Consider the following 222,440-nt stretch of genomic DNA (forward strand, 5'->3'; position numbering starts at 1 on the left):
AGATCTGGGACGTGGCCGCCGGCAGCCTGCTGGTGACCGAGGCCGGTGGCCTGGTCGGCAACTTCACGGGCGAGGCGGATTTCCTGGAGCAGAAGGAATGCCTGGCGGGCAATCCGCGCATCTATGGTGCGCTGGTCGGCATCGTTGGCAAATACAGCAAGTTTGCTTCGGCTGGTGAGAAGGCGGGTGTGCGGCAGGCTTTGGCGGATTCGGGTGAGGCGGCTCCGGCTGCTGATGTGGAAGCTACTGAATCTGAGCAGCAGCCTGAGGCCTGATTTCGGCTTCTCCTGTCTCTCTTTAAAACAGCTCCTTCAAGGGGCTGTTTTTCATTGGGCCTTTGGATTTGGGACGGGGCGCTTGTTTTTGTCCCTGCCGGGGGGGTGTTTTTCGAGGCCGGGTCTCGGCCCGGCGGCCGACTGCCCTTTCTTGATTCGCCAAGAAAGGTCAGATCAAAGAAAGCGACCCGAATGTCCACGTCCCTTCGCTTCGCTGCGGGCAACCTGCGCCGGGCCGCCTGCGGGGTTCGCCGTGAAACTCACTTCGCGCTGCGCGCTACGTTCAGACAATCATGGCGAGTCAGATCACGAGGCAGTCCTGTCCTGCGGCAGGACTGCAACCCCGCAGGCGGCCCGACGCAGGCGTGGGCATACGGGAGGGGTGAGAGCGGGCCACGGTCAGGGGCAGCATGCTGCCCACTGCACGTTTACCGCCTCTTTTACCTCGCGCGTGCGTTGATCACGGCCTCGGCCACGTTGCGCGGTGCTTCGGCGTAGTGCTTGAACTCCATGGAGTAGGTGGCACGGCCTTGCGTTTGCGAGCGCAGGGAGGTGGCGTAGCCGAACATTTCGGACAGCGGCACTTCGGCCTTGATGGACTTGCCGCCGCCGGCCATGTCGTCCATGCCCTGCACCATGCCGCGCCGCGAGGACAGGTCGCCCATGACGGTGCCGGCGTAGTCTTCGGGCGTCTCGACTTCCACGGCCATCATGGGCTCCAGGATGACGGGGCTGGCCTTTCTCGCCGCTTCCTTGAAGCCGAAGATGGCCGCCATCTTGAACGCCATTTCGTTGGAGTCCACGTCGTGGTACGAGCCGAAGGTCAGCGTGACCTTGACGTCCACCACGGGGTAGCCGGCCAGCACGCCGCTGGTCAATGCCTCTACCACGCCCTTTTCCACCGCAGGGATGTACTCGCGCGGCACCACGCCGCCCTTGATGGCGTCGACAAACTCGAAGCCCTTGCCGGGTTCCTGCGGCTCGACCGTGAAGACCACGTGGCCATACTGGCCCTTGCCGCCTGACTGGCGCACGAACTTGCCGTCCACATCGGTGACTTTCTTGCGGATGGTCTCGCGGTAGGCCACCTGGGGCTTGCCCACGTTGGCTTCCACGTTGAACTCGCGCTTCATGCGGTCCACGATGATTTCCAGGTGCAGCTCGCCCATGCCGGCGATGATGGTCTGGCCCGATTCCTCATCGGTGCGCACGCGGAACGACGGGTCTTCGGCCGCCAGGCGCGACAGGGCAATGCCCATCTTTTCTTGGTCGGCCTTGGACTTGGGCTCCACGGCCTGTGCGATGACGGGCTCGGGGAAGACCATCTTCTCCAGCACGATGGGCGCGGACGGGTCGCACAGGGTCTCGCCCGTGGTCACGTCCTTCAGGCCCACGCAGGCGGCAATGTCGCCGGCATGGATTTCATCGACCTCCAGGCGTTCATTGGCATGCATCTGCACGATGCGGCCGATGCGCTCCTTCTTGTCCTTGACGGAGTTGAGCACGCTGTCGCCCTTGTTGAGCACGCCCGAGTAGACGCGCACAAAGGTGAGCTGGCCCACGAAGGGGTCGGTCATCAGCTTGAAGGCCAGGGCAGAGAACTTCTCGCTGTCATCAGCATGGCGCACGATGATGGAGCCATCTTCCGCATGGCCTTCCACGGGTGGCACCTCCAGCGGCGAAGGCATGAGCTCGACCACGGCATCCAGCAGGCGCTGCACCCCCTTGTTCTTGAAGGCCGAGCCGCACAGCATGGGCTGGATCTCGCCCGCAATGGTGCGCAGGCGCAGGCCGCGCAGGATGTCGGCCTCGGGCAGGTCGCCCTCTTCCAGGTAGCGGTTCATCAGGTCTTCGCTGGCCTCGGCAGCCGCCTCCACCATGGACTCGCGCCACTTCTTCGCGTCTGCCACCATGGCTGCGGGAATCTCCTGGTACTCGAACTTCATGCCCTGCGTGGCCTCGTCCCAGATGATGGCCTTCATCTTGAGCAGGTCCACCACGCCGGTGAACTGCTGCTCTGCGCCAATGGGCAGCACGATGGGCACGGGGTTGGCCTTGAGGCGGTCGATCATCATCTGCCGCACGCGCAGAAAATCCGCGCCCGTGCGGTCCATCTTGTTGACGAAGGCCAGGCGCGGCACCTTGTACTTGTTGGCCTGGCGCCAGACCGTCTCGGACTGCGGCTGCACGCCACCCACGGCGTCATAGACCATCACGGCGCCGTCGAGCACGCGCATGGAGCGCTCCACTTCAATCGTGAAGTCCACGTGGCCCGGGGTGTCGATGATGTTGATGCGGTGCTGGTCAAAGCGGCCGTCCATGCCCTTCCAGAAGCAGGTAGTCGCCGCCGAGGTGATGGTGATGCCGCGCTCCTGCTCCTGCTCCATCCAGTCCATGATGGCGGCGCCCTCGTGCACCTCGCCCAGCTTGTGGCTCACCCCGGTGTAGAACAGGATGCGCTCGGTCGTGGTGGTCTTGCCGGCATCGATGTGCGCGGAGATACCAATGTTGCGATAGCGTTCTATGGGGGTATGGCGGGCCATGAAAGGACTCCTGGGTGCTGATAAGCGTTGATGCGTGGATCTGCCGTGGGCTGGGATTCTCGCGGGGGTTGAATGAGGGTTGATGACAATTTGAATGTACGAAGACAATCGTACTATCTTCCGCAACTTCCTGCAGAACGATTCATGTTTTCACCACGCAAGGGGCGTGTCTGCCAGATAACTGCCCGCCCCACACCCGCGCCGCACACCACAGCAGCGCCCTGCGGCACTGCTTCCATGGCACAGTGGCGCCCCATTGACTGGACGATTCATGCTTGCCAACCACCCCGACCGCGAACAGATACGCCTGGAAAACCTGCTCAACGCCCTGGGCAACCCCCTGCGCCTGGCCGTGGTGCGCGCGCTGGCCGCAGGCCATGAGCGCGCCTGCGGCTCGCTCTTGCAGGGCCAGTCCAAATCCACCATGACCCACCACTGGCGCGTGCTGCGCGACAGCGGCGTGATCTGGCAGCGCCCCGATGGCCGCGAAAACCTGCTCTCCCTGCGCCGCGAAGACCTGGACGCACGCTTTCCCGGCCTGCTGGACGCGCTGCTGCAGGCACTGGCTGAAGACCCGCTCACCGAACAGGCCACGGCCGCGCACCTCAAACCCTGCCCTTGAGGCCCCGCCCCTGCAACGCAGGCGGCAGGCCTGCGCCCTACCCCTTCACGGCAAGCCCCGCAGCAACGCCCTCATCCGCAAACCGCTTGGCCGCCTTGAGCAGATAGCTCACGGCATAGAGGATGGGGTCATCGGCCTCGTCGCCATTCAGATGGTCCACCACCTCGACGGCATAGCCCAGGTCCACCGCCGTGTCGTGCAGCAGGCCCAGCAGCTCCTTGTCCTGCGGCTCCAGCGACTGCGCCTGATCTGCCTTGGCGTAATAGATGCGCAGCAGGTCGCGGCACACGCAGTTGATGGCGGTGATGTTGTGGCGGGCGTGCAGGTCCAGGACGTCCAGGGCGGCGCCCAGGTGCAGGACGGCGTCGATGGCTAGGTCTTCGAGGTTGGGTTGGGGAGTGGTTGCGAAGGTTGCTTGTTCCACCGAACCTGGTTGAGCGTGAGTCATGGCTCACAATTCTTGATTCGCGGGGAGGACGGGGCCACGTTTTCTTTAACTCATGGCTGCGACTCAATCGACCAGCGCAAGCTTCAGGAGCTAGGCACCGCTGGCTAACCTTGCCGATATCGAGCGTTCGCACATGGGCAAGATGGAGCGGGGTAGCACATGCCGACCATCAGACCTTCAACCCAGCTTCCAACTTGTATGAAATCTGTGCTTTCCGTAAATGCCGTGCTTGATCAACTGGAAAACTTGGTCGGCAAAGACATCTGCTTGGTGGGCATCCTGCGATTCGAGTTCGAGGGGACGGCTCTGGACCACTTCCCACTGTCGGAACGCCGCGTAGCGAAAGATGGTGGCCCACGCGAACCGTCAAGTGTGTGGCTGAGCGCCGGTCCAGGCGACCTTCAGTTCAACGATGTGCAGCTTCAGCGATGGCACGGAAAGCGAGTCACGGTACTTGGCACTTTGCTTGGTCCTGATGAAAAGCTCGGAGGATGTGGGCATTTCTCTGCGTTTCCAGCCGAGGTGGTGGCTCGATCTATTGAGCGGCTCTAGGCGGCCACCCGCTTGGCGCTACTGCAACGTATGGCTGATGGCAGCGTGACGAATGTCGTTGCTATGCAGCGGGCGTGCTAGATCAATGTGAAAACACATCACGACCGCCCCCACATAACCTTGGGCGGCACTACCCAAAATCAGCGATTGGACCTGCACGCGTAACCGCTCTACTTCTCGTAACGGTGGAAATTGGGGGGATTACCCTGCACCAGCAGATCAAACACAACCCGCGCAAAGTTGGCCGCTTTGCCTGGGTCAGCCAGCAACTGCATCATCTGGTTCTGATGGGCTTCACTGCTGTCCATGATGGCATCGTCTATCGCCTTGGAGAAGTCGCCTAGCATGGCCTGTTCGGGCGAGTTGTTCTCGATCTGCTTCATCACCTTGGCGTTCTCGCCCACCTTGTCGCGGATGGTGTAGGCGTAGTTCACCATGTCCTTGTCGGTGAGTTGGTCGGTCACAAACACCTCGTTCAGGCGGTCGATGATCTGCGACAGGAACTCTTCCTTCTTGTCCTGCGGCTTAGCCGTGCCCAGGCCTTCGCCGGGCACCAGCTTGTAGTCCGCGCTGTTTTCTTTCAGCACCAAATCCTGCTCGCGTATCTTAGCCACCCGGTAGTGGCTCAGCACCACGTTGCCCAAGTCAATGTCGTCTTCGTCCAGCAAGGTTTCGCGCAGCATGGGCCGCAGGCTGCGCGCGTACAGACTCAGCTTTTCCAAGTCGGTATCGTCGTAATCCACGATCTGCGACATGAACTCGTAAAACCGCACAAAGGTGCCCAGGTCTTTCTTGAAGATTTCGAGCGCGTCCTTTTCCTTCTGGCATTCCTTCAGGCTTTTCTCGGCGTTCGCAATCAGTACGGCATCGCCCGTCTTCTGGGTGCGTTCAAACATGTCCTTGGCGATCTTGAACGCCTCCACCGCTGATTTGTAGCGCAGCTGCCAGCGTTGCACCGCCGGCTTGCAAATGTTGGCAATGGCCGCGTTGCTCTTGTTCTTCACATAAAACGCCGCGCAGAACTGCTCCACTTCCTGCCAAGTAAAAATGCCCCCTGCCCGCAGCTTGTCCTGCAGCGCAAAGATCAGGTTCGGGTCCGACACATCCAGCAGCTCCGCCGTCTGGTAGTACGGCTGAAACGCCTCCAGAATCTCATCCGACTCATTGAAGAAGTCCAACACATAGGTGCCCGTCTCGGCCTTGTTGGGGTAGGTGCGGTTCAGGCGCGACAGCGTCTGCACGCACTCCACCCCGACCAGCTTCTTGTCCACATACATGGCGCACAGCTTGGGCTGGTCAAACCCGGTCTGGAACTTGTTGGCGACGATCATCACCTGGTAGTCGTCCGAATCGAAAGCCTTGCGCATGTCGCGGCCCTTGAGGTTCGGGTTCATATTCGTCTCGGTGAACTTCTCGCCGATCTGGCCCGCCGCAGCCGGGTCTTTGTCGGTGAACTCCACCTCACCCGAAAACGCCACCATGGCGTGAATCTTCTGGTAGCCCTTCTCCGTTATGTACTTATCGAAACACTGCTTGTAGCGCACCGCCTCCTTGCGCGAGCTGGTCACCACCATGGCCTTGGCCTGCCCGCCCAGCAAGCCCATCACGTTGTCTTTGAAGTGCTCCACGATCACCATCACCTTCTGGGCAATGTTGTGGTCATGCAGGCGCACCCATTGGTTCAGCTTCACCTTGGCGCGCTTGCTTTCCACCTCTGCATCGGCGTCCTGCACCTTCAGGGCCAGCTTGTAAGCCACCTTGTAGTTGGTGTAGTTCTTCAGCACGTCGAGGATGAAGCCCTCCTCAATCGCTTGGCGCATGCTGTACACGTGGAACGCCGCTGGCTTGTTGGTGGCGGAAGGCACCTCGTCCGGGCGCGGCACGCGGCCAAACAGCTCCAGCGTCTTGGCCTTGGGCGTGGCGGTAAAAGCAAAGTAGCTCAGGTTGCCCGATGCGCGGCGCGACGCCACCGTGGCGGCAATGATGTCGTCGCTATCCAGTTCGGCAGCCTCATCTCCCGCTTCACCGGCTTCCTTCATCAGCACCTCTTTGAGCTGCCGCGCCGTTGAGCCGCTTTGCGACGAATGCGCCTCGTCCGCAATGATGGCGTAGCAGCGCTCCTTCAGGCTCACGCTGTTTTCAATCGCCTTCAATACAAACGGAAAGGTCTGGATGGTGACGATGATGATGGGCTGGGCAGACTCCAGGGCTGCGGCCAGCTTTTCAGACTTGGAACCATCGCCCTCTTTGTTGTTGATGCGCCCCACCACGCCATCGGTGTGCTCAAACTGGTAGATCGTGTCTTGCAACTGCGCGTCAAGCACGGTGCGGTCGGTCACCACAATCACCGAGTCAAACTGCTTTTTGCCGTCATGCTTGTACAGCGACGAGAGCTGGTGCGCCACCCAGGCAATAGAGTTGGACTTGCCCGAGCCCGCGCTGTGCTGAATCAGGTATTTCTGCCCCGGCCCCTCGCTGTGCGCTGCCGCCAGCAGCTTGCCAACCACGTCCCACTGGTGGTAGCGGGGGAAGATCAGGCTTTCCTTCTTGTACTTGCGGCCTTCCCAGTCTTCCTTGTCCTCAATTTGCAAGTGCACAAAGCGGGCCAGGATGTTGAGCAGGTTGTCCGGCAGCAGCACCTCGTTCCACAGGTAATCGGTGGCATAACGGTGGATGTCGTCTGGCACATCGTTGCCCGCGCCGCCGTCTGCCGTGCCTTTGTTAAAGGGCAAAAAGTACGTTTCCTCGCCCTCCAACCGCGTGGCCATGTGCACCTCGTACTGGCTCACCGCAAAGTGCACCAGCGCACCGCGCTTAAATGTCAGCAGCGGCTCCGGCTTCTTGGCCACCGGGTCCACCGGCAGGCGTGTGGTTTTGTACTGCCGCACAGCGCGGTCCACCGCCTGCTTGAACTCGCTCTTTAGCTCCAGCGTGGCCACCGGCACGCCATTCACAAACAACACCAAGTCAATGCGCCACGCCTTGGCCTTGGTACCGGCCTCCGTGAAACAGGCATCGGTACACCACGGGCTGTACACCAGCTCCGGCACCACGCGCAGGCGGTTTTTGGCGTAGCGGGCCAGCGTGTCCGGGTTCAGGCCGTGCTCGGGCTTGAACTGGCACAGCGACAGGCGCGCATTGCGGTCGCGCAGCTCGTGGCGCAGCACCCCCAGCGTGCCAAAAGTGCGGCTGTCTTTGTGTGTGGCGTTGGGGTCGGCCTTGCCCAGTTGCGCGGCGATCAGTTGCAAGAACTTCTGCTCCGCATCCTTAGGGTGGTTGGCGCAAAACCTTTGCCACTGCGCGTCTTGCGTCTCTTGCACAAAGCCCAGCGCATCCTCGGGGTACAAGGCCAGTTCGCGGTTGTACTTTTCCGGCGAGCCTAGCAACCAGCCATTTGCCAGCAACTGGCGAATGATGTCGTCTTGAAAGATGCGTTCAGTGGCTTGGTCGCTCATAGTCAAGGAAGGTTTGGCTTTGGGGGTGAAGGCAGTCAGGCAGCGGCTTGCCAATCGCGCACGTCGATCTTGCCGGTGACGGCGGCCGAGATTAGGGCGGTGCGGCGTTCTTGCATTAGCAAGATAGCTTCTTCAGCTTTTTTCGTTAATTCTGAAAAGCAAGACTTAAGCTCTGCGAGGACGGCATGAATTTGCTTAGCCTCATGGGCAGGAGGCACTACTACAGGAATGTTTTCAACTTGCTCAACCCTCAAATGCGACACAGTGCTGCCGTGAGAGACACTCTCAATATATTTATCTAAACAATCAGAAATCAGGAAGTCAAACAGAAATTCCGTGTACTCAGAGTCATGACAGATAAAGTTCATCATTCGTTGCCCAAGACAAAACTTGACGTTTTCAGGCACAAGACAAACCTCACCAGCGGGAGCTTCGCGAGTAAAAAGGATAGACCCGACCGGTGGAACACCTCGTTGCGTCCATATCTTGAAGTTTCTTTCGTCTGTGAATAATGCGTCTGCCATCGTCAAGACCTGATTCTTTACATTTGTTGTTCTGACAACAAAGTACTCACCGTCTTCAAAATATTCAGGTGTTTTGTTTCGACAGTCAATGATTTGTGAAGTGTTCTTAAGCCTTTTAACTTCCCAATGCGCAGGTACTTCGCCTAGCCACTCCACGCCGGAGTCTTTCATCGGGGCGTTGGGATTGAGACCTTTGGTGACGGCGTGGCTGATGACGGCTTGGCGCTTTTCCTTGAGCAACTCAATCAGCCGCTGCTGCTTCTCGATCAAGGCATCAATCTTCGCCGTTTCGTGGTCGAGGAATGCGGCGATGGACAACTGTTCTTCTACACTTGGAATCGGACAACCTATATCGCCCAATAACTCTAAATTTAGGCCATCTCGAAGGTCGCCTCCGGCCATGTTTCTGATGTTCTGGTAGTTTGAGTGCAACCACCAGAATAAATAACGTGAACTCTGTAAATCTTGAGGAACGATGGCAGCCATAGACTGATTGCATGTAGCATCTATTGCAAGCTGCGCAATCATTCCTTTCGTTTTTCCCTGCCCCGCAAGCGCCATCACCAGTGCATTTTTAGGAATCCATTTCGCACTGCTGTTTTTGTAGGCAGCTTCTGTAATGTAGGTTGATACTTCCGAAATTAGGCCTTGATTTACTTCACCAGAATTAATCCAAGGCACTGACCCATTTGCCCAATACTCTTCAACAGCCTTGGATGGCGTACCTCCGGCATATAGTTTTGCAATCCAGCGAAGATGTACAGAATTCCAGTGCTTTGGTGTTCTGTCTGCCCATTGGAGTTTTGATTTTTCGTACTGCGGATAAGCCTTGTACCGACTCACGAATGCACCTCACGCAGCAGCGCCATGATCTCGGCGCTCACGGCATCCAGATCGGCATCAATCTCCTCCAATGGCCGTGGCGGCTGGTATTGGTAGAAGTGGCGGTTGAACGGAATTTCGTAGCCGACGATGCCGATCTCGCCATCCTTGGCGTCGCGCTTGCTGGCGTCTATCCACGCATCGGGCACATGGGGCTGCACTTCGGCGACGAAGTAGGCCTCTACGCTGGCGCTTACCGTGCGGCTGGGGTCTAGTGCCACGTTTTCAAAATCACGCAGCTCGCCATCGGCTTGGTATTCGATGACCTCCTGGTTCACGGCGAACAGGCCGTAGAGCGGATGGGCTTTGCCTTTGTGCACCTTCTTGACCACCTTTTCAGCGGCGGGATTCTTCCAGCTCACGGCATCGGCAATATGCTTTTTCTCTTTGGCGTCGAGCGTGATGCTTGCCCGCTTGCAGGCGGCCTTGATGGCTTCGTCATACGCATTGAAGTCATCGTGCGGGGCACTGCCTATCTCGGCTTGCAGGGCGCGGGCCTTGAGCAGCACCGCCTTTTGCGCCAGCCAGGTTTTGGTGTCGAGCAGGTCTTTGATCTGCTTTTCCTTGAGGTCGGCAAAGTCGCGCTTGAGGTGGGCGCGTATTTCTTCGGTGTAGTCATCCAGCTGGCCATAGAGGTCACAGTCGGCAGCGTCTTGCCAGTAGGGCTGGCCGTACTCGGCGTAGACCCACTGCATGGCTGCATTCAGCGCGCCAGACTCAAAGCGCAGGCTGGCAATGCGTTCATCGCTGAACTGCCACGACAGGCGCAGGGGCCGCTCGATGGTGATGCGGCGGTAGCCAAACTCGTGCGTGGAAAAAATTTTGCTGGCAAAGGTTTTGACGGCTTCGGGCTTGGGGTTGGCGGCTGGGCGACCTCGGCTGCTTTTGGCTTCCGCCGGTTTGTTGAGCGCCTGCGCTTCGACCACCTCAAATTGGCCAAAGCAACGGGTGATGGTGGCAATGTCGGCCTCGTCCATCACATTGCGCTTGCTGCCCAGCGATTTGCGCATCTTGCCGCAGAGGTTGGTGCCATTGATGAGCTGTACCTTGCCTTTGCGCTCAGCAGGCTTTTTGTTCGACAGCACCCACACATAGGTGGCAATGCCGGTGTTGTAGAACATGTCGGTGGGCAGGGCGACGATTGCTTCGAGCAGGTCGCTTTCCAGAATATGGCGGCGGATTTCCGATTCGCCCGAGCCTGCGCCACCAGTGAAGAGCGGCGAGCCATTGAGGATGATGCCGATGCGTGAGCCGCCGTCTTTCACATCGCGGAGCTTGCTGATGAGATGCAGCAAAAACAGCAGCGAGCCATCCGACACACGCGGCAGGCCGGGGCCAAAGCGGCCGTCAAAGCCTTTGAGGGTGTGTTCGTCGGTAATGTCGCCTTCGATCTTTTTCCAGTCCACGCCAAAGGGTGGGTTGGAGAGCATGTAGTCAAACTTGCTGGCGTAGAGGTGGTCGTTGGACAGCGTGTTGCCGAGCTTGATGTTGCCGACCTCTTGCCCCTTGATGAGCATGTCGGCCTTGCAGATGGCGTAGCTCTCTGGGTTGAGCTCCTGGCCAAAGGCGCGCATCACGGCCTGGGGGTTCAGCTCGTGCACATATTCCATGCCCGCTGAGAGAAAACCGCCCGTGCCCGCCGTGGGGTCGTAAATGGTGCGGATGATGCCGGGCTTGGTGAGGGCTTCATCGTCTTCCATGAATACCAGCGAGGTGGTGAGGCGCACGATGTCACGCGGGGTGAAGTGCTCGCCTGCCGTCTCATTGGAGCTTTCGGCAAACTTGCGGATCAGCTCTTCAAACACCAGACCCATGTCGTGGTTGGAAACGACCTTGGGGTGCAGGTCCATGGTGCGGACTTTTTGCACGACCTTGTAGAGCAGGTTGGCATCGTTGAGCAAACCAATGAATTCAGCGAACTTGAAGTGGTCAAAAATCTCGCGGGCGTCTTTGGAGAAGCACTGGATGTAGCGCTCCAGATTGGCCTTGATGCCCGACTCGCCCAGGGTGCTGAGGTCCATGGGCGAGGTGTTGAAGAAGCGCAGGCCACCGGCTGCGCGCAGGATCAGCTTTTCTTTGGCCTCTTCGGCAATGGCCATTTTCTCGACCTTGGCGGCTTCGGCCAGCACAGCTGGCTTGCTGCCCTCCAGCACACATTCCAGACGGCGCAGCAGCGCAAAAGGCAGGATGACGCGGCCATATTGGCTCTGCTTGAAGTCGCCGCGCAGCAGGTCGGCCAGCGCCCACAGGTCGGCGGCGAGGTTATTGGTTTCTGGGGTCATGTGTTACGAACAACGGCTTGGGGTTTCACCCCTACGAGGGCGAGTATTGCACGGGCTTAGCGGTGGATTTCCGAACCGATGCACAGGCGCTAGCCTACAAAAAAAGCCCGAACTGTTGCCAGATGCCGAGCTCAAGAATCTGTGGGAGGAAATCTGCATTGCCGTCCGAACCCGACCACCCAATGCGGGATCTGCATGAATCGCACCTGGCTGTGCGCAGCGGCAGATAGCCGCCGGCCGCATGCCGCAGATCAGCAGCACCAACAGGTCGATTGCAGCCTCCTCTGCGCTCCCACACACTCCCTCCACACCCCCACCCCATAATCCCGCCCGCAACCCCCAGCCCTCCCCCGGCCCTTCTTGCAGGCACAAGACATGACTTCACTGACCGAGCTGTGGCAGGCAGCCATCACCTGGCTCGCAACCCACGCCGTAACCCCCACCGTTCACTGGCTGGACATCGCTCAGGCGGCGGGCGATCCGCGCGAGATTGCCAAGGCAGTGCTGATTGCCGCGCTGCAGTTGTTCCTGATCGCGGGCGTGATGCGGCCGCTGGAGAGTCTGTTTCCGGCCGAGCGCTGGAGCGATCGGCGGCTGACGACGGTGGACCGCAACTACACGCTGCTGATGCTGCTGGGGCTGTTTCCGCTGTTCAGTTTTCTGGTGCTGATGCCGTTTGCCAGCATGCTGGGCGGCGGGCCGGCGGCCGAGGAGGCCACGGGGCTCAAGCACTGGGTGCCGTGGTTTGCGGACCATCCGGTGGCGCTGTTCCTGGTGTACTACGTGGTCTACGACCTGGTGTATTACTGGATGCACCGCGCCCAGCATGTGATGCCCTGGTGGTGGGCCATGCACAGCATGCACCACAGCCAGCGGCAGATGAGCTGCTGGAGCAATGACCGCAGCCATTACCTGGACGGCATGCTGCAGTCCTTCATCCTGGCCACGGTGGGGCTGGCGATGGGGGTGGAGCCTTCGGAGTTTGCGCTGCTGGGGCTGCTGAGCGAGCTGGTGCAGAACTTCTCGCACGCCAATGTGCGGCTGCGCCTGGGCTGGCTGGGCCGCGTGGGTGAGCGGGTGCTGGTGGGCCCGCTGTTCCACCGCCACCACCACATGCTGCGCGACCCCGAACGGCCCACGCGCCACAACTGCAATTTTGGGCAGGTGCTGCCTTGGTGGGACATGCTGTTTGGCACGGCGCTGTACACCAACGAGCCCGTGCGCCCCACGGGCGTGAGCGACCCCGAGGTGGATGCCGACAACGAGCGCGGGCTGGTGGCCATGCAGTGGCATACGCTCAAGCGGTTCTGGGGAGCGTTTCGCCGGCGCGAGGGCTGGCGGCTGGGCGATGTGTCCTTCGGGCCGGGCTACCGGCCCATTCATGACGACGATGGAGCCCAGCCCCATCCTGCGGCCGGGGCGGCTGCGGTGACCGGGGCGGCCGGGGCTGCGCCTACGGCTCCAGGTTCGGCCTCATCAGCGCCTCGAACCACTCGATGAAAACCGCCAGCCGGCGCGAGCGCTGGCGGCGGTGCGGATACAGCAGGGCCACGGGCATGGGCGCTGCGCGGTGGGCGGGCAGCACTTCCACAAGCTCGCCCGTGTCCAGCAGGTGCTGCACGTCATAGCGCGGGATCTGGATCAGCCCCAGGCCGGCGCGGCAGCAGGCGATATAGCTTTCTGCATTGTTGGTGACTACGCGGCTGGGCACGGCCAGGGTCTGCGGCCCTTCCACTCCATCCACCCCATCCACATCGCTCGCCCCATTCCATTCCCAGGGCAGTTCCCGCCCCGTGCGCGGCGAGGCATAGCCCACGCTCCAGTGGCCGTGCAGCAGGTCCTGCGGCTGCTCGGGCAGGCCGTGCTCGCGCAGGTAGGCGGGGCTGGCGCAGTTGATGAGGGCAATGCAGCCCAGCGGGCGCACGACCAGGCTGCTGTCATGCAGCGTGCCCACGCGCACGGCGCAGTCCACGCCTTCCTGCACCAGATCAATGGCGCGGTCTGACGAACCCAGCACCAGCTGCAGCCCCGGATGCCGGCGCATGAGCCCCGGCAACGCAGGCGCCAGCAGGCGGCGCGCGATGCGGCTGGGCACATCCACATGCAGCCGGCCCGTGGCCTGGCGCGTGCGGGCCTGGAACATCTGCTCCACGTCCTCGGCCTCTGACAGCAGCGGGCGCAGGCGCTCCAGCAACTGGGCGCCATCGGCCGTCAGGCTGACCTGGCGCGTGGTGCGGTGCAGGAGTCTTGCGCCCACCTGCTCTTCGAGCTGCTGCACGGCGGCGGAGACCGTGGCGCGCGGCAGGTCCAGGGCATGGGCGGCCTTGATGAAGCTGCCCATCTCGGCCACCTGCATGAAGATCCGGTATCGGTCGAGTCGGTCCATGGGACGCAGCATAGTCCGTGCAGCGGTCCTTCTACTTGGCCTACTTGGTGGTGTAGCCGCCGTTGATCAGGATGGTCTGCCCGGTGATCCACCAGCCGTCGCTGACCAGGTGGCGGATGAAGGGCACCACGTCTTCGATATGCGTCAGCCCCGAGGGCGAGAACGGCGACAGCGCCGCCGCGCTCTTGTGATAGGCCACGGCGTCCGCGCCTTCCTGGCCGTAGAAGAACGGCGTGTCCATGGGCCCCGGCCCCACGGCCGTGACCGAAATGCCCCGCGCCCCGAACTCCTTGGCCGCCGCCCGCGTGAAATGCTCCACCGGCGCCTTGGTGCCCGCATAGGAAGAATAGAACGGCGTGAACGCGCCCAGCAGCGAGGTCACCAGGGTCACGATCTTGCCGTGGTCGTTGACATGGCGCCCCGCCTCCTTGAGGAAGAAAAACGCCGACTTGCCGTTGACGGCAGCCATCTCGTCGTACTCCGCCTCGCTGATCTCCATCAGCGGCTTCTTGAGCACCTTGCCCACGGTGTTGATGGCAATGTCCGGCCGGCCCACGGCGTCCACGGCCTCTGCAAAAAGCCGCTCCACGGCGCCAGCGCGCGTCAGATCACCCTGCAGCGCCACGGCCTCTGCGCCCAGCGCACGCACTGCGGCCACCGTGGTCTCCGCCTCGGCCCGTGAAGACTCGCTGTTGTAGTGCACCACCACGGCCCGCGCGCCGTGCCCCGCCAGATCACGGGCAATCAGCCCGCCCAGATTCTTGGCGCCGCCTGCAATCAATGCCACCTTGCCGCGAATGGAATGGTCTGCCATGGAAACGCTCCTTGTGCTTGGATGAAGCACCCAGCTTAGGCAGCCAGCCCCCCGCGATAAACCGGCGCAGCCGGGATGGATCATCCAGAAAACCAGAACAATCAGCCGCGCCAGCGCCCCCTGCCCCGGCAGTCCGCTCCGCTCCCCCTCCCGTATGCCCGCGCCTGCGTCGGGCCGCCTGCGGGGTTGCAGTCCTGCCGCAGGACAGGACTGCTTCGTCATCTGACTCGCCGTGATTGTCTGAACGGAGCGCGCAGCGCGAAGTGAGTTTCACGGCGAACCCCGCAGGCGGCCGGACGCAGGTTGCCCGCAGCGAAGCGAAGGGGTCGCGGGAATTCGGGTCGCCTTTACTTTGCCTACTTTCCTTTGGCGAAACAAAGGAAAGTAGGTCGGCCGCCGGGCCGAGACCCGGCCTCGAAAAAACACCACCCGGCAGGGTCAAAAAGCCAAACCCGCGTCACGCCAGACGAACAAGACAAGCCTCACGACAAGGTCCGCTCGTACATATACCTCCGCGACCAAGCCAACGAAGCAGCCCCCTGCCCCGCCCTCCGACAAACAACCTGAAAGATAGACACATCATCGTGTTCAAACGCATAAGCACACCCCGCCAAATACACCCTCCAAATCCGAAACCTCTCCTCCTCCACCAACGCCCGAATCTCCGGCACACAAGCCTCAAACCGCTCCAGCCACAACTGCAACGTGCGCACGTAATGCCGCCGCAGCCCCTCCACATCCAGCACCTCCAGCCCCCCACGCTGCATGGCCTCCAGCGCCAGGCTCAGGTGCGGCAGCTCGCCATCAGGAAACACATAGCGGTCGATGAACGCACCGCCGCCCAACGCCGTGGCGCCCACGTCGGCATCGGTGGAGGTGATGCCGTGGTTCAGCGCCAGGCCGTCATCGGCCAGCAGCTCGCGCATGTGCGCAAAGTACATGGGCAGGTTGCGGCGGCCCACATGCTCGAACATGCCGACGCTGGTGATGCGGTCAAAGCGCCCCTGCACGTCGCGGTAGTCCTGCAGGCGGATCTCGATGCGGTCGGCCAGGCCTGCGGCGCGCACGCGCTCGGTGGCCGCTTCGAACTGGTTGCGCGACAGCGTCACGCCCACGCATTGCGCGCCAAAGTGCTGGGCCGCGCGCAGCACCAGGGCGCCCCAGCCGCAGCCGATGTCCAGCAGGCGCTGGCCGGGCTGCAGGCGGATCTTGGTGAGGATGTGGTCCAGCTTCTGGCGCTGGGCGGTGGCCAGGTCCTCGTCGCCGTTCTCGAAGTAGGCACAGGAATAGACCATGCCCTCGTCCAGCCAGAGGCGGTAGAAGTCGTCGGACACGTCGTAGTGGTACTGGATGGATTCGCGGTCCGTGCTGCGGCTGTGCCGAAAGCGCCTGGCCGCGCGCGCCGCAAGCGCCAGCCGCCCCGGCCCCTTGCCCGCGCCCTGGGTCTTGGACATGCGGCGAGCCAGCGCATAGCCGAAGTCGATGATGTCGGGCAGGCGCCCGTCGATGTCGATCTGGCCCTTCACATAGGCTTGGCCCAGGTGGTCCAGGCTGGGGTCCAGCAGCAGCGGCAGGGCCGAGGCGCTGCGCACGGTGAGCGTGACGCGCGGCTGCTCGAAGCGGCCGAAGTCGAACTGCTCGCCATTCCACAGCACCAGCCGCGCCGGCAGATCGGCCCGTGCACGCACGGCCTCGGCCCAGCGCCTGAGCTTTTTGTCCCAGAACATCGTGCATCTCCCCGGGGCTGGCGGCGCCCCCCTTTTGACATGACCCGCATGAACCGCATGAAAAGCAAATGACGAGTCTTGCCGGTTCATGTGACGGCAAGACGTCAGCACGGCAGCCCGCGCCGGTAGCGGATCGATACAGACCCGATGGCGCCCACACCCCGCCAGCGGCCCGGCTTGGGGCACACTGGCCGGCGTTCCAACTGCCCCGGCGCGAAGGCGCCTGCGACAGACCCATGCAAGCCTTTGACCTGAGCATCGAACACTGCATCGAGCACCGCAACGAACAACGCAGCACCGGCGGCTATGGCCTGCCGGATTTCAGGAACCTGCCATCGAACTGGAGCCACTGACGTCATGGCCATGACCCATACCCAGGCGCTGTCCAAGCTGGCAGCCGACACCCTGGTGCAGACCCTGGAGGAAGACGTGGCGCGCGTGATGGCGCGCACGTTTGCGCTGGGCCGGCACGATGCCGCTATTGCGGCCAACTACGGCGGCCATGCCCTGCCGCCCCTGCTGCGGCGCTGGAGCTGCGTGCTGCAGGCCGGTGACGCCAAGGCAACGGCGCTGTACCGGCACAAGACGGCGCTGGCCCTGGCGATCGTGCTGCACAGGAACGGCCTGGCCGACGCGGGCCTGAACGCGGCGGCGCGCACGGCCATCGATGTGCTCAATGCCGAGGTGGCGCTCAGCGATGATTTTTTTCGCAAGTCGGCGCAGATCCGCCAGGACTTCCTGGACACGCCGCCCGCGCCGCCCAAACGCTCGCCGGGCCTGCCCGACAGCCTGACCTTCTACCGCGCGGCCGACGTGGTGGCCATGGAGCTGGACGGGCGCTTCCACGCCCTGTACGTGCACGGCTGCGCCAGGACCAACCAGAGCCCCATCGTCGAGTTCTACGACGCGGTGTTCGACCACCTGCCGCAGATGGCGGAGCTAGCCGACGTGCGCGCCCGGGGCCGGCGCTACAACGATGGTGTGGGGCGGGTGGCGCGGTTTTCCATATCGGGCCTGAAGTTCCTGCCCGACCCGGCCGGCCAGTTCACCCTGGTCAAGGCCTGCGTGGAGACGCCGCCGGACCCCGGCCATCTGCAAAAGGGCGACTGGCTCTACACGGTGTCCGACATCTTCGAGCTGCAGTCCGAGGTGGACACCATGTTCGGCCCCGGCGGCAAGCCCTGAGCCTTGAGCTTTGAGTCCTGGCAGCGGCCTGTTCTTGCCTGTTTTCAAGAGGAAATTCATGACGCACCCCCGGCCTTCCACTCTGCCCTCCCGCATGGCCTTGCCGGCCGCGCTGGCAATGGCTGCCACGCTGGCCCTTGCGGGCTGCAACCAGCGGCATGACACAGCAGCCATGGAATCTGCGCCCGCCCCCGCGCCCATGGCGGGCGGCGCCGGCATGAAGCAAGGCCGCGCCGCCACCGTGCAGGCCGAGGATGCGGCAGCCGCCGCACCAGAGACATCGGCGCAGGACGAGATGGCCCAGCGCTTCCTGGCCGTTCGCCAGGAGCTGAACGTGGAAGTGCCGCAGGCGCAGCTGGCCGATGCCTGGGGCCAGGTGCGCGACCTGTGTGCCACGCTGCGCTGCGAGCTGCTGTCGGCATCGCTGCTGCGCGAGACGCCCCAGCAGCCCGGCAACGCCATGCTGGAGATGCGCGTGGCGCCGGCCGATGTGCAGCGGCTGCTGGGCACGCTGGCCGGCGTGGCCACCATCGTGTCGCAGAACACCATCAGCGAGGACAAGACCGCCGAGGTGATCGACGTGGAGGCGCGCATCAGGAACCGTACCGAATTCCGCGACAGCCTGCGCCTGATGCTGCGCGACACCACGACCAGGCGCACCATGTCCGACCTGCTGGAGATACAGCGCACGCTGTCGGACACGCAGGCCGAGCTGGACGCCATGGCCGCCCAGCGCAAGGTGCTGGAGCAGCAGACCAGCAAGCAGCACATACAGATCCAGTTCACGCCCACCCGCGCCCTGGTGCAGGGCGGCACCAGCTACAGCCCCATAGGCCGCGCGCTGCGCGATGCCGGCCATGTGCTGGGCGAGAGCATGGCCGCGCTGATCACCTTCGTGGCGGCCGTGCTGCCCTGGCTGGTGCTGGTGGTGCTGCCGCTGGGCTGGGTGCTGCGCGCGCTGTGGCGGCGCAGGCGCGCCAGGAAGGCCTGAGCGGCACAGCAGGATCAGGAAGTACGGCGGCACGGAGACCGGCCCGCCCGGCGGCACGGCCGTGCTCCAATCAAGCCATGCCCACCGAACCGAGCCTTGACGACCTGCGCCGCCATGCCGTGGCGCGCACCCTGTTCACGCCGACCACCCTGCCTGCGGCCATACAGCGCCTGGGCTTTGTGCAGGCAGACCCGATTCGCGCCCCGGCCCGGGCACAGGACCTGACGCTGCGCCACCGCGTCAAGGACTACCGCGCCGGCGACCTCGAGCGCCGCTACGCGCGCCTGGCGATCGACGAGGACTGCCTGGTCAACTACGGCTTTCTGCCCAGTGAGCACCTGGCGCTGATGCACCCGCGCCAGGCCCGCAAGGCCTGGGATGCCGAGACGCAGCGCAAGGCTGCCGAGGTGCTGGCCTTTGTGCGCGAGCGCGGCGCCGTGCATCCGCGCGAGGTGGAGCAGCATTTCTCGCACGGAAGCGTGAAGAACTACTGGGGCGGCTCGGGCAGCGCCAGCACGCAGTTGCTCGACGGCATGCACTACCGCGGCCTGCTGCGCGTCAAGCGCCGTGACAGCGGCACGCGCGTCTACGAGGCCATCGCCCACCCGCCGGCCGACGATAGCCCCGCCGCCAGCGCCCGGCGCGCCGCCGCGCTGATCGACCTGGTGGTGCGCAAGTACGCACCGCTGCCAGCCCCCAGCCTCACCTACCTGGTGCGCCTGCTGGGCTATGGCGCGCCCCACCTGGCGCAGCAGACCCAGGTGGCGCTGCGGCTGGCGCGCGAGCAGCTGGCAAGCTGCCGCATCGACGGAACCACCTGGTACTGGCCCGCCGACGAGAACCCACGCTCGCGCCGCCATGCCTTCGACGAGCGGCTGCGCCTGCTCGCGCCCTTCGATCCAGTGGTCTGGGACCGGCGCCGCTTCACGCTGCTCTGGGGCTGGACCTACAAGTTCGAGGCCTACACGCCACCGGCCCGGCGCCAGCTGGGCTACTACGCCCTGCCCATGCTCTGGCAGGGCCAGGTGATCGGCTGGGCCAACCTGCAGGCGCGCGACGGCCGGCTGGAGCCGTCATTCGGCTATGTGGCCGGCGCGGCGCCCGGCGATGCCGCCTTTCGCAGCGCGCTGGATGAGGAGCTGCAGCGCATGGAGCTGTTCCTGGCGCCGCGCTGAGGCGCAGGCACTCGCCCCCTGCGCGCGGTTGCCGCCCCACAGGAGCAGCGGCAAGGCAGCTCAGGGGCAGTCCGTTCAGAAGGTTCCGCGCAGCGTGAGCGTGGCATTGCGCGGCATGCCGTAGTAGGTGCCGTTGCGCGCGCCGCCCACGGCAGCCCAGTAGACCTTGTCGGTCACGTTGCCGATGTTGAGCGCCGCCGTCCAGTTGCGGTTGATGCGGTAGGAGGCACGCAGGTCCAGCACGGCATGGCCGGGGTTCTGCACGGTGTCCACGCGGGCATGGCTTTGCGCGCTGAGGTTGGCGCCCACCTTCCAGGCCGACCATTCGCCGGGCAGCGCGTAGCTGGTGGACACGCGCAGCAGGCTGCGCGGGGTGTCGGTGCTCAGCGAGCTGCCTTCGTCGTCGCGCGTGTTCAGCCAGGTGTAGCCGCCCGAGACCTGCCAGCCGCGTGCAAGCTCGCCACCGATCTCGGCATCGAAGCCCTTGCTGCGCAGCACGCTGGAGTTGCGGTAGCAGTCATTGGTGGTGACGCCAGGGCACAGGCCTTCGTTGCCGGTGTCGAACACGGCCACGTCGCGCTTCTTGATGTTGAACACCGAGAAGGCCACGTTGAGCTTGCGCTCGAACAGTTCACCCTTGATGCCGGCCTCGTAGTTGGCGCCCACGGCGGGCTTGAGGCGGTTGCCCTGCACGGTGGCGTACTGCGACTGGGGCTGGAAGGTGCTGGTGTAGCTGGCATAGACCGACCAGAGTTTGTCCAGGTCGTAGACCAGGCCCGCATACGGCGTGAAGCGGCCGTTTTCGCGGTAGTCGTTGGTCAGGGCGCCGGTGAAGGTGTCGTTGGAGCGGAACTTGAACCAGTTCAGGCGCCCGCCCAGGTGCAGGTGCAGGCGTTCGGCCAGCTGCAGGCGCCCGCTGCCGTAGATGCCCAGCAGTTGCTTGCGCTCCCTGAGACTGAAGTCATAAGGGGGAGCCACGGGATCGGGGATGCGCGAATGGTCGAAACGGAAGACGTCCAGGGGCATGGCCTCGCCAGAGGAGGCCGACTGGGTCAGCACCTTCTGCTGGGTCCAGCTGGTGCCGAACATGACCTTGTGCGTGCCGCCCAGCGCCTGAAAGCTGCCGGTGACGTTGGCATCCAGCCCCGTGGCATCGATGTCGCGCGCAATGAAATCGTTGCCCACGTAGCGCAGGCCCTGCAGGGTAACGGGATCGATGGCGCCGCGCGCCGATCCCAGCTTCTGGTCGATGGTGGTCTTGCCGTGGTTGAGCGTGAGCTTGGCCACCCAGTCGCCGCCCATGCGGTGCTCGACCTCGCCGAACACATCGTCCACCTGGGCCTCGTGGCGGTTCCAGCGCTGGCCCAGCGAAGTGGAGCGCGGCAGGCCCAGCGAGGCGCCGTTGGAGTAGCTGGGCAGGCCGAAGATGCTGTAGCCGTCGATGTCGGTCTGTTCATGTCGGTAGCCCGCCGTGACCTTGGTGCCGGCGCCCAGGTCGGCGTCGATCACGCCGTAGAGCATGGGCGAGCGCGAATGCACCAGGTCGATGAAGCTGTGGCGGTCGGTATAGGCGGCCACCACGCGGCCGCGCACCGTGCCGGCCTCGTTGACCGCGCCGCCTCCATCGATCTCGGTGCGAAAGTTGTTCCAGGAGCCGATGCTCTGGGCAAACTCGAAGTGCTTTTCCGCACGCGGGCGCTTGCGCACCATGTTGACCACGCCGCTGGGGTCGCCCGCGCCCACCACCAGGGCGCCTGCGCCGCGCAGCACCTCCACGCGGTCGAGGATGGCCGTGTCCATGGGCACCCAGCCCGTGGGGCTGTAGGTGCCGCCGGCCACGCCGTCGAGCAGGTAGTTGGAGTCCGGGATTTCGTAGCCGCGCATCATGTAGACGTGTGCCCCGAAGTTGCGCTGCGACTTGGTGGCGCCCGTGGTCTGCAGGATCACGTCTTCGACGGAAGACAGGTTCTGGTCATCCATCTGCTGGCGCGTGACCACGGTGACCGACTGCGGTGTCTCGCGAATGGACTGCTCCATCTTGCCGATGCTCAGAGCGCGCGTGGTGTAGGAGCCGGTCTGCTCGGTGGTGGGGCTGGTGATGGCCTGGGCCGTGACGCGCACCTCGGCCATGGCCTGGGCCGTGCCTGCGGTGCGTGCAGCGGCAGCTGCAGAGGCTGGAGCGGGCGCTGCGGTGCGCAGGCCCCAGTTGCCCGAGCCCGTGCGCACCAGCTCCAGCCCGCTGCCCTGCAGTGCCGCGCGCGCGGCCTGCTCGGGCGTGTAGCTGCCGCGCACGGCGGGCGCGGTCAGACCGCGCACCAGCTCGGCGTCGATGCCGATCTGCTGGCCGCTTTCGGCGCCTATGCGCGCCAGCGCGCTGCCCAGCGGCTGGGCCGGCAGGTCGTAGCTGCGCACGGACGAGGCGGCTGGCGCAGCGGGCGCGGAAGGGGAAGTCTGGGCGTGGGCGCTCAGCGCGCAGGCCAGGGCGGCAGCGGCCAAGGTGCGCAAGGGCAAGGGGCAGGAGAGCAGCATGCGGGTTCTCGACAAGGAGGTTGGAAGGGCCTGAAAAGCAGGTTTCCAAGGCTTGTCGAGCGCGCCGCAAAAAGTGTTCATTTTTTTGCGCGCAGGCACCGACCTCACCCGATAGTCACTCGATGGTCACCAGCCAGCCACGCTGGTAGACGTTCACGGCAATGGGCAGGGTCTCGGCCAGCGCCGCCAGGGCGCGGTCGGTGTCGTCCAGCGAGAACGTGCCGTAGACATGCAGGGCCGCCGCACGCGGCGCCACGCGGATGAAGCCCGCGCGGTAGGCACGCAGGGCCTGCACCACATCGCCCAGCGGCTGGTCATGCGCCTCCAGCATGCCGCGCTGCCAGGCCGAGGCGGTGCCGGGCTCGGTCGCATCCTCGGCAATGCCTGCCGGACCGAAGCGTGCACTGCGGCCTTGGGCCAGCACCTGGCTTGCACCCTGTGGCGTGGTGATCTCCACGCTGTGCTCAAGCATGCTCACCAGGCTGCTGCCGGCCTCCTGGCGCACCACGAAGCGCGTGCCCAGCGCGCGCACCTGGCCGTGGGCCGTGCGCACGGTGAAGGCGGCGCCCCCTTGCCCTGCCTCCCAGGCCTGTGGCGCCGCATGCGCCAGCAGCGTGCCCTGGCGCAGGATGACGGTGCGGCGGCCACCACTGAAGTCCAGGTCAGCCGCCGAGCGCGCATCCAGCGTGATGGTGCTGCCATCGGGCAACGCAAAATCACGCCGCTCGCCCGTGCCGGTGCGCAGGTCGGCAGCCCATTGGCTGATGGGTGCGTGGCGGTGGGCCACGAAGGCGGTGCCCACAGCCATGCCGCCCAATCCCAGCGCGCCGCGCAGCAGGCTGCGGCGACGGCGGATGCGCGATTCGGCACGCTGCAGCGCCTGGCCCATCAGGCTGCCCGAGGCCGCAGGCGCGCCGGTGCGCAGCGGCGACAGCATCTGCTGCAGCGGTGCCTGCAGCCGCTCCCAGGCCAGGCGGTGGCCGGCATCGGCCCGCAGCCATTGCTCGAAACCCTGGCGCTCGCCATCGCTGACGGAGCCCGAGTTCAGCGTGACCAGCCAGCCCACGGCCGCCTCGGTGGCAGCATCCAGACTGCTGCCGTCCTGCGAAAGAGAGGCCGCCATGTCAGCCGCCGCGCGCCACCGCAATGCCGGCCTGCTGGCGGGCCAGCGCGATGGCGATGCGCCGGAAGGCCTCGGCCATGTGGCGGCGCACCGTGCTCAGGGAAATGTCCAGCTGGTCGGCAATGGCCTGGTAGGTCAGGCCGTCGATCTGGCTCAGCAAAAAGGCCTGGCGCGCCTTGAGCGGCAGGCCGTCCAGCGCCTGGGCGATGTGCTCCAGCGTCTCCAGCAGCACGGCGCGCTCTTCGGGAGAAGGCGCCAGCTCCTCGGGCTGCAGGGCCAGGGTCTCCAGATAGGCCCGCTCCAGCTCACGCCGGCGCCACAGCGTGAACAGCAGGCGCTTGGCAATGGTGGTCAGAAACGCGCGCGGCTCCTGCACCACGGCAGCGGGGCGCGCCGCCACCACGCGCACAAAGGTCTCGGACGCCACATCCTGCGCCTCGGCCGTGTCGCGCAGCCGGGCCTTCAGACGCGACAGCAGCCAGGCATGGTGGCCCACATACAGCTGCTGGACCTGGAGCATGGATTCTGGAGGCGTGTGCGGCACGGACATGGGGCGGTATTTTAGCCGTCCGCAATAAGAATGGTTTGCATTCCACCATTCCCCCAGGGCAGCCGGACCGCCCTCAGTTCATGCGCGGCAGATTCGCCGCCTTGATGGCCGCGCCCATGGACTCATGGCCCTGGACCAGCTTTCTGCGGTATTCGGCGCCGGTGAGCGGCGCCGGGTCCACGCCGGCTGACTCGAAGATGCGCGCCACCTGGGGGCCCTCGGCAGCTGCCATGGCGACGCGCTCCAGCCTGTCGCGCAGGGCCGGGGGCACGCCCTTGGGGTAGGCCAGGCCGATCCAGGAGTCGATCTCCACGTCGTAGCCCTGCTCCCTGAGCGTGGGCACCTCGGGCAACTCCTTCCAGCGCATGGGGCTGGCGCTGGCGAGCAGGCGCATTTTTCCGGCCTTGACGTGCTGGACGATGTCCGAAGGGTTCTGCACGATGACGTCCACCTGCCCGCCGATCAGGCCGGCCACGGTCTCGGCGCCAGACTTGTAGTTGATCTCCTCGAACCTGCCGCCCGTCTTGCGCCCCAGCTCGTACATGGCCAGGTTGTTGGGCGCGGACGGCGCGCCAAAGAAGATGCCCTTGCCCTGGCGGGACGCGGCCACCAGGTCGGCCATGGTCTTGTAGGGCGAGTCCGCGCGCACGGCCACGCCATAGCGGTAGCGGGCCACGCCTGCGATGAAGTCGAAGTCATCGACCTTGTAGTCCACCTTCATGAGGTGGGGCGTGATGGCGATGGTCGAAAACGTCACCACGCCCAGCGTATAGCCGTCGGGCTTTTGCCGGGCCAGCGACGAGACGCCCAGCGTGCCCTGCGCTCCCGCGCGGTTGTTGGGCACCACGGGCTTCTTGAGCAGGCCCTCCATGGCATTGCCGATGGCGCGCGAGGCCACGTCGGTATTGCCGCCTGCGCCGTAGTTGATGATCAGGGTCAGTTCCCGCTCGGGAAACGCGTCCGTGCCCTGGGCCAGCGCCGGGGCGCCGGCTGCGGCCGCCAGCGCTGCCGCGCAGAAGGCCGAAAGCAGGCATCTGCGAGATGCGGGGGATGGATATGCATGCATGGTTGTCTCTCGTTGCGATCTTGGGTTCTGTCGTCTTTGGAAGTCGTGCTTTCACGGTGCTGCGCACTACCCACTGACCGGGAAACAGGCACGCCCTGGAAGTGGGGGCACCGAGGAAGGGCCGCCCCGCACCGAGGGTGCCGTCCCCCCGCGAAGCGAGAGGGGGAAGCGGCGCAGCCGCTCAGGGGGTCGTCCTTCCTCAATTCATGAAGAAGCCGCCGTTGACGTCGATCACCGCGCCATTGGTGAAGCCCGCAGACTCGCTGCACAGGTAGCGGATGGCGGCACCGACCTCGGCCGCCTCGCCCAGGCGCCGCACGGGGATCTGCTCGGCATAGCGGCGGTTGACCTCGTCGCCGGCCTGCTGCGCCATCGGCGTCAGGATGCGGCCCGGCGCCACGCAGTTGGTGGTGATGCCGTACTGGCCCATCTCCGAGGCGATGGAGCGGCTCAGGCCCAGCACGGCGGACTTGCTCAGCATGTAGGCGGGGCCGGCCACGATGGACTTGCCGCGCCCGGCCAGCGAGGACACGTTGACGATGCGCCCCCAGGCCCGCTGCTTCATGCCCGGCAGCGCCAGCTGGCACAGGCGCAGCATGGACAGCAGGTTGACGTCCAGGATCTGCTGCACCTCGCCCAGCCCCACTTCGAGAATGCCGTTGGACTGTCCGTTGGCGTTCTTGAGGCTGATGCCGGCGTTGTTGACCAGGATGTCCACGCCGCCATGGCGCTGCACCATGTCCGCGACCACGCGCTGGCGGGCTGCCTCGTCGCAGACATCGAGCACCACGGCGCTGGCCCGGGCACGCAGTTCCTGCGGAACCAGATCCAGGTCGGGCGCGGCCAGGTCAGCCAGCACCACGCGGCGGCCGTCGCGCAGCAGTTCGATGGCGGTGGCCAGGCCGATGCCGCGTGCGGCGCCGGTCACCAGGGCCGTGCGGAGGGGGAAGTTCTCAGGCGCGCTCATCAGTGGCTCTCCGGCGTGTAGAAGGTGATGGGGGGAAAGGCGTCTTCGGTGCACATGACCTCGATCAGCGTGGCCTCTTCGGCGGCCATGGCGGCGCGCAGCGCGGGGGCGATGGCATCGGCCGATTCCACGCGCACGCCGTGTATGCCGCAGGCCCGTGCGATGGCCGCGTGGTCCACGCCGCTGAAGTTCACGGCCGAGGTGTGCTCGCCGAACTTCACGTGCTCGGCATGCTTCTGGTAGCCCAGGATGCCGTTGTTGATGAGGACGGTGATGACCTTGATGCCCATGCGCCTGCAGGTCTCCATCTCCGACCACACATGGCCGAAGCCACCGTCGCCCACCAGGCAGAACACCTGGCCGCCGTCCTGCGCCAGGCGCGCGCCCATGGCCATGGGCATGCCCCAGCCCAGGCCCGCCAGGCCGCGCGGCGTGATGAAGCGCTGGCCGGCCCGGCGCGCGGTCAGGTAGTTGGTGACCCACAGCGTGGAGTAGCTGGCATCTGCCACCACGGTGTCCTTGGCGGTCAGCAGGGCGTCGAGCTCATGCATGATGCGCTCGGGCCGGATGGGTGCGGCGTTGGACAGGCGCACTTCGGCTGATTCCTGCCGGTGCCTTTCCCTGCCCTCGGCAATGCGTGCGGCCAAGGCAGCGCGCTGGCCGGTACGGGCCGACAGATCCAGCGGCGCGGCGATGTCCAGCATGGCTTGCAGCGCCAGCCGCGCATCGCCCACCAGGCGCATGGCGTCGTAGTTGCGCCCTATCTCCTGGCCGTCGATATCGAGGTGGATGAATTGCGCATCGCGCGGGTACAGCGTCCAGCTGTCCGTGCCGTTCTGGTTGGTGCGGTTGCCGATCAGGAACACCACGTCCGCCCCGGCCACGAAATCCTTCAGGTAGCGGCCCGAGCCATTGGGCCCCAGGCAGTTGGCGACCACGCCCAGCGACAGCTCATGCGTTTCGGCCACGGCACCCTTGCCCATGTTGGTGGTGGCCACGGGCAGGCTCAGCGCATCGGCAAAGGCGCTCAGTGCCTCGCTGGCACCCGAGATGTGCACGCCGCCACCGGCAACGATGACCGGCGCACGGGCCTGGAGCAGCGCGCCTACTGCCTGTTCCAGCAATTGCCGTTCGGGCACGGCGCGGTCCAGCGGAAAGCGGGCCAGTGCAGCGGGCCGGGGCACGCTGGAGGGCTGGGCAGGCTCGGTGAGCAGGTCGGCCGGCAGCATCAGCGCCACGGGGCCAGGCCGGCCGCTGCAGGCGGCGATGATGGCCTGCTCCACATAGTCCTCCACGCGCGATGCCTGGTCCACGCGCCGCACCCACTTGGTCACGGGCTTGAACAGGCCTATGTGGTCCAGGTCCTGGAAGGCGTTCCTGTCAGTCTGGTCGCGCGCCACGTCCTGCACCAGCGCGATGATGGGGATGGAGACCTTCAGCGCCTCGGCCAGCGGCGCCACCAGCAGCGCGGCGGCCGGCCCGTTCTGCGCGGTGATCACAGCCGGCCTGCCGCTCATGCGGGCATGGGCATCGGCCATGTAGCCGCCCGCGTTCTCGGTGCGGTAGGCGATCTGGCGCAGGCCCAATTCCTCGGCGGCCAGCACGAACATGCTGGGCAGGCTCTGCCCGAAGAACTGCGTGATGCCGTGCCGCTTCAGGACCCGGGCCACCAGGTGGCCTACGGTGTCCTGCTTGTTCAATCCAGGGTTGCTCAGGGGTTTCGACATGGGTTGCGGTTTCCGTTCAACAAAAAAAGGCGTAGCGGCTCCCTCGCCATGGCAATCGCCAGCGATACGGAAAGGGAAGCCAGGGGGAACTTATCTATTCAGGAAATTCAAAGGCAATCCAGGACACGGCCAGTCCAGCGCCACCAGCCGCCCCGTGGAAGACAGGGTGACAAAAGCCGTCTTCAGGTCCTTGCCACCAAAGCAGATGTTGGTGGTCATGGGGTCGGGCAACTCGACCCGGTGCAGCACCTGCCCGGCTGGCGAGACCACGGTGATGCCGCCCTCGCCCAGCGTGGCAAGGCAGATGTTCCCTTCGGCATCCACGGCCAGGGAGTCGATGTTCTGCATGCCAAGCAGGCGGCAGACCAGCCGTCCGCCATTGGGCGAATCGGGCCAGGGCCGGGCCAGGATGTGCCCGGGCTCGCCGATATCGAAGGCCCACAGCCGCCCCGTGAAGGTCTCCGCCACATAGAGCGTCTTCTCATCGGGAGAAAGACCGATTCCGTTGGGCGACCACAGCGGGAAGACGGCCTCGCGGATGGCGCTGCCATCGGCCAGCGCGTAGCAGACGCCGCCCCGGTCCGCCTCACGCGGCCGCACCTTGCCGTGGTCGGTGAACCAGAACCCGCCATGCCGGTCGAAGACCAGGTCGTTGGGCCCCTTCAAGGGTCCGCTGCCGCTTTGCGTGTACAGGCATTCGACCTGGCCCGAGGCCAGGTCCACGGCCTCTATGCGCCCGCCTGAATAGTCGTTGGCCTGGCCTATGGGCCGCAGCCCATGCTCCACACTGCGGTGCCACTGGAAGCCACCGTTGTTGCAGATGAACAGCTTGCCGCCGGGGCCTATGGCGGCGCCGTTCGGGCCTGCACCCAGGTGGACGAGCTGCCGCCTTGTGCCATCGGCCGTCACCCGGGTCAGCCAGCCGTTGGCGATCTCCACCAGCACGACCGATCCATCGGGCATGGCCACCGGGCCTTCGGGAAACTCCAGGCCGTCGGCCAGCTCACGAATCCTTGGTTCTGCTTTTTCCAACGTGTATGCCCGCATGCACCCTCCCTTAGATATGATGCATGGTACTTGATGCATCAAACACCAATTACAGGGTTAGCCCTTGGCAAAGCCGCACACCGTGGCCATGGGCAAACCGTCCTTCCTCGGGAGGTACCATTGCGCCCAAGCAGTTGCGGAGGCCCGATGTCCAGCGTTTTTTCACAGATCCGAACCAATCAGACCCTTGCCGAAAAAACCTATCTGCAGATCCGCGACGCCATCGTGAGAGGCCAGCTGCAACCCGCGCAGCGCCTCGTCTATCGCAGCCTGGCCGAAGAGTTCGGCATCAGCCCCACGCCCGTGCGCGATGCCATACAGCGCCTGGCCTCCGAAGGCGCCCTGGACCTGGACGACCGCGGCGTGGCCACCGTGCCCGTGCTCAGCGTGGAGCAGTACGTGGAAATCATCGCCCTGCGCATCGAACTGGAAGGCCGCGCCGCCGCAGCTGCCGCCAGCCGCCATCCGGGCCAGGGCTTCATCGACACCCTCACCCAGCTGCACCAGGACCTGGAAAAATCCATCGCCGTGGACGACGACGCCACGCTGATCGCCAACGAGCGCTTCCACTTCTCCATCATCGAAGCCGCGCAGCAGCCCGTGCTGGCCAGCCTCATCGGCCTGCTGTGGCTCAAGTGCGGCCCCTCCGTGCGCTACCTGTACCGGGGTACCTACGCCCGCGCGACCGAACATCCGCACATCCGGCTGATCCATGCGCTGGAGCAAAGGGACGGCCCCGCCGCCCGGCAGGCCGTGGTGCAGGACCTGCAAAGCGCCTGCCTGCATATCCTCAGGAAGATTGCGAAGGATGATGGGTTGGAGTTTCCGCAGGAGTGGGTAGTGGCGGGCTAAGACTTTGCCCCCCACGCCTGTGCTTTCGTAGTTGCTCCGTGCCATCCATGCAGGTTTTGTCTAGCGCCTTCGCCCCGCTGCAACCCGTTGATTCCCAAACCAATGAGCGACCTCTCGCAAAGCAGACAGCTCTCCCCGGCTCCCAATCTTTCGGCACACACGCCCATGATGCATCGGCCCGTTTCTCCAATGAAAATGGCACCACTTCAATAAAAAGTTACGCCAAAAGCTACGCTCATTCAAAAGGCCGCCTATGTTGCCTTTGGTGTTTTCGATGTTGGCACCCAAGTGGCGGCGCCCTCATCCTCGTCTTCAAGGGAGTAGGGTCGGAAGCTGCATACAGGCTTGCCCGCCCAGGCATTCAGCTCATCCTTGATGCGCGACTGCAGCGGCCGGATTTCGTTGCGAGCGAACACCTTCGCGGCCTTCTCCACATCCCCGAAACCGCCCACGTTGTTCGGTGCCATGCCCATCAGCTGGGGCGGAACCCGATGCGCGGCCAGCACGTCATCCCTGCTGCTGGCCTTGATGTTCACGAATTCGTCTTTAGCCGCCACCTCGCTGATGGGAATCAGCTTGATGCCATCGGCCTTGCCGTTGGGCGCGTAGTAGAAAAGGTTCTTGAAGTTGCCCACGCCCTTGGACTTGATGAGCTGATCGCGCATTGCCTCGATATCTTCCTCATGCTGGGCGGGGTCGGTCACGTAGAGGATGAAGCCAGCGTGCGATCCGTTGGCGTAGTAGCGCCGCCGGAACAGCGTGGCCGCCTCGTTGAGCAGGGCCGACTGCACGGCGCCCAGGTACTGCGGCAGGCCGTATACCTCCTGATGAATGTCGGGCTCCCGCAGGTGGAAGACCTGGCCAGCCGGGAATTCGTGCTCGTTCTGAAAATCGCTGATCTGGAAATATTGCCCGGCCTCTTTGCCGCGCCGCGTGTACTTGCCAAGCGTGTGCTCCAGCCGCAGCAAGTCCCCCACCAGATTGCGCCGGCTTTCCAGATAGCCATTGCCCAGCGTGAGGTAGTCCAGAGCGAAGGCCTGGAAGGCGCCGGGCGAAAGATAGGGCGACGGCATCAGCGTGCTGGTCAACACGTTGACCTTGAAGCGGATGGCGGACTCATGATGAGCACCGACGCGCAGCATGCGCGCCAGATCAGCAAAGCTGACAGGCGGCTCATACCAGCGGCCGTTATCCATGCACTCGATGTATTCGAGGATGGAAGCGCGACCGCCCACCACTGGCTCAGGATCGCCAAAGGTGAACATCACAGAGCGCGCGGGGCCTGCGGGCGCGGATTCGGCGGCAGCATCATTGCCGGGCGCTGCGCTGGCCTGGGTGGCTTCGGTCATTCGGATATCTCCACAAAGGATTGCGAGAGCGTGGAGCCGGCGAACTCGGTCCCCTGCTCCAGTGGTTCGTTGGAAAGCGCATTCATGGTTGCCCACGCCAGATCACCGTGGCCGGTCTGCTCCGAACGGCCGCTGCTGTAGGTGATGGAGCGGCCCGTGGGCGTCATCTCCTGCTTGACCGACATGAAGCTGGCGGCCATTTCCTTGTCGTCCTGGTCGAACTCCAGCCGGCCGGCGCGCAGCACGGTCTGGGCCTTGAGCACCAGCAGGATCTTGGCTTCGAGGCTGTAGCGCAGGCCGCGCACGGCGGGAAAGAACTTGCGCACAAGCTGGTAGACGCCCTGCCCCATGCCGGTTGTGTCGATGGTCATCTTCTCGACGTTGAACTGCTGGCAGATGCGCTGGATTTCCGCCGCCTGGTCCTCGTACTCCATCTTGTGCATCTGCTTGCGGTACAGGATGCGGAACTTGCCACCGGGCTTTTCAGGCGGCGCCAGGACCACCAGCGCGGACTTGTCGCCGGTATGGCTGGGGTCATATCCAACCCAGACGCCTTTGTGCCCAAAGGGCCGCTGTGTGAAGGCCTTGAAGTCCTTCCATGCCTCCCAGGGGTCCACCATGCCGCGCTGGAGCAGCGACAGCGGAAACACGGCCAGCGCGTCATCCATGAACTGGCACAGGTACAGATTGGCGAAGACAGTGGCGGCCTTGGTGGAGCGCAGGTTCTCGATGTCGAACAAGGTACAGCCGCCGCGCTCGGCATCCTCGACCGTGACGATGTGGCGCCAGATGCCGTCCGCGCCTCGAAAGCCATTGGCCAGGTGCTCATGGCGCAGGTCGATGTCCAGCTTGCGGTCGGTGATGTGCGAGCCGTTCCACAGCGCGTAGGCCTCATGCTGCAGGCTGGAGGGAGTGCTGAAATAAGTCAGGCGCCACTGCTTGTGCGACGACATGCCGCTGGCCACGTTGTTCAGCTCGGTGAAATTCGTGGTCCAGAAATATTCATCGAAGTACAGATTGCCGTGGTAGCTCTGGGCCGTGCGCGAGTTGGTGCCCAGGAAAATCAGCTCGGCCCCATTGGGCAAGATGATGGGATCGCCTGTGAGCGTGACACCAATCTCTTTCTTGACGAAAGCGATGATGTAGTTGCGGAACACATGGGCCTGGTTCTTGCTGGCCGACAGGAAAATCTGATTGCGCCCCGTCTGGAGCGCATCAATCAGCGCCTCGCGCGCAAAGTACCAGGTGGCGCCGATCTGCCGGCTCTTGAGGATCTGCCGGGTGCGCTCCATGGCTGCGCCCCACCAGGTGCGCTGGTAGTCAAACAGCGAATCGAGGAAGGCTTTGCAAAGCACGTCCACCTGCTCGGGCGTGATGGCGTTCTTTTCCGGCTTCTTCTTCGGCCCGGCATTGCGCAGCTCGATGTTGGGATTCAGGTCACTTTCGCGGCCCGTCTGCCCATACTTGTCGATACGCGCCAGGCGCTCCATCTGCCGCGTGAGCAGGTCGATTTCCTTGAAGTCGCCGCCCGTCTTCTGATCCTTGTTGATGAGCGACACCAGGCGCGACTCCAGCGTGCCGGCCACGCGGTCCACGGGCTTGGCCTCTTCCCAGCCATCAGCGCGCGCCCAGCCGATCAACGTGGTGCGCGGCACGCCCAGGCGCTCGGCGATGTGCGTGAACTTCCAGCTCATCCAGAACAGTGCCCTCGCTTCGCGGCGCACCCCGGCGCCGCCGTCCACGGGACTGGACGGGCCAGCCGGCAAACCTGAGCCCGCCGCTGTGGGCAGGCCATCGAGGCCGAAGGGCAGAGGGTTGTCGGCCTGCTTGGTGGGCTTCTTCGCGGCGGTCTTGGTGGGCGCTTTCTTGGCCGATGCCGCTGCGCGATGCGGCGCCGGCCTGGCGCGTTTTGCAGTGCTGGGCATGACTGGGAGTTTGTCCCGCGCGCGCGCGAAAAGCAGCATGCAAAAACTGTCACTCGCCTAGCCACAGAGCGCGCTGATTGCTACAAAACTTGCACCGAAAGAACATAGGCACCAGATCAACTCTCACCACTGGCTGCACGCTATGAGCAAGAAATTTTTCCGGGTCGCCACCGAAGGCAAGACGGTGGATGGGCGCGAAATCAAACGCGAATGGATCGAACAGATTGCCAACACCTACAGCCGCGCCAAGTACGGCGCGCGGGTCTGGGTGGAGCACCAGCGCAGCATGTGGCATGACAGCCCATTCAGCGCCCAGGGCGACGTGCTGGAAGTCGAGGCCCGCGAGGTCGAGGACGGCCTGCTGGCCCTGTTCGCAAGCATCAAGCCGCTGGAATCGCTGGTGGCCATGAACCGCCAGGGCAAGAAGATTTACAGCTCCATTGAGGTGGAGCCCAACTTCCAAGGCAAGGGCGAGGCCTATCTGATGGGCCTGGCCGTGACCGACAGCCCGGCCAGTACCGGCTGTGAAGCACTTTCGTTCTCGGCCAAGGACGGCAAGAAGCTCTTTACGGAATTCATCGAGACCGAGCTGGACTACGGCGATGACGAGCCCGAGGCAGGCCCGGCCCGCGATGGAGTGGTTTCCAAGCTGCTGGCCAAGTTCAAGCGCCTGTCCGGCCGCCAGGAAACCGGCGAGAAATTCGCGGCGGAAATGACCGAGGCCATGCAGGAGGCCGGCAACGCCATGGAAGCGCTGGACGGCAAGGTGTCCAAGTTCGGCACCGAGCAGCAAGACCTGCGCAAGAAGCTGGAGGAACACCTGGAGGCCTTCGCCGAGTTCCGCGAGAAGGTAGAGAAAACCGACAGCAACCCCAACAAGCGACCGCTGAACACCGGTGGCGCCGGCTACGAGAAGGCCGACTGCTGACCCCTGGCCAGCCCACTACACCAGACCGAGGAAACCGACATGCAAAAGCTCACCCGCCAGCAATACAACCAGTTCTTGAAGGACCAGGCCCAGCTCAATGGCGTTGAAAGCGCCGCCGAGAAGTTCGCCATTGAGCCCAGCGTGCAGCAGCGCCTGGAAACCAAGATCCAAGAGTCCAGCGAGCTGCTCAAGCGCATCAACATCGTGCCGGTCACGGAAATGGAAGGCGAAAAGCTCTACCTGGGCGTGACCGGGCCGATTGCCAGCCGCACCAACACCCAAACCAAGGACCGCCAGACCCGCGATGTGAAGGCCATCGACGGCACGAAATACCGCTGCGAAAAGACCAACTACGACACCCACACGCGCTACCAGACCCTGGACATGTGGGCGAAGTTCAAGGACTTCCAGCCGCGCCTGTCCCGCAGCATCTACGAACGCTGCGCCCTGGATCGCATCATGGTGGGCTGGAACGGCATCAGCGTGGCCGCAGACACCGACCTGGTAGCCAACCCGCTGCTGCAGGATGTGAACATCGGCTGGCTGCAGCAGCTGCGCAATACAGCGCCCGAACGTGTGCTGCATGAAGTCGTTCAAGGCAGCGGAAAGGTCAAGGTCGGCCACAGTGCGGGCAATGACTTCAAGACCCTCGATGGTCTGGTCTACGACGCCTACAAAACGCTGCTGGACCCCTGGCATGCCGAAGCCGCGGATCTGGTGGCGATCACAGGCCGCGACCTGATGCACGACAAGCTGTTCCCGCTGGTCGATGGGCAGAAGGCGCCCACCGAGATCCTGGCCGCCAGCATCGTTGCGAGCCAGGCCCGGCTGGGGCGCCTGGCGGCCAACGCCGTGCCGTTCTTCCGTCCCAATGCCATCCTGATCACCAGCTGGTCCAACCTGTCCATCTACTACCAGGAAGGCGGGCGCCGCCGGTCGATTCTGGACAACCCGAAGCGCGACCGCGTGGAGACCTACGAAAGCTCCAACGATGCATTCGTCATCGAAGACCTGGGCAAGGCCGTGCTGATCGAAAACATCGAGATCGAGCCCGAAGCCTGATAGCAGCCAGCGCGCCGGCTCTGAACGGGCCGGCGCCACACCAGCGGGGAACCCATGAACCAATCACCAGCCCAGCGGCACCGCTTGCGCGTGCTGGCGGCCAAGCAGGCACAGCAGGCGGCCGATGCCGGCGCGCACGGCGAGGCCACAGGCTCGGCCTATGAAATGCAGCTGACGCAGCTGCACCAGTTCCGCCTGCGCCTGAAGGACGTGCAGAGCCTGGAGCGGCGCGCCGAGATGAAGCGCACCATGCTGCCCGAGTTTGACGACTACATCGACGCGGTACTGCAGGCCGCGCCAGGCGTGCAGGACGACGTGCTGGCCACGGTCCTGCTGTGGAGCCTGGATGCAGGGATGTATGACCGAGGCCTGGCGCTCGCCAAATACGCGCTGGAGCACGGGCTCAAGATGCCCGACAGATTCGAGCGGCCCGTGCAGACCATCGTGATCGATGAGGTAGGTGAGGCCGTGATGGCGGGCCGGCTGGCCGGCAAGGATGCAGTGCGCATCACGGCCGAGGTCATCGCCATGACCGATGGCCTGGATGCACACGACCAGGCCCGCGCCAAGCTCTACAAGGCCGCCGGCTGGGCGCTGCTGGGCAAGACATCGAGCAGCGATGTGGACATGGAGTCCCGTCCCATCACCGCATGCCGCAAGGCCATGCCGCTGCTCAAGCGCGCCTTCGAGCTGGACACCCGTACCGGCGTGAAAAAAGACATCGAGCGGCTGGAGCGCCGCCTCAAGAAAGAGGCATAGCTCCAACCGCCGAAACCGAGCGTACCCCGCGCCCGTGGCGGCCCCAGGGCAAGGACAGCTGACACAGCACCGTCCAACGCCCTGGGCCACCGCCACACCTCAACACCGGAGCCTGCATGTTTGTATCCAACGTCAACCCACCGAACCAGAGGCCAACGGGCACCGTTGCCGGCGATGGCTGGTGGCCCGATGTGGACGCCGACCGCATGCTCAAGGAATGCCGCTTTGACGCGACCGTGACCCCCGAGCGACTGCGCCAGGCCGTGGTGCTGGCAGTGGCCGATATCACCGGGCAGCTGGAGGCCTGGCGGGCCGAGCAGGAGGCCGCCGGCCATGACGCCCTGGACAAGGTGCCAGCGCGCCAGGTGGACGGCAAGAGCGTCAAGCCTGCGCAGTTCCTGCGGGCCGTGCAAAGCCATGTGCAGGCCGAGCTGGCCGAGGCCTACCGCGATCTGGACACCCTGCCGAACGGAGAGGGAAAAGAAGGGCGTGTGCTGTCCCGCCTGGAGATCCGCGTGGACACATTCCAGCGGAACCTGCGCAACGCCATCGCTGACTTGCGCGGCCGGCGGCGAACCATCGTGGAGCTGATCTGAGATGGCCACACCCGAAAACATGCAGCAGGGGCTCGCTGTGCGCGCGCACGCGCATGACACGCTGGACGGACTCGTATGGCGCCATCTGGGTGCCACAGGCGGAAACGTGGAGGCCACCCTGGCCGCCAATCCGGGTCTGGGACGGATTGCAGACGACTTGCCAGAGGGGCACCTTGTGCGCCTCGTCACCGCGCCGGCACCGACCCGCCAGCGCGTTTACCTGTGGGACTGAGAGAGGGAGAAAACAGTGGCAGACAGCATCGAGAAAGTCGCCATCATCGGCAGCAAGACGGCAACCTACGGTGGCGCCATCAGCGCCGTGGTCGGCGGTCTGACGATTTCCGAAATCGGCGTCATCGTGGGCATCATCGTCGGCGTGGTGGGTCTGCTGCTGGGCCAGTATTGGCAATGGCGCAAGGACCGGCGCGAAGAACGCGCGCTCACCGCCTGGCTGGAAAACGAAGCCGGCGCGGAGACGATCCTATGAAGTGGCCCAGCAACATCAAGATTGCTGCAGGAGCCTCGGCGGTGGCCGTGGGGGTGGCTGGTCTGCTGGTTCAGTTCCTGCCCGTGGAGGAAGGCCGCAGGCTGGGCGCATACCGCGACCCCATCGGCATTCCCACAATCTGCGAAGGCTGGACCCGTGGCGTGCAGATGGGCGACCGCGCCACGCAGGCCGAATGCGACCTGCTGACCCGACAGGGCATACAGGAGGCCTGGGAAGTCTTCGAGCGCTGGGTGCCTGCCCATGTGCGCAACGGCATGCCCGACCAGACCCTGGCCGCCTTCCTGAGCTTCATCTACAACGTGGGGCCAGGGCAGGCCGGCAGCAAAGACGGCTTTGTGTGGCTCAAGAGCGGCCGGCATTCCACCATGCTGCTGCGCCTGCAGGCCGGCGATGTGCGCGCCGCGTGCGAGCAACTGCCGGCGTGGGTCACTGCCGCAGGCATTCGCCTGCGCGGCCTGGAGCTGCGCAGAGGGCGCGAAATGGCGATGTGCCTGGAGGCCCTATGAACCGTCAACGCGGAGTGATTCAATCCGCTGTGCTGTGGGCTGGGGCACTGGTTGCTGTGGCGGCTGCCCTGAGCGTGCAGCAGCTGCGCGTCAGCCACCTCAAGGCCCAGCACGCGCAAACATTGAAGGGCCTGGCGGAGAAGACAGCAAAGGCCCAGACCGAAATCACACGCTACATCGAGGCCGTGGGCCGCTATGACAGGCAGACCCGGCAGACGATGGAAGAACAGGAAAGGAAAGCCCGTGAAGAAAATGAGGCCCTGGGCCGCGTTGCTGATGCTGAACGCGCTGGCCGGCTGCGCAGCGACAGGCTCCTTGAACAGCGCACCCGTGATTTCCAAAGCATGGCCCGAAGTGCCGCCACTGCCGCAGAGCGCGAGGCAACTGCCGACGCCATCGGAGTGCTTGCCGACGTGCTCGGCCGCGCTGATGAGCGAGCGGGAATCCTGGCGTCAACAGCTGACCATGCCCGCGCCAGAGGCGCCGCCTGCGAGCGCGCATTCGACGCGGTAGCACAGCGCATCAACGCAGGCCCGCAGGCCGTGGCGCAGGAGCACCAGCATGTGGAAACTCGATAGCCTGCGCCGCCTCATCCTGCAGGCTGTGCCGAAGCTGGCCGAGAACCCGGAGAACCTCATCGTGCGGGCGATCGGCGGCCAGGTGCTGGCAACGGGGGCGGATAGCCTGTCCTATGAATACCTGTACACGGCAGAAATCACCGTGCTGGACTATGCCGGGCACGCCGATGCCCTGTTCGTGCCCCTGGTGGCCTGGCTGCGCGTCAACCAGTCCGACGCCCTGGACAACGCGGAGAAACGCCAGAAGGCGCTGCTCTTCGATGTCGAGCAGCTCAACGACACCGCCGCAGATGTCGGCATCCGCGTGCCGCTGCGCGAAGCCGTCATAGTCAAACCGGACCCGGACCACCCCACGCGCTACAGCGCGACGCACCCTAAGGAGCCATGCCACCCGGGCGGCAACTGCGTGGCCGAGCATTGGGAGCTGTACCTCAAGGATCAGAAGCTGTGCGAATGGGACATCGACGCCCCGCCGGAACGCACGCGGTTTGAGATGTAGCCATGGCGGATATGCGCGCGCTTGAACTGTGGGCCGAGTCGCTGCTGGCCAAGCTTGCGCCGGCAGCGCGCCGCCGCCTGCTGCTGGACCTGGCGCGACAGCTGCGCGCCCGCAACAGCCAGCGCATGTCCGGCCAGCAGACGCCGGACGGCGAGAAATGGGAACCCCGCAAGACCCAGGGCGACGGCCTGCGAAACAAGCGCGCCCAGATCCGCGCCCGCGCCAAAGCCCGCCGCCCCTTGTTCGCCAAGCTGCGCATGCAGCGTTGGCTCAAGGCCAAGGCCCAGGGCGATGCGGCCGTTGTGCAATTCGCAGGCCGTGCAGATCGCATCGCCCGCGTCCATCATTACGGCGAGCAGGACCGCGTGGCCAAGAACGGCCCCATGTACGACTACCCAGAACGGCAGCTGCTGGGCATCCCCGCAGAAGACGCCGACCTGCTGCGCGACCTCATCCTGCGACACCTGCACCCCTGATTTCTGTCATGTCGGCAGCCACAGCACGCGCTGCTGGGCTTCGCGCGTGCGCGGCGGCACGATGGCCGCATGACCGAAACACCGCAGCAAGAGAGCCCCTACGAGCTGACGCGGCGCCTGGAGAATCTGGTGCGCCGTGGAACCGTGGCCGAGGTCCGCGCCAAGCCGCTGAGCGTGCGCATGCGCTGCGGAGACAACACCACCGACTGGCTGCAGGTGCAGTGCCTGCGCGCCGGCACGCAGGGTTCAACCTTCTGGGCGCCGGAGGTCGGCGAGCAGGGTCTGGTGCTGAGCGTGGGCGGCGACATGGGCCAGGGCGTGGCCCTGCTGGGCCTGTACAGCGAAGCGATGGCGCAGCCGAGTGATGGCGCGGCGCACATCAAGCTCAACAAAGACAACACAGATTTCATCCGCTACGAGAACGGGACGTTGAAACTCTGCATCGGGCCGGCATCAGTGACCATTTCCCGCGAGAGCGTCCGCATCAGCACAGCGGCCGCGTGGCTCAACATAGGCCCGACGGTAGAGGCCAGTCCAGATGTGCTTGCAGCCGGGATAAGTCTGGTGCATCACGTCCATGGAGGAGTCACCAAGGGATTCAGCACCACGGAGGGGCCGCAATGATGAGCCGAACTACCGGCCGGCGCATCGGCCTTGTAGAACACCTGGTGCAGTCCATAGGCGACATCCTGAGCACGCCCATCGGAAGCAGGATTGCGCGGCGCTCTTACGGATCGCTGCTGCCGATGCTGATCGACCAGCCCGACCATCTGCAAACCGAAGCCCGGATGTATGCGGCTATTGCTTCGGCCCTGATGCGCTGGGAGCCAAGGCTGTCCATCAGTCGGCTGCGCATTGTGCGGGATACCAAAGCACCAGGCCGCGCCCAACTGGTCATTGATGGCGCGCTGCTTACCGACTATGCCCGCCACGCAAAGCCGCTGAGCCTGACCGTGGATATAGGCACAACGGGGGGCACATGACCGACCTGGCCACCCTCCCCGCCCCGCAGATCATCGAGCCGCTGGACTTCGAGCAGATACTGGCCGACCTCAAGGCCGACATACTGGCCCGCGCGCCCGAGCTGGCCGAAGTCCTCGCGCTCGAATCCGATCCCATCGTCAAGCTGCTGGAAGCCTGCGCCTACCGGGAACTGCTGTACCGCGCCCGCGTCAACGATGCCGCCCGCGCCCACCTGCTGGCCTTTGCCACGGGCGGCGACCTCGACCACCTGGCCGCGCAGTACGGCGTGACCCGCCAGGATGGCGAAACCGACGACCGCCTGCGCACCCGGCTGCAGCTGCGCATTGCCGCACTGGCCGGCCAGGGCACGCGCGAGCACTACGAATTCCACGCCCTCACGGCATCGCCCCTGGTTCGCGCCGTGCGGGCCAGCCAGGCCGCGCCGGGCAGCGTGCTCGTCATGCTGTGGGTCACCGACCAGGCGCAGGCCCAGACCGTGCGGCAGCTGGTGTCCGAGGCCCTGAACGCCGACAACGCCCGCATGCTGGGCGTGCCCGTCAATGTGGCCGTGGCCGTGCCACGCACCATCGACATCACCGCCCGCATCACCCGCACGCGCACCGCGCCGGCCGGCCTGCTGCAGCAGCTGCAGGCGCGCCTGCAGGCGGCCTTTGCCGGCATGGCCAGCCTGGACGGCAGCGTGGCGCGCAGCTACATCACCACGCTGCTGCACGTCGATGGCGTGCACGCCGTGGACTACCCGGACAACACGCGGCCCGCGCCCATCACGCCCATCGCTGCCGGCGAATTCCCGGCCCTGGGCGCCGTGGACCTGATCGACGCAGGGGTGGCCTGATGGACGCGCGCCGCAGCATCCTGCCCCCGGCATCCACCAGCCTGGAGCGCGTGATAGACACCACGCTGCCGCGCGACTGGGGCACCATGGCCGACGCGGCCGAGCCGGCCAGCACCGCCCAGCACCCGGCCCTGCTGCCCTGGCTGGCACAGCAGTGGCAGCTGGGGCAATTCGAGCGGTATTTTTCCGATCCGCGCGAGCTGCTGGCCAAGGGCCTGCCCTGGCTGCGCGAGCGTGGCAGCGCCGCCGCCGTGCGCCGCGCGCTGGCATGGCAGGGCTACCTGGCCGTGACCCTGGAAGAGGACGGCGCCCGCCTGCACATCAACCCGGGCCGCGAAGTCAGCAATGCCGATATCGCGCGCATGGCCCATGTGGTGCGGGCCAGCATCCCGCTGCACGTCCATTTCTACCGGGTGTTCTACCGCTTCGATTTGCGCGCCCTGCGCTGGGACCGCGCGCCCAAGCTGGACGGCGCCCTCTGGGACAACGACAGCGGCACGCCCGTGGACGTGGGCGAGGGTGAGCCGCCCGTTATCGGTAGCCAAGGCCGCATCAACCAGTCCCAGGCCCAGGCGCCCAAGCTCACGCCCCTGCGCAGCGCGAACCACCTGCACACCAGTGGCCGCATGCGCCGTGCCGACCAGCTGCGCCTGGATGTGTGGCGCTGGGACGGCCGCATGCAGCGCCTGGCCACAGGCGGGCAGCTGCAGTCCACCACGGGCCTGGCGCCGCAGCGCGCCCAGCATCAGCCATGGACCACCAACGGCGAAGCCTGGGCCGCCAGCGCAGGCACGCGGCCGGGCCAGTGGCCTGGCGCCGCCCACCACCTGGCGGCCGCTGCCTGCCAGCCCCGCATGGCCCCGGCCCGGGGCTGGACGGGCCGCTGGGACAGCGACCGCTGGCAGCAATCCAACATCCACAGCAAGACCACCGAATCCGAGGAATAGCCCATGCAAACACTGCAAGACGCCGGCCGCATTGCGCTGGCCAAATCCCTGGCGGCCATGGCCGTGCACATCGCATGGGGCCGTGGCGATGGAGCGTGGACCGCGCCACCTGCCAACCCATCCAACCGCACCGCGCTGCAGGACGAAATCGGCCGCCGCGCCGTGGTGGATGTGGGCTATGCCGTTCCAGGCACCGCCCAGGACCACGATATCGAGATGCCCGGCCAGGTCTACTACAAGACCAGCCCGGTGCCCACGCCCTTTCTGCTGCTGCGCACCACGTTCGGCTTTGGAGATGCCCAGGGCGAAACCGTGCGCGAGTGCGGCGTGTTCTTTGGCACGGTTGCCAAGGCCAGCGTGCCGCCCGGCCAGCGCTACCTGACGCCTGCCGAGGTCGAGAACCCCGGCACCGTGTACTGCCTGGAATACCGCTCGCCGGTCCTGCGCAGCGGCACGACCAAGGCCACCGAAGAAATCGTGATCCCACTGTGAGCCGCGCATGACCAGCTACAACCGACACGACCCCGCCAAGGGCTACACGCAGCACATCTTTCACGCCGACCGCGTGGCGCAGTCTGCAGAGCCCAACGAAATGCAGGCCCAGGCCCGCTATGCCCTGCGCCGCGTGGCCGATGTGCTGTTTGCCGATGGCGACATCACGGCCGGCGCGCGCTGCAGTGTCAATGCAGAAACCGGCGCCTGCCAACTGGAAGCCGGCAGCATCTACCTGAACGGCGCCGTGCATGACGTGGCCGCCGCCGCGCTGCAGATCGCCGTGCAGGGCACCGTCTACATCGGCGTGCACTACGCCACGCGCATCGTCACGGCCGAGCAAGACCCGACCCTGTACAACCCCGCCGTGGGGACCAGCGGCTACGGCGAGCCCGGGGCCGACCGCCTGCAGGTGTCCGTCGCCTGGGGCCTGCAGGGCCAGGGCGCAGGAGACTTCTTCCCCATCTGGACTGTTGAAGATGGCATCGTCAAGCCGCGCGAGCCCGCGCCCCAGCTCAACGCCGTCACCAAGGCCATAGAAGGATATGACCGCGACAGCACGGGCGGCACCTACGTCGTGCGCGGCCTGCAGACGCTGCCGCTGCCAGACGATGACCAGGGCCGCCAGGTCTACGCCATCACGGCCGGCGCCGCGCGTGTGGGCGGCGTGGCCATCGAAGTGCCTGCCGACCGGCGCCTCGTCTATGAAGCCAAGGCCAACATGGCCCAGGTCAACAGTGAGCCCCACAGCAGCAGCACGGATGCGCTGCAGCATGTGGCATTCGACCGCTGGCCCGTGCTGGAGCAGGCCACCCTGCGCATCACGCGCCGCAAGTCGGCCCAGGTGGTGCACGGCAGTTTCGTCGGCGCTGCCGACCCGCTGCCCGACGCCAGCGTGGTGCAGATCAACAGCGTCACACAGGGCGGAACCACGTACACCAAGGACGTGGACTACAAGCTGACGGCCGGGCAGATCGACTGGAGCCCGGCCGGCGCCGAACCCACGCCGGGCAGCACCTATAGCGTGAGCTATGACTACATCAGCACCGAGCCTGCGCAGAACCAGACCACGCGCGGCTTTGACGTGCAGGGCGCGCTGCCTGCAACGCTGATCCTCGTGGACTACCGCTATGCGCTGCGCCGCATTGACCGCATCGTGATGGGTGGCGATGGGGGCATCAACGTGGTCAAGGGCATCCCGGCGACATGGCAGCCCGTGCCGCCTGATGTGCCGGGCAACGTGCTGGCCCTGGGCAGCATCTACCAGACCTGGGAGCCCGACACGCGCCGCACCGAACCGGACAGCGTGCGCTTGGTGCCCATGCAGACCCTGGTGGCCTACCGCGATCGCATGGACCGCATCGAGCTGGACCTGGCCGAGCTGCGCCTGGCCACCGACACCGCAGGCCGCTACAGCGGCCTGAAAAAAGGCTATTTCGCAGATCCCATGATCGATGACAGCATGCGCGACCAGGGTCTGCAGCAGACCGCCATGGTGGCGGGCGGCGCGCTGCAGCTGTACGAGGCCGACAACGCCTACATGTTGGGCGATGGCAAGACCGTCCACAGCCTGGAGTACACGCTGGCCAAGACCATGGGCCAGACGGCTACCAGTCGTGCCATGAGGATCAATGCGCAGGCCACGGCGGGTGCACTGCCGGCCAGCGTTGAGCTGGTGCCCAGCGTGGACCGCTGGGAGGTTCCTGAGGCCCTCAAATATCCCAAGTTGGTGCGTTTCTACCGTCCCCTTGGCATTACTGGCGAGGAGTTCAGGGAGCAGTACCGAAAACAGATCGACAAGGATTTGCTGGATCTGAGTGGTATCACCCTGCGTCCTATCGAAGTGCAATTCGCGTTGGCCGGATTCCGCGCGCTGGAGGCCTTGCAAAGCATGCATTTCGATGGCCAGCCCATCACGGCCCACCCGCTGGCAGGTGCGGGGCTGGTGGCCAACGCGGCCGGCGTGCTGGAAGGGACATTCACGGTTCCCGAAGGCGTTCCGGTGGGCGCCAAATCCGTCGAGTTCAGGGGCGAGCACGGCACCACAGGCCGCGCGCAATACGTGGGCAGCGCGACCCTCAATCTAAAACTTGACGTCTTGGGATCGAACTATTACGGCGCAATTTTTGCCGGCTTTGACACCGTTACCTATGTCGTATAGCACCATCACCCAAATCATCACGCCCACGCGCTCCCAGCAATGCGCCGCGCTGGATCTGCAATTCACGGCATGCGGCGGCCCGGCGCTGATCGCACTGACCGCTCTGAACGATGCGGGTCTGCCGGGCCAGGCCCTGCGTGAGCAGCGCCTGGAGGTGCCGCAGATCAAGACCGATGGCACGACCACGCGCGTGACCTGGCCGGCCCTGGTCCAGCTGCAGGCGGGCACCAGCTACGCGCTGTGCGTGTCAGCCGCCGACACCGATACGGCTCTGGCTGTGGCCCAGGTGGGCGATGCCCGCCAGGACGGCACGGGCTGGGTCACGGCCGCGCCGGCCGAAGTAGGCCAGCTGCTGGAAATCAATGCCTCGGGCATCGTCACGCGCCACACCAACCGCGTGCTGCGCTTTGATCTGTTCGAGGCCCAATACCCAGCCACAGTCAAGACCGTGGAAGTCGGCGCGCAGGACGTGGAAAACGCCACGCTGCTGCTCATCAATGCCGGCGCCGAGCAGCCCGACCCCACGGCGCGCATCACCTACGCCATCGAACTGCTGGGCGCGGGTGGCACCGTGCAGCGCACCATCGAGGCCGACGCGGGCCAGCCCGTGCGCCTGGATGAGCCGCACACCGGCACCGTGCGCGTCAAAGCCACGCTGCGCGTGGGTGAGTCGGGCATGGGCGCCGTGCTGGCCCCTGCCACCCTGCTGGCCGTGGGCAGCCTGCTGCAGTCGGGCACCTACATCACGCCCGCCATCGCCACTGCGGGCGGCACCGAGCTGCGCGTGATCTTCGAGGGCACCATCCCGGCCGGAGCGGCCGTGGCCGTGCATGCGCAGCTGGGTGCCAGCGAGCAGTGGACCGAGGTGCCCTATCTGTCCAGCAGCCCGCAGACGGCCGGCACCATCGAACTCACGCACCGGCTGCAGGGCATCAACGTGGCCAGCCTGCGCCTGCGCCTCACGCTGACGGGCACCACTACCGCCCGCCCCCTGGTGGACAACCTGCGCGCCGTGGTGCTGTAGGAGGGACCATGGCTGACGATACCGTGCAAGACCTGCCGCCCGTCTTCGAGGACACGCCCCACCTGGGCCTGCCCCTGCCGCACCCCGGCAACACCCTGGAGGTGGACAACCCCCGGCTGCGCGAGGCGCTAGGCATGATTGACCAAGTGGCCCACGACATGGGCCAGGCCATTGAGGCCAGCGCGAGCCAGGAAGCCCTGCAGGCCCTGGCGCAGTCCACCGGGCAAACCATCGACCAGCTGCAGCAGCAAACGGCGCAAGTCCTGCTGCAACAGGCCCTTCGGATTGCGCAGCTGGCCCAAGACATTGCCGACAAGTCCGTGGACCTTCAATCCGTGCTGCAGGCCAGCAACCCGGCGCAGGCGCAGGCCGGGCAAACGCTGCTGGACCGGCTGCGCCACGGCTACGCGGACAGCGCAACCAATGGCCAGGCCCTGCAGCCCGGCGTGGCCTATCTGCTCAAGGCCGACGCCGCCTACAGCCGCGCCCTGCCCGCCGCCCCCGACCGGGGCGACACCATCGTGCTGCTGGACCCCTGGGGTCTGTGGCGCCTGGGGCTGATCACCATCGTGCGCGCCAACCCGCTGCACGAAATCAACCGCCGCAAGGATGACCTGATCCTTGATTACAACTGCTGGCACATCAGGCTCGTGTATGCCGGCGACAACCTGTGGCTGCTGGCTATGGGGAACGACACGGGGGGGGATCTATGAGGGCCAGTGACTTGGCGGGCACGCGAGCAATGGGGCCATGTTTGCCCATTACCTGCTTTGGGTCGATGACGTGGAAGGCCCCTGCCAACGGCATCCTTGAGATCCGGGCCATGGGCGCAGGTGGCGCTGGAGCGGCGCGAAGCGGCACGACCAATACCGTGACGGGCGGATTTGCCGGCAGCTGGGGCGCCAAGCGTCTGCGCGTGCGCGCCGGCGACCTGGTGGTGGTGGCCGTGGGCGCGGCAGGCGCAGTCGCAGTGGCAAACCAGAATGGAGGCGCCGGAGGGAATACCACCATCACCGTGGCAGGCGTCAGCTACGTGGCATATGGCGGACCGGGTGGGCGGTACGCACTCGCCAGCGCGGGCGCCATAGTCCTGCCCGCTGGGCCGGCACCTTCGGCCAACTGGGATATGGGAGCGGCAAGCGTAAGGCCCGGCATGCTTGTCGGAGGTGCCACCGGTGGCGCGGGCGTGGACATCATGGCCAAGGGTGGGGATGCAACCACCTCGGCGGCCATCAATGGCAGCGGCGGCGGCGGAACATCGGGGCCAGGTGCAGGGTTTGGTGGCGGCGGCGTGATGCCCAACAATGCGGATGCCACGGGAGCGCTCACTATCAACGGTGGCACTTTCTTCGATGCGTCGGACCTGGAATGGGGCATCAGCTTCTTTGGCGGCGGCGGAGGCGCCCAATCTGGCGGCCAAGGTTACCCAGGCGGCAACGGTGGCGGGGGAGCTGGCAGCAGTGGGAACCTCGCAGCCGGGAGAGGAGGCAATGGCGGTGGCGGTGGCGCTTCGGCAGGCAATGGCTTCGGCGGATCTGGCGGTCTGGGCGGCGGCGGCGGCGCGGGCGCAGGGGCGGGCTCAGGCGGCGACGGCTATGCGTTCCTGAAATTCTTCGCGGACAAGGGAGTTTGAAATGCCCATCATCGAAATCCTCAAAACCGGCCAAGTCGTGGACACCATCCGGGCCTCCGAAGACTTCGCACAGCAGCATTACCCGGGCGCCTGGCGCCTGGCCGAGCAGCAGGAGCTGCCCGCGCCCGCGCCGCAGATCCACCGCCATATCACCCCGCTGGCCTTTCGTCGCCGCTTCACCGGCGCCGAGCGCGCCGCCATCGAATGGGCCGCCGTGGACCGCGCTGATGCCACCAGCGGCGAACGCCAGCAGGCCGCCCAGCTGCGCAGCACGTTGAAGGACCAGGAGCTGGCCAGCTTCATCGACCTTGACGACCCGGACGTGGCGGCCGGCGTGCAGCTGCTGGAAACCGTGGGCCTGATCGCAGACGGCCGCGCGCTGCAGATCACGGACACGCCGCCGCGCCCTGACGAGCTGCCGGCCTGACCTGGCCGCGCCACCCGCACCACCACCGCAAGCCCGCCACTCGGCGGGCTTTGTCTTTGTGTCGCACGCCCAGCGACAGCGGCCATTTCTGGCTATTGCGGCTGGTGCCGAGCACCATAGGCTCATCTCGCGCGAGCCGCGCACCAGCAACAAACCCAGGGGCTCAAACAATGGCCACAGCAAGCTTTCACCATGGCGTGCGCGTCACGGAATTGACCGCAGGCACAACAGCGTTGCGCATCGTCTCCACGGCCGTGATCGGCATGGTTGCCACGGCCAACGATGCGGACGCAGAATTTTTTCCACTCGACACCCCTGTGCTGGTCACAGATATTCGGCGCGCGCTGGAGAAAGCCGGCACCAAGGGAACGCTGGCCCCGTCGCTGGAAGCCATCGAACAGCAGTGCCGTCCTGCAATGATCATCGTGCGCGTCGCCGATGGTGAAGGCGACACCGAAGAGGAACGCCAGGCCGACCAGATCAGCAAGGCCGTGGGAGACTACCGGAACGGCAAGCGCACGGGCGCCCAGGCCCTGCTGGATGCCCAGGCAAACCTGGGCGTGAAGCCGCGCATTCTGGGGGCGCCTGGTCTGGATGCAAAGCCTGTGGCGGAGGCCTTGACGGCCATCGGTGAAAAGCTGCGCGGCATGGTCTATGCCACGGCTTGGGAGTGTGAAGACGTGAGCTCTGCCCTGCTCTACCAGAACAGTTTCGGCAAGCGCGAAACCATGATCATCTGGCCCGACTACACGCGCTGGAGCACGGTCGAAAACAAGGGCATCGTTACCCCCGCTACCGCATACGCGCTCGGACTACGCGCGCGAATCGATGAAGAGCAGGGGTGGCACAAGAGCCTGTCCAATGTCCCGCTCAACGGCCCCACCGGAATCAGCAAAAGCGTGTACTGGGACTTGCAAGGCACCGACACCGATGCAGACCTGCTCAATGCCGGAAAGGTCACAACGCTGATCAATCAACAAGGCTACCGCTTCTGGGGCAACCGAACCTGCAGCACCGAGCAAAACTTTTCATTCGAGACTGCAACCCGCACGGCGCACATCCTTGCGGACACCATGGTGGAAGGGCATTTCGAGTACACCGACAAGCCCATGCATCCATCAATGGTGCGGGACATCATCGAGGGCATCAACTCGCGGTTTCGCACACTGCGCGCGCAGGGCTACATCCTGGGCGGTGAGTGCTGGTATGACGAGACGGTCAACAGCACGGAAACGCTCAAGACCGGAAAGCTGGTCATCGACTACGACTACACGCCGGTGCCACCGCTGGAAGACCTGGGATTCCGCCAGCGCATCACGGACAAGTACTACCTCGATTTCGCAAACCGCATTTCCGTCGGCTTGTAAGCACAGGAGCAAAACATGGCACTGCCACGCAAATTGATCAACTTCGCATTGTTCGTGGACGGCGTGAGCTATCGCGGCGAAGTCCCCGAGGTGAAGCTGCCCGAGCTGTCCCGCAAGCTGGAGGACTACCGAGCCGGCGGCATGGATGGCGAGATCGCCCTGGACATGGGCCAGGAAAAGATGGAAGCCGAGATCAAGGGCGCCGGTTTCCTCGATGGCCTCTCCGCCAAATGGGGCTCGCGCCGCCACGATGCCGTGATGCTGCGCTTTGCTGGCTCCCTTGCGCGCGACGACTCCGAAGGTTCACAGGCCTGCGAGGCCATCATGCGCGGCCGGCTGGCCAAGCTGGACAACGGCAGCCAGAAGGCCGGCGACATGACCGAGCAGAACTACACGTATGCGCTCAGCTACTACAAGCTGACCGTGGGCGGCCGCGTGCTTTTCGAGATCGACATTGTGAACATGGTCTGCATCGTGGACGGCCAGGATCTCATGGCCAGCGTGCGCGCCGATCTGGGCATCTGACCCCACAACCGGGCAACCACCTGCGGGCGGCGCCGCCCAACCCGGCCCGCCCGCTCCTTTTTGACATTCACGCGGGGAACACAACATGACAGGCAAGACCGAAGCTACCGACAAGCCGCAAGCTGCGGCACAAAACACCGTGGGCGGACGCCCTTGCGTCACCGTGACGCTGGAAACCCCCATCAAGCGCGAAGGTGGCGACCTGGCAAAAATCCAGATCATCAAGCCGCAGACAGGCGACCTGCGCGGCGTCTCTCTGGTGGATCTCATGCAGATGAACACCGATGCCATCGTCAAGGTGCTGCCCCGTGTGACGCATCCCAGCATCGTTCCCCATGAAGTCAAGGACATGGACATTTCCGATGTCCTGCAGGTCGGAACGGAGCTGGTGAATTTTTTGCTGCCTGCATCGGCCAGGGATCAAGCGAGCGTGTAGAGGACTACATGACCGACCTGGCCATGGCGTTCCACTGGCCGCCCTCTGCCATGTATGCCATGGAGATGGATGAACTGATCGACTGGCGAGAGCGCGCCGTCAAGCGTTGGAACGAAGTGCACGCGACCCCAAAGAAATAGCAGCAGGAGAACGCCGTGGACAGGCTCCGCCTAGAAGTCATCATGAGCGCGGTGGACCGCGTGACCGGGCCGCTGCGGCGCGTGGTTTCTGGCAGCTCGGCCACGTCGCGCGCGCTCAAGACCCTGCGCGACAACTACAAGCAGCTGGAGGCCCAGCAGGGCCTCATCAAGAATTTCCGCAACGCGCACAAGGCATCCGCCACCCTCACCGGCGAACTGGCCGCGCAGCGCGCCAAGGTGCGTGCACTCGCGGCAGAGCATGCAGCGGCCGGCAACGTGACGGCAGCGATGTCGCGCCAGATGGCCCAGGCCCAGGCCAGGGCGCGCGAACTGAAGGACCGATTCGCCCAGCAGCAGGCCGCATTGCAGGGGCTGCGCGACCGCATGGGCCAGGCAGGAATGTCCACCACGGGCCTGGCCGCCAAGGAACGCAGTTTGCGTGCCGACATGGAGCGCACCACGGCCGCCATGGCTGCACAGAAGACGCGCCTGCAGGCGCTGACCGATGCCCGGCAACGCGCTGGCCGCATGGCAGCCCGGGGCGCCGGCATGGCGGCGGCCGGCATGGGCAGCTACTACGCCACCAGCCGCGCCGCCCATGCGGCCACCGGCCTGATGGGGCAAAGCCGCACGGCGGCCGGCGAAGCCATCCGCATCCGCGCCCTGGGCCTGGAAGGCGAAGACGCCGGCAAGGCCATCGACTACGCGCGCAACTTCAAGAGTTACGGCACCAGCACCACGGACAACATGGCGCTGATGCGCGATGCCGTGACCGTCTTCAATGACTTCGACCATGCCAAGGATGCGCTCCCCTTCCTGGCCAAGATGAAGTTTGCGAACGAGGCCGCCTTCGGGGGCGAGCATGCCGCTGACAACGAGCGCAAGTTCATGGACATGCTCAAGGTCATCGAAATGCGCAACGGCGCCAACAACCGCGAGGACTTCGAGCGCAACGGCAACCTGGTGCAGCAGGTGCTGACAGCCACAGGCGGCCGGGTCGGCGCCGAAGACTGGCTCAACCTCATCAAGACCGGCGGCGTGGCCGCCAAGGGCATCAGCGAGAAGGAATTCTTCTACCGCCTGGAGCCGCTGGTGCAGGAAATGGGCGGCGACCGCGTGGGCACGGGCATGATGTCCGCGTACCAGAACCTGTACCAGGGCCGTACCACCAAGCGGGCGGCCAACATGCTGGATACGCTGGGCCTGATCGCCGACCCGTCAAAGGTCAAGCACGACAAGGTGGGCCAGATTGCCCAGCTCGGCGTTGGGGCACTCAAGGGCTCCGATGTGTTCCAGCGCAGTCAATTCGAGTGGCTGGAAACCGTGCTGGTGCCGGCGCTCAATGCCAAGGGCATCAAGAGCGAGAAAGAAGTGCTGGACGCCATCGGCGGCATCTTTTCCAACCGCAATGCGGCCGGCCTGTTCGCCACGATGTTCCAGCAGCGTTCCATGATCAACAAGAGCTATGCGCTGAACGAGCGCGCGGCCAACGTGGACACGCTTCACGGCATGGTCAAGGAAGGGCCGCGCGGCAAGGAAATCGACCTCGAAAAGCGCCGCGACGACCTCTATCTGCGCATGGGCGAGGCCGCCCTTCCCCTGTACGTCCAACTGCTGGAGAAGGTCACAGCGGTGACTGAGGCCGTGTCCAACTTCGCCCAGGCGCACCCAGGTCTGACCAAGGCGGTGATGTACACGGGGGCCGCATTTCTGGGCATCGGTGCCGTCCTGACGGCCCTGCTTATCCCCCTGGGCCTGCTGCTGGCCAAAGGCGCCCTGGTGCGCTTCCTGTTTGCCCGCATGTTCGGCGGAGCTACGGCAGCTGCAGTCGGTGGCAGGCTGCTGGCTCGGATCTGGTCAATGATGACCGGCGCCATGGCCAGGATGGCGCCTTGGGTTTCTGCTGTGGGGCGTGGCCTGGCATGGGTAGCGGGAATCATCCGCACGGCATTGGTCTGGGCCGCTGGAGCGGCCGGCCGTGCGTTGCTGTGGATTGGACAGGCGGCCTTGATCGTGGGCCGGTTCCTGCTGACATCACCACTGGGCATCGCAATATCGCTGATTGCCGGCGCGGCCTATCTCATCTGGCGCAATTGGGACTGGCTGAAAACCAACTTCCTGGCCATATGCGACGTGCTGGCCGACGCAGGCAGGCAGTGGTGGCGGGGAATTGAAGAGGGGTATGAAGCGCTCGTCCAGAAGATTGGCGGATGGAAGGACCACCTCTTCACCGCTGGCGGCAATCTGGTGGACGGACTGGTGGACGGCGTGCGCGCCAAGGTGGCCATGGTCAAGGAAGTGATGGGCGGCATGGCCGAGAGCGTGAAGCTCTGGTTCACCGAGCCCATGCAAATCCAATCCCCGTCGCGCGTGTTCATGCGCTACGGCGAGCACATCAGCGAGGGCGCGGCGCTGGGCATCGAGCGTGGCCAGGCGCTGGCGCGCGTGGCGGCCGTTGGCCTGGCCGGCATCACCATGGCGCCCATGGGCGCTGCAGCATCCACTCCCATGGCCAGCGGTGCCGCGCCGGGGGCGGCCGGCGGCCCCATCAGCATCACCATCAACGCTGCCCCGGGCCAGGACGCGCAGGCCATCGCCCGCGCGGTTTCCGCAGAACTGGACCGGCGCGAGCGTGACCGAGCATCGCGCCGCTACAGCCAACTGGCCGACATCGACTAGGAGCAACGCCCATGATGGCCGCCCTGGGGCAATTCGTTTTTGCCCTCGACACACTCGCATACCAGGAACTGCGCCGCAGCACGGCCTGGCGCCACCCCAGCAATAGCCGCGTGGGCGCCAGGCCAGCGCGGCAGTTCCTCGGCCCCGGTGACGAAACCATCACCCTCTCAGGCCTGCAGGCGCCCGAGCACTTCGGCAACCGCCGCACCATCGACAAGCTGCGGCAGATGGGTGACACCGGCGCCGCCTATGCATTGGTCAATGGCGCGGGCGAAGTGTTCGGCGCGTGGGTCATTGAATCCGTGGAGGAAACCGGCACCCTGTTTATCCGCGAGGGCCTGCCGCGCCGCATCGAATTCACGCTGCAGCTGGCGCGCGTCGATGACCGCCAGGCAGATCCATCAGGCGGCACAGGCGGCGATGGCGCGCCAGACGAAGAATGGGACGATTGGGATTGGTGGATGGAATAAGGCAGGGACATGGAAATTGATCTGCAAGACCCCGAGGGCGTCTACCAAAAGCCCGACTACCAGCTGCTGCTGGATGGCCGCAACATCACCCAAAACCTGCGCGGCCGACTCATCCGGCTGTCATTGCGCGAAAGCCGCGGCGAGAAGGCCGACCAGCTGGACATCGAGCTGGACGATTCCCGCGACAGCCTGGCGCTCCCGCCCGTGGGCGCCCGCCTGGCGCTGCAGCTCGGCTATACGCGCGGCGGCGGCTGGTGGGACAAGGGCGAATTCATCATTGATGAGATCGAGCACAGCGGCGCGCCCGACACCATCATGCTGCGCGCCCGCAGTGCAGAAATGCGCCAGACCTTGCGGCAGCGGGCCAGCAATAGCTGGCACGGCGCCACGCTGGGCAACGTGGTGCGGGACATCGCCAAGCGCAACGGCATGCAGGCCAATGTGGACGACGCCCTGGCCGGCCTGCCCGTGCAGCACATCGACCAGACCAACGAAAGCGATATGCACTTCCTCACGCGCCTCGGCCGACAGCACGACGCCGTGGCCACGGTCAAGAAGGGGCGCCTGGTGTTTTTGCCCATCGGCAGCACGCGAAATGCCAGCGGCAAGCAACTGGCCGCCGTGCAGATCCGCCGCCAGGACGGGGACCGCCACCGCTATCACACCGCAGCGCGTGATGCATACACAGGCGTGCGGGCCTACTGGCACGACAACGGCCGCGCATCCCGCCAGGCTGCCATCGACGGCGAGGAAGAAAACCTCAAGACCCTCAAGGACAGCTACGCCACCGAAGATGACGCCATGGCTGCGGCGCGAGCCGAACGCGGGCGCCTGCAGCGTGGAGCCGCTACGCTGGAGATCACCCTGGCCATCGGCGATCCATCGATCATGGTGCAATCGCCCGTCACCGTCAGCGGCTTCAAAGAAGACATCGACGGCGAGCAGTGGCTGTGCAAAACCGTGGAGCACACCCTGGATGACAACGGCCTGACCACGCGCATGGAGATGGAGCGTGCCGGCGGCGAAAAGACGCGGCAACCCGGCAAACGCTGGAGCAAATGACCGCCAGCGACACAGCCACAGATCCCGCCCAGCGCGGGATTTTTCTTGTGTGCCGCGCCCACATTTCGCCATGTGACAAAACCGCGCATTTCCCGACGATTCCCGACACCGAAACGGTCCAGCGAATCGGCTGCAAGGCGCCACCACGCCTTGCGCGCCAGCGTGCCGACACCCCCGACGAAAGCCACATGTTTAGCGCGCAGGTGCGGCGGGGACTCAACCGCGCGCCGAGGGGGGACATGGGGGCACGGCCGTACACACGCCCGTTGCCCAGCCGCAGCAGCACCCCTCAAGCGCGCAGGGCGGGCGCATACGGGCCTCGCGCACTGCTGTACAGGGGGCGCAGACCCCGGGGGAAATGCTTGCGTTGCAGGCGACTCAGACAGGCCGCAACAAATCCCTCAGCCTTGCGTGTCTCGAGCGGACGGCTCCTAACGCCCCTAAAATTTGCTTAGTCGCTCAACGCCTTCGAGATTCCGCGACCGAGCACTACGGCCCCCACCAACATGAACGAACAAGCGATCAAGACACTTTTGCAAGCCAGGCTGGCAGCATCGCCGCATGGCAAGGAGGCTGCGTTCATCTCTGAAATGTTCATCGATGACTTTTCAAGGCGAGCTGACTTGGTTATGGCGAATGGGAAGTTGGCCGCGTTTGAGATAAAAAGTGAATTCGATAGTTTGGATCGACTCGATGGTCAAATAAAAACCTATGTAAGACTGTTTGAACAAGTCACCGTTGTTTGCGCCCCTAAACATATCGCGGGTGTTCAGGAGAAAGTGCCAGAAGAAGTAGGCATATGGACGCTCACTCAAACCAACAGTTTTAAAATAATTCGTCACGCCAAGTACGTTCGACAAAAAATTCAAAGCATTTGGTTAAGTTTTCTGCCGGTTGATGAGATCAGAATTTTGCTCTCCATTCACAACATGCCAAAATATGGAACAAAAGATTTACTACTGGAAAGAGCGAAATTAATATCAACAAAAGATGTACGCGAATTCACACTGAATTTCTTAAAATACAAACGTGAATCGCGCATTGAGCAGAGAGTGAGCAAAAGAAAGCAAGTCAATTCAATTGGCAAAATTGATGCTTTCTTTTCCAATGATCTTTATGAGCCTTCCATAAATATCAAAGCAATTCCTCGACAGATCAACTAGCCGTCACTCTTCATACTCTTCATCCATCTGAAGATCAATTCTTGATTTGTAGTCGATTTGGCGTGAAATATGGATATTAACGCGAACAGATATCCATTTTGCGGGACTCTTACCATATGGGTCTCCATGAGCAGCCTCTACAATCTTCTGCTCACCCCATATATTCGAATTCTCCATGTCGTAAGCTACGCCATAAATTCCAAGAATTGCCCGGGCGCACTCAGAGTATGCCTGAGCGTTAGACGTTGATTGTCTTCTCTCAAAATACCAAGACGTGTACTCTGGAAAGTCGATTCTCGGGCTCCATTTCATGACCACCGGCCCGTCATCATAAACAACAGCATGAATCGAACCGTGATCGCCGTAAATTGCCACACGGTCTCCGCCTATGCGACTATGGAAATCACGCTCCAACATACCAATCGTCCCACGCATTTTCATTGCATCAGCAAACTGCAACGTACTACTAGGAAAACTTGTTGACAACACGCTAATCAACAGCCTAGGAAACTCAGTACGCAATCTATTAATTGTGGATATTGCTGCTGCCACATAAGCCGCCATGGCATCTCTAATATACTGGCAGTCAATAAAAACTATAGCGGAATTCGGATCCTTCAAAGAGCTAATAGCGCTGATAACTAAAGGCGTCTGACCAGCGAAATCCTGAACTCTAAAGGCCACAGATCCATACTCTTCCTCTATCGCACAAGCCTGCTGAACGACTTCGCGCACTCTCGCCCCTGGCGGTAGTAAAACAACAGGAATTGCGCCTTTACTCTTGTATGCACGAGAGAAGTCAAGCCAATTCTTAAAATTGTCTGCCGGGCTGCGCAAACTATTCCACTGATCTTCAATTTTTCTAGAATCAGTCGTCAAGTCCAAAAGAAAAGGTTTATTTCGATTAGCAGCAACGCATTTATCCATACCGGTGGATAGGTCGCTACTGCCGCGCCATTGCCCCAGAGTCAACAGAGGAACAATCTTGTCACGACGCGCAGAATCTATATTCTCGAGCCCTTCAAGCTCAGCAGCTCGAATTCTTAGCGCAGGATAATAGCCATATTCCGAGAATTTGATAGACATTATATTCACTCCGTAGCACGAGGGGCATTGGCATCAACTACCTCTCTGACCTTAGCAGGCTCCAGACTATGAAAAGCCGCAATCAGATCGAGAGTTCTATTTCTACGTGTAAGCTCTTGCTTTAGTCCATATATTTTTTCATCTTTAGCTTCTATCACCCCTTTTAAAACCCCAACCTCTTGCTTAAGATTACTTAAATCGGAAGTTTGAATTTCACCATACCGCAAAACTCTTGACAGTAAGAACACAGACAGGAAGGCCGACAACCACCCAGACGTATACAACCCGACCTCTCTCCAGTCTGCCGCGGCTTGCCACCCTAAAATTATTCCTACAACAGCAAGAATAACGGATGAAATTCCATATATATGCGCCATAGATCGATCTGTCAAAACACCCTCCTTCTTACATCACTTAATAACTACTAGCCACCCTTAGAATCTTTCAGAATCTTCTGAACCATAGAAGCCACTTCACCAAGAACCTTAATATCGAAATTTCCTTTGCTCACAGCACTATATCTCTCTGGCCAACAAAAATCCCGTGCTAACGCTGTTCCAAGTTGAGCTTCTAGCACCTCAGATGAGGAAGAGTCATCGCTAGCTAGCTTTAACAATATGAATTTATCGAAGATTGCTTTAATTTTCAACAATTCAGTAGCACTATCAATGAAGTTGCGATACTGCTTCAGAAACCAGGCACTGATCAGCTCAACAGCAACGAATAAAGAACCACAAGAAACTATTCCATAGATATGAGCCGTCTGAAATTCTTTGGAATAGGCAATATAAATTTGCCAACCAAAAATCGATGCAAGGAAAAATATTATTCCTCCTCCTGCAAAAACAACGCCTTTATCCAACAATGCGGAGGCCTTAGCGTCGTATGTTTCTGCCTGCTGTTGCAACGACGTAGATATCTCTTCTATCTTTCCCGAAAAATCAATAATCTTCTCTTTAGGGATTTCGCCTGGAAATGGCCAAGCCTCTTGAGGCGCCAATCGACTTCTTCGAGACGCACGGCGCAAGAAGTCCACATCTGCTATTTTTCTTGCGGCACTTAAATATGCAAAAATCCCGTAAACAGCAGCCCCAACCCCAGAAAGCATCATCACGTTCTTCTCAAGAAACTTGAATAATGAATCAGCCCCATAGTAGCTATAAAAAAATCCAAAAACTGCGACAAAAATTCCACAAATTGCAAAAATAATAGAAGTATTTTGACGACTATTTTGACTATTAATTCTATGCAGCTCGGCCTTTTCGCCCTCTAACTGCATTTTTTCGAACAATTGCTCTTCAAGCTTTATCTTTTCAATTGCTTCTTTTATGAGATCTTCATTGCGATGTTCACGAGCAGAACCATTGGTATTGTCAAGCATAGGAGTACAGATCAGAAAACACAAACAGCAATCTAAAACCGCCGCCCATTCCACCCATAAACAACCCGCCCACAGATCCGCACCTGATGCGATCCGTTGAGCACCTCCACAGTGCGCACATTCGGGTTGTCGCTCGTCACCTCCAACTGCCCATCAATGCGCCGCGTCACACGCTTGATGAAAAGCTGCTCATTGGCAACCAGCACATAGACGCCATCCACATCCGCCGCCGTGCAATCCGTATCGACCAGCGCAAAGTCGCCGGAATGCAGCGTTTCGCCCATCGAATCGCCGTAGGCATGCACCAGCCGCAGCGCCTCTGGCCGTGAACGCGGCAGGTTGAGCGCTACCCAGTTCCGCGACACAGGCACATTGCCCAGGATCACATCCCCGGTCTGCAGATCGTTGCCCGGCCCCATGCTGCCGGCAGCGGCAATCAGCGGCACCAGCACCACGTCCGCTTCATCGGCAGGCGCAGGTGCTGGGCCAGAAAGCTGGCGCTTTGGAGTACGTGGCTGCGCCACATCACTGGAGAGTGCGGAACCCTCACCAGAACGAACCCCGGTGAACAAGTACCCGACATCAATACCTTCAGCGAGGACCGCTGCCAGGTAGTCGGAATCGGGCTTCCGTGCCCCTCGCTCGTAGTTGCCCTGGGAGTCCACCGTGACGTTGCCGAGCGCAGCGAACTCTGTCTGGGTCATGCCCAGGCGTTTGCGCTCTTCACGCAAGCGATCCGAAAAAACTGACATACGTACAGAATCAGTTGACAAACGTACAAATGACCATAAAAATACAGCCAACCCTTAACAAAACCGACGAACGACCATGTCACTCAAGCCACCAGGCCCGCCGTCTGCTCCCGACATCGTCGGCGTCCTCGACTTCAGCATCGGCCTGACAGCCGCACATGTCGCCGATCTCGGCCACGACGAACTGGCTCACCGCGCTGCCCTTGTCGCCATCGCACTGCAATGCGCCATGAGAGAGCAATTCCCGGGAGCCACTCTGCGCATTGAAACCAGGGACGACCTGGACCAGCGTCGCGGCTCGAATACCTGGACAACTGCCTTATTCATGAGCGCACTGAGCAGCGAGATGGACAAGCTTGGCGCAGCAGTCAGCCCATCTCCATGCGGCTTTTCAAACGGGGATCACCCGGTTCAAAGCCAAACGGCGGCGTCTTCTCAATCTGTTTAGCAACCCGAAGAAGTGCCAGGTAGGTATCAAGGAAATCAGAGTTGATGACTTGATCCATTGCGATGCCCTCGGCGCGCGTTTTGGATCCCACCAAAGCAGCAGCTGCCTGAAAAACCTGCCAATTGATTTCCATATCACCTCCCTCGTTAACAAACGTTATGGATCGTACATGAACACCGCAACGCAACCCACCCCCGCCAAAGCCGACAAGGCCGATGTCATCTGCTACACGCGCATGCCCAAGGCATCCGTTGAAGAGGGCAAGAGGTTCGCTGAGCGGGAATGCCGCTCCTTCGCCAGCTTCCAGCGCCTGATGTACCTGCGCGGGCTGGAGGCCTACAAGGCCGACCTGGCGCGGGTTGCTGCGAGTTCTTGAGTCCATGCCTTGCATGTTGCCCACGCCGCCGCACAAGCACACGCAATTCATGTTGTGCGGCGCTGCGCGGTTCGGTACAGCCCTCCACCCCTGACCAGAAGCACAAAAAAATGAACACCACTCGCATATCGCACGGCACCGGCACCATCGAGCGCGTGCTGCGCCACAGCCTGAGCCAGCCCGGCGGCGAAGTGCAGGAGGCCGCAGGCTGGGACAGCCCGGCCGTCAGCCGCTTCCTGTCGGGGCAGCAAGGTGTGCCCATCGGCAAGATCGACGCCGTGGTCAGCGCAGCCGGCTATGTGCTGGTCAGCCGCAAGTACCTGGACGCCATCGGCACGCTGGGCGAGGTCGGCATGTACTGCCACTGCGCCAGGGCCGGCGGCGGTGAATGCGGGCGCATCCGCGGCGAATGAACAGGGAGCCCAGCATGCAAGCGGCAGCGATCAACCAGGGCGCCATGCTCGCGGCGCAGGCCCAAGAGGGCCGAAAGAGCGGGCGCAAGGTGCGCAGCGAGGGCACGCGCATGGCCTGCCCCCACTGCAGCGCGCAATGCACGATCCGAACCAGTTGGCTCATGTCCCGCCTGATGCGCGAGCTCACCTACGCATGCACCAACCCGGAATGTGGTCACACCTTTGTGGCCATGACCGAGATAGTGCGCACGCTCAGCCCCAGCGCCACGCCGGACCCCAGCGTGCAACTGCCCCTGTCCAGCCATGTGCGCCGAGACGGCATGCGCGTGGTGCTGGACAACGCCGCAGAGTCCGAGCACCAGCCGCGCTACACCCTGCCTACCACGGGCGATCTGTTCGCCGGGCCGCCGCCAGAGCCCGATTGACGCCATAGGCGCATAGCGCCGCCCCCTCTTCCTCCACCTGCTGACAGAGCCCGATTTCCGGGCGCTGCGGCCCTTCTCACGCCTGAAAAACCCAAGGACCTCATGAGCAGCTATGCAATCACCCATGTAGACGCCCAGCGCGTGCGCCGCCACCTGGTGATCGGGGCAGCCAATCGCGCCATGGCCTGGGAGTGCGCCGAACGCCTGTATGGCTCGGCCTGGTTCATGTCCTGCAAAAAGGCCTGAGCCCCCGATGAACGCCCCTTTGCGCAATGGCTTGGTGATGCTGCCCCAGCACCAGATGGCCATGCCCCCTGCCGATGAGCCGGACCTGTGCCCGCTGTGCGGTCTGGTGCACATGCCCGAGCCCGCGGCTACGTTGGCGCCTGTGCGTGCCGATGTGCTGCCCAGCGCAGCGCTGCAGTTGCTGCGCATCACCACAGACGCCTGGACGCCGCTGCACCAGCATGACGCCGTGCCCATGCCTGCAGACGTGCGCAAGCAGCTGGCCGCGTTGCGCGAGCAGTACCGCAGGCAATCGGGCGCGGGCTACATCGACGCCGAAAACCAGGAATGGTTCAGCATGCCCGAAGACCTGCGCATGGCCATCCTGCTGCTGGCCAACGTGGGCGGCGACCTGCGTGCGCTGGCCGACCGGGATTGGCGCGAGACGCCGCCGCCCGAACGCGCGGCCATCAAAACCGTAGCCCGCTCTTTGAAGCGGCACGCCGGGCGCCTGGTGGCGCTCGCCAGCCTGTGGTGATTCGCCATGGCTGTCTCTCCCATCCCCCGCAAGCGTGTCACGTCCAGCTTTTCGGCGTGGCTCAACAGCCGCCCGAAGCCGGGGCATGTGCAGTACCACCTGCAGCGCATCGTCGAATCCGCGCCGCGCGAGTGGCAAGGCGCGATCCGCTCCCGTTTCCTGAAATCGGCCCCCTTGCCGCCTGCCGGCGTGGCCTTGGACTCCGACGCCTATGCACGCTGGTATCTGGGCCTGCCCAGCGAAAGCGAACAGGCATGGATGGATCTGCAGGAGCTGGCCGACTATGAGGACCGCTACGGCGACGCGCTGCGCCTGAACATGGGCGACGGCGAAATCTGCACCTGGGCGGCCAAGCTGGCCGACGATGTGGAAGAGTTGGAGAACCGCTGCATCGCCATGGGCGGCGGCCTGCCCGAGCGCCTGGCGTTGGTGCACGGCATCGTCCACCTGATTGGCGTGGATGAGGGCAAGCCGCTGGATGGCGAACCGGCCATCGCCCGCGCCAAGTGCGCGCGCTGGTGGCGCCGGCGCCTGCGCCGCCACATCGCCCGCGTGGTCGAAGCCGGGGCCATCAGCATGGGCCTGGTCCACCTGAACAGCGGCGGCTACGTCAGCCACAGCGGCCTCAAGCGCCGCAAGGGCCAGCTGGCGCGCAATGCAGAGGCCCTGGGCCGCACGCTCTACAAGAACGAGGCCGGGCAGGTCTACAGCCTGGCCGAGCTGGCCGCGCTGAGCACCTCCAACCCCAGCGTGCGCGGCGGCGAGCTGATGACACGCATCCGCGGCGCGGAGGAATATGCCGACGCGCACGGGCATCTGGGCCTGTTCCTCACGCTGACATTGCCCAGCAAATACCACGCCATGCGACTGATGGGCAGCGGCGCAAACCGCTGGGCCGCGCGCAACCCCAAGCACAACGGCGCGACACCGCGCGAAGGCCAGCAATGGATGCTTGCGCAGTGGAAGCGCGTGCTGGCCAAACTGGACCGCCAGCAAGTCAAACGCTACGGCCTGCGCGTGGTTGAGCCGCACCATGACGGCACACCGCACTGGCACATGCTGGTCTGGGTCGAGGGCGATGCCCAGGCGCGCACCCTGGTGGACACCATCCGCAAATACTGGCTCAGCGAAGACGGCAACGAACGCGGCGCCAAAGAAAACCGCGTAGATGTCAAGCGCATGAACGCCGGTGGCGCAGCCGGCTACGTGGCGAAGTACATCGCCAAGAACGTGGGCCACCACGCCCTGGCCGAGCACCTGGATGTGGTGCAGGGCCAGGAAATCCAGATGGCTCTGGGGCTGGACAGCCCCAACCAGCCTGCCAGCCCCGAAGCACTGGAGTCCAATGGCCTGGCCGCCCAGCGCCGCGTGGACGCCTGGGCCGCGACGTGGAACATCCGCCAGTTCCAGGCCTTCGGCATGCCCAGCGTCACGGTCTGGCGCGAACTGCGCCGCGTCAGCAAAGACCAGCCCGAGCAGATCGAACTGTTCGACCATGAGGCCAAGCGCAACATCCAGCGCGCCTACCAGGCCTGCCACCGCCACGGCGACCTCCGCGCGGACTGGCGCGCCTTCATGGAATCCATGGGCGGCCACGGCTGCAAGCGCCAGGACTGGCTGCTGTGCCCCGCCCGACGTGCGCCCAAGGATGGCGCCACCAACATGTATGGCGACCCCATCACGGCAGGCCCCGTGCGCGGCGTGCAAGTGCAGCGTGGCCGAGCACGCGGCCACTGGCTCGTAAGCCGCCGCATTGCCTGGGCGCACTGCACCGATGCAACGCCGGCAGTCCACGCCGCAGGCGTGGCTGCTGATGCCGATGGAGTCATCCACAGCGTTGGCCAAGAGGCGCAGACACGGCGCCCCTTGGGCGCCGCTTGGACTGGTTTCAATAACTTCACGGCCCGGCTCCAAAGCCAGAGCGTCCGAGACCTTTTTGGCCGTGGACGGCATGAGGCCGAGGACTGGAGCAGCCCTTTGAGCCCGGATTCAGTGCTCTACAGGCCCGCTACCGCCACCGCATCCCCCGCTTCTTCTCGTTGTTCCTGAAAAGGAGGTCTACCCGTGTCCGCATCCATCCCCCACGCCCGCCGAACGGACCCCACCGTGCACTGCTGGGCCCGGCCGCTGCACGGCGGCTACGTCAACGCCGTAGGCACGACGCCCGAGCACCTGGCACGCGTGTTCGCCGCCGAGCGCGAGCGCATTGCCGCACTGGCCAAACCGCGCCGCCGGCGCGCTGCGCGCCCAGCACCACCCATCCCCCACCCTGCCCAGCTGTCGCTGGTCGCCTGATCACCACCATCACTACCGAGGACCGCCATGCATCTGCACAACATCACCACCGCGCACAGCTACCGCGCAATCCTGATCCCCGAGGACGCCTGCCCCGAAGAACTGGAGCAGCTGGCCGACGCCAAGCTGCTGCCTGTGCTGCAGCTGAAAGCTGCCAGCGCATCCCACGCCACCACCAGCGCCTGCGCCGCCAGCGGCCGCCCCGTGCTGCGCGTCGAGCGCGTGGAGACCTGAACCATGGCCCAGCCACTGCCCGAACTGACTCTGAGCCAGGTGATGGAGCGCATCAAGGCCGTGCGCCAGCGCCTGACCCGCGAACTGGAGAACACGCCAGTGCGCGAGTGGGGAGCGCAACCCGTCCGCGAACTGCGCAACCACGAACAGGAATTGCTCACTGCGCTCATGGTGCTGCGAGACCTGGCCAGCGACCAAGGCGCATTTACAGCCATGCCAGAGACAGGAGACCCGAAGTGACCCGAAACGAATCCAACCAGATGATCCTCAACTACCCACCCGCGGGCCTGAGCCGCGAACTGGCCGCCGAGTACGTGTCGCTTGGCCTCACCACCTTTGAAGACTGCGTGCAAAAAGGCATCGCGCCGAAGCCACGCCAGATCCCAGGCCGGCGCCGAGTCGTTTGGCTGCGCTCAGATCTGGACGCCTGGCTGCAGGGGCTGCCCATCTCCACGCAGCTGCCGCCAGAGAACTGCGGAATCAAGCGCAGCCGCCTGACCAAGGCCCAGGTCATCGCGCAGCAAGTTGCTCCCAGTGTTCCGAAAGCTTTGTGAGCCATGTGCGCCGCTCCGCATCGTAGGAGTGCCGGTTGTAGGTGCCCACGATGCCGGCGGGCAAGTGGCCGAGCACTGCCTCGGCCACGCCATCCTGGCAGCCCAGAGCCGCCAGTTGCGTGCGTACCGTGCGCCGCAAATCGTGGGGCGCCCAGGGGTCCATATCCAGAACCCGCTCGGGCGCGTAGTTGTAGCGCTTGACCACATCGGGCCGGCTGGTCCAGACCGCCACGCCGATCAGCTTCTGCTCCACATGCATCAACTTGGAGCCAGGCCGGGACGGAAATAGATACCCGGCCCCATAGGCACTGCGCCGACGCCTGACAACGTCCAGAGCTCGGCCCACCAGCGGCACGCGCAGGTCGGTCAAATTCTCATTGCGCGCCATCTTTTGCTTTTCGCGCGGCACGGTCCACCACCAGCCATCGGCCTCCTGCCCCACCTCATCGCCGGTCATGGCGATGATTTCGGCGCCACGGGCGCCCGTCCACAGATACAGCGTCAGCAGGTCCGCCACCATGGCCGAGAACCTGGGCAGATGGGCGATCAGCTGTGCGACCTCACGGCCCTGCAGCGTTCTGAGCTTCACGCCCTGGTGCTTGCCGTCCACGATCTTCCCCCGGCTGCGTAGCTTGCCGCGCAGCACCTGGCGCCACCAGTTCGGCGTCTCTTCGGGCACCCTGCCCGCGTCAAGCGCATAGTCCCAGGCCGCGCCAAGCTCTGAGCGAAGGCTGTTGGCCAGCACGGGCGTCTTGACGGCCACGCCTTCCAGCAGCGAGAACGCCATGCTGCGCCCAACGTCTGCCGGCTCCAGAGCGTGAATCTTGGTGGTGTAGTTGACCAACAGGCGCCGCGCTTCGGCGCTGCCCTTGGGCTTTCGGTGCCGCTCAACATGCCCCTGCAGGTAGTCCTCAATCAGCTGCCGCACGGTATAGATGCCGTCGCGGCCCCGCACATCGGACCGGGCCTGGGCGACAGCGGCTGCGCGCCGCTTCTCCCTGGCCAGATCCTCACCAGCATCTCGTCTTCGCTTGAGCTGCTCCCACACAGCGAGTGCGCTGGGGTAGCTCATCTCGGGCCATTGGCCCATGGCAATCTGGCGCATGCCGCCGTCCACGGGGCTCTTGTACCGATATGTCCATGTGCGCCGCGTGGCAGTGGCCACCAGGCGAAGGCCCGGGGCGTGATCGACAATAATGTGCTCCCCCGGCTCCAGCGACTTGGCCCGGCGTGCGTTGAAACTCATGGCGCCTCCGTATGCGGCGCAGGTTTCCAAATCGGCCCCAACCTGTTCGGCGTAACTTCTTCAAAAGAACGCCGAAAAACCTACGCCAAGATGCGCAGTGTAGATGGGTTTGAGCGGGACATATTTGGACTGTATATAAAAACAGTCAACAAACCTAAGTGATTGATTTCAAAAGTAATGAGCGAAGATATTGAAGTGAATCAGGCACTTAGCGAAATACCTTTGGCGTCACATACGCCAATGATGCAGCAGTACCTGGGCATCAAGATCAACTACCCCGACACGCTGGTTTTCTACCGCATGGGGGATTTCTACGAGCTGTTCTTCGGGGATGCGGAGAAGGTGGCGCGGCTGCTGGACATTACGCTGACCACGCGCGGGCAGACGGCGGGGCAGCCGATTCCCATGGCGGGCGTGCCCTTCCATGCGCTGGAGAACTACCTGGGCCGGCTGATCAAGCTGGGCGAGTCGGTGGCGATCTGCGAGCAGGTGGGCGAGGTGGGCGCAGCCAAGGGCCCGGTGGAGCGCAAGGTGGTGCGCGTGGTGACGCCGGGCACGCTGACCGACAGTGAGCTGCTGTCTGACAAGAGCGAGGCGATCTTGCTGTCCCTGCACACGGCCGGGCGCCAGCGCTGCGGCCTGGCCTGGATGGCGGTGACGCAGGGGCGCATCCATCTGGCCGAGTGTTCCCACGATGAGCTGGGCGCCTGGATTTCACGCATTGCGCCCAGCGAGCTGATCTACAGCGCAGGCGTGACCGAGCGCTTCGAGCAGAGCCTGTTCGCGCTGCGCCATGGCGGCTCCATTGCCTGCCCGCTGTCGCCGCGCCCTGACTGGCAGTTCGACGGCGGTCTGGGCGAGCGCAAGCTGCTGGAGCTGCTGGGCGCCGCCAGCCTCAAGGCCTGGGAGGCCGAGGACCTGCCGCTGGCCCATGGCGCCAGCGCTGCGCTGCTGTCGTATGCGGAGCACACGCAGGGCCGCAGCCTGTCGCACATCCACGCTCTGCAGGTGCAGCGCGACGATGAGCTGATTGCGCTGCCGCTGGCCACGCGCCGCAACCTGGAGCTGGTCAAGACGCTGCGCGGCGAGGATTCGCCCACATTGTTCTCTCTGCTGGACACCTGCATGACGGGCATGGGCAGCCGCCTGCTCAAGGCCTGGCTGCTGGAGCCGCGACGCGACCGCACGCAGGCCATGGCGCGGCTGGAGGCCACGCGGGCGCTGCAGGGCGCCAGCGCAGGCGGCATGGCCGCGCCCTGGCAGCAGTTGCGCGAGCAGCTCAAGGGCGTGAGCGATGTGGAGCGCATCACCGCGCGCACCGCGCTGCGCCAGGTGCGCCCGCGCGAGCTGGTGGGACTGGGCCGCACGCTGCACAAGGCCGCCCTGCTGGCCCAGGCCGGGCAGACGCCCTCGGCCCACCTGACCCAGCTGTTTGCCGACCTGCAGCCGCCCGAGGGCTGCGCCGAGCTGCTGGTGCGCGCCATCATGGAAGAGCCGGCCGCCCTGGTGCGCGACGGCGGCGTGTTTGCCACGGGCTACGACGCCGAGCTGGACGAGCTGCGCGCCATCCAGAACAACTGCGATGACTTCCTGCTGGAGCTGGAGGCCAAGGAAAAGCTGCTGACCGGCATTCCCAACCTGCGCGTGCAGTTCAACAAGGTGCACGGCTTCTATATAGAGATCACCAACAGCTACAAGGACGCGGTGCCCGAGCGCTACCGCCGCCGCCAGACGCTGAAGAACGCCGAGCGCTACATCACGCCCGAGCTCAAGGCCTTCGAGGACAAGGCCCTGTCCGCGCAGGAGCGCGCGCTGCAGCGCGAGAAATTCCTCTACGAGCAGTTGCTGGACCAGTTGCAGCCCCACGTGCCGGCGCTCACGCGCGTGGCCGGAGCCATTGCCGCCATCGACGTGCTGTGCACGCTGGCCGAGCGCTCGCTGACGCTGAACTGGTGCGCGCCCGAGTTCGTGAACCATCCCTGCATCGAGATCGAGGCCGGCCGCCACCCCGTGGTGGAGGCCCGCATGGCCGAGACCTCCAGCGGCAGCTTCATCGCCAACCACACGCGCATGAACGCCAACACGCGCATGCAGATCATCACCGGCCCCAACATGGGCGGCAAGTCGACCTATATGCGCCAGGTGGCGCTGATCGTGCTGCTGGCGAGCATGGGCTCGCATGTGCCGGCGTCCAGCTGCCGGCTGGGGCCCATCGATGCCATCCACACGCGCATTGGCGCGGCCGACGACCTGGCCAATGCCCAGTCCACCTTCATGATGGAGATGACCGAGGCCGCGCAGATCCTGCACTCAGCCACGCCGCACAGCCTGGTGCTGATGGACGAGATCGGCCGGGGCACCAGCACCTTCGACGGCCTGGCGCTGGCCAGCGGTATCGCCACCCAGCTGCACGACAGGACGCGCGCCTTCACGCTGTTTGCCACGCACTACTTCGAGCTGACCGAGCTGCCGGCCAAGGCACGCGCGGCCGTGAACATGCATGTGAGCGCGGCGGAGTCGGGCCAGGACATCGTCTTCCTGCACGAGATCCAGCCCGGCCCGGCCAGCCGCAGCTACGGTATCCAGGTGGCCAAGCTGGCGGGCATGCCGGCCGGCGTGCTGCACCACGCGCGCCATGCGCTGGAGGCACTGGAGGCCCATGCCGACGAGGGCCGCCTGCAGGTGGACCTGTTCGATGCGCCCGACATGCCCGAGCCCGAAAGCCGCCACGACCCGCTGGCCCAGGCGCTGGCCGCCATCAATCCCGACGCACTGAGCCCGCGCGAGGCGCTGGAAGCCCTTTACCAGCTCAAGAAGATCGCCGCCTGAACGCGGTCAATCGCCTCGCACTAAACTTGTCGATCCCGCAGTTTCGGATGTTCCCATGACTTATTGCGTTGCCATCAAGCTCAACGCCGGCCTGGTTTTCCTGGCCGACTCGCGCACCAATGCCGGCCTGGACCAGATCAGCTCGTTCCGCAAGCTCATGGTCTACGAGAACCCCGGCGACCGCTTCATGGTGCTGCTGTCGGCCGGCAACCTGTCCATCACCCAATCGGTGCGTGAGCTGCTGGAGAGCCAGCAACTGCGCGACGAGGCCACGGGCGACATGCTGACCATCTGGAACGTGCGCAGCATGTTCGATGCGGCCCGCGTGCTGGGCGCGGCCGTGCGCCATGTGTTCGAGCGCGACGGCGTGGCACTGTCGCGCTCGGGCGTGGACTTCAATATCTCGCTGGTGCTGGGCGGCCAGATCCAGGGCGAGAACATGCGGCTGTTCCAGGTCTACTCGGCAGGCAACTTCATCGAGGCCACGAGCGAGACGCCCTACTTCCAGATCGGCGAGTCCAAGTACGGCAAGCCCGTGCTGGACCGCGTGATCACGCCGCGCACGCCGCTGGACGAGGCCGCCAAGTGCGCCCTGGTGTCCATGGACAGCACGCTCAAGTCCAACCTCTCGGTGGGCCTGCCGCTGGACCTGATCGTGTACGAGAAGGACCGCTTTGCCTCCGACAAGATCGTCAGCATCGACGAGAGCAATCCGTATTTCCGCATGCTGCACGACAGCTGGGGCGAGCGCCTGCGCCATGTCTTCGACAGCATCGAAGACCCGGCCTGGGATGGCGGCGATTCCGCGGTGCCCATTCGCGTGCACAGCCGCCAGGCCCAGCCGCTGACCAAGGTCACCGCGCCGGCCGGCGCCCTGCGCTCCAATGCGCGCACCATGGGCCGGCTGCCGCCTGCGGCGCTGCGCCAGCCCTATCACAGCGGCACGGGTGCCGGCCTGGGCACCTCCACGGCCGACGGGCTGGCCACCTCGCCCATGACGCCCCTGCAGCCGGGCCCGGCATCGCCCATGCGGCCGGACGCCGGGCAACCCTCCGGCCACCAGCAAGGCATGCCGGATGCTCCGGACCGGACCGGCCAGGAGCCCCAGCCGTGAACGCGGCCCGGCCCGCGCTGCGGGCCGACAGCGACGCGGGCACGGAATCGGCACCGCTGCCCGTGGTCTTCTCGCATGCCAACAGCTTTGCGCTGCCCACCTACCGGCTGCTGTTCTCGCTGCTGGCCGAGCGCGGGATCGCGGCGCAGGGCGTGGAGCGCTTCGGGCATGACCCGCGCTTTCCCGTCACCAACAACTGGCCGCACCTGGTCGAGCAACTGGCCGAGTTCACGCGCGCCGAGGTGGAGCGCGTGGGCGGTCCGGTCTTTCTGGTCGGGCATTCGCTGGGCGGTTTCCTGAGCGTGATGACGGCTGCGCGCCACCCCGAACTGGCGCGCGGCGTGCTGCTGATCGACTCGCCCCTGCTCAGCGGCTGGCGTGCCAATGCCGTGGGCGTGGCCAAGCGCACGCAGCTGGTGGGCTCGGTCTCGCCGGGCAAGATCAGCGCCCGCCGCCGCAATGCCTGGGACAGCGACGAGGAGGCGCTGGCCTATTTCCGCGCCAAGAAGGTGTTTGCGCAATGGCACCCGCAGGTGCTCCAGGACTATGTGCAGGGAGGCCTGTCCGATGTGGACGGCCGGCGCATGCTCAACTTCACGCGCGAGGTGGAGACCGCCATCTACAACACCTTGCCGCACAACCTGGCCTCGCTGCTGCACCACCATCCGCTGCGCTGCCCGGCGGCCTTCATCGGCGGGCGTGCCTCGGTGGAGATGCGCCAGGTGGGCATGGACCTGACGCGCCGCATCACGCGCGGGCGCGTGATGATGCTGGACGGCAGCCACCTGTTCCCCATGGAGCGGCCCCACGCCACGGCCGCCGCCATCGAGGCATCTCTGCTGAACCTGCTGGGCTCCGAGGCCTGAACCGGGCACCCCGAATGTGAAAAGGCCACCTTGCGGTGGCCTTCTGCGTTGGTGCCTGAGGAATGCCTGGGGCCCTTCGCCCAAGCCTGGGTCAAACCTCGCTCCAGCTCACGACCCCGGTGAAGGCCGTGACCAGCACGATGATGCCGAAGGCGATGCGGTACCAGGCAAACGGTACGAAGCTGTTGGTGGAGATGTAGCGCAGCAGCCAGCGCACGCACAGCCAGGCGCTGATGAAGGAGAACACCAGGCCCACGGCGAACATGGGGATGTCGGCCGCCGACAGCAGTGCGCGCTCCTTGTAGAGGCTGTAGACGCCGGCGCCGATCAGCGTGGGAATGGCCAGGAAGAACGAAAAGTCGGTCGCCGCCTTGCGCGACAGGCCCATCAGCATGCCGCCGATGATGGTGGCGCCGCTGCGGCTGGTGCCGGGAATCATGGCCAGGCACTGCACCAGGCCGACCTTGAGGGCGTCCAGCGGCGTCATCTCATCCACGGTCTGCACGCGCATGGCCGATGCCGGCCGGCGCTCGGCCCACAGGATGACGAAGCCGCCCAGGATGAAGGTGGTGGCCACCACGGTGGGCGTGAACAGGTGCGCCTTGATGAACTTGCCGAAGATCAGCGCCAGCACCACGGCCGGCAGAAAGCCGATGATGACGTTCAACGTGAGCCTTTGCGCCTGGCGGCTGGTGGGCAGGTCGACCACGGTGGAGCGGATCTTCTGCCAGTACACCAGCACCACGGCGAAGATGGCGCCGGTCTGGATGGCGATGTCGAAGACCTTGGCCTTGGCATCGTCGAAGCCCAGCAGCGAACCGGCCAGGATAAGGTGGCCGGTGGAGGAGATGGGAAGGAACTCCGTCAGCCCTTCCACGATGCCCATGATGGCGGCCTTGACCAGCAAAAGAATGTCCACGGCAAGCGTCCTGTCGCAATGCAAAAGTGCGCCATTATCTGCGCTGGCCATGGCCTGCCGGTGTCCGCCTGCCCGCCTGTCAGCGGCAATCGCAAACTTTTACAACGCGCGGCCCGCGACGTTGCTGCGCGCCCGGCACTGTGCTGCAATGTGGGTGCGCTGGACTTCAGCGCGCCTTCAAAACCATTCCATCATGAAAAAAATCGTTGTTCTGGCAGTTGTCTCCCTGGCCTGCAGCATGGGCATGGCCGCAGGGGACAAGGCTCCCACGGCCCAGCAAAAGCTGATGGGCACCTGCAACACCGAAGCCACCGGCAAGAAAGGCGATGAACGCAAGGAGTTCATGAAGTCCTGCCTGTCCGACGGCAAGAAGCGCCAGCAGGAACGCATGAAGACCTGCAACGTGGACGCCACGGGCAAGAAGGGTGATGAGCGCAAGGCGTTCATGAGCGAGTGCTTGAAGAAGGACTGACCCCCTGAGGCGCTGCGCGCCTTCCCCCTCTCGCTGCGCGGGGGGGACGACACCCTCGCTGCGGGGCGGCCCTTGCTCGGTGTCCCTCGCTTTGGGGCGCGCCAGTCGGGATGGGTCTGGGGCCTGCCAAGCATTGCAAAAAGCCACCGTTTTCGGTGGCTTTGCTGTTTAGGCGGATAGTTTTCTGATTTGGCTATCAATGGAGCCGTGTACTACCGACAGCCGTTCAAACTCGCAGGGCTCAAGCGCGGGCAGCCGAGCAAGGGCCGCCCCGCAGTGAGGGCTGCGTCCCCCTCCGCGAAGCGAGAAGGGGGAAGCGGCGCAGCCGCTCAGGGGGTCATCTTCCTAGCTCTTCGCTTGCGCCACCAGATGATGACGCCGGTGATCGACAGGACGGCGACGAGCACGCCGACGAAGGACATGAGCACGCGGCCGGGGGTGCCGAGGATGCGGCCGCTGTGCAGGGGCAGCTGCAGCTGGACGAAGACGTCGGCTGCGGTGCCATGCCAGGGGCGGTAGGTGCCCAGGACTTCGCCGTTGTCCGAGCTGACGTAGATGTTGGACAGGCCCATGCCCATGGCGCCGGTTTCGTCGTGCGGGTCGAAGAAGGAGATGTTGTAGAACGGGAAGTCGCCGCCCCACCAGATGCCGCCTGCGGGCTGGGCGAAGCCCAGGCGCTTTGCCTCGCTCTGGGCGATGGCGATGGCCTGGGCGAACGAGACCTGGGGCACGAGGAGCGTGCCCTGGGGCGCAGGCTTGAGGGTTTCGTAGGGGCCGGGCGTGGTGGTGGAGACGGTGCTCATCACCGGGTAGAAGACTTCGCGGTACAGGTTCAGCGAGAACGAGGTGAAGGCCACGATGACGATGACGGCCCAGACCCACAGGCCGCCCGCGCGGTGCAGGTCGAAGTTGAGCTTGTAGGCGCCGCCGCCCCAGCGCACGCGCCATGAGGGCAGCCAGCGCCGCCACCACGATCCCACGGCCGCCGTCAGGCGCGGGGCGCTTTTCCTTAGCTTGACGGGAAAGGTCAGCAGCAGCGCGACAAAGCTGTCGGCCACCCACAGCAGGGCCAGGCTGCCCATGAACCAGTAGCCCCAGCGGTCCGTGCCCCAAAAGCGCGGGGCCAGCAGGCTTTCGTGCAGGTGGCGCAGCCAGGGCATGAGGTTGCGCTGGCTGAGCGCGAAGCTGCGCCCGTTGCGCTGGCCGGTGATGTGGCCGCTGACCGGATCGACGAAGACCGTGTCATAGCCCAGCGCAGGCGCCTGGCCGGTGGCCGGGTCGGGCCGGGGGCGCACCATGAACATGGCGGCTTCGCCCTCGACCAGGCCCAGGGTCATGTAGCTGATCTCGGCGCGCGGCTCGCTGGCCTGCACGGCGGCGGCCAGCTCCAGCGGGGTCTTCAGCGGGCCGCGTGCCGGGGTCTCCAGCATGTCGGCGTTGAGCCATTCGTCGATTTCATGGTCCCAGGACAGCACGGCCCCGGTGAGGCCAGCCATGGTGAGGAAACCGGCCAACACCAGGCCTATCCAGCGGTGCACCACCGTCCACAACGCGCGCATGCTTCAGATCGCTCCGGCTCAGAAGTCCACCGATGCGCTCAGCGAGAAGGTGCGCGGCATGGACTGCACCAGGTAGTTGGCGCCCGGGTAGCCGCCCACGGACGACCAGTAGCCCTTGTCGAACAGGTTGTCGATGCGCGCGCGCAGGGTCAGCAGGCGGTTGTTGCCGATGTCCATGAGATAACGCGCGCCGATGTCGGTGCGCGTCCAGGAGGCCACCTTCAGCGTGTTGGCGCCGTTGGCGTACTGGCTGGAGGTGTGCATCACGCGCGCATTGAGGGCCAGGCCCGAGACGCCGGGCACATCCCAGTCCACGCCCAGGTTGAGCAGGCGCTTGGGCACGCCGATGGCGTAGTTGCCGATGGTGGTGGCATCGGCGGCTTCGCGGATCTTGGCTTCGCTGAAGGTCACGCCGCCCAGCACGCGCAGGCCCTTGACGGGTTCGCCGAAGACCGTGGCCTCCAGGCCGCTGTTGCGCTGCTTGCCGTACTGGCCGAAGACCTGGTTGGCCACATAGGCCGAAGGCATGTCCGTGGTGTACAGCGCCACCGTGGCGCCCAGCTGCTGGCCCTGCCACTTGAAGCCGATTTCCTTCTGGCGCGACTTGTAGGGCGCGAACACCTGGCCGCCGTTGGACACGGGCAGGTCGTTGGCCGTCTGCGGCGCCACGGCGCCCTTGGTCAGGCCTTCGATGTAGTTGGCGTAGACCGAGGTGTTCTCGCTGGTCTTGAACACCAGGCCCAGCATGGGCGTGGTGGCCGACTTCTTGTAGTTGTCGGTCTGCGCGCCCGTGTTGTAGTCGTAGCTGCTTTGCTCGATGCTCTGGCGGCGCACGCCCACGGTCAGGCGCAGGCGCTCGTCCAGCATCGTCAGCGTGTCGCCGATGGCAAAGCTGTTGAGTTGGGTTTCGCCCGCACGCGTGGGATCGGCCAGATTGCCGCCGAACAGCGTCATGGCGGGGCGCGCGCTGCTCCAGGGGTTGTAGATGTTGTTGACCACGCCAAAGCCCATGCCCCAGGCATTGCGCTCGGTGGCCGAGTAGGTGCTGGCCGTGGCCACCAGCTCATGGCCCACGCTGCCCGTGGCCAGGCGCGTGCGGATGCCGACCTCGCCCGTGCCCACGCTGTCCTTGCGCTTGTTGTCGAAGCGCGTGCCCGTGGTGTCGCCGGCCGCATTGCTCACGGTCACGCCGCTCAGGGAGTTGTCTTCCTTGCCGCGGCGCAGGCCGCCTGCGGCCCAGGCCGTGGTGGTGTCGTTGATGTCCCATTCGGCGCGCAGCGTGGCGAACAGGTCGCGCTCGGTGGAGTACGACCAGTTCTGGCCGTAGTTGGTCTTGTTGTCGGGCACGGCCGGGATGAAGCTGCCCGGCGTCACGCTGGGGCGGCCGCCGTTGTAGCTGTTGCGCTGGTAGCCCACATCGCCCGACAGGCGCACGTTGCGGCTGCGCCAGTCCAGGCCCACGCCCAGGGCGGTGAGCGAGCGGTCTTCGCCATCCACGCCCGTGCCGCCGTCGCGGCGCACGGCGTTCAGGCGGATGCCGGTGCTCTGGTCAGGGCCGAAGCGGCGCGAGATGTCGGTGGAGACAAAGGCCTGGCCGCCCGTCTGGATGCCGGCGCCCACGCGCGTCAGCGCATCGTTGCCGGCGCGCTTGGGCAGCAGGCTGATGGTGCCGCCAATGCCGCTGCCGCCCGGTGCCGCGCCATTGAGGAAGGCGTTGGCGCCGCGCAGCACCTCCACGCGCTCGAAGAACTCCGAGGCGATGTACTGGCGCGGCAGCAGGCCGTACAGGCCGTTGTAGGCGATGTCGTCCGAGTACACCGGAAAGCCGCGCAGCACATACAGCTCCTGGAAGTTGCCGAAGCCGCGCGCCTGGCGCACGCCCGGGTCGTTGAGCAGCACGTCGCCCACGCTCTTGGACTGGGTGTCTTCGATCAGCTGCTGCGTGTAGCTGGTGGTGGAGAACGAGGAGTTCTTCCAGTCCAGCGTGCCCAGCACGCCGTTGCGCGCGCCCGTGGCCACTTGGCCGCCTGCAAAGGGCTTGGACAGGCCCTGGGCCGATGCGTCGGCACTGGCCTCCACCGTCACGGCCTCCAGCACGGGGTCGCCGCCCCGGGTCTGGGCAATCAGGGCCTGCTGGCTGCACAGGCAGAGAACGGCCAGGGAAATCGGGCGGATGGAGGGCATGAGGATAATACTGAGAATGATTTACAGAATCCGTTAGCTTACCAACCACGTTAGGGCGCCGCTATGAATTTTCTCAATCTGTTGCATCGAAGCAATCCTCCAAGTGATTGAATTCAAAGGCCCTTCGCAATAGTTTGTGCGCACTCCCCATAGCCACAATCTTCCAACGACCACGGAGATCCCTGCAGCTGGCGGCGCCCCGATGCATCTGGCACCCTGCCGGCGCCCGTCCGTCGCATGGCGCTGGCCCGGCCCGCGTCCGGCAGCGACAGTCCTGTCCCATACAGGCCCGCAGAACCGGGCCGCACGCCAGGACACCGCCATGCAAATGACACCGCTGATCGCCATCCACATGAGTGCCGCCCTCGGGGCCACGGCCACGGGTGCCATCGCACTGCTGGCACGCCGCCAGGCCGCCGTCCATCCCCGCCTGCACCGCGCGGCCGGCTACGCCTTCGTCACGCTCATGGTCTGCGCGGCGGTGTCCGCCTGCTTCATCCGCGACTACCGCCTGCCCAACTGGGCCGGCTACACGCCCGTCCACCTGCTGGTGCCACTGACCTTTGCCGGCCTGGGCCGCTCGTTCTGGCACCTGTACCACGGCAACATCGCCGGCCACCGCAAGATCATGCGCAGCGTCTACATCGGCGCCTGCGTCGTGGCGGGCCTGTTCACCCTGCTGCCCGGCCGCTACCTGGGCGACCTGCTGTGGCAGCAGCTGGGCCTGGCCTGACGCCGCTTTCCTTCCCCCTGACGGAGAACTTCCCATGCGCACCCTTGATCCCCTTGATCCCCTTGATCCCATTCATCCCCTCGATCCCTCTGCCCGCCACGACGACGATGCCCTGGAGCGCATGGCGCGCCGCCGCGCAGGCGCCAAGATGGGCTGGATGATCCACGCCAGCGTCTATGTGCTGGTCAACCTCGGGCTGGCGGCGCTGTCGCTGTCCCAGGGCAGGCACTGGGCCATCTTCCCGGCCCTGGGCTGGGGCCTGGGGCTGGCCATCCACGGGGCCGTGGTCTGGCTGGCCCTGCCGGGCAACGGCTGGCACGGGCGCATGGTGGAGCGTGAGCGGCAGGCGCTGCAGTCACGCCAGGGCCGCGCCCGCTGAACGACGCCATGGGACTACCATTGCTCTCCATGCCCGACCTCGCATCCAACGCCCCATCCCAGCGGGCCGCACAGGGCCACATCGTGGAACGGACCACGCTGCTGCGCCACGGCATCGCAACGACCTCGGCCTGCGCCCTGATTGCCGCCGCATTCAGCCTGAGCAACCACGGCCGCTGGGACGTGAACCTCATCTACTCGCTGTCGATCGGCCTGACCAGCTGGCTCACCATCGAACTGGGCCGTTGGCGCCTGACGCGGGGCCAGGACATTCCCTGGCCCGGCGGCTGGCGCGGCGCCGCGCTGGTGGTGGCCGGCATCGTGACGGGGTTCGTGATCGGATCGCTGATCGGCACGGCCTACAGGCAGTGGGCCGATCCCGACGCCAGCACGGCCCTGATGCACCGGCTGTGGATACCGCTGGCCGTCACCATCGTCGCCAGCACGGTGATGTCGCTGGCCTTCTTCCTGCTGGGCTACTCGCGCCACCTGCAGATGCAGGCCGAGCAGGCCCGACGCCAGGCGGCCGAGGCCAAACTCACCCTGCTGCAGGCCCAGCTGGAGCCGCACATGCTGTTCAACACCCTGGCCAACCTGCGCGTGCTGGTGGCCAGCGACCCGCAGCGCGCCCAGGCCATGCTGGACCATCTGATCGCCTACCTGCGCGCCACGCTGGGCGGCTCGCGCAGCACCGAGCATGCGCTGGGCGAAGAGTTCGCACGCCTGCGCGACTACCTGGCGCTGATGTCCATCCGCATGGGCCCGCGCCTGCAGTACACGCTGGACCTGCCCGAGGACCTGGCCCAGGTGCCCGTGCCGCCGCTGCTGCTGCAGCCCCTGGTGGAAAACTGCATACGCCACGGACTGGAGCCCAAGCTGGAAGGCGGGCATATCGCGGTGCGCGCGCGCCGCATGGACGGCGGCCCGTTGGAGCTGACCGTGGCCGACAACGGCATGGGCCTGGATTCCGGAGCGCCCGCCCTGCCCGGCAGCCGCTTCGGCACGGCCCAGCTGCGCGAGCGCCTGGCCAGCCGCTATGGCGACGCCGCGCACTTCGAACTGGCCGCCCTGCCCGAAGGCGGCACGCTAGCCAAAATCACCATTGCCAACGCCGGTTGAAATGACCTCCTCCCCCCGCGCCCTGATCGCCGAAGACGAACCCCTGCTGGCCGAGGACCTGCGCCAGGCCCTGGCCCGCGCCTGGCCCGAGCTGCAGATTGCCGCCATGGTGGGCGACGGCCTGAGTGCTGCCCGGCAGGCGCTGGCGCTGCAGCCTGATGTGCTGTTCTTCGACATCCGCATGCCGGGCCAAAGCGGCCTGGAGGCCGCCGCCGAACTGGCCGACGCCTGGCCAGAGGCGCAGCCGTTTCCCATCCTGGTCTTCGTGACCGCCTATGACCAGTACGCCATGGACGCCTTCGAGGCCCAGGCCGTGGACTACCTGCTCAAGCCCGTGCAGCCCGAGCGGCTGGCGCGCTGCGTGCAGCGCCTGCGCGAGTTGCTGGCCCAGCGCACGGTGGCCCCGGCTGGCGCTGCCCTGGCGCAGGCGCTGGAGCAATTGCGGCACCTGGCCGGTGCCACGGCCCCCGCCGCCACCGCTACCGAGCCGCCGCTGCAGATGATCCAGGCCGGCGTGGGCACGCAGATCCAGATGGTGCCCGTGCACGACGTTGTCTACTTCGAGGCCGCCGACAAGTACGTGCGCGTGCTCACGGCCTCGCATGAATACCTGGTGCGCACGCCGCTCAAGGAACTGCTGCCCCGGCTGGATGCCGAGGAATTCTGGCAGGTGCACCGCGGCACGGTGGTGCGCGCAGCCGCCATTGCCAACGCCCAGCGCGACGAGGCCGGCCGGCTGTGGCTGCAGCTGCGCGAGCGAGCGGAAAAACTGGCCGTCAGCCGCCTCTACGCGCAGCGGTTCAAGGCGATGTAGGTGGCGATGTAGACGCCGGCTCCGTCAGCGCAACGGCGGCTGATCGGGCAGGTCCAGCACGTCGTCCCAGGCCACGCCCTGCATCTCGTCCCAGTGCGCGACGATCACGCAGCGGGGGCCATGCCCGGCCACGGGCGCAGATTGCTGGCCGGCCCGGTTCAGCTCCGCCAGCGTGCGCTGCACATGGTCCATCGATCCCCGATCCAGCGCGGCCAGCGGCTCGTCGATCAGCAGCAGCGGCACGCCGCTGGCCCAGCCTGCCGCCATCCACAGCTTGCGCAGGCTGCCCGTGGACAGGGCCAGCAGGGGCTTGTGCAGGTGGGGCTCCAGGCCCAGGCCGTCGGCATGGGCCTGCCATGCCGCCTCGCTCCACGCCGGATGCAATTGCCGCTGTGCCTGCACCCATTCCTGCGCGGGCCGGGCGCGCTCGGCATTCGACAGTTCGGCGCGCGGGTCGCGCCAGAACAGTGCGGGGCGCTGCGAGGGGTCCGGCTGCTGCGGATACGCCAGGCGCCCGGCCTGCAAGGGCAACTGGCCGGCCAGCATTTGCAGCAGGCTGGTCTTGCCGCAGCCCTCGCCGCCGCGCACCAGGCACAGGCCCACGGGCCAGTCGTGCGAGGCGCCATCCCACAGCAGCAGGCCCGGCTGCCCGAAGCGCAGGGACTGCGCGCTCACCATCGGCGGCGCCATCGATTGCTGTGCGGTGTCCATCTGAATGTCTTTCCGGTTCTGCGATGCGGGCGATTGTGCACGCGGCACAATGCCGGGCTTTCCCTTTTCCAACCACGCACTACGCATGCGGACCGCCACCATGACCCTCGACTACCTGGATTTCGACTACAGCGAAGACGACGAAGGCACAGGCTGCTGGGACGCCATGGCCAGCGTGCCCGCCACGCGCGTGCCGGCGCTGGCGGCCGAGGTGGAGCAATTGCTGGCCTGGGCCCACCGCCGCTTCAAGGGCCGGCGCGGCCCCATCGAGGAAGGCGGCGACTGGGACTACGAGCTGCAGGCCCAGGACGACGGCGGCCAGCCGCTGGCCTGGCGCTTTGACGCAGCCACGGCGCGCCTGCAATCCGTGGCGGCGGGGGATGGCCGCACCACGGTGAACCTGTCGATCAGCGGCAGCGCGGCCTTCGGCGAAGCATTGCGCCAGGCCTTCGAGCTGCAGGACTGAACATCAGCGCGCGACAGCCTGCGGCCCCTGCACGGAGGCCGGCCCCAGCGGCTCCCACCGTCCGGCCACGTTCTTGAGCAAGGTGTTGACGGCGGCCAGCCGCCGGTTGCGCACATCGATCAGGCTGCGCCGGGCCGACAGCACCGTGGTCTGGGCGCTGAGCACATTCAGATAGGCCACCGTGCCCGCGCGGTACTGGTTGTTGACGACATCCAGCGCCTTCTGCGCGGCGGCCACGGCCTCGATCTGCACCTGCTGCTCGCGCGCCAGGGCGGATGCGGTGACCAGGTTGTCCTCCACCTCCTGCAACGCCGTCAGCACGGTCTGGCGGTAGGTGGCGGCGGCCAGGTCCAGCGAGGCACGCGCCGACTCCACGGCCGCCGTGCGCGCGCCGCCGTCGAACAGCGCCAGCGCCAGCGACGGGCCCAGCGACCAGAACAGGTTGGGCGCACTCACCAGGTTGGACAGCGATGCACCCCGGTAGCCGGCCGTGGCCGAAAGCGTGAGCGCCGGGAAGAAGGCCGCGCGCGCCACGCCCACCTGGGCGTTGGCGGCGGCCACGCGGCGCTCGGCCGCTGCAATGTCGGGGCGCTGCTCCAGCAGTTGGGACGACAGCATGGCCGGCACCTCGGGCGGCGGCGGCAGCTCTGCGCCCGCCTCCAGGCTGAAGGCCGCAGGCGGCAGGCCCAGCAGCGCGGCCAGGGCGTGCTCCAGCTGGGCGCGGCTGGTCTGTGCCTCGATGAGCTGGGCCTGGGTGCTTTTGTACTGCGCCTCGGCCTGGGCCACGTCGGCCGACGAGGCCACGCCCGCGCGGTAGCGGTTGTTGGTGAGCTTCAGGCTTTGCTCGTAGCTCTGCAGCGTTTCCTGCAGCAGCCGCACGCTGGCATCGGCCGCGCGCAGCGAGAAATAGGTCTGCGTGATCGATGCCTGAGCCGACAGGCGCGCGGCGGCCAAGTCGTCGCTGCTGGCCTGGGCGCTGGCCTGGCTGGCGCTGACCGTGCCCGACACACGGCCCCACAGGTCCAGCTCCCAGCTGGCGTTCAGGCCCAGCGAGTAGTTGGTCGAGATGTTGCCGCTACTGCCGCTACTGCCGGTGTTGCCGCCCGTGCCTGATGCACCCGATGCCCCGCCGCTGCGCGAGCGCGTGGCGCCGGCCGTGCTGCCCAGCGTGGGGAACAGCCCGGCCTGGCTGCTGGCCACGGCCGCCTGCGCGGCACGCAGGCGCGCGGCGGCCTGGGCAATGCTCTGGTTGCCGGTGGCGGCCTGCTGCTGCAGGCGGTTGAGCTGCTCGTCGCCGAACAGCTCCCACCAGTTGTCGGGCACTTGCGCACGCGACGGATCTGCGGGCCGCCAGATGCCGGCCTCGGCCGCCTCGGGCGTGGCTTCCTTGAACTGGGCCGGCACCTCGAGTGCGGGGCGCTGGTAGGCGCTCTGCGTGGAGCAGCCGGCCAGCAGCGCGGCGGCCAGCCAGATCGCCGGGGAGTGAAGTGTCTTGAACTGCATCAGCTTGGGCTTTCGGATTCGGTTCACTGGGGTGATGCGGCGGGCACAGGGGTGCCACGGTCCTTGCCCTGCACGCGGCCACGCAGGCCCATGACACGCTGGCGCAGCCTGTCCAGCAGCACATAGACCACGGGCGTGGTGTAGAGCGTGAGCAGCTGGCTCAGCATCAGGCCGCCCACGATGGCAATGCCCAGCGGCTGGCGCAGCTCGGCGCCATCGCCCCGGCCCAGGGCCAGCGGCAGCGCGCCGCAGATGGCCGCCAGGCTGGTCATGAGGATGGGGCGCAGCCGCAGCTCGCAGGCGCGGTAGATGGCCTGGGCGGCCGTGGCATGGCCGGCGCGCTGCCGCTCCAGCGCGAAGTCGATCATCATGATGGCGTTCTTCTTGACGATGCCGATCAGCAATATCACCCCGATCAGCGCGATCAGCGAGAACTCCGTCTTGAACAGCATCAGCGCCATCAGCGCGCCCACGCCGGCCGAGGGCAGCGTGGACAGGATGGTCAGCGGATGCACCAGGCTCTCATAGAGCACGCCCAGCACCAGATAGATGGTGATGATGGCCGCCAGGATCAGCAGCGGCTGCCCCGACAGCGCCTGCTGGAAGGCCCCGGCCGTGCCGCTGAAGCTGCCGCGCACCGACACGGGCACGCCCAGATCGGCCACGGCCGCGCGGATGGCGTCGCTGGCATCCGACAGCGCCACGCCCTCGGCCAGGCTGAAGCTGATGGTGCTGGCCGGCGTGCCCCGGTCGTGGTTCACGGCCAGCGGCGTGTTGGTGGTGGTGATGCGCGCAAACGAGGTCAGCGGCACCTGCACGCCCTGGTTGTTCACGAAGAAGAAGCCGCGCAGCGTCTCGGGGCTTTGCAGGTAGCGGGGCGCGGCTTCCATCACCACGCGGTACTGGTTGAGCGGGTTGTAGATCACGCCCACCTGGCGCTGGCCGAAGGCGTTGTTGAGCGTGCCGTCGATCTGCGACACCGTCAGCCCCAGGCGCGTGGCCGCGTCGCGGTCGATCACCAGCGAGGTCTGCAGGCCGAAGTCGGACACATCGCTGTTGACGTCCGTGAGCTGGGGCAGTTGCGACAGCACCTGGCGGATGCGCGGCTCCCAGGTGCGCAGGTCCTGGATGTCGTCGGCCTGCAGCGTGTAGTCATACGAGCCCGAGCTTTGCCGCCCGCCGATTCGGATATCGCTTTGCGTGACCATGAACAGCCTCGCGCCGGGCTCGTTCTTGAGCTTGTCGCGCAGGCGGTTGATCACCTCGTCGGAAGACACCTTGCGCTCGGCCAGCGGCTTGAGCGACATGAACATGTTGGCCGCATTGCGCTGGCCGCCGCCCGTGAAGCCCGTCACGTACTCCACGGCCGGGTCTTCCTGCACGATGGACAGGAAGCGCTTGAGCCGCTGCTCCATGGCCTGGTAGGAGGTGGACTGGTCGGCCCGGATGAAGCCCATCACGCGGCCCGTGTCCTGGCTGGGCATGAAACCCTTGTCGATGGCCATGTACAGGTGCACGTTCAGCGCCACCACGCCGGCCAGCACCAGCAGCACCAGCGGCTGGTGGCGCAGGCACCAGGCCAGGCTTGCGCGGTAGCCGGACATGGCACGCCGCTCGGCCCGGCCCACCCAGGCGCCGAAGCGGTCCCAGGCGCGCTGCAGGCCATTGCGCGGCCGGCCCGGCTGCGGCACGCGCTGCGGCCGCAGCAGCGCCGCGCACATCATGGGCGTGGTGGTCAGCGACACCACCATCGAGATCAGAATGGCCGCCGACATCACCACCGCGAACTCGCGGAAGAACCGCCCCACGATGCCGCCCATGAACAGGATGGGCACGAACACCGCGATCAGCGACAGGCTCATGGACACCACGGTGAACCCGATCTCGCGCGCCCCGTCCAGCGCCGCGCGCAGCGCGGTCTTGCCGCGCTCCATGTGGCGCATCACGTTCTCCAGCACCACGATGGCATCGTCCACCACAAAGCCCGTGGCCACGGTCAGCGCCATCAGCGACAGGTTGTCCAGCGTATAGCCGGCCAGGTACATCACGCCGAACGTGCCCGCCAGCGACACCGGCACGGCCACGGCCGGAATCAGCGTGGCCCGGCCATTGCGCAGGAACAGGAACACCACCAGGATCACCAGCGCCACGGCGATCAACAGCGCCCGTTCCACCTCCACCACCGAGGCACGCAGCGTGGGCGTGCGGTCGGACACGATGGTCAGATCGATGGCCTCGGGGATGGACGCCTTGAGCTGCGGCAGCAAAGAGCGCACGCGCGCCACGGCCTCCAGGATGTTGGCATCGGGCTGCTTGAAGATCTGCAGCAGGATGGCGGGCTTGCCATTGGCCACGCCGTAGTTGCGCACGTCCTGCACCGAATCCGTGACATCGGCCACGTCCTGCAGCCGGATCGCATTGCCATTGCTCCAGCGCAGCACCAGCGGCGCATAGTCGGCCGCCACGCGCGCCTGGTCATTGGCGGTCACCTGCCAATAATGGTCCTCGCGCTCCACCGCGCCCAGCGGCCGGTTGGCATTCGTGGCCGAAATGGCGGTACGCACCTGGTCCAGCGACACGCCATTGGCCGCCAGCTTCACCGGGTCCAGCTCCACGCGCACGGCCGGCAGCGCCCCGCCGCTGATGGACGCCTGGCCCACGCCCTCCACCTGCGACAGCTTCTGCGCCAGCACAGTGGATGCCGCGTCATACATCTGCCCGCGCGTCAGTGCGCTGGACGTCAGCGCCAGGATCATGATCGGCGCATCGGCCGGATTCACCTTGCGATACGTAGGATTGCCCGGCATGCCCGAAGGCAGCAGCGTGCGCGCCGCATTGATGGCGGCCTGCACATCGCGCGCCGCGCTGTCCACTGTGCGCGACAGATCGAACTGCAGCGTGATGCGCGTACTGCCCAGGCTGGAGCTGGACGTGATCTCATTGACCCCCGCAATCGCCCCCAGCGCCCGCTCCAGCGGCGTCGCCACCGTCGCCGCCATCGTGTCGGGGCTTGCACCGGGCAGGCTGGCCGACACCGAAATCGTCGGATAGTCCACCTGCGGCAGCGGCGCCACCGGCAGCAGGAAATACGACACCGCCCCCGCCAGCGCCAGGCCGATGGTCATCAGCATGGTGGCAATGGGCCGGAAGATGAACGGCGCAGAGAGATTGGACAGCTGGCTCATGACCCAGCCCCAAAAACCCCAGGCCGAGCGAAGCGATGGCCCGAGCAAACTCCCCTTCTGCCCGCGCCTGCGTCGTGGCGCTTGCGGGGTTGCAGTCCTGCCGAAGGACAGGACTGCTTCGTCATCTGGCTCGCCGTGATTGTCTGAACGCAGCGCGCCAGCGCGAAGTGAGTTTCACGGCGAACCCCGCAAGCGCCACGACGCAGGTGGCCCCGCAGCGAAGCGAAGGGGTCGCGGGCAGTGGGGCGCGCTTCTTTGCCTACTTTCTTGCTGCGAGGCAAGAAAGTAGGTCGGCCGCCGGGCCGAACCCCGGCCAGCGGCGCCAGCCAAAAGCGCAGATCAAGCTCAAGCATGGGCCTGCTCCGAAGAAGCACCCCGACGATCCCGCCACCTCTGCGCCCACCCTTCAAAAGTCAGATAAATCACAGGCGTAGTGAACAGAGTCAGCAACTGACTCACCAGCAAGCCCCCTACCAGCGTCACCCCCAACGGATGCCGCAACTCACTGCCCACCCCCGTCCCCAGCATCAACGGCAAGGCCCCCAGCAAAGCAGCCAAAGTCGTCATCAGGATAGGCCGGAACCGCAGCAGGCAGGCCTGGTAGATGGCCTCGCGCGGCGTATGCCCCTCCTCGCGCTGCGCCTCCAGCGCGAAGTCGATCATCATGATCGCGTTCTTCTTGACGATGCCGATCAGCAGCACGATGCCGATGATGGCGATGATGTCCAGGTCCAGCCCCGCCAGCAGCAGGGCCAGCAGCGCGCCCACGCCGGCCGAGGGCAGCGTGGACAGGATGGTCACCGGGTGGATGGTGCTCTCATAGAGCACGCCCAGCACGATGTACATGGTGATCACCGCCGCCAGCACCAGCAGCAGCGTGTTGGACAGCGAGGCCTGAAAGGCCAGGGCCGCGCCCTGGAAGGCGGCGTCCACCGACAGCGGCATATGGCCCTCGGTGCGCAGCTGTGCCATCAGGTCCTGCACGGCCTTGACCGCATGGCCCAGCGACACGCCGGGCGCGGTGTTGAACGAGATGGTGGCGGCCGGCAGCTGACCCACATGGTTCACGGCCAGGGCCATGGGCCGCTCGCTGACCGTGGCCACCGAGGACAGCGGCACGGGCGCGCCCGCGCTGGAGGCCACATAGATGGCCTGCAGCGACTCGGGCCCGATCTTGAACTGCGGCGCCACTTCCAGCACCACGCGGTACTGGTTGGACTGCGTGAAGATGGTGGAGATCAGCCGCTGGCCGAAGGCGTTGTACAGCGCCGTGTCGATGGCCGCGACCGTCACGCCCAGCCGGCTGGCCTGTGCCCGGTCGATCTGCACGAAGGCCTGCAGGCCCTGGTTCTGCAGGTCGCTGCCCACGTCCACCAGCTCGGGCAGGTCGTGCATGCGCTCGACCAGGGCCTGGGTGCTGGTGGTCAGCTGCGCCATGTCGGGCGAGGACATCAGCAGCTGGTACTGGGTGCGCGCCACGCGGTCCTCGATGGTCAGGTCCTGCACGGGCTGGGCGTACAGGCGTATGCCCGGGATCTGCAGCGCATCGTCGGACAGGCGGCGCAGCACGGCGGGCACGCCATCGCGCTGGCCATGGGGCTTGAGGTCGATCAGCAGCCGGCCCGTGTTCAGCGTGGTGTTGCTGCCATCGACGCCGATGAAGGACGAGATGCTCTGCACGGCCGGGTCCTTGAGCAGCAGCTCGGCCAGGGCCTGCTGGCGCTCGGCCATGGCGGCAAACGAGATGGACTGGTCGGCCTCGGTCGTGGCCTGGATGGTGCCCGTGTCCTGGTCGGGGAAGAAGCCCTTGGGCACGGCAAAGTACAGCAGCACGGTCACGGCCAGCGTGGCCAGGAAGACGATCCAGGTCAGGCCGCGCCGGTCCAGCACCCAGGTGAGGATGCGGCCGTAGCCGGCAATGGTGCGGTCGAAGAAGCGGCCCGTGGCGTGGTACAGGCGGCCGTGCTTTTCCTCCTCGGCCCCTTCGGGCTGGTGGCGCAGCAGGCGTGCGCACAGCATGGGCGTGAGCGTCAGCGAGACCACGGCCGAGATCAGGATGGCCACCGCCATGGTGATGGCGAACTCGTGGAACAGCCGCCCTACCACGTCGCCCATGAACAGCAGCGGGATCAGCACGGCGATCAGCGAAATCGTCAGCGAGATGATGGTGAAGCCGATCTGCTTGGCGCCCTTGAGCGCAGCCTGCATGGGCGGCTCACCCTTTTCCACGAAGCGCGCGATGTTCTCGATCATCACGATGGCATCGTCCACCACGAAGCCGGTGGAGATCGTCAGCGCCATCAGCGTGAGGTTGTTGATGGAAAAACCGGCCAGGTACATCACGCCGAAGGTGCCGATCAGCGACAGCGGCACGGCAAAGCTCGGGATCAGCGTGGCCGAGGCGCTGCGCAGGAAGACGAAGATCACCGCCACCACCAGGGCGATGGCCAGCATCAGCTCCAGCTGCATGTCGTTGACCGAGGCGCGGATGGTCACCGTGCGGTCGGTCAGCACCTGCACGTCCAGCGAGGCCGGCAGCGTCTCCTTGAGCTGGGGCAGCAGCGCCTTGATGCGGTCCACCGTCTCGATCACGTTGGCGCCGGGCTGGCGCCGGATGTTGAGGATCACGCCTGCGCGCGAGCCGCCCTCGGGCGTGCCGGCCCAGGCGGCCAGGCGCGTGTTCTCTGCATCGTCCACGGTCTGGGCGATGTCGGACAGGCGCACGGGCAGGCCGTTCTTGAAGGCGATGATGAGGTTGCGGTACTCGGCCGCCGACTGCAGCTGGTCGTTGGCATCGATGGTGGAGGCGCGCGCCGGGCCGTCGAAGCCGCCCTTGGCCTGCTTGACGTTGGCGGCGGCGATGGCGGTGCGCACATCGTCCAGCGTCATGCCCAGGCCGGCCAGCGCCGTCGGGTTGGCCTGGATGCGCACGGCAGGCCGGCGCCCGCCGGCAATCGCCACCAGCCCCACGCCGTTGACCTGCGAGAGCTTGGGCGCCAGCCGGTTCTCCACCAGGTCGTTGACGCGGATCACCGGCAGCGAGGGCGAGGTGATGGCCAGCGTGAGGATGGGCGCATCCGCCGGGTTGACCTTGCTGTACAGCGGGGGCATGGGCAGGTCGCTGGGCAGCAGGTTGGAGCCCGCGTTGATGGCGGCCTGCACCTGCTGCTCGGCCACGTCCATGGCCATGTCCAGCGCAAAGCGCAGCGTGATCACCGAGGCGCCGCCCGAGCTGGTGGACGACATCTGCGACAGCCCCGGCATCTGGCCGAGCTGGCGCTCCAGCGGCGCGGTGACGTTGGAGGTCATCACGTCGGGGCTGGCACCGGGGTACAGCGTGGTGACCTGGATGGTGGGGTAGTCCACCTCGGGCAGGGCCGAAATCGGCAACAGCCGGTAGGCCAGCAGGCCGGCGATCAGCACCGCCACCATCAGCAGCGAGGTGGCGACGGGTCGCAGGATGAAGATGCGGGAAAGATTCATGGGGCCGCCTGGAAGGGCTTGCAGTCTTCAGGTGCCGGGGCGCTGCTCAGCGCCCGGCCGGAGCGGGAGCTGCGGGAGCAGCAGGCGCAGAGGGCGCGGCAGGTGCCGGGCCGGGCGAAGGCTGGGGCGATCCGGGCGACGGTGCCGGCGACTGGCCTGCGGGCGCGGAGCCTTCGGCCGCCGGCGCGGTCACGTTGCTGCCGTTGCCGCCATTGCCGCCACTGCCGCCACTGCCACCGTTACCCCCATTGCGCTGCCCACCGCGCTCGGCACGCAGCTTCTGCAGGTAGGCCTTGCGCTCGTCGGGGTTCATGGTCGCCAGCTTGGCGCGCACATCGGGCGGCAGATTGCGCATGCCGCGCGGCTGGCCGGAGGCATCCTGCACGGCCTGGTCCACCTTCTGCACCTTGTCGGGCTCGATCACCGTGACCTTGGCGCCTTCGCGCAGGCGGTCAATGCCATCGACCACCACCTGCTCGCCAGGCTTGAGCTCGCCCTTCACGCTCACCCGGTCGCCATCGGTCACGCCCACGGCAATGCGCCGCTGCGTCACCGTGCCATCCTCCTGGACCAGGTAGACGTAGTTGTTCTGCACGGCCGTGGTCGGCACGGTCAGCGCCTGCTCCAGCCGGTCCACTTCCAGCTTGACGTTGACGAACTGGTTGGCGAACAGGCGGCCCTCGGCATTGTCGAAAGCGGCCTTGGCCTTGATGGTGCCGGTGGCGATGTCGATGCTGTTGTCCACCGCATTGAGGCGGCCGCGCCCCAGTTGCTGCTTGAGGTCCCGGTCCCACAGCTCCACGGGCAGCTCGCGCCCCTCGGCCAGGCGCCGCGCCAGCGTGCCCACATGGGCCTCGGGCACGGAGAACACCGCGTCGATGGGCTTGACCTGGGTGATGGTGACGATGCCGTTGGTGTCCGAAGGATTGACCACATTGCCCCGGTCGGCCTGGCGCAGGCCCAGCCGGCCCGCAATGGGCGCCGTGATGCGCGTGTAGCTCAGTTGCAGCTTGGCCGCATCGGCCTGGGCCTGGTCGGCGGCCACCGTGCCCTGGTACTGGCGCACCAGCGCAGCCTGGGTATCGACCTGCTGGCCGGCAATGGAATCCTGGGCCTGCAGCTCCTTGTAGCGCTGCAGGTCCAGCTGGGCGTTCTTGAGCAGCGCCTGGTCGCGCTGCAGCGTGCCCTGGATCTGGTTGAAGCTGGCCTGGAAGCTGCGCGGATCGATCTCGGCCAGCAGCTGGCCGGCCTTGACCTCGTCGCCTTCCTTGAAATGCAGGCGCAGCAACTCGCCCGACACCTTGGCGCGCACCACGGCCGTGGCGCGCGGGTTCATGGTGCCGATGGCGCTGATCAGCACGCGCATGTCGCGCCGCTCCACCACGCCCACGGACACCGGCTGCGCCTGGGCACCCATGGCGCCGGGGCCGCCAGGCCCACCCGGCCCGCCGGGGCCGCGCCGCCCGCCTCCCGCACGCCCGCCACCCGGGCCGGGCGCACCGGCCGAGGCCTGCTCGCCCTGCGCCGGCGCCCGCTTGTTCCACCACCACAGCCCGCCCCCCGCCACCAGGGCCAGTGCCACCACGCCCCACATCAGGGCGGGCCGTACCCGGCCGCGCTGGCGTACGCCGTGGGCATCTGCAACAAAGGGGCTGCTTGACAGGCGTTTCATGGTCACTGCGGGAAGTCGTGGGAGGAAACCGTGGGTCCGGCCCCAGAACAGGGAACGGCGGCGGATGCGGCTATGGTAGCCAGTCCCATGCTCTCCAAAACGAGGCAGATCGCCGTTTTACGCAGGCATTACCCCCGCTTTACCCCGGCTTTACCCGCTCTGACATGGTCGTTTTCGGAACAGGTCGGGCACCCGTCGGCAGGGTCTCAGACAGGGCACGGAGCTCAAAACACTGTTGACCCAGGCACGGCCAATGCGGGGCGCATCAGCCCGAAAGTCCATTGAAAACAAGGCATTGCACCGCACCCCGGCGCGGCCCGCGCCTCGCCGCCCGTTGGACTGCCCCCCGCGCTTGTGGCTACGATGCGCGGCCGCAGGCCTGCAAGCGCAGGCCGCCATCCATACGTCCCAGGAGAACACCATGACGACTGCCAACCCACGCCTGACCGACCACCCCGAAGAAGCCGCCGTGCGCGTGCCGCTGGAGCTGTACATGCGCGGCCATGCCGAGGACAACAGCGCCCACATGCGCGCCGCCTTCATGCCCACCGCCCGCATCGAAAGCGTGCGAGAAGGCCCGCTGACCTCCTGGGACATCGACACCTATTGCGCCCGCTTCAAGGGCCAGCCCGCCGCCGACGAGGCCACGCGCCGCCGCAGCATCGACGCCATCGACATCGGCGGCACGGCGGCCAGCGCCAAGATCACCCTGGTGCACGGCGCCATCACCTTCATCGACTACTTCGTGCTGCTTAAAACAGAAGCCGGCTGGAAGATTGCCAACAAGGCCTTCCATGCCCAGCCGCACTGACATCACCAGGGCTTGAAATGGGCCAGCAGGCCGTAGGTCAGCGCACCAGCCAAGGTCGGCATGGCAATGCCTCCCCGCACCAGGCGTGCAAGGCAGATGGCCAGCAGCGCCAGGGCGATCACGGCCACCCGCCCCCAGCGGACATCGCTGACCAACAGCCCCCAGGTTGACACCACGAACAGGGCAGCGATGGCGGCGGGCCCGACACCCGCCAGCCACCTCTGCACCTTCCGGGACGCCCGTGCAGAGTGCCCTCTTCGGCGTGCCTGCCACAACGGCAACCAGCGCAGGCCAAAGGTGCCGGCACCGCACAACAGCAAGATCCAGAATGTGTACGACATGGTGATCAGCCCCTATCGGCCGTGGCCGCATGCGCCAGCGCACCGCACAGGATCGCCAGCGCCAGGGCGTGGTAGCCCGGGATGAAGCGAACCAGCACCGCAGCGACCACGGCGGCCGTGAGCACCGCACGCCACCAGCGCAGCACACCCGCCTCCAGCAGCAGCGCAAAGAACAATGCGGGCAGAACGAAGGCCAGCCCCTCGCGGACGGCTGCCGGCCATCGATCCACCTCGCCCACCAGCGTCACCCCCATCACCGTGCCGCCCACCCAGGCCGCGTAGGCGCCAAGTTGCAAGCCCAGAAACCAGTGCTCGCGCTCGGCCTCTGGCACGCCCTGCATCTTGCTCATGGCGGTGGCAAACACCTCGTCGGTCAGGCCAAAGGCCAACCAGGGCGTGGCCAGGCGCTGCCGCGGCCCCAGCACCACCTGCAGGGCCGGGCCATACAGCACATGCCGCGCATTCATCAACAGCACCGTGGGCAAAGCGGTCCACAGCCCGGCTCCCGAAGCCAGCAACGAAATCAGCAGGAACTGGCTGGCTCCGGCATAGACCAGCACGGAAGCCAGCACGGCAATGGATGGAGCAAGACCCGCCTGAACGGCCGCCACGCCAAAGGAGAAAGCAATCGGCAGATAGCCCGTCGCCACGGAGAGGCTGGCCGTCAGGCCGGCCAACATGACACGGCCTCGTGTCATGCCGCTCATGCGCCCCGCCTACGAAACGTCACTACATGAGTGCCACCATCGTACGCTTGGTCACCGCAAGTGGCGTACACGCGTCTGTGCCGAAGCAGTTCCAGGCCGGTGCCTGCGGCCAGTTCCAGAAATCGGCGGACATGGGTCTTGCATTCGACTTCATAGTCGAACCCCGCCACCATGGCCTGCAACTCCAGCCAGAAAAAACGCACATATGCTCCGACCGCGTGGGCAGGCCACTTGTCCAACGATGCCTGTCGGACCTGTGCAAACAAGTCTCGACATAGCCGCACAGCAGCCAATGACTGACCTTGCTCGGCTAAAAAGACCGCTTGACCGAGATATTGCTGAAACGCGCGATACAAGCTGTAGTCCAGATCGTCCATACGGGGGAGATCACAGCATTCCATCGCGGCGGCAACGTGGAGGATGTAGGCACTGTGATGGCGAACCAGCGCGGCATTGCGTGATTCAACATCACGGAACGAGGGCAAAAACTCATCGGCCACAGACAAAACACCTCCAGGCTTGAGCAGCATCCGGGCTTTTTGCAGCATGAAGGCTGTGTTGAAGTGGTGCGACGCCCCCACGGATGTGATCAATTCAGATTGACCATCGGAGAGATTCAACTCCAGGAATCCACCCTGATGTAGAGAAATTCCTTCTCGCCCTTCTACATTGATGCGCAGACACGCATACGCCACAGGATCTGGTTCCACAGCCAGCGCCTTCAAGTCCGGTAAAAGCTCCTGCAGCATCAGCAGAGGAAGACCAGGCCCAGTTCCGATATCCACGGTCTGTCGCGCTGGCGTGAAGTCAACAACATCCTGGGCCATGGCAACGACCTGTCTTGCATACGCAGGATGAAGCAACTCGAATGCGTCGTAGTGCTCGACCTGAATCCGGCTCGAGAACGCACCTGCTTCAGTGGATGGCTCCACAGATACAACAGTCTGTCGATCAAGCAATTTCAAAGTCTTCGGCAGTATCAATTGGCCCGATTTCAAAGCACACTCTCCGCCCAGTGCCTGTAGCACCTTGTGCTCACTGACAAGATCATCCTCAACGAACCTTGACTCGGAGATCAGATCAGCCTCAGCCTCTCGGGCCAGTACCAGCGCTCGGCAACCCAATGCCGTTCGGGCCAAGGGATGATCCGTCTCGGTAAAGGCCTGTGCGAAATACCGAGGCAGAACTACCAGGAAAGGCCCTTCGACATCGACACCCATGAGCACCGACTGCGGCCAGCGATAGCTCGCAGAATCCATCGAAAGCAGTTTGTCCCGCAATAGTGCAAGCGCGGCTGCCGACTGTAGCCGGCAACCTCTAAATCGGAGCATCATGGCGCCAAACCCATTGGCCACTTCGATGAACACACGCGTCAGCATGCATTCCACACCTTCCCATGCAGCAGCGGTGACGGGCCATTCAAGAGCACAGAAAAGGTCAGCGCCTGGCGGTGCCGCCGATGCTGGGTACTCGACGAACACAACGGCCTGCGCTGGCTTTCCCATAGCGCCATAAACATGAGGAACATCAGCGGGAAAAGAATGAACTTCGCCAGAGTTGAGCACCCTGGGAGCCAGCAGGTCTCCGACCAACATGGGACCACTGGTCACAACTACTTTCTCCCTCACGCCTGGGGGATGTGCAGCAGATTGCTTGGTGTGGCCCGCCGCCAAGTGCATGCGGTAGGACTCGATGGAAGAACCACTTTCATCGTCAGTTCGTTCAATAAAACGAACGGCGACCTGGCCGTCGCCGATATGAACCGGACCTAGACTGGTCCCAGACACCAATTGACCAAAGGGCGTATCGAGCGCATTGGCAATCGCCCACAGCGTCTCTATTGTGGGATTACCCTGAGCAGACTCCAGTCCTGACAAGGTGGACTTGGCAATCCCGCAACGTTGGGAAAGCCCTGAAAGAGTCAACCCACGCTGTTCACGCAATTGGCCCATATTTCGGGCTAGAGTGTCGAGAATCTGCATGATCGATCCTGGCTATAAAGAACGAATGTTCAATATAAATCACAAATCGATCAATTGAAAGTTTTCACTATTGGCAACGGGCACTACATAGCCCAGGCGGGGCAGGTTATACCCCGCACACCAGGGGCGTGATGCCCTCGGGCCCGTCATCCTCCAGCGGCTGCGGGGGCTGGGCTGCGGCGAGCTTGCCTTCTTCCACGGTCATGCCGCGCGGCAGGGCCACGCCGTTCTTGGCGGCCAGGACCTCGGCCATGATGCTGACGGCGATTTCGGGAGGCGTCTTGCTGCCTATGTACAGGCCGATGGGGCCGCGCAGGCGCGCCAGTTGCGCGTCGCCCAGGCCGAAGTGCTCGCTCAGGCGCTGCAGGCGCAGCGCGGTGTTGCGGCGCGAGCCGATGGCGCCCACGTAGAAGGCCGGGGATTCCAGGGCTTCCATGAGGGCCAGGTCGTCGAGCTTGGGGTCGTGCGTGAGGCCGATGATGCAGGTGCGCGCATCGGCGCGCATGGTGCGCACAAGGTCGTCGGGCATCTCGCGCGACAGCTGCACGCCGGCCACGCTCCAGTGGCGGCTGTATTCCTCGCGCGGGTCGCAGACGGTGACCGCAAAGCCGTTGAACAGCGCCATGGTGGCCAGGTATTCGGACAGCTGGCCTGCGCCGATGAGCAGCATGCGGTACTCGGGACCGAAGCTGTTGGCGACCTGCTGCCCGGCATGCACCAGCGGCTCGGGCGCGTCGCTGACCTGCTGGGCGACCTGGCCGGTGGCCTTGTCCACGGTGCGCCGCACCATGCGGCCTTCGTCCAGCCATTGGACGAGTTGCTGCAGCGCAGCAGCGTCTGGATTGAATTCGAGCAGCAGCTCCAGCGTGCCGCCGCAGGGCAGGCCGAAGCGGTGGGCCTCGTCGGCGCTGACGCCGTAGCGCAGCAGCCGGGGCGCACCGTCGCGCAGGGCGTCGGCGTCCGAGGCGTGGCTGTAGCGGGCGATCAGGTCGTCCTCGATGCAGCCGCCGGACACGGAGCCCACCACGGCGCCCGAGGCCCCGAGCGCCATGATGGAGCCGATGGGCCGGGGCGACGAGCCCCAGGTACGCACCACCGTGGCCAGCAGCGCGCGCTCGCCCTGAGCGCGCCATTGCGCGAGGTGGCGCAGAACATGAACATCCAGGTTTTCCATTGCAAATCTCCACGCCGGCACCTGGCTTGCCTGTGCAGCTGGGCGCCTGGCGTTTTTCGGCGGCTATTGTGCTGCGCCAGCGCGCATCGTTCAGGGTGGGTGGAAAAAGCCGTGGGTCGGCGCAAGGACTCAGTACCGCGAGAGCAGCCAGCCAGCCCCGAGAACGACGACGATGGCCAGCCCCCAGCACCACAGCGGGATGGCGCGGCGCGAGCGTTCCTCGGCCTCGGTGGCCGGTGCGGCATCCAGCGGCGTGGCCACGCCGGCTGCGGCGTCGTGCTCCCAGGCCTGGGCGTCCACGGTGGGCTCGATGTGGCCGGTTTCATCGGCCAGGCCGGCAGGCAGGTGGGACAGGTCGGCGGTGTCGCCTGCATCGGTAGGCGCTGCCGGCGCGCGCGGGTGGCGCTGCTGCATCAGCGTGTCGAATCGCGCGAAGAAGTCGTCGGCCATGTTGCGGGCGGCGCCGTCGATCAGCCGCTGGCCCAGCTGGGCGATCTTGCCGCCGACCTGGGCCTGCACGCTGTAGCTGAGCAGGCAACGCGGCTGGCCTGCGGCGTCAGCGGGCTCGGGGGTGAGGGTGACGTCGGCCTCGCCCTTGCCGAAGCCGGCCACGCCGCCCTGGCCTTCAAAGGCGATGCGGTAGCGCTCGGGCGGCGTGATGTCGGACAGCGTGACCTTGCCGCTGAACTTGGCCGATACCGGCCCCACCTTGACCGCCATGCCCACGGCGTACTGGTCATCGCCCAGGGGTTCGAAGCGGTCGCAGCCGGCCAGGCAGGCCTTGAGCGTTTCGGGATCGTTGAGCGCCTCCCAGGCCTGCTGCTGGCTGACGGCAAGGGAACGGCTGGCTTGCATTTCCATGGCAATTCCTTTCTGCGATGGGGGTGGCCGCAAGCGGCTCAGCGGCCTGGCGACGCCAGCAGCCGCGCCAGGTGACCGGCCAGCTGCTGCAGCGATTCCAGGTTGTGTACCGCAAGCATGGCATGGGCATGACGATGCAGCACGGCCGCCCCCTGGGCCAGTGGGGCATACCCGTCAAAGCGCAACAGCGGGTTGAGCCACAGCAGCCGCGCGCTGTGGCGGCGCAGCCAGGCCAGTTCGCGGTCCAGCTCGGCGGCATCGCCGGTGTCCAGGCCGTCGCTGATGATGAGCACCAGGGTGCGCCGGCCCACCAGGCCTGAAACCCGGTGGCGCGCATGCAGGCGGCGCAGTTCGCCCAGGCTGCTGCCCAGGCGCGTGCCGCCGCCAAAGTCGGCAATGGCGGCGTTGGCGCGCTCGAGCATGGCGTCGGTATCGGCCTGGGCAAAGGCCGGGCTCAGGTCGCGCAGCTCGGTGCCGAAGCTGAAGACCTGGCGGCGCAGGCCCGCATGGCGCTGCGTGCTGGTGGCCGCGTGCAGAAAGGCCAGCAACAGCCGCGCATAGCGCTCCATGGAGCCCGAGACATCGACCAGGGCCAGCCAGGGCAGCGGCAGGCGCCGCCGTTCGCGCCGCAGCAGCTGCAGCATTTCGCCCCCATGGTGCGATGCCGCACGCAGGCTGGCAGCCCAGTCGGGCACCGCGCCGCGCTGGCCGGTGCGCGTGCGGCGGCTGCGGTAGCGGGGCAAGGGAAGGGCAATGTCCCTGGCCAGGCGCTGCACCAGCAGGTATTCGCTGGCGCTGAGCTGGTTGAAGTCGGCATGGCGCAGGCGGTGGCGCTCGCTGGCCGTCATGGCGGCGTCCAGCTTCAGCTCTTCATCGACGGCGGCCCTGCCCTCGCCTGCCTGGCGGGGCGACAGGGCTTCCTGCACGCGCGGGCGGTGGCGCGGCGCGGACGGCCGGGGCGCCTGCGGCAGCAACTGGGCCAGCAGTTGCCTGGCCACATCGGGATTGCGGAAGTAGGCGTCGAACAGTTCGCGGAACACGGCGCGGTCCTGGGCGTTGCTCACAAATACGGCCTCCAGCGCTGCGGCCATGTCCTCGCGCGCCAGGCCGACCAGGGACAGGGCCTGCTGGGCCAGCGCCATGCGCCCGCCATCCACAGGCACGCCCGCGCGGCGCAGCGCACGCGCAAAGCCGACCAGGTTGCCTGCCAGCTTGCCGCTGCGCGCATCGCCCAGCCAGCTGGTGCGCCCGCCCCCGTCGGCGGCACCGGCGGCACCGGCTGCCCCAGCCGTCACGGCGCGGGCTCCGGCGCCAGCAGTTGCTGCAGCCGCTCAGGCGTGAGCGCGGCCACGTCCTCGCGCTGCTTGAAGAGGATGCCTGCCGTGTCGTGCACGACTTCGGGATCGACCACCAGGGTGTCCAGCGCCACCAGGGCCTTGGCCCATTCCACGCTTTCGGCAATGCCGGGCACCCGCTGGAAGGCATCGGCAAAGGGCTGGCTGCGCAGCCGGCCCACGAAGCTTGCCACCTGGGCGGTCAGGGCCTGCCCGGCCCAGGGCACCAGGGCGCGCACGATGGCCAGCTCGCGCTCGCGCCCGGGATAGTCCAGCCAGTGGTAGAGGCAGCGGCGCTTGACGGCATCGTGCAGGTCGCGCGTGCGGTTGCTGGTGAGCACGGTCACGGGCGGCACGCGTGCCGCCACCGTGCCCAGCTCGGGAATGCTGACCTGGTACTCGCCCAGGTATTCGAGCAGGAAGGCCTCGAAGGGCTCGTCGGCGCGGTCGATCTCGTCGATCAGCAGCACGGCGCCGGGCTCGGGCTGCTGCAGGGCCTGCAGCAGCGGGCGGCTTACCAGGTAGCGCTCCTGGTAGACCTCCTGCTCGGCGCGCTGCAGGCGGTCCCGCTCCGGTGCGGCCGCGGGCTGCGCCGAGGCCAACTCGGCCGCGCGCAGGTGCAGCAGCTGGGCCGCATAGTTCCATTCATACAGCGCCTCGCGCTGCTCCATGCCGTCATAGCACTGCAGCCGGATCAGGCGGCGCGCCAGCACGCGTGCCAGCGCCTGGGCCAGCGCGGTCTTGCCAACGCCGGGCTCGCCCTCCAGCAGCAGCGGCCGCTGCAGCCGCAGGGCCAGGAAGACGGCCGTGGCCAGGCGCCGGTCGGCGAAATAGCCTTCGGCCTGCAGCGCGGCGACCAGGGCGTCTATGGAGGCAATGGCTTGCTCGGAAGGCATCCGCCGTGTCACCCCAGCATCTGCGATACCGCACGCTGCGTCTGCACGCTGATCAACTGCGCCCGGTAGCGCGCGCTGGCATGCAGGTCGCTGTTGAGGTCGGCATGGTCGATCAGCACCTGGGCGGCCGCGTCGGGTGTGAAGCTCTGGTTGAGCGCGGCCTCCAGCCCCGCATGGCGGAACACGCTGAGCCCGGCGCCCGTGATGGCCACGCGCACGCCGCTGTCGGTCTGGGCGACGAAGACGCCCACCAGGGCGAAGCGCGAGGCGGGCTGCTTGAACTTGAGGTAGGCGGCCTTCTTCGGCACGGGAAAGCGCACGGCCGTGATCAGCTCGCCGCTGCCCAGCGCCGTGGTGTACATGCCCTGGAAGAAGTCGTCGGCCGCGATCTCGCGCCGGTCGGTGACGACGGTGGCGCCCAGGCCCAGCACGGCGCTGGGGTAGCAGGCAGCGGGGTCGTTGTTGGCCAGCGAGCCGCCGATGGTGCCGCGCGCACGCACCTGGCGGTCGCCGATGCCGCCGGCCAGCTCGGCCAGGGCCGGGATGGCCGCCTGGACCTGCGGGTTGGCGGCCACGTCGGCATGGCGCGTCATGGCACGGATTTCCACGGTCTGGCCGTTGACGGCGATGCCGGCCAGGCCCTGGACGCGGTTCAGGTCCACGATCTGTTCGGGCCGCGCCAGGCGCAGGCGCATCGATGGCAGCAGGCTCTGGCCGCCGGCCAGGTACTGGCCTCCCTGCGCGGCCAGCGCGGCGGCGTCGGCCGTGGTGCCCGGGGCTTCATAGGTGAATGCGTACATGGCGCTCTCCTCAGGAGGTGGCTGCGGCGTCGATGGCCGACCAGACACGGTGCGGGCTGGCCGGCATGTCCAGGTCCCTGACACCCAGGGGATGCAGTGCGTCGAGCACGGCATTGATGACGGCGGGCGGCGAGCCGATGGCCCCCGCCTCGCCGCAGCCCTTGGTGCCCAGCGGGTTGTGCGTGCAGGGCGTGCAGACGGTGCCGAGCTTGAACTCGGGGAAGTCGTCGGCGCGCGGCATGGCGTAGTCCATGAAGCTGCCGGTGAGCAGCTGGCCGGTCTCGCGGTCGTAGACGCAGTTTTCCAGCAGCGCCTGGCCTATGCCCTGGGCCACGCCGCCGTGCACCTGGCCCTCGACGATCATGGGATTGATGATGGTGCCGAAGTCGTCCACGGCGCTGAAGCGGTCCACGCGCACCACGCCCGTGGCCGGGTCCACCTCGACCTCGCAGATGTAGGTGCCTGCGGGGAAGGTGAAGTTGGTGGGGTCGTAGAAGGCGGTTTCGTTGAGGCCGGGCTCCAGCTTGTCCAGCGGGTAGTTGTGCGGCACATAGGCGGTGAGCGCGATCTGGGCGAAGGGGATCTTCTTGTCCGTGCCACGCACCGTGAACTCGCCGCCCGCGAAGTCGATGTCGGCGTCGCTGGCCTCCATCAGGTGGGCCGCGATCTTCTTGGCCTTGGCCTCGATCTTGTCCAGCGCCTTCATGATGGCCGCGCCGCCCACGCTGATGGAGCGCGAGCCATAGGTGCCCATGCCGAACGGCACACGGCCCGTGTCGCCGTGGACGATGTCCACGTTCTCCACGGGTATTCCCAGGCGCGCGGCCACCACCTGGGCAAAGGTGGTCTCGTGCCCCTGGCCGTGGCTGTGCGAGCCCGTGAACACGGTGACGCTGCCCGTGGGGTGCACGCGCACCTCGCCGCATTCGAACAGGCCTGCCCGCGCGCCCAGGGCGCCCGCGATGTTGCTGGGCGCCAGGCCGCAGGCTTCGATGTAGCTGCTGTAGCCCAGGCCGCGCCTGAGGCCCCGCGCCTCGCTGTCGGCACGGCGCGCGGCAAAGCCGGCCACGTCGGCCAGGGCCTCGGCCTTGTCCATGCAGGCGCCATAGTCGCCCACGTCGTACTGCAGGGCCACGGGCGTCTGGTAGGGGAAGCTGGTGACGAAGTTGCGCCGCCGTATCTCGGCCTGGGACAGGTTCAGCTGCCAGGCGCAGCGGCTGACCAGGCGCTCCAGCAGGTAGGTGGCCTCGGGCCGGCCCGCGCCCCGGTAGGCATCGACGGGCGCGGTGTGGGTGAACCAGGCATCGACTTCCACATAGACCTGGGGCGTGGCGTACTGGCCGGCCAGCAAGGTGGCATAGAGGATGGTGGGCACGGCGCTGGCGAAGGTGCTCAGGTAGGCGCCCAGGTTGGCATCCGTGTGCACGCGCATGGCCAGGAACTTGCCGCTGGCGTCCATGGCCATCTCGGCATGGCTGACGTGGTCGCGGCCATGTGCGTCGGTGAGGAAGGACTCGCTGCGGTCGGCCGTCCACTTGATGTTGCGGTTGAGCTTTCGCGCACCCCAGGTCAGGCAGACATCCTCGGCATACAGGAAGATCTTGGAGCCGAAGCCGCCGCCCACGTCGGGCGCGATCACGCGCACCTTGTGCTCGGGCAGGCCCATGACGAAGGCCGTCATCAGCAGCCGCTCGACGTGCGGGTTCTGGTTGGCCACGTACAGCGTGTACTCGTCATTGGCGCGGCTGTAGCTGCCGATGGCCGCGCGCGGCTCCATGGCGTTGGGAATCAGCCGGTTGTTGACCAGGTCCAGCTGGGCGATGTGGGCGGCGCCCGCAAACACGGCATCCACGGCGGCCTTGTCGCCGATGGCCCATTTGTAGCAGTGGTTGTCGGGGGCGATGTCATGCACCACCGCGCCGGGCACGCTGCCGGCCGCCGCGTCGGCCACCAGCACCACGGCGGGCAGCGGGTCGTAGTCCACCTCCACCAGCTCGGCCGCGTCGCGCGCCTGCTCAAGCGTCTCGGCCACGACCATGGCGACCTGGTCGCCCACGTAGCGCACGGTGTCCAGCGCCAGGATGGGATGCGGCGGCTCCTTCATGGGCTCGCCGTTGGTGCTGGTGATCAGCCAGCCGCAGGGCAGGCCGTTGATCTTGTCGGCCGCCACGTCGGCGCCCGTGAGCACGCCGATGACGCCGGGCGCGGCCTTGGCCGCATCGGTGGAAACGGAGCGCACACGCGCATGCGCGTGCGGCGAGCGCACGAACACCGCATGGGCCTGGGCGGCCAGCGCGATGTCGTCGGTGTACTGGCCCGCGCCCGTGAGGAAGCGGTAGTCCTCCTTGCGCTTGACGGGCTCGCCGATGTGGGGGAGCTTGGAAAAGTCGGATGCACCCATGGCTGTCTCCTTGTGGTGACCTGCGGCGCTCAGGCCGCAGGCCCTGCCATGGCCTGGCTGCCCTTTTTCACGGCGGCCACGATGTTCTGGTAGCCCGTGCAGCGGCACAGGTTGCCCTCCAGCGCCTCGCGGATCTCGCGATCGCCCGCGCACGGCTGGCGCTGGCACAGGTCCACGGCGCTCATGACCATGCCCGGCGTGCAAAAGCCGCATTGCAGGCCGTGGCACTCCTTGAAGGCCGCCTGCATGGGGTGCAGGCCGCCGTCGATATCCGCCAGCCCTTCGATGGTGCGCACCTCGCAGCCCTCGGCCTGCACGGCCAGCATGGCGCAGGACTTGACGGCGTGGCCGTCGACGATGACGGTGCAGGCCCCGCACTGGCTGGTGTCGCAGCCCACATGCGTGCCGGTCAGGCGCAGGTGCTCGCGCAGCGCATGCACGAGCAAGGTGTTGGGCGGAACGTCGATGCGCTGCGCGCGCCCGTTGACGGTGAGCTGGACATTCATCGTGCTGTCTCCTGCCTGTGATCGGCGGTGATCTGGAACGTGGGGGAACGCCGGAAACCTCGCCTGCCATGGTCGCCCTGCCCGCAGGCGCCCGTTCTAGGGTTGACCCGCAAGCCCGGGCCGGGCGGCGCGGATATTCTCAAAATGACACAGTTGCCAGCGAAGCCTCCGCCATCAGCGGCCGGGTCTTCGCCTGCGCCCGCTTGTGCACCCGCTTCTGCACCCGCCTGCCAGCCCGTTCGCAATCCCTTGCCAGCCAGCCACAGGAGTCCCCGCCCCATGTTCGCCCTGAGCCCCGACGCCGCGCAGCCCTGCCCCGCCGATCCGCGCCACCAGCAGGTCGCCCGGGCCCGCAGCCTGGTTTTCGGCGATCAGGCGCTGGCCGGTTCACCGCCCGGCATCGCACCCTGGCTGTGGCGCTCCTGGCAGCGCTGCCTGGCGGCAGGCCGCCGCCCGGACGAGCGCGTGGTCTACGAAGCATTGGGGCCGCATGCGCTGCGCCAGACCCGTGATGGCCATGAGATGCTGCTGCAGGCCGCGCGCCCCGTGATGGCCCAGCTGGTGGGCGCCGTGGGCGCCATGCACTACTTCAGCCTGCTGACCGATGCACGCGGCACGGTGCTGGAGGTGCAGGGGCCGCTGGAGCGCAGCGACATCCGCGTGCAGGCCATCGCCCGCGTGGGCGTGGACCTGTCCGAGCAGGGCGTGGGCACCACGGCCATTGGCGCGGCCCTGGCCGAGCACAGCCCCGTCTGGCTGCACCGGGCAGAGCATTTCTTCGAGGCCAACCGCCACTACAGCTGCGCAGGTGCGCCGCTGTCCGGCCCGGACGGGAGCTGCCTGGGCATGCTGGACATCACGGGCGTGGACGTGCCGGAGCGGCCCGAACTCATGCACCTGGCGCTGCGCTGCGCCCGCGCCATCGAGGACCGGCTGCTGCGCGCCCTGCCCCATGCCCTGCTGCTGCACCTGAACTGGCCCGGCGGGCCGCTGGGCCAGGAGGGCGAAGGCCTGCTGGCCGTGGACGCCGAAGGGCATGTGGCGGGCAGCAATACCCTGGCCCGCCAGCTCGTGCCGCAGCCACTGTCGCTGCCGGGCCAGCCGCTGCACTGCAGCGAACTGCTGGCCATGCCCTGGACGGCGCTGGTGGACCATGCGCGCCAGCGCCCCAACGAGCCGCTGCGCCTGCCGCTGTGGTCGGGCCTGCGGCTGCAGGCCCTGGTGCAGCCCGGCCCCCAGCTGCGCCAGCTGCTGCCTGCGCTGGGCACGGCAGCGCTGGCCACCGCCGCCCAGCCCAGCCCGCTGCGCGCCAGCGAGGGCGTGCTGATCGAGCAGGCCCTGCAGGACGCCCAGGGCAATGTGACCCGCGCCGCCCGCGCGCTGGGCATCAGCCGCGCCACGCTGTACCGCAAACTGGGGGCCCGCAAGCCGGTTTCGCCGCCCTGAAGGCCGGTGTACTGGGGTTCCTACCGATTTCTTAGGGGGTGGATACGGCCGCGAACCCTGGCGGGTCTTCGTAAAATCCAGGCTTTCCGGTCCAGGCGCCGACAAGAGCGCAGCGCACAGGCCTACAGGCCGCCGCTTGAAGGACCCCACAGCCTATCCTTTGGAGACACCATGCAGGCTCTATGCACAACACCCCAGTCCCACGGCGCAAGCCAGGCACCGGCACGCCCGGCACGTTCCACCGCTCCCGCGGGCGCAAGCCTCTCCATCTAGCCATCGGCCCCAGCGGGCCTATTTTTTTGTTCATACAAGGAGAGCAAGCGTGTCAGGACTCCTCAAATTCGCCATGGGCATGGACTGGGTATCCACCAAACTCAGCAAGGTCGCGGGCTGGGCCGTGCTCGCTGCCGCACTGATCTCCGCAGGCAATGCGGTCACGCGCTACGGGCTGGACATGAGCTCCAACGCCTGGCTGGAGATCCAGTGGTACCTGTTCGGCACCACGGTGATGCTGGGCGCGCCGCTGGTGCTCAAGCTCAACGAGCATGTGCGCGTGGACATCATCTACGGCAAGCTGCGCGGCAAGGGGCCGGTCTTCGTGGACCTGTTCGGCCTGATCTTCTTCCTGCTGCCGGTGATGGGCCTGCTCACCTGGCTGACCTGGCCCTTCTTCTGGAACATGTTCGTGACCAAGGAGATGTCCGGAAACATCGGCGGTCTGATCCGCTGGCCCGCCGGCCTGCTGCTACCCCTGGGCTTTGGCGCCATGTTCCTGCAGGGCGTGGCCGAGATCATCAAGCGCGTTGCCTATCTCAACGGCAGCTACGCGATGACGACGCACTACGAGAAGCCGGTTCAGTAACCCCGGCCCCGCTCCCACCGACTTCTCCAGGACGACACCAGAATGCACATGGAAAACTTTGCCCCGATCATGTTCACGGGGCTGATCGTGATCATGCTGATCGGCTTCCCCGTCGCGTTTTCGCTCGCGGCGCTGGGCCTGTTCAGCGGCTTCTTCGCCATCGAAATGGGTTGGTTCCCCGCCAACTTCATGTCCACCCTGCCGATCAACATGTTCGGCATCCTCTCCAATGACCTGCTGCTGGCCATCCCCTTCTTCACACTGATGGGCGCGGTGCTGGAGAAATGCGGCCTGGCCGAGGACATGCTCGACTCCATGGGCCAGCTGTTCGGCCCCGTGCGCGGCGGCCTGGGCTACTCGGTCATCATCGTGGGCTTCATCCTGGGCGCCATCACGGGCACCGTGGCCGGCCAGGTGATCGCCATGGCCATGATCTCGCTGCCGGTGATGATGCGCTATGGCTACAACATGCGCTACGCAACGGGCGTGCTGGCGGCCTCGGGCACCATCACGCAGCTGGTGCCGCCCTCGCTGGTGCTGATCGTCATGGCCGACCAGCTCGGCCGCTCGGTGGGTGACATGTACAAGGGCGCCTGGGGCCCGGCCATCCTGCAGGTGCTGATCTTCGCCATCTACACCTTCATCCTGGGCCGCATCCGCCCCGAGTACGTGCCCGGCCTGCCCCGCACGGCACGCACGCTGCACGGCTGGGCGCTGTGGGGCAAGTGCCTGCGCGGCATCATTCCCTCGGCCATCCTGATCTTTGCGGTGCTGGGCTCCATGGGCGGCCTGCCCTTCATGGACCATGCCATCGCCACGCCCACCGAAGCCGGCGCCATGGGCGCTGTGGGCTCGTTGATCCTGGCGGCCATCCACAAGCGCCTGAACTGGCAGCTGCTCAAGGAGGCCATGGACGGCACCATGCGCCTGACGGCCATGGTGGTCTTCATCCTGATCGGCTCGCGCGTGTTCTCGCTGGTGTTCCAGGGCGTGGACGGCGCCATCTGGATCGAGCACATGCTCACCGACCTGCCGGGCGGCCAGATCGGCTTCCTGATCGTGGTGAACATCTTCATCTTCTTCCTGGCGTTCTTCCTGGACTTCTTCGAGATCGCCTTCATCATCTTGCCCCTGCTGGGCCCGGTGGCGCACAAGCTGGGGATCGATCTGGTCTGGTTCGGCGTGCTGCTGTGCGTGAACATGCAGACCTCGTTCATGCACCCGCCCTTCGGCTTTGCGCTGTTCTACCTGCGCGGCATCTCGGACACGCTGTTCAAGGAAAAGCGCATTGACCGGCCCGTCAAGTCCAGCGACATCTACATGGGCTCCATTCCCTGGGTGGTGATGCAGCTGATCCTGGTGGCCATCGTGATCTTCTTCCCGCAGACCGTGACCGTCTTCCTCGACAAGGAGGTGGTCGTGGACCTGGACAAGGTCCAGCTGGAGATGCCGGCCGACATGCAGCCGCAGGGCGGCAGCATCGACCTGGACAATCCGTTCGGCGCGTCCGCAGATACACCGCCCGCCGATACGCCACCCGCTGACACGCCCGCAGCGCCCGATGCTGCACCGGCTCCGGCTGAACCGGCAGCGCCCGCGCAATGACGCAGGAGCCGTCCACTGCGGCGCTGGAAAGCGCCGCCTACCCTCCGCTGGTGCGCGTGATGGCCGTGGCCATCGTGCTTGCACTGGCGGCCTTCGCTGCCTGGTCGGCGCCCGCATTGAGCGATGCGCAATGGTCGTTCGCCAGCCTGAGCACCTATGCGCTGGCCGCCGTGCTCATCGCCTGGGTGGGCTGGTGGATGGTCTTCAGCCGCACCCGATACCAGGACGGCGAGCTGACCCAGACCTGGCTCTGGGACAAGCGCGTGCAGGCGCGCGAGGTGGCCACCTTCAAGATCGTGCACTGGCCCTGGCTGCAGGGCTTGGTGGCGCCGCGCATGCTGGTGCGAAGGCGCAACGGCTCCATCGCCTGGATGCATTCGGCCGACCCGCGCCTGCTGGTCGCCTTCGGCGAAGCCGTAGTGCAGCAAGGCATGCAGCCCGCAGCGGCACAAACCTGAAGCCGCGCCAAAGAAAAAGCCCCGCTGGTATTGCGCCAGCGGGGCTTTTTTGTCGCGCAGCAGGCCTTGCGGCCTGCCTGCGCTCACAGCTTCTGTTGCTGCATGAAGCGGTCGAAGGTGCCTTCGGTGAAGCGGAACCAGGCGTTCTGGTCGGCCAGGAACTTGGCGTAGTCGGTGTAGACCTTCTTCCACTCGGGATTGGTGTTGTTCAGGTCGGCATAGATCTGCTGGGCCGACTTGAAGGCGGCCGTCATCACGTCCTGCGTGAACGGGCGCAGCTTGGTGCCCGAGCCCACCAGCTGCTTGATGGCAACGGGGTTCTTGGCGTCGTACTTGGCCAGCATGGTCACGTGGGCGTGCGAGGCGGCAGCCTCCACCACGGCCTTGTATTCGGCCGGCAGGCCTTCCCAGGCCTTGGTGTTGATGTAGAAGTCCAGCTGCGGACCGCCTTCCCACCAGCCGGGGTAGTAGTAGAAGGGCGCGACCTTGTTGAAGCCCAGCTTCTGGTCGTCATAGGGACCCACCCATTCCAGCGCGTCGATCGTGCCCTTTTCCAGCGCGGGATAGAGGTCGGCGCCGGGGATGGACTGGGGGATCACACCGAAGGGCTCCAGCACCTTGCCCGCAAACGGGTTGGTGCGGAACTTCAGGCCCTTGAGGTCGGCGACCGACTTGATTTCCTTGCGGAACCAGCCGCCCATCTGCGCGCCCGTGTTGCCGCCGGGCAGGTTGATGATGTTGTACTTGGCGTAGAACTCGCGCATGAGCTTGAGGCCGTTGCCCTCGTACATCCATGCGTTCATCTGGCGGGCGTTCAGGCCGAAGGGAACAGCGCAGCCCAGGCAGAAGGTAGGGTCCTTGCCGTAGAAGTAGTAGGGAGCGGTGTGGGCCATTTCCACGGCCGCGCTCTGCACGCCGTCCACCACGCCGAAGGCCGGCATCAGTTCGCCGCCTGCGTGCACCGAGATCTGGAACTTGCCGCTGGTGGCTTCACTGACCTTCTTGGAGAAGACTTCCGCCGTGCCGTAGATGGTGTCCAGGGACTTGGGGAAGCTCGATGCCAGGCGCCAGCGGATCGCCGCTTGCGCATGCACGGCGGGGGCTGCACCAGCAGCCAGGATGCCGGCGATACCGGCGTTTTTGAGGATGGAACGACGATCCACTTCACTCTCCTTGATGAACGGAATTTCTGGGCGGGCTGCCAATCTGTGTCAGCTTGTATGACCGCCTGAAAATGTACATGAGGAGAGGGCAGGCACCGCCCCCAAATGGGCTGTGCCTTCTAGGAACTTCTACCTACGAAACGCCCGCAACTCTCGCGCTCACAGCCGCACCACGCTCATGTAGCTGCTGTAGCGGAATTCGGAAAAACGGTCCCACAGCAGCTGGTCGCGCTGGAAGCTGCGCAGGCTGTGGTGGATCTTCTTGAACTGGGGTGACTTGGCGTCGTTCTCGGCCAGCACTTCCATGGAGGCCTTGAAGCCCGCATCCATGAAATCCTTGGGAAAGGCGCGCAGTTGGACCTTGTCGCCCAGCAGCTTCTTGAGGGCCCCAGGATTCAGCGCCACATAGCGCGAGGTCATCTCGCGCGCGGCCACGGCGGCAGCGGCATCGACCATGGCGCGGAACTCGGGCAGCAGCGACGCATAGGCCTTGGTGCTGATGAAGAAGGACAGCTCGGCGCCACCCTCCCACCAGCCCGGGTAGTAGTAGTAGGGGGCGACCTTGCTGAAGCCCAGCTTCTGGTCATCGTAGGGGCCGACGAATTCGGCCGCGTCCAGTGTGCCCTTCTCCAGTGCCTGGTAGGTGTCGCCCACGGGAATGTTGTGGGCGACCACGCCCAGCTTGTGCATGGTGTCGCCAAACAGGCCGCCGCCTAGGCGCATGCGCAGGCCCTTGAGATCGGACAGGGTCTTGATCTCCTTGCGGAACCAGCCGCCCATCTGCGTGCCGGTGTTGCCCGCGCTCAGGCTCTTGATGCCGTACTGGGCATAGAAGTCGTCCATGAGCTTGCGGCCGCCGCCGTGCTCCATCCAGGCGTCCATCTGGCGCGCGGTCAGGCCGAAGGGAATGGCGCAGCCCAGCGCGAAGATGTAGTCCTTGTCGGTGAAGTAGTAGGGTGCCGTCAGCGCCATCTCCACGGTGCCGTTCTGTATGCCATCGACGACGCCGAAGGCCGGCATCAGCTCGCCGGCCGGGTGCACGCTGACCTCGAACCGCCCGGCAGACAAGGCCTTGAGCGTGCGCGCAAAGGTCTCGGCCGAGCCCAGGATGGTGTCCAGCGACTTGGGAAAGCTCGCAGCCAGCCGCCAGCGCACCGTGCCTGCCGCCGCATCCTGCGCGTGGACTGCGGGTGCGGCCGCCGCTGCCAGCACGCCGGCCATGCCTGCATGTTTGATGAGTGAGCGACGGTCCATGGATGGCTCTCCCTGATGGCCTTTTTCAGCAAAAAAAACGCACGTCTGCACGTGCGTTCGCTACTGTAGCAGGCGCCAGCCCTGCCAACGGTCCCGCAGCGCGCCTGAAGAGGCTCCCGCAGGCCGCCCGGCGCCAGCTGGCGCGGCCTGCGGCGCATCTGACGGAAAGCTTGCGGGGCGCCAGCCCTGCTCAGGCCACGGCGCGCTCGGGTGCCAGATGGGCGCGGACCGAGGCCTCGATGCCCGCCGCATCCAGGCCCTGCAGGGCCAGCAGCTTGGCGGGATCGCCGTGCTCGATGAACTCGTCGGGCAGGCCCAGTTGCAGCAGCTGGCGCGTGATGCCGGCGGCCTGCAGCGACTCGGCCACGGCGCTGCCTGCGCCGCCCATGATGCAGCCCTCTTCCACGGTGACGATGAGCTCGTGCGTGGAGGCCACCTGGCGCAGCAGTTCCTCGTCCAGCGGCTTGGCCCAGCGCATGTTGACCACGGTGGCGTCCAGCGCCTCGGCCGCGGCCAGGGCCGGGTACAGCAGGGTGCCGAAGGCCAGGATGGCGACCTGCTTCTTGGCAGACTCGCGGCGCACCTCGCCCTTGCCGAAGGGCAGGCCCTCCAGGCTCTCCAGCGGCGCCACACCCACGCCCGCGCCACGCGGGTAGCGCACGGCCACGGGATGGTCCTGCTCGTAGGCGGTGGTGAGCAGTTGGCGGCACTCGCGCTCGTCGGCCGGGCAGGCCATGCTCATGTGCGGAATGCAGCGCACGAAGGCGATGTCATACGCACCTGCGTGCGTGGCGCCATCAGCGCCGACCAGGCCCGCGCGGTCCAGCGCAAAGACCACGGGCAGCTTTTGCAGCGCCACGTCGTGGATCAACTGGTCGTAGCCGCGCTGCAGGAAGGTCGAATAGATGGCGACCACGGGCTTGAGGCCCTCGCAGGCCATGCCTGCGGCAAAGGTGACCGCATGCTGCTCGGCGATGCCCACGTCGTAGTAGCGGCCCGGAAAGCGCCTGTGGAATTCCACCATGCCCGAGCCCTCGCGCATGGCGGGGGTGATGCCCACCAGGCGCTGGTCCTTGTCCGCCATGTCGCACAGCCAATGGCCGAAGACCTGGGTGAAGGTCTGCTTCGGGGGCGTGGCCGGCTTGACCAGGCCCACGCTGGGATCGAACTTGCCGGGGCCGTGGTAGGCCACGGGATCGGCCTCGGCCAGCTTGTAGCCCTGGCCCTTCTTGGTGACCACATGCAGGAACTGCGGGCCCTTGAGGCTCTTGATGTTCTCCAGCGTGGGGATCAGCGAATCGAGGTCATGCCCGTCGATGGGGCCGATGTAGTTGAAGCCGAAGTTCTCGAACAGCGTGGCCGGCACGACCATGCCCTTGGCCTGCTGCTCCAGCCGCTTGGCCAGCTCCAGCAGCGGAGGCACCTGCTTGAGCACGCTCTTGCCCATGTCGCGCGCCTTGGCGTAGAACTGCCCGCTCATGAGCTGGGCCAGGTAGCGGTTGAGCGCGCCCACGGGCGGGCTGATGCTCATGTCGTTGTCGTTGAGGATGACCAGCAGGTTGGCATCGGTCACGCCGGCGTTGTTCAGCGCCTCGAAAGCCATGCCAGCCGTCATGGCGCCGTCGCCGATGACGGCGATGGCGCGGCGGTCCTCGCCCTTTTGCTTGGCAGCCAGGGCCATGCCCAGGGCGGCCGAGATGCTGGTGGAGGAGTGCGCCGTGCCGAAGGTGTCGTACGGGCTCTCGGCGCGCTGCGGAAAGCCCGACAGGCCGCCGAACTGGCGCAGCGAGGCCATGCGCTCGCGCCGGCCCGTGAGGATCTTGTGCGGATAGGTCTGGTGGCCCACGTCCCAGACCACGCGGTCGTAGGGCGTGTCGAACACCGCATGCAGCGCCACCGTCAGCTCCACCGTCCCCAGGTTGGAACTCAGATGCCCGCCGGTCTTGGAGACGCTGTCGAGCACATAGGCACGCAGTTGCTGGGCCAGGGTCTTGAGTTCGGCACGCGACAGACGCCTCAGATCCGAGGGATCGTCGATGGTCTGCAGCAGGGAGTAGGTGTTCGTGGTCATGCTAGGTATCTTGGAGCGGCAAGGCCGCGGTCCGTATTGTCAGTGAGTGCGGCTCACGACCATGTCGGCCAGTGCCGCCAGGGCCCGCGTGTCCGGCAGGCCGCTGCGCGCAAGCGCCGCGTGCGCCAGGGCGCACAGCTCGTCGGCATGGGCGCGGGCCTGGTCCAGGCCCAGCAGCGAGACGTAGGTCGGCTTGTCGTTGGCCGCGTCCTTGCCGGCCGTCTTGCCCAGGGTGGCCGAGTCGGCCACCACGTCGAGGATGTCATCCACCACCTGGAAGGCCACGCCCAGCGCCTGCCCGTAGTCGGACAGCGCCTGCCAGGCCTGGGCATCCACGCCCTCCTTGCAGGCCGCTCCCATGAGCACGCTGGCATGCAGCAGAGCGCCGGTCTTGAGGCGGTGCATCTCGCGCAGTTGGGCCTCGCTCAGTTGCAGGCCCACGCTGGCCAGGTCGATGGCCTGGCCACCGGCCATGCCCTGCGCGCCTGCGGCACGGCCCAGCAGCCGGCACAGCCGCGCCTGCAGGGCGTCCGGCATGCTGCCGGCCTGATCGGGCTCGGGAACGAGCAGCTCGAAGGCCAGCGCCTGCAGCGCATCGCCAGCCAGCAAGGCCGAGGCTTCGCCGAACTGCACATGCACCGTGGGCTTTCCACGGCGCAGCACGTCGTTGTCCATGCAGGGCATGTCGTCGTGCACCAGCGAATAGGCATGGATCAGCTCCACCGCGCAGCCGGCACGCACGGCGGCGGGCTGCAGGCCATCGACGGCCTCGGCGGCGGCCCAGACCAGCAGCGGGCGCAGGCGCTTGCCGCCATCGAGCACGGCGTAGCGCATGGCCTCGCCCAGGCCCGCAGGCGCATCCACGCCCACCCATTGCGACAGCGCGCTTTCGGTACGCGCCAGGCGATCGGTCATCCAGCAGGGGAAATCCAGCGCGCCGGGGCCGGCCGGCTGGGAAACATCGGAAGCGCAAGTCATCACGGCACTCATGGCAATCTTCAATCCTGGCTCCACGGGGCCAGCGCCCCCTCGTCAAGCACCTTGACCTGTTCCTGCACCGCGTCGAGCTGGCCGCGGCAATAGCCGAGCAGCTGCGCCGCGCGCTGGTAGCCTGTCAGCATCTGCTCCAGAGGCAGCTGGCCCGACTCGATCTGCGCGATGAGCTGCTCCAGCTCCTGCAGCGCGGATTCGTAACTGGTGGGCTCGGCAAGAGCCTTGGGAGCAGCCTTGGGCATGGTGCGATGGCGGTGCGTTGTGGGGAACCGACGATTCTAGGCGCCCCTCCGTGACCGTGCCGCCAATAACCGGACAGCCCTTGACAGGCGGCATCCGGCGCGCGCAATACACGTACCGGGCATCCGGAAATAACCCCACGGGCTATAATCCCATTCCCCGTCAAACCGGCCCCTTGCCTGGGCATACGGTCGGGCTCATCGACAAGAGACAGCGCCTCGGGCGCCGCTTCTTTTCACGTCGTGAAGCCTGCCTCCATGTCCAGGAACGGCCGGTTTTGCTTTTTCCAATCCCGTGCGCACGCGCACCCTCCCTGTGGGGAGTCTTTAGGTCAGGTCACCCATGTCTGATTTAAGTCTTCAACTGCAGCAGGCCGCAAGCCAACTACCAGTTTCCAGTTACTTCGACCCTGCGTTGTTCCAGCGCGAGTTGGAGACCATCTTTCAACGCGGCCCGCGCTACGTGGGCCACCAACTGGCCGTTCCCGAGATAGGCGACTACTACGCCCTGCCCCAGGAAAAGGAAGGCCGCGCTCTGGTGCGCAATGCCAGGGGGCAGGTGGAGTTGATCTCCAACGTCTGCCGCCACCGCCAGGCCGTGATGCTCAAGGGCCGAGGCAATCTGATGACCGAAGGCAAGGGCCATGCGGGGGGCAACATCGTCTGCCCGCTGCACCGCTGGACCTACAGCACCAGCGGCGAGCTGCTGGGCGCACCGCACTTCAGCCACGATCCCTGCCTGAACCTGAACAACTACCGGCTGCGCGAGTGGAACGGCCTGCTGTTCGAGGACAACGGCCGCGACATCGAGTCCGACCTGGCCGGCATGAAGCTGCGCGAGCAGCTGAGCTTCGAGGGCTTCGTGCTCGACCATGTCGAGATGCACGAGTGCAACTACAACTGGAAGACCTTCATCGAGGTCTACCTCGAGGACTACCACGTGGGCCCCTTCCACCCGGGCCTGGGCAACTTCGTGACCTGCGACGACCTGCAGTGGGAGTTTGCCAAGGAGTACTCGGTGCAGACCGTGGGTGTGGCGCCCGGCTTTGCCCAGCCAGGCTCGGACACCTACAGGAAGTGGCACGACGTGCTGCTGGCCTACCGCAACGGCGAGCTGCCCGAACGCGGCGCGATCTGGCTGACCTACTACCCGCACATCATGGTGGAGTGGTATCCGCACGTGCTCACGGTCTCGACCCTGCACCCGCTGGCGGTGGACCGGACGCTGAACGTGGTCGAGTTCTACTACCCCGAAGAGATCGCGGCCTTCGAGCCCGAATTCGTGCAGGCGCAAAAGGCCGCCTACATGGAGACCTGCATCGAGGACGACGAGATCGGCGAGCGCATGGACGCCGGCCGCAGGGCACTGTACGAGCGCGGCGACAACGAGGTCGGCCCCTACCAGAGCCCCATGGAAGACGGCATGCAGCACTTCCATGAGTGGTATCGCGGCGTGATGGGTGACGCAGTCCCCGCACGCTGATCTGCTCCGGCTCTCCCGACGGCCCGCATTCGTGCGGGCCGTCTGCATTGGGCCGCTTGCAGCGGGCCGTCTGTATTAGGCGGCAGGCCAACTGCACAGCTCCTCTGAATGCAAGCGCCCTGATGTGCCCAATGGGCAGGGCTGGCGGCGGCAATGCATCCCGAGGCAAGTCCAATGTCTTGGCTTATGCAATACAGTTCCTTGCGCGTGTCCCTGCCACGGCCCTGGGCCGTACGCAGCCAGGCGGCATGTGCCAAAAACAAAACCCAACCCTTTTCTCGTCCAGCGCCGCGGTCCTTGTGCGGCTCTATCCGGTCATTTATATGCAAGCCCTGTGGATGGTGGCGGCCGCATTCGTTTTTGCGGTCATGAGTGTGTGTGTGAAGTTCGCCTCCCAGGATTTCAACGCGGCGGAAATCGTCTTCTACCGCGGGCTGGTCAGCATGGTGGCGCTGTGGTGGCTGGCGCGCCACCAGGGCATCTCGCTGGCCACGCGCTACCCGCGCGAGCATGCCTGGCGCAGCTTCGTGGGCGTGACGTCCATGGGCGCCTGGTTCTACTCCATCGGCCATCTGCCGCTGGCCACGGCCGCCACGTTCAACTCCATGAGCAGCATCTGGATGGCGGTCTTTCTGATCGGCCAGGGCCTGCTGCTGCGCCACCAGCTGCGCCGCCAGCCCGAATCGCATGCGCTGCGCGCGCTGCCGCCGTTTCCCTGGAGCCTGGTCGCCACCGTGGCCCTGGGCTTCGTGGGCGTGATCCTGGTGCTGCGCCCCAGCGCGGCGCCGCAGGAATTCGTGGCCAGCGCAGGCGGCCTGATCGGCGGGGTGTTCGCCGCCATGGCCTATATGCAGGTGGCCACGCTGTCGCGCATGGGCGAGCCCGAGGCGCGCGTGGTCTTCTACTTCGCACTGGGCTCGGCCGTGGCCGGTGCCCTGGCCATGTGCTTCACGGGCGTGTCCGCCTGGCCGGGCTGGCGCGCGCTGTGGCTGCTGCCCGTGGGCGTGCTGGCCGCCGTGGCCCAGGTCTGCATGACGGCGGCCTACGCCTCGGCCAGCAACAGCCGCAACACCCTGGTCGTGGCCAACCTGCAGTATTCGGGCATCGTCTTCGCGGCCCTGCTGAGCCTGGCGATGTTCGGTGAAAGCGTGCCGCTGATCGGCTGGGCCGGCATTGGCCTGATCGTGGCCAGCGGCGCCCTGGCCACGGCCCTGCGTTCGCGCGGCTGACGCCGCCGGCCCGCATGGGGCCGTCGCATAATGGATCGGATCTTTTTGCCGCAGGCGCACCACCGCCTGCACAGGCCTTCGGAGTTCCGCATCCATGACTTCCAACACCACCTACCAGACCCACCAGACCCTGATCTCCGTCCAGGAGCTGGCCGCGCTGCAGGCCAGCGGCCGTCCGCTGATGGTCTTCGACTGCAGCTTCGACCTGGCCCAGCCTGCGGCCGGCAAGGCCCAGTACCTGCAGGCCCATGTTCCAGGCGCCGTCTTTGCCGATCTGGACCATGACCTCAGCGCAAAACACGGCGTGCCCGGCGCCCATGGCAGCGTGGCGGCCAGCGAGCAGGCCGCCTCGGGCGGCCGCCACCCGCTGCCCAACCGCGAACGCTTTGCCGTGTGGCTGTCCAGCATCGGTTTTTCCAACGACATGCAGGCCGTGGTCTATGACCGCAACGGCGCCAACTACTGCGGGCGCCTGTGGTGGATGCTGCAATGGGCCGGCCATGGCGATGTGGCCGTGCTCGACGGAGGTCTCCAGGCCTGGCAGGCCGCAGGCCAGCCCGTGGCATCGGGCGAGGAAAGCGCGCGCTTCCAGTCCAACTTCGAGCTGCGCGAGCCGCTTCAGCAACTGGCAACGGCGCAGCAGGTGCTCGATGCACTGGGCAGCGCAGGCCAGACCGTGGTCGATGCACGCGCCCCGGCCCGCTACCGCGGGGAGGTCGAGCCGCTGGACCCTGTGGCCGGCCACATCCCCGGCGCGCTCAACCGGCCCTTCACCGAGAACATCGCTGCCGACGGCCGCTTCAAGCCTGCCGCCCTGCTGCGCGCGGAGTTCGACCAGCTGCTGGCAGGCCGCGATCCGGCCAGCGTGGTGCACCAGTGCGGCAGCGGCGTGAGCGCGCTGCCCAACCTGCTGGCCATGCGCATTGCGGGGCTGCCGCCTGCAAGGCTGTTCGCGGGCAGCTGGAGCGAGTGGTGCAGTGACCCGAAGAGGCCGGTGGAGCGCGGCTAATTCGGCTTATGCCTCCCCTTGGGGAGGCTGCACAATGACAGCACTGTGTCAAAAGGCCGACATGCAACAACACCACTGCAGCGGCCTGCTCCCAAGCCCCCAGACGGCGGGGCCCGAGCGAAATCGAGTCATCCAAACCTTGCTACAGGTGTAAGGTAAATCTTACAAACGCCGTCTCACAACCAGACATCCGGCGCAGACCTGCCCCGACTTCAACGGCGAAGGGCCCTCCTCCACAATCCATCTCAACAGATCGCAACAGGTTGAACATCTTGTTTCTACCCGGGCGTTGCGGCTGCCGAGATGCAAAGGATGGTCCTATGAACAATGAACAGCTGCTTGCCGAAATCCGCGAAGCCAACCTCACTTACCTGATGCTGGCCCAGACCCTGATCCGCCAGGACAAGGCCGAAGCGGTGTTCCGCCTGGGACTGAACGAAGAATCGTGCGACCTGCTGGCCGCACTGTCGGCAGCCCAGGTGCTGAAGCTGGCCTCGCGCAACACCTTGCTCGCCAGCTTCCGGGTGGACGACGAAATGGTCTGGAGCTTGCTGACCAACCACAGCAGCAACAAGATCGGCAACGGTGCGACCAACACGCTGCACGCCAACATCCTGATGGCCAGCCGCGTCTCCGAAGTCCTCTGATCCGCCTGAAGAACTCTGGAGCCCGCCATGTCCACCCCCGCCAAAAGTGTCCTGAACGAGTCCAAGCAGATCGAGCGCGCCGCCATGCTCATCGAGATGGGTGCACGCATGCAGGTGCTCGAATCCGAGACCACGCTGTCCTACGAGCGCCTGATCCGCCTGTACAAGGAGATCGCCGGCAAGTCGCCTTCCAAGGGCCAGCTGCCGTTCTCGACCGACTGGTTCCTGACCTGGCAGGAGAACATCCACAGTTCGCTGTTCCTGAATATCTACGAATACCTGTCCAAGGGCGCCGAGCTGGATGCCGTTGAACAACTGACCAAGGCCTACCGTCTCTATACCGAGCAGATCCAGGCCGCCGAGCTGGAAGCGCTGCTGTCCTTCACCCGCGCATGGCGCCTGGTGAAGTTCGTCGACGCGCAGATGCTGACCCGCACCCAGTGCACGGTGTGCAAGGGCCAGTTCGTGACCGAGCCCTACGAGAACGAGCGCCACTACCAGTGCGGCCTGTGCAATCCGCCCGCACGCGCCGGCAAGAGCAAGAGCGCCGGCTCGCTGATGCTGCACTGATGATCTGCACTGCGCATCGCACCCGCGATGCCGCCACAGGAATCCAGGAATCTAGACCGCCCCGCCGCCTGCCCTGGCGGCGCAGTCCCTGGCGAACTGCGGCAGTTTCTCGCCCGGCAGGGCGCGGCTGAAGTACCAGCCCTGCACCAGCAGATCGCCCTCGAAGCCCAGGGCCTGCAACTGCGCCTCGGTCTCCACGCCCTCGGCCACCACGTTCAGCTGCAGCGCCTCGCAAAAGCGCAGCAGGCCGTCCAGCACCAGCTCGCCCTTGGCATGGCCGCTGGCCACGACGAAGCTGCGATCGATCTTGATGGCATCCACATCGAACTGGTGCAGGTAGCTCATGGACGAGAAGCCGGTGCCGAAGTCATCGATGGACACCTTGGCGCCCAGCGCATGGATCTGCCCTATGGCGCGGCGGATCGCCTCCACGTCGCCCACCATTTCTTCCTCCGTGATCTCCACGCCGACCTGCCCCCTGGCCTGGGCCAGCAGCAGCATCAGGCGTGAGCAGTGCTCGGGCGAGGTCAACGTGGCACCCGACACATTGATGCTGATCGGCATGGCAAAGCCCTCCTGGCGCCAGTGCCGGCTCTGGCGCACGGCAGCGCCCGCCACCCACAGGTCCACCTCGCGCATCAGCCCCGCATCGGCCAGCCAGCGCAGGAAACTGCCGGGCTGCTGCAGGCGGCCCTGCGCGTCCCGCGCGCGCAGCAGGGCCTCGCAGCCCAGGCACAGGCCGCTGCGGTGCGAGACCTGGGGCTGGAATTCCAGGTGGAACTCGTACTCGCTGATGCGCCGGATATGCGCCAGCATGGTCTCGCGCCGGGCCTGCGCCTGGTGCGCCTGCACCAGCGGATCGCGCACGATCAGGCCGGCCTCTTCGGGCAGGCGCGAGAACGTGGTGTCCAGCGCGTGCAGCACGATGGCACCGTCGTCCTGGCCCAGCCGGTCGATGGCCCGCACGTAGGGCGCATAGATCAGTGCTCCCAGGGCCGTCAATGCCAGTTGCAGCACCACGGCCGCCATGTCCCCGCCCGTGCTCACATAGGCATTGAAGACCACGGGCGCAGTCAGCGGCAGCACCATGGAGGCCGGTGCCACCCAGCCGGCCTGCACCACCGTGACGGCCACGACCAGGTTGATGGCGGGTACCGCGAGAAACGGCACGAGCAGGCGCAGGTTCAGGATGATCGGCAGCCCGAACAGCAGGATCTCGTTGACGTTGAGCAAGGAGATGGGCAGCGCCGCCAGCGCCAGCACGCGCAGGCCCCGCCCCCGGCAAAACAGCAGCACGGCCAGCGCCAGCGACAGCGTTGCACCGGAGCCGCCGATGAAGACGAAGGAGCCCATCAGCCCGCCGCTGAGCGCCCAGGGCGCCTGCAGCCCCTGCGCCATCGCGGCGGCATTGGCCACCACCGCCTGGTCCAGCACCTGGAAGAAGGGCTGCATGGCGTAGTACCCCTGGACGCCGAAGAACCAGAGCACGGAATTGAGCAGTGCCAGCGTCAGCCCGCTGCGGTAGGGGTTCTCTGGGCCCGCGATGGCCAGCGGCAGTTCGGCCCGCGTGATATCCGGCAGCACCTGTTGCAGGCCCAGCAGCAGCAGCACGAGCAGCACGGCGACAAGGGCGCCGGGAACGACGAGGTTCATGACCTCGCGCACGTTCTCGCTCACGAAGCCGGTGCGCGCGATGCGCGTCCAGCGCAGCCGGCTCAGGCGCGCCATCAGGGGCACGGTGATCAGGGGGGAGGCGATGGAGATGAACAGCACCAGGGTGGCCGCCGCGCGCGGATGCTCGCTCAGCAGATAGATGGCCATCTGCACATGCGCGAAGCACAGAAAGGTCACCGGCAGGCGCGGCAGCCGGTGGCGTATGGAGAGCATGTAGCCGATGGACGCGGCCACCAGCAGCGGCAGGATGCTGCCGATCTCCGCGTGCAGGCCCGCAAGCACCCGCACCACGGGTTCGGGCTGGCCGGACATCTGCGCCAGCGCCGACAGGATGAGGAACAGGGCCGAGACCAGCAGACAGGGAACCAGCCAGAGCAGGCCCTCGCGTATGGCCCGCATGGAGTTGGCGCCGGCCAGCCTGGCCAGGCGCTGTGTCAGGAACAGTTGCACGTCCGGAAAGCCGGCCCGTGACCTCTTGTTGCCCATGGCTCCCACCCTTTTCTTCCCGGCAGAAGTCAGGCGCTCCTGTCCAGAGCACATCGTACAACGCCGGCCGCAAAGGGCTGTTGCGGCCTGCAGAGAGCAGGATCAGCCCGTGTTGCGCACCCCGGCCGCGATGCCATTGATGGACAGGTGGATGCCGGTCTTGATGCGCTCATCGGTCTGGCCTGCGCGCCAGCGGCGCACCAGCTCCACCTGCAGATGGTGCAGCGGATCGATGTAGGGGAAGCGATGGCGTATGGAGCGCGCCAGCGCTTCGTTGTGGGCCAGGCGCTGCTTGTCGCCCGTGATGCGCGCCAGCGCATCGACGGTGCTGTGCCACTCGGCCTCGATGGCGCTGAAGATGCGCCGGCGCAGGCGCGCGTCCGGCACCAGGTCGGCATAGCGCGAGGCCAGGTTCAGGTCGCTCTTGGCCAGCACCATGTCCATGTTGGACAGCAGGGTACGGAAGAACGGCCACTGGCGGTACATCTTCTGCAGCAGGGCCAGCTGGGCCTTGCCATCCTTGCCCGGCTGGTCGATGAAGGCCTTGACCGCGGCGCCAAAGCCGTACCAGCCCGGCAGCGTGAGCCGGCACTGGCCCCAGCTGAAGCCCCAGGGAATGGCGCGCAGGTCCTCGATCTTCTGCGAGGGCTTGCGCGAGGCCGGGCGCGAGCCGATGTTCAGCTCGGCAATCTCGCGGATGGGCGTGCTGCTGAAGAAGTAGCTGGTGAAGCCGGGGGTCTCGTACACCAGGGCGCGGTAGGCGCCCATGCTGGCGTCGGACAGGAAGGCCGCCGCATCCAGGAAGGCGCGCGTGGCCGGCTTGGTCGGCTGCAGCAGCGTGGCCTCCAGCGTGGCGGCCACCAGGGTCTCCAGATTGCGCCGGCCGATCTCGGGGTTGGCGTACTTGGAGGCGATGACCTCGCCCTGCTCGGTCAGCCGGATCTGGCCGCGCACCGTGCCCGGGGGCTGGGCCAGGATGGCCTGGTAGCTGGGGCCACCGCCCCGGCCCACCGTGCCGCCGCGGCCATGGAACATGCGCAGGCTGATGCCATGGCTGTCGGCCAGCTCGTCGAACAGCTCGACCAGCGAGATCTCCGCGCGGTACAGCTCCCAGTTGCTGGTGAAGATGCCGCCGTCCTTGTTGCTGTCGCTGTAGCCCAGCATGATGTCCTGCTCGCCGCCGCTGCGCTGCACCATGGCCGCCACGCCGGGCAGCTGGAAGTAGCGGCGCATGATGGGCGAGGCGCTGCGCAGGTCGCCAATGGTCTCGAACAGCGGCACGACGATCACATCGCAGATGGCGCCGTCGTCCAGCGTGCCGCGCAGCAGCCCGGCCTCCTTTTGCAGCAGCAGCACTTCCAGCAGGTCGCTGACCGATTCGGTGTGGCTGATGATGCAGTGGCGTATGGCCTCGGCGCCCAGGGCCGCGCGCAGGCGGCGCGCGGTCTCGAAGATGGCCAGTTCGCCGCGCGCATGCTCGGAATAGTCGGCGCCCACCACGCGCAGCGGCCGCGCCTCTTCCAGCAGGCGCACCAGCAAGGCGCACTTGGCGTCTTCCTGCAGGCCCGAGTAGTCGGGCTCCAGGCGCGCGGCAGCCAGCAGCTCGGCCACCACTTCCTCATGCTTGTCCGAGCTTTGGCGCAGGTCCACCGTGGCCAGGTGGAAGCCGAAGACCTGCACGGCGCGCATCAGCGGGCGCAGGCGCTGGGGCGCCAGCACCTCGCCGTGGTTGCGACTCAGGGAATCATCGATGACGCGCAGGTCGGCCAGGAATTCCTCGGGCGAGGCATAGGCGTTCTGCGGCGCCACGGCATGGCGCGCAGCCTCGCCGCCCGTCAGGCCCTTGAGCGTGGCGGCCAGGCGCGCGTAGATGCCGGTGAGCGCGCGGCGGTAGGGCTCGTCGGAGCGGTGCTCGTTGGTGTCGGGCGAGCGCTCTGCAAGCGCCTGCATCTCGGTGGACACATCGGTCAGGCGCTGGGACAGCGACAGCTCGCCGCCCAGGTAGTGCACCTCGCGCAGATAGTGGCGCAGCGCCACGTCGGCCTGGCGCGATAGCGCCAGCTCCAGGCTCTGGGCCGTGACATTGGGGTTGCCGTCACGGTCACCGCCGATCCAGTGGCCCATGCGCAGGAAGCTGTGCACGGGCAGGGTGTTGCCCAGCTCCTGCTCCAGTTGCGCGTAGAGCTTGGGTATCTCGCGCAGGAAGGTGGCTTCGTAGTAGGACAGCGCGTTTTCGATCTCGTCGGCCACGGTGAGCTTGGAGTAGCGCAGCAGGCGCGTCTGCCACAGCTGGCTGACGCGGGCGCGCAGCTGGGCCTCGTTGCGCTCCAGCTCCCGCGGGGTGAGCGCGTCCTTGGCGCTGTTGTACAGCTGGGCGCGGGCCACGATGTCCTCGCGTGCGGCCAGCAGTTGGGAGATGTCGCGCTCGGCCACCAGAATGCTCTGGCGCTGCACTTCCGTGGGGTGGGCCGTGAGCACGGGTGCCACATAGCTCTTGGCCAGCGTCTGCGCCACGGTGCCGGCCGAGATGCCGGCCCAGCGCAGGCGCGCCAGCGCCACTTCGATGCTGCCCTCCTGCGTATTGCCCGCGCGCTCGTGCACGGCGCGGCGGCGGATGTGGTGGCGATCCTCGGCGAGGTTGGCCAGATGGCTGAAATAGGTGAAGGCGCGAATCACGCTCACCGTCTGGTCCGTCGTCAGGCCCTTGAGCAGGCGCTTGAGCGCGCGGTCGGCGGTCTCGTCGGCATCGCGGCGGAAGGTCACCGACAGCTGGCGCACCTGCTCGATCAGCTCGAAGGCCGCCACGCCTTCCTGCTCGCGGATCACATCGCCCAGAATGCGCCCCAGCAGGCGTATGTCCTCGATCAGCGGCAGGTCCTTGTCCGTCTTGCGGACAGGCTTGTCATCACGCCTGTCATCTCGCGCATTGCTCTTGCGGGGGGCGGTGGCCATCAACGAATCTCCTGGAATCGGTCAGCGTATCGGTTTGCTTGGGCTTCGGTCCTGGTGCCGGGTTTACTGCGGCGCAGCATGCTAGCATCCCGCGCTCCCCCCGAGGCACCTGATGAACACCAAACCACTTCTCCCCCACTCCATCGTGATCGCCACGCGCGAGAGCCAGCTGGCACTGTGGCAGGCCGAGCATGTCCAGGCGCTGCTGCGCGCCCGGGGGCATGAAGTGGAATTGCTGGGCATGACCACCAAGGGCGACCAGATCCTGGACCGCACGCTGTCCAAGGTGGGCGGCAAGGGCCTGTTCGTCAAGGAGCTGGAAGTGGCGCTGGAAGAAGGACGCGCCCACATCGCCGTGCACTCGCTCAAGGACGTGCCCATGGAGCTGCCCGAAGGCTTTGTGCTGGCCTGCGTGATGGAGCGCGAAGACCCGCGCGACGCCTTTGTCTCCAATCGCTACGCCACGCTGGCCGAGCTGCCGCAGGGCGCCGTCGTCGGGACATCGAGCCTGCGCCGCCAGGCACTGCTGCAGGCCCTGCGCCCGGACCTGAAGATAGAGCCGCTGCGCGGCAACGTGAACACCCGCCTGCGCAAGCTGGACGAAGGCCACTACGACGCCATCGTGCTGGCCGCCGCAGGCCTGATGCGCCTGGGCCTGGCCGACCGCATCCGCGCCAGGTTCGAGCCCACCGGCATGCTGCCGGCCGCAGGCCAGGGCGCGCTGGGCATCGAGGTGCGCGCCGACCGCCAGGACCTGATCGACGCGCTGGCCCCGCTGGCCCACCAGACCACCTGGCTGACCGTGACCGCCGAGCGCGCCGTCAGCCGCTGCATGGGCGGCAGCTGCTCCATGCCGCTGGCGGCGCACGGCACATTCGACGGCCAGCAACTGCGCCTGGACGCAGCCTGGGGAGACCCGGAAGGCCGGCTGCCGCTGGTGCAGGTGCACGCCGACGCCACCGTCACCGACTTCGCCAGCGCCGACGCGCTGGGCCAGCACGTGGCTGCGCTGCTGCAGGCGGCGGGCGCCCAACCGGCCCCCAAGCTCTAGACGGCACGCCCACATGCCACCGCGCATACTCGTCACCCGCCCGGCCCATGACGCAGCCGCGTGGGTGGATGCGCTGCAGGCCCGTGGCCTGCCTGCCCAGCCGCTGGCGCTGATGGCCATAGGCCCCTGCCGCGATGCGGCCACGCAACAGGCCTTGCAGGCCGCCCGCAACGCGCTGCGCGAAGGCCGGGGCTACCGCGCCGTGATGTTCGTCAGCGGCAATGCCGTCCAGCATTTCTTCGGCACCGACCCGGCACGGCTTCCGGCCTCCACCCGCGCCTGGACGCCCGGCCCCGGCACCGCCCAGGCGCTGCTGGCCCTGGGCATTGCGCCAGCACAGATCGACGGCCCGCCACCGGACGCCGCCCAGTTCGAATCCGAGACGCTATGGCAGCGCGTGCATGACCAGATCCATGCGGGCGACCGCGTGCTCATCGTGCGCGGCGACAGCCAGGCAGGAGCGCCCAGGACCGTGCCGGCCACGGCAGGCGCCGGCCGCGATTGGCTGGCCGCCCGACTGCGCGAGGCAGGTGCCCAGGTCGAAATGCTGGCCGTCTACCAGCGCGAACTGCCTGCCTGGGATGCAGCCCAGACGGCACTGGCACGCCAGGCGGCCGAAGATGGCTCGCTCTGGCTGCTCAGCAGCGCCGAATCCGTTGCCAACCTGCAACAGCTCCTGCCGGGCCAATCGTGGCAAAAGGCGCGAGCGCTTGCTACGCACGAGCGAATCGCCGCCCAGGCCAAACAACTGGGATTCGGATATGTCAAGCAATGTCGGCCGGCTCTGGAGGACGTGGTTGCGTCGATAGAATCGACGCCATGAGTTCCGACGCAGCGCAAGACCGCCCCACCCCGCAGGACCTGACGCCCCCAGCCTCCGCCGCAGCATTCGCTGCCGGCTCCGCCCAAAGCAGCCCCGCTGCAGACCTGCGCAGCGGCTCCTCTGCCCTGGTCCTGGGCGTGGGCGCAGTGGCCGTGGCGGCGCTCATTGCCTGCGGCATGCTCTGGCAGCGCCTGGGCAATATCCAGGAACAGTTGGCCCGCCAGTCCGCGCAGTCCGGCTCCCAGTCGGTCGAGGCCCGCACCCTGGCGCGCGACGCCCAGGACCTGGCCCGCGACAGCGCTGCGCGCACCTCGGTCATGGAAGCGCGCATTGCCGAGCTGTCGCTGCAGCGCACGCAACTCGACGAACTCCTGCAAAGCATGTCGCGCTCGCGCGACGAGAACCTGGTGGTGGACATAGATTCCTCCATCCGCCTGGCCCAGCAGCAGGCCGAGCTGTCCGGCAGCCTGCAGCCGCTGGTGGCCACGCTCAAGAACGCCCGCCAGCGCATAGAGCGCGCCGCCCAGCCCCGGCTGGCCCCGGTCATGCGGGCGCTGGACCGCGACCTGGAGCGGCTGGCCCGCATGAGCGTGACTGACACGGCCGGCCTGCTCACCCGCATCGAGGACCTGGTGCGCCTGGTCGACGAGATGCCCCTGCTCAACGCCGTGGCCCAGCCACGCGCCAGCCGCCATCGCGGCGTGGCCGGCCAGGCGGCCCGCCAGCCCGAGCCCGCCCCCATCGAGGGCAGCCCCGCCGAGTGGAGCTGGTGGCAGTCCTGGGGCGAGCGCGGCTGGACGGCCGTGCGCGAAGAGGCCCAGGACCTGCTGCGCGTCAGCCGCATCGACCACCCGGACGCCATCTTGCTGGCTCCCGAGCAGGCCTATTTCCTGCGCGAGAACCTCAAGCTCAAGCTGCTGAACTCGCGCCTGGCCCTGCTGTCGCGCCAGTGGGATGCGGCGCGTGCCGACCTGGCCGCCTCGGGCATGGCCGTGAACAAATACTTCGATCCTGCCGCGCGCCGCACCCAGATCGTGCAGGCCCAGCTGCAGCAGATCCAGGCCAATCTGCGCACCACCGAACAGCCGGCGCTGCAGGAAACCCTGGCGGCGCTGGCAACAGCCGCCGCAGGCCGCTGAGCAGCCGGGAGACAGACGAATGCGCGCTGCACTGTGGTTGATCGGTTTGTTCGGCATGGCCGTTGCGGCCGCCTTGTTCGCGGGCTCCAACCAGGGCACGGTGACCCTGTTCTGGGCGCCCTACCGGCTGGACCTGTCCCTGAACCTGGCCATTGCCATCATCGTGCTGGCCTTCGTGCTGCTGTATGCCGCGCTGCGCGCCCTGGCCGCGCTGCTGCAGATGCCGCACCAGGCGCGGCGCTGGCGCAGCCAGCAAAAAGAGCGCGCCATGCACCACAGCCTGCTGGAAGCCCTGTCGCACCAGCAGGCCGGCCGCTTCCTGCGCGCACGCAAGTCGGCACTGGCCGCCCTGGCGATGGAGGAGTCCCTGGCCGAGGCCCATGCCGCCGTGCCACACGGCACGCGGCTGCGTGCAGCCGCCCACATGGTGGCCGCCGATGCCTCCCACGCCCTGCAGGACAGCCCGCAGCGCGACCACCACTGGCGCGAAGTCCTGGCCAATGCACCGGCCCAGGGCAATGCCCAGGAGCAGGAAATGCGCGAAGGCGCCCAGATGCGCGCCGCGCGCTGGGCCCTGGACGACCGCGACGCAGCTGACGCGCTGCGCCGCCTGGCCGAACTGCCCCAGGGCGCGGCACGCCGAACGATCGCGCTGCGCATCCGCCTGAAGGCCTCGCGCCTGGCCGGCCAGACATCGACGGCGCTGGACACGGCCCGCCTGCTGGCCAAGCACCGCGCCTTCTCGCCAGCGGCCGCCGCCAGCGTGGTGCGCGGCCTGGTGCTGGAGAGCATCAACGAGGCACGCGACACCACGCAGCTGCAGCACTTCTGGCTGTCGCTGGACGGTGAGGAACGTGCCATGCCCGAGATCGCGCTGCCGGCCGCATCGCGCCTCATGGCCCTGGGCGGCGAGGCCGCGCAGGCCCGCGCCTGGCTGCTGCCCGTGTGGGAACGCCTGCTGTCCCATGCCGGCCCGCGCAGCGAATCGCATCTGCCGCGCCTGGTCCAGGTGCTGGAGCCCTGCCTGGACGGCCTGGACGGCACCTGGCTGGCGCGCATCGAGGCGGCCACCAACAGCCATCCGCGCGAACCCCGCCTGCAATACCTGGCCGGCATGGCCTGCGTGCAGCGCCAGCTCTGGGGCAAGGCCCAGCAACTGCTGCTGCGCGCTGCGCCCCATCTGCAGGAAAGCGCACTGCGCACCCGTGCCTGGCAGCGCCTGGCCCTGATGGCCGAGCACCGGGGCGATGCCGACGCAGCCGCCGCCGCATGGAAGCAGGCGGCGCAGGCCGTGGTCATGCTGCCCGCCGATCCCGCCCGGCCCTGAACTCCCGCAGCCCGCGCGTAGTGCGGGTGCTGCGGGTACTGCGGGTACCACCGGTGGTGCGGCCTTCATCTTTTTTGAATTGAGCCGTCAATACCGCTGAACTCTTTTGGATTTGCCGCTTCCTACACTGCACGTTGTCCGCAGTGCACGAAGTTCTCGCAGAGCGCACCGCACCCTTTTTGCCATCCAGGGCCCCTTCACAGGGGCCCTGAACGGTTCCAAAGCCTGCCGCCATCCATGACAGAGTCCTCAGCCCGCGCCAACGCGCCAGCAAAATCCTCCTCCAGAGCCACGCGCTATACCGGCGTGGCCATGGCCGCCCACTGGGTGCTGGCACTGGGCCTGATCGCCGCCCTGGGCCTGGGCTGGTACATGACCGGCCTGCCGTTCTCCCCCTCGCGCCTGAAGCTGTACAACTGGCACAAGTGGCTGGGCGTCACGCTTTTGACGCTGAGCCTGCTGCGCCTGCTCTGGCGCGTCACCCACCGTCCGCCCGAGCTGCCGCCCGCCGTGGCCCGCGCCATGCCGCAATGGCAGCACTGGGCCCACAACGGCACCCACCACGCCATGTACCTGCTGTTCTTCGCCGTGCCCCTGCTGGGCTGGGCCTACAGCTCGGCGGCCGGCTTTCCCATCGTCTTCCTCGGCATGCTGCCCCTGCCTGACTTCGTGAGCGCCAACCCCGAACTGGCGGAAACCCTCAAGCCCCTGCACGGCTGGGCGGCCTGGGCCCTGGTCGTGCTGATTGCCATGCATGTGGGCGCCGCCCTCAAGCACCAGTTCATCGACCGCGACGGACTGATCTCCCGCATGCTGCCGGGCCGCGCCTGAACCTTTCGCCAACCTCTCGCCAGCCAGGGCCGGTGTCCATCCGGCCCCAGCCCCCCCCTGACCGGACCTTCCCGACCCCTAGGAGTCTCGCCATGCGCTTTTCCTCCACGCTGACCACCATCGCCCTGGCCGCTGCGGCCCTGGCTTCCCAAGCGGCACTGGCCGAGCAAAAGCTCGTGCCCGCCCAAAGCGCCGTGAACTTCACGGCCAAGCAGATGGGCGTGCCCCTGCAGGGCCACTTCAAGAAGTTCGATGCCCAGGTCCAGTTCGACACGGCCAAGCCCGACACCAGCAAGATCCGCTTCACCGTGGACACCGGCAGCGCCACCATGGGCGCCAAGGAAACCGACGCCGAACTGCCCAAGGCGGATTGGTTCAACGTCGCCAAATTCCCGCAGGCCGTGTTCGACTCCACCGCCGTCAAGGCGCTGGGCGGCGGCAAGTACCAGGTGGACGGCAGGCTCAGCATCAAGGGCCAGGTCCAGAACGTGAGCATTCCCGTGCAACTGGCCCAGTCCGGCACCACGACCACGGCCACCGGCACGCTGCCGCTCAAGCGCCTGCAATTCAAGATCGGCGAAGGCGAATGGGGCGATACCTCCATGGTGGCCGACGAGGTGCAGGTGCAGTTCAAGCTCGCACTGACCGGCGTGGGCAAGCTGTAAGCCGCGTCCCTGCCCAAGATCGGCCATTTTCTTTCCCGTTTCGTGCAACCCCAACCTAGGAGTTCTTTCATGCGCACTTCCGTGTTTGCCCTGGCCATTGCCGGCCTGTTCGCCACCGCTGTCCAGGCTGCTCCCGCAACCTACGCCATCGACCCGACGCACACCTTCGCCACGTTCGAGATCGACCACAACGGCGCCTCGACCAACCGCGTGCGCTTCGACAAGAAGAGCGGCACCGTGGAATTCGACCGTGACGCCAAGGCCGGCAAGGTCGAAGTCGTGCTGGAAATGGAATCGCTGAGCTCGGGCACCGCCGCCTTCGACAAGCACCTCAAGAGCGCCGACATCTTCAACGTGGCCAAGTTCCCCCAGGCCAAGTTCGTCTCCGACAAGTTCGTCTTCGACGGCGACAAGCTCAAGGAAGTCACCGGCCACCTGACCATCCTGGACAAGACCCAGCCCGTGACCATCAAGGCCAACAAGTTCACCTGCTACCCCAACGCCATGCTGCAAAAGCGTGAGACCTGCGGCGGCGACTTCGAAGCCGTGATCGACCGCACCGCCTTCGGCGTGAACTACGGCGTGGACTATGGCTTCCCCAAGCAAGTGCGCCTGGTGATGTCCATCGAAGCGGTCAAGCAGCAGTAAACCCGCATTCGCCGCAGTGCCTTTCAGGGCGCTGCCGCCCAAAGCCCGTGATCCGCAAGCCGGTCACGGGCTTTTTTTTGCCTTTTCTGAATTCCCGGAAAAGACCTTGCCAATGCCCTCCATTCGCACCTGCTCCACAGAGGCACAGCGAGCACATTGGCGGCCTTTGCAAATGCATCAAATTGATAGCGATTTCACGGTCATTGAGAAGTCGCAGCATAACGATTCCTCGATATCGATAGATACAAATAGACATACTCCAAAAAACTTACTTTAAATTTCATTTTCCGATCACTCCCTGGCATTCACCCATGAAGCAGATCTCCATTGCCCCCGCCGTTGTCGCCGCCATTGCCGCCCATTCATTCCCAATGGCCGCCAATGCCCAGAGCATCACGGTCGCTCCGGCTGCCGCCGTCGCGGCAACCGCGATTCCGGTGGACAACCCTTGGAGTCTGCTGGCCCTTGCCATAGGGCTGGCCACGGCCGCCTGGCTGGTGCTGCGCAACCGACAGCACCGGGCGCTCTTCATGGCGCTGTGCACCAGCGCCATCGTGTGCGCCACGCTGTGGCACAGCCCCGATCTGCGTGCCCAATTGACGGGCAGCTTTACCAACCCGGCGGGTGAGACACGGCCATTGCTCGTTGCGCAAATTGTCAATGGCGGCAATATCAATGGATTTTCTGCAGAAGATTTCACCAATGATTCCGGTGTGGCACTCAAAATCACCGCCATTCAGCCACCGAATTTGAATCAGTGTTTTCCCTCGGGTTTCACCCATCTCATGCCGCCAGGGGCACCGCCCGCATCGCCCCCACCTCTTTGCGCCGTGGGCAACACCATTGCGCCCAATGGCACATGCCGGGTGAATGTGGAAACCATTTGCCGCGCCGAGGCAGCCCAGGCCACGGCCGGCGCCAGCCCCACCACGCTCAGCGTTCCCGGCGCGGGCCTGTCATTTGCCGCAGGCAGCACCGGCACGGTGAACGTCAGCAACAGCGGCGGCTCGGCAGCGCTCAATGTGCAGGCCACCATTCCCGCAGGCAGCGGCATCACCATCTCCTCCAACAGCTGCGCGGCAACGCTGCCTGCGGGCTCCAGCTGCGCCATCACCCTGACGGCACCCGCAGCGGAAGGCCCGACCACGGTCAGCATTGCCGGCAGCAACGCCGCAGCCACCACCACCCCGGTCACCGTGACAGGTGGCCCGGCCCCGACCACCACGCTGAGCATTCCCGCCACGCCGCTGTCGTTTGCGGCGGGCAGCACGGGATCGGTGACCATCACCAACAGCGGCGGCGCAAATGCGCTCAATGTGCAGGCCAGCATTCCTGCAGGCAGTGGCATCACGGTGTCCAACACCACCTGCCCTGCCGCCCTGGCACCCTCTGCCAACTGCACGATCACGTTGACCGCGCCCTCGGCGGAAGGCCCGACCGCCATCGGCTTCGGCGGCAGCAATACGGCGTCCACTTCCGTGCCGGTCACGGTGTCGGCAACCGGCACGCCCACCACGCTGAACATTCCTGCGACGTCCGTGTCCTTCGGAGCGGGCGGCGCCGGCTCGGTGAGCATCACCAACAGCGGCAGTGCACCTGCGCTCAATGTGCAGGCCAGCATTCCGGGGGGCAGTGGCATCACGGTGTCCAACACCACCTGCTCCGCCATCCTGGCTCCCTCGGCCAGCTGCACGATCACGCTGACAGCCCCCTCGGCGGAAGGCCCGACCTCCATCGGCTTCGGCGGCAGCAACACGGCTTCCACGTCCGTGCCCGTCACGGTGACGACTGCCGTCCTGCCCGCGACGCTGACCATTCCCTCGGCGTCCCTGTCCTTCGGAGCGAACGGTGCTGGCTCGGTGACCATCACCAACAGCGGCAGCGCACCTGCGTTCAATGTGCAGGCCAGCATTCCGGCGGGCAGCGGCATCACGGTGTCCAGCACCACCTGCGCCGCCATCCTGGCCCCCTCGGCCAATTGCACGATCACGCTGACAGCCCCCTCGGCGGAAGGCCCGACCAACATCGGCTTCGGCGGCAGCAATGCGCCCGCCGCTACCGCACAGGTCACGGTCACCGCACCCGTCGCGCCAACCGCGCCTACCGTTCCCCCGGCACCCGTGCTGTTCGGCGCCTACGGCGCAGGCTCGGTGACCATCACCAACAACGGAGCGGCGCCTGCGTTCAATCTGCGGGCCATCATTCCGGTCGGCAGCGGCATCACGGTGGCCTCCTCCACCTGCCCGGCGTCACTGCCGGTGGGCGCAAGCTGCACCATCACACTGACGGCGGCAGGACCGGAAGGCCCCACGAACATCGGCGTTGGCGGCAGCAACACGCCGGCCACGACGGTGCCTGTCACGGTGACGACCCCTGTCACGCCGACTACGCTGAACATTCCCACTGCCCCCGTGTCCTTCGGCACTGGCGGCGCCGGTTCGGTGACCATCAACAACAGCGGAAGCGCACCCGCGTTCAACGTACAGGCCACCATTCCGGCCGGCAGCGGCATCACGGTGTCCAACACCACCTGCGCCGCCATCCTGGCCCCCGCTGCCAGCTGCACGATCACGCTGACGGCCGCTGCGGCCGAAGGCCCGACCAACATCGGCTTCGGCGGCAGCAACACGCCGGCCACGACCGTGCCTGTGACAGTGACTGCCCCCGTCGCGCCGACTACGCTGGACATTTCCACCGCCCCCGTGTCCTTCGGCACCGGCGGTGCAGGTTCGGTGACCATCACCAACAGCGGAAGCGCACCCGCGTTCAACGTACAGGCCACCATCCCGGCCGGCAGCGGCATCACGGTGTCCACCACCACCTGCCCCGCCATCCTGGCCCCCGCTGCCAGTTGCACGATCACGCTGACGGCCGCTGCGGCCGAAGGGGCGACTGCCATCAGCTTCGGCGGCACCAACACACCGGCGACGACGGTGCCGGTCACGGTGACGGTCCCCGTCACGCCGACCACGCTGGACATTCCCGCCGCACCCGTGTCGTTTGGCACCAGCGGAGCGGGCACGGTGACCATCACCAACAACGGGCCCGCACCGGCGTTCAACGTGCAAGCCACCATTCCGGTCGGCAGCGGCATCACGGTGGCGTCCAGCACCTGCCCCATCTCCCTGGCCCCCGGGGCCGACTGCACGATCACGCTGACGGCTGCGGCCGCAGAAGGCCCGACCGCGGTCATCTTTGGCGGCAGCAATACGCCCACCACGACCGTGCAGGTCACGGTGACGGTGCCCGTTCCCACGGCCACGCTTTCGATACCCAGCGCTCCGCTGTCGTTCGCTGCGGGCGGCTCGACAACGGTCCTCATCAGCAACACCGGCGCTTCTGCGGCCTTCAACGTGACCGCCACGGCGCCGGCCGGTAGCGGAATCACCGTGCAGTCGAACACGTGCGGTGCCGCACTCGCCTCTTTGGCCAGCTGCGGCATCACCCTGACTGCGGCCGCCGCCGAAGGCCCCACGGCCATCAGCTTCGGCGGCAGCAATACGCTGGCCACGCCCGTGCCGGTCACGGTGACGGCGCCCGTCACGCCGACCACGCTGGGCATGTCCACCACGCCCGTGTCGTTCAACACAGGGACAACGGGCTCGGTGACCATCACCAACAACGGTGGGGCCCCTGCGCTCGACGTTCAGGCCACGATTCCGGCAGGCAGCGGCATCACGGTGTCGGCCAACACCTGTGGTTCATCGCTGGCAGCGGGGGCCAACTGCACGATCACGCTGACTGGAGCCACGCCGGAAGGTCCGACGGCCATCAGCTTCGCTGGCAGCAACACCACGGCAACGTCAGTGCAGTTCACCGTGACGGCGCCCAGCACCACGACCACGCTGGGGATCGCCGCATCGACCCTGACGATTGCTACTGGCGGCACGGGCTTCGTGACCATCACCAACACGGGATCGAATGCCGCCGCCAATATCGGCGCCACCATCCCCGGCGGCAGTGGGCTGTCCGTTTCCGGCAACACCTGCGGGCTGTCGCTGCCGGCCGGGGGGACTTGCACGGTGACCTTCACTGCAGGTTCGGACGAGGGGCCGACCAATGTCACCATCCAGGGCAGCAACACCGACACCGCAGCCTTGTCGATCACGGTCTCGGGTTCCATCGACATTGGCGCCTACCACCTCGATGGCAGCTGTGGTGTGCTTGGCATCCTTGGCCCCGGCTTCACCCTCACGGCAGGCTCTGCGCCGCTTCCCGTCGGCACCACGGTGACCATCATCGGTTCGGGAGTTGCCAACATCGGTGTGTTCAGTGTGACGGGAGGCACAGCCAGCGTGGCGGTACTTTCCGCAACCTCCCGCCAGGTCACCCTGACCTCGGCACTGCCGGCAGGGGCCACGATCGCGTTCAGAACCACGCTGTCCATCAGCGTCGCCTTCACGCTGAATGGCTCGACGACGCTGCCCAACGGCTATGCGGGCACAGGCGGGAAGCCCGCTGGCAGCGTGAGTTCCACGCTCGTTCTCTGCAGCGCCACCTGATTGCAGGCGCTGCGGCAGTACCCGGAAACCTCAGCGTCGGCAAGGCGGGGCCTCGAAGGCCCCGCCTTTTTTCTGTGCATCCCGCACCACGCCCGCCAGCCTGCGCACCCCTTGCTCTATGGCCTGCGGCTGCAGGCTCGCATAACCCAGGACCAGCCCGGCGCAGGACTGGCGGCGATGGGCATCGCCAGCCGCATAGAGCGGCGAGATGGGGCGAACGCCCACGCCACGCTCTCTCGCCAACCGCACCAGGGCAATCTCATCGCGCTGATGCACGGCAGGCACCCAGGCCACCACATGCAGGCCGGAGGCCGAGCCTTCGACCTGCACCGCGCCCGGCAGGTGCCGCTCCAGCGCCTGCAGCAATGCCGCCCGCCGGCCTTCGTTGCGGCGGCGGGCGGCACGCACATGGCGCTCGTAGCTGCCGTCCTCGATCAGCGCGGCCAGCACCAGCTGGTCCAGGCGCGGCGCATGCCGGTCGGCCAGCCGCCGGGCTTCCCGGAACACGGGCACCAGGGACGGCGGCAGCACCAGGTAGCCCATGCGCATCTGCGGCGACAAGGCCTTGGAGAAGGTGCCGACATGGATGACGCAACCCACCTCGTCAATGGACTGCAGGGCGTCGATGGGGCGCAGCCCGTAGCGGAATTCGCCGTCGTAGTCGTCCTCCAGAATCCAGGCACCCGTGGCGCGCGCCCAGGCCAGCAGTTGCTGCCTGCGGCCTATGGGCAGCACGCCGCCCAGCGGAAACTGGTGCGAGGGCGTGACATAGGCCAGCCGCGCCTGGCGACCGGCCAGCGTCGAGGTATCCAGGCCCTGTTCATCGACGGCCATTTCCTGCAGGCATGCGCCCTGGGCCTCGAACACGCGGCGCGCCATCAGGTAGCAGGGCTCTTCCATCAGCACGGTCTCGCCCGGATCGACCAGCACGCGCGCGCACAGGTCGATGGCCTGCTGCGAGCCCTGCACCACCACGATCTGATCGGCCGAACAGACAAGCCCCCGCGCCCGGCGCAGATAGCCCTGCAGCGCCATGCGCAGCGCCGGCTCGCCTTCGGGCGCGTCGTAGGACAGGGAAGACTGGCGCTGCACGATGGCGCGGTTGTAGGCGCGCCGCCAGGCCAGCGTGGGAAAGTCGTCAAAGGCCAGGGCGCCGTAGAGAAAGTCGATCGGGGCCGGCCCACCATCGCCTGCTGCCGGTGGCAGGGCTGACGCCAGCGCATCCACCCGCTGCCCATAGGAAGACAGCCGGGGACGGCCATGCTGCTGGGCCGCTGCCGGCATGCTGCGCGCACGGCTGCGCTGCGCCGCGCCAGCCGCCACGCGCGCCCTGCTGCCTGGAGCAGTCTCCAGATAGCCTTCGGCCGCAAGCTGCTCGTAGGCGGCCGTGACGGTGGTGCGCGACACGCCCAGGTCCAGCGCCAGGGCGCGGGTGGAGGGCAGGCGTGCGCCCACGGCCAGGCTGCCGTCGGCCACCTGTGATTTCAGCCATTCGTGGAGGGTGCGGGCGCCGGGCGCTGCACCGGCATGGCGGGTGAAAGCGGATTTCAACTGGTCTGCCAAAAAATCACAAAACTGGATTTTCATTGTGCCAGGGATGGTGGATAGTCCGGTTTCCCCCGATGCCGGCACACCAGCCCAGGAAGCGCCCATGTACACGCCCGCCCATTTCTCCCTCACCGATTCCGACAGCCTGCACGGCCTGATCCGCAGCCACCCCCTGGGCACGCTCGTCACCCAGGCCAACGGCGTGCTGGACGCCAACCACCTGCCGTTCCTGCTGGATGCGGACCCAGGGGAGATGGGCACGCTGAGCGCCCATGTGGCCCGCGCCAATCCGCTGTGGCAGCAGTGCCGCGACGGCGCCGAGGTGCTGGTCGTCTTCCGTGGCGCCGAAGGCTATATCTCGCCCAGCTGGTATCCAAGCAAGCACGAGACGCACCGCCTGGTGCCCACCTGGAACTACGAGGCCGTGCATGTGCACGGGCAAATCAGCATCCATGACGACGAGAGATTCGTGCGCGGCCTGGTCGGCCGGCTGACGCGGGTCCATGAGGCATCGCAGGCCCAGCCCTGGAAGATGTCCGACTCGCCGCGTGAATTCATCGACGGCATGCTGCAGGCCATCGTCGGCCTGCAGATCCGCATCACCCGCCTGGAGGGCAAGGCCAAGCTCAGCCAGAACCGGCAGGCCCGCGACCTGGAAGGCGCCATCGGCGCGCTGCGCGAGCGCGGACAGGGGCCGCTGGCCGGTGCCATGGATGCGGCGCCGCGCATCTAGCGCCTGCCAACCTCACACAGATTGCCAACCGCCGATGTACACATCCACCTTCACCTTCGCGCCGGGCGAATACGACGCGCCATTCCATGCCCTTGACGGCCGGATCGCCGAGATCGCCCGCGCCATCCCCGGCTACCTGGGCGAAGAGGCCTGGGAGAACCCCGCCACAGGCTTGGTCTCCAACGTCTACTACTGGCAGACCTGGGAGGCACTGCAGCAACTGATGCGCCACCCTGCGCACCTCGAAGCCAAGCAGCAACAGGCGCGCTGGCTCAAGGGCTACCAGGTGGTGATCGCCCAGGTGGTGGGCAGCTACGGCGACGGCGGCATAGCGCACCCGCTGGCCACCGCTGCGCAAGGCACTGCGCACCCGGCTCGCTGACCGGACCCGCTTTTGGCCCGATGATGGCGGCCATGCGATGGCGTTTTGATCCTGTTTCCCTGGCGTGGGCGGTGGCCCTGTTTGTCTTGCTCGTGCTGCTGGCCACCGTCGGCGCGCGCTGGGGCTGGGTGCGCAGCTTCTTCGGCGACGTGATGGCCGTGGCCTGGGTCTATGCCGTGTTCAAGACCGTGATCGCCGCGCGCGTGCTGCCGCTGGCGTCGGCCGCGCTGGGCGTGGGCCTACTGGTGGAGCTGGGCCAGTTCCTGGCATCGACCTTCCAGTTGCACATTCCCAACCGAGCGCTGCGCATCGTGCTGGGCAGCACGGCCGACTGGTGGGATGTGCTGGCCTATGTGATGGGTTTTGCAGCCGTGCTGGCGGTGGAGGCTGCGTTCCGTGGCCGCAGGCGCCCCGTCTTCACGGCATAAACCCACAGCGGTCCGCTACGGCTCTGGAACAAGCTCCTCGACAACGGATCCGCAGTGGATTTTCAGCCGCCCATAGTGGGACAGCTGCAAGAACAGATGCTGCGCCCTTGCTGACGAAGGCCTCTTCGTATCCCGCTGCAGCACTTCGCAGCGGTCCAGGCAGTCATCCATCTCTGCGGCTGCGTCGCGCTGGACGTCGGCAAAGTACGCCTGCACGGCAGGAAAGTTGACGATCTGTTCAAGGCGAATGGCTACCCTGGCCTGCGGCCTGTCGAACACGGCATAGAGAAAGAAGCACAGTTCCACGCTCCGGGCCGCCACATCCAGGCGCACCTGCTCCAGCAATCCATCGTGGTACTGGTACTGCAATCGATGGCTCCGCGCCGGATCAGGCCCGTACAGCGCAACCGCCGGCCTTGAGCACCCGCTTCGTCGAGGCCGGATACCGCTCCAGCTTGTCCGCCGGCCGGCGCGGCCTGGCCACCAGCTCGCCACCGCAGTTGGGGCAGGCGCCGTGCAGCACATGATCCGCACAGCCGGCACAGAACGTGCACTCGAAGGTGCAGATGCGAGCCTCGGCAGACTCTGGCGGCAGGTCCTTGTCGCAGCATTCGCAGTTGGGTCGAAGCTCAAGCATCGGTGCACTCCGGGTGTGGTCCATGAAGACTGGCATCCTAGTGGATGTGCTCTGCCGCGGAGCGATCCTCGCTCTCCATCTGCAGCGTCGTATGGTGCAGGTCGAAGCCGGCCTGCAGCCTGTCCTCGATATCGCGGCGCACCTGCTCGCCGTCCGCGCCGGGCAGCAGCACCACATGGCCGGTCAGCATGGGCTTGCTCTGCGTGACCGCCCACAGGTGGACATCGTGGATCGCTGCCACGCCCGCCGTGCCCGCAATCGTCTCGCGCACCGCCTGCAGGCTCATCCCCGAGGGCACGCCTTCCAGCAGGATGTTGATGCACTCGCGCAACAGGGTCCAGGTCCGCGGGAACACCATGAAGCCGATGCCCACGGCCACCGCCGAGTCGATCCACCGCCAGCCCGTCAGCCAGATCAGCGCGGCACCGGCGAGCACGCCGACCGAACCCAGCATGTCCGCCCACACCTCCAGGTACGCGCCTTTCACGTTCAGGCTCTCGTCCTTGCCACCCGACAGCAGGCGCATCGAGAGCAGGTTGATCACCAGGCCCACGGCCGCCACGGCCATCATGCCCAGGGACTGGATTTCTGCAGGTGCCGACAGCCGGCGGTAGGCCTCATACAGGATGTAGAAGGCCACGCCCAGCAGCACCAGCGCATTGACGGCGGCGGCCAGGATCTCGAAGCGCGCATAGCCGTAGGTGCGCAGCAGGTCGGCTGCCTTGCGGCCGGCACGTATGGCCACCAGGGCCAGCAGCAGCGCCATCGCATCGGTCAGCATGTGCATGGCGTCGGAGATCAGGGCCAGGCTGCCCGTGACCATGCCGCCGATGATTTCCACCACCATGAAGGTGCCGGTCAATCCGAAGGCAAACCAGAGACGGGATTCCGGCAGGGCACGCACGTCGCCGTGCTGATGGCTGTCGCTCATGAGATTCCTTGACTTGAAAACGGTTGTGAACAGAGGGTCGCTGCACCGATGGCGTCCATGGCAGGCAGGGGCACGGACCTCCATGAGAAAGCGTGAAGTGACTTGAAGGTCAAGTGCTGCCGGCAACTGGCACCGCAGGTGAACCAAACACCGCAGCGCGCATATCCCTGCATCCATCGCAACATTTCATTTAGGTAAATTGATTACGAATAGTAGAATCAAGACATCCACCAAGGAGACATTCGATGAACACAAGCGCCCGTCCCGACCTGTCCACACTGCCACCGCCCGCCGCCGTGCAGCAGCTGCACCACTACGCCTACAAGGCCCGCGATGCCGAGGAGACCCGCCACTTCTACGAGGACATCCTGGGCCTGCCGCTCTACCACATCATCCAGAGCGACTACGTGCCCAGCACGGGCGAATACTGCCCCTACACGCACTTCTTCTTCCGCCTGAAGGATGGTTCGTTCATCGCCTTCTTCGACATCGGCGACGACGAAAAGGCCCTGCCCTCGCCCAACACGCCGCTGTGGATCAACCACATCGCCTTCCGCGTGGACACCGTCGAGGAACTGGAGAACACCAAGGCCCGCTTGGTGGCGCATGGCATCGAGGTGCTGGGCGTGACCGACCACCACATCTTCAAGAGCATCTATTTCTTCGATCCCAACGGCATCCGCCTGGAGCTGTCGGCCCAGCTGGCCGACGAAGTGCAGATGGCGCGCGAAAGCACCACCGCCCACGCCCGCCTGAACGAGTGGACGGCACGCAAGGAGCAATGGCGCAAGGAACGCGCCGAAGGCAAGGCAGCCCAGCCGCTCAAGCCCCAGAGCAACGACCGGCCCGAGTTCGTCCCCGACGCGGCGGCCTGAATAAAACCCGGCGAACAGGCAGGCGGACGGGGTCGGTAGAATCCCCGTCAAACCGTCATCCATTTCGCATATGCAGACGGCATCCCTTCAACGGATGCCGTTTTCATTTGCCAAACGCCATTCGCACAATTCCCCGCAAGCAAGCCATGAGCGACACCATTGCCCAGCCAGGCCTCGACAGCCTGTCCAAATCGTTTGAACCCGCAGCCATCGAGGCCCAATGGGGCCCTGAATGGGAAAAGCGCGGCTACGGCGCAGCCGGCGTGCGCGGCACGGGCCAGGCAGATGCATCCCAGCCATCGTTCTCCGTCCAGCTGCCGCCGCCCAATGTGACGGGCACGCTGCACATGGGCCATGCGTTCAACCAGACCATCATGGACAGCCTCACGCGCTACCACCGCATGAAGGGCCACAACACGGTCTGGGTTCCCGGCACCGACCACGCGGGCATCGCCACGCAGATCGTGGTGGAGCGCCAGTTGCAGGAGCAGGGCATCGCCAGCCGCCACGACATGGGCGCGACGCCTCCCGAGGCGCGCAAGAACTTCGTGAGCAAGGTCTGGGAGTGGAAGAACCAGAGCGGCAACACCATCACCGGCCAGATGCGCCGCATGGGCGACAGCGTGGACTGGAGCCGCGAGTACTTCACCATGGACGACAAGCTGTCGTCCATCGTCAACGAGACCTTCGTGCGCCTGTACCAGCAGGGCCTGATCTACCGTGGCAAGCGCCTGGTGAACTGGGACCCCAAGCTGATGTCCGCCGTCTCCGACCTCGAGGTCGAGAATGAGGAAAAGGACGGCTCGCTGTGGCACATCGCCTATCCGCTGGCCGACGGCTCGGGCCAGCTCGTGGTGGCCACCACGCGCCCGGAAACCATGCTGGGCGACGCAGCCCTGATGGTCCACCCCGAGGACGAGCGCTACCAGGCGCTGATCGGCAAGACCGTGATCCTGCCCCTGGTGGGCCGCGAGATCCCCATCATTGCCGACGACTACGTGGACCGCGAGTTCGGCACGGGCGTGGTCAAGGTCACGCCTGCGCATGACAACAACGACTACGCCGTGGGCCAGCGCCACGGCCTGCCGATGATCTGCGTGCTGACGCTCACGGCCACCATCAACGACGAGGCGCCCGAGAAGTACCGCGGCATGGACCGCTTCGTGGCGCGCAAGGCCATCGTGGCCGACCTGGACGCGGCCGGCCTGCTGGTCGAGACCAAGAAGCACAAGCTCATGGTGCCCATCTGCACGCGCACGGGCCAGGTGATCGAGCCCATGCTGACCGACCAGTGGTTCGTGGCCATGAACAAGGTGGGCGAAGGCGATGCCACGGGCAAGTCCATCGCGCAGAAGGCCATCGATGCCGTCTCCAGCGGCCAGGTGCAGTTCGTGCCCGAGAACTGGGTCAACACCTACAACCAGTGGATGAACAACATCCAGGACTGGTGCATCTCGCGCCAGCTGTGGTGGGGCCACCAGATTCCCGCCTGGTACGACGAGGACGGCAAGGTCTACGTGGCCCGCACCGAGGAAGAAGCCCGCGCCCAGGCCCCCGGCAAGACGCTCACGCGCGACGAGGACGTGCTGGACACCTGGTACTCCTCGGCCCTGGTGCCGTTCTCCACCATGGGCTGGCCGAACCAGACCGAGGCGGCCGACGACGACTACAACCTCTACCTGCCCAGCTCGGTGCTGGTCACGGGCTACGACATCATCTTCTTCTGGGTCGCCCGGATGATCATGATGACCACGCACTTCACGGGCCGCGTGCCCTTCCGCCATGTCTACATGCATGGCCTGGTGCGTGACGCCCAGGGCAAGAAGATGAGCAAGTCCGAGGGCAACGTGCTCGACCCCGTGGACCTGATCGACGGCATCGACCTGGACACCCTGCTGGACAAGCGCACGCAGGGCCTGCGCCGCCCCGAGACCGCGCCCCAGGTGCGCAAGAACACGCAAAAGGAATTCCCCGAGGGCATTCCCGCCTACGGGGCCGACGCGCTGCGCTTCACCTTCGCGGCCCTGGCCTCGCTGGGCCGCTCCATCAACTTCGACAGCAAGCGCTGCGAGGGCTACCGCAACTTCTGCAACAAGCTGTGGAATGCCAGCCGCTTCGTGCTGATGAACTGCGAAGGCCATGACTGCGGCCTGCTGCCCCACACCAAGGAGCAATGCCAGGCCGGCGGCGAGTTCGCGGGCTACATGCAGTTCAGCCAGCCCGACCGCTGGATCGCCTCGCAGCTGCAGAAGGTCGAGGCCGAAGTGGCCAAGGGCTTTACCGAATTCCGTCTGGACAACGTGGCCAACGCGCTGTACGACTTCGTCTGGAACGAGTTCTGCGACTGGTACCTGGAAATCGCCAAGGTGCAGATCCAGACCGGCAACGAGGCCCAGCAGCGCGCCACGCGCCGCACGCTGATCCGCACGCTGGAGGCCATCCTGCGCCTGGCCCACCCCATCATCCCGTTCGTGACCGAAGCCCTGTGGCAGAAGGTCGCCCCGGTCGCCGGCCTGCCCGGCGAGTCCGTGGCCGTGGCCCGCTACCCCGAGGCCCAGCCCGAGAAGATCGACGAGGCCGCCATCGCCTACGTGGGCCGCATCAAGCAGATGATCGACGCCTGCCGCACGCTGCGCGGCGAGATGGGCGTGTCGCCGGCCCAGCGCCTGCCGCTGCTGGCCGTAGCCAGCTCGGCCGATGAGTCGCAGTTCCTGCGCACCAATGCCGCCGTGCTGCAAAACCTGGCCAAGCTCAGCGAGGTCAAGGTGTTCGACGACGAGGCCGCCTGGGCCGAGGCCGCCCAGGCCGCCCCGGTCTGCGTGGTGGGCGAGGCGCGCCTGGCGCTGTTCGTGGAGATCGACGTGGCCGCCGAAAAGGCCCGCCTGTCCAAGGAAGCCGCACGCCTGGAAGGCGAGATCACCAAGGCCAATGCCAAGCTGGGCAACGAGGCCTTCGTGGCCAAGGCGCCCCCGGCCGTCATCGACCAGGAAAAGAAGCGCGTGGCCGACTTCGGTGCCACGCTGATCCGCATCCAGGAACAACTCGCCCGCCTGGGTTGAAGGAGCCGACCATGAGCACCCAGACCCGTGTCCGCAAAGCCGTGTTTCCCGTTGCCGGGCTCGGCACGCGCTTTCTGCCCGCCACCAAGGCCTCTCCCAAGGAGATGCTGCCCGTGGTGGACAAGCCGCTGATCCAGTACGCCGTGGAAGAGGCCTACGAGGCCGGCATCCGCGACATGATCTTCGTCACCGGCCGCAGCAAGCGCGCCATCGAGGACCATTTCGACACCGCCTACGAGCTGGAAAACGAGCTGGAGAACGCCGGCAAGCAGGCCATGCTGGAGCTGGTGCGCAGCATCAGCCCGGCCGACATGAACTGCCTGTTCGTGCGCCAGCCGCGCTCGCTGGGCCTGGGCCATGCCGTGCTGTGTGCCGAGCCGCTGGTGGGCAACGAGCCCTTTGCCGTGCTGCTGGCCGACGACCTGATGGTGGGCGAGCCTGGCGGCCCCGGCGTGATGGCGCAGATGACATCGGCCTTCCACAAGCAGGGCCGCTCCCTGCTGGCCGTGCAGGAAGTGCCGCTGGAGCAGACCAAGCGCTACGGCATCGTGGCTGGCGAGCCGGCCGGCGGTTCGCTGATGCGCATCGAGAAGATCGTGGAAAAGCCCGCGCCCGAGAAGGCCCCCTCGCGCATGGGCGTGGCTGGCCGCTACGTGCTGACACCGGCCATCTTCGAGGAGATCCGCAACCAGCCCAAGGGCGTGGGCGGCGAGATCCAGCTGACGGACGCCATCGAACGCCTGATGGCCCATGAAGCCGTCTACGCCTTCCAGTACCAGGGCAAGCGCTACGACTGCGGCAGCAAGGAAGGCTTTCTGCAGGCCACGGTGGAACTGGCGCTGCAGCATAAGGATGTGGGCGCGAGCTTCCGCGAATACCTGCAGGGCCTGAGCATCTGAGGCTGGGCCTCAGGGCCGCCCCTGCCCCATGCAAAAGGCCTGCGAAAGCAGGCCTTTTTCTTTGGAGCGAACCGCGTGCAGCCGCTCAGCGCCGGCGCAGGATATGGATGAACTCCGCACCCACGGTCTGCTGCTCCACCAGTTCATTGCCGGTCTGCTTGGCAAAGGCCTGGAAGTCGCGCAGCGAGCCCGTGTCGGTGGCCACCACCTTGAGCAGTTGGCCGCTGTCCAGTTCGGCCAGCGCCTTCTTGGCCTTGAGAATGGGCAGCGGGCAGTTGAGCCCGCGCGTGTCGATTTCCTTGTGAATTTCCATCGGATGCACCTCTTGAGCCTGGGATTCTAGGCGGCATCGCGGCTGAGGCCGGCAGCAGTGTCTTGATCGGCGCGACTCGCTTCAGCCTCCTGGGCCTGCTCGGCACGCTTCCAGAAGTCACGGATCACAGGATCATGCCCCCGGCTGCGCAGCCACTTGGCCAGCGCCATGCCGGTGCCCGAAGGCCAGGCCTGGACTTTCTCGGGCTCCAGCAGGCGGTACTCGAGCAGCTCGGGCGACAGCCGCACCTGGCCGCTGGCGCGCACATGGAAGGCGATGATCACCTGGTTCATGCGCAGGAACTCATGCACGCTGATCAGCTCCAGCGACTCGGCCTGCAGGCCGGTTTCCTCCGCCACCTCGCGTGCCACGCCCTCCTCGGGCGACTCGCCGGCTTCCATGAAGCCTGTGATCAGGCCGAAGACCTTCTCGGGCCAGGCCGCATTGCGCGCCAGCAGCACCTTGCCGTCCAGCTCCACGATGGCGGCCAGCACCGGCGTGGGATTGTTCCAGTGCGTCCAGCCGCACTCGGGGCAGCGCAGGCGCGATACATCGCCGCCGTCCTCGGCCTGGATCACCCACTGCAGGGGCGTTGCGCAGTGCGTGCAATAGCGGGTTTCATAGTGCATGGGGCTGTTCCTGGTCTTTTGCTGTCCTGGCTCAATGCAAACAGGAAGGCCCGCCGGAAGGCGGGCCTGTCGCTGCGTCAGGCGGGGAAGACGCCCGTGGACAGATAGCGGTCGCCGCGGTCGCAGACCACGAAGACGATGGTGGCGTTGTTCTCGCGCTCGGCAATCTGCTGGGCCACCCAGCAGGCGCCCGCCGCAGAGATGCCGGCAAAGATGCCTTCCTCGCGCGCCAGGCGGCGCGCCATGTCCTCGGCATCGTCCTGGCCCACGAGCACGGTCTCGTCGATCAGCGAGGCGTCGTAGATCTTGGGCATGTATTCCTCGGGCCACTTGCGGATGCCGGGGATGCGCGAGCCCTCGGCCGGCTGGGCGCCCACGATGCGGATGGCCGGGTTCTTTTCCTTGAGGAACTTCGCCACGCCGGTGATCGTGCCCGTGGTGCCCATGGCGCTCACGAAATGCGTGATCTCGCCGCCGGTCTGCTCCCACAGCTCGGGGCCCGTGGTCTCGTAGTGGATGCGCGGGTTGTCGGGGTTGCCGAACTGGTCGAGCACCACGCCCTTGCCCTGGGCCACCATCTGGTCGGCCAGGTCGCGCGCGTATTCCATGCCGCCGCTCTTGGGAGTGAGGATCAGCTCGGCGCCATAGGCCTTCATCGTCTGGGCACGCTCGATGGACAGGTCCTCGGGCATGATCAGCACCATCCGGTAGCCCTTGATCGTGGCGGCCATGGCCAGCGCAATGCCGGTATTGCCCGAGGTGGCCTCGATCAGCGTGTCTCCGGGCTTGATGTCGCCGCGCTCTTCGGCGCGGCGGATCATCGACAGGGCCGGCCTGTCCTTGACCGAACCGGCCGGGTTGTTGCCTTCCAGCTTGCCCAGCACCACGTTGCCACGTTCCTGGCGAGACTGCGCACCGATGCGCTGCAATGCCACCAGGGGCGTGCGGCCGATGGCGTCTTCGATGGTCGGATAAATTTTCATAGCCTCACACTGTGCCATAATTCGCCCCTGCGCTAAGTAGCCCGGGTGGTGAAATTGGTAGACGCAGGGGACTCAAAATCCCCCGCCGCAAGGCGTGCCGGTTCGATTCCGGCCCCGGGCACCAGAGATTACGTAGCCGAAAAAGCAGTCCCCTGCTTTTTCGGCTATTTCTTTTCCGGCCGCTGTCTTCACAGCGTCCGCACAAACCTCAAGCCCCTTTGCATCCAGCCGTGTTCAACGGCTGCACTGCATTTCAAGGCCCTCCAGCCTGCACCGATCCTGCGTCCTCATGCCTTGGGCGGGATGACGCCTGCGCGCTTTTCGCCGCACCGGGCCCAACCTGTGTACAACTTTGGCATCAACCGCCTCGCAAGGCCTGCCAGGCCTGGGCGTTGGCCCATGCTGAAGCCTGCTTGAAGCAGCACCATCCCAGCCCGCAGGCAGGGCTGCAGCCCTGCGTCAAATTCAGTACCTTCCCTCTGAAAACCGCCACTTGCACCACCGTCATGCAGCCCTTGCCCAGTGCGGGCACCAGCCCGGTGCGCCCACGGTTCGGGCCTGTGAAAGCCCATGAAAAAAGCCACCCTGAGGTGGCTTTCTTTCTCCACAGATCCATTGAACAACCCTGTGGATAATCAGTGAACAGCAAGTGAACGAGGCGTCCAAGTGCTTGCATTCACTGGCCGCAGGCTAAGCTGCCTGCAAATCAGGCAACCTCCAGATCCAAGGGAAAACCCTCGATTCGGAAGGCGCCTGACTCACCTCGCCTCAGGCATCCGTGCGGCGGATCTGCGCGCGCCCTGCCGCCGTGATGTGCCATTGATGGCTGCTGTCCACTTCGACCAGTCCACGCTCGCGCAGCCTCTTGGACAGATGCTCGCGCGCCGCGCTTTCCAGCGACACGGGCTCGCCCATCTCCAGCTTCTTGAGCACTTCGAGTTCATCCACCGTCGGCTCGTACACGGGTGCGTGATATGTGGTTTCGGCCATCGCTACTCCTTCGCTATTCAAAGTCTCATGCCCCAGGACTCTCGGGGGCACGGACCCAAACATAGCCTTGGCCCGGGAGCCGCGCAATCGGTGGCCGCACCTTTTTTCGAGTTGTGGGCGATGATTGCACGCTTTGCGGTGGCGTCCCACAGGCGCCAAGGCCAGGCCCCGGCCTGACAACGGGCGATCCACGCTCTTGCCGCACCTGCCCCATTGGCCGCTCCCTCACCCATCTGACCCAGGAATTCAGGTTTTCATGCTGTACGCCATCACCGCCTTGCTCGCCTTCCAGTTGCTGGGGGAGGCCATCGTCCAGCTCACGGGGCTGCCGCTTCCGGGCGCGCTCGTGGGCACGCTGCTGCTGCTGGGGGCGCTGCTGCTGCACGGCCGCCTGCCCGAGTCGCTGGAGAAGGCAGCCGGCGTGCTGCTGCAGAACATGATGCTGCTGTTCATTCCCGTCATTGCAGGCGTGATGCTGGAGTTCGACCGACTGTCGCGCGAATGGCAGCCCTTCGTGATCGCCTGCGTGGCGGGTGCGACCATTACCTTCCTGGCCACGGCCTTCACCTTCCGCTGGTGCCTGGAGCGCCAGCGTGCCCGCGAAGCGGCCGCCAGCCAGGGAGACAAGGCATGAGCGCGCTCACCACCCACTGGCACAGCGCCTGGCAGTCGCTGTCCGGCAACGCCTCCACCGCCCATCTGCCCTGGCTGGTGCTGACCATGGCCGTCTACCTGGCGGCCATGGCGCTGTACCGCCGAAGCGGCAACCATCCGCTCCTGATTCCCGTGTTCACAGCCGTGGTCGTCATCGTGGGCGTGCTGCTGGCCACGGGCACCTCCTATGCCAGCTACCGCAGCGGCGTCTCGCTGCTGGGACTGCTGGTCGGCCCGGCCACCGTCGCGCTGGCAATTCCGCTGTACGCCCAGCGCGAGCGCATCCGCACGCTGTGGCTGCCCATCAGCGTGGCACTGGCCGTGGGCTGCGTGGTGGCGTTGCTGTCGGCACTGCTGATCGGCTGGAGCCTGGGTGCCACGGTGCAGACGCTGGTGGCGCTGGCGCCCAAGTCGGCCACCATTCCCATCGCCCTGCCCATGGCCGAGCGCTTTGGCGGGCCGGCCTCGCTGGCGGCCGTGGCCGTGGCCATCACCGGCATTGCGGGCACAATGATGGCGCCGCTGCTGATCCGCCTGGTGCGCAGCGATGACCCGGCCGTGCAGGGTTTTGCCTTGGGACTTACAGCCCACGCCATCGGCACGGCACGCGCGCTGCAGGTGAATCCGACCATGGGCGCCTTCTCGGCCCTGGCCATGGGCCTGAACGGCGTGGCCACGGCCGTGGTCATGCCGCTGTGCCTGGCCGTGCTGCCCTGGTTTTGAGCGCGATTGCGGGTTTTCCCCAGAGACACCCCCACAAGCCTGTGGACAAGCGCCGCCAGCAGCAAGGATAAGTCAGTTAAGTGACTGTCATCGTTGAACAATCCAAAGCCTGCTTAATTTTCAGGCAGGCCGGTGCTCCCTGGCGCGCTGCTGCAGCCATGAAGAGAACACGCGCAGGGCGGGCGCGGGCTGCGCATCGGGCGCCAGGGCCGGCGTGACCAGGTAGTAGGCACGGTTGCCGCGCAGCGGCTGCGGGCAGGCAATGATGAGGTCGCCGCGCGCCAGTTCCTGCTCGATCAGCATGGGTGGCATCAGCGCCACGCCCAGGCCCTGGCTGGCCGCCACGGCCAGCATGGAGAACAGCTCCAGCCGCATGCCGTCCAGCGCGCGCGGCGCGGCCACGCCCATGGCATCGAACCACTGCTGCCAGCCGTAGGGCCGCGTGCTTTGCTGCAACAGCGGCATCCGGGCCACGATGTCCGCCCCCACGGGCAGCCAGGCGCGGCCCGGCTCGCGCGCCTGGGCCGTGGCCAGCAGTTGCGGGCTGCACACGGGAACGACCTCTTCGTCCATCAGCCATTGCGCCTGCACACCGGGCCAGCGCGCCACCTGCTCGGGCGTGCCTGCATAGAGCGCGGCGTCGAACACGGTATCGGCGAAAAGGAAGGGCCGCGTCTGCACGTCGATGTGCACCGTGACCTCGGGATGCTCGCGCGCCAGCTGCGGCAGGCGCGGCAGCAGCCAGCGCGTGGCGAAGGTGGGCACGGCCGCCAGGTTGAGCGGCCCGCCTTCGCCCTGGTGGGCCATGATGTCCAGCGTGTCGCGCTCCAGGCCGTGCAGCCAGCGCGAGACCTGCTGTGCGTACTGCGTGCCCGCCTCCGTCAGCAGCACGCCGTGGCGCGTGCGCCGGAACAGCTGCACGCCCAGGAACTCCTCCAGCGCAATGATCTGGCGCGAGACGGCGCTTTGCGTGAGCGACAGCTCCTGCGCCGCACGCGTGTAGCTGATGTGGCGGGCGGCCGATTCGAAGCAGGCCAGGGCTTGGGTGGATGGCAGGGCTCTACGCATATCTCATGAATTCAACGCACTCCAATGGCACACATCATAGGGAATAACCCGCAACATGGAATCCATACATGCGCTTTACGCATTCATGGATGAACAAACATCGTTTGCGCCGCGCCCAGGCCCGCTTCTAAGATGCAGCGCAACAACGCTACACGGCGGTGTCCTGCCCGGCACCGCGCTGACACCGCACGTGGCAGCGGCTCCCGCCCTTGACCTCTTTGTTTTTGGAGATACGACACCATGGCCCGCAACAGCTTCCAATGGGATGACCCCTTCCAGCTCGACCAGCAACTGAGCGAAGACGAGCGCATGATCCGCGACGCGGCCCATGCCTACTGCCAGGAGAAGCTGGCCCCCCGCGTGCTGGAAATGTTCCGCCACGAAAAGTCCGACGTGAGCATCTTCCGCGAGATGGGCGAGCTGGGCCTGCTGGGCCCCACCATTCCCACGCAGTACGGCGGCGCGGGCCTGAACTACGTCAGCTACGGCCTGGTGGCGCGCGAGATCGAGCGCGTGGACTCGGGCTACCGCTCCATGGCCAGCGTGCAAAGCTCGCTGGTGATGGTGCCCATCAATGAATTCGGTACCGAAGACCAGAAGAACAGGTACCTGCCCAAGCTGGCCAGCGGCGAGTTCATCGGCTGCTTCGGCCTGACCGAACCCGACCACGGCTCCGACCCCGGCAGCATGTCCAGCCGCGCCTACAAGGTGGACGGCGGCTACCGCCTCAAGGGCAACAAGATGTGGATCACCAACAGCCCCGTGGCCGACGTGTTCGTGGTCTGGGCCAAGGAAGTGACCGAGGACGGCCATGTGGGCGAGATCCGCGGCTTCATTCTGGACAAGGGCATGAAGGGCCTGTCGGCCCCGGCCATCCACGGCAAGGTGGGCCTGCGCGCCTCCATCACGGGCGAGATCGTGATGGACGACGTCTTCGTTCCCGAGGAAAACGCCTTCCCCGAGGTGCGCGGCCTCAAGGGCCCCTTCACCTGCCTGAACAGCGCACGCTTCGGCATCGCCTGGGGGGCCCTGGGCGCAGCCGAGTTCTGCTGGCACACGGCGCGCCAGTACACGCTGGACCGCAAGCAGTTCGGCCGCCCCCTGGCTGCCAACCAGCTGATCCAGAAGAAGCTGGCCGACATGCAGACCGAGATCACCCTGGGCCTGCAGGCCGCGCTGCGCGTGGGCCGCATGAAGGACGAGCACCAGAACGTGATCGAGATCACCTCGCTGATCAAGCGCAACAACTGCGGCAAGTCGCTGGACATCGCCCGCATGGCGCGCGACATGATGGGCGGCAACGGCATCAGCGACGAGTTCGGCGTGGCCCGCCATCTGGTCAACCTGGAAGTGGTCAACACCTACGAGGGCACGCACGATGTGCATGCGCTGATCCTGGGCCGTGCCCAAACCGGCATCGCAGCGTTTTCGAACTGAAGCTCCCCCTGAGCCGCTGCGCGGCTTCCCCCTCTCTACTTGCTTCGCAAGGGAGGGGGACGACACCCTCGCTGCGGGGCGGCCCTTGCTTGGTGTCCCTCGCTTTGGGCCGCGCCCGTTTCATGCGAAGCGGGTGATGCATGACCAAGGGTCAGCCGACGACGGCACGACCGCACTTCTGTCTTTCCATGTCCTCCACATCCTCCGCGCCGGCCGCATTGGCTGGCATCAAGGTGCTTGATCTTTCCCGCGTGCTGGCCGGGCCCTGGTGCACGCAGACGCTGGCCGACCTGGGTGCCGATGTGATCAAGGTCGAGCGGCCCGTGGCCGGCGATGACACGCGCCACTGGGGGCCTCCGTTCCTGCCGCGCGACGATGGGCAGGCCACGCAGGAGGCCAGCTATTTCACGGCCTGCAACCGCAACAAACGCTCGGTCACCATCGACATGTCCACCCCCGATGGGCAGCAGCTGATTCGCCAGATGGCGGCAGGGGCCGATGTGCTGGTGGAGAACTTCAAGGTCGGTGGCCTGGCGCAGTACGGGCTGGACTACGAAAGCCTCAAGGCGCTCAACCCGCGCCTGATCTATTGCTCGGTCACGGGTTTCGGCCAGACCGGCCCGTATGCCGAGCGCGCGGGCTACGACCTCATGGTGCAGGCCATGTGCGGGCTGATGAGCATCACCGGCCATGCCGACGAGGCGCCCGGAGGCGGCCCGCTCAAGGTGGGTGTGGCCGTGATCGATGTCTTCACGGGCCTGTATGCCAGCAATGCCATCCTGGCCGCGCTGCATGCGCGCCAGGCCTCGGGCCGGGGCCAGCACATCGACATGGCCCTGCTCGACGTGGGCATGGCCGTGCTGGCCAACCAGGCCGCCGGCTTTCTGGCCACGGGCGAATCGCCGGGCCGCGCCGGCAACATCCACCCCAGCCTGGCGCCCTACCAGGACTTCGCCACGGCCAACGGCAACGTGCTGCTGGCCATTGGCAATGACGGGCAGTTCGCGCGCTTTTGCGCCGCCGTCGGCGAAGCCGGCTGGGCGCAGGACGAGCGCTTTGCCACCAACACCGCCCGCGTGCGCAATCGCCAGGCGCTGCTGGAGCGGATGGTGCCCCTCATGAAGACACGCGGCACGGCCGAATGGATTGCGCTGCTGGAAGACAAGGCCGTGCCCTGCGGCCCCATCAACACCATTGCCCAGGCCTTCGACGACCCGCAGGTGCGCGCACGCGGCATACGCGTCGAGCTGCCGCGCGAGGCCGGCGACGGCATCTCGCGCATTGCCGGCGTGGCCAGCCCCATGCGGCTGAGCGATACCCCGCCCGTGCTGCGCAGCGCACCGCCCTCCCTGGGCCAGCACACCGATGAAGTGCTGGGCGAGCTGGGCATTGCGCCCATGGCCATCCAGGCGCTGCGCTCGCGCGGCGTGGTCTGATCGCCGGCGCCGCGCAACACCGCCTCCACATTTTTCAGCCCAAGCACCGCCATACGAATGTCCTAACGAATCCCGCCCTCCCACCCGTCGGTGCCTCACAACAAACGTCCACAACATCCATTCAAGGAGACAACACCATGACTCACACCTCCCGCATCGCGCTCGCCGGCATCCTCGGCGCCCTCGCGCTTTCGGGCGCAGCCCATGCCCAGGGCTACCCCACCAAGCCCATCAAGCTGCTCGTGCCCTTCGCGGCCGGCGGCACCACCGACCTGATCGCGCGCATCGTGGCCGAGCCGCTGGGCCGTGCCCTGGGCCAGCCCGTGGTGGTCGAGAACAAGGGCGGCGGCGGCGGCAGCATCGGCGCGGCCGAGACGGCGCGCTCCCAGCCCGATGGCTACAGCCTGGGCATCGCCACCGTGTCCACCACGGCCACCAACCCGGCGATCAACCCCAAGATCCCGTACAACGTGCTGACCGACTTCACGCCCATCGTGAACATCGCGGCCACGCCCAACATCATTGCGGCCAACCCCAAGTTCGCGGGCAAGAACTACCAGGAGTTCCTGGCCGAGGTGAAGAAGAACCCCGGCAAGTACTCCTACGCCTCGCCCGGCAACGGCAGCATCACCCATCTGATGATGGAGATGTTCAAGCTGTCCACGGGCACCGACATCACCCACGTGCCCTACCGTGGCAGCGGCCCCGCGCTGAACGACGCCGTGGCCGGCCAGGTTCCGCTGATCTTCGACAACCTGCCCTCAGCCCTGGGCTTCGTCAAGGAAAAGCGCCTGGTGCCCATCGTGGTGGCCGCGCCCCAGCGCCTGGCAGCGCTGCCCGATGTGCCCACCTTCAAGGAAGTGGGCCTGGCTCCCGTCAACCGCATGGCCTACTACGGCATCGTCGGCCCCAAGAACCTGCCGCGCGACATCGTGGACAAGGTCAACGCCGCCACGCGCAAGGTGCTGCAGGACCCGGCCATCAAGAAGCGCATCGAGGAAACCGGCTCGCTGATCGTGGCCGACACGCCCGAGCATTTCTTTGAAGAGATCAAGGCCGAACTGGCGGTCTACAAGGACGTGGTGCAAAAGCAGAACCTGACGATGGATTGAGCCTGCGCGTCACCCACTGACCATCCCCGCCACGGCGGGGATTTTTTTCAGGCCTCGCCAGCGGCAGGCGACAGCAACGCCTCGCACACCTCGCACAGGCGCTCAGCCAGACGCCGGCCCGGCGCCGACAACTGGGCCCGTACGTGCAGTGCCACTTCCACATCAGGCACGGGGGCGAAGCCGGCCATGCCGTCGAGCAGGCGGTGGCCGGGCCCGACCAGCCGGCGCGGCAGCAGGCTGATGCCCAGGCCTTGCTCCACGGCGGCTTCCAGGCTCGCCAGGCTAGCGCTCACATAGGCCAGGCGCCAGCGCCGGCCGGCGGCATCCAGCGCATGCGTCATCTCGCTGCGGTACAGGCCGCCCTGCGGAAATACCACCAGGGGCAAGGGATCCATCCCGTGGCAGGGATGCCGCGCACTGTCTATCCAGGCCAGCGGTTCGGGCCAGCGCGCCATGCCGGGCGTGCTGCCGCTGCGCTGCTTGACGATGGCCAGGTCCAGCTCGCCGGCCTGCAGCTGCTGCCATATCGCCTGCGACAGCCCGCTGGTCAGCTCCAGGCGCAACTGCGGCTGGCTGCGCGCCAGCGCGCCCAAGGCGGGCATCAAGGCATGGCCGGCAAAGTCCTCGGGAACACCGATGCGCAGCACGGCCTCGGTGGCGCCAGCCAACTGTTCCACGGCCTCGTCCATGAGCGTGAGGATGCGCTGCGCATAGGCCAGCAGGCGCTCTCCTTCCAGCGTGCATTCCACATGGCGCCCGCTGCGGTCCAGCAGCGTGCAGCCCATTTGCTCCTCCAGCCTGCGGATCTGCTGGCTGACCGTGGACTGGGTCAGGTGCACGCCCTGCGCCGCGCGCGTGAAGCTGCCGGTTTCGGCCACGGCGCAGAAGCTGCGCAGCAGGGTGGGGTCTATGGAAGAGGGTTGCATGGGGCGTTGGCGGATTTCAGTGGCTTTGTCACTGCCCGGCATTTGATCATTTAATTTTCCAATTGATGGCCCCCGTCCTAGACTGCGGCCTCAGCTCCCGATTGCCCAGCCATCCCCATGCAAGAACAAGAACACATCCGCCTGCTGCGCCATGCCGTGCAACTGGCGCACGACAACCGCCTGCGGGGCGGCCGGCCCTTCGGCGCCCTGCTCGCGCGCGAGGGGCAGATCCTGTCCACGGGCGTCAACGAGATCGTGCAAAGCCATGATCCCAGCGCCCATGCCGAAATGCAGGCGCTGCGCGCAGGCACGCGCGCCCAGGCCAACCCCAGCCTGGCTGGCTGCACCATCTACGCCAGCGGCCACCCCTGTCCCATGTGCCTGGCGGCGCTGGTGATGGCCGGGGCCGAGCAGGTTTTCTTCGCCTTCGACAACGCGGACGCCCAGCCTTACGGCCTGTCCAGCGAAGGCGCCTACCAGCGGCTGCGCATGCCGCTGCAGCCGCCACCGCTGCCCCTGACGCGGCTGGACACGGGCATCACGGCGGCCCAGCTGTATGGCAACGCCCCCTGGGCCTGAAGCCATGTCGTCCATTGCGCCCGCACGCACCGAGGCGCCTGCCGCAGCGCACGCCATTCCAACGGCGCTGTGGCTGGCCACCGTGGTCCTGGTCACGCTGAACCTGCGCCCGTTTCTCACGGCCATCGGCCCGCTGGGCCCGCAGATACAGTCCGCCACGGGCATGGATCTGTCCACGCTGTCCTGGCTGACCCTGCTGCCCATGGCGTTGATGGGCGTGGGCGCCTGGCTGGCCCCGGCCGCGCTGCGGCGCCTGGGTCCGCGCCGCGCCGTGGTCGGGTCCTTGGCGGTGATTGCGCTGGGCTGCGCGCTGCGCGTGGCGGGCTCCAGTGCGGCCCCCCTGCTGGCCACGGCCGCGCTGTGCGGCGCTGGCGTGGCCCTGGTGCAAGGCGTGCTGCCGGGCCTGATCAAGCGCCAGTCGCCCGCACGCATGGCCCAGATGATGGGGCTGTACTCGGCCGCGCTCATGGGCGGCGGGGCGCTCGGTGCCCAGATTTCGCCGCTGGCCGTGCAATGGGGACTGGACTGGCGCTTTGCACTGGCGCTCTGGACTGCACCCGCCCTGCTGGCATTGGCGCTGGCGCGGCATGCGCTGAGCACATTGCCGGGTCCGGCACCCATGGCGACCCATGCCTCGCAAGACACCGGCTGGCTGCGCCAGCGCCCGCGCACCTGGCTGCTGATGGCCTGCTTCGGCCTCATCAATGGCGGCTATGCGGCCATGGTGGCCTGGCTTGCGCCCTTCTACCAGACGCACGGCTGGAGCCCCGCGCAAAGCGGCGGCCTGGTCGCCCTGCTGTCGGTGGCCCAGGCCAGCGCCGCGCTGGGACTGCCCGTGCTGGCTGCGCGCCATGCCGACCGGCGGCCGTGGCTGGGGTTCACGCTGCTGTGCCAGATCATCGGCCTGGCCGCGCTGGCCTGGTGGCCTGATGCGGCGCCGCTGCTCAACATCGTCATCCTCGGCATCGGCCTGGGTGGCTGCTTCGCGCTGATGATGGTGGTGGCGCTGGACCATCTTCCCCACCCCACGCAGGCCGGTGCGCTCAACGCGCTGATGCAGGGCGGCGGCTTTCTGATTGCGGCGCTGGCGCCCTATGTGATCGCCCGGCTGCACCAGTTCACGGGCGGATTCGGCGCCGGCTGGCTGGCCCAGATGGCCGCCGTGCTCGTGGTCTGCGTGCTGGTGTCCCGCCTGGCGCCGCAGCGCTACGCCCAGGCCATGCGGGCACCCGGCGGCTGACCCGCTTCAGTGCGCGGCCTGGAAGCCGGCCGACCAGCGCACGAAGGCCCAGATGCACCAGGCCAGGCCCAGCGCCACCAGGCCGCCGCCGATCCAGCCGATGTTCTGCATGCCCGCGTGCATGCTGACCTGGCTGCCCAGCAGCGCACCGCCGCCAATGCCGATGTTGAAGATGCCCGAGAACATGGACATGCCCACATCGGTGGCGTCGGCCGCCAGCTTGAGCACCTGGGACTGCATGGCCAGGGCGAAGCAGATCATGGCGACACCCCAGACCGAACTCATCACGTAAAGCGATGCCTCATGGCCCGAGGCCGGCACCAGCATCAGCAGGCTGGCCGACAGCACGCCAATGGCGGCCAGCAGAAAGCCGCGCGGATGGCGCAGCCCCCACCAGCTGAACATCACGCTGCCCACGATGCCCATGCCGCCGTACAGCAGCAGCACGGCCGTGGTCACCTTGCCCTCGAAGCCCGCGATGTCCTGCACGAAGGGCTCGATATAGCTGTAGGCCGTGAACTGCCCGGTGATCACGACCACCAGCAGGATGTAGATGGACAGCAGCGCCGGGCGGCGCAGCAGCATGGGCACGCTGGCCAGGTTGCCCGCGTTCTCGCTGGGCAGGCGCGGCAGCAGCCGGGCCAGGGCCACCATGACGATGGCGGCCACCCCGCCCACGGCCAGGAACGTCGTGCGCCAGCCCAGCCATTCGCCCACGATGCGGCCCAGCGGAATGCCCAGCACCATGGCCATGGAGGTGCCGGTGGCCAGCAGGCTCAGCGCCACGGCCTTCCTGCCGGGCGGCGCCACGCGCACGGCCAGCGAGGCGGTGATGGACCAGAACACCGCGTGCGACAGCGCAATGCCGATGCGGCTGACCATGAGCGAGGCAAAGCTCCAGGCCACGCCCGACAGCACATGGCTGGCCACGAACAGCGCGAACACGCCCATCAGCAGCTTGCGCCGCTCCACATTGCGCGTGAGCAGCATGAAGGGCAGCGAGGCCAGGGCCACGATCCAGGCATAGATGGTCAGCATCAGCCCGACCTGCTCGGTGGGCATGCCAAAGCTCGCGCCAATGCTGCTGAGCAGGCCCACGGGCACGAACTCGGTGGTATTGAAGACGAAGGCGCCCAGCGCCAGCGCGATCACGCTGAGCCAGGCCTGGGCGGCCGTGGGTGTGGATGACGCGGAAACGGAGCCGGCCGCAGCGGAAACGGAAGGGGGCATGGGGAACGTGGGGCCTTTTTTGTTGCAGCGCAATATTGTGCTGCGCCATGCGACTGCCTGATGTCAGCTGCCGCGCAGGCCCCAGTGCCGCCAGGGGGACTCAGGCCGGAGGCAGGTGGCAGACGGCCTCGATGTTGTGGCCGTCGGGGTCGAGCACGAAGGCCGCGTAATAGTCGTCGTGGTAGTGCGGTCGCAGGCCGGGCTCGCCGTTGCAGCGCCCGCCTGCCGCCAGGGCCGCCGCATGGAAGTCGTCGACCATGTGGCGGTTGTCCACGCGGAAGGCCACATGGATGGGCGGCTGATTGGGCGTGCCCCCGCTGATCCAGAAATCGGGCTTGGGCGGCTCGCCGAAGCCAGCAGTGTCCGTATGGCCCGTGACTTCGGCAGAAAGCTCCATGAGGATTTCATAGCCCAGCGGCGCCAGGGCGCGTGCATAGAAATCCTTGCTGCGCTCGAAGTCCGATACGAGGATTCCCGTGTGGTCGATCATGGCTGTGCTCCTGCCTGTTCATGACGGACACCAGCATGCCATGGAGACCGCTGCGGCACCAGTGGACTGGCGCAGGTGTTCAGTAAGCGACGGTGAAACGCTGGCGCAGGTGCAGGCCCTTGTCCAGCGCGTCGACCAGGGCCACGGCCAGGTCCGCTGCCGAAATCGTGCCGGGCTGGCCATCGGCCTGCATCAGCGGCTCATCCTTGCCCGTGCGGTATTGGCCTGTGCGTTCGCCATGGTCGCCCAGGTGCAGGGCAATGGGCGGGCTCAGCATCGTCCAGTCCAGGCCCTGCTCCTTTTGCAGATCGTTGAGGGCATCGCGGGCAGCCGAGGCGCCAGGCTTGATGGCGGCCGGGAACTCGGGCGTGTCCACCAATTGCTTGCCGGGTGCGATGTAGAGGCTGCCTGCGCCGCCGACCACCAGGTAGCGCTTGATGCCGGCCGCCTTGGTGCCCGCCACGATGGCGCGCGAGCCGCGCATGAAGTCCTCATAGATGTCGGGATTGCCCCAGCCCGCGTTGTAGGCGCTGACCACGGCGTCCGCGCCCGCCACGGCGCGCTGCACGGCGGCGGCGTCCAGTACATCGGCCTGCACGGCCTGCAGCCGCGGCTGGGCCGCCAGCTTGGCGGGGTCGCGCACCAGGGCCACGACCTCATGGCCGCGCTGCAGCAGCTCCTTCAATACCGCCGAACCCACAAAACCGGTTGCGCCAATCAATGCCACTTTCATCTTCGGTCCTTTATGGCGCCAGGGCGCCTGTTCACGATGGCATTGAGATTACGCCGTTCACAATGCATGCGGTAGACGGCAATTTTTACCAATACCTTGAAGCGCAGCTTCACAATACAGCCCATGGATGACTACAAACGCATGGCCGTTTTCGCCGCCGTGGTGCAGCACGGCTCCATGAGCGCCGCCGCGCGTGCCCTGGGCATGAGCCCCTCGGCCGTGAGCCAGCAGGTGCGCCAGCTCGAACGCGATGGCGGCGTCACCCTGCTGCACCGCTCCACCCGGCAGATCGCGCTGACCGACACCGGCGAGCGCTACTACCAGCAGTGCGCCGCCATGGCCCAGGCCGCCAGCCAGGCGCGGGCCGAGCTGGCGGCCGCGCGCGACGAGCCCGGCGGCGAGCTGCGCCTGTCAGCCACCGTGGGCTTTGCCCGCCACATCGCGCCGGCCCTGGGCCACTGGCTGGCCCGGCACCCCGCACTGCGCCTGCACCTGGATGTGGACGACGCGCCCATCGACCTCATACAAAGCCGCATCGACCTGGCCTTGCGCTTCGGCCGGCTGGCCGATTCCGGCTGGGCCGCCCGGCGCCTGGGCGCCATGCGCAACTGGCTGTGCGCCTCGCCCGCATGGATACAGGCCCAGGGGGGCGGCGCGGCCTGGCGCCACCCGGCACCGCTGGCCAGCATGCGCTGGCTGGGCCTGGCGCGCGAGGGCCAGGGCCAGGCCCTGCGTGCCGAGGCGCGCCTCCCTGACACGGGCGAGACCTACAGCCTGCAGGTGCTGCCGCATGTGGCCAGCAACAACCAGCTGTCCATCCAGCAGATGTGCGAGGCGGGCCTTGGCCTGGCCCTGCTGGGCAGCATGGACGTGGCCGACACGGTGGCCGAAGGCCGCCTGGTGCGCCTGCTGCCCGACTGGGACTTCGGCGGCCTGGACATCTGGGCCGTCACCCCGCAGCGCCAGGCCCAGCCCGCCAAGGTGCGCCAGGCCATCGCTGCCTTGCAGGCCTATCTGGCCCGGTTGCCGGGCGTGGTCGATGCGCCGGCCCCGGCCTGAGGATCATGGACAGCGCACGAAAAAAAGCCCGCACGGGGCGGGCATGAAAACGAAGGAAGGACGCTCGCTCAGTCGAGGGCTGTCTTCTGGCCGTTCTTGAACACGCTCAGCGTGTACGAGGGGTTCTTCATCTCGCCGTTTTTCTCGAAGGCGATCTTCGAGGTCACGCCCGAGTAGTCGGCCTTTTGCAGGAAGGGGATGTAGACCTTGGGGTCCCAGGAGTTGGCGCGCTTCATGGCGTCGGCCAGCATCATGGTGGCGTCGTAGAAGTACGGGCTGTAGACCTGGAACTGGCCGGGGTACTTGGCGTCGTAGCGCTTTTTCCATTCCGTGCCGCCGGGCATCTTGGCCAGCGAGGCGCCGCCATCGGCGCAGATCACGTTGTCCAGCGGCTTGGCACCGGCCGCCACCTTGGCCAGCTCGGGCACGCACAGGCCGTCGCCGCCGAAGTACTTGGCATCGTTCAGGCCCAGCTGGGCCATCTGGCGCAGCATGGGGCCGGCCTGGCCGTACATGCCGCCGTAGAAGATGCCATCGGGCTTCTTGGCCTTGATCGAGGTCAGGATGGCCATGAAGTCCGTGGCCTTGTCGTTCGTGAACTCCGAGGCCACGACCTTCACGCCCAGCTTTTCCGCATCCTTCTTGAACACATTGGCCAGGCCCTGGCCGTAGGCCGTGCGGTCATCGATGATGGCCACGGTCTTGAGCTTGAGCGTCTGCGCCGCGTACTTGGCCAGTGCCGCGCCCAGCGCGTTGTCATTGGCGATCACGCGGTAGGTGGTGTTCCAGCCGGGCTTGGTCAGGTCGGGGTTGGTGGCCGCGCCCGTGATCATGGGAATGCCGCAGTCCTGGAAGACCTTGGACGAGGGAATGGCCACGCCCGAGTTGAGGAAGGCCACGGCGCCCGCGACCTTGTCGTCGCACAGCTTCTGCGAAGCGGCCGTGCCCTGCTTGGGATCGGCCACATCGTCTTCGGCCACCAGCTGGAACTTGACCTTCTTGCCGGCGATCTCCATGCCCTTGGCATTGAGCTCGTCGATGGCCATGCGCACGCCGTTTTCGTTGTCCTTGCCGAAATTGGCCTGGGGACCGGACACCGGGCCGATGTGGCCGATGCGGATCACCTGCTCCTGGGCCATGGCCACGCCACCCATGCCGGCCACGACGGCCGCAATACACAACTTCCGGGACATCTTCATCGCGCACTCCTCAGTTGAAACAGGCCGTCACGTTATTCCCGTCATCGCGGCTTGGCAATGCCGCGTGACGGGGCCGCGACACTCGGCACCAACTCAGTGTTTACGAGCATCCGTCCCCACCCAAAGCTGTGCTGGGTGGCGCGCCGCAACCGGTGACGCAGGCGGCGCTTGCAACTCAGGCCGCGCGGGCCTGGCCCAGCGCCTGCACCTGGGCCAGCTGGTCCAGGGCCGCCAGGCAGGCATGGGCCACCTCCACGCCCTTCTTCACGAAGTGGGCGCGGAAGAACTCCACATGGTCGCCGTGCTCGTGGAAGTCGCGCGGCGTGAGCACGGCGGAGAACACGGGCACCTCGGTGTCGAGCTGCACGCGCATCAGCCCGTCGATCACGGCCGAGGACACGAACTCATGGCGGTAGATGCCGCCATTGACCACCAGAGCGCAGGCGACGATGGCGTCGAAGCGGCCAGTGTCGGCCAGCTTCTTGGCCAGCAGCGGGATCTCGAAGGCGCCGGGCACATTGAAGTGGCTGATGTTCTGCGCGGCCACGCCCTGGGCCTGCAGCTCGGCCGCCATGGAGTCGCGCGCCTGGTGCACGACATCGGTATGCCAGCTCGCGCAGATGACGGCCACGCGGCTGCGGCCCGCGACGGCCCTCCACGGCGTGCCCGAGGCCGTGCCGTGTGCGGAGAAATTCAAGGAGACAGGAGTCTGATTCATGGTGCTCTTTCAAGATGAGACAAATGAATCAGGGCGCGCGCCATGGCGCCGCATGGCGCGGCGCAGCCCATGGGACAACCATGGGCATGGCGCCTGCCATGCAGGTGCTGCGCGATCTCTTTCATCCGGACTGTGACCGTCGGCTCTGGCATCTCACCAGATCTGCTGACCCCGGCCGGCCTTGCGGCTTGCCGGGCGCTCGCGGGCTCCTGGACACATGCCGAAAGACAGATCCAGATACCGCCGGTGGGGAATTTCGCCCCGCCCTGAGAACGCTGCTTTGCGGCGCACGGACTGCGCACCGCCAAAGACAGAGGCCATTCTAGCCGCGCCCGCAAGCCATTGCCGCGATCGGGGCGGCAGGCGTCCTTGCGCACCACGCCTGCGCAATTCATCTGGCAACACCTACAGAATATGGGCGAATTGCTATCAAAATAGAAGCTCCGCTGTCGCCCTTGTTGCCTTGCAAGGACGACCCAGGTCAACCAATACGGCCTGTCAAACGTCATAGGAAGAGATCCAGACAGGAAACACGCCTTTGCTCGGACCCCATACCATGCCCCGTTCCAACGCCCCCACCGCGCAGTCACACCAGCAGCGTGACCTGCGCCCCCTGCGCACGCTGCGCCTGCTGGCCGGCCTTGGCCTCGCCGCCCTGGTCACCGCCTGCGCCGTGCCGCCCGATGGCTACTCGGACATGGGCTCCGGCTACCCCAGCTATCCCAGCTATCCGACCTACCCCAGCTACCCCTCTGGCGGCGGCGTCATCTACCCCTCCTATCCCACGCAGCCCGCCTATCCCGACAACGGCTGGTACGAGCGCCAGCGCCTGCAGCGCGAGCGCGATCGCCTGCAGTACGAGCGCGAGCGCATTCAGCAGGAGCGCAACCGCGACGCCTGGCGCGACCGCCAGGAGCGCGAGCGTGAAATGCGCGAGCGCGACCGGGACCGTGACCGCCAGGCACAGGACCGCGACCGCCAGTTGCGCGAGCGCATGCAGGAGCAGCAGCGCCGCGAAGCCGAGCGCCAGCAGCGGGACCGCGAGCGCGACCAGGGCCAGCAGCAACGCGATCGTGAACGCCAGCAACGCGACCGGGAACAGCAGCAGCGTGACCGCGAGCAGCAGCAACGCGCCATCGAGCGCATGCAGCGCGAAAGCCAGGGCGGCGGCAACCCCTACCCCACGCAGGATCCGCGCCACTGGCGTTGAACGGCTGACCAGCGGCATGTCCAGCCCCCTGCGCTGCGCACCATAATCGGCAATGCACCACATCCCTGTGCCGTTTGTGATGGGAAAGGAAACCGCCATGCACCGCACCCAAGACCTTTGCCAGCGCCGGGCACTGGCGGCGCTTGTACCGATGCTTGCAACGCTGGTGGTGGCACTCACCGCAGGCCCGGCCTCGGCCCAGGTCATCCGCTGCACGGATGCCAAGACCGGCCGAGTTACCTACACCAACAGCAGTTGCAAGGACGGCGAAAACCGCGTGCAGGTGCAGGAAGCCCCCAGCCCCGAAGAGCTGGAACGCGAGCGCGCGCAGTCCGCCGCCGCCATAGAGCGCAAGAACCAGCAACTGACCCGCGAAGAGGCCGAGCGCCGCGCACGCGCCCAGCAGCAGGAGCGCGAGGCGCGCAGCCGGCGCGAGCGCGAGAACTCGGCCCAGCGCGACAGCGGCGACTCACCTGCCTGCCAGCAGGCGCGCCGCCGTCTGGACACCATCCTGGCCGAGTCCAATCCCGATCCGGCCACCTGGGGCCCGCGCAGCCAGGCCGCCCAGCAGCAAATGGAAATGGCCTGCCTGGGCCCCAAGGCCTATGAGCAGCTGCAGCAATCGCGCGCATTGCAGCCCAATGCCATCAACCGGCCGTGGATCGTCGGGCGCCCCGTGCCGCCGCAGCCGCTGCCGCCTTCGGCGCCCATCTCGCACTGCAACGTGTTCCGCTGCTACGACACCAACGGCGGCATCCATCCGCGCTGATTCACGCGCGCAGGCCCTGCTCCACGGTGGGGTAGCGCAGGCGCAGGCCCAGCTCGGCCTTCAGGCGCTGGTTGCGCAGGCGGCGTGACTCCCCCATGAAGCTCAGCAGGCTGGCCGGCAGCTCGCGCTGTGCCTGCTCGCGCGTGATGCGCGCGGGGCGCGGCAGGCCGTAGAGATCGGCCGCAAAGTCGAAATAGTCCCCCATGCGCAGCTGCGTATCGTCGCTGGCGTGATAGATGCGCTGCGGCCGGCCGCGCCACAGCGCCCGCACGCAGGCGCGGGCCAGGTCGTCGGCATGGATGTGGTTGGTGTAGACATCCTCTGCGGCGCACAGCAGGGGCGTGCCGCGCAGCAGGCGCCCGCGCGGCGTACCGTTTTCCCGGTCCGGCGCATAGATGCCCGGGATGCGCAAAATGCTGGCGCGCAGGCCGCCGCGCCCGGCAAAGCGCACGGCACGCTCGGCGTTCACGCGGCGCTGGGCACGCGCCGTGGCCGGTGCGGGCGGGCGGCTTTCGTCGATCCAGGCGCCCTCGCAGTTGCCGTAGACACCGGAGGTCGAGCCATAGACCAGGCTCGCCGGCCGGCCGCGACGGCGCAGCACGCGCAGCAGGGCCGTGGTGCGCGGGTCCAGCCACCAGCCCTCTTCGCCAGCGGGCGGATTGGGCGGCGGCGCCAGATGGACGACGCGCGTGGCCAGGCCGGCCAGACGGCGCAGCGTGGCAGGTGCGTCCAGATCGCCCAGCAGCGGCGTGATGCCGCGCCCGCGCAGATCCTGCAGGCGCTCGGCGCCACGCGTCAGGGCCAGCACGCGCGGGCCCCGTCGTGCGACGCCAGAGCGCGCGTCGGGCGCGCCCGCCAATGCACCAGCCACGCGCAGCCCCACGTCGCCGCAGCCGACGATGAGCACGCGTTCGCGTCGAAAGCGCGCCGGCAGCGCGCCCAATGGGTTTTGGTTTGAGGGCAAAATCCTGGCCTGTTGCGAGGGCGGCCACCCGCGCGCCGCCGGTCGCGGCAGCGGCATGTCCGTCCGGGAAAGAAGATCGCCGGCGCGCTCCACGCGCCCGCCAGCGCCCCCGAGGATACCGAGAACATGACCGAGATAGCCAACGCTTCCCACGAAATCACCGTACAGCCCAGCGGCCGCGCCTTCGCCACGCAGGGCAGCGAGACCATCCTGGCCGCCGCCATCCGCTCCGGCGTGGGCCTGCCCTATGGCTGCAAGGACGGTGCCTGCGGTTCCTGCAAGTGCAAGAAGCTCAGTGGCGATGTCACCCATGGCCCGCATGCCGACAAGGCGCTGACCGCCCAGGAAGAGGCCGACGGCTATGTGCTCACCTGCTGCGCCCGGCCGGCCACCTCGGTGGTGCTGGAGTCGCGCCAGGTCACCGATGCCAGCGCCTTTCCCATCAAGAAAATGCCCGTGCGCGTGGCCACGCTGGAGAAGAAGTCGCACGACGTGATGCAGGTGCGCCTGCAACTGCCCGCCGCAGACAAGTTCCGCTACCACGCAGGCCAGTACGTGGAGTTCATCCTGCGCGACGGCGCCCGCCGCGCCTACTCCATGGCCACGGCCCCCCACTTGCAGGACACGGCGCCGGGGCTGGAGCTGCACATCCGCCACATGCCGGGCGGCAAGTTCACCGACCATGTGTTCGGCGCCATGAAGGAAAAGGAAATCCTGCGCGTGGAAGGCCCGTTCGGCAGCTTCTTCCTGCGCGAGGACAGCGACAAGCCCGTCATCCTGCTGGCCTCGGGCACGGGCTTCGCGCCCATCAAGGCGCTGCTGGAGCACATCCGCCACAAGGACATCCACCGCTCCGTCACCCTGTATTGGGGCGGCCGCCGCCCCGAAGACCTCTACATGGACGCCTGGGTGCGCGAACAGGCCGAAGCCATGCCGCAGCTGTGCTACGTGCCCGTGGTCTCGGATGCCCTGCCCGAAGACGCCTGGACCGGCCGCACGGGCTTCGTGCACCAGGCCGTGCTGGACGATTTTGCCGACCTCTCGGGCCACCAGGTCTATGCCTGCGGCGCGCCCATCGTGGTCGATTCCGCGCACCAGGCCTATGTGCACCAGCGTGGCTTGCCCGACGAAGAGTTCTACGCCGACGCATTCACCACGGAAGCCGACAAGGCAGCCTGAAGCCAGGGCAGATCAATCAATACGCAGAAAAACTGCTCTGCATACCTGCGCGCAGCCAGGTGTCGCAATTTTTTTGCACAATAGCGCCCCTATGAACCGTAGAAACAGCCTTCTCTCGGTCATGGCGGCCGCTGCTGCCCTGGCCTCCCCGCTTGCCCTGGCGCAAGAGCCCATCCGCCTGATCGTGCCCTATGCGCCCGGCGGTCCGCTGGACATCACCTCGCGCGCGCTGGCCGAGCGGGTGCGTGACTCCCTGGGAGTGGTGATCATCGACAACAAGGCCGGCGCCGGCGGCAACATCGGCGCCGACGCCATTGCCCGCGCCACGCCGGACGGCATGACCATCGGCCTGGCCGCCACGGCCACCCATGCCGTCAATCCCTGGCTGTACGCCAAGATGCCCTATGACGCGGGCAAGGACTTCGCCGGCATCACCCAGATGGTGCGCGTGCCCAATGTGCTGGTGATGAACGCCGCCCGTGCCGAGCAGCTCAAGATCCACAGCGTGGCCGACCTGATCGCCTACGCCAAGGCCAACCCCGGCAAGCTCAACTACGGTAGCGGCGGCAACGGCAGCGCGGGCCACCTGGCCGGCGAAATGCTCAAGCAAAAGGCCGGTATCTTCGCCCTTCACGTGCCCTATCGCGGCGCCAACCCGGCCCAGCTGGCCCTGCTGTCGGGCGAGGTGGACTTCAACATCGACAACCTGGCCGCCGCTGCACCCAACATCCGCTCCGGCAAGCTCAAGGCGCTGGCCGTGACCACGCTGAACCCCACCACGCTGCTGCCCGGCGTGCCCGCACTGTCCAAGACCTTCCCCGGCTTTTCCATCGACACCTGGTGGGGCCTGGTGGCCCCGGCCGGCACGCCCAAGCCCGTGCTGGACAAGCTGAGTAAGGCCTTTGGCGATGCACTGGCCGCGCCCGAGACCAAGACCCGCTTCGAGACCCTGATGGCCGAGCCCGTGTCCTCCACGCCCGCCGAATTCGACAGGTTCATGGCCGCCGAGCGCGCCAAGTACCAGCCCATCGTCAAGGCCTCCGGAGCGAAGGTGGACTGAGCCGATCCACCGCGTCCCGACTGGCAAAAAGCCGCAGCCGCCCTCAGGGCGCTGCGGCTTTTTCATTCAGGCCACTGTCGGGACTCAGGCTTGTCGGAGATGCCAGCCAGGCTTGTACGCCAGGCGGATGCCCTGCCCCGCCACGGCCTGCAATTGCCCTGGCGTGACGCGCTCAGGCGCGATCTCGGCCAGCGGCACCAGCACGAAGGCGCGCTCGTGCATGCGCGGGTGCGGCACGCTCAGGCGCGGCAGCGCGATGCGCTCGTCGTCCCACAGTTCGATGTCCAGGTCCAGCGTGCGCGGCGCGTTGCGGTAGGGACGCTCACGGCCGGCCGCCAGTTCGATGGCCTGCAGCGCATCGAGCAGCGCCAGCGGCTGCAGCGTGGTGTGCACGGCGGCCACGGCATTCAGGTAGTCCGGACCGCTGGAATCGACGGGCGCCGTGCTGTAGAGGGAGGACACGGCCACAAGGCGCGTGCCCGGCAGGCCGCCAATGGCCTGCAGCGCCTGGGCCAGCGCCTGGCCCCGGTCGCCCAGATTGGCGCCCAGGCCAATGGCGACCCAATGCCCCGGCTCAGTCATCCCCGCCCACGGCGCCATCACCACCGCCCTGTGGCTTGCGGCGACGGCGGCGGCGCTTCTTGGGCGCTGACCCTTCCTCACCCTCCACCTGGGGCAAGGCGGCGGCAGGTGCATCGGCCTGCTGCGCTTCGCCAGCGCCGGCGTCCTCGCGCGCAGGGCGGGCCTTGGCCACGCGGTGCACCTTGGGCTCGGCGCTGCGCTGGCGGGCGCGCTGCTCGTCGCGGGCCTGGGCGATCAGGTCGTCGCGGCGCGCGTCGTCGGCGTTCTGGAATTCCTGCCACCAGCTGGCCAGGCTTTCATCGACCTCGCCGATGTCGGCGCGCAGGCGCATGAAGTCGAAGCCTGCGCGAAAGCGCGGCTGGGCCACCAGGCTGAACGGCGTGGCGCCCGTGCGCTTGTCAAAGCGCGGCTGCATGACCCAGATCTCGCGCATGTCGGCAGCCAGCTTGCCGCGGCCCGAGACATCGCCAATGCGCTGGTCGAACACTTCGTCGATGGATTCCTGCAGCGCGGGGAAGGGGTGCTGGCGCTGGTTCAGGCGGCGCTCCCAGCCGGTCTTGACGTCATGCCACAGCACGCAGGCCAGCAGGAAGCTGGGCGCCACAGGCTTGCCTTCCTCGACACGGCGGTCGGTGTCGGTCAGCGCGGCGCGCACAAAGGGCTGCTCCGCGCGCTCGACCACCACATCCAGCAGCGAGTAGATGCCGCGCGCCAGGCCCAGGCCGCGCAACTGCTCCACCGAGGCCAGCGCGTGGCCGGTCTGCAGCAGCTTGAGCATTTCATCGAACAGGCGGCTTTGCGGCACATCGGCCAGCAAGGGCTCGCATTCCACCAGGGGCTTGGCGGTCTTGGGCTCAATCTTGAAGCCCTTGCCCGCCAGCTTGGCCGCGAAGCGCACGGCGCGGATGATGCGCACCGGGTCTTCACGGTAGCGCGTGGCCGGGTCGCCGATCATGCGCAGCATGCGCTTCTTGGCGTCGTCGATGCCCTTGTGATAGTCCACCACGATCTGCGTGCGCGGGTCGTAGTACATGGCGTTGATGGTGAAGTCGCGGCGCGTGGCGTCCTGGTCCTGCGGGCCCCAGACGTTGTCGCGCAGCACGCGGCCGCTGGCGTCCACCGCATGGTGCATGCCGGCGAGCTGGGCCTTGCTGGTGCGCTCGTTGCCGCTCACGGCCTCGGCCGCGCTGTTGTCCAGGAAGGCGCGGAAGGTGGAGACTTCGATGACCTCGTTCTCGCGCCCGCGGCCATAGACCACGTGCACGATGCGAAAGCGCTTGCCGATGATGAAGGCGCGGCGGAACAGGCCCTTGACCTGCTCGGGCGTGGCATTGGTGGCCACGTCGAAGTCCTTGGGGCGCAGGCCCAGCAGCAGGTCGCGCACGGCGCCGCCGACGATGTAGGCCTCGTAGCCGGCGTCCTGCAGCGTCTCGACCACGTCGATGGCACGCCGGTCCACCAGGTTGGGGTCGATGCCGTGCACCTGCACGGGCACTTCCTGGCGCTTGCCGAAGGGGGACTTGCGGGCGCGGGGGGCAGCCGAGGTCTTGCCCAGCAGCTTGTCGATGATGTTCTTGATCATGGTGCTTCGCCAAACAGGTCCAGAATGCGCCAGCCACGTTCCTGGGCCAGGGCGCGCAGCCGTGCGTCGGGGTTGGTGGCCACGGGATGGTCCACGCGTTCGAGCAGGGGCACGTCGTTCCAGGAGTCGCTGTAGAAGAAGCTCTCCACGCCGCCCCAGTCCAGGCCACGCGCATCCAGCCACTGCTGCATGCGCTGGACCTTGCCGTCGCGCATGCTGGGCGTTCCACGGATCTCGCCCGTGAACCAGCCCTGGGCGTCGCGCTCCAGTTCCACGGCAATCAGCTCCTGCACGCCCAGTGCGGCGGCGATGGGGCGCGTCACGAACTCGTTGGTGGCCGTGACGATGATGATCTGGTCGCCCGCCTGCTGGTGCGTGCGCAGCAGCTCCAGCGCCTGGGGACGGATCGCGGGGGTGATCACCTCGCGCATGAAGCGCTCATGCGCCTCGTCGGCCTGTTGCGCGCCACGGCCGCAGAAGGCCTCGGTGGCAAAGCGCACATAGTCGTGCACGTCGAGCGTGCCGGCCTGGTAGTGCGCGAAGAACTCGGCGTTGCGGCGGCCGAACTCGGCCGGATCGGTCCAGCCGATGCGCGTCGTGAACTCGCCCCACTCGTAGTCCGAATCGAGCGGCAGCAGCGTATGGTCCAGGTCGAACAACGCCAGCCGGGGCCGGAGTTGCTTCTGATCAGAGGTCATGCATATCCTAAAAAAATGGGTCCCGCGCTGCCCTTGCAACGCAGGCTCCGCCGGCTCCCGCAGTCCCTGCCCACACGAGAATGTGGGCTCATTCGGTTTCCAGCATCGTCTTGAGCAACGGAATGGTGATGGCGCGCTTGTTGCGAAGCGCAAAGCCGTCGAGCATGTCGAGCAGCTGCATCAGGCTGCCCAGGTCGCGTGAGAAGCGCTTGAGCATGTAGTCCATCACATCGTCGCCCAGAAAAACGCCACGGGCATCGGCCTCCTGGCGCAGCACCGCGCGGCGCGCGGTTTCATCGAGCAGTTGCAGCTGGAACACATGGCCCCAGCCCAGCCGCGTGCGCAGATCCTCGCGCAGCTTGAGGTCGGCCGGCGGCAGGGGGCCGGCTCCCAGCACCCAGCGCGGCGAGCCCGTGGCCGGGCTCGTCGCATTCACGAACCAGTTGAAGGCCCGCGCCTGCTGCAGCGGAGTGTAGATGTCCACGTCGTCCATCAGCACCGCCGCCCAGCGCTCGTCGAACGGCGGCGGGAACAGGGTGGATGCATCCATCCAGCCCACCATGGCGCCCTGCTCGCGCAGCGCCTCGCGCACGGCCTTGAGCAGGTGGGTCTTGCCCGAGCCCGACTCGCCCCAAAGATAGGTGGGCACCGGCGTGCGGGCGGTCTGCATGCGGCCATCGCCCACCCAGTGGCGCAGATGATCGATCACTGCGGCATTGGGACCGACGAAAAAGCGCGACAGCGTCGGACTCGACGCCATGCTGATATCCAGAGCCAGCTGCTTCATCTGCGACATACGCGCAGCGCCCCCTTTCCTGTATCCAGGCGGGTCCATGCGGCAAAAGCAGGCAGAGGAATCGGCAACGGCATTGGGTTGAGAGCAAAGACAGGCCCGCCTCGGCGCAGCGCTGCGGCAAGGCGGACAACGCCCGGGAGCTCCCGGGCGGACGAGGGATTTTAGTCTGCGCGGCGCCCGGCACGGCGGCAGCCGGCCCGCATGTGCAACGAAAGCCCCCTCGAAGCCCACTGGCGCGCGCGCCTGCCGGCGGCCGGCGCCGTAGAATCCCGGGGTTCCAGCCCGGCATCGGGCCTACCGCACCGTACCCATCCATGAGCTCTTCTGCCCCCTCCTCTACCCCGATTTCCTACAAAGACGCCGGCGTCGACATCGTCGCTGGCGATGCGCTGGTCGAGCGCATCAAGCCGCTGGCCAAGAAGACCATGCGCGAAGGCGTGATGGCCGGCATCGGAGGCTTCGGCGCGTTGTTCGAGGTGCCCAAGCGCTACAAGGAACCCGTGCTGGTCTCGGGCACCGATGGCGTGGGCACCAAGCTCAAGCTGGCCTTCGAGTGGAACATGCACGACACCGTGGGCATCGACCTGGTGGCCATGAGCGTCAACGACGTGCTGGTCCAGGGCGCCGAGCCCCTGTTCTTCCTCGACTATTTCGCCTGCGGCAAGCTGGACGTGGACACGGCCGCTGCCGTGGTCGGCGGCATTGCACGCGGCTGCGAGCTGTCGGGCTGCGCACTGATCGGCGGCGAAACCGCCGAAATGCCCGGCATGTACCCGGCCGGTGAATACGACCTGGCGGGCTTTGCCGTCGGCGCCGTCGAAAAATCCAAGATCCTGACGGGCCAGAGCGTGGCCGCAGGCGACGTGGTGCTGGGTCTGGCCTCGGCCGGCGTGCACTCGAATGGCTTTTCCCTGGTGCGCAAGTGCATCGAGCGCGCCGAAGCCCAGGGCAGCCTGCCCGAATCGCTGGACGGCAAGCCGTTCAAGCAGGCCATCATGGAACCCACGCGCCTGTACGTGAAGAACGTGCTGGCCGCACTGGAGCAGCACCCCATCAAGGCGCTGGCCCACATCACCGGCGGCGGCCTGCTGGAGAACATCCCCCGCGTGCTGCCCGAAGGCCTGGCCGCCCACCTGGATGCCGGCAGCTGGCCCCAGACCGAGCTGTTCGCCTGGCTGCAGAAGACGGCGGGCATCGACGCCGTGGAAATGAACCGCACCTTCAACAACGGCATCGGCATGGTCGTTGTCGTGCCCGCCGAAGCTGCCCAAGCCACGGCCGCCACGCTCAAGCAGCTGGGCGAGACGGTCTACACCATCGGACGCATCGCCGCACGCGGCGAGGGCGAGCCTGTCGAGGTCCGCTGACCACGGGCCCGCAGCGCATGACCCAGCACCTGCCCTCGCCCATCATCTCCCCGCAGCCCGCGCCCACGCGCGGCGTGACGCTTTCCAGCTATGTGCTGATGGCAGGCGCCCTGCTGCTGATCATGTGGCAGGGCCTGTTGCCGGGCATGCTCTGTGTCTGCGTGGGCTTTCTGGTCACGCGCGCCCTTGCCGGGCTGCTGGCACGGGCCCAGCCCAAGGCCCGGCGCGGCTCGCTGCCGCGCTGGACCCAATTGGTGGCAGCCACCATCGTCATTCTTGCGCCGCTGGCCCTGCTGAGCGGCGCGCTCTCGCATACACGCACCTACATCACCGACGCGCCGCAGCAGTACCGCGAGCTGCTCGACTATCTGGCCCACACGGTGCTGGAGCTGCGTGACAAGCTGCCCGCCGACATGGCCGACCAGTTGCCGGACGGCGCGCAGGAAATCCAGCACCTGCTGGCCAGCTACCTGGCGGCCAAGGCCGGCGCCCTGGCCCATGCGGGCCGCGCCTGGCTTACCGGCCTGCTCTACGCCTATGTGGGCCTGATCATCGGCGCGCTGGCCGCCGTGCGTCCCATCACCACGCGCCGCCCGCCCCTGGTGGCTGCGCTGCGCGAACGCATCCGGCTCATGGGGCTGGCCTTCCGCCAGATCGTGGCGGCGCAGTTCTGGATTGCGGCCTTCAACACCTTCCTGACGGCCATCTTCCTGCTGGGCGTGCTGCCGCACTGGAACCTGACCCTGCCCTACACGCCAGCCCTGATCACGCTGACCTTCATCGCGGGCCTGGTGCCCATCGTGGGCAACCTGCTGTGCAATGCGGTGATCACCATCGTGGGACTGTCGGTCTCCCCGGTGGCCGCCGCGGCCTGCCTGGGCTTTCTGATCCTGATCCACAAGGCCGAGTACGTGATCAACGCCAAGGTGGTGGGCCAGCGCACGCACATGGGCGTGTGGGAGCTGCTGGCCGTGATGTTCGTGGCCGAGTCGGTGTTCGGCCCCGCAGGCCTGGTGGCGGCGCCACTGTTCTACGCCTATCTCAAGAAAGAGCTGGAAGCCGTCCGGCTGGTCTGAGCAGCGCTCCGACCCTGGGGGCTGCCGCCGCTACAGCCCCCTGAGCCGCCGGATCACCTCGCGCACGGCCACGGCCTGCGCGCCCTGCTGGGAATGCAGGAAGCGCTCCAGGTCTTCGAGCGCACGCTCGGTCACTCCCCATTGCGCATAGGCCAGCCCCCGGTCCCGGAAGATCTCCGGCATGTCGGGCCGCAGCACGGCCAGCCGGTTGAGCACGGCCACCAGCAGCGGCCAGTCGCGCCGCGCATGGTGGATCTCCTGCAGATTGCGGAGCATGCGCTCCAGGATGTCACGCGGCGATGCGCCCTGCAGGTACATGCCCAGCGGAGCCGCCTCCTCGGCGGACAGGCCGGCGTTCTGCCAGAAGGGCTCCAGCCGCTCGGCCAGGCTGTTGGCCGAGAAGGATTCACCGCTCAGCGGGTCCATCACCACCTGCCCCTGGGGCAGGCGCAGCTTGACCAGGAAATGCCCGGGAAAGCTCACGCCCTGTGCCGGCAGATCGATGGCCGCAGCCAGCTCCAGCCAGATCAGCGCCACACTGATGGGAATGCCGCGCCGCGTCTGCAGCACATGGTGGATGTAGCTGTTGGACGGGTCGTAGTAATCGTTGAGATTGCCGCCAAAGCCCAGCTCGCCATAGAAGAACTGGTTGAGCACGCGCAGGCGCTGCAGGGAATCGGTTTCGCCGGCCAGGCGCTGGAGCAGGCGCACCTGCAGCCGGTCCAGCTCGGCGCTGGCCGCCTGCAAGTCGAGATCGGGCACGGCATCCTGGGCGATGCTGATTGCCGCCTCCATCAACGGCAGGTGGTCATCGCTTTGCACCAGCGCTGCAAAGTATTGCAGGGCCGTTGGCGTGTCTTCGTAACTCCAGCTCATGATGCTTTGTATATTGCAGCGCCCAAGCCTGCAATTATGCGGGTTTGGGCGATGCCTCTCAGCGCCGCAGCAGTGCGCGCAGCTTGAGCCCCGCCGCCCACAGCGCACCGAAGTACAGCAGCACCGAGGCGGCCATCAGCGCGGCGAGCAGGCCCACACGCTGCCAGCCGTTGGCGCGCAGCGCGATCCAGTCGAAATGCTGGCTGCCCCAGGTCAGCAGCACGGCCAGCAGGCTGCTGGCCGCGACCACCTGCAAGCCCAGCCGGCCCCAGCCCGGCTTGGGACGGTAGACACCCCGGCGCAGCAGACCCCACAGCAGCCAGCCCGCATTGACCAGGGCCGCCAGGCCGATGGACAGTGCCAGGCCGGTATGCGCCATGAAGGGCACCAGGACAAGATTGAGCAGTTGGGTGATGACCAGCACCACGATGGCGATCTTGACGGGCGTGCGGATGTCCTGGCTGGCGTAGTAGCCCGGCGCCAGCACCTTGATGGCCACCAGGCCCACCAGGCCTGCGCCGTAGCCGACCAGCGCCAGGGCGATCTGGCCCACGTCGCTGTCCTGCAGCGCACCGCGGTGGAACAGCGTGGCCACCAGCGGCTCGGCAAAAGTGAGCAGGCCCACGGCGCACGGCACGGACAGCAGCACCACCAGGCGCAGCCCCCAGTCCAGCATGGCCGAGTAGCGCTCCGAGTCATCGGCCGCCTTGGCAGCGGCCAGCTGGGGGGTGAGCACCACGCCCAGCGCCACGCCCAGCAGCGCCGTCGGAAACTCCATGAGCCGGTCGGCATAGAACAGCCACGTCACGCTGCCCGGTTGCAGATAGGAGGCGATCTGGGTGTTGATCATCAGCGAGACCTGTGCCACGCCCACGCCCAGCAGGGCCGGCGCCATCAGCTTGAGGATGCGGCGCACGCCGGCCTCGGCCCAGGCTTCGCGCAGCGCAGCTGGCGAAAAGCCGATGCGCGGCAGCAGGCCCAGGCGCGCCAGCGCAGGCAGTTGCACCGCCAGCTGCAGCACGCCGCCCAGCATCACGCCACCGGCCATGGCATAGATGGGCTCGATGCCACGCGCCTGCAGCCAGGGCGCGCCCCAGAAGGCGGCGGCGATCATGGCCAGGTTCAGCAGCACCGGCGTGGCGGCCGAGACGGCAAAGCGCCGCCAGGTATTGAGCACGCCGGCAGACAGCGCCACCAGCGACATGAAGCCGATGTAGGGGAACATCCAGCGTGTCATCAGCACGGCGGCGTCATAGCCCTCGGGCGACTGGCGCAGGCCGCTGGCCAGCAGCCAGACCAGAAGCGGCGCGCCCACCACGCCCAGCACGCAGGTCACCAGCAGCACCCAGAACAGCAGCGTGGCCACGTGCGAGATCAGCGTGCGCGTGGCCTCGTCCCCCTCCTTGGCCTTGCTTGCGGCCAGCACCGGCACGAAGGCCTGGCTGAAGGCCCCCTCGGCGAACAGCCGCCGAAAGAGATTGGGAATCCTGAAGGCGACATTGAACGCATCGGTCAGCGCATTGGCTCCGAACATGGAGGCCATGAGCAGATCGCGCACCAGCCCGGTGATACGGGAGGCCAGCGTCAGCAGGGAAACGGTGGAGGCGGCTTTGAACAGTGACACCGTGGGGAGTGTATGCGCTGGCATGCCCCGCCGGCCGGCGCCCCAGGCGGGCCTGGCCGCTCTTGCACTCCGTTGCAACAGGCGGGCCCGTGCGGCCTGGGCCCTCAAGGCCCTGTCCGGGCTGCGTGCTATAATCCCGCGCTTCGCCGACAACATCCTCAGACACTAGGAATACATATCATGGCATCCAAGCCCGCAAAGAAGAACCCCCGTCTCGCCTCCGGCCGCAAGCGCGTCCGCCAGGACACCAAGCTCAACGCAGCCAACACCTCGCTGCGTTCCAAGTACCGCACCGCCGTCAAGAAGGTCGAAAAGGCCGTTTTGACTGGCGACAAGGCCAAGGCAACCGAACTGTTTGCCGCAGCCCAATCCGTTCTGGACACGATCGCCGACAAGGGCATCTTCCACAAGAACAAGGCCGCTCGCGACAAGAGCCGCCTGTCCGCCAAGGTCAAGGCCCTGGCAGCCGCCTAATCCAATTAGGCAACCGCACGGATGGCTCCGGCCATCTGCCGTTTGTAACGGGTGCGCTGTCAGCGAACGAGAAAACCGCCTTCGGGCGGTTTTTTTGTGCCTGAACGATGCTCCTGCATCCGCAGGATCCACCAAAAAAGCCCCATTCTCCGGAGCACAGGCGAAAAAAAACGCACCCCAGGCGCGCTTCACATCGGACGGGAACGACCCGCAAAAAAAGAAGCCGGCCTCAGCGGGCCGGCTCGTCCGGTATCAGGCAGGCCTCGGCAACCTGCAGGTTGTTGTCCTTGGCGAAGTTCAGGCAGAAATCCCAGGCCATGGGCTCGTAGTCGCGCAGGTCGCGGTGCACGACCACGCACTTGACGCCATTGAGCGTTGTGGGAACACACCAGGGCGAGTAGCTCAGGTGGCTGCCGCGCTGGGCACCACCGGGGCGAAACTGGCTCATGACGCCTGCCAGCCGCTCAGCCCAGTCGCTGGGCCGGAAAGTCTTGCCTTCGTGGGTGATGCCCTGGATGAACAGTTCTTTGCTGGAGGGAGAGACCATCAGGATGCACGCCAAAATACGACTTGCGCAACAAGGAACACAACAGGCGACCTGCCAAGGGGCACGGCGCCCTGCCACGTCCTGTTTGCGCAAGTCCTTCAAAAAAGTCAGAGCCCACAGGCAGGATCGCTGCCAGCAGGCCAAGCCGGCATTTTATCTCTTATATAAGAGCTGAGGCCTTGTTGCAGCGCACTACCCAAGTGTGGCGTAGGCTCATTGCATGGCTGTGATGCGCAAACCGCAACGGTAGGCCATCGCGCGGCCCCTAGAATCGGGCTTCGCTGTTTTTCAGGCATCTGCGGCGGCAACGCCCGGATGCCGTTTACTTTCCAGCTCAGGAGATTTTTGCAATGACCGCTTTCATTGAGGCTGCCTCGCCCCACGTGATGAACACCTATGGCCGCGTACCGATCGCTCTGGAGCGAGGCCAGGGCTGCCGCGTGTGGGACGTCAACGGCAAGCAGTACCTCGATGCGCTGGGCGGCATTGCAGTGAACACGCTGGGCCACAACCACCCCAAGCTGGTGCCTGCGCTGCAGGACCAGGTGGCCAAGCTCATCCACACCTCCAACTACTACCACGTGCCCGGCCAGGAAACGCTGGCCAAGCTGCTGACCGAGCGCTCGAAGATGACCAATGTCTTCTTCTGCAGCACGGGCCTGGAGGCCAACGAGGCCGCCATCAAGATCGCGCGCAAGTACGGCGTGGACAAGGGCATCGCCAAGCCGGTGATCGTGGTCTACGAGCATGCCTTCCACGGCCGCTCCATCGCCACCATGACGGCCACGGGCAACCCCAAGGTGCGCGACGGCTTCGGCCCCCTGCTCGACGGCTTCCTGCGCGTGCCGGTGAACGACTTCGAGGCGCTGCAGCAGGCCACGGCCGGCAACCCCGACGTGGTGGCCGTGATGATGGAGCCCATCCAGGGCGAAGGCGGCCTGCACCCCATGCGCATCGAGTACATGCAGCAGGTGCGCGCACTGTGCGATGCCAACGGCTGGCTGATGATGTTCGACGAAGTCCAGGCCGGCATGGGCCGCACGGGCAAGTGGTTCGCCCACCAGTGGGCCGGCATCATCCCCGACGTGATGACCCTGGCCAAGGGCCTGGGCTCGGGCGTGCCCATCGGCGCCGTCGTGGCCCATGGCAAGGCGGCCACCGTGCTGCAGCCGGGCAACCATGGCTCCACCTTCGGCGGCAATCCGCTGGCCATGCGTGCGGGCATCGAAACCATCCGCATCATGGAAGAGGACGGCCTGCTGGCCCACACCACCAAGGTGGGCGACCACCTGAAGGCCACGCTGCAAAAGGAACTGGCCGACGTCAAGGGCGTGGTCGATGTGCGCGGCCAGGGCCTGATCATCGGCATCGAGCTGAACAAGCCCTGCGGCGCCCTGCTGGGCCGTGGCGCCGAAGCCGGCCTGCTGTTCAGCGTGACCGCCGACACCGTGGTGCGCCTGGTGCCGCCGCTGATCATGACCGAGGCCGAAGCCGACGAAGTGGTCGCCAAGCTCAAGCCCCTGATCGTGCAATTCCTGTCCGAATGAGTACCTGCCTATGACTGCCATCAAGCACTATCTGCAGTTTTCCGACTTCACGGCCGACGAGTACGCCTATGTGCTCGAACGCGCGGCCCTGATCAAGAAGAAGTTCAAGGGCTACGAAAAGCACCACACGCTCAGCGACCGCACGCTGGCCATGATCTTCGAGAAGGCCAGCACGCGCACCCGCGTGAGCTTCGAGGCGGGCATGTACCAGCTCGGCGGCTCGGTGGTCCACCTGACCACGGGCGACAGCCAGCTGGGCCGCGCCGAGCCCATCGAGGACAGCGCACGCGTCATCAGCCGCATGACCGACCTGGTGATGATCCGCACCTATGGCCAGGACAAGATCGTGCGCTTTGCCGAATACTCGCGCGTTCCCGTCATCAACGGCCTGACCAACGAGTTCCACCCCTGCCAGATCCTGGCCGACATCTTCACCTTCATCGAGCACCGCGGCTCGATCCAGGGCAAGACCGTCGCCTGGGTCGGCGACGGCAACAACATGGCCAACACCTGGCTGCAGGCGGCCGACCTGCTGGGCTTCACCGTCCACGTCAGCACACCGGGCGGCTACGAGGTGGACGAGAAGCTGGCCTTTGGCGGCAAGACCCCGCGCGAGGGCTGCTACAAGGTCTTCAAGGACCCGCTGGACGCCTGCAAGGGCGCCGACCTGGTGACCACCGACGTGTGGACCAGCATGGGCTACGAGGCCGAGAACGAAGCCCGCAAGAAGGCCTTTGCCGACTGGTGCGTGGACGCCGAAATGATGGCCGCCGCACGTGGCGATGCCCTGTTCATGCACTGCCTGCCCGCCCACCGCGGCGAGGAAGTGGAGGCCGAGGTCATCGACGGGCCGCAGTCCGTGGTCTGGGATGAGGCGGAGAACCGGATGCATGTGCAGAAAGCTCTGATGGAATACCTGCTGCTGGGCCGCCAGCCGAACTGACAACGCAGTCCGCTCAAAAAAGAATGCCTGCAGGCTTTGCGCCTGCAGGCATTCTTTTTTTCCCGGTGGAAGTTCGGGCCGTGGCCTTACGGCCCCCGCTTGTCCGGTGCGCAACTGTCCCCGCCGCAGGCACTGCAGCCGCCACAGCCGCCCGCATCCTTGGGCGCCAGTGCCGGATGCATCTGCCCGGCCTTCTGGCGCCAGCGCGCGGGCAGATAGCGCCAGACCAGGGACAAGCCGGCCAGCGCCACGATCAACCCTACGATGATGTTCTGCCACATGGTGCTTGTTCCTTTCAGCCCGCGCCCAATGCGATGGCCACGCGGTAGGTGATGAAGCTGGCAAGGTAGGCCAGCGCGAACAGATAGCCGGTCATCAGCAGCGGATAGCGCCAGCCGTTGGTCTCGCGCCGCACGGCGGCCAGCGTGGAGATGCACTGGGGCGCGAACACGAACCAGGCCAGCAGCGACAGTGCCGTGGCCATAGACCAGGTGTGGGCGATCAGCGGGCCCAGTTGCTCGGCCATGGCCTCGTCGCTGGCGGCGGACAGGGCATAGACCGTGCCCATGGCGCTGACGGCCACTTCGCGCGCGGCCATGCCGGGCACCAATGCAATGGCGATCTGCCAGTTGAAACCGATCGGCGCCAGCACCACCTCCAGCCAGCCGCCGATGCGGCCTGCAAAGCTGTAGCGGATGGCCGCCTCGGTGACGCCATCGGGCGGCGCCGGGTAGCTGGCCAGGAACCACAGCACGATGCTCACGGTCAGGATGATGCCGCCGACGCGGCGCAGGAAGATCATGGCGCGCTCGTACAGGCCCAGGGCCAGGCTGCGCGGGCTGGGCCAGCGGTAGGAGGGCAGCTCCATCAGCAGCGGCGTGGGTCCGGCGCTGCGGCCGGCCAACTTGGCCACGCCGGCCACGGCCATGGCGCTGACGATGCCGGCCACGTACAGCGCAAACAGCACCAGGCCCTGCAGGTTGAAGATGCCGCCCACCGTGCGCTCGGGAATGAAGGCGCTGATCAGCAGCGCATAGACCGGCAGGCGCGCCGAGCAGGTCATCAGCGGCGCGATCATGATCGTCACCAGGCGGTCGCGCCAGCTGGTGATGGAGCGCGTGGCCATGATGCCGGGCACGGCGCAGGCGAAGCTGGACAGCAGCGGAATGAAGGAGCGGCCCGACAGGCCGACCTTGCCCATGATGCGGTCCAGCATGAAGGCGGCGCGCGGCAGGTAGCCCGAATCCTCGAGTGCAAGGATGAACAGGAACAGGATCAGGATCTGCGGCAGAAAGACCAGCACGGCGCCCGTGCCCGCGATCACGCCGTCGGCCAGCAGGCTGCGCAGCGCGCCTTCGGGCATGTGCTCGTTGACCAGGGCCGAGACGGCCGAGACGCCGCCCTCGATGCCGTCCATCAGCGGCTGCGCCCAGCTGAACACGGCCTGGAACATCAGGAACAGCGTGGCCGCCAGCAGCAGCATGCCCCACAGCGGGTGCAGGACCACGGCGTCGATGCGGTCGTCGCGCCGGGTGTCCACCACGGGCTCCTTGACGCAGTCGGCCATGATGCGGGCCACCTGCTGGTGCAGGGCCAGCACCTGCTCGCGCGCATCGCCCGGGCGGGCCGGGGCCTGCAGCTGCGGCGCCGCCAGGGCGCGGGCTTCGGGGCCGTCCAGCCATTGCAGCAGTTCGCGCGCGCCGTCCTGGCGCACGCCCACCGTGGACAGCACGGGCATGCCCAGGGCGCGTGACAGCGCCTCGCGGTCGATATCGATGCCCTGGCGCCTGGCCATGTCGCTCATGTTGAGCACCAGCAGCATGGGAAGGCCCAGGCGCTGGGCTTCCAGCACCAGGCGCAGGTTCAGGCGCAGGTGGGTGGCGTCGGTGACGCAGACCAGCAGTTCGGGAGGCGCCTCGCGCGCGTGGCGGCCCGAGACGATGTCGCGCGTGATGCGTTCGTCCTCGCTGTGGGCGTGCAGGCTGTAGGTGCCCGGCAGGTCCAGCACGCGCACACGCCGGCCGCTGGCCGTGCTCAGCCAGCCTTCCTTGCGCTCCACGGTCACGCCCGCGTAGTTGGCCACCTTCTGGCGTGCGCCAGTCAGCAGGTTGAACAAGGCTGTCTTGCCGCAGTTGGGGTTGCCCAGCAAGGCCAGGCGCAACGCGGAATCACCGCTGCCGCCGCCACCCTGGGCAGGCTGCAGCGGCTGGATGAGTTTGGGAGAGGACGACGCGCTCATGCCACCGCCTCAGGTGCCACGCGCACCAGGGCCGCCTCATGGCGGCGCAGCGCGAACGTGGCCTGGCCCACACGCACGGCCAGCGGGTCGTCGCCCGGAAAGCCTGCGGCCAGGATGCGAACGGGCTCGCCCGGCAGGAAACCGATTTCCATGAGGCGCAGCAGCAGTTCCTGCTCGGCCGTGTCGCGCGCCGCATGGAGCTCGACCACGCGCGCCGGAACCTGGCGCGGCAGCGCATCCAGGGTGATGGCCGCAGCGGTGGCCGGGCTAGGGGAATGGGGAGGCGCGGACAGCGCGGACGGAGCCGTGGCGTCCGTCCCGGGATTCATCGAATGCATGGCGTGTTGTATCAACTGATTTTTATTCTCATTTTGATTTTGATCGAATCCCCGTGGGAAGCCCGCGCATGGTATCGGAGTAAGAGACAGGGTCTTGCCAAATGGCCGTCATGGTTTTTGGCCGGTTCCAGGCGCCCCGCACGCGTGCGCGCGACAATCGCGCTCCCACGATCCGCACCTGCACCTGCTTGCCCACGCCATGACCCATCCCTGCCTGAGCTGCGGCGCCTGCTGCGCATCGTTCCGCGTGGACTTTTCCGTGCACGAGTCGCAGGAGCATGGCGGCCGCGTGCCGGCCGGGCTGATCGAGGAAGTCACCGACCACACCTGCCGCATGCGCGGCACGGACTGGTCGCGCCCGCGCTGCGCAGCGCTGGTGGGCAAGGTGGGCGAGAAGGCCCATTGCGGCATCTACGAGTGGCGGCCCTCGCCTTGCCGCGAATTTGCGGCCGGCAGCGATGCCTGCAACCGCGTGCGCGTGCGCCATGGCATGCAGGCGCTGGACAGCGGCCTGCTGTAGCAACCAGCCAGGCGCAGCCGGCCGCCAACAGCCGCCACCACCAGCCGTTATTCCACGGGCAGCCCCGCCAGCTGCCCCTTGAACTCCTGCAGCGAGAAATGCGTGTGCACCTGGCGCACGCCGGGCAGCCGGTGCAGGCGGGTGAGCAGCAGATCGGAATAGGCATCGAGATCGCGCGCCACGACGACCAGCAGGAAGTCTTCCGGCCCCGAGATGCCGTGGAACATCACGACCTCGGGGATGGCGCAGACGGCTTCCTGGAAGTGGCGCGATGACTCCTCGTTCTGATGGTCTATGCCCACCATCACGAAGGCCAGCACGCCAAAGCCGATGGCGCGCCGGCTCAGCGCGGCGTGGTAGCCGGTGATCACGCCCTCATCCTCCAGCCGCTTGATGCGCCGCCATGACGGCGATTGCGACAAGTGCACGCGTTGCGCCAATTCGCCCGAGGTCAGCCGCGCGTTGTCCTGCAAGGCGCGGATCAGCAGCCGGTCCGTTCTGTCGATCTCGATTGACATAAACCACCTATGAATTCATGTTTCACAGAATAACTTATCCAAGATCAAGCGCATTTAGGGATAACTACTAAACGCCCTGCGAAGGCCGTAACTAGCATCCGCCTCCGAAGCCCCCCACAGCAACGGAGACAACAACCCATGCCAGCCTTCGAAGACATCGTCCAGCGCGAAGCCGGACTCCAACAGCAGCTGTCCGCCGGACAGATGACCATGATCGCCATCGGCGGTGCCGTCGGCACCGGCCTGTTCCTGGGCAGCGGCTTTGCCATCGGCTTCGCCGGGCCCAGCGTGCTGATCAGCTATGCCATCGGCGCGGTGATTTCGCTGCTGCTGATGGGTTGCCTGGCCGAGATGACGGTGGCCCACCCGACCTCGGGCTCGTTCGGCGCCTATGCCGAGCACTACATCGCCCCCTGGGCCGGCTTCGTGGTGCGCTATGCCTACTGGGCCTGCGTGGTGCTGGCCGTGGGCACCGAGGTGACGGCCGTGGGCCTGTACATGGGCTACTGGTTCCCCGAGGTGCCGCGCTGGGCCTGGGTGGTGATCTTCTCGGGCGCGCTGATCGGCGTGAACATGATGAGCGTCAAGGCCTTCGGCGCCGTGGAGTACAGCTTCTCCATGATCAAGATCATCGCCATCGTGGCCTTCATCGTGGTCGGCGCCTGGGTGGTGTTCGGCACCCGCCCGGCCGGCGTGGGCTTTGTCAACTACGTCAACAACGGCGGCTTCTTCCCCAACGGCCTGTGGGGCACCTGGGTGGGCGTGATCATCGCCATCTTCAGCTACCTGAGCATCGAGATGATCGCCGTGGCCGCTGGCGAGGCCAAGGACCCGCAGCGCGCCGTCACCAGCGCCTTCCGCTCCACCATGGTGCGCCTGGTGGTGTTCTATCTGGCCACGATCGCGCTGATGCTGGCCATCGTGCCGTGGTCGGCCGCCGGCAAGGACGGCAGCCCCTTCGTCAAGGTGATGGAGATCATCGGCCTGCCCGGCGCGGCCAGCGTGGTCAATTTCGTGGTGCTGGTGGCCGCCCTGTCGGCCATGAACAGCCAGCTGTACATCACCACCCGCATGATGTTCAGCCTCTCGCGCGCCGGCCATGCGCCCGCCGTGCTGGGCCGCGTGAACTCGCGCGGCGTGCCGCTGCCGGCGCTGCTGCTGTCCTGCCTGGGCATTGCCGTGGCCACGCTGTTCAACATCATCAATCCCGAGCAGTCCTTCATGCTGATGATGGCCGTGGCCATGTTCGGCGCCATGTTCACGTGGTTCATGATTTTCGTGACCCACCTGTTCTTCCGCATCCACTGGGTGCGCCAGGGCAACAAGCCGCTGGCCTTTCGCATGTGGGGCTTTCCGGTGCTGACGCTGCTGGGCGCGGCTCTGATGCTGGCCGCCCTGGTGTCCACGCTGTTCACCGACGTGTTCCGCCTGACCGTGCTCACCGGCCTGCCCTTCCTGCTGCTGCTGGGCGCCATCTACGCCATCTGGTACCGCAAGCGGGCCGGCCAGCCCGCCCCTCAGACCCAAACCTCAGCCCAAGCCCAAGCCCAGGTTCCCGCCCGGTGACATCCGGCCTCCCGTTTTTCTCCCTCCCTTAGAAACATGACGACTCTTGCCCCCCTCGATACCGCCCGCGCCTCGATGTTCAGCCACGTCCCGCCCTACCCCGGAGATCCCATCCTGTCGCTGATGGAAGCCTTTCAGCAGGACCCACGCGCCGACAAGGTCAGCCTGAGCATCGGCCTGTATTTCGACGAGGCCGGCCGCCTGCCCGTGCTGGACTCCGTGCGCCAGGCTGGCGATGCCCTGGCCCGCGAGCAAAGCCCCAGCGGCTACCTGCCCATCGAAGGCATAGCCCCCTACCGCCAGCTGGTGCAGAACCTGGTGTTCGGCGCTGAGCACGAGGCCGTGCGCGCGCAGCGCATCGCCACCGTGCAGACCCTGGGCGGCTCGGGCGCGCTCAAGCTGGGCGCGGACTTCATCAAGCACTATTTCCCCGACGCCGAGGTCTGGCTCAGCGATCCCACCTGGGACAACCACCTGGCCATCTTTCAGGGCGCGGGCCTGCGCACCCACAGCTACCCCTACTACGACGCGGCCACGGGCAGCCTGCGCTTCGACGCCATGCTGCAGACACTGCGCGGCCTGCCTTCGGGCAGCGTTGTGCTGCTGCATGCCAGTTGCCACAACCCCACGGGCGTGGACCTGTCGCGCGAGCAGTGGCAGCAACTGATCCCCGTGATCGTGGAGCGCGGCCTGATCCCCTTCGTGGACATGGCCTACCAGGGCTTTGGCGATGGGCTCGATGAAGACGCCTGGTCCGTGCGCGCGCTGGCCGATGCGGGCGCCCAGGCCTTTGTGGCCAACTCGTTTTCCAAGAACTTCTCGCTGTATGGCGAACGCGTGGGCGGCCTCAGCGTGGTCTGCAGCGACGCGGCCACGGCCGGCAATGTGCTGGGCCAGCTCAAGGCCACGGTGCGCAGCAACTATTCCTCGCCCCCCACCCGTGGCGCGCGCCTGGTGCAGCAGGTGCTGGCGTCGCCCGAACTGAGCGCCCAATGGGCGCAGGAGCTGGCGCAGATGCGCGGCCGCATCAAGGACATGCGCGCCCAGCTGCACGGCGCGCTGCATGAACGCTTTGGCGAGCGGCGCGACTTCGGCTTCCTGCTGACCCAGCGCGGCATGTTCAGCTACACAGGCATCAGCGAGCCCCAGGTCCACCGCCTGCGCGACGAACACGGCGTGTACCTGATCCGCTCGGGCCGCATGTGCATGTCGGGCCTGTCCGCCGCCAACGTGCAGTACGTGGCCGACGCCATTGCCACGGTGCTGGAGGCACCGCAATGAGCGGCTGCCCCGTCCATTGCGGCCTGACCGAGCGCATCGTCGCCGAGGAAAAGGCGCAGTTGGATTTCAGCCAGTCCATGAGCTATGGCGACTACCTGCAGCTGGACGCCATCCTGGGCGCACAGCAACTGCTGTCGCCCACGCATGACGAGTTGCTGTTCATCATCCAGCACCAGACCAGCGAACTGTGGATGAAGCTGATGCTGCACGAGCTGGGCGCGGCCACGGCCGCCGTGGCGGCCGACCGCCATGCCGACGCATTCAAGATGCTGGCCCGCGTGAGCCGCATCATGGAGCAGTTGGTCGGCGCCTGGTCCGTGCTGGCCACAATGACGCCTACCGAGTACACGGCCATGCGCCCGTATCTCGCCAGCTCCAGCGGCTTCCAGAGCTACCAGTACCGCTGCATCGAGTTCGCGCTGGGCAACAAGAATGCCGCCATGCTCCAGCCCCATGCCCACCGGCCCGACCTGCTGGCCCGGGTGGATGCCGCATGGCGCGCACCTTCCCTGTACGACGAGGCCCTGCGCCTGCTGGCACGCCAGGGGCTGGCCATTCCTGCCGGGCACCTGGAACGCGACTGGACCCAGCCCTACACGGCCAGCCCCGAGGTCGAGGCCGCCTGGGCCCAGGTCTACCGCGACCCGCAGTCGCACTGGGACCTGTACCAGCTCGGCGAAAAGCTGGCCGACATCGAGGACGCCTTCCGCCTGTGGCGCTTTCGCCATGTGACCACGGTGGAGCGCGTCATCGGCTTCAAGCGCGGCACGGCTGGGACCGGCGGCGTCAGCTATCTGCGCAAGATGCTGGACGTGGTGCTGTTCCCCGAAATCTGGTCCGTGAGAACGAAACTGTGACCCCTGAGCGGCTTTGCCGCTTCCCCCGCTCTCGCTGCGCGGGCGCGGGACGACACCATCGCTGCGGGACGGCCCTTGCTCGGCGTCCGCCGATGGGCCGCGCCAAGTTTCCGGCGCAAGAACACCATGCCTTCGCATGTAGTCAAAACACAAGGAAATCCATGAAGCAAATCATCGACGTGGGACTGCCGCCGCTCAAGCAGCCCTTCTCCTGGGCCGTCAAGGCCAGCGGCCAGATGCTGTTCACGGCCCACGGCCCCGTGCGGCCCGACGGCAGCATCGACACCGGCCCCATCGAACAGCAGGCGCGCCTGACCTTCACCAACCTGCGCAACGCGCTGCAGGCCGCAGGCGGCACGCTGGCGCATGTGACCCAGGTGCTGATCTACATGACCGACGTGGCCGACATGCCGGCCATCGACGCCGTGTACCGCGAGTTCTTCGAGGCGCCCTATCCCAACCGCTCCAGCATGGGGATTTCGGCGCTGGTGGTGCCGGGGATGAAGCTGGAGATCGTGGCCTACGCCATGCTCCCCTAGAGGATGTGACGGACATGCCGGCGCCCCGCAATTGCGTTCAATACAGGGGCGGCGTGCGGGACGAGACTGCGGGCCTTGTGCAGTCCTGCGTCCGCGCGAAATCTCATGTCCTCCTCGCTGCTCGCCATGGGCGTCTTCACCCTCGTCGGCGCCATCACGCCCGGCCCCGTCAATGTGCTGGCCCTGCGCCACGGCGCAGCCCGCTCGCGCCTGGTCTCTGCCGCCTATGTGCTGGGCGCCAGCGCCAGCTATGCGGCCGTGGTCTGGGTCATGGGCCAGGGCGCACAGTGGCTGCTGCAGACGCTGCCGCAGCTGTCCACGGCCGCACAGTGGCTGTGCGCCGCCTATCTGCTGTGGCTGGCCTGGCGGCTGGCCAACGCACCTGTGGGCCAGGCCGGTGCGCAGCAGCAGGCCGGATCGCAGCGCCCGCTGCAGGCCCTGCTGCAAGCGCTGTTGCAGGGCACGGCCGTACAGACGCTCAACCCCAAGGCCTGGCTGGTGGCGCTGGCCGGCGTGGGCCTGTTCGTGCTGCCCCACGCGAATGCGCCGTGGGCGCTGCTGCAGTTTTGCGCCATTTCGCTGCTGGCCTGCCTGGTGGGGGTCGGCAGCTGGGCGCTGCTGGGGCAGCTGCTTTCGGGCTGGCTGCGCACCGAACGCCGCCAGCGCCTGTTCCACCGCCTGCTGGCCCTGCTGCTGGTCGCCAGCGTGGCGGCCATGCTGGCATGATGGCTGGCCGCCATGACTTCAACCTCTCCCCACCGCTTCCACCGCCATCCGGCCGCTCCCTGGGCAGAGCTGCGCGACAGCGCGCGCTCGCCACACTGCTTTCGGCTGCACATGCATGCCGAGTACTCGATAGGCATCGTGGACGCGGGCCGCACCGTGTTCCACCATGCCCACGGCCCGCAGCCTGTGGAGGCGGGCGGCGTGGTGCTGATCGAGCCCGGCGCCTGGCATGCCTGCAATCCCGACCCCGGCGCGCCGTGGTCCTACCGCATGCTGTTTGTCGATGCCGACTGGCTGCACGCGCGGCTGGGCGTGGCCGCGCTGCGCTTTCCCCGGCGCACGCTCACGGATGCGGACATCGCCCGCCTGGTGGATGGCCTGTGCCGCCCCGTCGATGGCACGGCGGCCGCCGACCGCCTGGCCCTGGGCCTGGAGCACCTGCTGGACCGCTGCGCCCAGCCCGCAGCCTTGCCCCTGCCCGGCGATGCGGCGGCCCTGGCCCCCGCACTGCAGCGCCTGCATGCAGGACCCGATGCAGGCCTGACCGTGCAGTCCCTGGCCCAGGAATGCGGCATGAGCGCCACGCGCTTCATCCGCCGCTTCAAGGCGGCCACGGGCATGACGCCCGGCAGCTACCGCCTGAACCTGCGCATCAACGGCGCGCGCCGCCTGCTGGCCACGGGGGCGGCGCTGTCCGATGCGGCCTATGCCATGGGCTTTGCCGACCAGGCGCACCTGCAGCGCGCCTTCAAGGCACACCATGCGCTGACGCCGGGCTGCTACGCACGCGGCGCCTGAGCCGGTACCTGGGCCGGCTGCACCTGAGCCGACCGCATCTGGGCCGGACCCTCCCATGGTTTTGCAGCGGCCAGCCCGGGGCCCGCGGTGAAAGCGCAGATACTTACGCCTTCCGCTTTCAGCCCCCACCTGCCGCGCACCATGGCCGCCTTCCAAGACATTCAGCAACGAGAAACCGGCCTGCGCCAGCAGCTGTCCGCCGCCCAGATGGTGATGATCGCCATTGGCGGCGCCATCGGCACCGGCCTGTTCATGGGCAGCGCCTTCGCCATCGGCTTCGCCGGCCCCAGCGTGCTGGTCAGCTATGCCATCGGCGCGCTGATCTCGCTGCTGCTCATGGGCTGCCTGGCCGAGATGACGGTGGCCCACCCGACCTCGGGCTCGTTCGGCGCCTATGCCGAGCACTACATCAGCCCGCTGGCCGGCTTCATGGTCCGCTATGCCTACTGGGCCGCCGTGGTGCTGGCCGTGGGCATGGAGGTGACGGCCATCGGCATCTACATGGGCTACTGGTTCCCCGACGTGCCGCGCTGGATCTGGGTACTGGTGTTCTCGGGCGCGCTGGTGGCCGTCAACGCCAGCAGCGTCAAGGCCTTCGGCCAGGTGGAGTACGGCTTTTCCATGGTGAAGATCATCGCCATCGTGGCCTTCATCCTGATCGGCGCCTGGGTGGTGTTCGGCTCGCAGCCCCAGGGCATCGGCTTTTTCAACTACACGGCCGATGGCGGCTTCTTCCCCAAGGGCCTGTGGGGCACCTGGGTGGCCGTGATCATCGCCATCTTCAGCTACCTGAGCCTGGAGGCCGTGGCCGTGGCGGCCGGCGAGGCCGAGGACCCCAAGCGCGCCATCACCCGGGCCTTTCGCACCACCATGGCCCGCCTGGTGATCTTCTACCTGGCCACGATCGCGCTGATGCTGGCCATCGTGCCCTGGCAGCAGGCGGGCACGGACAAGAGCCCCTTCGTGAAGGTGATGGAGATCATCGGCATCCCGGGCGCTGCCAGCATCATCAACTTCGTGGTGCTGGTGGCCGCGCTGTCGGCCATGAACAGCCAGCTGTATGTGACCTCGCGCATGATGTTCAGCCTGTCGCGCGGCGGCTATGCGCCCTCGGTGTTCGGGCGGCTGAACAGCCGCGGCGTGCCCGTGGCGGCGATTGCCATCTCCTGCCTGGGCATTGCCGTGGCCGTGGCCGTGAACCTGTGGAAGCCCGAGGGCTCGCTGCTGTGGATGATGTCCGTGTCCATGTTCGGCGCCATGTTCACCTGGTTCATGATCTTCGTGACCCATCTGTTCTTCCGCGCGCGCTGGTCGCGCGAGCATCCGGGCCAGCGCCTGCAGTTCCGCATGTGGGGCTTTCCGCTGTTCACGCTGGCCGGCGCCGCGCTGATGCTGGGCGTGATCGTCACCACCTATTTCACCGAGGTCTTCCACATGACGCTGCTCACGGGCCTGCCCTTCCTGGGCCTGCTGGCCCTGGTGTACGCGCTGTGGTACCGGCCCCGCGCACAAGCGCGCAAGAAGGACTGAAGCCATGACCCGCAGACTCTGGGACATCTCCCCGGCCGTGCAGGCCGCCAGCCCCGTCTTTCCCGGCGACACGGCCTACAGTCAGCAGTGGTGCGCCACCATCGGGCCGGGCTGCCCGGTCAATGTCAGCGCCATCACGCTGTCGCCCCATGTGGGAGCGCATGCCGATGCACCGCTGCACTATGACGCCGACGGGGCATCCATCGGCAACGTGGATCTCGACGCCTTCCTCGGCCCCTGCCGCGTGATCCACTCCATCGGCAAGGGGCCGCTGGTCGAATGGGAGCACATCGCCCACGCCGTGGAGCATCTTCCGGCACGCGTGCTGGTGCGCACCTACGAGCGCGCCCCCACCACCTGGGACCAGGAACTGGCAGCCTATGCACCGGCCACGGTCGAGCGGCTGGCCGACCTGGGCGTGAAGCTCATCGGCATTGACACGGCCAGCATTGATCCGGCCAGCAGCAAGAGCCTGGACAGCCACCAGGTCATACGCCGGCGCGGCCTGCGCGTGCTGGAGAACCTGGTGCTGGACGAGGTGGCCGAGGGCGACTACGAGCTCATCGCCCTGCCGCTCAAACTGGTCGAGGCCGATGCCTCGCCCGTGCGCGCCGTGCTGCGCGCCCTGGCCTGATCCCTGCCCGCATTGCGGCGCCGGCCCTGCCCGCGCTTTTCGCCTTTTCGCCTTTTCGATACCCAAGGAGACCCCGTGACGAGCCTGCAAGACTGCCTCACCCTCGATGCGCAAGACCCGCTGCGCGCCCTGCGCGACCAATTCACGCTGCCCGAAGGCGTGATCTACCTTGACGGCAATTCGCTGGGCGCCAGCCCCCGCGCCGCCGCCGCGCGCGTGGCCGAGGTGGTGCAGCAGGAATGGGCGCAGGGCCTGATCCGCTCGTGGAACGATGCCGGATGGATCAGCCTGCCCCAGCGCCTGGGCGACCAGTTCGCCCCCTGGCTGGGCGTGGGCGCGGGTGAGCTGGTGTTCACCGACACGGCCTCCATCAACCTCTACAAGGTGCTGACAGCGGCGGCCCGCATCGCGCGCGAGGACGCGCCGCAGCGCAAGCGCCTGATCAGCGAGCGCAGCAACTTCCCCACCGACCTCTACATCGCCCAGTCGGTCTGCCAGGAATACGGCCTGGAGCTGGTGCTGCTCGAACCCGAGGAAATTGCCGGCGCGCTGACCGACGAGGTGGCCATCTGCATGCTCACCCATGTCAACTACCGCACGGGCGCCATGCACGACATGGCTGCCGTGACGGCTGCCGCGCAGGGCAAGGGCATTCTCTGCGTCTGGGACCTGTGCCACAGCGCGGGTGCCGTGCCTGTCGATCTCAAGGGCGCGAATGCCGACTTCGCCATCGGCTGCAGCTACAAGTACCTCAACGGCGGCCCCGGTGCGCCAGCCTTTGTCTGGGCCAACCCGCGCCTGATCAACCGCTTCTGGCAGCCGCTGTCGGGCTGGTTCGGCCATGCCGAGCCTTTCAAGTTCGTGCCGGACTACAACCCGGCCCAGGGCATACAGCGCTACCTGTGCGGCACCCAGCCCATGGTCAGCCTGAGCGTGCTGCAGTGCGGCCTGGACGTGTTCACGGCCGTGGAGCCGCTGGGCGGCATGGACGCGCTGCGCAACAAGTCGCTGGCGCTGACCGACATGTTCATCGCCCTGGTCGAGGAACGCTGCCAGGGCCACGGCCTGGGCCTGGCCACGCCGCGCGAGCACGGCCGGCGCGGCTCCCAGGTCTGCCTCACGCGCGAGGAGGGACTGGGCGTGGATGGCAAGGACAGCGGCGCCTATGCCATCGTGCAGGCGCTGATCGCGCGCGGCGTGATCGGCGACTTCCGCAAGGGCGACGGCACGGGCCTGCACAAGGACATCCTGCGCTTCGGCTTCACGCCGCTGTACGTGGGATTCGAAGATGTCTGGCATGCCGTGGAGCACCTGCGCCAGGTGCTGGAATCGGGCGAATGGCGCAAGCCGGAGTTCAACCGCATCAATGCGGTGACCTGAAGCCTGGAGCCAGCCCTTCAGAACGCCGTGGACGACAGCGAGGCCCAGAGATGGGCCGCGACCAGGGCGCGCCAGGGCGCGAAGTCCCGCAGCCACAACTCGGTCTGCGCCGCATCCATGGCGTCCGTCTTCAACAGCAGGGCCAGGGCCCGGCGCACGGCCACATCGCCGTGCAGTGGGCCGTCCAGGTGGCCATAGCCGCGCAGCAGCATGTAGTTCACGGTCCACGGGCCTATGCCCTTGAGGGCCAGCAGCCGCTCGCGGATCTCGGCCACCGGCAGTTCAGGCAGGGCCGCCCAGTCGTCCAGCGGCAATTCACCCGACTGCACGGCCTGCGCCAGCAGGCGCAGCGTGTGCGTCTTGCTCCGCGAAAAGCCGGCGGCGCGCAAATCCTCCTCACCGAGCTGTGCCAGCTGGGCGGCCTCCGGCATGCACCACAGCTGCTGCGGCGCGTCGGCATGGCCATCGTGCAGCGCCACCGGCTGGCCGGCTGCGGCGATCAGGCGGCGGCGCAGCGACACGGCTGCCGCCACGCTGATCTGCTGCCCGGTGACGGCCCAGCTCAGCGCCTCCCAGGGCGTGCAGGCCGCCGGCACATGCAGGCCACGCTGGCGCGCCAGCAGCGGCCCCAGCCGCGCATGCCGGCCAAAACGGCGCTCGAATTCGCCCACATCCTGGGACAGTCCGAACATGCGCCGCAGCATGGCGGCCAGCACATCGTCCATGCCGGCGATGGCGCCTGCACCGGCGGGCAGGCGCCATCGGGCCTGCACCACGGCCGCCTCTTCGCAATGCTGCGTCAGCTCCAGGGTGAGCAGCGTGGGAAGGCCTTTCCACATCAGGCCCTTGTGCATGCGGATGGTGTCGCCGTCCTGCAGATCGCATTCGGACAGGCGCTGGGCATCGCGCCGGTGAAAGCCCCAGAACTCGTTCATGCGGTAGCCGGCCGGCAGCGTCAGTTGCTGCTCTGCGCCATGGCTGTGGCCGCCACGCCGCCCGCTCATGCCTTGCCGGCCTGGCGCAGCGGGGCTCGGCCGCTCTCCCGCCCTGTCTCCCGGCCAGCGGCCTCCTGCGCCTGGCGCGCCTCGCGCAGCAGCAGGGCACGCTTGCGCTCCACGCCCCAGCGGTAGCCGGAGATGCTGCCGTCGTTGCGCACCACGCGGTGGCAGGGCACGGCCACGGCAATCGGGTTGGCAGCGACGGCGCTGGCCACGGCGCGGGCGCCCGTGGGCATGCCCAGGCGCAGGGCCAGTTCCGAATAGCTCAGGGTCTGGCCGGCCGGAATGGCGCACAGCGCCTGCCACACGCGCTGCTGGAAGACCGTGCCCTGCACATCCAGCGGCAGCGCCAGGCCGCGGCGCGGCTGCTCGACCAGGGCCACGACCTGGGCCACGGTGTGCTCGAAGCCCGCATCGCCGCCCACCAGCTCGGCCAGCGGAAAGCGCTGCTGCAGGTCCTGCACCAGGGCCTCGGCGTCGTCGCCCAGCAGCACGCAGCACACGCCGCGCTCGGTGCTGGCCACGAGGATGCTGCCCAGCGTGCATTCGGCCACGGCAAAGCGGATGGTCTGGCGCATGCCGCCGCGCCGGTAGTCGCCGGGCGCCATGCCCAGCATGGCGCCTGCGTCGCGGTAGAAACTGCTGCTGGCCGCATAGCCGCTGGAGTAGGCCGCATCGGTGACCGAGTCACTCTGGCCCGGCTGCAGCGCCGCGCGCAGGGCATGCGCGCGATGGGCCTTGGCATAGGCCTTGGGCGTGAGGCCCGTGGCCTGCTTGAACAATCGGTGCAGTTGCCAGGGGCTCAGGCCCGAGCGTTCGGCCAGAGCGCCCAAGGCGGGTGGGGGCTCCTCGGTCTCCAGCCAGCGGCAGCATCGGGCCACCAGGGCCGTGGGGTTGGCAGTGGCATCGCTGGCTTGATTCATGGCTTGGTTGGACACGGCATGTCTTTCTGGGTCATCGGATGCCCTACTCTACGCAGCCCGGAGCACCCGCGCATCCCGCTTCTTGCAACCCGCAGGATTTCAGCGCGGGATTCGGTTACGCTGCGCCCTGCATTTTCCGCGTCGAGACCTGCGAGACTCCCACATGACCACCGAACACTCCGGCTGCCCCATGAACAGCCCCGGCCGCACCGAATCCATCGTCAAAGAGGAGCGCGCCCAGCTGGACTTCAGCCAGTCCATGAGCTATGGCGACTACCTGCACCTGGACCAGATCCTCACGGCACAGCATCCGCTGTCGCCCGCGCATGACGAGATGCTGTTCATCATCCAGCACCAGACCAGCGAGCTGTGGATGAAGCTGATGCTGCATGAGGTCCGAGCCGCCACGGCCGCCATCGCAGGCGGCACTCGTGCCGACGCCTTCAAGATGCTGGCCCGCGTGAGTCGCATCATGGAGCAACTGGTCAGCGCCTGGACCGTGCTGTCCACCATGACCCCGCCCGAGTACACGGCCATGCGCCCCTACCTGGCCAACTCCAGCGGCTTCCAGAGCTACCAGTACCGCTGCATCGAGTTCTCGCTCGGCAACAAGAACGCCGCCATGCTCCAGCCCCATGCCCACCGGCCCGACCTGCTGGCCCAGGTGGAGACGGCATGGCGCTCGCCCTCGCTCTACGACGTGTCCCTGCAGCTGCTGGCGCGCGAGGGCATTGACATGCCCGCCGACCGGCTGGAGCGCGACTGGACCCAGCCCTACGAGGCCAGCGAGGGCGTCAAGCAGGCCTGGATCACCGTCTACCGCGATCCCCACAAGCACTGGGACCTGTATCAGCTCGGCGAAAAGCTGGCCGACATCGAGGACGCCTTCCGCCTGTGGCGCTTCCGCCATCTGACCACGGTGGAGCGCGTCATCGGCTTCAAGCGCGGCACGGGCGGCACCGGCGGCGTCAGCTATCTGCGCAAGATGCTGGACGTGGTGCTGTTCCCCGAAATCTGGGCGCTGCGCACCGAGCTGTAAGAACTGGCGGGCGCCACCGACGGCAGACCGCTGCGGTGGCGACAGCGCGCAGGCGCGCAAACAGGTAAGCTGCGGCGCCAGGAGAAATACCGTGTCCGCAGCGCCACAACAGCCCCCACACAACAACATACACACAGAGGCTTCGCAGACCTCCCCCGCAGCACCGCCGCCGCGCAGCCAACTGCTGTGGGCCATGCTGCTGTCCCTGCTCTCGGCCTTTGCGCTGAGCCAGGCCTTTCGCACCACCACCTCGGTCATGGCCACGGGTCTTCAGCAGGATTTCGGGCTCACGGCCCAGTCGCTGGGCGCCTTCGCCGGCCTGTTCGGCCTGTCCTTCGGCGTGGCCCAGCTGCTGATGGGCATCGGCATGGACCTCTACGGCCTGCGGCGCACGGTGCTGCTGTCGTTTCCGCTGGCGATTGCGGGGTCGGCACTGTCCGCCGCCGCACCCAATTACGGCTGGCTGATGGTGGGCCAGTTGCTGATCGGCGTGGGCTGCTCGCCCGCCTTTCTGGCCTGCACCATGTTCATCTCGCGCCACTTTCCCATGGACCGCTTTGCCTTTCTGTCGGGCGTGGGCATGGGTGTCGGTGGACTGGGGCTGCTGTTCACAGGCACGCCACTGGCCTGGCTGGTCCAGCATTTCGGCTGGCGCTCGGGCTTTGCGCTGCTGGCCGTGATGTCGGCCCTGTCGTGGCTGCTGATCTGGTGGCGCGTGCACGAGCCCGCCCGCAGCGGAGCACAGACCGCCGCACGGGAAAGCTGGGGCGTGGCGGCACGCCGCATGGCCGAGCTGTTCACGCTGCCGCACACGCTGGGCATCGTCCTGCTGGCCATGGCCTGCTATGCATCGTTTCTGGCGCTGCGCGGCCTGTGGCTGGGGCCGCTGCTCATCCATCGCTATGGCTTTTCGCTGGTGGAAAGCGGCAATGTGGCGCTGGTCGTATCGATGATCTCGCTGTTCAGCCCCGCGATTTTCGGGCGCATGGACCCCGGCCCAGGACGGCGCCGGCGCTGGCTCACCAATTACTCGCTGCTCATGGGCAGCCTGTTCATGCTCATGGCCTTTTTGCACCATGGCTGGACCAATGTGGCGCTGATCTTCGCCATGGGCCTGCTGTCGGGCTATTCGGTGCTGCAGTACGCCGATGTGCGCGCTTCCTACCCCCCCGAGATGACCGGCCGCGCGCTGTCGCTGTTCACCATGGCCATGTTCCTGGGCGTGGCCCTGGTGCAATGGTTCACGGGCTGGGTCGCCGCCTGGGCCGAGGCCTGGGGCGTGGAGCCCTACAAGGCCGTGATGATCTCGATTGCAGCCACGCTGGTGGGCGCGTCAACCGCGTTCCGTTTCCTGCCCTCCTCGCCGCTGCTGCGCCAGGCCCCGGCCGCCTAGCGGCCGGGGTCTCTGTCTCTACAGGGCGTTGGCGGCCGAGCCATCGCCACGGTACAGCCAGGGCAGATCCATCAGCCGGGAGCCCAGCAGGCGCAGCGACAGGTCACGCCCCCAGCGCACGGGACCCGTGGCATGGAAGATGCGGCCGTTGCGCTGCGAGCGCGCCTGCACGCGCGCATTGCGCTGCCAGCGGTTGAGCGCGTAGCGGCGCAGGCGCATGTTGACGTCGAGATCGTGCATGGACAGGGCACGCTGCAGCTCCGCTGCATCTTCAATCGCCATGCCGGCGCCCTGGGCCAGATAGGGGCGCATGGGATGGGCCGCATCGCCCAGCAAGGCCACCACGCCGCGCGCCATCTGCGCGGCCGATTGCACGGGCGGGCGATCGCCCACCGGCCACAGCCGCCAGTCGCCACCGGCTGCAGGCACATGCTGGACCAGGTCCAACAGCTGGGGGCAACTGCCCTGCAGCACCCGCACCAGATCGTCGAGATTGCCCGCATGGTCCCAGTTCGCCAGATCCTCTGGCGCCGGGCCCTGGATGATGATCACCAGGTTCTGCAGCTCGCCCCGGCGCACGGGGTACTGGATGGCATGCATGCGCGAGCCCAGCCAGGCCGTGACATCGGTGGCCCGCAGGCGCTTGGGCAACTGGGCCTGGTGCACCAGGGCGCGGTAGGCCAGGTGCCCGGTGACACGCGGCGGGCCGTCGCCCAGCAACTGCTGGCGCAGAACGCTACGCACGCCGTCGGCGGCGACCAGGGCATCGCCTTCGATCAGCTTGCCGGCCCGGGTGCGCACGGTGACCACGCCGTCGGTCTCGGAAAAGCTCTCGATGGGCTGGCCCAGGTTCAGGTGCATGCCCGGATAAGTCTGAGCGGCTTCCCGCAGCAATTGCTGCAGATCGGCCCGGTGGATGGTGGCGTAGGCCGCGCCATAGCGTTGCACGGACTCGCTGCCCAAGGGCATGTGCGCCAATTCCTGCCCGGTGACTGCGCTGCGCACGCGCAGGCTGCCCGGCAGCGCCACCACCTGTTGCAGCGGTTTTTGCAGGCCCCAGGCCTGAAGCCGCCGCACGACATTCGGACCGATCTGGATTCCGGCACCCACTTCGCTGAGCGCGGGCGCCTGCTCGAAAAGACGCACTTCCCAACCCGCCCGCGACGCACCGATGGCGGCGGCCAGGCCACCAATGCCGCCCCCGGCAATCAACACCTGCTTGTTCATGTGCGTATTGTGCCCCTGCCGCCACCCATGGCGGCAGGGGCCTGATTATTCAAGTCGGACACCGCTGAAGAAAATCAAAGAATGCTCGGAATCTTCTGAAACATGCGCGCATCCCCCAGGCATTGAGGCGCATCAAGATCCCAAAAACGGGCATCTCGCCACGCACCAAACTGCCATAAAGGACATCGCCCCACCATCACCTGTGCGGCGCGGCCAAAAATCGGCCTTTGCATCGCCGCTCTGGAAATGTCCATACACGGATCCACACTTTACGCCGCGAATGATAGAGATTCTCAACTGAGACAATCTTTTGACAAATGGCCGTGACAATGAAAAAAGCCCGCACTGGGCGGGCTCTTTCATGCGCGACGGGAAAATCAGATGACAAATTTCTCACGGTCCTGATTCTGAATCCACTTTGGCGGCTTGCCGCGTCCGGTCCAGGTTTGGCCGGTTGCGGGATCGCGGTACTTGGGAGCCACTTTGGCGCCGGTTGTGCCAGCGGTACGACCACGAGCTGCAGGAAACACGTCATCGGCAGTCAGACCATATTCGGCAATCAAGTTGCGAACCTGTCCCACGGCGTCGGCAAGCTCGCGCTTGCGTGCTTCCTGGATCTGTTGCTCCAGTTCCTGTCGCTGCTTCAGCAGTTCCTTGTAAGAGCTCATGGTATGCGCCTTGAAAGTAGTTTAAGAGCTTTCATTATAAAAACATAATCAGCCCATGGCGCAAGTCGCATGTAAGCAAAACCCACAATATCGCTGCTGCCTATTGCGAAGAGTAGTTCTCGGATAAATCCGATATGGCCAGCACCTTGTCAATGCGTTTGCCATCGAGATCGATGACCTCGAAGATCCAGCCTGCACAGCTGACCCGTTCCCCCAGAATGGGCAAATGACCGCTTTCTGCCATGAGAAGGCCCGCCACGGTGTTGTATCGGCCGCGGTGCTCATCGGGAAGATCTCGAATATCGAGGCGCGCCTTCAGCTCCGATATGGGCATCAGACCGTCCAATAGCCATGAGCCATCCTCACGCTGCATGGCCCAGGCTTCTGCCTCGGTCACAGGCTGTAACTCGCCGGTAATCGCCTCGAGCAAATCCCGGGGCGTCATGATGCCCTGCACCACGCCATATTCATCCACCACAAACACCATGCGTCCGGACCGGGCACGCAATTGCTCCAGCAGCTCCATGGCGCTGAGCGTCTCGGGCAGGAAAGAAGCCGGCAGCACATGTTCGTACAGCGTGGTGCCGGCGGCATCCGAGCCCAATGCCAGCAGGCGCGCCACGCTGATGATGCCGACCACGTCATCCAGCGAATTGCGGCACACCGGGTACCAGGAATGCCCGCCCTTCGAGTGGTCGTCGGCCGAGGCCTGCAATGCCTCGGTGACGGTCATGTCGGCATCCAGCCATTGCACGTCGCCGCGCGGGACCATGATCGACGTCAGTGAGCGGTCATCGAGGTGAAAGACGTTTTGCACCATCTGGTGCTCGTTGGCCTCGATCACCCCGGCATCCCGCCCTTCGGCCAGGCTTGCCACGATTTCCTCTTCGGTCACGGCGCGCGCTGCGGATTCATTGATGCGCAGCAGAGTCAGCATGGCGCGGGTGGAAAAGGCCAGCAGCCGCACAAAGGGCTTTGCAGCCGACGCCACCCAGGTCATGGGCCGGGAAACCACCGTGGCCACGGTTTCGGGATAAAGCTGGCCTATGCGCTTTGGCACCAGCTCGCCGAAGACGATGGTGACGAAGGTGATCACAGTCACGACGAGCGCCGTGGCAGAAATGCTGGCCGCGCGTTCCGGAATTCCCAGGCCCAGCAGCCATGCGGCCAGCCCGTCACTGAAGGCCGCCTCGCCCAAAATGCCGTTGAGCAGGCCGATGGAGGTGATGCCCACCTGCACCGAAGAAAGAAATTGCGTGGGGTTTTCGAGCAAGGCCAGTGCTGCCACCGCACCCTTGTCGCCTGTTTCAGCCAGTGCCACCAACCGAGCCTTGCGGCTGGAGGCCAGTGCCAATTCGGACATTGCAAACACCCCATTGAGCAGCGTAAGCAACGCGATCAGCAGAAAATCCATGGTTCGTATATCAGAAAGAAGACCATGGCACTTTACTGTATCGGCGATATCCAGGGATGCCACGACGCCTTTGAGCGCCTGCTGCACCGCGTGGACTTCTCCGCCAGCCGCGATACCTTGTACATCCTGGGTGACCTTGTGAACCGCGGTCCGGAATCGGACAAGGTGCTGCGCACCTGCATGGCCGCCGGCGACTCCATGCGCGCCCTGCTGGGCAACCATGACCTGCACCTGCTGGCCGCCGCCCAGGGCGTGCGCCGCAGCAGCCGTCGCGACACGCTGGCCCGGGTGCTGGATGCGCCCGACCGCGATCAGTTGCTGGACTGGCTGCGCCACCAGCCGCTGGCGCGCTGCCACCGCATGGCGCATGGCGAGGAACTGCTGATGGTCCATGCCGGCGTGCTGCCGCAGTGGAGCAGCCAGGAAGTGATGGCGCTGGCGGGCGAGGTGCATTCGGTACTGCGCAGCAAGCAGTTGCCCGATTTCTTGCAGGCCATGTACGGCAACCAGCCCGATCGCTGGTCACCCGACCTGCAGGGTTGGGAGCGCCTGCGGGTCATCGTCAACGCCTTGACCCGGCTGCGCTTTTGCACCGCACAGGGTGTCATGGATTTCGACAGCACCGAGTCGGCCGAGCAGGCGGCGCCCGGCCTCATGCCCTGGTTCGATGTGCCGGGCCGCGCCACGGCGAGCGCAACGATTGCGTTTGGCCACTGGTCCACGCTGGGCCACATCAGCCGGCCCGACCTGGTGGCGCTGGACACCGGCTGCGTCTGGGGCGGCTGCCTGAGCATGATGCGTTTCGGCGATCACCTGGCGGACCGGGAACTGATCCAGGTGGACTGCCCGCAGGCACAGGCCCCGGGCTGACCTGGACGACTCCGATGGGCGAGCGCCCATGAAAAAACGCCTGCAAGGCAGGCGTTTTTCGTGAGGCAGGCGGCTTGCGCGGCGCTCAGACCTCGGAAGTGGCGACGGGTGCCACAGGCGGGACCGGCGCGACAGGTGCAACAGGCGCCTTGAACAGCGCGGCCAGCTTGCGCTTGGGCTTGATGCCGCTGCCCGCCTTGGGCGCGGCAGCACCCTGGCTGTCCCAGCTCGCATCGACGCTGGCGGTTGCCTCGTAGGGCTTGTCGAAGAACGGGTCCGAGTGCGCCGGGCGCTGGGCCATGCGCGAGCCGCGATGGCCAAAACCGGAACTGCCCCGCGACGCATCACCGCCGCGATCGCCACGCTCGGCGCCGCGATCCCGTTCACGACCGTAGCCGCCGCTGCTTTGGCGCGGCAGCTCGTCAAAACGGTGACCACGCGGTGCGCTGCCACGGAAATCTTCCATGGGGCAGGCCTCGACGTTGATCTTCTTCTTGATGAGCTTCTCGATCTCGCCCACCAGGCGCGCATCGTGGTTGGTCACCAGGGTCACGGCAATGCCGGAGGCGCCTGCGCGGCCCGTGCGGCCGATGCGGTGCACATAGTCTTCGGCGTTGAAGGGCACGTCGTAGTTGAAGACGGCCGGCACGTCCTTGATGTCCAGGCCACGGGCCGCGACATCGGTACACACCAGCAGATCCACCTCGCCGCGCTTGAAGGCTTCAAGCGCCTTCAGGCGCTCGTCCTGGCTCTTGTCGCCGTGCAGCGCCGTTGCGCGCAGGCCATCACGCTCCAGGGCACGCGTCAGGCGCGCACAGCCCAGCTTGCTGTTGGAGAAGACGAAGGCCTGGCGGATGTCGCGCTGCTTGAGCAGGGAGCGCAGCGCATAGCGCTTGTCGTCGTCGCTGACGCTGTAGAAGCGCTGCTCCACCGTGGACGCCGTCTCGTTGGGGCGGGCCACTTCGATGGTGACGGGGTCCTGCAGGTAGCTGCTGGCCAGGCGCTTGATCTCGGGCGAGAAGGTGGCGCTGAACAGCAAAGTCGTGCGTGTCTTGGGCAGGTGGGACAGGATGCGCTGCAGATCGGGCAAAAAGCCGATGTCGAGCATGCGGTCCGCCTCGTCCAGCACCACGTACTCGACCTGGTTGAGCACGGCGTTCTTGGCTTCGATGTGGTCAAGCAGACGGCCCGGCGTGGCCACCAGCACCTCGACGCCTTTCTTGAGCTCCAGCGTCTGCGGCTTCATGTCCATGCCGCCGAACACCACAGTGCTGCGCAGCTTGGTGTACTTCGCATACTGGGCGATCTGCTGGGCCACCTGGTCCGCCAGTTCGCGTGTGGGCAAAAGCACCAACGCCCGCACGGGGTGGCGTGCAGGCGAAGCGGAGGTATTTTCGTGGCGCATCAGCCGCTGCAGCAACGGCAGCGAGAACGCCGCCGTCTTGCCTGTGCCGGTCTGGGCGGCGCCCATGACATCCTTGCCGGTCAGAACGACCGGAATGGCCTGTGCCTGGATGGGCGTCATGGACTCATAGCCCATGTCGGCTACGGCGCGCGCCAGGGACTCAGCCAGCTGGAGATTGGAGAAAGAGCTTGTCATTGAGAGCGCTATTGTCGCACCTAGCGCGATTTGTGCGTTGCAATAACGCCAATTGGCACCTGGACAAGCATGGCGTTGTGTGAGCGCAACCCGCAAAAACCCGGTATGAGGGCCCGCAATGCGGGCATTTTTTCATCGCCGGGCAGCCTCCAGATGAAAAAGCGGCCCCTCGCAGGGGCCGGCGAAGCTTGCGCAGCAACGCGAGCGTGGGGGTACTTCTCAGAGGGAAGCAGCCGAAAAAGTGTCGCAGGACTTGACGCTGCCGGTACGCAGGCCGGTGCTGAACCAGCGCTGGCGCTGGGCGCTGGTGCCGTGCGTGAAGCTGTCCGGCACCACGGCGCCGCCGCCTGCGCGCTGCAGGGCGTCGTCGCCAATCTTGGATGCCGCATTCATGGCCGACTCCACATCGCCCTGCTCCAGGATCTGGCGGGCACTTTGCGCGCGGTTCGCCCAGACGCCGGCCAGGCAATCGGCCTGCAGTTCCAGCTTGACCGACAGATGGTTGTATTCGACCTTGCTGACGCGGCCACGGGCGCGGTCCACCTGGGCGCTGATGCCCAGCAGGTTCTGCACGTGGTGGCCCACCTCGTGGGCAATCACATAGGCCTGGGCGAAATCGCCGGGCGCGCCCAGCTGGTTCTTGAGCGTTTCGTAGAAGCCCAAGTCGATATAGACCTTCTGGTCGGCAGGGCAGTAGAAGGGCCCCATGGCCGACTGCCCCGTGCCGCAGGCCGTGGGCGTTGCGCCACGGAACAGCACGAGCTTGGGATCGGTATATTGGGCGCCGCCCTGGCGGAACACATCGCGCCAGACATCTTCGGTATCGGCAAGCACGGTGGAGACAAAGCGGGCGAGCTTGTCATCGGCCGGCGGCTTGTGGGCCGGGCCCTGAGGCTGCTGCACCTGCACCGGCGAGCCGCCGCTGAGCGCACCCAGGATGGTCAGCGGGTTGATGCCCAGCACCCAGCCGCCGACCAGGGCGATGACGATGGTGCCAATGCCTATGCTGCGTCCGCCGAAGACGGGGCCGCCGCCACCGCCACCCTCGTCACGGCGGTCTTCCACATTGTCCGACTCGCGGTTGCCATCCCATCTCATGGTGTTCACTCCTGGATCTGTGCTGCAGCCTGCAGCATCGGGCGGCGATATTACGTCGGAACCTGCGGGACTGCAGCGACCGCAGCTGTGGCAATGATACGGCGTGTATCAGCGCACGGGCTGCACCGCCATGGGGGCGGTGGCCGGTGGCGCCTGGCTGCGCAGGACCTGCTCGCGGGCCACCAGCACCATGGCGGCCAGCAGCGCGGCGACGATGCCCAGGCCGATGACGACCGCCAGGCCCAGCCCCCATCCGCCGCGCCTGCGCCGCTCGCGTGCAGGCTCGCCGGGCCGGCGGGGCGCGGGAGCCTGCTCGCTGGGCGGCTGCTCGCGCTGCCACGGCTCGGGCGCGGGTCCGCGCCGCTGCTGCTCATAGCGCGGGGCCGATTCCTTGCGCGGAGCTTCGGGCCGCGCCGAACCGTCCCAGCGGGGCTCTTCGCGCGGATAAGAAGGCTTTTGTGACATAGGCGACATCGTAGTGCCTGCGCAGGCCCTCACGGGCCTGTGCGCAGCACTGGACACATCGTGAATTGGTCGATCCAAGCCTACTGTGTACAGTCGCGGCCATGAGCCATTCCAGCATGCCCTCCTCCACCGCCCTTGAAGCACAGGCCACGGCCGCGCTGTTGCCCTGGAACGAACTGGCCGAAGAGATCGCCGCCGTGCTGCTGCAGCCCCAGGCAGCGCAGGTGCCGGCGCGCATCGTGATGCCCCTGCCGGCCGGTGGCAGCCTGTTTTGCATGCCAGCCACCGACGGCCAGGTGGCCATGACCAAGCTGATCAGCTTCACGCCCGGCAACGCCGGCACGCCGCGCGCCACCATCCAGGGGGATGTGGTGGTCTTCGACGTGGCCACGGGCGAGCGCCGTCTGATCCTGGACGGCCCCACGGTCACGGCGCGGCGCACGGCCGCCGTATCGCTGCTGGCCGCGCAAAGGCTGGCGCCGAATCCGCAGGGTCCGTTGCTGATCGTGGGCGCCGGCGTGCAGGGCCTGGCCCATTTGCAGGCCTTTGCCGCAGGCCTGGGCGTGCGCGAGGTTCAGGTGGCATCGCGCAGCGCGCAGAGCGCCCAGGCGCTGGTCGACCAGGCCCGGGCCATGGGACTGCAGGCCACCGCCGTGGAGGATGTGGAGACGGCGGCGCGCCACTGCCCGCTGATCGTGACCTGCACGCCCGCCCGGGCCGTGGTGCTGCGCGAGGCGCCGCGCAGCGATGCCTTCATCTCGGCCGTGGGCGCCTTCACGCCGCAGATGGTGGAGCTGGCACCCGGCCTGTGCCAGGGCTTGCTGCAGTCGGGCCGCGTGGTGGTCGATACCGGGGATGCGCTGCATGAGGCCGGTGACCTGCTGCAGGCCGGCATCGATGTCGCCGCCCTGCCCACGCTGGAGCAGGTGGTGCGCGAGCAATGGCCGCGCTCGGATTCGCCCGTGCTGTTCAAATGCTGCGGCTGGGGCGGCTGGGATCTGGCAGCCACCCGCCTGGCCATGCGCCGGGCCGCACTCCAGAACAGTTGAAAGCGGATTTCTGCGTTGAACGAGCTTTTCCCCCCGGATTCCCCCGCCCCGGCTTCCAGCACCGCGCCCAGTCGCTGGCAGCGCCTGGGCCTGCGCACGCAACTGGCCCTGGTCTTCGGCTCGCTGCTGGTGGGCGTGACGGTGCTGATGTCGCTGGCATTCGGCGAGCTGCTGCGCTGGCGCATGGAGCGCGAGGTCAGCGCCTCGCTGCATGCCATGGCCTCCAACGCCGCCCGGCAGCTGTCCGATGGCCTGTTCAGCCGCGCCCATACCGTGGAAGTGCTGGCCGCCTCGCCGGAGCTCTGGATCCAGGGGCTGGAGGCCCCGGGCGTGGGCGCACTGCTCAACCGCGCCCGTTCGCTGACGCCCACCAGCCTCTGGATCGGCGTGGCCGACGCCGAGGGCACGGTGCGCAGCGCGACCGACCAGGTGCTGGTGGGCCTCGATGTCAGCGACCGGCCCTGGTTCGAGCCGGGTCTGCAGCGCGTCCATGTGGGCGATGTGCGCGCCTCCTCGCCTGTGATGTCCGCCTTGCTGCCGCCTGCGGCCGACGGCGCGCCGCGCCGGTTCATGGACTTCGCGGCGCCCATTCGCGTGGGCGATCTCACCCAGGGCGTGCTGTGCATGCACAGCAGCTGGGAATGGGTGCGCGAAACCATGCAGACCCTGCAGCAGGCCGACAGCGCCGACCGGCAGATCGGCCTGTTCATCTTCGACCGGCGTGGACGGCTCATCCACGCGCCGGGCGACAGCCTGGAGCCGTTGCTGGCCCTGGACCAGCGCCTGCCGGTGGCCCATACCGTGTCTGCCGATACGGCCGATGCCACGCTGCAGCCCGTACAGGTAGCGCGCTGGCAGGACAGTCCGCAGAGCTTTCTGACGGCCACCGTGCCGCTGCAGGCCCACAACCGGGCAACCGCCATGGGCTGGCACATCGTGGCCCGGCAGCCGCATGACAGCGCCTACGCGCCCGCGCGCCAGGCCATGCACCAGGTGCTGGCCGGCGGCCTGGCAGCCGCGCTGGTGGCCGCCGTCATCGCCTGGCTGGTGGCGCGCAGGCTGAGCCAGGATCTCAAGCGCCTGGCCCGTGCCGCCAATGGCATCGACGGCAGCGGTGCGGCCTCCGACATCCCGCAGTTGCACAGCAGCCGCGAAGTGCATCGCCTTTCGCAGGCGCTGCGCGGCAGCATTGCCCAGTTGCGCTCGGCCAACGAGGCCATGGAGCGCCAGGTGCGCGAGCGCACGCTGCAGCTGCAGCAGGCCAATGCCGAACTGGAGCACCAGGCGCGCAGCGACCCGCTCACGGGCCTGCTCAACCGCCGGGGCTTCGACTTCCAGCTGGACTTTGCCATGGCGCTGGCGCGCCGCAGCGGCCGCCCCTTGAGCGTGCTCGTCATCGACGTGGACTACTTCAAGCGCATCAACGACCAGCACGGCCACGACATGGGCGACGCCGTGCTGCGCGCCCTGGCGCGCGCCTTCCGCATGCGGCTGCGCGAGTCCGACGTGCTGGCCCGCATGGGGGGCGAGGAATTCCTGGCGCTGCTGCCCGACACCACGGCCGATGCCGCCGTGGTCATTGCCGAGCAACTGCGCGAACTGCTGGCCTCCACGCCCATGGCGCATGGCGAGCCCGTCACCGCCAGCGTGGGCGTGGCCACGCTGCGCGGCACCACGGACACTGCCACCGCCATGCTGCGCCGTGGCGACGAAGCGCTGTACGAGGCCAAGGGCGCAGGCCGCAACAACGTGCAGCTGCAGCGCTGAGGCGGCCCCGCGCCGCTTTTCCCGCCCTCGATTTCCTGACTGCCGCACAACACCCGTGCGGCAAAAAACACCACACTAATACTCAAATTGAGCATATTATTCGCAGCCATCACCAGCCCTTTCCACAGTCCCGGACGGCCACCATGCAGCTCAAATCCGTGCAGTACGACAAGCCCCATTTCTCCCACGCCGGCCAGTGCGGCATCGGCGAGGCCTGGGCCCGCATTCCTCCCGAACTTGACCGCGCCCAGCGCCTTCGGACCGCCGAGCGCATACGCGCCCTGCTGCACGAGCGCGATGCCGTGCTCGTGGCCCATTACTACGTGGACGGCGAACTGCAGGACCTGGCGCGCGAGACCGGCGGCTGCGTGGGCGATTCGCTGGAGATGGCGCGCTTCGGCGCCCAGCACCAGGCCAGCACCCTGGTCGTGGCCGGCGTGCGCTTCATGGGAGAGACCGCCAAGATCCTCAGCCCGGAAAAGCGGGTGCTCATGCCCGACGACGACGCCAGCTGCTCGCTGGACCTGGGCTGCCCGGCAGACGAGTTCAGCGCCTTTTGCGACGCCCACCCGGACCGCACGGTCGTGGTCTACGCCAACACCAGCGCGGCGGTGAAGGCGCGCGCCGACTGGGTGGTCACATCGTCGGTGGGACAGGACATCGTGGCCCACCTGCACGCCTGCGGTGAGAAGATCCTCTGGGCGCCCGACCGCCACCTGGGCGCCCACATCCAGCGCCAGACCGGCGCCGACATGCTGCTGTGGCATGGCTCCTGCCTGGTCCATGACGAGTTCAAGGCCGACGAACTGGCCGCCATGGCGCTGGAGCATCCGCAGGCTGCCATCCTCGTTCACCCCGAGTCGCCGGCCGCCGTGGCCGCCCAGGCCGATGTGGTGGGCTCCACCACCCAGCTCATCAACGCGGCAGGCCGGCTGCCCACCGACACCTTCATCGTCGCCACCGACCAGGGCATCCTGCACGACATGCGCATGCGCTACCCCGGCAAGACCTTCCTGCCCGCGCCCACGGCCGGCCAGGGCGCCACCTGCAAGAGCTGCGCCATGTGCCCCTGGATGGCGATGAACAGCCTGCACGGCGTGGAACTGGCCCTGGAGCAGGGCCTGTGCGCCATCGAGGTGGACCCCGCCATTGCCCAGGCCGCGCGCCGCCCCATCGAACGCATGCTGGCTTTCGCGGCCGGCCACCGCCAGCCCGTGCGCGCCAGCGGCGACCTTGCGCGCGATGCGGCGCTCTTCCAGCATTTCGGTCCCGCCTGAGGAGCACGCCATGACCCAGCCCTCCATGGACGTACTCATCATCGGCGCCGGCCTGGCCGGCATGGCCGCCGCCCTGTCGCTGCCGCCGCATCTGCGCGTGGCCCTGCTCAGCAAGGGCGCGGCCGAGGAATGCGCCAGCGCCTGGGCCCAGGGCGGCATTGCCGCCGTGCTGGATGCACAGGACAGCATCGACGAACACGTGGCAGACACCCTGGTCGCGGGCGCAGGCCAGTGCGATGCGCAGGCCGTGCGCGCCATCCTCGAGCAGGCGCCCGACGCCATCGATTGGCTGGTGGCCCACGGCGTGCCTTTCACGCGTGACGACAGCGGTGGCCTGCACCTCACGCGCGAGGGCGGCCACGGCCGCCGCCGCATCGTGCATGCCGCCGACTGCACCGGCCAGGCCGTGCACGCCGCCCTGCTGCGCGCCTGCCGGGAGCGCGCGAACATCGATTTGCATGAACACACCAGCGCGCTGGACCTGCTGACGGAAGGACAGCCTGCGCACTGCACAGGCGCGCTGGTGCGCCTGCCCGATGGCCGCCAGCAGCGCTGGCATGCCGCGCATACCGTGCTGGCCACGGGCGGGCTGGGGCAGGTCTATCCCGCCACCACCAACCCGGCCACCGCCACGGGCGACGGCGTGGCCATGGCCTGGCGCGCAGGCTGCCGCGTGGGCGACCTGGAGTTCATGCAGTTCCATCCCACGGCGCTGCAGGTGGATGGACGCGCGGCTGGCCTGGTCTCGGAAGCCCTGCGCGGCGAAGGCGCCCTGCTGCGCCTGCCGGACGGCACGCGCTTCATGCCTGCCCATGACGAGCGGGCCGAACTGGCGCCGCGCGACATCGTGGCCCGGGCCATCCGGCACGAGATGGACCGCCATGGCCTGGCCTTCGTGCACCTGGACATCACCCACCGGCCACGTGCCTGGCTGCAGTCGCATTTCCCCGGTGTGATGGCCCTGTGCGCCAGCCATGGCATCGACATTGCCACGCAGCCGATTCCCGTCGCCCCCTGCGCCCACTACGCCTGCGGCGGCGTGCTGGCCGGCATCGACGGGCGCACGGATGTCGATGGCCTGCGCGCCATCGGCGAGGTGGCGCGCACCGGCCTGCACGGCGCCAACCGGCTGGCCAGCAATTCGCTGCTCGAATGCGTGGTGATGGGGCGCGCGGCCGCCCAGGCCATCGCGCAGCAGCCGGTTGCCGCCCCGGCGCCGGCCCGGCCGACCGAAACCCTGCCGGCCGGCGCACAGGAGCAGGACACGGCCGCCATCGCGCAGGAGTTGCGCCAGCTCATGCAGGACTGCGTGGGCATACAGCGCAGCGACCAGGGCCTGGCGCAGGCCGTGCAGCGCATTGCGGCATGGCGTGAAAGGCTGGCACCTGCCGCAGGCCATGCGCTGCGCAACCAGCTCGATGTCTGCTGGCTCATGGCCACGGCCGCCGCCGCACGGCGCGAGAGCTGCGGCGCACATTCGCGCATCGACGCCGCCCTGGCGCTGGTGGAATGAAAAATGGCCCCCACGCTCCCCCCGAGGAGGCTGCTTTTCATCTTGGGGCGGCCCGGCGATGAAAAAGGCCCGCAGCTTTCGCTGCGGGCCTTGTCTGCCGGGCCAAAGCCGTCAGGCCTTGGGAAGCGTCACGCCCACCTGGCCCTGGTACTTGCCGCCACGGTCACGGTAGCTGACCTCGCAGACATCGTCGGGATCGCTCTCGAAGAACAGCACCTGGGCGCAGCCCTCGCCGGCATAGATGCGGGCGGGCAGCGGCGTGGTGTTGGAGAACTCCAGCGTCACATAGCCTTCCCATTCGGGCTCGAAGGGGGTGACGTTGACGATGATGCCGCAACGCGCGTAGGTGCTCTTGCCCAGGCAGATGGTCAGCACATTGCGCGGGATGCGGAAGTACTCGACCGTGCGCGCCAGCGCGAAGCTGTTGGGCGGGATGATGCAGCTGTCGCCCTCGAAATCGACGAAGCTTTTCTCATCGAAGTTCTTGGGGTCCACCACGGTGCTGTGGATGTTGGTGAACACCTTGAATTCGGGTGCGCAGCGGATGTCGTAGCCATAGCTGCTGGTGCCGTAGCTGATGATCTTGCGGCCATCGACGTTGCGAACCTGGGCCGGCTCGAAAGGCTCGATCATGCCGTGATCCTCGGCCATGCGACGGATCCACTTGTCGCTCTTGATGCTCATGGCAATTCCTCGTTCCCTAGCTGCACTTGTCAGGCGCCAGCACCCGGCCGGGCACTGGCGCAAAGGCGCTATTTTGCTTGAGAAACGACGGTGCGCTCGATCAGGCGGTCATCGCCCAGGATGATCATGGCGAACAGCAGCTCGTCCAGGCTCTCGGCCTGGCGGGTCTTGCGCTCGAGCAGCGGCGTGCAGGCCGGGTTGATGACCACGAAGTCGGCCTCGCAGCCTGGCTGCAGATTGCCCACCTGCCCCGCCAGGCCCAGAGCGCGCGCCGCGCCCGCCGTGTGCTGCCACCACAGGTTGCCGGGCGACAGGCTCAGGCCCTGCTTGGTCTGGCCCTCGCGGCCCGCCACATAGGCGGCCTGCATGGTGCGGAAAGGGCTGAAGCTCATGCCGCCGCCCACGTCGCTGGCCAGGCCGTAGAGGAACTGCGCGGCATCGGCCCGCGCAAAGTCGAAGAAGCCGCTACCCAGGAACAGGTTGCTGGTGGGGCTGACGGCAGCGGCGGTGCTGCGTTCACGCATCAGGGCGCGGTCCTCGTCGTCCAGGTGGATGCAGTGCGCGTAGACGGCGCGCTCGCGCATCAGGCCGAAGTCGTCGTAGACCGACAGGTAGCTGCGGGCCTTCGGAAAGAGTTCGGCCACCCAGCGCACTTCGTCCAGGTTCTCGGCCACGTGGGACTGGATCCAGACATCGGCGTAGCGTGCGGCCAGCTCGCCCGCGCCGCGCAGCTGCTCGTGCGTGCTGGTGGGCGCAAAGCGCGGCGTGATGGCGTAGCCCAGGCGGTCCACGCCATGCCAGCGCTGGATCAGGGTTTCGGTATCGATCAGGCTTTGCTCGGTCTGGTCTCGCACGCCGTCGGGGCTGTGGCGGTCCTGCAGCACCTTGCCCGTGATCATGCGCATGCCGCGCGCCTGTGACGCGCCCATGAGCGCATCGACCGAACCCGGGTGCGAGGTGGCAAAGGCCAGCGCCGTCGTCACGCCGTTGCGCTGCAGCTCATCCAGGAAGAACTCGGCCACGCTGTCGGCATGGGCGCGTTCGCAAAAGGCCGACTCGTGCGGAAAGGTGTATTTCTCCAGCCAGGGCAGCAGGCCGGCGGCGGGCGCGCCGATCACATCGGTCTGCGGATAGTGGATGTGCAGGTCGATGAAGCCTGGCGCCAGGATGCGGCCCGGCAGATGGGTGACTTCGGCGCCCGGCTGTCCGGTGAACTGCGCCTGCAGCGCCTGCCAGCTGCCGGCGGCGACGACGCGCTGCTGCCCCCTGTCATCCGGGGCGACGGCCAGCAGGCCGTCTTCGTCGTAGAGCGCCTGGCCATCGTCGGCAAAACGCAGCAATGAGGAACGGTAGATTTGCATGCCGCCAAGCTTAGCGGGCGGACAGGCAGATGCCATATCCGCAGCGCTATAGGCGCCATCGGCAGGCGCCATCCTAGGGTTTACGCCAGGACCGTGCGCCCCGCAGGCCGCATCACTTGGGCAGGGTGGCCTGCACGCCTTCCACCAGCCAGTTCATCTGCAGGATCTGCGCATCGTCCAGCTGCTTGCCGGCTGGAATGCGCACCTGGCCCTGGTTGTCGCGCACCGGCTGGTCGCCGGCCTTGAAGGGCTGCAGGCGGCCCTGGGCCATGTCCTTTTGGCGCTGCAGCACTTCCTCGCGCACGGCGGGCGGCAGCTTGGGGCCGAAGCCTTCCACGCGGATCATGCCCTCCCGCACGCCGCCCCAGGTGTCCTGGCTCTTCCAGCTGCCGTCCAGCACCGCTTTGGCGCGCGCCGTGTAGTAGTCGCCCCACTGGTGGGTGACGGCCAGCAACTGGGCGTCGGGCCCGTCCTTGCGCATGTCGGAGTGGTAGGCAATCGCCATGCGGCCGCGCTCCTGGGCGGCCTGCATCACGGCGGTGGATGCGACCTGGAAGGACACCACGTCCACGCCGCCGTTGAACAGCGCCATGGCCGCATCGCGCTCGCGCGGCGGGTCGAACCAGGTATCCAGCCAGACCACCTTGACCGTGGCCTTGGGATTGACAGAACGCATGCCCAGCGTGAAGGCGTTGATGCCTTGCAGCACCTCGGGAATCGGAAAGCCGACCACGAAGCCGGCCACGCCCGTCTTGCTGGCACGGCCGGCGGCAATGCCCGACAGATAGCGGCCCTCGTAGTAGCGCGCATTCGAGGTGGCCACGTTGTCGGTGCGCTTGAAGCCCGTGACCGACTCGAACTTCACCTGCGGGAAGTCGCGCGCCACGCGCATCACGGACTCGGTGTAGCCGAAGCTGGTGGTGAAGATCAGCTGGTTGCCCGAGGCGGCCAGGTCGCGCAGCACGCGCTCGGCGTCGGGGCCCTCGGGCACGCTGTCCACCGCACGGGTCTGCACGCGCGGACCCAGGGCCGCCTGCAATGTGCGCCGGCCCTCGTCGTGCTGGCGCGTCCAGCCGGCGTCGAGCACGGGCGTCAGATAGACGAAGGCGGCCTTGAGGGGCGCGGAACCTGCGGGGGATGAAGGGGCGGGATGGCCTTGGGACAAGGCCGTGGATACAAGACTTGCGGCCGCGACTGCGGCTGCGAGGTTTTTGTACATGGTGTTCCTCTACATGGCCCGGAAATGAAAACGCACCTGCCGTGGGCAGCGGCCGGTGCGGGGCGCGATTATAGGCAGCGGCCCTGAGGGCTGCCTGGGCCTGCGCTTATGGCCTCCATAAGGGGCGGCAGATACCGTCCACTAGAGCGTGTTATGCACTTTTAAGTGCCCGCGAAAGCCGGGAAATGGGCCCGGAACGAGGCGCAGCGCGCGCCGCGGTTGCCATACCGCAAGTGTGCTGCAACGAAGGGCCGGGCCCATTTCCCGGCTTTCCCCATGGGTTGGCTCTGCGCGCAGGCGCTCGCGGCGTTGCAGCGCTTGCCAAGGCTCCAGCCTTGGCGGCGCACTGCGCCTTGCGATCACCAGCGCGCAGAACCAACGCGGGTACTTAAAAGTGCATAACACGCTCTAAGATCGTCGGCAAATTCCAACCCCCAGCAACCACCAAGGAGTACAAGACCATGCCGATGTTCGTCGATACCTCGCCCCCGGGACAGTGCCTTTTTTGCCGCCTCGTGGCGGGCGAGATCCCGTCCGCCAAGGTGTTCGAGGACGAGCAGACCATCGCCTTCATGGACATCGGCCAGGTCAATCCCGGCCATGTGCTGGTGGCCAGCAAGCGCCATGCCGTGACCCTGCTGGACCTCACGCCCGACGAGGCCGGCGCCGTGATGCGCACGGCCCAGCGCGTGGCGCAGGCCGTGCAGGCAGCGTTCGACCCCGATGGCATCAGCCTGTTCCAGGCCAATGGCGCGGCGGGCGGGCAGACCGTCTTCCACTTCCACCTGCATGTGCTGCCGCGCCACGAGGGCGACGGCGTGGGCCTGGGCTGGCCGCGCAAGGAGCCCGGCATGCAGGCACTGCAGGACTATGCCGAGCGCCTCAGGCAGGCGCTGGCCTGAACGGACTCAGGCCAGGGCGGCGTAGCGGGCGAACACGGCCTCCAGCTGGCGCATCCAGTGGGCGCGCTGCTGGGGTGTGACGAAGCTGGCGTCAAAGCTGTTGACCGCCAATTGCCAGGCCTGCTGCGAGTTCATGCCCGTGGCGGCGAACAGCTGCAGGTAGTTCTCGTTCACGTAGCCGCCGAAATAGGCCGGATCATCGGAGTTGACCGTGACCTTGAGCCCTGCCTCCAAGAGCTGGGGCAGGTTGTGCTTGGCCAGGTCGGACACCACGCACAGCTTGAGGTTGGACAGCGGGCACACGGTCAGCGGCACGCCGTCGCGCACCAGGCGCTGCATCAGGGCCTCGTCGCGCGCGGCCTGCACGCCGTGGTCTATGCGCTCGGAATGCAGCACGTCCAGCGCGCCCCAGATATAGGCGGGAGGCCCCTCCTCGCCCGCATGCGCGACCAGGTGCAGGCCCAGCTCGCGGCAGCGGGCGAACACGCGGGCGAACTTCTCGGGAGGGTTGCCGACCTCGCTGCTGTCCAGCCCCACGCCGATGAAGCGGTCGCGCAGCGGCAGCGCGGCTTCCAGCGTGGCGAAGGCGTCCTCTTCGCTGAGGTGGCGCAGAAAGCTCAGGATCAGCGCCGACGAGATGCCCTGCTCTATCTCCGCATCGCGGCAGGCCCGGTACAGGCCGTTGATCACGGTCTCCATGCCCACGCCGCGCTGGGTGTGGGTCTGGGGGTCGAAGAAGATCTCGGCATGGACCACGTTGTCCTGCGCGGCGCGCGTCAGGTAGGCGCGGCCCATGTCGTAGAAATCCTGCTCGTACAGCAGCACGCTGGCGCCGGCGTAGTAGATGTCCAGAAAGCTCTGCAGATCGGTGAAGGCATAGGCGCGGCGCAGGTCTTCCACGCTGGCGTAGGGCAGCTTCACGCCGTTGCGCTGGGCCAGCGCGAAGATCAGCTCGGGCTCCAGCGAGCCTTCGATGTGCATGTGCAGCTCGGCCTTGGGCATGGCCTTGAGCAATTGGGGCAGATGCGCGGCATCCACGGCGGGTACGGTGTGCATCAGCAGACTCCGAAGGTGATGCCGCTGGCCCGGAGGTAGCGGCGGTAGGCGGACGACATGCGGTCGGCCGCAGAGTGCATTTCGGCGCGCGGGTCCAGCGGCAGGCACTTGGGCTGCTGCGACTCCAGCACGGGCTGGTCCTGGCAGAAGATGGTGTGCTGGAATTCCTGCAGCTGTGCGTCGGGCGAATCGAAGTCTGCCACGGCCAGCCGGAACCAGACGCGGCTGGTCTCGGGCGTGACGGGGCAGATGAACAGGGCGATGGACTCGCGCCAGCCTGCCTTGGTGGTGCCGGACTCGGGCAGCTTGGTCAGCACGGCGGCATAGGGCGCCGTGACTTCGTAGGTGTATTCGACTTCGGCCGCGCTGGTGGAGTGCAGGTTGGACTGCGGCTGCACGGCCTTGCAGCCCGTGGCCAGCACGCCCGTGGCCGTGGTCTCCACGGCATAGGCTTCGATGGCCGTGGCATCGCGGCTGCCCAGCCAGCCTTCGTGGACAAAGCCGAAGTGCGACATGTCCAGGAAGTTCTCGATGATGCGCGGCGCGCTGGCGGCCACGTCGTAGGGGCCGCAGTTGAGCTTGCGCAGGTGCGCGTCCGCCTCTGCTTCAAAGGCTGGAAGGGCCGCCAGGGCCGCCAGGGCCGCCAGGGCCGGAACAGCCGAGAGCTCCTCGCCCGTGGCAAGCCGCACCCAGACCAGGCCGTAGGCTTCCTGTGCCTCGAAGGCCTTCACGCATTGCGAGGGCGGCGGCGTGAAGCTGGGCAGGGCCGGCACCTTGACGCACTGGCCGCTGTCGGCGAACTGCCAGCCGTGGTAGGGGCATTCAAGGTGGCCGTTCTCGACACGGCCCATGGACAGGCGTGCGCCACGGTGCGGGCAGCGGTCCACGAAGACGCGGACCAGGCCTTGCGGATCGCGCCACAGCACCAGGGGCTGGTCCAGCAGTTGCACGCCCAGCGGCGCATCGACAACTTCGTGGGCCTGGGCCACGGGATGCCATAGGGAGTTTTCGATCATGGGGGGAATCTCTTGCTGTCTGTCTGTGCCGCGGCGGCGGGCAGGCCGCGGCTGGGAGCGAGCATAAACCCACTCGATGCGCAGCACAGGTACGGCACCTGTTCAGCACCTGTGCTGCGCATGAACGCCAAGGCCGCCCGAAGGCGGCCCTGGCGGCAGCAGGCAACCCGGCCTGCGCCGGGCGGCCTGGCGTCTGTCTTACTTGCTGTCCTGGCCCGGCACCTTGCCTTCCACGCCCTTGACGTAGAAGTTGATGCCCGTGAGGAACTTGTCCTCGGCCACGGCGTCGGCAGCCAGCAGTTCCTTGCCGTCCTGGCCTGCGATCGGGCCCTTCCAGATGTGGAAGGTGCCGTCCTTCAGGCCCTTCTTGACCTCTTCGATCTTCGCCTTGGCTTCGGCGGGCACGTCATCGGCCAGCGAGACGATGTCGATCGCGCCTTCCTTCACGCCCCACCAGGTCTGCTGGCTGCTCCACTTGCCGTCCAGCATCTCGCGAACGGTCTTGGTGTAGTAGGGCGTCCAGTTGATGATGGCCGAGCCCAGGTGGGCCTTGGGGCCGTAGGCCGTCATGTCGGAGTCCCAGCCGAAGGCGCGCTTGCCCTTTTCTTCGGCCGTCTTGAGCACGGCGGCGGAGTCGGTGTTCTGGAACAGGATGTCGGCGCCGCCGTTGATCAGTGAAGTCGCAGCCTCGGTTTCCTTCGGGGGTGCGAACCACTCGTTGACCCAGACCACCTTGGTCTTGATCTTGGGGTTCATGGACTGCGCGCCCAGCGTGAAGCTGTTGATGTTGCGCAGCACTTCGGGAATCGGCACGGAGCCGACCACGCCCAGCACATTGGACTTGGTCATGGAGCCCGCGATGATGCCGGCCAGGTAGGCGCCTTCGTAGGTGCGGCTGTCGTAGGTGCTGACGTTGGCGGCGGTCTTGTAGCCGGTGGCGTGCTCGAACTTCACATCGGGGAAGTCGGGAGCGATCTTCTGGATGGGCTCCATGTAGCCGAAGGTGGTGCCGAAGACCAGCTTGTTGCCGTTGGCGGCCATGTCGCGCAGCACGCGCTCGGCGTCGGCGCCCTCGGGCACGCTCTCCACATAGGAGGTCTTGATCTTGTCGCCGAATTCCTTCTCCAGCGCCAGGCGGCCCTGGTCGTGGGCAAAGGTGTAGCCGCCGTCACCGACGGGGCCCACGTAGGCGAAGGCGATCTTCAAAGGCTCGGTTGCAGCGGCAGCAGGGGCCTCGGCAACGGGAGCGGGCGCAGGCGCGGCCTCCTCCTTCTTGCCACAGCCGGCCAGCGCGGCGGCGGCCACGGCCGACAGCGCTGCCACCTTGATCAGGGAGCGTTTGTGAAGATCAGTCATCGAAGTTTCCTCAAGTGGTCCTGCGGCAGGCAGGAAGAAGGCGGTGTCCGCAGGGGCGCAGACCCGCCGCGATGGGTCCCGAGAATAAAGCAAGAATGGCGCCAGCCGGCTGCGCCAGAGCCACCAGGCATGCGGGAAAACCACATTTTGGGGGCTTTGCACAATCGTGGTGCATAGGGCGGACCCGTCTGGCGGATCGCGGCAGAAAAAAGGGCCCCGAAGGGCCCTTGGTGCATGGACTGCCGCCGGATCACTTGGCGCCCGGCACCTTGCCTTCGACGCCGTTGACGAAGAAGTTGATGCTGGTCATGAAGCCCAGATCGCCGACCTGGCCTGCCGTCAGCACTTCCTTGCCGGTGTTGTCCTTGATGGGGCCGGTCCAGACGGCGAAGCTGCCGTCCTTCAAGCCGTCGCGTGCCTTGGCGACCTTGTCCTTGATGTCCTGGGGCACGTCGTCGGCGATCTTCACGAGGTCGATGGCACCTTCCTTCACGCCCCACCAGAACGAGCCGCCCTGCCACTTGCCGTCCAGCGTGTCCTGGGTGACCTTGCTGTAGTAGGGCGTCCAGTCGATCACGGCCGAGCCCAGGTGGGCCTTGGGCGCGAAGGCGCTCATGTCGCCGTCCTTGCCGAAGGCGCGCGCACCGCGTTCCTCGGCCGTCTTGAGCACGGCCGGGGAGTTGGTGTTCTGGTAGAGCACGTCCACGCCGCCGTTGATCAGCGAGGTAGCGGCCTCGGACTCCTTGGGCGGGGCGAACCATTCGTTCACCCAGACCACCTTGGCCTTGATCGAGGGATCGACGCTTTGCGCACCCAGCACGAAGCTGTTGATGTTGCGCACCACTTCAGGGATCGGCACCGAGGCCACGACGCCGATGGTCTTGGTCTTGGTCATGCCGCCGGCCACGATGCCGGCAAGGTACGCGCCCTCGAAAGTCTTGGTGTCGTAGGTGGCCACGTTGTCGGCGTTCTTGTAGCCGGTGGCGTGCTCGAACTTCACATCCTTGAGGTCGGCCGCGACCTTCTGCACGAACTCCTGGTAGCCGAAGCTGGTCGCGAAGATCAGTTTGTTGCCCTGGCCGGCCATGTCGCGCATCACGCGCTCGGCGTCCGCGCTCTCGGGCACGCTTTCGACGAAGGAGGTTTCCACCTTGTCGCCGAACTTCTCCTGGATGGCCTTGCGGCCCAGCTCGTGCTGGAAGGTCCAGCCACCGTCGCCGATGGGGCTGACGTACATGAAGCCGATCTTGAGCTTCTCGGCCGGCGCCTGGGCGGCAGGCGCGGCATCGGGAGCAGGCGCTGCGGCCTCTTCCTTCTTGCCGCAGGCGGTCAGGGCCGCCACCGAGATGGCCGACAGGCCGATCATCTTCACAAGCGTGCTTTTCAGGCCAGGTTTCAGGGTGCGTTCGCGCAAAGCGGGCATGCGTTTGTCCTTTTGTGGTTCTGGAGGGAGAGAGAAAAAATGAAAGCGTCAGGAGCCCGGGTAGAAGGGCTTGCCCAGCGAGGCCGGCATGTTGGCACGGATCCAGGCCGGATTGCGCGAGATCAGCACCAGCACGACGATGGTCGCCAGGTAGGGCAGCATGGACAGCAGCTGGCTGGCCACCTGCACGCCCGTGGCCTGCAGGTGGAACTGCAGCATGGTCACGCCGCCGAACAGGTAGGCGCCCAGCAGCACGCGCGCAGGGCGCCAGGTGGCAAAGGTGGTCAGCGCCAGCGCGATCCAGCCCCGGCCCGACACCATGCCCTCCACCCACAGCGGCGTATAGACGGTGGAGATGTAGGCGCCGGCCAGCCCGCACATGGCGCCGCCGAACACCACGGCCGCCAGGCGGATGCGGCGCACCGGGTAGCCCAGCGCATGGGCCGACTGGGGCGACTCACCCACGGCGCGCAGCACCAGGCCGGCCCGCGTGCGGTAGAGGAACCAGACCAGGGCCGCCGCAATGACCACCGCCCCATAGACCAGCGGGTGCAGGCGGAACAGCGCCGTGCCGACCACGGGCAGGTCGGACAGCCAGGGCACGGCGAACTTGGGCAGCTCGGGCAGGCGCGCCTGCACATAGCCCAGGCCCAGGAAGGCCGAGAAGCCCGTGCCGAACAGCGACAGGGCCAGCCCCGTCGCGTACTGGTTGGTGTTCAGCCAGATCACCAGCACGCCGAAGATGGCGGCCAGCAGCGCGCCCGCGCCCATGCCGGCCAGAAAGCCCACGGTGGTGCTGCCCGTGTGGACCACGGCGGCAAAGCCCGCGATGGCGGCGCACAGCATCATGCCCTCGGCACCCAGGTTGACGATGCCGGCCTTTTCATTGATCAGCAGGCCCAGCGCGGCCAGCGCCAGCACGGTGCCGGCGCTGAGCGTGGAGCCCAGCAGCAGTGCATAGGATTCCATCAGCGGGCCTCCTTGACGGCAGGCGCCGCTGCGGGCGGGACCACGGGCGTGCGGGACACCCAGCGCACGCGGTAGGCCACCAGCGTGTCGCAGGCCAGCAGCGTGAACAGCAGCAGGCCCTGGAACACGCCGGTCAGCGCCTTGGGCAGGCCCAGGCGCGACTGGGCGAGTTCGCCCCCGATATAGAACATGCTCATGAGAATCGCGGAAAAGATCATGCCCACGGGATGCAGGCGGCCGACGAAGGCCACGATGATGGCGGCAAAGCCGTAGCCGGCCGGGACATAGGGCGTGAGCTGGCCCAGCGGGCCGGCCACTTCCAGCGCACCGGCCAGGCCGGCGGCGGCGCCCGAGATCAGCAGCGCCGTCCACAGCGCGCGGCGCGAGGAAAAGCCCGCGTAGCGCGCAGCAGCCGGGGCCAGGCCACCGACCTGCAGCGCAAAGCCGGCGCGGGTGCGGAACAGGAAGACCCACAGCATGGCCGCCGCAGCCAGCGCCAGCAGCAGGCCGATATTGGTGCGCATGCCCTGCATGAGCTTGGGGATCTGCGTGACGCGCTCGAAGGTCTTGGTCTGCGGGAAGTTGTAGCCCATGGGGTCCTTCCACGGCCCGTAGACCAGAAAGCCCAGCACCAGGGTGGCCACGTAGACCAGCATCAGGCTGACCAGGATTTCATTTGCATTGAAGCGGTCGCGCAGCAAGGCCACGATGCCGGCCCAGACCATGCCGCCGAGCATGCCGGCCACCAGGATAGCGGGCACGATCCACGGCCCCGTGGTCTTGTCCGCCAGCAGCGCCACGCCGCCTGCGGCCACGGCGCCGATCACGAACTGGCCTTCGGCACCGATGTTCCAGACATTGGAGCGAAAGCACACGGCCAGCCCCAGCGCGATCAGCAGCAGCGGCGTGGCCTTGACGGCCAGCTCGCCCAGCGCATAGGGGGACTTGACGGGGTCCCAGAAGAAGGCCTGCAGGCCGCGCACCGGGTCCTTGCCCAGCATCACGAACAGGCACACGCCGATCAGCACGGTGATGGCCAGCGCCAGCACGGGCGAACCGTAGGTCCACAGCTTCGAGGCCTGGGGGCGTTGCTCAAGCTTGAACATGGGCGCCTCCCCTGGCGGCATTCTGGGCGGCGTTCGGGGCGGCAGCACCGTCCCACAGGCCGCTCATCCACTCGCCGATCTGCTGCACGGTGGCATCGGCCCGCGCCACCGAGGGCGACAGCCGGCCCTTGGCCACCACATGCAGGCGGTCACATATTTCGAACAATTCGTCCAACTCCTCGCTGAGCACCAGCACGGCGCAGCCTTCGTCACGCAATTGCAGGATGGCGCCGCGGATCTGCGCGGCCGCCCCCACGTCCACCCCCCAGGTAGGCTGGGAGATGATGAGCAGCTTGGGCCTGGCATCGATCTCGCGGCCCACGATGAATTTCTGCAGGTTGCCGCCCGACAGCGACTGCGCCGCCGCGTTGGGGCCACCGGCCTTGACGTTGAAGCGCGCGATGATGGCGCGCGCCTGCTCCTGCAACTGGCCCATGCGGATCCAGCCGCCCGCGCCCAGCGCGGTCTTGCGCGTCAGCAGCAGGTTGTGCGCCAGGCCCATGCTGGGCACGGCGCCGCGGCCAAGACGCTCCTCCGGCACGAAGTGCAGGCCCAGCGCACGGCGCCGGCCGGGGCCCAGGCGCCCCGCCTCCCGGCCGGCAATCTGCACCATTTCGGGCGCTGCGCGCGTGTCCTCGCCGGATAGCGCATACAGCAATTCCTTCTGGCCATTGCCCGAGACACCGGCGATGCCCACGACTTCGCCCGCGCGCACATCGAGCTGGATGCCATGCAGGTCCACGCCGAAGGGCTCCGAGCGCGGCAGCGCCAGGCCCTGCACGCGCAGCACGCTGGCGCCGACCTGGGATTCGCGGTGCGTGAGCTCGGGCGGCTCCGAGCCGATCATCAGCTGCGACAGCGAGGCATTGCTCTCCACGGCCGGGTTGCACACGCCGGTCACCTGCCCGCCGCGCAGCACGGTACAGGCCGTGCACAGCGAACGGATCTCGTGCAGCTTGTGGCTGATGTAGAGGATGGAGCAGCCCTCGGACGCCAGGCGGCGCAGCACGACGAAGAGCTTTTCCACTGCCTGCGGCGTGAGCACCGAGGTGGGCTCGTCAAGAATGAGCACGCGCGGGTGCGTGAGCAGGGCGCGGATGATTTCCACGCGCTGCATCTCGCCCACGCTCAGCGTGTGCACGGGGCGGTGGGGATCGACCTCCAGCCCGTAGTCATGCGCCGTGGACTCGATGCGCTTCACCACCTCGGCCAGCGGCAGGCTCTTGTCCAGGCCCAGCCAGACGTTCTCGGCCACGGACAGCGTGTCGAACAGGCTGAAATGCTGGAACACCATGGCGATGCCCAGCTGGCGCGCCTCCTGCGGGTTGCGGATGTGGACCGGCTTGCCATCGACCTCGATGCGGCCTTCGTCGGGCTTGACGGCGCCGTAGATGATCTTCATCAGCGTGGACTTGCCGGCACCGTTCTCACCCAGGATGGCATGCACTTCGCCGGCGCCCACGGTCAGCGAAATACCGTTGTTGGCCACCACCGCCGGATAGCGCTTGGTGATGCCTGTCAGCTGCAGCCGGGGCGGTGCGGCGGCTGGCAGGGGGACTGTATCGGGGGGATTCATGGCTGGGATTGTCTTTCAATTTCTGCAACAAACTGGAACACAAGTCCTTGAAACCGCCTTGGCGGCCCTCATATCGACCACCACTTTGTCCACCAAAAAGGCGGTTCCTGCCGCCATCGCCTAGCGGGCACGGGACATCAGGGCCACATGCCGCACGGCGTCGCGCAGCCAGCGCGTGGAGGCGCCCATGTGCGTGCGGGCGTGCCACAGCTGGTAGTACACCAGCGGCGCGAACTCCACCGGGCAGGGCAGGATCACCAGGGGCAGGCGCTGGCTGAAGCGCTCGCAGAACAGCCGCCCCGTGGTCAGCACCAGCAAGCTGGTGGCCACGATGTCGGGGATCAGGCTGAAATGCGCGCAGCGCGCCGCCACCTGGCGCTGCAGGCCCATGCGGGACAGCTGGTCGTCGATCACGCCGCGCGCGCCCGGGTAGGTGGGCGTGGGCGCGATGTGCTCGGCCTCCAGCCACTGGGCCACGTCCCAGCCGCGGCGCACGGCCGGGTGCTGGGGGCTGACCAGGCAGACCACCTCGTCCTCGAACAGGCTGGCCATGTGCAGGCCCTGCGGCGGCTCGGGCCAGTTGCCGATCACCACGTCCACATCGCCCTGGGCCAGCTGCACCTCGTAGTGCGCGTCGCCGTTGAGGGCCAGGATGTCCACGGGGCAGCCGGGCGCCTCGGTCTTGAGATGGGCCACCAGGCGCGGCAGGAACAGCGGGTCCAGGTAGTCGCTGGCAGCGATGCGGAAGGTGCGCGTGGAGGTGCGGGGATCGAAATGCCGTGCATCGCTGAACAGGCCCTCGGCCGCGCGCAGGATGTCGGCGGCCGGCTGCACCATGCGCAGCCCGGCCTCGGTGGGCTGCATGTGCGCGCCCGAGCGCACCAGCAGCGAATCGCCGGCCAGGTCGCGCAGGCGCTTGAGCGCAGCGGACACCGCCGGCTGGTGCATCCCCAGGCGCAATGCGGCACGCGAGACGCTGCGCTCGGTCAGCACCGTGTGCAGCACCCGTATCAGGTGCAGATCAATCTTGTCGAACAGGGCCTGGTCGCGCATGTAGCGAAGCAATCAGCGAAAAAAAGAGCGGTCGCGCCGGGGACGCGCCGCAGGTCATGGGGAGCCCGCAGCGTAACCCAGCCATGACCCCCGCCAGCTAGATACAAGCACCAAGAATGCCCTGGGCAGGGGCGGTTAAACACTTGTGCACGCAGCACATGCAATATGCGAGCCAGTCGCCGGCAAACCATTGTCCAAACCTATACAGACTTGCAGACTGTTAGCGTGATTCAATGAAATCGCTTCAAAAGGAAGTGGATTGCAGGAGACAAGACGATGAAACAGCCAACCCCTTTTTCGGGCATGGTGGCCGCAGCCACGCTCGCCAGTGTGCTGACCGCCTGCGGCGGCAGCGGTGACTCAGGCCTGGGTGTCATCGAGATACGCAGCCTGTCAAACCGGGCCGACATGATCAGCGACGGCAATGCCTATATTGAAATTGTGCTGCCCAAGGGCAGCCCGCCCGGTGCGCTGAAGGTGGCGCTCAATGGCACGGATGTCACCGCCCGGTTCGCCCTGCGCGCCAATGGCCGGATTCTGGGCCGGGTCGAGGGATTGAAGGGGGGCGCCAACACCCTCACCGCCACGGCGGCCGGCAGCGCGAGGGCACGGCTGGACATCACCAACCATGGCCGGGGCGATCCCATCTTCGCCGGGCCGCAGACCGCGCCGTGGATCTGCGCCACGCGCAATGGCACGCAAGCCACCGTTTCCGTGCCGGGCACGGCACTTTCGGCGACCGTCACCACGCGCGTCAGCGGTCTGGATACCGATCCGGTGGATGTCCAGTGCAATACCAGGACCCAGTACACCTACTACTACATGCCCAAGGCCAGGCAAGGCAGCGCCTGCACGATGGGTCCGGCAGGCGCCACGCCCTGCCATGTGGCCTACGACCCATCGCAGCGCCCGGCCGACAGCGAGATCGCCGACTTCACCAACGACCGCGGAGATACGGTCAAGCACCTGCTGCGCATGGAAACTGGCGTCATGGGCCGCGGCACCTTCCAGATCCTGGCCTACCATGACCCCGCGCAGGCCTGGACGCCCTGGGAGCCGCAAAAGGGATGGAACGGCAAGGTGCTGTGGCGATTCGGCGCAGCCGCTTCCGGCAATCGCTTCCAGGAGTCGGCGGTCAACCTCCTCGACCAGTTCAGCGGCAGCCTGCCTTTCGACCCCAACGCGCTCGCGGCAGGCCACATGGTCGTGAAAGCCATGCTGACCAACCACCTGCACAACAACAACGAGTTGCTGGCCGCCGAGAACATGATGCGCATCAAGGAGCATCTGATCGAGAACTACGGCGAAGTGCGCTACACCATGGGCGACGGCGACTCGGGTGGCTCCATGATGCAGACAGTGATCGCCTCCGCCATGCCGGGTCTGCTGCAGGGCATACAGACGGGGCTGAGCTATCCCGATGCGGTATCCACCTGGATGGAAACACGCGACTGCGGCCTGCTGTCCAGCTACTACAGGACCGCCGCAGGACAGGCACTGAGCGACACCGCGAAGGCCGCCATCAATGGCCATCCGGCCAGCTACTGCGACAAATGGGTAGGGAGCTTCATCGCCCCCCAGAACCCCCGGCTGCCCGACAACTGCGGCGTGGGCTTTCCCGCCTCCATCGTCTACGACCCGCGCACACGCGGCCAGGGCGTGCGCTGCTCGATCCACGACATGCTGGTCCCGGTGTTCGGGACGTTCAAGGACACCGACGGCCACACCAAGCCGCAGCTGCCGTATGACAACACGGGCCTGCAGTACGGACTCAAGGCACTGCAGTCGGGCGCCATCGACGCGGAGGCTTTCGTGCAGCTCAACGAAGGCATCGGCAGCTACACCAACGACATGGACTGGACCGGCGGCACTGCGTCCCGGCCGGCAGCCCGCGAGCGCGCAGTGGCCAGCCTGCTGCCCAGGCTCTACAGCAGTGGCCTCACCAGCAACGGCAGGAACCTGTCCCAGGTGGCCATCATTGACCTGCGGCCCGAGGGCGGCAGCGACATCCACA

The 222,440-nt window shown here is 66.6% G+C and carries 211 protein-coding genes, 1 tRNA gene and 1 riboswitch (2 of these 213 running past the window's edge); of the genes, 116 read left to right on the forward strand and 96 right to left on the reverse strand.

Annotated features, from left to right (window positions below):
* A protein-coding gene (locus DELCS14_RS21490; protein ID WP_013803523.1) for an inositol monophosphatase family protein crosses the window boundary here: on the forward strand, positions 1-275 show its end. 640 nt of this gene lie to the left of the window's left edge; only the last 275 of its 915 coding nucleotides appear in the window; its start codon lies beyond the left edge, outside the window; the stop codon is at positions 273-275.
* A 440-nt stretch (positions 276-715) separates the two neighbouring features.
* Here DELCS14_RS21490 and fusA read toward each other — a convergent pair whose 3' ends face one another.
* Positions 716-2,818, reverse strand: a complete 2,103-nt coding sequence (gene fusA / locus DELCS14_RS21495) for an elongation factor G (RefSeq protein ID WP_013803524.1) — start codon at positions 2,816-2,818, stop codon at positions 716-718.
* A 271-nt stretch (positions 2,819-3,089) separates the two neighbouring features.
* Between fusA and DELCS14_RS21500 the strand changes: the two genes are divergently transcribed.
* Positions 3,090-3,440, forward strand: coding sequence for a helix-turn-helix domain-containing protein (locus tag DELCS14_RS21500; protein ID WP_012204227.1), 351 nt, complete (start codon positions 3,090-3,092; stop codon positions 3,438-3,440).
* Positions 3,441-3,477: 37 nt separating this feature from the next.
* Here DELCS14_RS21500 and DELCS14_RS21505 read toward each other — a convergent pair whose 3' ends face one another.
* Positions 3,478-3,888 carry a hypothetical protein gene (locus DELCS14_RS21505; RefSeq protein WP_013803525.1) on the reverse strand — a complete coding sequence of 137 codons (411 nt, stop codon included), beginning with the start codon at positions 3,886-3,888 and terminating at the stop codon, positions 3,478-3,480.
* 159 nt (positions 3,889-4,047) lie between these two features.
* Here DELCS14_RS21505 and DELCS14_RS31095 point away from each other — a divergent pair, with 159 nt between their 5' ends.
* Positions 4,048-4,440: a hypothetical protein gene (locus DELCS14_RS31095; RefSeq protein WP_216595205.1), complete on the forward strand. Its 393-nt coding sequence runs from the start codon at positions 4,048-4,050 to the stop codon at positions 4,438-4,440.
* Between the two features lie 170 nt (positions 4,441-4,610).
* Here DELCS14_RS31095 and DELCS14_RS21510 read toward each other — a convergent pair whose 3' ends face one another.
* The 3 genes from DELCS14_RS21510 to DELCS14_RS21515 are packed head-to-tail and all read right to left on the reverse strand — an operon-like array spanning position 4,611 to position 11,583.
* On the reverse strand, positions 4,611-7,895 hold the full coding sequence (locus DELCS14_RS21510) for a DEAD/DEAH box helicase family protein (protein ID WP_013803526.1): 3,285 nt from the start codon (positions 7,893-7,895) through the stop codon (positions 4,611-4,613).
* Between the two features lie 35 nt (positions 7,896-7,930).
* The gene (locus DELCS14_RS30180) at positions 7,931-9,262 is read right to left on the reverse strand and encodes a restriction endonuclease subunit S (protein WP_013803527.1); all 1,332 of its coding nucleotides are present in this window, start codon (positions 9,260-9,262) and stop codon (positions 7,931-7,933) included.
* Positions 9,259-11,583, reverse strand: coding sequence for a class I SAM-dependent DNA methyltransferase (locus DELCS14_RS21515; protein ID WP_013803528.1), 2,325 nt, complete (start codon positions 11,581-11,583; stop codon positions 9,259-9,261). Before DELCS14_RS21515 ends, DELCS14_RS30180 begins: the two co-directional genes overlap by 4 nt.
* A gap of 375 nt (positions 11,584-11,958) precedes the next feature.
* Here DELCS14_RS21515 and DELCS14_RS21520 point away from each other — a divergent pair, with 375 nt between their 5' ends.
* A complete protein-coding gene (locus DELCS14_RS21520) occupies positions 11,959-13,083 on the forward strand; it encodes a sterol desaturase family protein (protein WP_013803529.1) in 1,125 nt (374 codons plus the stop codon).
* Here the strand turns inward: DELCS14_RS21520 and DELCS14_RS21525 are convergent.
* From DELCS14_RS21525 to DELCS14_RS21535, 3 genes are all read right to left on the reverse strand, one after another.
* Positions 13,037-13,969: a LysR family transcriptional regulator gene (locus DELCS14_RS21525; RefSeq protein WP_043796871.1), complete on the reverse strand. Its 933-nt coding sequence runs from the start codon at positions 13,967-13,969 to the stop codon at positions 13,037-13,039. The genes DELCS14_RS21520 and DELCS14_RS21525 overlap by 47 nt on opposite strands.
* A gap of 40 nt (positions 13,970-14,009) precedes the next feature.
* On the reverse strand, positions 14,010-14,783 hold the full coding sequence (locus DELCS14_RS21530) for an SDR family oxidoreductase (protein ID WP_012204216.1): 774 nt from the start codon (positions 14,781-14,783) through the stop codon (positions 14,010-14,012).
* Between the two features lie 482 nt (positions 14,784-15,265).
* Positions 15,266-16,510, reverse strand: coding sequence for a cyclopropane-fatty-acyl-phospholipid synthase family protein (locus DELCS14_RS21535; protein WP_013803531.1), 1,245 nt, complete (start codon positions 16,508-16,510; stop codon positions 15,266-15,268).
* Positions 16,511-16,867: 357 nt separating this feature from the next.
* On the opposite strand from DELCS14_RS21535, the gene DELCS14_RS21540 reads away from it, so the two are divergent.
* From DELCS14_RS21540 to DELCS14_RS21550, 3 genes are all read left to right on the forward strand, one after another.
* Entirely contained in the window at positions 16,868-17,695 is an 828-nt protein-coding gene (locus tag DELCS14_RS21540) for a hypothetical protein (RefSeq protein WP_013803533.1), read from the forward strand.
* Positions 17,696-17,753: 58 nt separating this feature from the next.
* Complete coding sequence (locus DELCS14_RS21545; RefSeq protein WP_013803534.1) at positions 17,754-18,686, forward strand: DUF4349 domain-containing protein; 933 nt, start codon at positions 17,754-17,756, stop codon at positions 18,684-18,686.
* A gap of 77 nt (positions 18,687-18,763) precedes the next feature.
* A complete protein-coding gene (locus tag DELCS14_RS21550) occupies positions 18,764-19,861 on the forward strand; it encodes a crosslink repair DNA glycosylase YcaQ family protein (RefSeq protein ID WP_013803535.1) in 1,098 nt (365 codons plus the stop codon).
* A gap of 75 nt (positions 19,862-19,936) precedes the next feature.
* On the opposite strand, the gene DELCS14_RS21555 is transcribed toward DELCS14_RS21550, so the two are convergent.
* The 7 genes from DELCS14_RS21555 to DELCS14_RS21585 all read right to left on the reverse strand — a co-directional run bounded on the left by DELCS14_RS21555 (position 19,937) and on the right by DELCS14_RS21585 (position 28,870).
* Positions 19,937-22,390: a TonB-dependent receptor gene (locus tag DELCS14_RS21555; protein WP_013803536.1), complete on the reverse strand. Its 2,454-nt coding sequence runs from the start codon at positions 22,388-22,390 to the stop codon at positions 19,937-19,939.
* Positions 22,391-22,505: 115 nt separating this feature from the next.
* The gene (locus DELCS14_RS21560; protein WP_013803537.1) at positions 22,506-23,513 is read right to left on the reverse strand and encodes a FecR domain-containing protein; all 1,008 of its coding nucleotides are present in this window, start codon (positions 23,511-23,513) and stop codon (positions 22,506-22,508) included.
* A gap of 1 nt (position 23,514) precedes the next feature.
* Complete coding sequence (locus DELCS14_RS21565) at positions 23,515-24,063, reverse strand: sigma-70 family RNA polymerase sigma factor (RefSeq protein ID WP_043796423.1); 549 nt, start codon at positions 24,061-24,063, stop codon at positions 23,515-23,517.
* Positions 24,064-24,136: 73 nt separating this feature from the next.
* The gene (locus DELCS14_RS21570) at positions 24,137-25,129 is read right to left on the reverse strand and encodes a tripartite tricarboxylate transporter substrate binding protein (RefSeq protein ID WP_012204208.1); all 993 of its coding nucleotides are present in this window, start codon (positions 25,127-25,129) and stop codon (positions 24,137-24,139) included.
* Between the two features lie 199 nt (positions 25,130-25,328).
* Positions 25,329-26,096 carry an SDR family oxidoreductase gene (locus DELCS14_RS21575; protein WP_013803539.1) on the reverse strand — a complete coding sequence of 256 codons (768 nt, stop codon included), beginning with the start codon at positions 26,094-26,096 and terminating at the stop codon, positions 25,329-25,331.
* Positions 26,096-27,823: an acetolactate synthase catalytic subunit gene (locus tag DELCS14_RS21580; RefSeq protein ID WP_013803540.1), complete on the reverse strand. Its 1,728-nt coding sequence runs from the start codon at positions 27,821-27,823 to the stop codon at positions 26,096-26,098. The genes DELCS14_RS21575 and DELCS14_RS21580 overlap by 1 nt, the downstream gene beginning before the upstream one ends.
* A gap of 90 nt (positions 27,824-27,913) precedes the next feature.
* On the reverse strand, positions 27,914-28,870 hold the full coding sequence (locus DELCS14_RS21585) for an SMP-30/gluconolactonase/LRE family protein (protein ID WP_013803541.1): 957 nt from the start codon (positions 28,868-28,870) through the stop codon (positions 27,914-27,916).
* 147 nt (positions 28,871-29,017) lie between these two features.
* Between DELCS14_RS21585 and DELCS14_RS21590 the strand changes: the two genes are divergently transcribed.
* Positions 29,018-29,722 carry a GntR family transcriptional regulator gene (locus tag DELCS14_RS21590; protein WP_013803542.1) on the forward strand — a complete coding sequence of 235 codons (705 nt, stop codon included), beginning with the start codon at positions 29,018-29,020 and terminating at the stop codon, positions 29,720-29,722.
* A gap of 251 nt (positions 29,723-29,973) precedes the next feature.
* On the opposite strand, the gene DELCS14_RS21595 is transcribed toward DELCS14_RS21590, so the two are convergent.
* Positions 29,974-31,071 carry a phage portal protein gene (locus DELCS14_RS21595; RefSeq protein ID WP_013803543.1) on the reverse strand — a complete coding sequence of 366 codons (1,098 nt, stop codon included), beginning with the start codon at positions 31,069-31,071 and terminating at the stop codon, positions 29,974-29,976.
* Positions 31,068-32,996: a terminase family protein gene (locus DELCS14_RS21600; protein WP_157158312.1), complete on the reverse strand. Its 1,929-nt coding sequence runs from the start codon at positions 32,994-32,996 to the stop codon at positions 31,068-31,070. Before DELCS14_RS21600 ends, DELCS14_RS21595 begins: the two co-directional genes overlap by 4 nt.
* A 142-nt stretch (positions 32,997-33,138) precedes the next feature.
* Here DELCS14_RS21600 and DELCS14_RS21605 point away from each other — a divergent pair, with 142 nt between their 5' ends.
* The 28 genes from DELCS14_RS21605 (at position 33,139) to DELCS14_RS30845 (ending at position 55,253) form a co-directional block, all read left to right on the forward strand.
* Positions 33,139-33,924 (forward strand): GPO family capsid scaffolding protein, encoded by a 786-nt coding sequence (locus DELCS14_RS21605; RefSeq protein WP_013803545.1) that lies wholly within the window; start codon positions 33,139-33,141, stop codon positions 33,922-33,924.
* 39 nt (positions 33,925-33,963) lie between these two features.
* A complete protein-coding gene (locus DELCS14_RS21610; RefSeq protein ID WP_013803546.1) occupies positions 33,964-34,986 on the forward strand; it encodes a phage major capsid protein, P2 family in 1,023 nt (340 codons plus the stop codon).
* 54 nt (positions 34,987-35,040) lie between these two features.
* The gene (gene gpM, locus DELCS14_RS21615) at positions 35,041-35,745 is read left to right on the forward strand and encodes a phage terminase small subunit (protein ID WP_013803547.1); all 705 of its coding nucleotides are present in this window, start codon (positions 35,041-35,043) and stop codon (positions 35,743-35,745) included.
* 116 nt (positions 35,746-35,861) lie between these two features.
* Complete coding sequence (locus DELCS14_RS21620) at positions 35,862-36,341, forward strand: head completion/stabilization protein (protein ID WP_013803548.1); 480 nt, start codon at positions 35,862-35,864, stop codon at positions 36,339-36,341.
* A gap of 1 nt (position 36,342) precedes the next feature.
* On the forward strand, positions 36,343-36,573 hold the full coding sequence (locus DELCS14_RS21625) for a tail protein X (RefSeq protein ID WP_013803549.1): 231 nt from the start codon (positions 36,343-36,345) through the stop codon (positions 36,571-36,573).
* 15 nt (positions 36,574-36,588) lie between these two features.
* Positions 36,589-36,828 carry a holin gene (locus tag DELCS14_RS21630; protein WP_013803550.1) on the forward strand — a complete coding sequence of 80 codons (240 nt, stop codon included), beginning with the start codon at positions 36,589-36,591 and terminating at the stop codon, positions 36,826-36,828.
* Positions 36,825-37,355, forward strand: a complete 531-nt coding sequence (locus tag DELCS14_RS21635) for a lysozyme (protein WP_013803551.1) — start codon at positions 36,825-36,827, stop codon at positions 37,353-37,355. Before DELCS14_RS21630 ends, DELCS14_RS21635 begins: the two co-directional genes overlap by 4 nt.
* Positions 37,352-37,933 (forward strand): DUF2514 family protein, encoded by a 582-nt coding sequence (locus DELCS14_RS29590; protein ID WP_013803552.1) that lies wholly within the window; start codon positions 37,352-37,354, stop codon positions 37,931-37,933. Before DELCS14_RS21635 ends, DELCS14_RS29590 begins: the two co-directional genes overlap by 4 nt.
* Positions 37,917-38,432 (forward strand): phage tail protein, encoded by a 516-nt coding sequence (locus DELCS14_RS21645; protein WP_013803553.1) that lies wholly within the window; start codon positions 37,917-37,919, stop codon positions 38,430-38,432. Before DELCS14_RS29590 ends, DELCS14_RS21645 begins: the two co-directional genes overlap by 17 nt.
* A 2-nt stretch (positions 38,433-38,434) precedes the next feature.
* A complete protein-coding gene (locus DELCS14_RS21650) occupies positions 38,435-38,908 on the forward strand; it encodes a phage virion morphogenesis protein (protein WP_013803554.1) in 474 nt (157 codons plus the stop codon).
* 69 nt (positions 38,909-38,977) lie between these two features.
* Complete coding sequence (locus tag DELCS14_RS21655) at positions 38,978-39,532, forward strand: phage baseplate assembly protein V (RefSeq protein WP_013803555.1); 555 nt, start codon at positions 38,978-38,980, stop codon at positions 39,530-39,532.
* A complete protein-coding gene (locus DELCS14_RS21660) occupies positions 39,532-39,891 on the forward strand; it encodes a GPW/gp25 family protein (protein WP_043796881.1) in 360 nt (119 codons plus the stop codon). The genes DELCS14_RS21655 and DELCS14_RS21660 overlap by 1 nt, the downstream gene beginning before the upstream one ends.
* A complete protein-coding gene (locus DELCS14_RS21665; RefSeq protein WP_013803557.1) occupies positions 39,888-40,727 on the forward strand; it encodes a baseplate J/gp47 family protein in 840 nt (279 codons plus the stop codon). Before DELCS14_RS21660 ends, DELCS14_RS21665 begins: the two co-directional genes overlap by 4 nt.
* On the forward strand, positions 40,727-41,674 hold the full coding sequence (locus DELCS14_RS21670) for a phage tail protein (protein ID WP_013803558.1): 948 nt from the start codon (positions 40,727-40,729) through the stop codon (positions 41,672-41,674). The genes DELCS14_RS21665 and DELCS14_RS21670 overlap by 1 nt, the downstream gene beginning before the upstream one ends.
* A gap of 3 nt (positions 41,675-41,677) precedes the next feature.
* A complete protein-coding gene (locus DELCS14_RS21675) occupies positions 41,678-42,166 on the forward strand; it encodes a hypothetical protein (protein ID WP_013803559.1) in 489 nt (162 codons plus the stop codon).
* A gap of 7 nt (positions 42,167-42,173) precedes the next feature.
* The gene (locus tag DELCS14_RS21680) at positions 42,174-44,327 is read left to right on the forward strand and encodes a DUF4815 domain-containing protein (protein ID WP_013803560.1); all 2,154 of its coding nucleotides are present in this window, start codon (positions 42,174-42,176) and stop codon (positions 44,325-44,327) included.
* Entirely contained in the window at positions 44,317-45,351 is a 1,035-nt protein-coding gene (locus DELCS14_RS21685; protein ID WP_013803561.1) for a hypothetical protein, read from the forward strand. The genes DELCS14_RS21680 and DELCS14_RS21685 overlap by 11 nt, the downstream gene beginning before the upstream one ends.
* 8 nt (positions 45,352-45,359) lie before the next feature.
* Positions 45,360-46,064, forward strand: coding sequence for a hypothetical protein (locus tag DELCS14_RS21690; protein ID WP_013803562.1), 705 nt, complete (start codon positions 45,360-45,362; stop codon positions 46,062-46,064).
* A gap of 65 nt (positions 46,065-46,129) precedes the next feature.
* Positions 46,130-46,984, forward strand: a complete 855-nt coding sequence (locus tag DELCS14_RS30840; protein ID WP_013803563.1) for a hypothetical protein — start codon at positions 46,130-46,132, stop codon at positions 46,982-46,984.
* A 1-nt stretch (position 46,985) separates the two neighbouring features.
* Positions 46,986-47,411, forward strand: coding sequence for a hypothetical protein (locus tag DELCS14_RS21700; RefSeq protein WP_013803564.1), 426 nt, complete (start codon positions 46,986-46,988; stop codon positions 47,409-47,411).
* A gap of 170 nt (positions 47,412-47,581) precedes the next feature.
* Positions 47,582-48,778, forward strand: a complete 1,197-nt coding sequence (locus DELCS14_RS21705; protein WP_013803565.1) for a phage tail sheath subtilisin-like domain-containing protein — start codon at positions 47,582-47,584, stop codon at positions 48,776-48,778.
* Between the two features lie 15 nt (positions 48,779-48,793).
* Positions 48,794-49,303 carry a phage major tail tube protein gene (locus DELCS14_RS21710; RefSeq protein ID WP_013803566.1) on the forward strand — a complete coding sequence of 170 codons (510 nt, stop codon included), beginning with the start codon at positions 48,794-48,796 and terminating at the stop codon, positions 49,301-49,303.
* An 85-nt stretch (positions 49,304-49,388) separates the two neighbouring features.
* Positions 49,389-49,739 (forward strand): phage tail assembly protein, encoded by a 351-nt coding sequence (locus DELCS14_RS21715; RefSeq protein ID WP_013803567.1) that lies wholly within the window; start codon positions 49,389-49,391, stop codon positions 49,737-49,739.
* Positions 49,740-49,747: 8 nt separating this feature from the next.
* Positions 49,748-49,879: a GpE family phage tail protein gene (locus DELCS14_RS21720; protein WP_013803568.1), complete on the forward strand. Its 132-nt coding sequence runs from the start codon at positions 49,748-49,750 to the stop codon at positions 49,877-49,879.
* Positions 49,880-49,921: 42 nt separating this feature from the next.
* The gene (locus tag DELCS14_RS21725) at positions 49,922-52,558 is read left to right on the forward strand and encodes a hypothetical protein (RefSeq protein WP_043796425.1); all 2,637 of its coding nucleotides are present in this window, start codon (positions 49,922-49,924) and stop codon (positions 52,556-52,558) included.
* 11 nt (positions 52,559-52,569) lie between these two features.
* On the forward strand, positions 52,570-53,028 hold the full coding sequence (locus tag DELCS14_RS21730; RefSeq protein ID WP_013803570.1) for a phage tail protein: 459 nt from the start codon (positions 52,570-52,572) through the stop codon (positions 53,026-53,028).
* 9 nt (positions 53,029-53,037) lie between these two features.
* Positions 53,038-54,090, forward strand: a complete 1,053-nt coding sequence (locus tag DELCS14_RS21735) for a contractile injection system protein, VgrG/Pvc8 family (protein WP_013803571.1) — start codon at positions 53,038-53,040, stop codon at positions 54,088-54,090.
* 506 nt (positions 54,091-54,596) lie between these two features.
* A complete protein-coding gene (locus DELCS14_RS30845; protein WP_013803572.1) occupies positions 54,597-55,253 on the forward strand; it encodes a sce7726 family protein in 657 nt (218 codons plus the stop codon).
* A 3-nt stretch (positions 55,254-55,256) separates the two neighbouring features.
* Here DELCS14_RS30845 and DELCS14_RS30185 read toward each other — a convergent pair whose 3' ends face one another.
* The 5 genes from DELCS14_RS30185 to DELCS14_RS30860 all read right to left on the reverse strand — a co-directional run bounded on the left by DELCS14_RS30185 (position 55,257) and on the right by DELCS14_RS30860 (position 59,053).
* On the reverse strand, positions 55,257-56,339 hold the full coding sequence (locus DELCS14_RS30185) for a beta family protein (protein WP_013803573.1): 1,083 nt from the start codon (positions 56,337-56,339) through the stop codon (positions 55,257-55,259).
* A 5-nt stretch (positions 56,340-56,344) separates the two neighbouring features.
* On the reverse strand, positions 56,345-56,731 hold the full coding sequence (locus DELCS14_RS30850) for a hypothetical protein (RefSeq protein ID WP_172642966.1): 387 nt from the start codon (positions 56,729-56,731) through the stop codon (positions 56,345-56,347).
* A gap of 32 nt (positions 56,732-56,763) precedes the next feature.
* A complete protein-coding gene (locus DELCS14_RS30855; RefSeq protein WP_013803575.1) occupies positions 56,764-57,720 on the reverse strand; it encodes a hypothetical protein in 957 nt (318 codons plus the stop codon).
* 32 nt (positions 57,721-57,752) lie between these two features.
* Positions 57,753-58,472, reverse strand: coding sequence for a S24 family peptidase (locus DELCS14_RS21740; RefSeq protein ID WP_013803576.1), 720 nt, complete (start codon positions 58,470-58,472; stop codon positions 57,753-57,755).
* Between the two features lie 368 nt (positions 58,473-58,840).
* Entirely contained in the window at positions 58,841-59,053 is a 213-nt protein-coding gene (locus DELCS14_RS30860) for a hypothetical protein (RefSeq protein WP_013803577.1), read from the reverse strand.
* A 36-nt stretch (positions 59,054-59,089) separates the two neighbouring features.
* Between DELCS14_RS30860 and DELCS14_RS21745 the strand changes: the two genes are divergently transcribed.
* From DELCS14_RS21745 to DELCS14_RS21785, 10 genes are all read left to right on the forward strand, one after another.
* Positions 59,090-59,296 carry a hypothetical protein gene (locus DELCS14_RS21745; RefSeq protein ID WP_013803578.1) on the forward strand — a complete coding sequence of 69 codons (207 nt, stop codon included), beginning with the start codon at positions 59,090-59,092 and terminating at the stop codon, positions 59,294-59,296.
* Between the two features lie 110 nt (positions 59,297-59,406).
* Entirely contained in the window at positions 59,407-59,709 is a 303-nt protein-coding gene (locus tag DELCS14_RS21750) for a hypothetical protein (protein WP_013803579.1), read from the forward strand.
* A gap of 14 nt (positions 59,710-59,723) precedes the next feature.
* The gene (locus DELCS14_RS21755; RefSeq protein ID WP_013803580.1) at positions 59,724-60,134 is read left to right on the forward strand and encodes an ogr/Delta-like zinc finger family protein; all 411 of its coding nucleotides are present in this window, start codon (positions 59,724-59,726) and stop codon (positions 60,132-60,134) included.
* Positions 60,135-60,236: 102 nt separating this feature from the next.
* A complete protein-coding gene (locus DELCS14_RS31045; RefSeq protein ID WP_013803581.1) occupies positions 60,237-60,380 on the forward strand; it encodes a hypothetical protein in 144 nt (47 codons plus the stop codon).
* A gap of 7 nt (positions 60,381-60,387) precedes the next feature.
* The gene (locus DELCS14_RS21760; RefSeq protein ID WP_013803582.1) at positions 60,388-60,897 is read left to right on the forward strand and encodes a hypothetical protein; all 510 of its coding nucleotides are present in this window, start codon (positions 60,388-60,390) and stop codon (positions 60,895-60,897) included.
* Positions 60,898-60,903: 6 nt separating this feature from the next.
* A complete protein-coding gene (locus DELCS14_RS21765) occupies positions 60,904-62,946 on the forward strand; it encodes a replication endonuclease (RefSeq protein WP_013803583.1) in 2,043 nt (680 codons plus the stop codon).
* Between the two features lie 15 nt (positions 62,947-62,961).
* Positions 62,962-63,192, forward strand: a complete 231-nt coding sequence (locus tag DELCS14_RS21770; RefSeq protein ID WP_013803584.1) for a hypothetical protein — start codon at positions 62,962-62,964, stop codon at positions 63,190-63,192.
* A gap of 27 nt (positions 63,193-63,219) precedes the next feature.
* A complete protein-coding gene (locus DELCS14_RS21775) occupies positions 63,220-63,426 on the forward strand; it encodes a hypothetical protein (RefSeq protein ID WP_013803585.1) in 207 nt (68 codons plus the stop codon).
* Between the two features lie 3 nt (positions 63,427-63,429).
* Positions 63,430-63,666 carry a hypothetical protein gene (locus DELCS14_RS21780; RefSeq protein ID WP_013803586.1) on the forward strand — a complete coding sequence of 79 codons (237 nt, stop codon included), beginning with the start codon at positions 63,430-63,432 and terminating at the stop codon, positions 63,664-63,666.
* On the forward strand, positions 63,663-63,980 hold the full coding sequence (locus DELCS14_RS21785; RefSeq protein WP_013803587.1) for an AlpA family transcriptional regulator: 318 nt from the start codon (positions 63,663-63,665) through the stop codon (positions 63,978-63,980). Before DELCS14_RS21780 ends, DELCS14_RS21785 begins: the two co-directional genes overlap by 4 nt.
* Here the strand turns inward: DELCS14_RS21785 and DELCS14_RS21790 are convergent.
* Positions 63,937-65,226, reverse strand: a complete 1,290-nt coding sequence (locus DELCS14_RS21790) for an integrase family protein (protein WP_013803588.1) — start codon at positions 65,224-65,226, stop codon at positions 63,937-63,939. The genes DELCS14_RS21785 and DELCS14_RS21790 overlap by 44 nt on opposite strands.
* Before the next feature lie 240 nt (positions 65,227-65,466).
* On the opposite strand from DELCS14_RS21790, the gene mutS reads away from it, so the two are divergent.
* Genes mutS through DELCS14_RS21805 form a run of 3 tightly spaced genes read left to right on the forward strand, consistent with a single transcriptional unit; the run spans position 65,467 to position 70,035 of the window.
* The gene (gene mutS, locus DELCS14_RS21795; protein WP_043796427.1) at positions 65,467-68,055 is read left to right on the forward strand and encodes a DNA mismatch repair protein MutS; all 2,589 of its coding nucleotides are present in this window, start codon (positions 65,467-65,469) and stop codon (positions 68,053-68,055) included.
* A gap of 55 nt (positions 68,056-68,110) precedes the next feature.
* Positions 68,111-69,169 (forward strand): proteasome-type protease, encoded by a 1,059-nt coding sequence (locus DELCS14_RS21800; protein ID WP_013803590.1) that lies wholly within the window; start codon positions 68,111-68,113, stop codon positions 69,167-69,169.
* Positions 69,166-70,035: an alpha/beta hydrolase gene (locus DELCS14_RS21805; protein WP_013803591.1), complete on the forward strand. Its 870-nt coding sequence runs from the start codon at positions 69,166-69,168 to the stop codon at positions 70,033-70,035. Before DELCS14_RS21800 ends, DELCS14_RS21805 begins: the two co-directional genes overlap by 4 nt.
* A 91-nt stretch (positions 70,036-70,126) precedes the next feature.
* Here DELCS14_RS21805 and DELCS14_RS21810 read toward each other — a convergent pair whose 3' ends face one another.
* The gene (locus DELCS14_RS21810; protein WP_013803592.1) at positions 70,127-70,954 is read right to left on the reverse strand and encodes an undecaprenyl-diphosphate phosphatase; all 828 of its coding nucleotides are present in this window, start codon (positions 70,952-70,954) and stop codon (positions 70,127-70,129) included.
* 193 nt (positions 70,955-71,147) lie between these two features.
* Here DELCS14_RS21810 and DELCS14_RS21815 point away from each other — a divergent pair, with 193 nt between their 5' ends.
* Complete coding sequence (locus tag DELCS14_RS21815; protein WP_043781210.1) at positions 71,148-71,426, forward strand: PsiF family protein; 279 nt, start codon at positions 71,148-71,150, stop codon at positions 71,424-71,426.
* 329 nt (positions 71,427-71,755) lie between these two features.
* On the opposite strand, the gene DELCS14_RS21820 is transcribed toward DELCS14_RS21815, so the two are convergent.
* Together DELCS14_RS21820 and DELCS14_RS21825 are read right to left on the reverse strand one after the other, a co-directional pair.
* Positions 71,756-72,985, reverse strand: coding sequence for a PepSY-associated TM helix domain-containing protein (locus DELCS14_RS21820; protein WP_013803594.1), 1,230 nt, complete (start codon positions 72,983-72,985; stop codon positions 71,756-71,758).
* 18 nt (positions 72,986-73,003) lie between these two features.
* Positions 73,004-75,169 carry a TonB-dependent receptor gene (locus tag DELCS14_RS21825; RefSeq protein WP_013803595.1) on the reverse strand — a complete coding sequence of 722 codons (2,166 nt, stop codon included), beginning with the start codon at positions 75,167-75,169 and terminating at the stop codon, positions 73,004-73,006.
* A 322-nt stretch (positions 75,170-75,491) separates the two neighbouring features.
* On the opposite strand from DELCS14_RS21825, the gene DELCS14_RS21830 reads away from it, so the two are divergent.
* Genes DELCS14_RS21830 through DELCS14_RS21845 form a run of 4 tightly spaced genes read left to right on the forward strand, consistent with a single transcriptional unit; the run spans position 75,492 to position 78,213 of the window.
* A complete protein-coding gene (locus tag DELCS14_RS21830; RefSeq protein ID WP_013803596.1) occupies positions 75,492-75,902 on the forward strand; it encodes a DUF2306 domain-containing protein in 411 nt (136 codons plus the stop codon).
* Between the two features lie 34 nt (positions 75,903-75,936).
* Positions 75,937-76,281 (forward strand): 2TM domain-containing protein, encoded by a 345-nt coding sequence (locus DELCS14_RS21835; RefSeq protein WP_013803597.1) that lies wholly within the window; start codon positions 75,937-75,939, stop codon positions 76,279-76,281.
* 29 nt (positions 76,282-76,310) lie between these two features.
* Positions 76,311-77,399, forward strand: coding sequence for a histidine kinase (locus tag DELCS14_RS21840; protein WP_013803598.1), 1,089 nt, complete (start codon positions 76,311-76,313; stop codon positions 77,397-77,399).
* A gap of 1 nt (position 77,400) precedes the next feature.
* A complete protein-coding gene (locus DELCS14_RS21845; protein ID WP_013803599.1) occupies positions 77,401-78,213 on the forward strand; it encodes a LytTR family DNA-binding domain-containing protein in 813 nt (270 codons plus the stop codon).
* 24 nt (positions 78,214-78,237) lie between these two features.
* Here the strand turns inward: DELCS14_RS21845 and DELCS14_RS21850 are convergent, their stop codons facing one another.
* Positions 78,238-78,924 (reverse strand): ABC transporter ATP-binding protein, encoded by a 687-nt coding sequence (locus tag DELCS14_RS21850; RefSeq protein ID WP_228676803.1) that lies wholly within the window; start codon positions 78,922-78,924, stop codon positions 78,238-78,240.
* A gap of 100 nt (positions 78,925-79,024) precedes the next feature.
* On the opposite strand from DELCS14_RS21850, the gene DELCS14_RS21855 reads away from it, so the two are divergent.
* Positions 79,025-79,390: a hypothetical protein gene (locus DELCS14_RS21855; protein ID WP_012204183.1), complete on the forward strand. Its 366-nt coding sequence runs from the start codon at positions 79,025-79,027 to the stop codon at positions 79,388-79,390.
* A 3-nt stretch (positions 79,391-79,393) separates the two neighbouring features.
* Here the strand turns inward: DELCS14_RS21855 and DELCS14_RS21860 are convergent, their stop codons facing one another.
* From DELCS14_RS21860 to DELCS14_RS21875, 4 genes are all read right to left on the reverse strand, one after another.
* Positions 79,394-80,893, reverse strand: coding sequence for an efflux transporter outer membrane subunit (locus DELCS14_RS21860; protein ID WP_013803601.1), 1,500 nt, complete (start codon positions 80,891-80,893; stop codon positions 79,394-79,396).
* A 23-nt stretch (positions 80,894-80,916) separates the two neighbouring features.
* Complete coding sequence (locus tag DELCS14_RS21865) at positions 80,917-84,078, reverse strand: multidrug efflux RND transporter permease subunit (protein WP_013803602.1); 3,162 nt, start codon at positions 84,076-84,078, stop codon at positions 80,917-80,919.
* Between the two features lie 345 nt (positions 84,079-84,423).
* Positions 84,424-87,561, reverse strand: a complete 3,138-nt coding sequence (locus DELCS14_RS21870; protein WP_013803603.1) for an MdtB/MuxB family multidrug efflux RND transporter permease subunit — start codon at positions 87,559-87,561, stop codon at positions 84,424-84,426.
* A gap of 46 nt (positions 87,562-87,607) precedes the next feature.
* Positions 87,608-89,233: an efflux RND transporter periplasmic adaptor subunit gene (locus tag DELCS14_RS21875; RefSeq protein ID WP_013803604.1), complete on the reverse strand. Its 1,626-nt coding sequence runs from the start codon at positions 89,231-89,233 to the stop codon at positions 87,608-87,610.
* A 421-nt stretch (positions 89,234-89,654) separates the two neighbouring features.
* Between DELCS14_RS21875 and DELCS14_RS21880 the strand changes: the two genes are divergently transcribed.
* Positions 89,655-90,044: a nuclear transport factor 2 family protein gene (locus tag DELCS14_RS21880; protein ID WP_013803605.1), complete on the forward strand. Its 390-nt coding sequence runs from the start codon at positions 89,655-89,657 to the stop codon at positions 90,042-90,044.
* Positions 90,045-90,046: 2 nt separating this feature from the next.
* On the opposite strand, the gene DELCS14_RS21885 is transcribed toward DELCS14_RS21880, so the two are convergent.
* From DELCS14_RS21885 to DELCS14_RS21930, 10 genes are all read right to left on the reverse strand, one after another.
* The gene (locus DELCS14_RS21885; protein ID WP_013803606.1) at positions 90,047-90,385 is read right to left on the reverse strand and encodes an AzlD domain-containing protein; all 339 of its coding nucleotides are present in this window, start codon (positions 90,383-90,385) and stop codon (positions 90,047-90,049) included.
* 5 nt (positions 90,386-90,390) lie between these two features.
* Complete coding sequence (locus DELCS14_RS21890; RefSeq protein WP_043796428.1) at positions 90,391-91,083, reverse strand: AzlC family ABC transporter permease; 693 nt, start codon at positions 91,081-91,083, stop codon at positions 90,391-90,393.
* A gap of 5 nt (positions 91,084-91,088) precedes the next feature.
* On the reverse strand, positions 91,089-93,074 hold the full coding sequence (locus tag DELCS14_RS21895; protein WP_013803608.1) for a helix-turn-helix domain-containing protein: 1,986 nt from the start codon (positions 93,072-93,074) through the stop codon (positions 91,089-91,091).
* 106 nt (positions 93,075-93,180) lie between these two features.
* Positions 93,181-94,248: an XdhC family protein gene (locus tag DELCS14_RS21900; RefSeq protein WP_013803609.1), complete on the reverse strand. Its 1,068-nt coding sequence runs from the start codon at positions 94,246-94,248 to the stop codon at positions 93,181-93,183.
* Between the two features lie 129 nt (positions 94,249-94,377).
* Positions 94,378-95,109 (reverse strand): carbon monoxide dehydrogenase subunit G, encoded by a 732-nt coding sequence (locus DELCS14_RS21905; protein WP_013803610.1) that lies wholly within the window; start codon positions 95,107-95,109, stop codon positions 94,378-94,380.
* Between the two features lie 38 nt (positions 95,110-95,147).
* On the reverse strand, positions 95,148-96,404 hold the full coding sequence (locus DELCS14_RS21910; protein ID WP_013803611.1) for a VWA domain-containing protein: 1,257 nt from the start codon (positions 96,402-96,404) through the stop codon (positions 95,148-95,150).
* Positions 96,401-97,339: a MoxR family ATPase gene (locus DELCS14_RS21915; protein WP_013803612.1), complete on the reverse strand. Its 939-nt coding sequence runs from the start codon at positions 97,337-97,339 to the stop codon at positions 96,401-96,403. Before DELCS14_RS21915 ends, DELCS14_RS21910 begins: the two co-directional genes overlap by 4 nt.
* Before the next feature lie 8 nt (positions 97,340-97,347).
* Entirely contained in the window at positions 97,348-98,139 is a 792-nt protein-coding gene (locus tag DELCS14_RS21920; protein WP_013803613.1) for a xanthine dehydrogenase family protein subunit M, read from the reverse strand.
* 10 nt (positions 98,140-98,149) lie between these two features.
* Entirely contained in the window at positions 98,150-100,540 is a 2,391-nt protein-coding gene (locus DELCS14_RS21925; protein WP_013803614.1) for a xanthine dehydrogenase family protein molybdopterin-binding subunit, read from the reverse strand.
* A gap of 29 nt (positions 100,541-100,569) precedes the next feature.
* Positions 100,570-101,046, reverse strand: a complete 477-nt coding sequence (locus DELCS14_RS21930; RefSeq protein ID WP_013803615.1) for a (2Fe-2S)-binding protein — start codon at positions 101,044-101,046, stop codon at positions 100,570-100,572.
* A 279-nt stretch (positions 101,047-101,325) separates the two neighbouring features.
* Between DELCS14_RS21930 and DELCS14_RS21935 the strand changes: the two genes are divergently transcribed.
* The 4 genes from DELCS14_RS21935 (at position 101,326) to DELCS14_RS21950 (ending at position 105,417) form a co-directional block, all read left to right on the forward strand.
* Positions 101,326-102,492: a helix-turn-helix domain-containing protein gene (locus DELCS14_RS21935; RefSeq protein WP_013803616.1), complete on the forward strand. Its 1,167-nt coding sequence runs from the start codon at positions 101,326-101,328 to the stop codon at positions 102,490-102,492.
* 322 nt (positions 102,493-102,814) lie between these two features.
* Positions 102,815-103,354, forward strand: a complete 540-nt coding sequence (locus DELCS14_RS21940) for a TRAP transporter small permease subunit (RefSeq protein ID WP_013803617.1) — start codon at positions 102,815-102,817, stop codon at positions 103,352-103,354.
* Positions 103,355-103,396: 42 nt separating this feature from the next.
* Positions 103,397-104,959 (forward strand): TRAP transporter large permease subunit, encoded by a 1,563-nt coding sequence (locus DELCS14_RS21945; RefSeq protein ID WP_013803618.1) that lies wholly within the window; start codon positions 103,397-103,399, stop codon positions 104,957-104,959.
* On the forward strand, positions 104,956-105,417 hold the full coding sequence (locus tag DELCS14_RS21950) for a hypothetical protein (protein WP_013803619.1): 462 nt from the start codon (positions 104,956-104,958) through the stop codon (positions 105,415-105,417). Before DELCS14_RS21945 ends, DELCS14_RS21950 begins: the two co-directional genes overlap by 4 nt.
* An 83-nt stretch (positions 105,418-105,500) precedes the next feature.
* Here the strand turns inward: DELCS14_RS21950 and DELCS14_RS21955 are convergent, their stop codons facing one another.
* From DELCS14_RS21955 to xseB, 5 genes are all read right to left on the reverse strand, one after another.
* Positions 105,501-106,580: a TRAP transporter substrate-binding protein gene (locus DELCS14_RS21955; RefSeq protein WP_013803620.1), complete on the reverse strand. Its 1,080-nt coding sequence runs from the start codon at positions 106,578-106,580 to the stop codon at positions 105,501-105,503.
* Positions 106,581-106,739: 159 nt separating this feature from the next.
* Entirely contained in the window at positions 106,740-107,834 is a 1,095-nt protein-coding gene (gene dctP / locus DELCS14_RS21960) for a TRAP transporter substrate-binding protein DctP (RefSeq protein WP_013803621.1), read from the reverse strand.
* Between the two features lie 190 nt (positions 107,835-108,024).
* The gene (gene dxs, locus DELCS14_RS21965) at positions 108,025-109,905 is read right to left on the reverse strand and encodes a 1-deoxy-D-xylulose-5-phosphate synthase (RefSeq protein WP_013803622.1); all 1,881 of its coding nucleotides are present in this window, start codon (positions 109,903-109,905) and stop codon (positions 108,025-108,027) included.
* Between the two features lie 39 nt (positions 109,906-109,944).
* Positions 109,945-110,895, reverse strand: a complete 951-nt coding sequence (locus tag DELCS14_RS21970) for a polyprenyl synthetase family protein (RefSeq protein WP_012204164.1) — start codon at positions 110,893-110,895, stop codon at positions 109,945-109,947.
* Between the two features lie 8 nt (positions 110,896-110,903).
* Positions 110,904-111,140, reverse strand: a complete 237-nt coding sequence (gene xseB / locus DELCS14_RS21975) for an exodeoxyribonuclease VII small subunit (protein WP_013803623.1) — start codon at positions 111,138-111,140, stop codon at positions 110,904-110,906.
* A 340-nt stretch (positions 111,141-111,480) separates the two neighbouring features.
* Here xseB and DELCS14_RS21980 point away from each other — a divergent pair, with 340 nt between their 5' ends.
* From DELCS14_RS21980 to flhC, 5 genes are all read left to right on the forward strand, one after another.
* Entirely contained in the window at positions 111,481-112,620 is a 1,140-nt protein-coding gene (locus tag DELCS14_RS21980; protein WP_012204162.1) for an aromatic ring-hydroxylating dioxygenase subunit alpha, read from the forward strand.
* 323 nt (positions 112,621-112,943) lie between these two features.
* Complete coding sequence (locus tag DELCS14_RS21985) at positions 112,944-113,849, forward strand: DMT family transporter (RefSeq protein ID WP_034391274.1); 906 nt, start codon at positions 112,944-112,946, stop codon at positions 113,847-113,849.
* Between the two features lie 94 nt (positions 113,850-113,943).
* A complete protein-coding gene (locus tag DELCS14_RS21990) occupies positions 113,944-114,858 on the forward strand; it encodes a sulfurtransferase (RefSeq protein WP_013803625.1) in 915 nt (304 codons plus the stop codon).
* Between the two features lie 320 nt (positions 114,859-115,178).
* Entirely contained in the window at positions 115,179-115,505 is a 327-nt protein-coding gene (gene flhD, locus DELCS14_RS21995; RefSeq protein WP_012204159.1) for a flagellar transcriptional regulator FlhD, read from the forward strand.
* Positions 115,506-115,532: 27 nt separating this feature from the next.
* Complete coding sequence (gene flhC, locus DELCS14_RS22000; protein ID WP_012204158.1) at positions 115,533-116,075, forward strand: flagellar transcriptional regulator FlhC; 543 nt, start codon at positions 115,533-115,535, stop codon at positions 116,073-116,075.
* A gap of 51 nt (positions 116,076-116,126) precedes the next feature.
* Here flhC and DELCS14_RS22005 read toward each other — a convergent pair whose 3' ends face one another.
* A complete protein-coding gene (locus DELCS14_RS22005; protein ID WP_013803626.1) occupies positions 116,127-118,235 on the reverse strand; it encodes an EAL domain-containing protein in 2,109 nt (702 codons plus the stop codon).
* A gap of 102 nt (positions 118,236-118,337) precedes the next feature.
* Complete coding sequence (ppc, locus tag DELCS14_RS22010; protein WP_013803627.1) at positions 118,338-121,187, reverse strand: phosphoenolpyruvate carboxylase; 2,850 nt, start codon at positions 121,185-121,187, stop codon at positions 118,338-118,340.
* Between the two features lie 112 nt (positions 121,188-121,299).
* On the opposite strand from ppc, the gene hemC reads away from it, so the two are divergent.
* From hemC to DELCS14_RS22045, 7 genes are all read left to right on the forward strand, one after another.
* Positions 121,300-122,238, forward strand: coding sequence for a hydroxymethylbilane synthase (gene hemC, locus DELCS14_RS22015; RefSeq protein WP_013803628.1), 939 nt, complete (start codon positions 121,300-121,302; stop codon positions 122,236-122,238).
* Between the two features lie 13 nt (positions 122,239-122,251).
* On the forward strand, positions 122,252-123,061 hold the full coding sequence (locus DELCS14_RS22020) for a uroporphyrinogen-III synthase (protein WP_013803629.1): 810 nt from the start codon (positions 122,252-122,254) through the stop codon (positions 123,059-123,061).
* Positions 123,058-124,200: a uroporphyrinogen-III C-methyltransferase gene (locus tag DELCS14_RS22025; protein ID WP_013803630.1), complete on the forward strand. Its 1,143-nt coding sequence runs from the start codon at positions 123,058-123,060 to the stop codon at positions 124,198-124,200. The genes DELCS14_RS22020 and DELCS14_RS22025 overlap by 4 nt, the downstream gene beginning before the upstream one ends.
* A gap of 19 nt (positions 124,201-124,219) precedes the next feature.
* On the forward strand, positions 124,220-125,527 hold the full coding sequence (locus DELCS14_RS22030) for a heme biosynthesis HemY N-terminal domain-containing protein (RefSeq protein WP_012204152.1): 1,308 nt from the start codon (positions 124,220-124,222) through the stop codon (positions 125,525-125,527).
* A gap of 237 nt (positions 125,528-125,764) precedes the next feature.
* Positions 125,765-126,358: a cytochrome b gene (locus DELCS14_RS22035; RefSeq protein WP_013803631.1), complete on the forward strand. Its 594-nt coding sequence runs from the start codon at positions 125,765-125,767 to the stop codon at positions 126,356-126,358.
* 92 nt (positions 126,359-126,450) lie between these two features.
* Positions 126,451-127,023 (forward strand): YceI family protein, encoded by a 573-nt coding sequence (locus DELCS14_RS22040; protein WP_013803632.1) that lies wholly within the window; start codon positions 126,451-126,453, stop codon positions 127,021-127,023.
* Positions 127,024-127,092: 69 nt separating this feature from the next.
* The gene (locus DELCS14_RS22045) at positions 127,093-127,671 is read left to right on the forward strand and encodes a YceI family protein (RefSeq protein WP_012204149.1); all 579 of its coding nucleotides are present in this window, start codon (positions 127,093-127,095) and stop codon (positions 127,669-127,671) included.
* A 362-nt stretch (positions 127,672-128,033) separates the two neighbouring features.
* Here DELCS14_RS22045 and DELCS14_RS31430 read toward each other — a convergent pair whose 3' ends face one another.
* Positions 128,034-128,453, reverse strand: coding sequence for a hypothetical protein (locus DELCS14_RS31430; protein WP_267233240.1), 420 nt, complete (start codon positions 128,451-128,453; stop codon positions 128,034-128,036).
* Positions 128,454-128,543: 90 nt separating this feature from the next.
* Here DELCS14_RS31430 and DELCS14_RS22050 point away from each other — a divergent pair, with 90 nt between their 5' ends.
* Positions 128,544-132,173: a hypothetical protein gene (locus tag DELCS14_RS22050; protein WP_267233242.1), complete on the forward strand. Its 3,630-nt coding sequence runs from the start codon at positions 128,544-128,546 to the stop codon at positions 132,171-132,173.
* A 30-nt stretch (positions 132,174-132,203) separates the two neighbouring features.
* Here DELCS14_RS22050 and DELCS14_RS22055 read toward each other — a convergent pair whose 3' ends face one another.
* Positions 132,204-133,760 (reverse strand): PLP-dependent aminotransferase family protein, encoded by a 1,557-nt coding sequence (locus DELCS14_RS22055; protein WP_013803634.1) that lies wholly within the window; start codon positions 133,758-133,760, stop codon positions 132,204-132,206.
* A 64-nt stretch (positions 133,761-133,824) separates the two neighbouring features.
* Between DELCS14_RS22055 and DELCS14_RS22060 the strand changes: the two genes are divergently transcribed.
* From DELCS14_RS22060 to DELCS14_RS22070, 3 genes are read left to right on the forward strand one after another with little or no spacing between them, the layout of a single operon-like run.
* Positions 133,825-134,454 (forward strand): FMN-binding negative transcriptional regulator, encoded by a 630-nt coding sequence (locus DELCS14_RS22060; protein ID WP_013803635.1) that lies wholly within the window; start codon positions 133,825-133,827, stop codon positions 134,452-134,454.
* Between the two features lie 34 nt (positions 134,455-134,488).
* Positions 134,489-134,836, forward strand: a complete 348-nt coding sequence (locus tag DELCS14_RS22065; protein ID WP_013803636.1) for an antibiotic biosynthesis monooxygenase — start codon at positions 134,489-134,491, stop codon at positions 134,834-134,836.
* 20 nt (positions 134,837-134,856) lie between these two features.
* Positions 134,857-135,264, forward strand: a complete 408-nt coding sequence (locus DELCS14_RS22070) for a DUF2809 domain-containing protein (RefSeq protein ID WP_013803637.1) — start codon at positions 134,857-134,859, stop codon at positions 135,262-135,264.
* A 15-nt stretch (positions 135,265-135,279) separates the two neighbouring features.
* Here DELCS14_RS22070 and DELCS14_RS22075 read toward each other — a convergent pair whose 3' ends face one another.
* Genes DELCS14_RS22075 through DELCS14_RS22085 form a run of 3 tightly spaced genes read right to left on the reverse strand, consistent with a single transcriptional unit; the run spans position 135,280 to position 136,832 of the window.
* Positions 135,280-135,633 carry a hypothetical protein gene (locus tag DELCS14_RS22075; protein ID WP_013803638.1) on the reverse strand — a complete coding sequence of 118 codons (354 nt, stop codon included), beginning with the start codon at positions 135,631-135,633 and terminating at the stop codon, positions 135,280-135,282.
* 19 nt (positions 135,634-135,652) lie between these two features.
* Positions 135,653-135,901, reverse strand: a complete 249-nt coding sequence (locus DELCS14_RS22080) for a DUF1272 domain-containing protein (protein ID WP_012204142.1) — start codon at positions 135,899-135,901, stop codon at positions 135,653-135,655.
* A 37-nt stretch (positions 135,902-135,938) separates the two neighbouring features.
* Positions 135,939-136,832, reverse strand: coding sequence for a cation diffusion facilitator family transporter (locus DELCS14_RS22085; RefSeq protein WP_013803639.1), 894 nt, complete (start codon positions 136,830-136,832; stop codon positions 135,939-135,941).
* 245 nt (positions 136,833-137,077) lie between these two features.
* Between DELCS14_RS22085 and DELCS14_RS22090 the strand changes: the two genes are divergently transcribed.
* The 3 genes from DELCS14_RS22090 to galU all read left to right on the forward strand — a co-directional run bounded on the left by DELCS14_RS22090 (position 137,078) and on the right by galU (position 141,665).
* Positions 137,078-137,707, forward strand: a complete 630-nt coding sequence (locus tag DELCS14_RS22090) for a VOC family protein (protein WP_012204140.1) — start codon at positions 137,078-137,080, stop codon at positions 137,705-137,707.
* Positions 137,708-137,853: 146 nt separating this feature from the next.
* Complete coding sequence (locus tag DELCS14_RS22095; RefSeq protein ID WP_013803640.1) at positions 137,854-140,766, forward strand: valine--tRNA ligase; 2,913 nt, start codon at positions 137,854-137,856, stop codon at positions 140,764-140,766.
* A gap of 11 nt (positions 140,767-140,777) precedes the next feature.
* Positions 140,778-141,665 (forward strand): UTP--glucose-1-phosphate uridylyltransferase GalU, encoded by an 888-nt coding sequence (gene galU, locus DELCS14_RS22100; RefSeq protein ID WP_013803641.1) that lies wholly within the window; start codon positions 140,778-140,780, stop codon positions 141,663-141,665.
* Between the two features lie 85 nt (positions 141,666-141,750).
* Here the strand turns inward: galU and DELCS14_RS22105 are convergent, their stop codons facing one another.
* The 3 genes from DELCS14_RS22105 to cysM form a co-directional block, all read right to left on the reverse strand.
* Positions 141,751-141,978: a sulfurtransferase TusA family protein gene (locus DELCS14_RS22105; protein ID WP_012204137.1), complete on the reverse strand. Its 228-nt coding sequence runs from the start codon at positions 141,976-141,978 to the stop codon at positions 141,751-141,753.
* A gap of 26 nt (positions 141,979-142,004) precedes the next feature.
* Complete coding sequence (locus DELCS14_RS22110; RefSeq protein ID WP_013803642.1) at positions 142,005-142,607, reverse strand: NUDIX hydrolase; 603 nt, start codon at positions 142,605-142,607, stop codon at positions 142,005-142,007.
* Positions 142,608-142,684: 77 nt separating this feature from the next.
* Complete coding sequence (gene cysM, locus DELCS14_RS22115; RefSeq protein ID WP_017407070.1) at positions 142,685-143,590, reverse strand: cysteine synthase CysM; 906 nt, start codon at positions 143,588-143,590, stop codon at positions 142,685-142,687.
* A gap of 39 nt (positions 143,591-143,629) precedes the next feature.
* On the opposite strand from cysM, the gene DELCS14_RS22120 reads away from it, so the two are divergent.
* Positions 143,630-143,714 (forward strand) — tRNA-Leu (locus DELCS14_RS22120).
* A gap of 644 nt (positions 143,715-144,358) precedes the next feature.
* Here the strand turns inward: DELCS14_RS22120 and DELCS14_RS22125 are convergent.
* On the reverse strand, positions 144,359-144,580 hold the full coding sequence (locus DELCS14_RS22125) for a hypothetical protein (RefSeq protein WP_012204134.1): 222 nt from the start codon (positions 144,578-144,580) through the stop codon (positions 144,359-144,361).
* Positions 144,581-144,836: 256 nt separating this feature from the next.
* On the opposite strand from DELCS14_RS22125, the gene DELCS14_RS22130 reads away from it, so the two are divergent.
* Together DELCS14_RS22130 and DELCS14_RS22135 are read left to right on the forward strand one after the other, a co-directional pair.
* Positions 144,837-145,214, forward strand: coding sequence for a CidA/LrgA family protein (locus DELCS14_RS22130; protein ID WP_013803643.1), 378 nt, complete (start codon positions 144,837-144,839; stop codon positions 145,212-145,214).
* The gene (locus DELCS14_RS22135) at positions 145,211-145,957 is read left to right on the forward strand and encodes an LrgB family protein (protein WP_013803644.1); all 747 of its coding nucleotides are present in this window, start codon (positions 145,211-145,213) and stop codon (positions 145,955-145,957) included. Before DELCS14_RS22130 ends, DELCS14_RS22135 begins: the two co-directional genes overlap by 4 nt.
* A gap of 120 nt (positions 145,958-146,077) precedes the next feature.
* Here DELCS14_RS22135 and DELCS14_RS22140 read toward each other — a convergent pair whose 3' ends face one another.
* A complete protein-coding gene (locus DELCS14_RS22140) occupies positions 146,078-147,025 on the reverse strand; it encodes a LysR substrate-binding domain-containing protein (RefSeq protein WP_012204131.1) in 948 nt (315 codons plus the stop codon).
* Between the two features lie 240 nt (positions 147,026-147,265).
* Between DELCS14_RS22140 and DELCS14_RS22145 the strand changes: the two genes are divergently transcribed.
* The 3 genes from DELCS14_RS22145 (at position 147,266) to DELCS14_RS22155 (ending at position 151,010) form a co-directional block, all read left to right on the forward strand.
* Positions 147,266-148,462, forward strand: a complete 1,197-nt coding sequence (locus DELCS14_RS22145; RefSeq protein WP_013803645.1) for an acyl-CoA dehydrogenase — start codon at positions 147,266-147,268, stop codon at positions 148,460-148,462.
* 188 nt (positions 148,463-148,650) lie between these two features.
* Entirely contained in the window at positions 148,651-149,898 is a 1,248-nt protein-coding gene (locus tag DELCS14_RS22150) for a CaiB/BaiF CoA-transferase family protein (protein WP_013803646.1), read from the forward strand.
* 137 nt (positions 149,899-150,035) lie between these two features.
* Positions 150,036-151,010, forward strand: a complete 975-nt coding sequence (locus DELCS14_RS22155) for a tripartite tricarboxylate transporter substrate binding protein BugE (RefSeq protein WP_012204128.1) — start codon at positions 150,036-150,038, stop codon at positions 151,008-151,010.
* Positions 151,011-151,057: 47 nt separating this feature from the next.
* On the opposite strand, the gene DELCS14_RS22160 is transcribed toward DELCS14_RS22155, so the two are convergent.
* The gene (locus DELCS14_RS22160) at positions 151,058-151,936 is read right to left on the reverse strand and encodes a LysR substrate-binding domain-containing protein (protein ID WP_013803647.1); all 879 of its coding nucleotides are present in this window, start codon (positions 151,934-151,936) and stop codon (positions 151,058-151,060) included.
* Between the two features lie 117 nt (positions 151,937-152,053).
* On the opposite strand from DELCS14_RS22160, the gene DELCS14_RS22165 reads away from it, so the two are divergent.
* Together DELCS14_RS22165 and DELCS14_RS22170 are read left to right on the forward strand one after the other, a co-directional pair.
* Positions 152,054-152,515 (forward strand): nucleoside deaminase, encoded by a 462-nt coding sequence (locus DELCS14_RS22165; protein WP_012204126.1) that lies wholly within the window; start codon positions 152,054-152,056, stop codon positions 152,513-152,515.
* A gap of 4 nt (positions 152,516-152,519) precedes the next feature.
* Positions 152,520-153,755, forward strand: coding sequence for a cyanate transporter (locus tag DELCS14_RS22170; RefSeq protein WP_013803648.1), 1,236 nt, complete (start codon positions 152,520-152,522; stop codon positions 153,753-153,755).
* 6 nt (positions 153,756-153,761) lie between these two features.
* Here DELCS14_RS22170 and DELCS14_RS22175 read toward each other — a convergent pair whose 3' ends face one another.
* From DELCS14_RS22175 to DELCS14_RS22185, 3 genes are all read right to left on the reverse strand, one after another.
* The gene (locus tag DELCS14_RS22175; protein ID WP_012204124.1) at positions 153,762-154,985 is read right to left on the reverse strand and encodes a sugar transporter; all 1,224 of its coding nucleotides are present in this window, start codon (positions 154,983-154,985) and stop codon (positions 153,762-153,764) included.
* 100 nt (positions 154,986-155,085) lie between these two features.
* Positions 155,086-155,475: a VOC family protein gene (locus tag DELCS14_RS22180; protein WP_012204123.1), complete on the reverse strand. Its 390-nt coding sequence runs from the start codon at positions 155,473-155,475 to the stop codon at positions 155,086-155,088.
* Between the two features lie 79 nt (positions 155,476-155,554).
* Entirely contained in the window at positions 155,555-156,208 is a 654-nt protein-coding gene (locus DELCS14_RS22185) for an NAD(P)-dependent oxidoreductase (RefSeq protein ID WP_012204122.1), read from the reverse strand.
* Between the two features lie 123 nt (positions 156,209-156,331).
* Here DELCS14_RS22185 and DELCS14_RS22190 point away from each other — a divergent pair, with 123 nt between their 5' ends.
* Complete coding sequence (locus tag DELCS14_RS22190; protein ID WP_013803649.1) at positions 156,332-157,267, forward strand: LysR family transcriptional regulator; 936 nt, start codon at positions 156,332-156,334, stop codon at positions 157,265-157,267.
* Between the two features lie 68 nt (positions 157,268-157,335).
* On the opposite strand, the gene DELCS14_RS22195 is transcribed toward DELCS14_RS22190, so the two are convergent.
* Entirely contained in the window at positions 157,336-158,466 is a 1,131-nt protein-coding gene (locus DELCS14_RS22195) for a branched-chain amino acid ABC transporter substrate-binding protein (RefSeq protein WP_013803650.1), read from the reverse strand.
* A gap of 175 nt (positions 158,467-158,641) precedes the next feature.
* Complete coding sequence (locus tag DELCS14_RS22200; RefSeq protein ID WP_013803651.1) at positions 158,642-159,184, reverse strand: 6,7-dimethyl-8-ribityllumazine synthase; 543 nt, start codon at positions 159,182-159,184, stop codon at positions 158,642-158,644.
* A 109-nt stretch (positions 159,185-159,293) separates the two neighbouring features.
* Positions 159,294-159,462: riboswitch (FMN riboswitch) on the reverse strand.
* Between the two features lie 278 nt (positions 159,463-159,740).
* Between DELCS14_RS22200 and DELCS14_RS22205 the strand changes: the two genes are divergently transcribed.
* Together DELCS14_RS22205 and DELCS14_RS22210 are read left to right on the forward strand one after the other, a co-directional pair.
* The gene (locus DELCS14_RS22205) at positions 159,741-160,394 is read left to right on the forward strand and encodes a hypothetical protein (RefSeq protein WP_013803652.1); all 654 of its coding nucleotides are present in this window, start codon (positions 159,741-159,743) and stop codon (positions 160,392-160,394) included.
* 97 nt (positions 160,395-160,491) lie between these two features.
* The gene (locus DELCS14_RS22210) at positions 160,492-161,163 is read left to right on the forward strand and encodes a DUF4124 domain-containing protein (protein ID WP_013803653.1); all 672 of its coding nucleotides are present in this window, start codon (positions 160,492-160,494) and stop codon (positions 161,161-161,163) included.
* A 1-nt stretch (position 161,164) separates the two neighbouring features.
* Here the strand turns inward: DELCS14_RS22210 and DELCS14_RS22215 are convergent, their stop codons facing one another.
* Positions 161,165-162,184: an SDR family oxidoreductase gene (locus tag DELCS14_RS22215; RefSeq protein ID WP_013803654.1), complete on the reverse strand. Its 1,020-nt coding sequence runs from the start codon at positions 162,182-162,184 to the stop codon at positions 161,165-161,167.
* 69 nt (positions 162,185-162,253) lie between these two features.
* Between DELCS14_RS22215 and DELCS14_RS22220 the strand changes: the two genes are divergently transcribed.
* Complete coding sequence (locus tag DELCS14_RS22220; protein WP_013803655.1) at positions 162,254-163,306, forward strand: CDP-6-deoxy-delta-3,4-glucoseen reductase; 1,053 nt, start codon at positions 162,254-162,256, stop codon at positions 163,304-163,306.
* Between the two features lie 91 nt (positions 163,307-163,397).
* Positions 163,398-164,366 (forward strand): tripartite tricarboxylate transporter substrate binding protein, encoded by a 969-nt coding sequence (locus DELCS14_RS22225; RefSeq protein WP_043781175.1) that lies wholly within the window; start codon positions 163,398-163,400, stop codon positions 164,364-164,366.
* Positions 164,367-164,450: 84 nt separating this feature from the next.
* On the opposite strand, the gene folK is transcribed toward DELCS14_RS22225, so the two are convergent.
* The 4 genes from folK to hda form a co-directional block, all read right to left on the reverse strand.
* Positions 164,451-164,966, reverse strand: coding sequence for a 2-amino-4-hydroxy-6-hydroxymethyldihydropteridine diphosphokinase (folK, locus tag DELCS14_RS22230; RefSeq protein WP_013803656.1), 516 nt, complete (start codon positions 164,964-164,966; stop codon positions 164,451-164,453).
* A complete protein-coding gene (gene pcnB, locus DELCS14_RS22235; RefSeq protein WP_012204111.1) occupies positions 164,941-166,530 on the reverse strand; it encodes a polynucleotide adenylyltransferase PcnB in 1,590 nt (529 codons plus the stop codon). Before pcnB ends, folK begins: the two co-directional genes overlap by 26 nt.
* The gene (locus DELCS14_RS22240) at positions 166,527-167,228 is read right to left on the reverse strand and encodes an HAD family hydrolase (protein WP_013803657.1); all 702 of its coding nucleotides are present in this window, start codon (positions 167,226-167,228) and stop codon (positions 166,527-166,529) included. Before DELCS14_RS22240 ends, pcnB begins: the two co-directional genes overlap by 4 nt.
* Positions 167,229-167,316: 88 nt before the next feature.
* Positions 167,317-168,015: a DnaA regulatory inactivator Hda gene (gene hda / locus DELCS14_RS22245; RefSeq protein ID WP_026062235.1), complete on the reverse strand. Its 699-nt coding sequence runs from the start codon at positions 168,013-168,015 to the stop codon at positions 167,317-167,319.
* 323 nt (positions 168,016-168,338) lie between these two features.
* Here hda and purM point away from each other — a divergent pair, with 323 nt between their 5' ends.
* Positions 168,339-169,391 carry a phosphoribosylformylglycinamidine cyclo-ligase gene (gene purM, locus DELCS14_RS22250; protein ID WP_013803658.1) on the forward strand — a complete coding sequence of 351 codons (1,053 nt, stop codon included), beginning with the start codon at positions 168,339-168,341 and terminating at the stop codon, positions 169,389-169,391.
* 17 nt (positions 169,392-169,408) lie between these two features.
* Positions 169,409-170,467, forward strand: coding sequence for an AI-2E family transporter (locus DELCS14_RS22255; RefSeq protein WP_012204107.1), 1,059 nt, complete (start codon positions 169,409-169,411; stop codon positions 170,465-170,467).
* A 30-nt stretch (positions 170,468-170,497) separates the two neighbouring features.
* On the opposite strand, the gene DELCS14_RS22260 is transcribed toward DELCS14_RS22255, so the two are convergent.
* Complete coding sequence (locus tag DELCS14_RS22260; protein ID WP_013803659.1) at positions 170,498-171,343, reverse strand: tetratricopeptide repeat protein; 846 nt, start codon at positions 171,341-171,343, stop codon at positions 170,498-170,500.
* Between the two features lie 58 nt (positions 171,344-171,401).
* Positions 171,402-172,967: a murein biosynthesis integral membrane protein MurJ gene (gene murJ / locus DELCS14_RS22265; protein WP_034391199.1), complete on the reverse strand. Its 1,566-nt coding sequence runs from the start codon at positions 172,965-172,967 to the stop codon at positions 171,402-171,404.
* 177 nt (positions 172,968-173,144) lie between these two features.
* Between murJ and rpsT the strand changes: the two genes are divergently transcribed.
* Positions 173,145-173,441 (forward strand): 30S ribosomal protein S20, encoded by a 297-nt coding sequence (gene rpsT, locus DELCS14_RS22270; protein ID WP_034398277.1) that lies wholly within the window; start codon positions 173,145-173,147, stop codon positions 173,439-173,441.
* Positions 173,442-173,670: 229 nt separating this feature from the next.
* Here the strand turns inward: rpsT and DELCS14_RS22275 are convergent, their stop codons facing one another.
* A complete protein-coding gene (locus DELCS14_RS22275; protein ID WP_012204103.1) occupies positions 173,671-173,988 on the reverse strand; it encodes a DUF3579 domain-containing protein in 318 nt (105 codons plus the stop codon).
* A gap of 350 nt (positions 173,989-174,338) precedes the next feature.
* On the opposite strand from DELCS14_RS22275, the gene DELCS14_RS22280 reads away from it, so the two are divergent.
* Both DELCS14_RS22280 and argF read left to right on the forward strand, forming a co-directional pair.
* A complete protein-coding gene (locus DELCS14_RS22280) occupies positions 174,339-175,535 on the forward strand; it encodes an aspartate aminotransferase family protein (RefSeq protein WP_013803661.1) in 1,197 nt (398 codons plus the stop codon).
* A 10-nt stretch (positions 175,536-175,545) separates the two neighbouring features.
* Complete coding sequence (argF, locus tag DELCS14_RS22285; RefSeq protein WP_012204101.1) at positions 175,546-176,478, forward strand: ornithine carbamoyltransferase; 933 nt, start codon at positions 175,546-175,548, stop codon at positions 176,476-176,478.
* Positions 176,479-176,564: 86 nt separating this feature from the next.
* On the opposite strand, the gene DELCS14_RS22290 is transcribed toward argF, so the two are convergent.
* The 3 genes from DELCS14_RS22290 to DELCS14_RS22300 are packed head-to-tail and all read right to left on the reverse strand — an operon-like array spanning position 176,565 to position 179,055.
* On the reverse strand, positions 176,565-176,759 hold the full coding sequence (locus DELCS14_RS22290) for a hypothetical protein (RefSeq protein ID WP_013803662.1): 195 nt from the start codon (positions 176,757-176,759) through the stop codon (positions 176,565-176,567).
* Positions 176,760-176,773: 14 nt separating this feature from the next.
* Positions 176,774-178,717 carry a ferrous iron transporter B gene (locus DELCS14_RS22295; protein ID WP_013803663.1) on the reverse strand — a complete coding sequence of 648 codons (1,944 nt, stop codon included), beginning with the start codon at positions 178,715-178,717 and terminating at the stop codon, positions 176,774-176,776.
* Positions 178,714-179,055, reverse strand: a complete 342-nt coding sequence (locus DELCS14_RS22300; protein ID WP_012204098.1) for a FeoA domain-containing protein — start codon at positions 179,053-179,055, stop codon at positions 178,714-178,716. The genes DELCS14_RS22295 and DELCS14_RS22300 overlap by 4 nt, the downstream gene beginning before the upstream one ends.
* 199 nt (positions 179,056-179,254) lie before the next feature.
* On the opposite strand from DELCS14_RS22300, the gene DELCS14_RS22305 reads away from it, so the two are divergent.
* Positions 179,255-179,575, forward strand: coding sequence for a YkgJ family cysteine cluster protein (locus DELCS14_RS22305; RefSeq protein WP_013803664.1), 321 nt, complete (start codon positions 179,255-179,257; stop codon positions 179,573-179,575).
* 47 nt (positions 179,576-179,622) lie between these two features.
* Here DELCS14_RS22305 and DELCS14_RS22310 read toward each other — a convergent pair whose 3' ends face one another.
* A complete protein-coding gene (locus DELCS14_RS22310; protein WP_012204096.1) occupies positions 179,623-180,093 on the reverse strand; it encodes an Lrp/AsnC family transcriptional regulator in 471 nt (156 codons plus the stop codon).
* Between the two features lie 138 nt (positions 180,094-180,231).
* Between DELCS14_RS22310 and DELCS14_RS22315 the strand changes: the two genes are divergently transcribed.
* The 9 genes from DELCS14_RS22315 to kynU all read left to right on the forward strand — a co-directional run bounded on the left by DELCS14_RS22315 (position 180,232) and on the right by kynU (position 189,404).
* On the forward strand, positions 180,232-181,659 hold the full coding sequence (locus DELCS14_RS22315; RefSeq protein ID WP_013803665.1) for an amino acid permease: 1,428 nt from the start codon (positions 180,232-180,234) through the stop codon (positions 181,657-181,659).
* A gap of 75 nt (positions 181,660-181,734) precedes the next feature.
* Positions 181,735-182,940 (forward strand): amino acid aminotransferase, encoded by a 1,206-nt coding sequence (locus DELCS14_RS22320; RefSeq protein WP_172642988.1) that lies wholly within the window; start codon positions 181,735-181,737, stop codon positions 182,938-182,940.
* Positions 182,937-183,797, forward strand: coding sequence for a tryptophan 2,3-dioxygenase (gene kynA / locus DELCS14_RS22325; RefSeq protein WP_013803667.1), 861 nt, complete (start codon positions 182,937-182,939; stop codon positions 183,795-183,797). Before DELCS14_RS22320 ends, kynA (DELCS14_RS22325) begins: the two co-directional genes overlap by 4 nt.
* 161 nt (positions 183,798-183,958) lie before the next feature.
* On the forward strand, positions 183,959-184,336 hold the full coding sequence (locus tag DELCS14_RS22330) for a RidA family protein (RefSeq protein WP_013803668.1): 378 nt from the start codon (positions 183,959-183,961) through the stop codon (positions 184,334-184,336).
* A 105-nt stretch (positions 184,337-184,441) separates the two neighbouring features.
* Positions 184,442-185,062, forward strand: a complete 621-nt coding sequence (locus tag DELCS14_RS22335) for a LysE family translocator (RefSeq protein WP_013803669.1) — start codon at positions 184,442-184,444, stop codon at positions 185,060-185,062.
* A gap of 12 nt (positions 185,063-185,074) precedes the next feature.
* Positions 185,075-185,860, forward strand: coding sequence for an AraC family transcriptional regulator (locus DELCS14_RS22340; RefSeq protein WP_013803670.1), 786 nt, complete (start codon positions 185,075-185,077; stop codon positions 185,858-185,860).
* A gap of 141 nt (positions 185,861-186,001) precedes the next feature.
* Positions 186,002-187,390, forward strand: coding sequence for an amino acid permease (locus DELCS14_RS22345; RefSeq protein WP_013803671.1), 1,389 nt, complete (start codon positions 186,002-186,004; stop codon positions 187,388-187,390).
* A gap of 4 nt (positions 187,391-187,394) precedes the next feature.
* Positions 187,395-188,024 carry an arylformamidase gene (gene kynB, locus DELCS14_RS22350; protein ID WP_013803672.1) on the forward strand — a complete coding sequence of 210 codons (630 nt, stop codon included), beginning with the start codon at positions 187,395-187,397 and terminating at the stop codon, positions 188,022-188,024.
* Between the two features lie 75 nt (positions 188,025-188,099).
* Entirely contained in the window at positions 188,100-189,404 is a 1,305-nt protein-coding gene (gene kynU, locus DELCS14_RS22355) for a kynureninase (RefSeq protein WP_013803673.1), read from the forward strand.
* 17 nt (positions 189,405-189,421) lie between these two features.
* On the opposite strand, the gene DELCS14_RS22360 is transcribed toward kynU, so the two are convergent.
* On the reverse strand, positions 189,422-190,408 hold the full coding sequence (locus DELCS14_RS22360; RefSeq protein WP_013803674.1) for a DNA-3-methyladenine glycosylase: 987 nt from the start codon (positions 190,406-190,408) through the stop codon (positions 189,422-189,424).
* The gene (ada, locus tag DELCS14_RS22365) at positions 190,405-191,325 is read right to left on the reverse strand and encodes a bifunctional DNA-binding transcriptional regulator/O6-methylguanine-DNA methyltransferase Ada (RefSeq protein WP_049801450.1); all 921 of its coding nucleotides are present in this window, start codon (positions 191,323-191,325) and stop codon (positions 190,405-190,407) included. The genes DELCS14_RS22360 and ada overlap by 4 nt, the downstream gene beginning before the upstream one ends.
* A gap of 163 nt (positions 191,326-191,488) precedes the next feature.
* Between ada and kynA (DELCS14_RS22370) the strand changes: the two genes are divergently transcribed.
* Together kynA (DELCS14_RS22370) and DELCS14_RS22375 are read left to right on the forward strand one after the other, a co-directional pair.
* Positions 191,489-192,364: a tryptophan 2,3-dioxygenase gene (gene kynA, locus DELCS14_RS22370; protein ID WP_013803676.1), complete on the forward strand. Its 876-nt coding sequence runs from the start codon at positions 191,489-191,491 to the stop codon at positions 192,362-192,364.
* Positions 192,365-192,455: 91 nt separating this feature from the next.
* A complete protein-coding gene (locus DELCS14_RS22375; protein WP_013803677.1) occupies positions 192,456-193,757 on the forward strand; it encodes an MFS transporter in 1,302 nt (433 codons plus the stop codon).
* Positions 193,758-193,775: 18 nt separating this feature from the next.
* Here the strand turns inward: DELCS14_RS22375 and DELCS14_RS22380 are convergent, their stop codons facing one another.
* The 4 genes from DELCS14_RS22380 to DELCS14_RS22390 form a co-directional block, all read right to left on the reverse strand.
* Entirely contained in the window at positions 193,776-194,984 is a 1,209-nt protein-coding gene (locus tag DELCS14_RS22380) for an FAD-dependent monooxygenase (RefSeq protein ID WP_013803678.1), read from the reverse strand.
* A 74-nt stretch (positions 194,985-195,058) separates the two neighbouring features.
* Positions 195,059-195,238 carry a hypothetical protein gene (locus DELCS14_RS30865; protein ID WP_157158313.1) on the reverse strand — a complete coding sequence of 60 codons (180 nt, stop codon included), beginning with the start codon at positions 195,236-195,238 and terminating at the stop codon, positions 195,059-195,061.
* 123 nt (positions 195,239-195,361) lie between these two features.
* Positions 195,362-195,652 carry an H-NS histone family protein gene (locus DELCS14_RS22385; protein WP_012204081.1) on the reverse strand — a complete coding sequence of 97 codons (291 nt, stop codon included), beginning with the start codon at positions 195,650-195,652 and terminating at the stop codon, positions 195,362-195,364.
* Positions 195,653-195,752: 100 nt separating this feature from the next.
* A complete protein-coding gene (locus DELCS14_RS22390; RefSeq protein WP_012204080.1) occupies positions 195,753-197,066 on the reverse strand; it encodes a hemolysin family protein in 1,314 nt (437 codons plus the stop codon).
* Positions 197,067-197,090: 24 nt separating this feature from the next.
* Here DELCS14_RS22390 and DELCS14_RS22395 point away from each other — a divergent pair, with 24 nt between their 5' ends.
* Positions 197,091-197,936 (forward strand): symmetrical bis(5'-nucleosyl)-tetraphosphatase, encoded by an 846-nt coding sequence (locus DELCS14_RS22395; protein ID WP_013803679.1) that lies wholly within the window; start codon positions 197,091-197,093, stop codon positions 197,934-197,936.
* 85 nt (positions 197,937-198,021) lie between these two features.
* Here DELCS14_RS22395 and DELCS14_RS22400 read toward each other — a convergent pair whose 3' ends face one another.
* The 3 genes from DELCS14_RS22400 to DELCS14_RS22410 form a co-directional block, all read right to left on the reverse strand.
* Positions 198,022-199,536, reverse strand: coding sequence for a DEAD/DEAH box helicase (locus DELCS14_RS22400; protein ID WP_013803680.1), 1,515 nt, complete (start codon positions 199,534-199,536; stop codon positions 198,022-198,024).
* Between the two features lie 219 nt (positions 199,537-199,755).
* Entirely contained in the window at positions 199,756-200,634 is an 879-nt protein-coding gene (locus tag DELCS14_RS22405; RefSeq protein WP_012204077.1) for a neutral zinc metallopeptidase, read from the reverse strand.
* A 108-nt stretch (positions 200,635-200,742) separates the two neighbouring features.
* Positions 200,743-201,099 (reverse strand): hypothetical protein, encoded by a 357-nt coding sequence (locus DELCS14_RS22410; protein ID WP_224986416.1) that lies wholly within the window; start codon positions 201,097-201,099, stop codon positions 200,743-200,745.
* A gap of 101 nt (positions 201,100-201,200) precedes the next feature.
* On the opposite strand from DELCS14_RS22410, the gene DELCS14_RS22415 reads away from it, so the two are divergent.
* The 4 genes from DELCS14_RS22415 to nadB all read left to right on the forward strand — a co-directional run bounded on the left by DELCS14_RS22415 (position 201,201) and on the right by nadB (position 206,705).
* On the forward strand, positions 201,201-202,148 hold the full coding sequence (locus tag DELCS14_RS22415; protein WP_043796432.1) for a delta(1)-pyrroline-2-carboxylate reductase family protein: 948 nt from the start codon (positions 201,201-201,203) through the stop codon (positions 202,146-202,148).
* Positions 202,149-202,163: 15 nt separating this feature from the next.
* Positions 202,164-203,915: a sensor domain-containing diguanylate cyclase gene (locus DELCS14_RS22420; RefSeq protein ID WP_013803683.1), complete on the forward strand. Its 1,752-nt coding sequence runs from the start codon at positions 202,164-202,166 to the stop codon at positions 203,913-203,915.
* 143 nt (positions 203,916-204,058) lie between these two features.
* Complete coding sequence (gene nadA, locus DELCS14_RS22425) at positions 204,059-205,192, forward strand: quinolinate synthase NadA (RefSeq protein ID WP_013803684.1); 1,134 nt, start codon at positions 204,059-204,061, stop codon at positions 205,190-205,192.
* 10 nt (positions 205,193-205,202) lie between these two features.
* Complete coding sequence (gene nadB, locus DELCS14_RS22430) at positions 205,203-206,705, forward strand: L-aspartate oxidase (RefSeq protein WP_013803685.1); 1,503 nt, start codon at positions 205,203-205,205, stop codon at positions 206,703-206,705.
* Between the two features lie 111 nt (positions 206,706-206,816).
* On the opposite strand, the gene dcd is transcribed toward nadB, so the two are convergent.
* The 3 genes from dcd to DELCS14_RS22445 all read right to left on the reverse strand — a co-directional run bounded on the left by dcd (position 206,817) and on the right by DELCS14_RS22445 (position 209,969).
* Positions 206,817-207,389, reverse strand: coding sequence for a dCTP deaminase (dcd, locus tag DELCS14_RS22435; RefSeq protein WP_013803686.1), 573 nt, complete (start codon positions 207,387-207,389; stop codon positions 206,817-206,819).
* A 68-nt stretch (positions 207,390-207,457) separates the two neighbouring features.
* Entirely contained in the window at positions 207,458-208,750 is a 1,293-nt protein-coding gene (gene guaD, locus DELCS14_RS22440) for a guanine deaminase (protein ID WP_013803687.1), read from the reverse strand.
* A 112-nt stretch (positions 208,751-208,862) separates the two neighbouring features.
* Positions 208,863-209,969, reverse strand: a complete 1,107-nt coding sequence (locus tag DELCS14_RS22445) for a BMP family ABC transporter substrate-binding protein (protein ID WP_013803688.1) — start codon at positions 209,967-209,969, stop codon at positions 208,863-208,865.
* Between the two features lie 461 nt (positions 209,970-210,430).
* On the opposite strand from DELCS14_RS22445, the gene DELCS14_RS22450 reads away from it, so the two are divergent.
* Positions 210,431-210,871, forward strand: a complete 441-nt coding sequence (locus DELCS14_RS22450) for an HIT family protein (protein WP_012204068.1) — start codon at positions 210,431-210,433, stop codon at positions 210,869-210,871.
* Between the two features lie 6 nt (positions 210,872-210,877).
* Here DELCS14_RS22450 and DELCS14_RS22455 read toward each other — a convergent pair whose 3' ends face one another.
* The 8 genes from DELCS14_RS22455 to DELCS14_RS22490 all read right to left on the reverse strand — a co-directional run bounded on the left by DELCS14_RS22455 (position 210,878) and on the right by DELCS14_RS22490 (position 220,426).
* Positions 210,878-211,927: an adenosine deaminase gene (locus tag DELCS14_RS22455; protein WP_013803689.1), complete on the reverse strand. Its 1,050-nt coding sequence runs from the start codon at positions 211,925-211,927 to the stop codon at positions 210,878-210,880.
* A complete protein-coding gene (locus DELCS14_RS22460) occupies positions 211,927-212,943 on the reverse strand; it encodes an aromatic ring-hydroxylating dioxygenase subunit alpha (protein ID WP_013803690.1) in 1,017 nt (338 codons plus the stop codon). Before DELCS14_RS22460 ends, DELCS14_RS22455 begins: the two co-directional genes overlap by 1 nt.
* 198 nt (positions 212,944-213,141) lie before the next feature.
* On the reverse strand, positions 213,142-214,299 hold the full coding sequence (locus tag DELCS14_RS22465; protein WP_012204065.1) for a BMP family ABC transporter substrate-binding protein: 1,158 nt from the start codon (positions 214,297-214,299) through the stop codon (positions 213,142-213,144).
* A 250-nt stretch (positions 214,300-214,549) separates the two neighbouring features.
* Positions 214,550-215,722, reverse strand: coding sequence for a BMP family ABC transporter substrate-binding protein (locus DELCS14_RS22470; RefSeq protein WP_013803691.1), 1,173 nt, complete (start codon positions 215,720-215,722; stop codon positions 214,550-214,552).
* Between the two features lie 48 nt (positions 215,723-215,770).
* Positions 215,771-216,691, reverse strand: coding sequence for an ABC transporter permease (locus DELCS14_RS22475; protein ID WP_013803692.1), 921 nt, complete (start codon positions 216,689-216,691; stop codon positions 215,771-215,773).
* Entirely contained in the window at positions 216,691-217,797 is a 1,107-nt protein-coding gene (locus tag DELCS14_RS22480; RefSeq protein WP_013803693.1) for an ABC transporter permease, read from the reverse strand. The genes DELCS14_RS22475 and DELCS14_RS22480 overlap by 1 nt, the downstream gene beginning before the upstream one ends.
* Positions 217,784-219,373, reverse strand: a complete 1,590-nt coding sequence (locus DELCS14_RS22485; protein WP_013803694.1) for an ABC transporter ATP-binding protein — start codon at positions 219,371-219,373, stop codon at positions 217,784-217,786. The genes DELCS14_RS22480 and DELCS14_RS22485 overlap by 14 nt, the downstream gene beginning before the upstream one ends.
* A gap of 120 nt (positions 219,374-219,493) precedes the next feature.
* On the reverse strand, positions 219,494-220,426 hold the full coding sequence (locus DELCS14_RS22490; protein WP_012204057.1) for a LysR family transcriptional regulator: 933 nt from the start codon (positions 220,424-220,426) through the stop codon (positions 219,494-219,496).
* Between the two features lie 276 nt (positions 220,427-220,702).
* Here DELCS14_RS22490 and DELCS14_RS22495 point away from each other — a divergent pair, with 276 nt between their 5' ends.
* Positions 220,703-222,440: the 5' portion of a DUF6351 family protein gene (locus DELCS14_RS22495; protein ID WP_013803695.1), read on the forward strand. 587 nt of this gene lie beyond the right edge of the window; 1,738 of the gene's 2,325 nt are visible here — the first part of the coding sequence; its start codon is at positions 220,703-220,705; its stop codon lies off the right edge, out of view.

Origin of the sequence: Delftia sp. Cs1-4, from assembly GCF_000214395.1 — a bacterium.
Lineage (GTDB): Bacteria > Pseudomonadota > Gammaproteobacteria > Burkholderiales > Burkholderiaceae_C > Comamonas > Comamonas acidovorans.

Excerpts from the sequence above, each read along its gene's own strand:
- fusA (WP_013803524.1), bottom strand. The coding sequence starts at position 2,818 with ATGGCCCGCCATACCCCCATAGAACGCTATCGCAACATTGGTATCTCC.
- DELCS14_RS21500 (WP_012204227.1), top strand. The coding sequence starts at position 3,090 with ATGCTTGCCAACCACCCCGACCGCGAACAGATACGCCTGGAAAACCTG.
- DELCS14_RS21505 (WP_013803525.1), bottom strand. The coding sequence starts at position 3,888 with ATGACTCACGCTCAACCAGGTTCGGTGGAACAAGCAACCTTCGCAACC.
- DELCS14_RS31095 (WP_216595205.1), top strand. The coding sequence starts at position 4,048 with ATGCCGACCATCAGACCTTCAACCCAGCTTCCAACTTGTATGAAATCT.
- DELCS14_RS21510 (WP_013803526.1), bottom strand. The coding sequence starts at position 7,895 with ATGAGCGACCAAGCCACTGAACGCATCTTTCAAGACGACATCATTCGC.
- DELCS14_RS21515 (WP_013803528.1), bottom strand. The coding sequence starts at position 11,583 with ATGACCCCAGAAACCAATAACCTCGCCGCCGACCTGTGGGCGCTGGCC.
- DELCS14_RS21520 (WP_013803529.1), top strand. The coding sequence starts at position 11,959 with ATGACTTCACTGACCGAGCTGTGGCAGGCAGCCATCACCTGGCTCGCA.
- DELCS14_RS21525 (WP_043796871.1), bottom strand. The coding sequence starts at position 13,969 with ATGGACCGACTCGACCGATACCGGATCTTCATGCAGGTGGCCGAGATG.
- DELCS14_RS21530 (WP_012204216.1), bottom strand. The coding sequence starts at position 14,783 with ATGGCAGACCATTCCATTCGCGGCAAGGTGGCATTGATTGCAGGCGGC.
- DELCS14_RS21535 (WP_013803531.1), bottom strand. The coding sequence starts at position 16,510 with ATGTTCTGGGACAAAAAGCTCAGGCGCTGGGCCGAGGCCGTGCGTGCA.
- DELCS14_RS21540 (WP_013803533.1), top strand. The coding sequence starts at position 16,868 with ATGGCCATGACCCATACCCAGGCGCTGTCCAAGCTGGCAGCCGACACC.
- DELCS14_RS21545 (WP_013803534.1), top strand. The coding sequence starts at position 17,754 with ATGACGCACCCCCGGCCTTCCACTCTGCCCTCCCGCATGGCCTTGCCG.
- DELCS14_RS21550 (WP_013803535.1), top strand. The coding sequence starts at position 18,764 with ATGCCCACCGAACCGAGCCTTGACGACCTGCGCCGCCATGCCGTGGCG.
- DELCS14_RS21555 (WP_013803536.1), bottom strand. The coding sequence starts at position 22,390 with ATGCTGCTCTCCTGCCCCTTGCCCTTGCGCACCTTGGCCGCTGCCGCC.
- DELCS14_RS21560 (WP_013803537.1), bottom strand. The coding sequence starts at position 23,513 with ATGGCGGCCTCTCTTTCGCAGGACGGCAGCAGTCTGGATGCTGCCACC.
- DELCS14_RS21565 (WP_043796423.1), bottom strand. The coding sequence starts at position 24,063 with ATGTCCGTGCCGCACACGCCTCCAGAATCCATGCTCCAGGTCCAGCAG.
- DELCS14_RS21570 (WP_012204208.1), bottom strand. The coding sequence starts at position 25,129 with ATGCATGCATATCCATCCCCCGCATCTCGCAGATGCCTGCTTTCGGCC.
- DELCS14_RS21575 (WP_013803539.1), bottom strand. The coding sequence starts at position 26,096 with ATGAGCGCGCCTGAGAACTTCCCCCTCCGCACGGCCCTGGTGACCGGC.
- DELCS14_RS21580 (WP_013803540.1), bottom strand. The coding sequence starts at position 27,823 with ATGTCGAAACCCCTGAGCAACCCTGGATTGAACAAGCAGGACACCGTA.
- DELCS14_RS21585 (WP_013803541.1), bottom strand. The coding sequence starts at position 28,870 with ATGCGGGCATACACGTTGGAAAAAGCAGAACCAAGGATTCGTGAGCTG.
- DELCS14_RS21590 (WP_013803542.1), top strand. The coding sequence starts at position 29,018 with ATGTCCAGCGTTTTTTCACAGATCCGAACCAATCAGACCCTTGCCGAA.
- DELCS14_RS21595 (WP_013803543.1), bottom strand. The coding sequence starts at position 31,071 with ATGACCGAAGCCACCCAGGCCAGCGCAGCGCCCGGCAATGATGCTGCC.
- DELCS14_RS21600 (WP_157158312.1), bottom strand. The coding sequence starts at position 32,996 with ATGCCCAGCACTGCAAAACGCGCCAGGCCGGCGCCGCATCGCGCAGCG.
- DELCS14_RS21605 (WP_013803545.1), top strand. The coding sequence starts at position 33,139 with ATGAGCAAGAAATTTTTCCGGGTCGCCACCGAAGGCAAGACGGTGGAT.
- DELCS14_RS21610 (WP_013803546.1), top strand. The coding sequence starts at position 33,964 with ATGCAAAAGCTCACCCGCCAGCAATACAACCAGTTCTTGAAGGACCAG.
- gpM (WP_013803547.1), top strand. The coding sequence starts at position 35,041 with ATGAACCAATCACCAGCCCAGCGGCACCGCTTGCGCGTGCTGGCGGCC.
- DELCS14_RS21620 (WP_013803548.1), top strand. The coding sequence starts at position 35,862 with ATGTTTGTATCCAACGTCAACCCACCGAACCAGAGGCCAACGGGCACC.
- DELCS14_RS21625 (WP_013803549.1), top strand. The coding sequence starts at position 36,343 with ATGGCCACACCCGAAAACATGCAGCAGGGGCTCGCTGTGCGCGCGCAC.
- DELCS14_RS21635 (WP_013803551.1), top strand. The coding sequence starts at position 36,825 with ATGAAGTGGCCCAGCAACATCAAGATTGCTGCAGGAGCCTCGGCGGTG.
- DELCS14_RS29590 (WP_013803552.1), top strand. The coding sequence starts at position 37,352 with ATGAACCGTCAACGCGGAGTGATTCAATCCGCTGTGCTGTGGGCTGGG.
- DELCS14_RS21645 (WP_013803553.1), top strand. The coding sequence starts at position 37,917 with ATGTGGAAACTCGATAGCCTGCGCCGCCTCATCCTGCAGGCTGTGCCG.
- DELCS14_RS21650 (WP_013803554.1), top strand. The coding sequence starts at position 38,435 with ATGGCGGATATGCGCGCGCTTGAACTGTGGGCCGAGTCGCTGCTGGCC.
- DELCS14_RS21655 (WP_013803555.1), top strand. The coding sequence starts at position 38,978 with ATGACCGAAACACCGCAGCAAGAGAGCCCCTACGAGCTGACGCGGCGC.
- DELCS14_RS21660 (WP_043796881.1), top strand. The coding sequence starts at position 39,532 with ATGAGCCGAACTACCGGCCGGCGCATCGGCCTTGTAGAACACCTGGTG.
- DELCS14_RS21665 (WP_013803557.1), top strand. The coding sequence starts at position 39,888 with ATGACCGACCTGGCCACCCTCCCCGCCCCGCAGATCATCGAGCCGCTG.
- DELCS14_RS21670 (WP_013803558.1), top strand. The coding sequence starts at position 40,727 with ATGGACGCGCGCCGCAGCATCCTGCCCCCGGCATCCACCAGCCTGGAG.
- DELCS14_RS21675 (WP_013803559.1), top strand. The coding sequence starts at position 41,678 with ATGCAAACACTGCAAGACGCCGGCCGCATTGCGCTGGCCAAATCCCTG.
- DELCS14_RS21680 (WP_013803560.1), top strand. The coding sequence starts at position 42,174 with ATGACCAGCTACAACCGACACGACCCCGCCAAGGGCTACACGCAGCAC.
- DELCS14_RS21685 (WP_013803561.1), top strand. The coding sequence starts at position 44,317 with ATGTCGTATAGCACCATCACCCAAATCATCACGCCCACGCGCTCCCAG.
- DELCS14_RS21690 (WP_013803562.1), top strand. The coding sequence starts at position 45,360 with ATGGCTGACGATACCGTGCAAGACCTGCCGCCCGTCTTCGAGGACACG.
- DELCS14_RS30840 (WP_013803563.1), top strand. The coding sequence starts at position 46,130 with ATGACGTGGAAGGCCCCTGCCAACGGCATCCTTGAGATCCGGGCCATG.
- DELCS14_RS21700 (WP_013803564.1), top strand. The coding sequence starts at position 46,986 with ATGCCCATCATCGAAATCCTCAAAACCGGCCAAGTCGTGGACACCATC.
- DELCS14_RS21705 (WP_013803565.1), top strand. The coding sequence starts at position 47,582 with ATGGCCACAGCAAGCTTTCACCATGGCGTGCGCGTCACGGAATTGACC.
- DELCS14_RS21710 (WP_013803566.1), top strand. The coding sequence starts at position 48,794 with ATGGCACTGCCACGCAAATTGATCAACTTCGCATTGTTCGTGGACGGC.
- DELCS14_RS21715 (WP_013803567.1), top strand. The coding sequence starts at position 49,389 with ATGACAGGCAAGACCGAAGCTACCGACAAGCCGCAAGCTGCGGCACAA.
- DELCS14_RS21720 (WP_013803568.1), top strand. The coding sequence starts at position 49,748 with ATGACCGACCTGGCCATGGCGTTCCACTGGCCGCCCTCTGCCATGTAT.
- DELCS14_RS21725 (WP_043796425.1), top strand. The coding sequence starts at position 49,922 with ATGAGCGCGGTGGACCGCGTGACCGGGCCGCTGCGGCGCGTGGTTTCT.
- DELCS14_RS21730 (WP_013803570.1), top strand. The coding sequence starts at position 52,570 with ATGATGGCCGCCCTGGGGCAATTCGTTTTTGCCCTCGACACACTCGCA.
- DELCS14_RS21735 (WP_013803571.1), top strand. The coding sequence starts at position 53,038 with ATGGAAATTGATCTGCAAGACCCCGAGGGCGTCTACCAAAAGCCCGAC.
- DELCS14_RS30845 (WP_013803572.1), top strand. The coding sequence starts at position 54,597 with ATGAACGAACAAGCGATCAAGACACTTTTGCAAGCCAGGCTGGCAGCA.
- DELCS14_RS30185 (WP_013803573.1), bottom strand. The coding sequence starts at position 56,339 with ATGTCTATCAAATTCTCGGAATATGGCTATTATCCTGCGCTAAGAATT.
- DELCS14_RS30855 (WP_013803575.1), bottom strand. The coding sequence starts at position 57,720 with ATGCTTGACAATACCAATGGTTCTGCTCGTGAACATCGCAATGAAGAT.
- DELCS14_RS21740 (WP_013803576.1), bottom strand. The coding sequence starts at position 58,472 with ATGTCAGTTTTTTCGGATCGCTTGCGTGAAGAGCGCAAACGCCTGGGC.
- DELCS14_RS30860 (WP_013803577.1), bottom strand. The coding sequence starts at position 59,053 with ATGGAAATCAATTGGCAGGTTTTTCAGGCAGCTGCTGCTTTGGTGGGA.
- DELCS14_RS21745 (WP_013803578.1), top strand. The coding sequence starts at position 59,090 with ATGAACACCGCAACGCAACCCACCCCCGCCAAAGCCGACAAGGCCGAT.
- DELCS14_RS21750 (WP_013803579.1), top strand. The coding sequence starts at position 59,407 with ATGAACACCACTCGCATATCGCACGGCACCGGCACCATCGAGCGCGTG.
- DELCS14_RS21755 (WP_013803580.1), top strand. The coding sequence starts at position 59,724 with ATGCAAGCGGCAGCGATCAACCAGGGCGCCATGCTCGCGGCGCAGGCC.
- DELCS14_RS31045 (WP_013803581.1), top strand. The coding sequence starts at position 60,237 with ATGAGCAGCTATGCAATCACCCATGTAGACGCCCAGCGCGTGCGCCGC.
- DELCS14_RS21760 (WP_013803582.1), top strand. The coding sequence starts at position 60,388 with ATGAACGCCCCTTTGCGCAATGGCTTGGTGATGCTGCCCCAGCACCAG.
- DELCS14_RS21765 (WP_013803583.1), top strand. The coding sequence starts at position 60,904 with ATGGCTGTCTCTCCCATCCCCCGCAAGCGTGTCACGTCCAGCTTTTCG.
- DELCS14_RS21775 (WP_013803585.1), top strand. The coding sequence starts at position 63,220 with ATGCATCTGCACAACATCACCACCGCGCACAGCTACCGCGCAATCCTG.
- DELCS14_RS21780 (WP_013803586.1), top strand. The coding sequence starts at position 63,430 with ATGGCCCAGCCACTGCCCGAACTGACTCTGAGCCAGGTGATGGAGCGC.
- DELCS14_RS21790 (WP_013803588.1), bottom strand. The coding sequence starts at position 65,226 with ATGAGTTTCAACGCACGCCGGGCCAAGTCGCTGGAGCCGGGGGAGCAC.
- mutS (WP_043796427.1), top strand. The coding sequence starts at position 65,467 with ATGATGCAGCAGTACCTGGGCATCAAGATCAACTACCCCGACACGCTG.
- DELCS14_RS21800 (WP_013803590.1), top strand. The coding sequence starts at position 68,111 with ATGACTTATTGCGTTGCCATCAAGCTCAACGCCGGCCTGGTTTTCCTG.
- DELCS14_RS21815 (WP_043781210.1), top strand. The coding sequence starts at position 71,148 with ATGAAAAAAATCGTTGTTCTGGCAGTTGTCTCCCTGGCCTGCAGCATG.
- DELCS14_RS21820 (WP_013803594.1), bottom strand. The coding sequence starts at position 72,985 with ATGCGCGCGTTGTGGACGGTGGTGCACCGCTGGATAGGCCTGGTGTTG.
- DELCS14_RS21825 (WP_013803595.1), bottom strand. The coding sequence starts at position 75,169 with ATGCCCTCCATCCGCCCGATTTCCCTGGCCGTTCTCTGCCTGTGCAGC.
- DELCS14_RS21830 (WP_013803596.1), top strand. The coding sequence starts at position 75,492 with ATGCAAATGACACCGCTGATCGCCATCCACATGAGTGCCGCCCTCGGG.
- DELCS14_RS21835 (WP_013803597.1), top strand. The coding sequence starts at position 75,937 with ATGCGCACCCTTGATCCCCTTGATCCCCTTGATCCCATTCATCCCCTC.
- DELCS14_RS21840 (WP_013803598.1), top strand. The coding sequence starts at position 76,311 with ATGCCCGACCTCGCATCCAACGCCCCATCCCAGCGGGCCGCACAGGGC.
- DELCS14_RS21845 (WP_013803599.1), top strand. The coding sequence starts at position 77,401 with ATGACCTCCTCCCCCCGCGCCCTGATCGCCGAAGACGAACCCCTGCTG.
- DELCS14_RS21850 (WP_228676803.1), bottom strand. The coding sequence starts at position 78,924 with ATGGACACCGCACAGCAATCGATGGCGCCGCCGATGGTGAGCGCGCAG.
- DELCS14_RS21855 (WP_012204183.1), top strand. The coding sequence starts at position 79,025 with ATGACCCTCGACTACCTGGATTTCGACTACAGCGAAGACGACGAAGGC.
- DELCS14_RS21860 (WP_013803601.1), bottom strand. The coding sequence starts at position 80,893 with ATGCAGTTCAAGACACTTCACTCCCCGGCGATCTGGCTGGCCGCCGCG.
- DELCS14_RS21865 (WP_013803602.1), bottom strand. The coding sequence starts at position 84,078 with ATGAGCCAGCTGTCCAATCTCTCTGCGCCGTTCATCTTCCGGCCCATT.
- DELCS14_RS21870 (WP_013803603.1), bottom strand. The coding sequence starts at position 87,561 with ATGAATCTTTCCCGCATCTTCATCCTGCGACCCGTCGCCACCTCGCTG.
- DELCS14_RS21875 (WP_013803604.1), bottom strand. The coding sequence starts at position 89,233 with ATGAAACGCCTGTCAAGCAGCCCCTTTGTTGCAGATGCCCACGGCGTA.
- DELCS14_RS21880 (WP_013803605.1), top strand. The coding sequence starts at position 89,655 with ATGACGACTGCCAACCCACGCCTGACCGACCACCCCGAAGAAGCCGCC.
- DELCS14_RS21885 (WP_013803606.1), bottom strand. The coding sequence starts at position 90,385 with ATGTCGTACACATTCTGGATCTTGCTGTTGTGCGGTGCCGGCACCTTT.
- DELCS14_RS21890 (WP_043796428.1), bottom strand. The coding sequence starts at position 91,083 with ATGACACGAGGCCGTGTCATGTTGGCCGGCCTGACGGCCAGCCTCTCC.
- DELCS14_RS21895 (WP_013803608.1), bottom strand. The coding sequence starts at position 93,074 with ATGCAGATTCTCGACACTCTAGCCCGAAATATGGGCCAATTGCGTGAA.
- DELCS14_RS21900 (WP_013803609.1), bottom strand. The coding sequence starts at position 94,248 with ATGGAAAACCTGGATGTTCATGTTCTGCGCCACCTCGCGCAATGGCGC.
- DELCS14_RS21905 (WP_013803610.1), bottom strand. The coding sequence starts at position 95,109 with ATGGAAATGCAAGCCAGCCGTTCCCTTGCCGTCAGCCAGCAGCAGGCC.
- DELCS14_RS21915 (WP_013803612.1), bottom strand. The coding sequence starts at position 97,339 with ATGCCTTCCGAGCAAGCCATTGCCTCCATAGACGCCCTGGTCGCCGCG.
- DELCS14_RS21920 (WP_013803613.1), bottom strand. The coding sequence starts at position 98,139 with ATGTACGCATTCACCTATGAAGCCCCGGGCACCACGGCCGACGCCGCC.
- DELCS14_RS21925 (WP_013803614.1), bottom strand. The coding sequence starts at position 100,540 with ATGGGTGCATCCGACTTTTCCAAGCTCCCCCACATCGGCGAGCCCGTC.
- DELCS14_RS21930 (WP_013803615.1), bottom strand. The coding sequence starts at position 101,046 with ATGAATGTCCAGCTCACCGTCAACGGGCGCGCGCAGCGCATCGACGTT.
- DELCS14_RS21935 (WP_013803616.1), top strand. The coding sequence starts at position 101,326 with ATGTTCGCCCTGAGCCCCGACGCCGCGCAGCCCTGCCCCGCCGATCCG.
- DELCS14_RS21945 (WP_013803618.1), top strand. The coding sequence starts at position 103,397 with ATGCACATGGAAAACTTTGCCCCGATCATGTTCACGGGGCTGATCGTG.
- DELCS14_RS21950 (WP_013803619.1), top strand. The coding sequence starts at position 104,956 with ATGACGCAGGAGCCGTCCACTGCGGCGCTGGAAAGCGCCGCCTACCCT.
- dctP (WP_013803621.1), bottom strand. The coding sequence starts at position 107,834 with ATGGACCGTCGCTCACTCATCAAACATGCAGGCATGGCCGGCGTGCTG.
- dxs (WP_013803622.1), bottom strand. The coding sequence starts at position 109,905 with ATGACCACGAACACCTACTCCCTGCTGCAGACCATCGACGATCCCTCG.
- DELCS14_RS21970 (WP_012204164.1), bottom strand. The coding sequence starts at position 110,895 with ATGAGTGCCGTGATGACTTGCGCTTCCGATGTTTCCCAGCCGGCCGGC.
- xseB (WP_013803623.1), bottom strand. The coding sequence starts at position 111,140 with ATGCCCAAGGCTGCTCCCAAGGCTCTTGCCGAGCCCACCAGTTACGAA.
- DELCS14_RS21980 (WP_012204162.1), top strand. The coding sequence starts at position 111,481 with ATGTCTGATTTAAGTCTTCAACTGCAGCAGGCCGCAAGCCAACTACCA.
- DELCS14_RS21985 (WP_034391274.1), top strand. The coding sequence starts at position 112,944 with ATGCAAGCCCTGTGGATGGTGGCGGCCGCATTCGTTTTTGCGGTCATG.
- DELCS14_RS21990 (WP_013803625.1), top strand. The coding sequence starts at position 113,944 with ATGACTTCCAACACCACCTACCAGACCCACCAGACCCTGATCTCCGTC.
- flhD (WP_012204159.1), top strand. The coding sequence starts at position 115,179 with ATGAACAATGAACAGCTGCTTGCCGAAATCCGCGAAGCCAACCTCACT.
- flhC (WP_012204158.1), top strand. The coding sequence starts at position 115,533 with ATGTCCACCCCCGCCAAAAGTGTCCTGAACGAGTCCAAGCAGATCGAG.
- DELCS14_RS22005 (WP_013803626.1), bottom strand. The coding sequence starts at position 118,235 with ATGGGCAACAAGAGGTCACGGGCCGGCTTTCCGGACGTGCAACTGTTC.
- ppc (WP_013803627.1), bottom strand. The coding sequence starts at position 121,187 with ATGGCCACCGCCCCCCGCAAGAGCAATGCGCGAGATGACAGGCGTGAT.
- hemC (WP_013803628.1), top strand. The coding sequence starts at position 121,300 with ATGAACACCAAACCACTTCTCCCCCACTCCATCGTGATCGCCACGCGC.
- DELCS14_RS22020 (WP_013803629.1), top strand. The coding sequence starts at position 122,252 with ATGCCACCGCGCATACTCGTCACCCGCCCGGCCCATGACGCAGCCGCG.
- DELCS14_RS22025 (WP_013803630.1), top strand. The coding sequence starts at position 123,058 with ATGAGTTCCGACGCAGCGCAAGACCGCCCCACCCCGCAGGACCTGACG.
- DELCS14_RS22030 (WP_012204152.1), top strand. The coding sequence starts at position 124,220 with ATGCGCGCTGCACTGTGGTTGATCGGTTTGTTCGGCATGGCCGTTGCG.
- DELCS14_RS22035 (WP_013803631.1), top strand. The coding sequence starts at position 125,765 with ATGACAGAGTCCTCAGCCCGCGCCAACGCGCCAGCAAAATCCTCCTCC.
- DELCS14_RS22040 (WP_013803632.1), top strand. The coding sequence starts at position 126,451 with ATGCGCTTTTCCTCCACGCTGACCACCATCGCCCTGGCCGCTGCGGCC.
- DELCS14_RS22045 (WP_012204149.1), top strand. The coding sequence starts at position 127,093 with ATGCGCACTTCCGTGTTTGCCCTGGCCATTGCCGGCCTGTTCGCCACC.
- DELCS14_RS31430 (WP_267233240.1), bottom strand. The coding sequence starts at position 128,453 with ATGGGTGAAACCCGAGGGAAAACACTGATTCAAATTCGGTGGCTGAAT.
- DELCS14_RS22055 (WP_013803634.1), bottom strand. The coding sequence starts at position 133,760 with ATGAAAATCCAGTTTTGTGATTTTTTGGCAGACCAGTTGAAATCCGCT.
- DELCS14_RS22060 (WP_013803635.1), top strand. The coding sequence starts at position 133,825 with ATGTACACGCCCGCCCATTTCTCCCTCACCGATTCCGACAGCCTGCAC.
- DELCS14_RS22065 (WP_013803636.1), top strand. The coding sequence starts at position 134,489 with ATGTACACATCCACCTTCACCTTCGCGCCGGGCGAATACGACGCGCCA.
- DELCS14_RS22070 (WP_013803637.1), top strand. The coding sequence starts at position 134,857 with ATGATGGCGGCCATGCGATGGCGTTTTGATCCTGTTTCCCTGGCGTGG.
- DELCS14_RS22080 (WP_012204142.1), bottom strand. The coding sequence starts at position 135,901 with ATGCTTGAGCTTCGACCCAACTGCGAATGCTGCGACAAGGACCTGCCG.
- DELCS14_RS22085 (WP_013803639.1), bottom strand. The coding sequence starts at position 136,832 with ATGAGCGACAGCCATCAGCACGGCGACGTGCGTGCCCTGCCGGAATCC.
- DELCS14_RS22090 (WP_012204140.1), top strand. The coding sequence starts at position 137,078 with ATGAACACAAGCGCCCGTCCCGACCTGTCCACACTGCCACCGCCCGCC.
- DELCS14_RS22095 (WP_013803640.1), top strand. The coding sequence starts at position 137,854 with ATGAGCGACACCATTGCCCAGCCAGGCCTCGACAGCCTGTCCAAATCG.
- galU (WP_013803641.1), top strand. The coding sequence starts at position 140,778 with ATGAGCACCCAGACCCGTGTCCGCAAAGCCGTGTTTCCCGTTGCCGGG.
- DELCS14_RS22105 (WP_012204137.1), bottom strand. The coding sequence starts at position 141,978 with ATGGAAATTCACAAGGAAATCGACACGCGCGGGCTCAACTGCCCGCTG.
- DELCS14_RS22110 (WP_013803642.1), bottom strand. The coding sequence starts at position 142,607 with ATGCACTATGAAACCCGCTATTGCACGCACTGCGCAACGCCCCTGCAG.
- cysM (WP_017407070.1), bottom strand. The coding sequence starts at position 143,590 with ATGAAAATTTATCCGACCATCGAAGACGCCATCGGCCGCACGCCCCTG.
- DELCS14_RS22125 (WP_012204134.1), bottom strand. The coding sequence starts at position 144,580 with ATGGCCGAAACCACATATCACGCACCCGTGTACGAGCCGACGGTGGAT.
- DELCS14_RS22130 (WP_013803643.1), top strand. The coding sequence starts at position 144,837 with ATGCTGTACGCCATCACCGCCTTGCTCGCCTTCCAGTTGCTGGGGGAG.
- DELCS14_RS22135 (WP_013803644.1), top strand. The coding sequence starts at position 145,211 with ATGAGCGCGCTCACCACCCACTGGCACAGCGCCTGGCAGTCGCTGTCC.
- DELCS14_RS22140 (WP_012204131.1), bottom strand. The coding sequence starts at position 147,025 with ATGCGTAGAGCCCTGCCATCCACCCAAGCCCTGGCCTGCTTCGAATCG.
- DELCS14_RS22145 (WP_013803645.1), top strand. The coding sequence starts at position 147,266 with ATGGCCCGCAACAGCTTCCAATGGGATGACCCCTTCCAGCTCGACCAG.
- DELCS14_RS22150 (WP_013803646.1), top strand. The coding sequence starts at position 148,651 with ATGTCCTCCACATCCTCCGCGCCGGCCGCATTGGCTGGCATCAAGGTG.
- DELCS14_RS22155 (WP_012204128.1), top strand. The coding sequence starts at position 150,036 with ATGACTCACACCTCCCGCATCGCGCTCGCCGGCATCCTCGGCGCCCTC.
- DELCS14_RS22160 (WP_013803647.1), bottom strand. The coding sequence starts at position 151,936 with ATGCAACCCTCTTCCATAGACCCCACCCTGCTGCGCAGCTTCTGCGCC.
- DELCS14_RS22165 (WP_012204126.1), top strand. The coding sequence starts at position 152,054 with ATGCAAGAACAAGAACACATCCGCCTGCTGCGCCATGCCGTGCAACTG.
- DELCS14_RS22170 (WP_013803648.1), top strand. The coding sequence starts at position 152,520 with ATGTCGTCCATTGCGCCCGCACGCACCGAGGCGCCTGCCGCAGCGCAC.
- DELCS14_RS22175 (WP_012204124.1), bottom strand. The coding sequence starts at position 154,985 with ATGCCCCCTTCCGTTTCCGCTGCGGCCGGCTCCGTTTCCGCGTCATCC.
- DELCS14_RS22180 (WP_012204123.1), bottom strand. The coding sequence starts at position 155,475 with ATGATCGACCACACGGGAATCCTCGTATCGGACTTCGAGCGCAGCAAG.
- DELCS14_RS22185 (WP_012204122.1), bottom strand. The coding sequence starts at position 156,208 with ATGAAAGTGGCATTGATTGGCGCAACCGGTTTTGTGGGTTCGGCGGTA.
- DELCS14_RS22190 (WP_013803649.1), top strand. The coding sequence starts at position 156,332 with ATGGATGACTACAAACGCATGGCCGTTTTCGCCGCCGTGGTGCAGCAC.
- DELCS14_RS22195 (WP_013803650.1), bottom strand. The coding sequence starts at position 158,466 with ATGAAGATGTCCCGGAAGTTGTGTATTGCGGCCGTCGTGGCCGGCATG.
- DELCS14_RS22200 (WP_013803651.1), bottom strand. The coding sequence starts at position 159,184 with ATGAATCAGACTCCTGTCTCCTTGAATTTCTCCGCACACGGCACGGCC.
- DELCS14_RS22205 (WP_013803652.1), top strand. The coding sequence starts at position 159,741 with ATGCCCCGTTCCAACGCCCCCACCGCGCAGTCACACCAGCAGCGTGAC.
- DELCS14_RS22210 (WP_013803653.1), top strand. The coding sequence starts at position 160,492 with ATGCACCGCACCCAAGACCTTTGCCAGCGCCGGGCACTGGCGGCGCTT.
- DELCS14_RS22215 (WP_013803654.1), bottom strand. The coding sequence starts at position 162,184 with ATGCCGCTGCCGCGACCGGCGGCGCGCGGGTGGCCGCCCTCGCAACAG.
- DELCS14_RS22220 (WP_013803655.1), top strand. The coding sequence starts at position 162,254 with ATGACCGAGATAGCCAACGCTTCCCACGAAATCACCGTACAGCCCAGC.
- DELCS14_RS22225 (WP_043781175.1), top strand. The coding sequence starts at position 163,398 with ATGAACCGTAGAAACAGCCTTCTCTCGGTCATGGCGGCCGCTGCTGCC.
- folK (WP_013803656.1), bottom strand. The coding sequence starts at position 164,966 with ATGGCGCCGTGGGCGGGGATGACTGAGCCGGGGCATTGGGTCGCCATT.
- pcnB (WP_012204111.1), bottom strand. The coding sequence starts at position 166,530 with ATGATCAAGAACATCATCGACAAGCTGCTGGGCAAGACCTCGGCTGCC.
- DELCS14_RS22240 (WP_013803657.1), bottom strand. The coding sequence starts at position 167,228 with ATGACCTCTGATCAGAAGCAACTCCGGCCCCGGCTGGCGTTGTTCGAC.
- hda (WP_026062235.1), bottom strand. The coding sequence starts at position 168,015 with ATGAAGCAGCTGGCTCTGGATATCAGCATGGCGTCGAGTCCGACGCTG.
- purM (WP_013803658.1), top strand. The coding sequence starts at position 168,339 with ATGAGCTCTTCTGCCCCCTCCTCTACCCCGATTTCCTACAAAGACGCC.
- DELCS14_RS22255 (WP_012204107.1), top strand. The coding sequence starts at position 169,409 with ATGACCCAGCACCTGCCCTCGCCCATCATCTCCCCGCAGCCCGCGCCC.
- DELCS14_RS22260 (WP_013803659.1), bottom strand. The coding sequence starts at position 171,343 with ATGAGCTGGAGTTACGAAGACACGCCAACGGCCCTGCAATACTTTGCA.
- DELCS14_RS22275 (WP_012204103.1), bottom strand. The coding sequence starts at position 173,988 with ATGGTCTCTCCCTCCAGCAAAGAACTGTTCATCCAGGGCATCACCCAC.
- DELCS14_RS22280 (WP_013803661.1), top strand. The coding sequence starts at position 174,339 with ATGACCGCTTTCATTGAGGCTGCCTCGCCCCACGTGATGAACACCTAT.
- argF (WP_012204101.1), top strand. The coding sequence starts at position 175,546 with ATGACTGCCATCAAGCACTATCTGCAGTTTTCCGACTTCACGGCCGAC.
- DELCS14_RS22290 (WP_013803662.1), bottom strand. The coding sequence starts at position 176,759 with ATGTGGCAGAACATCATCGTAGGGTTGATCGTGGCGCTGGCCGGCTTG.
- DELCS14_RS22295 (WP_013803663.1), bottom strand. The coding sequence starts at position 178,717 with ATGAGCGCGTCGTCCTCTCCCAAACTCATCCAGCCGCTGCAGCCTGCC.
- DELCS14_RS22300 (WP_012204098.1), bottom strand. The coding sequence starts at position 179,055 with ATGCATTCGATGAATCCCGGGACGGACGCCACGGCTCCGTCCGCGCTG.
- DELCS14_RS22305 (WP_013803664.1), top strand. The coding sequence starts at position 179,255 with ATGACCCATCCCTGCCTGAGCTGCGGCGCCTGCTGCGCATCGTTCCGC.
- DELCS14_RS22310 (WP_012204096.1), bottom strand. The coding sequence starts at position 180,093 with ATGTCAATCGAGATCGACAGAACGGACCGGCTGCTGATCCGCGCCTTG.
- DELCS14_RS22315 (WP_013803665.1), top strand. The coding sequence starts at position 180,232 with ATGCCAGCCTTCGAAGACATCGTCCAGCGCGAAGCCGGACTCCAACAG.
- DELCS14_RS22320 (WP_172642988.1), top strand. The coding sequence starts at position 181,735 with ATGTTCAGCCACGTCCCGCCCTACCCCGGAGATCCCATCCTGTCGCTG.
- kynA (WP_013803667.1), top strand. The coding sequence starts at position 182,937 with ATGAGCGGCTGCCCCGTCCATTGCGGCCTGACCGAGCGCATCGTCGCC.
- DELCS14_RS22330 (WP_013803668.1), top strand. The coding sequence starts at position 183,959 with ATGAAGCAAATCATCGACGTGGGACTGCCGCCGCTCAAGCAGCCCTTC.
- DELCS14_RS22335 (WP_013803669.1), top strand. The coding sequence starts at position 184,442 with ATGTCCTCCTCGCTGCTCGCCATGGGCGTCTTCACCCTCGTCGGCGCC.
- DELCS14_RS22340 (WP_013803670.1), top strand. The coding sequence starts at position 185,075 with ATGACTTCAACCTCTCCCCACCGCTTCCACCGCCATCCGGCCGCTCCC.
- DELCS14_RS22345 (WP_013803671.1), top strand. The coding sequence starts at position 186,002 with ATGGCCGCCTTCCAAGACATTCAGCAACGAGAAACCGGCCTGCGCCAG.
- kynB (WP_013803672.1), top strand. The coding sequence starts at position 187,395 with ATGACCCGCAGACTCTGGGACATCTCCCCGGCCGTGCAGGCCGCCAGC.
- DELCS14_RS22360 (WP_013803674.1), bottom strand. The coding sequence starts at position 190,408 with ATGAGCGGGCGGCGTGGCGGCCACAGCCATGGCGCAGAGCAGCAACTG.
- ada (WP_049801450.1), bottom strand. The coding sequence starts at position 191,325 with ATGAATCAAGCCAGCGATGCCACTGCCAACCCCACGGCCCTGGTGGCC.
- kynA (WP_013803676.1), top strand. The coding sequence starts at position 191,489 with ATGACCACCGAACACTCCGGCTGCCCCATGAACAGCCCCGGCCGCACC.
- DELCS14_RS22380 (WP_013803678.1), bottom strand. The coding sequence starts at position 194,984 with ATGAACAAGCAGGTGTTGATTGCCGGGGGCGGCATTGGTGGCCTGGCC.
- DELCS14_RS30865 (WP_157158313.1), bottom strand. The coding sequence starts at position 195,238 with ATGGACATTTCCAGAGCGGCGATGCAAAGGCCGATTTTTGGCCGCGCC.
- DELCS14_RS22385 (WP_012204081.1), bottom strand. The coding sequence starts at position 195,652 with ATGAGCTCTTACAAGGAACTGCTGAAGCAGCGACAGGAACTGGAGCAA.
- DELCS14_RS22390 (WP_012204080.1), bottom strand. The coding sequence starts at position 197,066 with ATGGATTTTCTGCTGATCGCGTTGCTTACGCTGCTCAATGGGGTGTTT.
- DELCS14_RS22395 (WP_013803679.1), top strand. The coding sequence starts at position 197,091 with ATGGCACTTTACTGTATCGGCGATATCCAGGGATGCCACGACGCCTTT.
- DELCS14_RS22400 (WP_013803680.1), bottom strand. The coding sequence starts at position 199,536 with ATGACAAGCTCTTTCTCCAATCTCCAGCTGGCTGAGTCCCTGGCGCGC.
- DELCS14_RS22405 (WP_012204077.1), bottom strand. The coding sequence starts at position 200,634 with ATGAGATGGGATGGCAACCGCGAGTCGGACAATGTGGAAGACCGCCGT.
- DELCS14_RS22410 (WP_224986416.1), bottom strand. The coding sequence starts at position 201,099 with ATGTCACAAAAGCCTTCTTATCCGCGCGAAGAGCCCCGCTGGGACGGT.
- DELCS14_RS22415 (WP_043796432.1), top strand. The coding sequence starts at position 201,201 with ATGAGCCATTCCAGCATGCCCTCCTCCACCGCCCTTGAAGCACAGGCC.
- nadA (WP_013803684.1), top strand. The coding sequence starts at position 204,059 with ATGCAGCTCAAATCCGTGCAGTACGACAAGCCCCATTTCTCCCACGCC.
- nadB (WP_013803685.1), top strand. The coding sequence starts at position 205,203 with ATGACCCAGCCCTCCATGGACGTACTCATCATCGGCGCCGGCCTGGCC.
- dcd (WP_013803686.1), bottom strand. The coding sequence starts at position 207,389 with ATGAGCATCAAGAGCGACAAGTGGATCCGTCGCATGGCCGAGGATCAC.
- guaD (WP_013803687.1), bottom strand. The coding sequence starts at position 208,750 with ATGCAAATCTACCGTTCCTCATTGCTGCGTTTTGCCGACGATGGCCAG.
- DELCS14_RS22445 (WP_013803688.1), bottom strand. The coding sequence starts at position 209,969 with ATGTACAAAAACCTCGCAGCCGCAGTCGCGGCCGCAAGTCTTGTATCC.
- DELCS14_RS22450 (WP_012204068.1), top strand. The coding sequence starts at position 210,431 with ATGCCGATGTTCGTCGATACCTCGCCCCCGGGACAGTGCCTTTTTTGC.
- DELCS14_RS22455 (WP_013803689.1), bottom strand. The coding sequence starts at position 211,927 with ATGCACACCGTACCCGCCGTGGATGCCGCGCATCTGCCCCAATTGCTC.
- DELCS14_RS22460 (WP_013803690.1), bottom strand. The coding sequence starts at position 212,943 with ATGATCGAAAACTCCCTATGGCATCCCGTGGCCCAGGCCCACGAAGTT.
- DELCS14_RS22465 (WP_012204065.1), bottom strand. The coding sequence starts at position 214,299 with ATGACTGATCTTCACAAACGCTCCCTGATCAAGGTGGCAGCGCTGTCG.
- DELCS14_RS22470 (WP_013803691.1), bottom strand. The coding sequence starts at position 215,722 with ATGCCCGCTTTGCGCGAACGCACCCTGAAACCTGGCCTGAAAAGCACG.
- DELCS14_RS22475 (WP_013803692.1), bottom strand. The coding sequence starts at position 216,691 with ATGGAATCCTATGCACTGCTGCTGGGCTCCACGCTCAGCGCCGGCACC.
- DELCS14_RS22480 (WP_013803693.1), bottom strand. The coding sequence starts at position 217,797 with ATGTTCAAGCTTGAGCAACGCCCCCAGGCCTCGAAGCTGTGGACCTAC.
- DELCS14_RS22485 (WP_013803694.1), bottom strand. The coding sequence starts at position 219,373 with ATGAATCCCCCCGATACAGTCCCCCTGCCAGCCGCCGCACCGCCCCGG.
- DELCS14_RS22490 (WP_012204057.1), bottom strand. The coding sequence starts at position 220,426 with ATGCGCGACCAGGCCCTGTTCGACAAGATTGATCTGCACCTGATACGG.